General features: G+C 58.9%; 208 protein-coding genes, 3 tRNA genes and 2 pseudogenes (1 of these 213 cut by a window edge). 100 read left to right on the top strand and 113 right to left on the bottom strand.

Annotation, left to right across the window (positions count from 1 at the left end; translation table 11 throughout):
• Positions 1-161: 161 nt before the first annotated feature.
• Positions 162-920 carry a precorrin-6A synthase (deacetylating) gene (cobF, locus tag JOE39_RS06095; protein WP_004417887.1) on the bottom strand — a complete coding sequence of 253 codons (759 nt, stop codon included), beginning with the start codon at positions 918-920 and terminating at the stop codon, positions 162-164.
• Positions 921-1038: 118 nt separating this feature from the next.
• On the opposite strand from cobF, the gene JOE39_RS06090 reads away from it, so the two are divergent.
• The 8 genes from JOE39_RS06090 (at position 1039) to JOE39_RS06055 (ending at position 10460) form a co-directional block, all read left to right on the top strand.
• The gene (locus JOE39_RS06090) at positions 1039-1944 is read left to right on the top strand and encodes an AraC family transcriptional regulator (RefSeq protein ID WP_003420778.1); all 906 of its coding nucleotides are present in this window, start codon (positions 1039-1041) and stop codon (positions 1942-1944) included.
• 240 nt (positions 1945-2184) lie between these two features.
• Positions 2185-3507 carry a sugar ABC transporter substrate-binding protein gene (locus JOE39_RS06085; RefSeq protein ID WP_046266472.1) on the top strand — a complete coding sequence of 441 codons (1323 nt, stop codon included), beginning with the start codon at positions 2185-2187 and terminating at the stop codon, positions 3505-3507.
• Positions 3508-3594: 87 nt separating this feature from the next.
• Entirely contained in the window at positions 3595-4527 is a 933-nt protein-coding gene (locus JOE39_RS06080; protein WP_003318051.1) for a sugar ABC transporter permease, read from the top strand.
• Positions 4528-4537: 10 nt separating this feature from the next.
• Positions 4538-5371, top strand: coding sequence for a carbohydrate ABC transporter permease (locus tag JOE39_RS06075; RefSeq protein WP_003347187.1), 834 nt, complete (start codon positions 4538-4540; stop codon positions 5369-5371).
• 30 nt (positions 5372-5401) lie between these two features.
• Complete coding sequence (gene ugpC, locus JOE39_RS06070) at positions 5402-6508, top strand: sn-glycerol-3-phosphate ABC transporter ATP-binding protein UgpC (RefSeq protein ID WP_003420782.1); 1107 nt, start codon at positions 5402-5404, stop codon at positions 6506-6508.
• Between the two features lie 17 nt (positions 6509-6525).
• A complete protein-coding gene (locus JOE39_RS06065; RefSeq protein ID WP_209996470.1) occupies positions 6526-8007 on the top strand; it encodes a mannitol dehydrogenase family protein in 1482 nt (493 codons plus the stop codon).
• Positions 8008-8017: 10 nt separating this feature from the next.
• A complete protein-coding gene (gene xylB / locus JOE39_RS06060) occupies positions 8018-9499 on the top strand; it encodes a xylulokinase (RefSeq protein WP_046266474.1) in 1482 nt (493 codons plus the stop codon).
• Positions 9500-9521: 22 nt separating this feature from the next.
• On the top strand, positions 9522-10460 hold the full coding sequence (locus tag JOE39_RS06055) for a carbohydrate kinase (RefSeq protein ID WP_046266475.1): 939 nt from the start codon (positions 9522-9524) through the stop codon (positions 10458-10460).
• A 120-nt stretch (positions 10461-10580) separates the two neighbouring features.
• On the opposite strand, the gene JOE39_RS06050 is transcribed toward JOE39_RS06055, so the two are convergent.
• On the bottom strand, positions 10581-11135 hold the full coding sequence (locus JOE39_RS06050; RefSeq protein WP_004417896.1) for a hypothetical protein: 555 nt from the start codon (positions 11133-11135) through the stop codon (positions 10581-10583).
• A gap of 168 nt (positions 11136-11303) precedes the next feature.
• Positions 11304-14195 carry an EAL domain-containing protein gene (locus JOE39_RS06045; RefSeq protein WP_046266476.1) on the bottom strand — a complete coding sequence of 964 codons (2892 nt, stop codon included), beginning with the start codon at positions 14193-14195 and terminating at the stop codon, positions 11304-11306.
• 262 nt (positions 14196-14457) lie between these two features.
• Here JOE39_RS06045 and JOE39_RS06040 point away from each other — a divergent pair, with 262 nt between their 5' ends.
• From JOE39_RS06040 to JOE39_RS06030, 3 genes are all read left to right on the top strand, one after another.
• A complete protein-coding gene (locus tag JOE39_RS06040; protein ID WP_025168084.1) occupies positions 14458-15534 on the top strand; it encodes an NAD(P)-dependent alcohol dehydrogenase in 1077 nt (358 codons plus the stop codon).
• Positions 15535-15837: 303 nt separating this feature from the next.
• Entirely contained in the window at positions 15838-16236 is a 399-nt protein-coding gene (locus tag JOE39_RS06035; protein WP_010411436.1) for an NUDIX hydrolase, read from the top strand.
• Positions 16237-16325: 89 nt separating this feature from the next.
• Entirely contained in the window at positions 16326-17387 is a 1062-nt protein-coding gene (locus tag JOE39_RS06030) for an SDR family oxidoreductase (RefSeq protein ID WP_024665792.1), read from the top strand.
• 135 nt (positions 17388-17522) lie between these two features.
• Here the strand turns inward: JOE39_RS06030 and JOE39_RS06025 are convergent.
• A tRNA-Val gene (locus JOE39_RS06025) sits at positions 17523-17599 on the bottom strand.
• A gap of 273 nt (positions 17600-17872) precedes the next feature.
• On the opposite strand from JOE39_RS06025, the gene JOE39_RS06020 reads away from it, so the two are divergent.
• The gene (locus JOE39_RS06020; protein ID WP_004403789.1) at positions 17873-18097 is read left to right on the top strand and encodes a hypothetical protein; all 225 of its coding nucleotides are present in this window, start codon (positions 17873-17875) and stop codon (positions 18095-18097) included.
• 86 nt (positions 18098-18183) lie between these two features.
• On the top strand, positions 18184-18741 hold the full coding sequence (locus tag JOE39_RS06015) for a GNAT family protein (protein ID WP_024665791.1): 558 nt from the start codon (positions 18184-18186) through the stop codon (positions 18739-18741).
• A 69-nt stretch (positions 18742-18810) separates the two neighbouring features.
• Here JOE39_RS06015 and JOE39_RS06010 read toward each other — a convergent pair.
• Positions 18811-18887 (bottom strand) — tRNA-Val (locus JOE39_RS06010).
• 325 nt (positions 18888-19212) lie between these two features.
• On the opposite strand from JOE39_RS06010, the gene JOE39_RS06005 reads away from it, so the two are divergent.
• Entirely contained in the window at positions 19213-19458 is a 246-nt protein-coding gene (locus JOE39_RS06005; protein ID WP_010411423.1) for a ubiquitin-like protein, read from the top strand.
• A 99-nt stretch (positions 19459-19557) separates the two neighbouring features.
• Here JOE39_RS06005 and JOE39_RS06000 read toward each other — a convergent pair.
• Both JOE39_RS06000 and JOE39_RS05995 read right to left on the bottom strand, forming a co-directional pair.
• Positions 19558-19851 (bottom strand): annotated as a pseudogene (locus JOE39_RS06000) (integrase core domain-containing protein); the annotation flags it as partial.
• 200 nt (positions 19852-20051) lie between these two features.
• A tRNA-Val gene (locus tag JOE39_RS05995) sits at positions 20052-20128 on the bottom strand.
• 182 nt (positions 20129-20310) lie between these two features.
• Between JOE39_RS05995 and JOE39_RS05990 the strand changes: the two genes are divergently transcribed.
• The gene (locus JOE39_RS05990) at positions 20311-21594 is read left to right on the top strand and encodes an FAD-binding oxidoreductase (RefSeq protein ID WP_046266654.1); all 1284 of its coding nucleotides are present in this window, start codon (positions 20311-20313) and stop codon (positions 21592-21594) included.
• A 59-nt stretch (positions 21595-21653) separates the two neighbouring features.
• On the opposite strand, the gene JOE39_RS05985 is transcribed toward JOE39_RS05990, so the two are convergent.
• The gene (locus tag JOE39_RS05985) at positions 21654-22349 is read right to left on the bottom strand and encodes a hypothetical protein (protein ID WP_004403795.1); all 696 of its coding nucleotides are present in this window, start codon (positions 22347-22349) and stop codon (positions 21654-21656) included.
• A 220-nt stretch (positions 22350-22569) separates the two neighbouring features.
• Here JOE39_RS05985 and JOE39_RS05980 point away from each other — a divergent pair, with 220 nt between their 5' ends.
• Complete coding sequence (locus tag JOE39_RS05980) at positions 22570-22752, top strand: hypothetical protein (RefSeq protein WP_004403797.1); 183 nt, start codon at positions 22570-22572, stop codon at positions 22750-22752.
• A 120-nt stretch (positions 22753-22872) separates the two neighbouring features.
• Here JOE39_RS05980 and JOE39_RS05975 read toward each other — a convergent pair whose 3' ends face one another.
• The gene (locus tag JOE39_RS05975; protein ID WP_003347216.1) at positions 22873-23631 is read right to left on the bottom strand and encodes a TerC family protein; all 759 of its coding nucleotides are present in this window, start codon (positions 23629-23631) and stop codon (positions 22873-22875) included.
• 34 nt (positions 23632-23665) lie between these two features.
• Complete coding sequence (locus JOE39_RS05970) at positions 23666-23908, bottom strand: hypothetical protein (RefSeq protein ID WP_010411397.1); 243 nt, start codon at positions 23906-23908, stop codon at positions 23666-23668.
• 132 nt (positions 23909-24040) lie between these two features.
• Here JOE39_RS05970 and nhaR point away from each other — a divergent pair, with 132 nt between their 5' ends.
• Positions 24041-24943 (top strand): transcriptional activator NhaR, encoded by a 903-nt coding sequence (nhaR, locus tag JOE39_RS05965; protein WP_010411395.1) that lies wholly within the window; start codon positions 24041-24043, stop codon positions 24941-24943.
• On the opposite strand, the gene JOE39_RS05960 is transcribed toward nhaR, so the two are convergent.
• Together JOE39_RS05960 and JOE39_RS05955 are read right to left on the bottom strand one after the other, a co-directional pair.
• Positions 24940-26094, bottom strand: coding sequence for an MFS transporter (locus tag JOE39_RS05960; protein ID WP_024648959.1), 1155 nt, complete (start codon positions 26092-26094; stop codon positions 24940-24942). The two genes, nhaR and JOE39_RS05960, sit on opposite strands and share 4 nt — an antisense overlap.
• A gap of 309 nt (positions 26095-26403) precedes the next feature.
• On the bottom strand, positions 26404-26913 hold the full coding sequence (locus tag JOE39_RS05955; RefSeq protein WP_004403812.1) for a DUF1993 domain-containing protein: 510 nt from the start codon (positions 26911-26913) through the stop codon (positions 26404-26406).
• 154 nt (positions 26914-27067) lie between these two features.
• Here JOE39_RS05955 and JOE39_RS05950 point away from each other — a divergent pair, with 154 nt between their 5' ends.
• On the top strand, positions 27068-27742 hold the full coding sequence (locus tag JOE39_RS05950) for a DUF480 domain-containing protein (RefSeq protein WP_046266653.1): 675 nt from the start codon (positions 27068-27070) through the stop codon (positions 27740-27742).
• 22 nt (positions 27743-27764) lie between these two features.
• Here JOE39_RS05950 and JOE39_RS05945 read toward each other — a convergent pair whose 3' ends face one another.
• A complete protein-coding gene (locus JOE39_RS05945; protein ID WP_024663117.1) occupies positions 27765-28580 on the bottom strand; it encodes a shikimate 5-dehydrogenase in 816 nt (271 codons plus the stop codon).
• 210 nt (positions 28581-28790) lie between these two features.
• Here JOE39_RS05945 and JOE39_RS05940 point away from each other — a divergent pair, with 210 nt between their 5' ends.
• Positions 28791-29150 (top strand): hypothetical protein, encoded by a 360-nt coding sequence (locus JOE39_RS05940; RefSeq protein ID WP_003318019.1) that lies wholly within the window; start codon positions 28791-28793, stop codon positions 29148-29150.
• A gap of 172 nt (positions 29151-29322) precedes the next feature.
• The gene (locus tag JOE39_RS05935) at positions 29323-29505 is read left to right on the top strand and encodes a hypothetical protein (protein ID WP_016982074.1); all 183 of its coding nucleotides are present in this window, start codon (positions 29323-29325) and stop codon (positions 29503-29505) included.
• Between the two features lie 96 nt (positions 29506-29601).
• On the opposite strand, the gene JOE39_RS05930 is transcribed toward JOE39_RS05935, so the two are convergent.
• Positions 29602-30162: a hypothetical protein gene (locus tag JOE39_RS05930; protein WP_003318017.1), complete on the bottom strand. Its 561-nt coding sequence runs from the start codon at positions 30160-30162 to the stop codon at positions 29602-29604.
• A 262-nt stretch (positions 30163-30424) separates the two neighbouring features.
• Here JOE39_RS05930 and pbpG point away from each other — a divergent pair, with 262 nt between their 5' ends.
• A complete protein-coding gene (pbpG, locus tag JOE39_RS05925; protein ID WP_004417905.1) occupies positions 30425-31366 on the top strand; it encodes a D-alanyl-D-alanine endopeptidase in 942 nt (313 codons plus the stop codon).
• A gap of 70 nt (positions 31367-31436) precedes the next feature.
• Here the strand turns inward: pbpG and JOE39_RS05920 are convergent, their stop codons facing one another.
• The gene (locus JOE39_RS05920; RefSeq protein ID WP_046266652.1) at positions 31437-32867 is read right to left on the bottom strand and encodes an NAD-dependent succinate-semialdehyde dehydrogenase; all 1431 of its coding nucleotides are present in this window, start codon (positions 32865-32867) and stop codon (positions 31437-31439) included.
• A gap of 251 nt (positions 32868-33118) precedes the next feature.
• Here JOE39_RS05920 and JOE39_RS05915 point away from each other — a divergent pair, with 251 nt between their 5' ends.
• Complete coding sequence (locus JOE39_RS05915; protein ID WP_210077709.1) at positions 33119-35887, top strand: RHS repeat-associated core domain-containing protein; 2769 nt, start codon at positions 33119-33121, stop codon at positions 35885-35887.
• 109 nt (positions 35888-35996) lie between these two features.
• On the opposite strand, the gene JOE39_RS05910 is transcribed toward JOE39_RS05915, so the two are convergent.
• Positions 35997-36857, bottom strand: a complete 861-nt coding sequence (locus JOE39_RS05910; RefSeq protein WP_024691873.1) for an SDR family oxidoreductase — start codon at positions 36855-36857, stop codon at positions 35997-35999.
• 112 nt (positions 36858-36969) lie between these two features.
• Entirely contained in the window at positions 36970-38109 is a 1140-nt protein-coding gene (locus JOE39_RS05905) for a glutathione-independent formaldehyde dehydrogenase (RefSeq protein WP_024664197.1), read from the bottom strand.
• Positions 38110-38379: 270 nt separating this feature from the next.
• Between JOE39_RS05905 and JOE39_RS05900 the strand changes: the two genes are divergently transcribed.
• The 6 genes from JOE39_RS05900 (at position 38380) to JOE39_RS05875 (ending at position 43342) form a co-directional block, all read left to right on the top strand.
• Positions 38380-38970: an amino acid synthesis family protein gene (locus JOE39_RS05900; protein ID WP_003348679.1), complete on the top strand. Its 591-nt coding sequence runs from the start codon at positions 38380-38382 to the stop codon at positions 38968-38970.
• Between the two features lie 53 nt (positions 38971-39023).
• Positions 39024-39872 carry an alpha/beta fold hydrolase gene (locus JOE39_RS05895; protein WP_210077711.1) on the top strand — a complete coding sequence of 283 codons (849 nt, stop codon included), beginning with the start codon at positions 39024-39026 and terminating at the stop codon, positions 39870-39872.
• Entirely contained in the window at positions 39869-41350 is a 1482-nt protein-coding gene (locus JOE39_RS05890) for an aldehyde dehydrogenase (protein WP_044312894.1), read from the top strand. Before JOE39_RS05895 ends, JOE39_RS05890 begins: the two co-directional genes overlap by 4 nt.
• A 13-nt stretch (positions 41351-41363) precedes the next feature.
• Positions 41364-41849 carry a flavin reductase family protein gene (locus tag JOE39_RS05885; protein ID WP_003420850.1) on the top strand — a complete coding sequence of 162 codons (486 nt, stop codon included), beginning with the start codon at positions 41364-41366 and terminating at the stop codon, positions 41847-41849.
• Positions 41850-42024: 175 nt separating this feature from the next.
• Positions 42025-42777: a GntR family transcriptional regulator gene (locus JOE39_RS05880; RefSeq protein WP_003410157.1), complete on the top strand. Its 753-nt coding sequence runs from the start codon at positions 42025-42027 to the stop codon at positions 42775-42777.
• A 1-nt stretch (position 42778) separates the two neighbouring features.
• Complete coding sequence (locus tag JOE39_RS05875; RefSeq protein ID WP_004403846.1) at positions 42779-43342, top strand: NUDIX hydrolase; 564 nt, start codon at positions 42779-42781, stop codon at positions 43340-43342.
• A gap of 32 nt (positions 43343-43374) precedes the next feature.
• Here JOE39_RS05875 and JOE39_RS05870 read toward each other — a convergent pair whose 3' ends face one another.
• On the bottom strand, positions 43375-43665 hold the full coding sequence (locus tag JOE39_RS05870; RefSeq protein ID WP_003348666.1) for a DUF1330 domain-containing protein: 291 nt from the start codon (positions 43663-43665) through the stop codon (positions 43375-43377).
• Positions 43666-43759: 94 nt separating this feature from the next.
• Here JOE39_RS05870 and ribBA point away from each other — a divergent pair, with 94 nt between their 5' ends.
• The 5 genes from ribBA to JOE39_RS05845 all read left to right on the top strand — a co-directional run bounded on the left by ribBA (position 43760) and on the right by JOE39_RS05845 (position 49099).
• Positions 43760-44869, top strand: coding sequence for a bifunctional 3,4-dihydroxy-2-butanone-4-phosphate synthase/GTP cyclohydrolase II (ribBA, locus tag JOE39_RS05865; RefSeq protein ID WP_044312895.1), 1110 nt, complete (start codon positions 43760-43762; stop codon positions 44867-44869).
• A gap of 290 nt (positions 44870-45159) precedes the next feature.
• Positions 45160-46185 carry an ABC transporter substrate-binding protein gene (locus JOE39_RS05860; protein ID WP_003317999.1) on the top strand — a complete coding sequence of 342 codons (1026 nt, stop codon included), beginning with the start codon at positions 45160-45162 and terminating at the stop codon, positions 46183-46185.
• Positions 46170-47126 (top strand): ABC transporter permease, encoded by a 957-nt coding sequence (locus JOE39_RS05855; RefSeq protein ID WP_017278225.1) that lies wholly within the window; start codon positions 46170-46172, stop codon positions 47124-47126. The genes JOE39_RS05860 and JOE39_RS05855 overlap by 16 nt, the downstream gene beginning before the upstream one ends.
• A 6-nt stretch (positions 47127-47132) precedes the next feature.
• Entirely contained in the window at positions 47133-47948 is an 816-nt protein-coding gene (locus JOE39_RS05850; RefSeq protein WP_003410149.1) for an ABC transporter permease, read from the top strand.
• The gene (locus JOE39_RS05845; protein WP_032661516.1) at positions 47945-49099 is read left to right on the top strand and encodes an ABC transporter ATP-binding protein; all 1155 of its coding nucleotides are present in this window, start codon (positions 47945-47947) and stop codon (positions 49097-49099) included. The genes JOE39_RS05850 and JOE39_RS05845 overlap by 4 nt, the downstream gene beginning before the upstream one ends.
• Before the next feature lie 16 nt (positions 49100-49115).
• On the opposite strand, the gene JOE39_RS05840 is transcribed toward JOE39_RS05845, so the two are convergent.
• A complete protein-coding gene (locus JOE39_RS05840; RefSeq protein ID WP_032661514.1) occupies positions 49116-50030 on the bottom strand; it encodes a LysR substrate-binding domain-containing protein in 915 nt (304 codons plus the stop codon).
• A gap of 124 nt (positions 50031-50154) precedes the next feature.
• Between JOE39_RS05840 and JOE39_RS05835 the strand changes: the two genes are divergently transcribed.
• Positions 50155-51249: a tartrate dehydrogenase gene (locus JOE39_RS05835; RefSeq protein ID WP_032661511.1), complete on the top strand. Its 1095-nt coding sequence runs from the start codon at positions 50155-50157 to the stop codon at positions 51247-51249.
• Here the strand turns inward: JOE39_RS05835 and JOE39_RS05830 are convergent.
• Positions 51246-52121, bottom strand: a complete 876-nt coding sequence (locus tag JOE39_RS05830) for a LysR family transcriptional regulator (protein WP_003410140.1) — start codon at positions 52119-52121, stop codon at positions 51246-51248. The two genes, JOE39_RS05835 and JOE39_RS05830, sit on opposite strands and share 4 nt — an antisense overlap.
• Positions 52122-52222: 101 nt before the next feature.
• Here JOE39_RS05830 and JOE39_RS05825 point away from each other — a divergent pair, with 101 nt between their 5' ends.
• Positions 52223-53614 carry an aldehyde dehydrogenase family protein gene (locus JOE39_RS05825; protein ID WP_210077713.1) on the top strand — a complete coding sequence of 464 codons (1392 nt, stop codon included), beginning with the start codon at positions 52223-52225 and terminating at the stop codon, positions 53612-53614.
• A gap of 601 nt (positions 53615-54215) precedes the next feature.
• On the opposite strand, the gene JOE39_RS05820 is transcribed toward JOE39_RS05825, so the two are convergent.
• Positions 54216-54800 (bottom strand): flavin reductase family protein, encoded by a 585-nt coding sequence (locus JOE39_RS05820; RefSeq protein WP_210077714.1) that lies wholly within the window; start codon positions 54798-54800, stop codon positions 54216-54218.
• 140 nt (positions 54801-54940) lie between these two features.
• Between JOE39_RS05820 and JOE39_RS05815 the strand changes: the two genes are divergently transcribed.
• Complete coding sequence (locus tag JOE39_RS05815; RefSeq protein ID WP_004403863.1) at positions 54941-55564, top strand: nucleotidyltransferase family protein; 624 nt, start codon at positions 54941-54943, stop codon at positions 55562-55564.
• Here JOE39_RS05815 and JOE39_RS05810 read toward each other — a convergent pair.
• The 4 genes from JOE39_RS05810 to JOE39_RS05795 are packed head-to-tail and all read right to left on the bottom strand — an operon-like array spanning position 55545 to position 60405.
• Entirely contained in the window at positions 55545-56513 is a 969-nt protein-coding gene (locus tag JOE39_RS05810) for an XdhC family protein (RefSeq protein WP_057407040.1), read from the bottom strand. The genes JOE39_RS05815 and JOE39_RS05810 overlap by 20 nt on opposite strands.
• A 2-nt stretch (positions 56514-56515) precedes the next feature.
• Positions 56516-58732 (bottom strand): xanthine dehydrogenase family protein molybdopterin-binding subunit, encoded by a 2217-nt coding sequence (locus tag JOE39_RS05805; protein WP_210077716.1) that lies wholly within the window; start codon positions 58730-58732, stop codon positions 56516-56518.
• 9 nt (positions 58733-58741) lie between these two features.
• Entirely contained in the window at positions 58742-59725 is a 984-nt protein-coding gene (locus tag JOE39_RS05800) for a xanthine dehydrogenase family protein subunit M (protein WP_016568032.1), read from the bottom strand.
• The gene (locus JOE39_RS05795) at positions 59725-60405 is read right to left on the bottom strand and encodes a (2Fe-2S)-binding protein (protein WP_057407038.1); all 681 of its coding nucleotides are present in this window, start codon (positions 60403-60405) and stop codon (positions 59725-59727) included. The genes JOE39_RS05800 and JOE39_RS05795 overlap by 1 nt, the downstream gene beginning before the upstream one ends.
• An 889-nt stretch (positions 60406-61294) precedes the next feature.
• Between JOE39_RS05795 and mqo the strand changes: the two genes are divergently transcribed.
• The 4 genes from mqo (at position 61295) to JOE39_RS05775 (ending at position 67091) form a co-directional block, all read left to right on the top strand.
• Positions 61295-62938, top strand: a complete 1644-nt coding sequence (gene mqo, locus JOE39_RS05790; protein WP_003420890.1) for a malate dehydrogenase (quinone) — start codon at positions 61295-61297, stop codon at positions 62936-62938.
• A 156-nt stretch (positions 62939-63094) separates the two neighbouring features.
• On the top strand, positions 63095-63331 hold the full coding sequence (locus JOE39_RS05785) for a hypothetical protein (protein ID WP_003318404.1): 237 nt from the start codon (positions 63095-63097) through the stop codon (positions 63329-63331).
• Positions 63332-63732: 401 nt separating this feature from the next.
• Positions 63733-66717, top strand: a complete 2985-nt coding sequence (locus tag JOE39_RS05780; protein WP_210078653.1) for an ATP-binding protein — start codon at positions 63733-63735, stop codon at positions 66715-66717.
• Positions 66714-67091 (top strand): response regulator, encoded by a 378-nt coding sequence (locus tag JOE39_RS05775; RefSeq protein WP_024664211.1) that lies wholly within the window; start codon positions 66714-66716, stop codon positions 67089-67091. Before JOE39_RS05780 ends, JOE39_RS05775 begins: the two co-directional genes overlap by 4 nt.
• Positions 67092-67113: 22 nt before the next feature.
• Here JOE39_RS05775 and JOE39_RS05770 read toward each other — a convergent pair whose 3' ends face one another.
• The 4 genes from JOE39_RS05770 to JOE39_RS05755 all read right to left on the bottom strand — a co-directional run bounded on the left by JOE39_RS05770 (position 67114) and on the right by JOE39_RS05755 (position 69676).
• The gene (locus JOE39_RS05770; RefSeq protein ID WP_180274086.1) at positions 67114-67851 is read right to left on the bottom strand and encodes a DUF72 domain-containing protein; all 738 of its coding nucleotides are present in this window, start codon (positions 67849-67851) and stop codon (positions 67114-67116) included.
• Positions 67851-68282 carry a hypothetical protein gene (locus JOE39_RS05765; protein WP_004403878.1) on the bottom strand — a complete coding sequence of 144 codons (432 nt, stop codon included), beginning with the start codon at positions 68280-68282 and terminating at the stop codon, positions 67851-67853. Before JOE39_RS05765 ends, JOE39_RS05770 begins: the two co-directional genes overlap by 1 nt.
• A gap of 174 nt (positions 68283-68456) precedes the next feature.
• Positions 68457-69350 carry a CAP domain-containing protein gene (locus tag JOE39_RS05760; protein ID WP_192874879.1) on the bottom strand — a complete coding sequence of 298 codons (894 nt, stop codon included), beginning with the start codon at positions 69348-69350 and terminating at the stop codon, positions 68457-68459.
• Between the two features lie 83 nt (positions 69351-69433).
• Entirely contained in the window at positions 69434-69676 is a 243-nt protein-coding gene (locus tag JOE39_RS05755; protein ID WP_003349168.1) for a hypothetical protein, read from the bottom strand.
• A 206-nt stretch (positions 69677-69882) separates the two neighbouring features.
• Here JOE39_RS05755 and JOE39_RS05750 point away from each other — a divergent pair, with 206 nt between their 5' ends.
• Positions 69883-71196: an APC family permease gene (locus tag JOE39_RS05750; RefSeq protein ID WP_032661487.1), complete on the top strand. Its 1314-nt coding sequence runs from the start codon at positions 69883-69885 to the stop codon at positions 71194-71196.
• A gap of 130 nt (positions 71197-71326) precedes the next feature.
• Here JOE39_RS05750 and araH read toward each other — a convergent pair whose 3' ends face one another.
• The 4 genes from araH to JOE39_RS05730 all read right to left on the bottom strand — a co-directional run bounded on the left by araH (position 71327) and on the right by JOE39_RS05730 (position 75990).
• The gene (gene araH, locus JOE39_RS05745; protein ID WP_004403886.1) at positions 71327-72292 is read right to left on the bottom strand and encodes an L-arabinose ABC transporter permease AraH; all 966 of its coding nucleotides are present in this window, start codon (positions 72290-72292) and stop codon (positions 71327-71329) included.
• Between the two features lie 40 nt (positions 72293-72332).
• Entirely contained in the window at positions 72333-73856 is a 1524-nt protein-coding gene (araG, locus tag JOE39_RS05740) for an L-arabinose ABC transporter ATP-binding protein AraG (RefSeq protein WP_010411149.1), read from the bottom strand.
• 54 nt (positions 73857-73910) lie between these two features.
• Positions 73911-74924 (bottom strand): substrate-binding domain-containing protein, encoded by a 1014-nt coding sequence (locus tag JOE39_RS05735; protein ID WP_024661686.1) that lies wholly within the window; start codon positions 74922-74924, stop codon positions 73911-73913.
• A gap of 193 nt (positions 74925-75117) precedes the next feature.
• Entirely contained in the window at positions 75118-75990 is an 873-nt protein-coding gene (locus JOE39_RS05730; protein ID WP_004403895.1) for an SMP-30/gluconolactonase/LRE family protein, read from the bottom strand.
• Between the two features lie 279 nt (positions 75991-76269).
• Here JOE39_RS05730 and JOE39_RS05725 point away from each other — a divergent pair, with 279 nt between their 5' ends.
• Positions 76270-77418 carry an aldose epimerase family protein gene (locus JOE39_RS05725; protein ID WP_003420913.1) on the top strand — a complete coding sequence of 383 codons (1149 nt, stop codon included), beginning with the start codon at positions 76270-76272 and terminating at the stop codon, positions 77416-77418.
• 50 nt (positions 77419-77468) lie between these two features.
• On the opposite strand, the gene JOE39_RS05720 is transcribed toward JOE39_RS05725, so the two are convergent.
• Genes JOE39_RS05720 through JOE39_RS05705 form a run of 4 tightly spaced genes read right to left on the bottom strand, consistent with a single transcriptional unit; the run spans position 77469 to position 80132 of the window.
• Positions 77469-78365, bottom strand: a complete 897-nt coding sequence (locus JOE39_RS05720) for a metal ABC transporter substrate-binding protein (RefSeq protein WP_003349192.1) — start codon at positions 78363-78365, stop codon at positions 77469-77471.
• Positions 78366-78376: 11 nt separating this feature from the next.
• The gene (locus tag JOE39_RS05715) at positions 78377-79246 is read right to left on the bottom strand and encodes a metal ABC transporter permease (protein WP_003420917.1); all 870 of its coding nucleotides are present in this window, start codon (positions 79244-79246) and stop codon (positions 78377-78379) included.
• Positions 79243-79989 carry a zinc ABC transporter ATP-binding protein AztA gene (aztA, locus tag JOE39_RS05710; RefSeq protein WP_016568024.1) on the bottom strand — a complete coding sequence of 249 codons (747 nt, stop codon included), beginning with the start codon at positions 79987-79989 and terminating at the stop codon, positions 79243-79245. The genes JOE39_RS05715 and aztA overlap by 4 nt, the downstream gene beginning before the upstream one ends.
• Positions 79986-80132: a hypothetical protein gene (locus JOE39_RS05705; RefSeq protein ID WP_158226990.1), complete on the bottom strand. Its 147-nt coding sequence runs from the start codon at positions 80130-80132 to the stop codon at positions 79986-79988. Before JOE39_RS05705 ends, aztA begins: the two co-directional genes overlap by 4 nt.
• A gap of 214 nt (positions 80133-80346) precedes the next feature.
• Here JOE39_RS05705 and JOE39_RS05700 point away from each other — a divergent pair, with 214 nt between their 5' ends.
• The 3 genes from JOE39_RS05700 (at position 80347) to JOE39_RS05690 (ending at position 83468) form a co-directional block, all read left to right on the top strand.
• Entirely contained in the window at positions 80347-81567 is a 1221-nt protein-coding gene (locus tag JOE39_RS05700; RefSeq protein WP_024664217.1) for a putative DNA modification/repair radical SAM protein, read from the top strand.
• The gene (locus JOE39_RS05695; protein WP_003348380.1) at positions 81564-82403 is read left to right on the top strand and encodes a TIGR03915 family putative DNA repair protein; all 840 of its coding nucleotides are present in this window, start codon (positions 81564-81566) and stop codon (positions 82401-82403) included. Before JOE39_RS05700 ends, JOE39_RS05695 begins: the two co-directional genes overlap by 4 nt.
• Positions 82404-82622: 219 nt before the next feature.
• Positions 82623-83468, top strand: coding sequence for an NAD-dependent protein deacetylase (locus JOE39_RS05690; RefSeq protein WP_046266642.1), 846 nt, complete (start codon positions 82623-82625; stop codon positions 83466-83468).
• Here JOE39_RS05690 and JOE39_RS05685 read toward each other — a convergent pair.
• Positions 83465-85828, bottom strand: a complete 2364-nt coding sequence (locus JOE39_RS05685; RefSeq protein WP_024661680.1) for a DNA polymerase II — start codon at positions 85826-85828, stop codon at positions 83465-83467. The genes JOE39_RS05690 and JOE39_RS05685 overlap by 4 nt on opposite strands.
• A 222-nt stretch (positions 85829-86050) precedes the next feature.
• On the opposite strand from JOE39_RS05685, the gene JOE39_RS05680 reads away from it, so the two are divergent.
• Positions 86051-86491 (top strand): CBS domain-containing protein, encoded by a 441-nt coding sequence (locus tag JOE39_RS05680; protein ID WP_046266641.1) that lies wholly within the window; start codon positions 86051-86053, stop codon positions 86489-86491.
• Positions 86492-86544: 53 nt separating this feature from the next.
• Here JOE39_RS05680 and JOE39_RS05675 read toward each other — a convergent pair whose 3' ends face one another.
• Positions 86545-87090 carry a DUF4174 domain-containing protein gene (locus JOE39_RS05675; RefSeq protein WP_003318380.1) on the bottom strand — a complete coding sequence of 182 codons (546 nt, stop codon included), beginning with the start codon at positions 87088-87090 and terminating at the stop codon, positions 86545-86547.
• A 124-nt stretch (positions 87091-87214) separates the two neighbouring features.
• Entirely contained in the window at positions 87215-88417 is a 1203-nt protein-coding gene (locus tag JOE39_RS05670; RefSeq protein WP_046266640.1) for an aspartate aminotransferase family protein, read from the bottom strand.
• A 103-nt stretch (positions 88418-88520) separates the two neighbouring features.
• On the opposite strand from JOE39_RS05670, the gene JOE39_RS05665 reads away from it, so the two are divergent.
• Positions 88521-89426 carry a LysR family transcriptional regulator gene (locus JOE39_RS05665; protein ID WP_046266639.1) on the top strand — a complete coding sequence of 302 codons (906 nt, stop codon included), beginning with the start codon at positions 88521-88523 and terminating at the stop codon, positions 89424-89426.
• A gap of 81 nt (positions 89427-89507) precedes the next feature.
• Here the strand turns inward: JOE39_RS05665 and JOE39_RS05660 are convergent, their stop codons facing one another.
• The gene (locus tag JOE39_RS05660) at positions 89508-91409 is read right to left on the bottom strand and encodes a methyl-accepting chemotaxis protein (RefSeq protein WP_046266638.1); all 1902 of its coding nucleotides are present in this window, start codon (positions 91407-91409) and stop codon (positions 89508-89510) included.
• Between the two features lie 224 nt (positions 91410-91633).
• Here JOE39_RS05660 and JOE39_RS05655 point away from each other — a divergent pair, with 224 nt between their 5' ends.
• A complete protein-coding gene (locus JOE39_RS05655) occupies positions 91634-92140 on the top strand; it encodes a GAF domain-containing protein (protein WP_003318374.1) in 507 nt (168 codons plus the stop codon).
• Positions 92141-92147: 7 nt separating this feature from the next.
• Here the strand turns inward: JOE39_RS05655 and JOE39_RS05650 are convergent, their stop codons facing one another.
• The 3 genes from JOE39_RS05650 to JOE39_RS05640 form a co-directional block, all read right to left on the bottom strand.
• Positions 92148-92399 (bottom strand): hypothetical protein, encoded by a 252-nt coding sequence (locus tag JOE39_RS05650; protein WP_003318372.1) that lies wholly within the window; start codon positions 92397-92399, stop codon positions 92148-92150.
• Between the two features lie 92 nt (positions 92400-92491).
• Entirely contained in the window at positions 92492-93331 is an 840-nt protein-coding gene (locus tag JOE39_RS05645; protein WP_004403914.1) for a TauD/TfdA family dioxygenase, read from the bottom strand.
• An 82-nt stretch (positions 93332-93413) separates the two neighbouring features.
• Complete coding sequence (locus tag JOE39_RS05640; RefSeq protein WP_016568020.1) at positions 93414-94580, bottom strand: DUF2314 domain-containing protein; 1167 nt, start codon at positions 94578-94580, stop codon at positions 93414-93416.
• Positions 94581-94778: 198 nt separating this feature from the next.
• Between JOE39_RS05640 and JOE39_RS05635 the strand changes: the two genes are divergently transcribed.
• Both JOE39_RS05635 and JOE39_RS05630 read left to right on the top strand, forming a co-directional pair.
• On the top strand, positions 94779-95282 hold the full coding sequence (locus JOE39_RS05635) for a GNAT family N-acetyltransferase (protein ID WP_046266656.1): 504 nt from the start codon (positions 94779-94781) through the stop codon (positions 95280-95282).
• 289 nt (positions 95283-95571) lie between these two features.
• Complete coding sequence (locus JOE39_RS05630; RefSeq protein WP_010411023.1) at positions 95572-96150, top strand: ATP phosphoribosyltransferase regulatory subunit; 579 nt, start codon at positions 95572-95574, stop codon at positions 96148-96150.
• Positions 96151-96208: 58 nt separating this feature from the next.
• On the opposite strand, the gene JOE39_RS05625 is transcribed toward JOE39_RS05630, so the two are convergent.
• Positions 96209-97108: a LysR family transcriptional regulator gene (locus tag JOE39_RS05625; protein ID WP_029573522.1), complete on the bottom strand. Its 900-nt coding sequence runs from the start codon at positions 97106-97108 to the stop codon at positions 96209-96211.
• Between the two features lie 183 nt (positions 97109-97291).
• Between JOE39_RS05625 and JOE39_RS05620 the strand changes: the two genes are divergently transcribed.
• Both JOE39_RS05620 and JOE39_RS05615 read left to right on the top strand, forming a co-directional pair.
• Positions 97292-98308 (top strand): NAD(P)-dependent alcohol dehydrogenase, encoded by a 1017-nt coding sequence (locus JOE39_RS05620; protein ID WP_046266637.1) that lies wholly within the window; start codon positions 97292-97294, stop codon positions 98306-98308.
• Positions 98309-98432: 124 nt separating this feature from the next.
• On the top strand, positions 98433-98891 hold the full coding sequence (locus JOE39_RS05615; RefSeq protein ID WP_032661464.1) for a metallophosphoesterase family protein: 459 nt from the start codon (positions 98433-98435) through the stop codon (positions 98889-98891).
• Positions 98892-99064: 173 nt separating this feature from the next.
• Here the strand turns inward: JOE39_RS05615 and JOE39_RS05610 are convergent, their stop codons facing one another.
• The 13 genes from JOE39_RS05610 to tssA all read right to left on the bottom strand — a co-directional run bounded on the left by JOE39_RS05610 (position 99065) and on the right by tssA (position 116744).
• Positions 99065-99193 (bottom strand): hypothetical protein, encoded by a 129-nt coding sequence (locus JOE39_RS05610; protein WP_010411009.1) that lies wholly within the window; start codon positions 99191-99193, stop codon positions 99065-99067.
• A 59-nt stretch (positions 99194-99252) separates the two neighbouring features.
• Positions 99253-102756, bottom strand: a complete 3504-nt coding sequence (gene tssM / locus JOE39_RS05605) for a type VI secretion system membrane subunit TssM (protein WP_046266636.1) — start codon at positions 102754-102756, stop codon at positions 99253-99255.
• Between the two features lie 13 nt (positions 102757-102769).
• Positions 102770-103657 carry a type IVB secretion system protein IcmH/DotU gene (icmH, locus tag JOE39_RS05600; protein WP_210078654.1) on the bottom strand — a complete coding sequence of 296 codons (888 nt, stop codon included), beginning with the start codon at positions 103655-103657 and terminating at the stop codon, positions 102770-102772.
• Positions 103639-104970, bottom strand: a complete 1332-nt coding sequence (tssK, locus tag JOE39_RS05595) for a type VI secretion system baseplate subunit TssK (protein WP_003318358.1) — start codon at positions 104968-104970, stop codon at positions 103639-103641. Before tssK ends, icmH begins: the two co-directional genes overlap by 19 nt.
• Positions 104967-105476 (bottom strand): type VI secretion system lipoprotein TssJ, encoded by a 510-nt coding sequence (tssJ, locus tag JOE39_RS05590; RefSeq protein ID WP_010410989.1) that lies wholly within the window; start codon positions 105474-105476, stop codon positions 104967-104969. Before tssJ ends, tssK begins: the two co-directional genes overlap by 4 nt.
• Before the next feature lie 271 nt (positions 105477-105747).
• Positions 105748-107277 (bottom strand): sigma-54-dependent Fis family transcriptional regulator, encoded by a 1530-nt coding sequence (locus JOE39_RS05585; RefSeq protein WP_046266635.1) that lies wholly within the window; start codon positions 107275-107277, stop codon positions 105748-105750.
• A gap of 1 nt (position 107278) precedes the next feature.
• Complete coding sequence (gene tssH, locus JOE39_RS05580) at positions 107279-109870, bottom strand: type VI secretion system ATPase TssH (protein WP_210077718.1); 2592 nt, start codon at positions 109868-109870, stop codon at positions 107279-107281.
• A 9-nt stretch (positions 109871-109879) separates the two neighbouring features.
• Positions 109880-110887, bottom strand: a complete 1008-nt coding sequence (gene tssG, locus JOE39_RS05575; RefSeq protein ID WP_010410959.1) for a type VI secretion system baseplate subunit TssG — start codon at positions 110885-110887, stop codon at positions 109880-109882.
• Positions 110851-112638 (bottom strand): type VI secretion system baseplate subunit TssF, encoded by a 1788-nt coding sequence (gene tssF / locus JOE39_RS05570; RefSeq protein ID WP_026175124.1) that lies wholly within the window; start codon positions 112636-112638, stop codon positions 110851-110853. Before tssF ends, tssG begins: the two co-directional genes overlap by 37 nt.
• 97 nt (positions 112639-112735) lie before the next feature.
• The gene (gene tssE / locus JOE39_RS05565; protein ID WP_010410954.1) at positions 112736-113146 is read right to left on the bottom strand and encodes a type VI secretion system baseplate subunit TssE; all 411 of its coding nucleotides are present in this window, start codon (positions 113144-113146) and stop codon (positions 112736-112738) included.
• Between the two features lie 11 nt (positions 113147-113157).
• On the bottom strand, positions 113158-114633 hold the full coding sequence (gene tssC, locus JOE39_RS05560) for a type VI secretion system contractile sheath large subunit (protein WP_210077721.1): 1476 nt from the start codon (positions 114631-114633) through the stop codon (positions 113158-113160).
• Between the two features lie 28 nt (positions 114634-114661).
• On the bottom strand, positions 114662-115162 hold the full coding sequence (gene tssB / locus JOE39_RS05555) for a type VI secretion system contractile sheath small subunit (protein WP_003318346.1): 501 nt from the start codon (positions 115160-115162) through the stop codon (positions 114662-114664).
• A 31-nt stretch (positions 115163-115193) separates the two neighbouring features.
• On the bottom strand, positions 115194-116744 hold the full coding sequence (tssA, locus tag JOE39_RS05550) for a type VI secretion system protein TssA (RefSeq protein ID WP_210077722.1): 1551 nt from the start codon (positions 116742-116744) through the stop codon (positions 115194-115196).
• 601 nt (positions 116745-117345) lie between these two features.
• Between tssA and JOE39_RS05545 the strand changes: the two genes are divergently transcribed.
• The 6 genes from JOE39_RS05545 (at position 117346) to JOE39_RS05520 (ending at position 125594) form a co-directional block, all read left to right on the top strand.
• Positions 117346-117864, top strand: coding sequence for an Hcp family type VI secretion system effector (locus JOE39_RS05545; RefSeq protein ID WP_010410937.1), 519 nt, complete (start codon positions 117346-117348; stop codon positions 117862-117864).
• Positions 117865-117935: 71 nt separating this feature from the next.
• Entirely contained in the window at positions 117936-119966 is a 2031-nt protein-coding gene (gene tssI, locus JOE39_RS05540) for a type VI secretion system tip protein TssI/VgrG (RefSeq protein ID WP_198705773.1), read from the top strand.
• Positions 119963-120844, top strand: coding sequence for a DUF4123 domain-containing protein (locus JOE39_RS05535; RefSeq protein ID WP_210077725.1), 882 nt, complete (start codon positions 119963-119965; stop codon positions 120842-120844). Before tssI ends, JOE39_RS05535 begins: the two co-directional genes overlap by 4 nt.
• A complete protein-coding gene (locus JOE39_RS05530) occupies positions 120834-124214 on the top strand; it encodes a toxin VasX (protein ID WP_198705768.1) in 3381 nt (1126 codons plus the stop codon). The genes JOE39_RS05535 and JOE39_RS05530 overlap by 11 nt, the downstream gene beginning before the upstream one ends.
• Before the next feature lie 4 nt (positions 124215-124218).
• Positions 124219-124962 carry a permease gene (locus tag JOE39_RS05525; RefSeq protein ID WP_210077727.1) on the top strand — a complete coding sequence of 248 codons (744 nt, stop codon included), beginning with the start codon at positions 124219-124221 and terminating at the stop codon, positions 124960-124962.
• A gap of 56 nt (positions 124963-125018) precedes the next feature.
• Entirely contained in the window at positions 125019-125594 is a 576-nt protein-coding gene (locus JOE39_RS05520; protein ID WP_063313811.1) for an N-acetyltransferase, read from the top strand.
• Positions 125595-125664: 70 nt separating this feature from the next.
• Here the strand turns inward: JOE39_RS05520 and JOE39_RS05515 are convergent, their stop codons facing one another.
• Positions 125665-127233 carry a TerC family protein gene (locus tag JOE39_RS05515; RefSeq protein WP_044313322.1) on the bottom strand — a complete coding sequence of 523 codons (1569 nt, stop codon included), beginning with the start codon at positions 127231-127233 and terminating at the stop codon, positions 125665-125667.
• A gap of 647 nt (positions 127234-127880) precedes the next feature.
• Here JOE39_RS05515 and JOE39_RS05510 point away from each other — a divergent pair.
• Positions 127881-128162 carry a hypothetical protein gene (locus JOE39_RS05510; protein ID WP_024664640.1) on the top strand — a complete coding sequence of 94 codons (282 nt, stop codon included), beginning with the start codon at positions 127881-127883 and terminating at the stop codon, positions 128160-128162.
• 154 nt (positions 128163-128316) lie between these two features.
• Positions 128317-128505 (top strand): annotated as a pseudogene (locus JOE39_RS05505) (FKBP-type peptidyl-prolyl cis-trans isomerase); the annotation flags it as partial.
• 131 nt (positions 128506-128636) lie between these two features.
• Here JOE39_RS05505 and JOE39_RS05500 read toward each other — a convergent pair.
• The 4 genes from JOE39_RS05500 to JOE39_RS05485 all read right to left on the bottom strand — a co-directional run bounded on the left by JOE39_RS05500 (position 128637) and on the right by JOE39_RS05485 (position 132131).
• Positions 128637-129467 carry a metal-binding protein gene (locus JOE39_RS05500; RefSeq protein WP_232924161.1) on the bottom strand — a complete coding sequence of 277 codons (831 nt, stop codon included), beginning with the start codon at positions 129465-129467 and terminating at the stop codon, positions 128637-128639.
• A 323-nt stretch (positions 129468-129790) separates the two neighbouring features.
• On the bottom strand, positions 129791-130453 hold the full coding sequence (locus JOE39_RS05495) for a MarR family transcriptional regulator (protein ID WP_122219815.1): 663 nt from the start codon (positions 130451-130453) through the stop codon (positions 129791-129793).
• A gap of 173 nt (positions 130454-130626) precedes the next feature.
• Positions 130627-130986, bottom strand: coding sequence for a hypothetical protein (locus JOE39_RS05490; RefSeq protein ID WP_122219814.1), 360 nt, complete (start codon positions 130984-130986; stop codon positions 130627-130629).
• A gap of 188 nt (positions 130987-131174) precedes the next feature.
• The gene (locus JOE39_RS05485) at positions 131175-132131 is read right to left on the bottom strand and encodes a DUF2971 domain-containing protein (protein WP_210077729.1); all 957 of its coding nucleotides are present in this window, start codon (positions 132129-132131) and stop codon (positions 131175-131177) included.
• A 590-nt stretch (positions 132132-132721) separates the two neighbouring features.
• On the opposite strand from JOE39_RS05485, the gene JOE39_RS05480 reads away from it, so the two are divergent.
• The 4 genes from JOE39_RS05480 to JOE39_RS05465 all read left to right on the top strand — a co-directional run bounded on the left by JOE39_RS05480 (position 132722) and on the right by JOE39_RS05465 (position 135059).
• Positions 132722-132919 carry an FKBP-type peptidyl-prolyl cis-trans isomerase gene (locus tag JOE39_RS05480; protein WP_259639643.1) on the top strand — a complete coding sequence of 66 codons (198 nt, stop codon included), beginning with the start codon at positions 132722-132724 and terminating at the stop codon, positions 132917-132919.
• A gap of 129 nt (positions 132920-133048) precedes the next feature.
• A complete protein-coding gene (locus JOE39_RS05475; protein WP_003317903.1) occupies positions 133049-133276 on the top strand; it encodes a hypothetical protein in 228 nt (75 codons plus the stop codon).
• Between the two features lie 50 nt (positions 133277-133326).
• On the top strand, positions 133327-134031 hold the full coding sequence (locus JOE39_RS05470; protein ID WP_017278376.1) for a YoaK family protein: 705 nt from the start codon (positions 133327-133329) through the stop codon (positions 134029-134031).
• 65 nt (positions 134032-134096) lie between these two features.
• On the top strand, positions 134097-135059 hold the full coding sequence (locus JOE39_RS05465; protein WP_122219811.1) for a class I SAM-dependent methyltransferase: 963 nt from the start codon (positions 134097-134099) through the stop codon (positions 135057-135059).
• Between the two features lie 57 nt (positions 135060-135116).
• Here JOE39_RS05465 and JOE39_RS05460 read toward each other — a convergent pair whose 3' ends face one another.
• A complete protein-coding gene (locus tag JOE39_RS05460; RefSeq protein WP_057445090.1) occupies positions 135117-136736 on the bottom strand; it encodes a methyl-accepting chemotaxis protein in 1620 nt (539 codons plus the stop codon).
• 194 nt (positions 136737-136930) lie between these two features.
• A complete protein-coding gene (locus JOE39_RS05455) occupies positions 136931-137770 on the bottom strand; it encodes an IclR family transcriptional regulator (RefSeq protein ID WP_057407015.1) in 840 nt (279 codons plus the stop codon).
• Positions 137771-138011: 241 nt separating this feature from the next.
• Between JOE39_RS05455 and JOE39_RS05450 the strand changes: the two genes are divergently transcribed.
• From JOE39_RS05450 to moaA, 9 genes are all read left to right on the top strand, one after another.
• Complete coding sequence (locus JOE39_RS05450) at positions 138012-139040, top strand: ABC transporter ATP-binding protein (RefSeq protein WP_116895554.1); 1029 nt, start codon at positions 138012-138014, stop codon at positions 139038-139040.
• Entirely contained in the window at positions 139037-139909 is an 873-nt protein-coding gene (locus tag JOE39_RS05445; protein WP_003317898.1) for an ABC transporter permease, read from the top strand. The genes JOE39_RS05450 and JOE39_RS05445 overlap by 4 nt, the downstream gene beginning before the upstream one ends.
• A 3-nt stretch (positions 139910-139912) precedes the next feature.
• Positions 139913-140707, top strand: coding sequence for an ABC transporter permease (locus JOE39_RS05440; protein WP_003348289.1), 795 nt, complete (start codon positions 139913-139915; stop codon positions 140705-140707).
• Positions 140708-140723: 16 nt separating this feature from the next.
• Positions 140724-141014: a (2Fe-2S)-binding protein gene (locus JOE39_RS05435; protein ID WP_024692945.1), complete on the top strand. Its 291-nt coding sequence runs from the start codon at positions 140724-140726 to the stop codon at positions 141012-141014.
• The gene (locus JOE39_RS05430; RefSeq protein ID WP_122219809.1) at positions 141011-142402 is read left to right on the top strand and encodes an FAD/NAD(P)-binding oxidoreductase; all 1392 of its coding nucleotides are present in this window, start codon (positions 141011-141013) and stop codon (positions 142400-142402) included. The genes JOE39_RS05435 and JOE39_RS05430 overlap by 4 nt, the downstream gene beginning before the upstream one ends.
• The gene (locus JOE39_RS05425) at positions 142399-143583 is read left to right on the top strand and encodes an FAD-dependent oxidoreductase (protein WP_024664648.1); all 1185 of its coding nucleotides are present in this window, start codon (positions 142399-142401) and stop codon (positions 143581-143583) included. Before JOE39_RS05430 ends, JOE39_RS05425 begins: the two co-directional genes overlap by 4 nt.
• Positions 143580-144632 carry an ABC transporter substrate-binding protein gene (locus JOE39_RS05420; RefSeq protein ID WP_122219808.1) on the top strand — a complete coding sequence of 351 codons (1053 nt, stop codon included), beginning with the start codon at positions 143580-143582 and terminating at the stop codon, positions 144630-144632. Before JOE39_RS05425 ends, JOE39_RS05420 begins: the two co-directional genes overlap by 4 nt.
• A 149-nt stretch (positions 144633-144781) precedes the next feature.
• Positions 144782-146128, top strand: coding sequence for a sodium:proton antiporter (locus JOE39_RS05415; protein WP_024664650.1), 1347 nt, complete (start codon positions 144782-144784; stop codon positions 146126-146128).
• A gap of 265 nt (positions 146129-146393) precedes the next feature.
• A complete protein-coding gene (gene moaA, locus JOE39_RS05410; RefSeq protein ID WP_003317890.1) occupies positions 146394-147392 on the top strand; it encodes a GTP 3',8-cyclase MoaA in 999 nt (332 codons plus the stop codon).
• A gap of 39 nt (positions 147393-147431) precedes the next feature.
• Here the strand turns inward: moaA and JOE39_RS05405 are convergent, their stop codons facing one another.
• The 7 genes from JOE39_RS05405 to JOE39_RS05375 all read right to left on the bottom strand — a co-directional run bounded on the left by JOE39_RS05405 (position 147432) and on the right by JOE39_RS05375 (position 156343).
• Positions 147432-147965, bottom strand: coding sequence for a DUF3833 domain-containing protein (locus JOE39_RS05405; protein WP_010410731.1), 534 nt, complete (start codon positions 147963-147965; stop codon positions 147432-147434).
• Positions 147966-147982: 17 nt separating this feature from the next.
• Entirely contained in the window at positions 147983-148501 is a 519-nt protein-coding gene (locus tag JOE39_RS05400) for a chalcone isomerase family protein (protein WP_032661406.1), read from the bottom strand.
• A gap of 205 nt (positions 148502-148706) precedes the next feature.
• On the bottom strand, positions 148707-149024 hold the full coding sequence (locus tag JOE39_RS05395) for a hypothetical protein (protein WP_032661404.1): 318 nt from the start codon (positions 149022-149024) through the stop codon (positions 148707-148709).
• Positions 149025-149642: 618 nt separating this feature from the next.
• Complete coding sequence (locus JOE39_RS05390) at positions 149643-151604, bottom strand: methyl-accepting chemotaxis protein (protein ID WP_046719525.1); 1962 nt, start codon at positions 151602-151604, stop codon at positions 149643-149645.
• A 371-nt stretch (positions 151605-151975) separates the two neighbouring features.
• Entirely contained in the window at positions 151976-153694 is a 1719-nt protein-coding gene (poxB, locus tag JOE39_RS05385) for a ubiquinone-dependent pyruvate dehydrogenase (protein ID WP_003424086.1), read from the bottom strand.
• A 156-nt stretch (positions 153695-153850) separates the two neighbouring features.
• Positions 153851-155740: a penicillin-binding protein 2 gene (gene mrdA, locus JOE39_RS05380; RefSeq protein WP_210077731.1), complete on the bottom strand. Its 1890-nt coding sequence runs from the start codon at positions 155738-155740 to the stop codon at positions 153851-153853.
• A gap of 138 nt (positions 155741-155878) precedes the next feature.
• Positions 155879-156343, bottom strand: coding sequence for a helix-turn-helix domain-containing protein (locus tag JOE39_RS05375; protein WP_122219805.1), 465 nt, complete (start codon positions 156341-156343; stop codon positions 155879-155881).
• Positions 156344-156431: 88 nt separating this feature from the next.
• On the opposite strand from JOE39_RS05375, the gene JOE39_RS05370 reads away from it, so the two are divergent.
• The 5 genes from JOE39_RS05370 to JOE39_RS05350 all read left to right on the top strand — a co-directional run bounded on the left by JOE39_RS05370 (position 156432) and on the right by JOE39_RS05350 (position 159146).
• Positions 156432-157289, top strand: a complete 858-nt coding sequence (locus JOE39_RS05370; protein WP_024665434.1) for an SDR family oxidoreductase — start codon at positions 156432-156434, stop codon at positions 157287-157289.
• Between the two features lie 97 nt (positions 157290-157386).
• Positions 157387-157695, top strand: coding sequence for an RcnB family protein (locus JOE39_RS05365; RefSeq protein ID WP_024665433.1), 309 nt, complete (start codon positions 157387-157389; stop codon positions 157693-157695).
• 343 nt (positions 157696-158038) lie between these two features.
• Positions 158039-158527 carry a DUF3828 domain-containing protein gene (locus JOE39_RS05360; protein WP_016567990.1) on the top strand — a complete coding sequence of 163 codons (489 nt, stop codon included), beginning with the start codon at positions 158039-158041 and terminating at the stop codon, positions 158525-158527.
• A gap of 63 nt (positions 158528-158590) precedes the next feature.
• Entirely contained in the window at positions 158591-158794 is a 204-nt protein-coding gene (locus JOE39_RS05355) for a hypothetical protein (RefSeq protein WP_004404016.1), read from the top strand.
• A gap of 154 nt (positions 158795-158948) precedes the next feature.
• A complete protein-coding gene (locus JOE39_RS05350; protein ID WP_003349205.1) occupies positions 158949-159146 on the top strand; it encodes a hypothetical protein in 198 nt (65 codons plus the stop codon).
• A 6-nt stretch (positions 159147-159152) separates the two neighbouring features.
• Here JOE39_RS05350 and JOE39_RS05345 read toward each other — a convergent pair whose 3' ends face one another.
• Positions 159153-160604, bottom strand: a complete 1452-nt coding sequence (locus JOE39_RS05345) for an MFS transporter (RefSeq protein WP_016567988.1) — start codon at positions 160602-160604, stop codon at positions 159153-159155.
• A gap of 61 nt (positions 160605-160665) precedes the next feature.
• Positions 160666-161985, bottom strand: a complete 1320-nt coding sequence (locus JOE39_RS05340) for an Nramp family divalent metal transporter (RefSeq protein WP_004417997.1) — start codon at positions 161983-161985, stop codon at positions 160666-160668.
• A gap of 302 nt (positions 161986-162287) precedes the next feature.
• On the opposite strand from JOE39_RS05340, the gene JOE39_RS05335 reads away from it, so the two are divergent.
• On the top strand, positions 162288-163706 hold the full coding sequence (locus JOE39_RS05335) for an MFS transporter (protein ID WP_024665432.1): 1419 nt from the start codon (positions 162288-162290) through the stop codon (positions 163704-163706).
• Between the two features lie 21 nt (positions 163707-163727).
• Here the strand turns inward: JOE39_RS05335 and JOE39_RS05330 are convergent, their stop codons facing one another.
• The gene (locus JOE39_RS05330) at positions 163728-163952 is read right to left on the bottom strand and encodes a DUF6555 family protein (RefSeq protein WP_003349366.1); all 225 of its coding nucleotides are present in this window, start codon (positions 163950-163952) and stop codon (positions 163728-163730) included.
• 429 nt (positions 163953-164381) lie between these two features.
• On the opposite strand from JOE39_RS05330, the gene JOE39_RS05325 reads away from it, so the two are divergent.
• From JOE39_RS05325 to JOE39_RS05305, 5 genes are read left to right on the top strand one after another with little or no spacing between them, the layout of a single operon-like run.
• Positions 164382-165833 (top strand): UbiA family prenyltransferase, encoded by a 1452-nt coding sequence (locus JOE39_RS05325; protein WP_046266241.1) that lies wholly within the window; start codon positions 164382-164384, stop codon positions 165831-165833.
• A complete protein-coding gene (locus JOE39_RS05320) occupies positions 165830-167146 on the top strand; it encodes an FAD-binding oxidoreductase (RefSeq protein WP_210077733.1) in 1317 nt (438 codons plus the stop codon). Before JOE39_RS05325 ends, JOE39_RS05320 begins: the two co-directional genes overlap by 4 nt.
• Positions 167143-167883: an SDR family oxidoreductase gene (locus JOE39_RS05315; protein WP_032661390.1), complete on the top strand. Its 741-nt coding sequence runs from the start codon at positions 167143-167145 to the stop codon at positions 167881-167883. Before JOE39_RS05320 ends, JOE39_RS05315 begins: the two co-directional genes overlap by 4 nt.
• Positions 167880-168848 carry a lysylphosphatidylglycerol synthase transmembrane domain-containing protein gene (locus JOE39_RS05310; protein WP_032661387.1) on the top strand — a complete coding sequence of 323 codons (969 nt, stop codon included), beginning with the start codon at positions 167880-167882 and terminating at the stop codon, positions 168846-168848. Before JOE39_RS05315 ends, JOE39_RS05310 begins: the two co-directional genes overlap by 4 nt.
• A 53-nt stretch (positions 168849-168901) precedes the next feature.
• Positions 168902-170326, top strand: a complete 1425-nt coding sequence (locus JOE39_RS05305) for a glycosyltransferase family 39 protein (protein WP_032661384.1) — start codon at positions 168902-168904, stop codon at positions 170324-170326.
• A 55-nt stretch (positions 170327-170381) separates the two neighbouring features.
• On the opposite strand, the gene JOE39_RS05300 is transcribed toward JOE39_RS05305, so the two are convergent.
• From JOE39_RS05300 to JOE39_RS05285, 4 genes are all read right to left on the bottom strand, one after another.
• The gene (locus JOE39_RS05300) at positions 170382-172208 is read right to left on the bottom strand and encodes a glycoside hydrolase family 15 protein (RefSeq protein WP_004404055.1); all 1827 of its coding nucleotides are present in this window, start codon (positions 172206-172208) and stop codon (positions 170382-170384) included.
• A complete protein-coding gene (locus JOE39_RS05295) occupies positions 172201-173001 on the bottom strand; it encodes an SDR family oxidoreductase (protein WP_003409893.1) in 801 nt (266 codons plus the stop codon). The genes JOE39_RS05300 and JOE39_RS05295 overlap by 8 nt, the downstream gene beginning before the upstream one ends.
• 66 nt (positions 173002-173067) lie before the next feature.
• Complete coding sequence (locus JOE39_RS05290) at positions 173068-174105, bottom strand: NADP(H)-dependent aldo-keto reductase (RefSeq protein ID WP_057445078.1); 1038 nt, start codon at positions 174103-174105, stop codon at positions 173068-173070.
• Positions 174106-174202: 97 nt separating this feature from the next.
• Complete coding sequence (locus JOE39_RS05285) at positions 174203-176014, bottom strand: ABC transporter ATP-binding protein (RefSeq protein WP_057445074.1); 1812 nt, start codon at positions 176012-176014, stop codon at positions 174203-174205.
• A gap of 88 nt (positions 176015-176102) precedes the next feature.
• Here JOE39_RS05285 and JOE39_RS05280 point away from each other — a divergent pair, with 88 nt between their 5' ends.
• A complete protein-coding gene (locus JOE39_RS05280; RefSeq protein WP_004404072.1) occupies positions 176103-176528 on the top strand; it encodes a DUF1810 domain-containing protein in 426 nt (141 codons plus the stop codon).
• Between the two features lie 7 nt (positions 176529-176535).
• Here the strand turns inward: JOE39_RS05280 and JOE39_RS05275 are convergent, their stop codons facing one another.
• The 10 genes from JOE39_RS05275 to JOE39_RS05230 form a co-directional block, all read right to left on the bottom strand.
• A complete protein-coding gene (locus tag JOE39_RS05275; RefSeq protein WP_024665424.1) occupies positions 176536-177606 on the bottom strand; it encodes a DUF1615 domain-containing protein in 1071 nt (356 codons plus the stop codon).
• Positions 177607-177693: 87 nt separating this feature from the next.
• A complete protein-coding gene (gene glsB / locus JOE39_RS05270; protein ID WP_004404077.1) occupies positions 177694-178602 on the bottom strand; it encodes a glutaminase B in 909 nt (302 codons plus the stop codon).
• 70 nt (positions 178603-178672) lie between these two features.
• A complete protein-coding gene (locus JOE39_RS05265) occupies positions 178673-179488 on the bottom strand; it encodes a class II aldolase/adducin family protein (RefSeq protein WP_003409879.1) in 816 nt (271 codons plus the stop codon).
• 685 nt (positions 179489-180173) lie between these two features.
• Positions 180174-182576 (bottom strand): TonB-dependent receptor, encoded by a 2403-nt coding sequence (locus JOE39_RS05260; RefSeq protein WP_122219801.1) that lies wholly within the window; start codon positions 182574-182576, stop codon positions 180174-180176.
• A 281-nt stretch (positions 182577-182857) separates the two neighbouring features.
• Positions 182858-183259, bottom strand: a complete 402-nt coding sequence (locus JOE39_RS05255; protein ID WP_003317853.1) for a biopolymer transporter ExbD — start codon at positions 183257-183259, stop codon at positions 182858-182860.
• Position 183260: 1 nt separating this feature from the next.
• Positions 183261-183989 carry a MotA/TolQ/ExbB proton channel family protein gene (locus tag JOE39_RS05250; RefSeq protein ID WP_010410572.1) on the bottom strand — a complete coding sequence of 243 codons (729 nt, stop codon included), beginning with the start codon at positions 183987-183989 and terminating at the stop codon, positions 183261-183263.
• 128 nt (positions 183990-184117) lie between these two features.
• A complete protein-coding gene (locus JOE39_RS05245) occupies positions 184118-184951 on the bottom strand; it encodes an energy transducer TonB (protein ID WP_210077736.1) in 834 nt (277 codons plus the stop codon).
• A gap of 350 nt (positions 184952-185301) precedes the next feature.
• On the bottom strand, positions 185302-185796 hold the full coding sequence (locus tag JOE39_RS05240; protein WP_010410565.1) for a copper chaperone PCu(A)C: 495 nt from the start codon (positions 185794-185796) through the stop codon (positions 185302-185304).
• Positions 185790-186395 (bottom strand): SCO family protein, encoded by a 606-nt coding sequence (locus tag JOE39_RS05235; RefSeq protein ID WP_003424002.1) that lies wholly within the window; start codon positions 186393-186395, stop codon positions 185790-185792. The genes JOE39_RS05240 and JOE39_RS05235 overlap by 7 nt, the downstream gene beginning before the upstream one ends.
• Before the next feature lie 174 nt (positions 186396-186569).
• Complete coding sequence (locus JOE39_RS05230) at positions 186570-187121, bottom strand: LacI family DNA-binding transcriptional regulator (RefSeq protein WP_003317850.1); 552 nt, start codon at positions 187119-187121, stop codon at positions 186570-186572.
• Positions 187122-187299: 178 nt separating this feature from the next.
• On the opposite strand from JOE39_RS05230, the gene JOE39_RS05225 reads away from it, so the two are divergent.
• Together JOE39_RS05225 and JOE39_RS05220 are read left to right on the top strand one after the other, a co-directional pair.
• Entirely contained in the window at positions 187300-188460 is a 1161-nt protein-coding gene (locus tag JOE39_RS05225) for an efflux RND transporter periplasmic adaptor subunit (RefSeq protein WP_210078655.1), read from the top strand.
• 33 nt (positions 188461-188493) lie between these two features.
• Complete coding sequence (locus tag JOE39_RS05220; RefSeq protein WP_057445373.1) at positions 188494-191634, top strand: efflux RND transporter permease subunit; 3141 nt, start codon at positions 188494-188496, stop codon at positions 191632-191634.
• A gap of 24 nt (positions 191635-191658) precedes the next feature.
• Here JOE39_RS05220 and JOE39_RS05215 read toward each other — a convergent pair whose 3' ends face one another.
• The gene (locus JOE39_RS05215) at positions 191659-193251 is read right to left on the bottom strand and encodes a sensor domain-containing diguanylate cyclase (RefSeq protein WP_004404095.1); all 1593 of its coding nucleotides are present in this window, start codon (positions 193249-193251) and stop codon (positions 191659-191661) included.
• A gap of 320 nt (positions 193252-193571) precedes the next feature.
• Positions 193572-194672 (bottom strand): dimethylsulfone monooxygenase SfnG, encoded by a 1101-nt coding sequence (gene sfnG / locus JOE39_RS05210; RefSeq protein WP_003423982.1) that lies wholly within the window; start codon positions 194670-194672, stop codon positions 193572-193574.
• A gap of 322 nt (positions 194673-194994) precedes the next feature.
• On the opposite strand from sfnG, the gene JOE39_RS05205 reads away from it, so the two are divergent.
• Positions 194995-195330 (top strand): hypothetical protein, encoded by a 336-nt coding sequence (locus tag JOE39_RS05205; RefSeq protein ID WP_010410534.1) that lies wholly within the window; start codon positions 194995-194997, stop codon positions 195328-195330.
• A gap of 207 nt (positions 195331-195537) precedes the next feature.
• Positions 195538-196575: an LLM class flavin-dependent oxidoreductase gene (locus JOE39_RS05200; protein ID WP_024682958.1), complete on the top strand. Its 1038-nt coding sequence runs from the start codon at positions 195538-195540 to the stop codon at positions 196573-196575.
• A gap of 646 nt (positions 196576-197221) precedes the next feature.
• On the opposite strand, the gene JOE39_RS05195 is transcribed toward JOE39_RS05200, so the two are convergent.
• From JOE39_RS05195 to glnT, 4 genes are all read right to left on the bottom strand, one after another.
• Complete coding sequence (locus JOE39_RS05195; RefSeq protein ID WP_103688044.1) at positions 197222-198568, bottom strand: FMN-binding glutamate synthase family protein; 1347 nt, start codon at positions 198566-198568, stop codon at positions 197222-197224.
• Between the two features lie 15 nt (positions 198569-198583).
• Positions 198584-199267, bottom strand: coding sequence for a glutamate synthase subunit alpha (locus JOE39_RS05190; protein WP_003423976.1), 684 nt, complete (start codon positions 199265-199267; stop codon positions 198584-198586).
• Complete coding sequence (locus tag JOE39_RS05185) at positions 199264-200184, bottom strand: glutamine amidotransferase family protein (RefSeq protein WP_210077738.1); 921 nt, start codon at positions 200182-200184, stop codon at positions 199264-199266. Before JOE39_RS05185 ends, JOE39_RS05190 begins: the two co-directional genes overlap by 4 nt.
• Before the next feature lie 150 nt (positions 200185-200334).
• On the bottom strand, positions 200335-201669 hold the full coding sequence (gene glnT, locus JOE39_RS05180) for a type III glutamate--ammonia ligase (protein ID WP_010410509.1): 1335 nt from the start codon (positions 201667-201669) through the stop codon (positions 200335-200337).
• A 288-nt stretch (positions 201670-201957) separates the two neighbouring features.
• Here glnT and JOE39_RS05175 point away from each other — a divergent pair, with 288 nt between their 5' ends.
• Positions 201958-202563 carry a helix-turn-helix domain-containing protein gene (locus JOE39_RS05175; protein ID WP_003348330.1) on the top strand — a complete coding sequence of 202 codons (606 nt, stop codon included), beginning with the start codon at positions 201958-201960 and terminating at the stop codon, positions 202561-202563.
• 48 nt (positions 202564-202611) lie between these two features.
• On the opposite strand, the gene JOE39_RS05170 is transcribed toward JOE39_RS05175, so the two are convergent.
• The 4 genes from JOE39_RS05170 to JOE39_RS05155 form a co-directional block, all read right to left on the bottom strand.
• Positions 202612-203778: a DUF1624 domain-containing protein gene (locus tag JOE39_RS05170; protein ID WP_096116730.1), complete on the bottom strand. Its 1167-nt coding sequence runs from the start codon at positions 203776-203778 to the stop codon at positions 202612-202614.
• Between the two features lie 147 nt (positions 203779-203925).
• Positions 203926-204486 carry a carbonic anhydrase gene (locus JOE39_RS05165; protein ID WP_003317836.1) on the bottom strand — a complete coding sequence of 187 codons (561 nt, stop codon included), beginning with the start codon at positions 204484-204486 and terminating at the stop codon, positions 203926-203928.
• Between the two features lie 11 nt (positions 204487-204497).
• Positions 204498-205403, bottom strand: coding sequence for a GTP cyclohydrolase FolE2 (gene folE2, locus JOE39_RS05160; protein WP_017278404.1), 906 nt, complete (start codon positions 205401-205403; stop codon positions 204498-204500).
• A gap of 174 nt (positions 205404-205577) precedes the next feature.
• Positions 205578-206486 carry a LysR substrate-binding domain-containing protein gene (locus JOE39_RS05155; protein ID WP_003408081.1) on the bottom strand — a complete coding sequence of 303 codons (909 nt, stop codon included), beginning with the start codon at positions 206484-206486 and terminating at the stop codon, positions 205578-205580.
• A 207-nt stretch (positions 206487-206693) separates the two neighbouring features.
• On the opposite strand from JOE39_RS05155, the gene JOE39_RS05150 reads away from it, so the two are divergent.
• From JOE39_RS05150 to JOE39_RS05115, 8 genes are all read left to right on the top strand, one after another.
• Positions 206694-208214 carry an ABC transporter substrate-binding protein gene (locus JOE39_RS05150; RefSeq protein ID WP_210077741.1) on the top strand — a complete coding sequence of 507 codons (1521 nt, stop codon included), beginning with the start codon at positions 206694-206696 and terminating at the stop codon, positions 208212-208214.
• 102 nt (positions 208215-208316) lie between these two features.
• Positions 208317-209234 carry an ABC transporter permease gene (locus JOE39_RS05145; protein ID WP_003348343.1) on the top strand — a complete coding sequence of 306 codons (918 nt, stop codon included), beginning with the start codon at positions 208317-208319 and terminating at the stop codon, positions 209232-209234.
• Positions 209235-209242: 8 nt separating this feature from the next.
• Positions 209243-210151: an ABC transporter permease gene (locus JOE39_RS05140; protein WP_003396030.1), complete on the top strand. Its 909-nt coding sequence runs from the start codon at positions 209243-209245 to the stop codon at positions 210149-210151.
• Between the two features lie 16 nt (positions 210152-210167).
• Positions 210168-211169, top strand: coding sequence for an ABC transporter ATP-binding protein (locus tag JOE39_RS05135; protein WP_003423960.1), 1002 nt, complete (start codon positions 210168-210170; stop codon positions 211167-211169).
• Positions 211166-212188, top strand: a complete 1023-nt coding sequence (locus tag JOE39_RS05130; RefSeq protein ID WP_096116727.1) for an oligopeptide/dipeptide ABC transporter ATP-binding protein — start codon at positions 211166-211168, stop codon at positions 212186-212188. The genes JOE39_RS05135 and JOE39_RS05130 overlap by 4 nt, the downstream gene beginning before the upstream one ends.
• Complete coding sequence (locus tag JOE39_RS05125; RefSeq protein ID WP_198705478.1) at positions 212185-213612, top strand: M20 family metallopeptidase; 1428 nt, start codon at positions 212185-212187, stop codon at positions 213610-213612. The genes JOE39_RS05130 and JOE39_RS05125 overlap by 4 nt, the downstream gene beginning before the upstream one ends.
• Positions 213609-214760, top strand: coding sequence for a M20 family metallopeptidase (locus JOE39_RS05120; RefSeq protein WP_096114135.1), 1152 nt, complete (start codon positions 213609-213611; stop codon positions 214758-214760). Before JOE39_RS05125 ends, JOE39_RS05120 begins: the two co-directional genes overlap by 4 nt.
• A gap of 118 nt (positions 214761-214878) precedes the next feature.
• Positions 214879-216402 (top strand): amidase, encoded by a 1524-nt coding sequence (locus JOE39_RS05115; protein ID WP_096114136.1) that lies wholly within the window; start codon positions 214879-214881, stop codon positions 216400-216402.
• Positions 216403-216411: 9 nt separating this feature from the next.
• Here JOE39_RS05115 and phnP read toward each other — a convergent pair whose 3' ends face one another.
• The 14 genes from phnP to JOE39_RS05045 all read right to left on the bottom strand — a co-directional run bounded on the left by phnP (position 216412) and on the right by JOE39_RS05045 (position 229052).
• A complete protein-coding gene (phnP, locus tag JOE39_RS05110) occupies positions 216412-217164 on the bottom strand; it encodes a phosphonate metabolism protein PhnP (protein WP_032660804.1) in 753 nt (250 codons plus the stop codon).
• The gene (phnN, locus tag JOE39_RS05105) at positions 217155-217721 is read right to left on the bottom strand and encodes a phosphonate metabolism protein/1,5-bisphosphokinase (PRPP-forming) PhnN (protein WP_010410435.1); all 567 of its coding nucleotides are present in this window, start codon (positions 217719-217721) and stop codon (positions 217155-217157) included. Before phnN ends, phnP begins: the two co-directional genes overlap by 10 nt.
• Positions 217721-218866 (bottom strand): alpha-D-ribose 1-methylphosphonate 5-triphosphate diphosphatase, encoded by a 1146-nt coding sequence (locus JOE39_RS05100; protein WP_004410800.1) that lies wholly within the window; start codon positions 218864-218866, stop codon positions 217721-217723. The genes phnN and JOE39_RS05100 overlap by 1 nt, the downstream gene beginning before the upstream one ends.
• On the bottom strand, positions 218860-219576 hold the full coding sequence (gene phnL / locus JOE39_RS05095) for a phosphonate C-P lyase system protein PhnL (protein ID WP_024960089.1): 717 nt from the start codon (positions 219574-219576) through the stop codon (positions 218860-218862). The genes JOE39_RS05100 and phnL overlap by 7 nt, the downstream gene beginning before the upstream one ends.
• Before the next feature lie 41 nt (positions 219577-219617).
• Positions 219618-220439 carry a phosphonate C-P lyase system protein PhnK gene (gene phnK, locus JOE39_RS05090; RefSeq protein ID WP_096114137.1) on the bottom strand — a complete coding sequence of 274 codons (822 nt, stop codon included), beginning with the start codon at positions 220437-220439 and terminating at the stop codon, positions 219618-219620.
• Positions 220436-221308 carry an alpha-D-ribose 1-methylphosphonate 5-phosphate C-P-lyase PhnJ gene (locus tag JOE39_RS05085; protein WP_161420919.1) on the bottom strand — a complete coding sequence of 291 codons (873 nt, stop codon included), beginning with the start codon at positions 221306-221308 and terminating at the stop codon, positions 220436-220438. Before JOE39_RS05085 ends, phnK begins: the two co-directional genes overlap by 4 nt.
• Before the next feature lie 11 nt (positions 221309-221319).
• On the bottom strand, positions 221320-222399 hold the full coding sequence (locus tag JOE39_RS05080) for a carbon-phosphorus lyase complex subunit PhnI (RefSeq protein ID WP_096114139.1): 1080 nt from the start codon (positions 222397-222399) through the stop codon (positions 221320-221322).
• The gene (gene phnH, locus JOE39_RS05075) at positions 222399-222995 is read right to left on the bottom strand and encodes a phosphonate C-P lyase system protein PhnH (protein WP_096114140.1); all 597 of its coding nucleotides are present in this window, start codon (positions 222993-222995) and stop codon (positions 222399-222401) included. Before phnH ends, JOE39_RS05080 begins: the two co-directional genes overlap by 1 nt.
• Positions 222995-223459: a phosphonate C-P lyase system protein PhnG gene (gene phnG, locus JOE39_RS05070; RefSeq protein ID WP_004418042.1), complete on the bottom strand. Its 465-nt coding sequence runs from the start codon at positions 223457-223459 to the stop codon at positions 222995-222997. The genes phnH and phnG overlap by 1 nt, the downstream gene beginning before the upstream one ends.
• A 14-nt stretch (positions 223460-223473) precedes the next feature.
• Positions 223474-224193 carry a phosphonate metabolism transcriptional regulator PhnF gene (gene phnF / locus JOE39_RS05065; RefSeq protein WP_096114141.1) on the bottom strand — a complete coding sequence of 240 codons (720 nt, stop codon included), beginning with the start codon at positions 224191-224193 and terminating at the stop codon, positions 223474-223476.
• Positions 224194-224229: 36 nt separating this feature from the next.
• Positions 224230-225018, bottom strand: a complete 789-nt coding sequence (phnE, locus tag JOE39_RS05060; protein ID WP_003346933.1) for a phosphonate ABC transporter, permease protein PhnE — start codon at positions 225016-225018, stop codon at positions 224230-224232.
• Positions 225019-225046: 28 nt separating this feature from the next.
• Positions 225047-226057: a phosphonate ABC transporter substrate-binding protein gene (gene phnD / locus JOE39_RS05055; RefSeq protein ID WP_003396071.1), complete on the bottom strand. Its 1011-nt coding sequence runs from the start codon at positions 226055-226057 to the stop codon at positions 225047-225049.
• 44 nt (positions 226058-226101) lie between these two features.
• Positions 226102-226935, bottom strand: coding sequence for a phosphonate ABC transporter ATP-binding protein (phnC, locus tag JOE39_RS05050; RefSeq protein WP_003346938.1), 834 nt, complete (start codon positions 226933-226935; stop codon positions 226102-226104).
• Between the two features lie 227 nt (positions 226936-227162).
• Positions 227163-229052: a methyl-accepting chemotaxis protein gene (locus JOE39_RS05045; protein ID WP_032660789.1), complete on the bottom strand. Its 1890-nt coding sequence runs from the start codon at positions 229050-229052 to the stop codon at positions 227163-227165.
• Between the two features lie 333 nt (positions 229053-229385).
• Between JOE39_RS05045 and JOE39_RS05040 the strand changes: the two genes are divergently transcribed.
• On the top strand, positions 229386-230213 hold the full coding sequence (locus tag JOE39_RS05040; protein ID WP_057445312.1) for an HDOD domain-containing protein: 828 nt from the start codon (positions 229386-229388) through the stop codon (positions 230211-230213).
• A 170-nt stretch (positions 230214-230383) separates the two neighbouring features.
• Positions 230384-230686 carry the start of a DNA topoisomerase III gene (locus JOE39_RS05035; RefSeq protein WP_057445291.1) on the top strand. The gene runs 1674 nt beyond the window's last position, so 303 of the gene's 1977 nt are visible here — the first part of the coding sequence; its start codon is at positions 230384-230386; its stop codon lies off the right edge, out of view.

Below are 230686 nucleotides of genomic sequence, written 5' to 3'. Positions count from 1 at the left end.
GAGAAAAGTCGGCGAGCGAAGGTCAGGCAAGGCAAAAACAGGCGAGGAACGGCCGGGTCGCGTTCGACTCTACGGTTTGTAAATGAGCATTCCGATCGGACTCGCGCACGAGCCTGTTTTTAACGCAGCATCACCGAGCGCAGCCACTTTTCCCGCAGAGCCTATGCCGGTTTGCGCAGCAAATAGGTATCCATGATCCACCCCCTGCGCTCGCGTGCCTCGCTGCGCAGCCGCTTGATCTGCTCGCAGACCTCATCGAGCCGCCCGGCCACCAGTATCTCGTCCGGCGTGCCCAGGTACGCGCCCCAATAGATGTCCAGCCCCTGCCCCACATAGCGCTCGAATGTGCAGTGTGCGTCGAGCATTACCACAACGTTGCCGGGCTGCTGCAGCGGAGCTGTCGCCATGCGTCGGCCGGTGGTGATATGAATCGACTCGCCGATGCGATTGAGCGGGATCCGGTGTCGCGCGACCAGGCTCTGGACGCTGGTGATACCGGGAATCACCTGATATTCGAATACCTCCTTACCCCGCGCCAGAACCTGATCAAGGATGCGCATCGTGCTGTCATAGAGCGACGGGTCGCCCCAGACCAGAAACGCGCCGACCTGATCCACGCCAAGCTCATCAGTCAACAACCGCTCGAAGAGTATCGCACGCTGTTCGTGCCACCCTTCGATGCCGCGCTCGTAGGCCTGCGGATCATCTTCACGCCGAGGATCCTGAACTTGCACCAGACGGTAGCGTTCATGAGTGATAAAGCGCTGACAGAGCTCTTTGCGCAGCCTCAGCAACTGATCGTCGACATAGCCCTTGTCGAGGATGAAGATCACCTCTGCACGGTTCAGGGCCGCAACGGCCTGCAGGGTGATCTGCTCGGGATCCCCGGCCCCCATGCCGATCAGCAGGATCTGTTTCATCGGTCAACGCCTCCACTGGCAGAGGCCCGATCGTAGGCGATTTTTGCCAATGACCGGGCATTGAACTGAAAAATCAGGCACATTACTCTTCTGGCAACGGATGAACATGACATCGCCAATGAATAAAACAACAAGAATTGCCGACCCTTCCTACGAATTGATGGACGACCACAACGGTCTGTCGATCATCTACCGCGAGCATGGTTTCCCCTGCCCGCTGGTGCGCTGGCATTTCCACAAGGAATATGAACTGCACCTGATCGTCGCCAGCTCCGGCAAGGTATTTGTCGGTGATTACATCGGCAACTTCAATCCTGCCAGCCTGTTTCTCACCGGCCCCAACCTGCCGCATAACTGGATCAGCCAGATCGACGACGGTGAAGTGGTGCCCAAGCGCGACATGCTGGTCAACTTTACCGATGAGCTGCTGGAAAGCGGCAATCAGGTGTTTGCCGAACTCAAGACCCTGACGCCGTTACTGGAGCGCGCCCGCTACGGCATCGAATTTCGCTGCAAACGCACGATTCGTCAGGCGATGAAGCAAATGCAGAAAATCGCCGACTCGCGAGGCATTACTCGCCTGGGCCACTTCTTCATCCTGCTCGAACTGCTGGCCGCCAGTGAAGATTACCAGTTGCTGTCGGGCACAGCGGTTGCCCATACGGCGGACGAGCACAGCGTGGATCGCACCAACCGGGCGGTGGATTATATCTTCGCCCACTATGGCCGCGAGCTACCGCTGGAGGAAGTCGCCGAGTATCTGGGCATGAAGCCGACCTATTTTTCCAGGGTGTTCAAACAGGCTACCGGGCGCTGCTTCGTGGAGTTCGTCAATCGGCTGCGCATCAGCAAATCATGCGAACTGCTCGCCGACGGCGACAAACCGGTCACCGATGTGTGCTTCGAGTCCGGATTCAACAATATTTCCAACTTCAATCGGCGTTTCCAGCAACTCAAGGGCATGACCCCGTCGCACTACCGCCGCCTCGCCGTTCAGCGTCTGACCGAACAAAACCTGTACTGATTTGCCCCGCCCTCGTCCTCATCGTCTACGCTGGAGTTGCGCCGAAGCCGCCCTATGGGCGATTCGACGCTGTTGCCTTTTCACATCCGAGTGCAAAAAAGTATCAGTCAGAGTGCGGCGCAGGATTTGTCTTTCAGACCGAACGCCGGTGTAATCAGTGCACATCTTCCTCACCTCCGGAAGAGAAAAAAACAATAACCATCCTTCTACAGTCCTTTGGGCGTGGAAGAGGAGTGATCAATGAAGAACTCAACAAAACTTCTGCTCGCCAGTTCCGTCCTCAGCACCTGTTTCGTGTTCAGTGGCAGTGCCACAGCGGGGACCGTGACCATCGCCACGGTCAACAACAGCGACATGATTCGCATGCAACGCCTCTCCAAAACCTTCGAAGAACAGCACCCCGATATCAAGCTCAACTGGGTCGTGCTGGAAGAGAACGTCCTGCGTCAACGCCTGACCACTGACATCGCCACCAAGGGCGGCCAGTTCGACGTGCTGACCATCGGCATGTACGAAGCCTCACTCTGGGGTCAGAAAGGCTGGTTGCAGGAAATGAAAGACCTGCCTGCCAGTTACGCGCTGGACGATGTGTTCCCTTCCGTGCGTGACGGCCTGTCGGTAGACGGCAAACTGTTCGCCCTGCCGTTCTATGCTGAAGCCTCGATCACCTACTACCGCACCGACCTGTTCAAGGCCGCGGGCCTGACCATGCCCGAGCGCCCTACCTGGACCCAGATTGCCGAGTTCGCCGGCAAACTGACCGACAAGTCCAAGGAGCAGTACGGCCTCTGCCTGCGCGGCAAGGCTGGCTGGGGCGAGAACATGGCGCTGATCACGACGCTGGCCAACGCCTATGGCGGGCGCTGGTTCGATAAGCAGTGGACGCCACAGTTCGATCAGCCAGAGTGGAAGAACGCGCTGAACTTCTACGTCAACACCATGAAGCAGTCCGGCCCGCCGGGCGCCTCCAGCAACGGCTTCAACGAGAACCTTGCGCTGTTCAACAGCGGCAAGTGCGCCATCTGGGTCGACGCCAGCGTGGCCGGATCGTTCGTGACCGACAAGAAGCAGAGCAAAGTGGCTGACAGCGTCGGCTTCACCTACGCCCCGCACGAAGTGACCGACAAGGGCTCATCGTGGCTGTACTCGTGGTCGCTGGCAATCCCGACCAGCGCCAAGAACACCAAGGACGCTGCCGAGTTCACCCAGTGGGCCACCTCGAAAGAGTACGCCAAACTGGTCGCCGATACCGACGGTGTGTCCAACGTACCACCTGGTACGCGCGCCTCGACCTATACCGACGAGTATAAAAAGGCTGCACCGTTTGCCAACATCACGCTGGAGTCGCTCAAGAAAGCCGATCCCACGGCCCCAACGCGCGATCCCGTGCCTTACGTCGGCATTCAACTGGTCACCATTCCCGAGTTCCAGGCCATCGGCACCAGCGTCGGTCAGCAGTTCTCCGCAGCACTCATAGGTCAGTTCACGGTGGATCAGGCATTGAAGAATGCGCAAGACGCTACCGCGCGCGACATGAAACGAGCGGGTTACCCGAAAAAGTAACCGTCACTCACCAGGGCGAAAGCCAATGCTTTCGCCCTGCCGCTCAACTGCGCAACAACTCTGGTGCAATCCGGTTCGGAGCTCCCCATGAATACCTCAGCCTCCCCTGAACGCACGGACCTGTCCGGCGAACAGCAACCGCTCAAAAGCCGTCGATTCAAGCCGGGCTGGTTTCTGGTCAGTCCTTCCGTGGCGCTTCTGCTGGTGTGGATGATCGTGCCGCTGGGCATGACCATTTACTTCTCGCTGATCCGCTACAACCTGCTCTCCCCCGGCGAAAACGAATTCGTCGGCCTGGAGAACTTCCAGTATTTCGTGACCGACAGCGGCTTCTTGCCGGGTGCCGGCAATACATTACTGCTGGTCGGCAGTGTGCTGGCGATCAGTGTGATCCTCGGCGTGCTGATTTCGGCACTGTTGGAAGCCAGCGAGTTTTTCGGTCGCGGCATCGTTCGCGTACTGCTTATCTCGCCGTTCTTCATCATGCCCACGGTCAGCGCGCTGATCTGGAAAAACCTGATCTTTCATCCGGTGTCCGGCGTACTTGCGGCGGTCTGGAAGTTCTTCGGCGCCGAACCGATTGACTGGTTCGCCCATTACCCGATGCTGTCGATCATTATCATCGTGTCGTGGCAATGGCTGCCCTTCGCCATTCTGATCCTGATGACCGCCATGCAGTCGCTCGACCAGGAACAGAAAGAAGCAGCGCGGCTGGACGGCGCCGGTCCGCTGGCGATCTTCTGGCACCTGACCCTGCCGCACCTGGCGCGTCCGATCGCCGTGGTGGTGATGATCGAAACGATCTTCCTGCTTTCGGTATTCGCTGAAATCTTCACCACGACCAACGGCGGGCCGGGCTTTGCCTCGACCAACCTGGCTTACCTGATCTACATCCAGGCGCTGCTGCAGTTCGACGTCGGCATGGCCTCGGCGGGCGGGCTGATTGCCGTGGTCATAGCCAACATCGCGGCGATCATCCTGATCCGGATGATCGGCAAAAACCTCACCGACAAGTCATGAGGACCTTGCCATGATGACCCTCAAACAATCACGCCGTCTGCAAAGCCTGCTGCTCGGGGCTCTGTCCTGGATCATCGCTGCGCTGGTGTTCTTTCCGATCTTCTGGATGGTCCTGACCAGCTTCAAGACCGAGATCGATGCATTCGCGACACCGCCACAGCTGTTCTTCACCCCGACGCTGGAAAACTACCTGCATATTCAGGAGCGCAGCGATTACTTTCATTTTGCCTGGAACTCGGTGCTGATTTCCTTCAGCGCCACGGTGCTGGCCATGCTGATCGCGATTCCTGCGGCGTATTCCATGGCGTTTTTCGAGACCAAGCGCACCAAGAGTACACTGCTGTGGATGCTCTCGACCAAGATGCTGCCGCCGGTGGGCGTGCTGATGCCGATCTATCTGCTGGCCAAGACCTTTGGCCTGCTCGATTCGCGGCTGGCGCTGATCATCATCTATACGCTGATCAACCTGCCGATCGTGGTCTGGATGATTTACACCTACTTCAAGGATATCCCCGGCGAGATCCTCGAGGCCTCGCGGCTGGACGGGGCCAGCACCCGCCAGGAGATCTTTCGCGTACTGATGCCGATCTGCAAGGGCGGCCTGGCTTCCACCGCGTTGCTGTCGCTGATCCTGTGCTGGAACGAAGCATTCTGGTCGCTGAACCTCACCTCATCCGCCGCAGCGCCGTTGACTGCCTTGATCGCTTCCTACTCCAGCCCTGAAGGGTTGTTCTGGGCCAAGCTGTCAGCGGTCTCGACCCTGGCGTGTGCGCCCATTCTGATTTTCGGCTGGATCAGTCAGAAACAACTGGTTCGCGGCCTGTCGTTCGGCGCTGTCAAATAGCCCGGCCCAAAGAACAAGAAGGAATCCAACATGGCTAACCTGAGCATCCGCAATCTGCAAAAAGGCTTTGACGGTCACCAGATCATCAAGGGTATCGACCTGGATGTGAAAGACCGCGAGTTCGTGGTCTTCGTCGGGCCTTCGGGCTGCGGCAAATCCACCCTGCTGCGGCTGATCGCCGGGCTTGAAGAAGTGACGTCGGGAACCATCGAACTCGATGGCCGTGACATCACGCAGGTCACCCCGGCCAAGCGCGACCTGGCCATGGTGTTCCAGACCTATGCGCTGTATCCACACATGACCGTCGGCAAGAACCTGTCGTTTGCACTGGATCTGGCGGGCGGTGACAAGGCCGAGATCAAGAAGAAGGTTGATGAAGCCGCACGCATTCTGGAGCTCGGGCCGCTGTTGGAGCGCAAGCCAAAGCAGCTGTCCGGCGGGCAGCGCCAGCGTGTCGCGATTGGCCGGGCCATTGTACGCAACCCGAAGATTTTCCTGTTCGACGAGCCGCTGTCCAACCTCGACGCCGCGCTGCGCGTGCAGACCCGCCTGGAATTGTCGCGCCTGCATAAAGAGCTGCAGGCCACCATGATCTACGTGACGCACGATCAGGTGGAAGCCATGACCCTGGCCGACAAGGTAGTCGTCCTCAACGGCGGCAAGGTCGAGCAGGTTGGCTCGCCGCTCGAGCTGTACCACCACCCGGCCAACCTGTTCGTTGCCGGCTTTCTCGGCACGCCGAAAATGGGCTTCCTCAAGGGCAGAATCAGCCGGGCGGACAACACCAGCTGCGAAGTCGAGCTGGATGCCGGCACGCGCATCAGCCTGCCGGTCAATGGCGCAGGACAAAGCATCGGCGCTGCGGTAACGCTGGGCATCCGCCCGGAACACCTGAACCTTGCCCAGGGCGACGATTGCCAGTTGCAGGTGATTGCCGACGTCAGCGAACGTCTTGGCAGTGACACCTACTGTCACGTGCGCACCCATTCGGGCGAGGCGCTGACCATGCGTATTCGTGGTGACCTGGCCAGCCAGTACGGCGAGACGCTGAACCTGCATCTCGACAGTGCCCAATGCCACCTGTTCGACGCTCAAGGTCTGGTGATTGCCAAAACCTTGCAGACCGCCGCAGCCTGAGTTCCGGAGAGCCCGTCATGAAACTGAACAAAAACAATCTGTCCCAACTGGACGCCGACATCGCCCTGCCCGCCTACACCGTCGACAACACTCGCCAGGGCATTGCCCACATCGGCGTCGGCGGCTTTCACCGGGCGCATCAGGCGTTTTACACCGATGCGCTGATGAACAGCGGCGAAGGCTTTGAATGGAGCATCTGCGGTGTGGGCTTGCGTCCTGAAGACAAGGCCGTGCGCGATGCACTGGCGCAACAGGACTACCTGTACACGCTCTATGAACTGGGCGACACGCCCGACACCCAAACCCGTATCATCGCCTCGATCAGCGGCATGCTGCTGGCCGACGACAACCCGCAGGCGCTGATCGACAAACTGGCCAGCCCGGACATCCGCATCGTCTCGCTGACCATCACCGAAGGCGGTTATTGCATCGACGACAGCAACGGTCAGTTCATGGCCCATCTGCCGCAGATCCAGCACGACCTGGCGAACCCGGATCAGCCAAAAACGGTATTCGGCTTTCTTTGCGCCGCACTGGCTCGACGCCGCGCGCAAGGCACACCGGCCTTCACCCTGATGTCCTGCGATAACCTGCCACACAACGGCGCAGTGACACGCAAGGCATTGCTGGCATTCGCCACATTGCGCGATGCCGATCTGCATGACTGGATCAAGGAAAACGTCAGCTTTCCCAACGCGATGGTGGATCGCATCACGCCAATGACCAGCGCAGCCCACCGGCTGCAACTGGCGGATGACAAACACATCGACGACGCCTGGCCGGTGGTCTGCGAACCATTCGTGCAGTGGGTGCTGGAAGACAAGTTCGTCAATGGTCGCCCGGCGTGGGAAAAAGTCGGCGTGCAGTTCACCGATGACGTGACGCCCTATGAAGAGATGAAGATCAAACTGCTCAACGGCAGTCATCTTGCACTGACCTACCTGGGCTTCCTCAAGGGTTATCGTTTTGTACACGAAACCATGAATGACCCGCTGTTCGTGAGCTATATCCGCACCTACATGGACCTGGACGTGACCCCGCAACTGGCTTCGGTGCCAGGTATCGATCTGGAAGGTTACAAGGACACCTTGATCGAACGCTTTTCCAACAAGGCGATTGCCGACCAGCTGGAACGGGTCTGCTCGGACGGATCGTCGAAATTTCCCAAGTTCACCATTCCGACGATCAATCGTCTGATCGTCGATCAGGGCAATCTCGAACGCGCTTCGCTGGTGGTCGCTGCATGGGCGCTGTATCTGAAGGGTGTCGACGAAAACGGCACGACCTACACCATTCCTGACCCGCGTGCCGGGTTCTGTCAGGCGCTGGTGGCTGATGACACGCTTATTACTCAGCGCTTGTTGGCAGTGGAAGAAATCTTTGGCTCGGCCATTCCGAAATCCGCAGCATTCGTGGCGGCCTTCGAGCAGAACCTCAATGATCTCCGCACACTGGGTGTGAGTGGCACACTGGAAAAACTTTTGGTTGCCAAGGCCTGAGGGACTTCCCATGTTTCTTGGAATCGATTGCGGGACCCAAGGCACCAAGGTGTTGGTGCTCGATACCGAAAGCGGCACCGTACTGGGCGAAGGCTCGGCGCCGCACAGCCTGATCAGCGACCATAACGGCCGCCGTGAACAGGACGTACAGCAATGGCTGGACGCGCTGCAACAGGCGACCCGCGATGCACTCGCAGCGGCGGGCATTTCCGGCCAGCAGATTCAGGGCATCGGCGTCTCGGGCCAGCAACATGGTCTGGTGATGCTCGATGCTCAGGGCCAGGTACTGCGCCCGGCCAAACTGTGGTGCGACACCGAGTCGGCACCGGAAAACCAGCGCCTGCTGGACTACCTGGGCGGCGCGCAGGGGTCGCTGCGACGCCTTGGCCTGGTTATCGCCCCAGGTTATACCGTGTCGAAACTGTTGTGGACCAAGGAGCAATACCCGGATCTGTTCGAGCGGATCGACAAGGTGCTGCTACCCCATGACTACCTCAACTATTGGCTGACCGGCCGCTGCTGCACCGAGTTTGGCGACGCGTCGGGCACCGGCTATTTCAACGTGCGCACTCGCGAGTGGGACCTGCCATTGCTCGCGCACATCGACCCGAGCGGTCGTCTGGGCAAGGCACTTCCACAGCTGTTGCAAGCCCACGAATCGGTGGGCGTACTGCGTCCTGAAGTCGCCAGACTGCTGGGCCTGAACCCTGACGCTCTGGTCTCCAGTGGTGGCGGCGACAACATGATGGGCGCGATCGGCACAGGCAATATTCAGTCGGGGTTGATCACCATGAGCCTCGGCTCTTCGGGCACGGTGTATGCCTACGCCGATGAGGCGCGGGTCAGCGAGCATGAGTCGGTCGCGACTTTCTGCTCATCCTCCGGCGGCTGGTTGCCGCTGATCTGCACGATGAACCTGACCAACGCGACGACCGCCATTCGCGAGTTGTTCGCCCTCGACATCGCCGGCTTCAATCAGGCAGTCGCCCGGGCGCCGATCGGTGCCGAAGGCGTACTGATGCTGCCCTTTCTGAACGGCGAACGCGTGCCCGCCCTGCCCGATGCAACCGGCAGCATCGTCGGGCTGGACAGCACCAATCTGACCCAGGCCAACCTGTCTCGCGCGGTGGTCGAAGGCACTACCTTCGGCCTTCGCTACGGGCTGGACCTGTTGCGCGACAGCGGCATAAAAAGCGAAAAGATCCGTCTGATCGGCGGTGGCTCCAAAAGTGCCGTGTGGCGGCAGATCGTGGCCGACATCATGAACACACCGGTGATCTGCACCGACCACTCGGAGGCCGCCGCACTGGGCGCCGCCATTCAAGCGGCCTGGTGCTGGTCGCGCGCCAACGGCAAGGCTCAGGACCTGCAGCAACTCTGCGAACGCTGCGTGAGTCTCGACCAAGGCAGTGAGACGCATCCTGTGGTGCATAATGTGGCCGCCTATCAGCAGGTCTATCAGCGTTATCAGGCGCAATTGCGCAAGGTTTGAAGCGTTTTTTCATGGAGCACTTATGTTTCTGGTTTGTGGCGAAGCACTGTTCGATATTTTCACCCGCGCGGATGACAGCGGTTCCCTGAACAGATTGGGGTTCGATGCGATTGCCGGCGGCTCTCCGTTCAACGTTGCGATTGGCCTGCGCCGTCTGGGCGTGGACGCAAGCTTCCTTGCCGGGCTGTCCACCGATTACCTGGGCCGCCGTCTGCGTGCCGTGCTGGAAAAGGAAACGGTCAATACCGATCACCTGATCGACTTCGACGCGCCCACCACACTGGCCATGGTCGCCGTGGGCAGCGATGGATCGCCGACTTACAGCTTTCGAGGCGACGGCTGCGCAGACCGCCAGTTGCGCCTGGAACACCTGCCGGAACTCGACGGGCAGGTACGCGGCATTCACGTCGGCTCGTTTTCACTGGTGGTGCAGCCGATTGCCGACACACTGTTGGCGCTGGTCGCCCGTGAAAGCAGCACACGGCTGATCTCGCTCGACCCCAACGTGCGCCTCAACCCGGCACCGGATATTCAGCGCTGGCGCAGCCAGGTCGCAGCGTTCGCCGAGCATGCGCACCTGATCAAGGTCAGCGACGAAGACCTGCACCTGCTGTACCCGGACAGCGATCCACAAAAGATCGCCGAAGGCTGGCTCGGCAAGCGTACGCAATTGGTCATCGTCACTCGCGGCACGCAAGGCGCCAGCGTCTTTACCCGCCAGCACGGCACCTGGTCGGTGCCGGCAAAAACCGTAGTCACCGCCGATACTGTCGGGGCTGGAGATACTTTTCAGGCCGCGCTGCTGACCTTCCTCAGTGAACGCCAGCTCGACACGCCACAAGGCTTGTCGACGCTGTCACGGGAAACACTGGATGAGATGTTGAATTTTGCCGTCGGCGCGGCAGCGCTGACCTGCACAAAGGTCGGGCCGGATTTGCCGTACAGGCATCAATTGGGATGAGAGGGCTTAAACGCTACCTCCATACACACGCATCAACTGCGGTGTATGGGCGGTAGTCTTCGTGGGCAAGCGAAACATCCCCCGGCTCAAGAAAAAGCCATCAAAGTCGCCGAACAAACATCAAGCCACCATACCGGCCTTGATACCTCTGATGCGGGTGTTGATGTCATCCGCAACGTCGTTCTGCTTGTCCTTGAGCGCGTCCTGAACCTTCTGGTCAATCGCCAGTTGGTCCTGAGGTGCCATGGCGTCATAGTCTTTCTGGGTAATACCCGTCAGCTTTTCGCGCACTTTCTCTTCGGCTGTCTGCTTCAGAGAGTCCATGAATTTCTGTTGTACCGAATCTGTCGATGACGTGTCAGTGGTGCTGGTGGTGCCAGCCACTGAACCGATGACACCGTTGTCACGGTCAGCCGTCTTTTCTGACAGTGACGTATCACCGGCGGACTTCAGGTTGATCATCATCCGTGCAAAGGATTCGTTGTAACCGCTGTTTTCCTGCTTGCTGTCTTGCGATGTCGAACTGCTGGTCTGCGCGGTAACCGGTGCCGAACCTGATGTCAGGCCAGCGGCAGCGACCGAGCTGAAGGCGTCCTGGGACACCTCATCTACGGTCTTGCGCCCGACAACAGCCCGGGAAACAAGCTGCTCAAGCGCACTCGTGCCAATAATCATCTCTCACCTCCTGATGAACCTGTTGCGCAGGTTCAAAAGCAAGTCCAGTGCCAACTGTCTTGAAAACCAATAACCTGTTGATTTTAAAAGCTTAAATAAAAACCAGACAAATCGAGCGCGTCAAAGAACGGATACAGCCTGCCGTCTGCGGCAAACACTGGCCGAGCGTCAGCCTGCCGCACGGCCGGTGTTGATCTCCAGCAGCTCAATCGGCAACGGCTCGGAAAAGTAGTAGCCCTGCGCCTGCGTGGCGCCTATCTCGCGCAGCAGTTCAAGCGTTTCAAGGTCCTCGACGCCTTCGGCCACCACGGTCAGATCGAGGGATTCGGCCATGCGCACAATGGCACGCACAATGGCGCGGCTGCGCGCACTGGAGGTCAGGCCGAAAATAAACGACTTGTCGATTTTCAATCCGCTGAAGTGGTACTGATGCACGTAGCTGAGCGAAGAGAAGCCTGCGCCGAAATCGTCGAGCATGACCGACATGCCTTGCTCGGCCAGGAGCTTCATTGACAGGCGTGCCTGCTCGGGATCGACCACCAGTGCGCCTTCGGTGAGTTCCAGGCACAGACGTTCAGGCGCGACATTCTGCTCGGCAAGCAGTGCCAGTACTTCCGCGGCGAACGCCGGGCGGGTGATGCTGTAACTCGAACAGTTCACATGTACGGGTGGCCAATGACTGTTCTCGGGTTGCGCCAGGATGGAAATCACACGCTTGAGCATATAAAGGTCCAGACGGCCAATCAGGCGCAGTCCCTCGAGCGCAGGCAGAAAGCTCTCTGGTCCGACGATCCGCCCATCCGGCATACACCAGCGGATCAACGCCTCGAACGCCAGCAACTTTCCGCTATTGACGCAGATCACCGACTGAAAATAGGGAATCAACTGGTCCGTACGTTTCAGCGCCGTGCGCAGCGCACCTTCCTGCTCGACCTGATCAGACACCTCGCGGCGTAACGCCTGATTGAACACCGCGAAGCTGTCCCGCCCGCCGTTCTTGACCCGGTACATGGCGGTATCGGCATCGCGCAGCAGGTCAGCCGGTTCCTGATGGAAGCGACTGTCGGCACCCACCACACCGATACTGCAGGAAGAGAACACCGTGTGATCATCGATCACGAACGGCTGCTCGAACGCAGTCAGTATTCGCTGAGCGATCTCCGTCCCGGTCTGCAGCGGCGTGTCGATGCTCAACACGGCGAACTCGTCACCGCCCAGCCGCGCCAGCAGGTCTCGTTCGCGCATGCAACTGCGCAGGCGCTCAGCGGCCTGGACCAGAAGGATGTCGCCGCAGTGATGACCCAGGCTGTCATTGATCATCTTGAAGCGATCCAGATCGATGAACATCACGATCACTTGCTGGCCATTGCTGCAGAAGTCCTGCCATGCCTGCCTCAGACGATGTTGGAGATGGCTACGATTGGGCAGCCCGGTGAGTGAGTCATGGGAGTTTTCGTGCTGCAGCCTGGCGTTGGCCTGGTCCAGCTCACGGGTCCGGTCTCGAACCCTGGCTTCAAGCAGAACATTGGCGGTATGGATCGCTTCTGCCGCGCTGCGCCGGGACAGCGCCGTATCGATGTGACGAGAAACAAAGGTGAGCAGCTCCTGATCGCGCAAGGTATAGCTCACGTCCTTGGAATAACTCTGCACCACCAGCACGCCGCGAACCTGTCCTCCGTCGAACAGCGGAATGCCCAGCCATGAAGAGCAACGACCGGATTGTCGCTGTACCTCGATCTCGCCAAGGCCTTCCAGCCTGCGAGCTTCCTCGTAATCGATCAGGCACGGTCGCCGCTGGCCTATCACATACTCGGTAAACCCCCGTTGCCCGCGCCGTGAGCGCGGCGGCGCGGGCTTGAACTCGTCAATGTAGTACGGAAAGGTCACTTCGCCCGTCGCACTGTCGTAAAGCGCGATGTAGAAATTGAGCGCCACCAGCAACTCGCCGACGATCATGTGCAGGCTGCGAAAAAGCTCGTTCATGTCACCGGGCTGACTGGAGAGCTCGGCAATCTGGAACAGGGCATTCTGCAGATGCTCGGCGCGCTCGCGGTCCCTGACCTCCTGACGTAACGCGTCGTTGGCTGCAGAAAGCTGTTGCGTGCGCAGAGCCACTACCTGCTCCAGGTCAGTGCGATGCAACTGCCGGTCCAGTGCCATGGCCACGTGGCGCGACACCACGGCGAACAATGCACGATCCTGGGCACTGTAGACACGAGACACGTCATAAACCTGCATCGCGACCATGCCAAAGACTTCGTCCGATGCGTTTTTCAAGGGCGCGCCCATCCAGAACTCGGGTAGACGTCCAACGCTGTAAAACCGGTTGTCGGCTTTGGCCTGTTCGATGCAGGCAGCATCGAGAAACAAAGGCTGCCCGCTGCTCAAGACATACCCGGTGAGCGACATCCGGTCAGCGTCGATAAACTCGAACGTCTCGTGTGCCATTGCCTCGTCATCGAATCGGTCAATGTAATAAGGATAGGTGATCTTGCCGCTTTGCCGGTCATACAGCGCAACGTAGAAGTTCTCGGCATCGATCAGAGTCCCGAGTTGCTCATGAATGCCTTGCAGAAAAGCGCTGCGGTCCAGCGTAGTGCTGGCCAGCAGGCTGATTTCATACAGAACACGCTGCGTGTTCTGCGCGCGGATCAACGCCGCGGTCTGCAACAGCGAGCCCAGCCTGACAGCCAGATCCAACAGCAAGGGATGGTCTTTTTCAGCCATCGGTGCCAACACCCAACCCAGCACGCCCTCGCCCTGCCCTGCGACCCGGCAATGCAGCTGCAATTGAGCGCAATACGCCTCGAAGTCTTCAGCGGCAATGTGTGCTGGCCAGACAACGGTGTCGTCGCCTTGCCCGAGCAGGCATTTCAGTTCACCAGCGGCGTAGGCAGCCCAGGCAATGGCTCCTGCCTGCTCCCTTGCCACGCTCATGAGGGCTTCGATAGAGGCCTGACAGGAGAATCGGTCGCGGTTGGCTGGCAACGCGCTGCTGGGAGCAATTGAGGTGCGAGCTACGCTTGAGCAAAGGCCCGTGGCCAGAAGTGAGACTGTCATGGAAACACCAGATGCATGAGCCGACGGCGGTCATCCTTTAAACCATGACCAAAGATTACAAGCGTAAAAACGCATTGTTGCAAAGTTCATACCTTTTTGGCAGACCCTTCGGCGTCCCTATGACGCTTGTGTGATGCGGGGCACTACACCGCTGCCTCAGGGGTCAGACTCAGGTGTATTGCCAGACAGCAAGGTCAATGAGCGAGGCTCGGCTATGCTGTCGTACGGCTTTACACTTATCCCCATTGAACAGGTGACAGTAATGGTCAAGACATACAGCTACGCAGCGCAATCGGCTCAGGACACACTCAAGCCCCATCAATTCGAACGTCGCTCGCCCGGCGCTGACGATGTTCAGATCGACATCCTTTACTGCGGCGTGTGCCACTCCGATCTGCATACTGCGCGCAATGAGTGGAACAACACACTCTATCCTTCTGTTCCGGGTCACGAAATCGTCGGCCGGGTCACGGCGGTCGGCTCCGACGTCAAGCAATTCAAGGTCGGCGACCTGGCTGGCGTCGGCTGCATGGTCGACAGTTGCCAGCAATGTACATCGTGCGCCGAGGGCGACGAGCAATATTGCGAGAGCGGCTTTACCGGCACCTACAATGGCCCGGTATTTGGTGGCGAGAACACATTCGGCGGCTACTCCGACAAGATCGTGGTCAAGGAAAAGTTCGTCCTGCGCATCTCTCATGATGCCAACCTGGCCGCCGTCGCGCCGCTGTTGTGCGCAGGTATCACCACCTATTCCCCGTTGCGCCACTGGAAGGTCGGCCCGGGCAAGAAAGTCGGCATTGTCGGGCTTGGCGGTCTCGGCCACATGGGCGTCAAGATCGCCCACGCCATGGGTGCCCATGTGGTGCTGTTCACGACCTCCCCCAACAAGCGCGAAGATGGCTTGCGTCTGGGCGCAGACGAAGTGGTGGTATCCAAGGACGCGGCACAGATGGCTGCTCAGGCCAACAGCCTGGACTTTATTCTCAACACGGTTGCAGCGCCGCATGATCTGGACGCCTTTCTGTCTCTTCTCAAGCGCGACGGCACCATGACACTGGTCGGGGCGCCGGCAGAGCCGCATCCGTCGCCTGCGGTGTTCAACCTGATCTTCAAGCGTCGCAGCCTGGCTGGCTCGTTGATCGGCGGCATTCAGGAAACCCAGGAAATGCTGGACTTCTGCGCCGAGCACGGCATCGTTTCCGACATCGAAAAGATCAACATGCAGGACATCAACGAGGCTTACGAGCGGATGCTCAAGGGCGACGTCAAGTATCGCTTCGTCATCGACATGGACAGCCTCAAGCAGGAAGCGGCTGCCGACTCGAACGCTGCCTGATGCGCACCTGGCAGCCATGGAAGGCTGCGATTTGACATGCCGTACGTCGCCCCCGGTGAACCGATCGCCGCCAATCGCCCACTGATGTCCATACTCTAGTTGCAGGACTCTGATTGCAGGCATCGGCACACCACCTGCTGCGCGATCCGCTCTGGCCGTTTCCCTTTACGGTCTGAGCGGCCCGCCCTAAAAAATGAACTATTCATTACATTTTTGTGACTACTACTGACAGTCTTTGAGTCTCAAGTTCACGCAGTCCTTGCAGATACTCATGTCAACGGACGTTTAACAGGCCAACGGATTATGAAACAACGCGCGACAGTCATCTGCAAACGTGACGGCCAGGTCCTCTATGTGCGCAAACCGAAATCGCGCTGGGCGTTACCTGGTGGCAAGATAGAAGCGGGTGAAACGCCCTTTCAGGCCGCAGTGCGTGAACTGTGCGAGGAAACCGGGCTTGCTGACCTTGATCTTCTGTACCTCGATGTGTACGAGAAGGATCAAGTGGCCCATTACGTTTTCACCGCGCAGGTCCCAGCCTCCAGCGAGCCATCGCCGCAGAACGAAATTGCCGCCTGCAAATGGCTTGCGCCGCAAAAACTTGGTGACCTGAAAGCCAGCAGTGCGACCAAAACCATCGTCAAGTCATATGCAACCGAGTCCGAAGGCGTTCCCGGTACCCGGAGCCACGTTACAGGGTAATCGGGACAATCGGGTTGAACGGTATGGCCTGATGCTGTTCTGAGACAGCAGACGGTTCATTACTTTCTTCCCCGTCTCAGGAGACCCCTATGACTCAGACCGCCCTGGTTGTTGGCGCAAGTGGCATTGTCGGCAGCGCAATCACGCAGTTGTTACTGGACAACGATTGGCAGGTTGCCGCCCTCTCCCGTAGCCCGTCAGCGCGGCCCGGCGTGATCCCGGTAGCTGCAGACCTGCAGAACCCGGAGTCCGTGCATGCGGCTCTGGCTGATGTGAAGCCCACCCACATTTTCATCACTACATGGTCGCGTCAGGCCACTGAAGCAGAAAACATCCGCGTCAATGCCGCGATGGTGCGTAACGTGCTGGACGCTGTGCGGCCCGCTGGCAGTGTCAAGCATGTTGCGCTGGTGACCGGCCTCAAGCATTACCTCGGCCCGTTCGAAGCGTATGGCAAAGGCACCCTGCCGCAAACGCCGTTCAGGGAGTCGCAGGCGCGCCTGGATATCGAGAACTTCTACTACGCCCAGGAAGACGAAGTCTTCGCTGCCGCCGAGAAGGATGGCTTTACCTGGAGCGTCCATCGCCCGCATACCGTGACCGGTGTTGCCGTCGGCAATGCGATGAACATGGCGACGACCCTGGCCGTTTACGCCTCGATCTGTAAAGCCACTGGCCGACCTTTCGTGTTCCCGGGCTCACGCGTGCAGTGGGACAGCCTGACCGACATGACCGATGCGCGGCAGCTGGCCCGCCAGCAACTATGGGCCGCGACCACACCTGCAGCGGCCAATCAGGCGTTCAACATCACCAATGGCGATGTGTTTCGCTGGAGCTGGATGTGGGGACAGATCGCCGAATACTTCGGCTTGCAGCCAGCCGATTTTCCGAGCGAGCCTGCCCCGCTGGAAACGCAGATGGCCAACGATCAGGCGGTCTGGGATGACATCGTTCGCGAGCATCAGCTAAAGGAAAGTGACATCAACCGCCTGATTTCACCATGGCACAGCGATGCCGATCTCGGCCGTCCGATTGAAGTTGTCACGGACATGTCGAAGAGCCGCAAGCTGGGCTTCACGGCGTTCCAGGCCAGTGACGATGCGTTCTTCGACGTGTTTGAAAAGCTGCGTCGTGACCGCCTGATTCCCTGAGGCAACTTGCCATTTCGTGCCAATGCTCGCATTGGCACGAGAGCCGGCACTGGCTACGGGTAAAGCGAGCACAACAAAAAAGGGTCAACCTCTCGGTTGACCCTTTTTTTACCGCCCAGCAGAGCGGATTTTGTTTGGTAGGCGCGATTGGACTCGAACCAACGACCCCCACCATGTCAAGGTGGTGCTCTAACCAACTGAGCTACGTGCCTGCTGTGGGTCGGCATTCTACGGATATTCGATTGCCTGTCAAACGCTTTTTTGCAGTAACTCTCTGAATACGTGAATTTTTTAAGGCTCCTGCCAGTGATCACGCGCCATCGGATTCCTTTCGTCTTTCCAGCACGCTGATCGAGCGGCCTTCTTGTGTTCACGCACCTTTCGAAACCTTACCTAGCACATTTACCAGTATCACTCATCATCCGGCCGCAGTAGCCTTGCTAGCGTCATAGGCGTCGAACTATGCGTTACTCAGGAGAAAAATCATGGACGATGAAGTGTCCGCACTGGTGGTTGATAACGGCTCAGGCTCGGTTCAGAGCAACAATGAAAGCAACTCTGCCTCCGCAGACGGGGCCGCTATCACGAATCGCTATGCAAGAGTGGGAATTGACGGGCTCGTCATTATCATTAAAGACATCCCGGGCCCGCCCCCGACGCCGGACTGGAAACTATGCAAGGCAGATACAAAGGTGGGCTCGAAGTACTGATAGGCCACTGATGAGATCTTTGGGTTCCTGGCTAGCCGGCGGCGTCAAAAGCCTGCCGGCAGTCCAACGCATCGTGGCCATTGTCTATGACAGAATCCAATCTACTGCCTGCAGCAATCCAGACAGAGCGTTTGTTGATTCGCGTTGCAAAGCCAGGTGACGGCATCGTTTTCAATCAGGCTGTTGCCGAATCGGCCGAGCATTTGCAGAAATGGTTGGCTTGGGCAACGCCGACTCCTGGTATCGATCAGTCCGAACTGATCTGCCGCCATGCCTACGCCCGGTTCCTCCTGAATGAGGATCTCAGGGCTCTTCTCTTTCTGAAAAACAACGGCGCATTAGTAGGAAGCAGCGGCTTGCATAATGCCAACTGGCAGTTGCGAAGCTTTGAAGTAGGCTATTGGGGCAGAACTCAATACCTTGGCGCCGGCCTGATAAGTGAGGGCGTTGCAGCATTGGTCAGCTATGCGCTGGACAACTTGATGGCTAATCGCGTGTTTCTGACAATGGATGAAAGAAACCTGGCGAGCCAGAGACTCGCCGAGCGGGTCGGATTTGAGTACGAAGGCACTCTTAGACAGGATCGCATGAGCATTCAGGGAGGACTGCGCAACACACGCGTCTACTCGATCATTGGCAACTGACAGCAAAACAAAAAAGGGCCAGCCTCTCGGCTGACCCTTTTCTTACCGCCCAGCAGATCGGATTTTGTCTGGTAGGCGCGATTGGACTCGAACCAACGACCCCCACCATGTCAAGGTGGTGCTCTAACCAACTGAGCGACATGCCTGCTGTGGGTCGGCATTCTACGGATATGCGAATACCTGCCAAACGCTTTTTTGCATTAACCCTCTGAATACGTGAAATTTCGGGACTGATGACACCGATCAGGCGTCTTCAAAAATGGTCCAGTACCCGCTGGGGTGTTTTGCTCTTTAATGCCAGACACCAAAGACCTGCCGTTCAATCAGGTATCAGCCCCTATAGCTATCAACCTTACGAGTATCGCTCACTCGTCAGTCACAATAACCTTGCCTTGCGTGTATACGCATTGGATGGCCAAAGTAGAGGCTCATCATCAAACGCAGCCAATCATAAAACACTGAGGTGATACCGTGAAAATTTATATACAGTCACTTACTACCGCCCTGCTAATACCAGGGGGAAAACTGGAACTTGATGTAGAACCGTCCGACACGATAGGCAATGTAAAATCCAAAATACAAGACAATCTGCTTCTAGCGCCACCACCGGAAAATCAAAGGTTATTATTTGCGGGTCAAAGGCTGGATGATGATCGGACACTGACTGACTACAACATTCAGAAAGAGACTACGCTGCTGCTCACCCTAAAAATTTAGGGTCAGTGTACTGTTTTCGAAAGAACCAACTGCAGATTTCCATAAAAATGAGTAGGTTATTTCGCGAACAGTACACTCGTGTCCAGGTTCACATCTTTTTTAGCCTCGACACGCTCGATGCTCCGCATAGGGCGTCTTGTATTTCAGCGACAGATGAGGCCACCCGTTGTTATAGATCTGCACCGACGCGCACACCATACGGATGGCCTCTGCAAAATCTTTGGAACGAGGCAGCAAGAACTCGGTTTCCAACGTTCCGCTCACACGTTCCGCCAGCGCATTTGGGTAGCAGTCGTACCCATCGGTCATTGAACAGGTGATGCCGTATTTGGTATGCAGCCACTGATAAAGCTCGGATCAATATTGGACGCCCCTGTCCGAATGATGTGCCAAGCGTTGCTCCCTTGCCCGCTGCGTTAGAACTTTGCTGAACGCCTGGATCCACGCTGACTGCGCCTTTTTGCTGAACTCATTACGCCCTCCTGAGATTGGGTCAGAAGGTGTAAACCTTATTCAGGACGGGACAAAAACAGCAAAAAGGGCAACCCTTTCGGATCGCCCTTTTCTTACCGCCCAGCAGAGCGGATTTTATGTGGTAGGCGCGATTGGACTCGAACCAACGACCCCCACCATGTCAAGGTGGTGCTCTAACCAACTGAGCTACGTGCCTGCTGTGGGTCGGCATTCTACGGATATGCGAATGCCTGTCAATCTGTTTTTTTGCTAACCCTATGAAATACAGCGTTTTTTACCAATCGACAGACAAGGGCTCTTTTGGCCTGCTGCTGGCAGAGCTTTTATATCTCGGGTACGATTGCCGCCATCGTCAAGAATATTAAACGGAGTCTCAGGATGGCAAACACGCCCTACCCGCAGTCCTATTATGCGGCTTCAGCCAACGCGGCCCCGGAACGTCCGGCGCTGCAGGGTGAAGTCGAAACTGACGTGTGTGTCATCGGAGCCGGTTACACAGGTTTGTCCAGCGCGCTGTTCCTGCTGGAAAACGGATTTCGGGTCACGGTGCTGGAAGCGGCCAAGGTCGGCTTCGGCGCATCGGGGCGTAATGGCGGGCAGATCGTCAACAGCTACAGCCGCGACATCGATGTCATCGAGCGAACCGTGGGGCCACGCCAGGCGCAATTGCTCGGGCAGATGGCCTTCGAAGGCGCGTCCATCATTCGCGATCGGGTTTCCCGTTACGGCATTCAGTGCGACCTGAAAGATGGCGGTGTATTCGCAGCGCTGACCAGCAAGCAACTGGCGCATCTCGAAGCCCAGCAGCGGCTTTGGGAGCGCTACGGGCATACCGGCCTCGAGCTGATGGACAAGCGCCGGATCAATGAAGTCGTGGCCTGTGATCAGTACATCGGCGGGTTGCTGGACATGACCGGTGGGCATATTCATCCACTCAACCTGGCACTGGGTGAAGCGGCGGCCGTTGAAACACTGGGTGGCACCATTTATGAGCAATCAGCGGCGGTTCGTATCGAGCGCGGGGCAAACCCTGTGGTGCATACGGCGCAAGGCAGGGTCCGGGCCAAGTTCGTTATCGTGGCCGGCAATGCCTACCTGGGCAATCTGGTCCCGGAGCTGGCGGCCAAGTCGATGCCGTGCGGCACTCAGGTCATCACCACCGAGCCGTTGAGCGATGAACTGGCAAAAACCCTTCTGCCGCAGGATTACTGCGTCGAAGACTGTAATTACCTGCTGGATTACTACCGCCTCAGCGCCGACAAGCGCTTGATCTTCGGCGGCGGTGTGGTGTACGGCGCCAGAGATCCCGCCAATATCGAAGCCATTATCCGGCCGAAAATGCTCAAGGCATTCCCGCAGCTCAAGAACGTGAAGATCGACTACGCGTGGACAGGCAACTTCCTGCTGACCCTGTCTCGTCTGCCCCAGGTTGGACGACTGGGCGACAACATCTATTACTCGCAGGGCTGCAGCGGACACGGTGTGACCTACACCCACCTGGCAGGCAAAGTACTGGCCGAGGCGCTACGCGGTCAGGCAGAGCGCTTTGATGCGTTCGCCGACCTGCCCCACTACCCGTTCCCCGGTGGCCAGGTGCTGCGCACCCCGCTGACTGCGCTGGGCGCGTGGTATTACAGCCTGCGTGACCGACTCGGTTTCTAAGCTCGCTGAACGTAAAACGGCACCTTATCGGTGCCGTTTTTGTTCCTGCCGCGTTGATTTCATTTAACGCCGCGTGCCAGCGTTCTTTTCGCCTCGCCCGCTGCCTGTTCCTGTCCTGATGTCGATAACGCTTCGGCCGCCTGCAGCCAGCGCTGCGCATCGACATTGGCCGGCAACTGCCGGGGCGACTGGATCAGCACCGCCCAACTGCCCGCGTCTTTCCAGGCCGACGCGAAGCTGCTGAAGCTCATTGAGTAACGACGATCCATGCCTGCGTTGAGCAGCACGGTCTCTTTGACACGGTTGTAGCCGATCAACACCGCATAACGCGGCCCTTTCCAAAGCACAGAGCCCTGGGCGAAACGCAGCATCACCGGGTACCCCGCCGAGACCTGGGTCAGCAGGTCCTGCAGCTGGCCATCAAGCGGGTACACCATGAAACCGTACTCACGCGCGACCTTCTGCATGTTCTGCTCGAGCCGGTCCTCGGCACCCGGCAATTGCAACGGCTTGTCGAGCAAACCGGGCGTCGTCTGCACCTGCTGGTTGGCCAGCATGCTAGCCAGCACCATCGGGCCGCTTTGATAGGCATTGCCCCGAAAGAACGGGATCGACGTCAGTTCGACCCGGTCCGGAAGGCGTTTCATCTCCGGCGTAACCATTGACGAACAACCGGCAAGGCCCATCAGCAAGGCCGCAATCAGCCATGAACGCAGCGCACCGGGAGTACCGGTAAAGAAAGAAACCGACAGCATGTTCACTCACTTCAACTGTTGTCGGGCAACCCGCGACCCGACCTGAGGACCGATGATAGAGCTGACCGGGTCTCGGGGATAGCCGCGCGTGGCACCTCGACCAACAGAATTGCGAAAATAATTCATAGCCCGATGCCACTGGTCAATTAACCGAAACATGCCCCGTACTAGACTGTCAGTTATCAAGACCGCAACAAAAAGCAGGAATGTGGAGGCACTTATGAGCCTGGAATTGACAATAGTGATGCTGATCGCTTCGTGGCTTGCCGTCGCCAGCGCGATGCTGTGGGGGGTGATGCGTGTATCCCGTCGCCGTCATCAGCCGCGCAGCGTCGAGCCGCGGGCGGTACAACCGGCTGTACTTGCAAAACACATCAAGGCCCCCGTTGTAGCAGCCAACTGATTTATAGCGGTATGAGCAGCGCTTAGCTGATCTGCCCTCCTCAGCGGGCTTGCCCGCGCCTTGAATGCAAAAGGTCGACCCTGTTGCCAGCGTCGACCTTTTTTACAGCTTCGCCAGTTATCAGTGCGTGGACACCTGGTTAACCGCTTTCTTGCGTCTTGCCCTGCGTACCAGCATGTTCAAGGCTTCAACGGCTGCCGAGAAGGCCATGGCCGCGTAGATGTAACCCTTCGGAACATGGGCGCCAAAGCCTTCGGCGATCAGCGTCATACCGATCATGATCAGGAAGCCCAGAGCCAGCATGACCACCGTCGGGTTGTCGTTGATGAATTTCGCCAGCGGGTTGGCTGCGACAAGCATTACCACGACAGCAGAGATGACCGCGATGACCATGATCGGCAGGTGTTCGGTCATGCCCACGGCAGTGATGATACTGTCGATGGAGAACACCAGGTCCAGCATCAGGATCTGTACGATCGCCGCGCTCATGCTCAACATCACCACCGAGCCCAGGGCTTTCTCTTCCTCGGTCTTGACGTCCATGCTGTGATGAATTTCCGTGGTTGCCTTCCAGACCAGGAACAGACCACCAGCGATCAGGATCATGTCCTTCCAGGAGAACGCCTGACCGAACACCTCGAAAACCGGCTCTGTCAGCTGCACGATGTAAGCAACGGTACTGAGCAGGCCCAGGCGCATCACCAGCGCCATGCCGATACCCAGCTTGCGAGCCTTCTCGCGCTGGTGTTCAGGCAGCTTGTTGGTGAGAATCGAGATGAAAATCAGGTTGTCGATGCCCAGTACGACTTCCATCACCACCAGTGTCGCCAGCGCGATCCAGGCTGCCGGACTTGTCGCGAGTTCCAATAGGTATTCCATAGATCACTGCCCTGCCTGCGCCAATAGTTGTAAGTCAGATTTCTTTATCAGACGTATTTTCGGTTTCAGCCGAGTTTGGTGGTGGTTCCTGCAACGAAAGTTCCTGCCTGGCCTCGTCCAGTGCCTGGGTTGCGGCTTTATGGGTGTCATCGACCACCTGTTTTGCACTGTCAGCGGCGGCATTCACCACATGCTTGGTGGAAGACTCTAGCTGATCGCATCCTGCTGCTACCAGCAGTGAACCGCTCAGTAATACAGCGTAAAGGACTTTGTTCATGGGCTCCTCACTCAGTGAAACCGGGCGGCCTGTTCAGCCCGGCGTTGGAGCGGATTCTAGACATCTTGAAACATAAGGAAAATTCGATTTTATAAGGCATATACTTCGGTTTTACCGAATCGGCAGAAAAATATGCTCAATTACCGCCAGCTTCACTACTTCTGGGTCGTGGCCAAGACCGGCAGCATCGCGCGCGCCTGTGAACAACTGAATCTGACCGCGCAGACCGTCAGCGGGCAGATCAGCCTGCTGGAGGCGTCACTGGGCGTCGATCTGTTCCAGCGCGTCGGTAGGCAGCTGGAAATGACCGAAGCAGGTCGCCTCGCCCTGCCCTACGCCGAACAAATGTTCCAGCTCGGCAATGACCTGGAAAACCTGCTGCGCTCGCAGCCGGATGAACAGCAATTGCTGTTGCGCATTGGCGTGGCCGACGTGGTGCCCAAGTCCATTGTCTACCGCCTGATCGCTCCGACCATGACGCTGGATGAGCCCATCCGCATTACCTGCCGCGAGGACAAGCTGGAACGACTGTTGGCAGACTTGGCCATCCAGCGTCTGGATCTGGTGATTTCCGACAGTCCGATGCCGCCGCATCTGGACATCAAAGGCTATAGCCAGAAGCTGGGAGAATGCGGGGTCAGTTTTTTCGCCACGCGTGAAATAGTGGAACGTATCGGGACCGATTTTCCGCAGTGCATGCACGGCGCCCCGCTGCTGATTCCAGGCCAGGAAACCGTGGTTCGAGGCAGACTGATGCGCTGGTTTGCCGAACAGGGCATTCAGCCGCGCATCATTGGTGAATTCGATGACAGCGCGCTGATGAAGGCGTTTGGCAAATCCGGCAGCGGCGTGTTCGTGGCGCCCAGCGTGATCGCCGACGAAGTGGAGGACCAGTATGGCGTACAAGTGATTGGCCATACTGACGCGGTGACCGAATCGTTCTATGCCATTACCGTGGAACGCAAGGTCAAGCACCCCGGCGTTGTCGCCATTGCCGAAAGTGCTCGAAACCAACTGTTCACCGATGCAGGCTAAGCAGGGAGCGACCCCGGATCACGCTTGATCAACAACAGCGCCAGCACAATCGCCAGCACGATGATGCCCGCAGCGGCAAAACCGACGTTGCCCAGCCCCAGGTGATCAATGACCCTGCCGCCAATCATCGCGCCGATGCCTATGCCAAGGTTGGCACCGGCGATGTTCAGTGACGCCGCGAACGCAGGTGCCTGCGGCGCGGCCTTGATCAACCGCACATGACTGACCAGAAACAAGGCCGCCTGGGTGATGCCCCAGACCGCCAGCGCGAGTGGCAAGGCCACCACCGAATGGATACTCGGCACCACCGCGACCATGCCGACCACCATGAAGGCGCAAAACACCAGGCTGGCAATCAACGGGTGGCGGTCGACCATGCGCCCGCCCAGCGAGTTGCCCAGCAAGCCGACAGCGCCAAAGCCCATCAGGCACCAGCCCACCAGAGCGCCGTCGAAACCGGCAAGGCGCTCGAGCATGTCCGCCAGGTAGGTATATGCCGTGAACATGCCACTGAACACCAGCACCGAGAGCAGCACGTGCCCCTGCATCATCCGGCTGCGCAAGATGCCGAACTGTTTAAGGATTGATACCGGGTTCAACTTGGCAGGCGTCTTCGGCAGATAGACCGTCAGCAACAGTGCCTTGGCAAACGCCAGAACGGCCAGCACCAGAAAGGCCGTGCGCCAGCCGAATGCGTCGGAGATCAGGGTGCCGATGGGAATGCCAAACACTGTGGCGCAAACGATACCGAAACCGATCCTGGCAATCGCCCGGCCTGCAAACTGCGGACCGACAATGTCCACGGCAGTCTCGCTGGCCAGCGCCCAGAACACCGGCAACCCCAACGCCGGAATCAGCCGGGCGATACCCATCACGGCGATATTGGGCGCCAGCGCCGCCAGGACATTTGCAAAACCGAACAGCACCAGGATGCTGACAAACAGGCGCTTGCGCTCGAAGCGCGAAAAATAGGCGGTCAGAAAAGGACCAAAGGCGGCGACGGTGAACGCAAACAGCGTCACCAGCAGCCCTGCCTGCGAGACCGTGACATTTAGGTCGCGGGCAACGGCTGGCAAAAGACCGACGATGACGAATTCTGTGGTCAGCACGGTAAACCCGGCAGCTGACAGCAGAAGGATGGGCAACAACATGAATACTCCAGAACAACAACAGGGCCCGCTGCGACAGCGCGGCCTGCGGGAGGGGGATTAAATAGCTTGAAGGTGACTGTCACGCCAATGCTCCGCACTGGCATGCAGTTAGTGAGACTGAGCCCGAAAAACGGGGGGGTGGGGGAACACTCCGGTAATTCTCGCTCCCACGCTCCGCGCGGTAATGCATTTCGTGACGCTCTGCGTCACCCAATGCATACCAATTCGGAGCATTGGCACGAGAGTCAGTTGGCTTTGTGTATAACGTTGAGGGCCGAGAACATCAACAAGGCTTCAACCCTCCACTGTTTAGAACTTGCCCATGAAATCACGCTTGCCGATTTCAACGCCGTTATGGCGCAGCAGATCGTAGGCAGTCGTGACGTGAAAGAAGAACTGTGGCAAGGCGTAGCTAAGCAGATAAGCCTGACCGTTCAGGCGTTTTTCCTTTTCCGTGCCGGGACGCAGGACGATTTCGATGCCTTCCTTGCCGTCGACCTGATCCGGAGTGATGCTGCCGATGAACGCGAGTGTCTTGGCAAGCAGTGCCTGCAATTCGGCAAAGGTGGTTTCGGTGTCATCGTATTGCGGGATCTCGACGCCTGCCAGGCGAGCCGAGGCACCCTTGGCAAAATCGACGGCGATCTGCACCTGACGGGTGAACGGCAGCATGTCCGGGTACAGTCGCGCCTGCAGCAAGGCTGGCGGCTGAATTTTCTTCTCGGTCGCGTAGGCTTCGGCTTTGGTCAGAACGTCGCTCAGCGCGTTAAGCATTTGCTGAAAGACAGGAATGGAAGCGGCGTACAGGGAAATAGACATGACATATCCTGATTGAGAAAGGCGCAATTATAGACCTACATGACGCCAAACGCCGTGACACTTTTCAGCGCCCCTGCAGATCCGTGCAGCAGACACTGGCAATAATTTCCGCCACGCCCTACGCTGATCCACCGCCATCACTCAGGGAAGCGTCATGTCCATCGAATCGTCCTCCACCGAATCCTCCCCGAATGCCGAGGCGTTACAACTCAACGGCACTGAAGTGCGCATTCTGGGCTGCCTGATCGAAAAACAGGCGACCAACCCGGAAACCTACCCGCTGACCCTCAATGCACTGATGACTGCCTGCAACCAGAAGACCAGTCGTGACCCGGTCATGAACCTCACCCAGGGTCAGGTCGGCCAGAGCCTTCGAGCCCTGGAAGGCCGCGGCCTGACGCGACTGGTCATGGGCAGTCGCGCCGATCGCTGGGAGCATAGGGTCGACAAGGGGCTCGAGCTGGTCCCGGCGCAGGTGATACTCACGGGTCTGTTGCTGCTGCGCGGGCCGCAGACCGTCAACGAGTTGCTGACCCGCAGTAGCCGCATGCACGACTTCGAGGACAGCGAGCAGGTCGTCCACCAGCTGGAACGTCTGATTGCCAGAGGTCTGGCGATGCTCGTGCCGCGCCAATCAGGCCAGCGCGAAGACCGTTATATGCATCAGCTCGGTGACCCTGAATCGCTGCAGGAGCTGCTTGCCGCTCGCCAACAGGCACCGGAGCGACAATCGGCAAGCCCGGCGGCCAACTCGCGTATCGATGAGCTGGAGGCACGGGTCGCGGCCCTTGAAGAACGCCTGGCCAGACTGGAACACGCCGAGGAGTAATGTGCCCTGCCCGAGCTGACGGCTAGCCGGCTCTGGCGAAGGCTGCAGCCTGCTGATACTGCTCGTCGGTCGGACGCACCCCGGTATAGAGCACAAACTGCTCCAATGCCTGGATCGCCGCCACTTCATCACCACTTACCACACGCTTACCCAGGCGATGTGCCGCCTGGATCAGCGGCGTGTCGGCGGGGGTAGCCACCACATCGAAAACCGTTTCAGCGGCTTCGATGGCTTGCAGGTCAAACGACAACTCGTCAGCTTGCGCGCCCTGCATTCCTAATGGAGTGACATTGACCAGCAACGGTGGCCGCGCGCTGCCCAGCTCCGCCTGCCAGCGAAAGCCGCACGCCTCTGCCAGGCGCCGGCCAGCCTGCTCGTTGCGGGCCACGATCAGACCCTCGGTGAAACCCGCGTCACGCAGCGCGAACGCAACTGCCTTGGCCATCCCCCCGCTTCCGCGCAGGGCAAAAGCGCTGCGCGGCACCGCATGGCTCTCCATCAGTTGAGCGACGGCGATGTAATCGGTGTTGAACGCCTTGAGATGTCCGTCGGTGTTGACGATGGTATTGATCGACTGGATAGCGGCGGCCGAGGCGTCCAGCTCGTCGACCAGCTCGATACAGGCCTCCTTGAAGGGCATCGAAACTGCGCTGCCGCGAATCCCCAGCGAGCGTATGCCGGCCACGGCGGCGGCAAGGTCATTGGGAGCGAAGGTCTTGTAATAGAAGTTCAAGCCCAGTTGCTGGTAAAGATGATTATGGAAACGCACACCAAAGTTGCCAGGACGGGCGGCCATGGACATGCACAATAATGTCTCCCTGTTAGCAGTGACGGGCATCGGTGTTTCCTCCAGACGGTAATGGCTTGAATCTTCGGTAGAAGCGTATGCTACGCGCCAGTGAACGCGAGGACATACGCGGCGCACCTTACATAAAATTTACTCAGCACTTTCGCAGATTCTTACAATTTCGGTGTCATAGTGTTATCCCGTGGCAGTGCTTGAGAGTGATGCAGGCGCGCGACAACGGGTTGAGAGCGAGGAACAATCATGATTCGTCAAATCCCCAAGATCGCCTTGTTTGTAGGTGCCCTGGCCCTTGCTGGCCAGGCGAATGCTGACCGTGGCTGGGGTGGCCCTGCCGTGGTAGGTGCTATCGTTGGCGCTGCCGTTGTCGGGGCGGCGGTATCTTCAGGTCGCGACAGAACGGTGTACGTCGAACGCGAGCCAGTGTATGTGCAGCAGCGGCCGGTCTACTACGCGCCGCCACCGGTCTATTACCAGCCGGCCCCGGTCTATCAGGTTGTTGAGCGCTACCCACCGCCTCCACCGCCTGGCTACTACCATCATTATTACGGGCCACCACCAGGCCCCGGCTATTACTACGGCCCGCCACGCGGCCGCTGGTAACAGAACAAAAAACCCGCCTTTTCAGGCGGGTTTTTCGTTGCTGTGCTCACACTATGGGCTGCCAATGCAATGCGCCAAACCCTCGTTGTTATCAATGACCACTATTGAGAGCGTCGATTTCTGACTTGCTCGCCTGCCCTCTACAGTAGCGCCATGGATTGAGGAGGCACTTATGACCAAGGTACACATCATGTCCGTCGTCGGTAGCGCAGTTCCAGCCCCGCTCAGAGAGCGCGGCCTGCTGGCCTGCTGGTACCTGATTCAGGATGGCGAACCCGTCAGCGGCCCGCTCGCGTCATTGCCTGTTGCAGAGGCCCTGTCCCGGCAAATGCAGTGCCAGCCCCTCAACAGCTGACTTCTTCTGCAAACCTCGTGCGTTGCTCCGCACATCCCTTGCCCGCCTCTTTGATGGCGGGCTTTTTTTTGCCACGGAAAAAGCCGGTGATCAGACCTAGCCGCGCTCGGCCATGGCCGCGTTGACCTGACAGCGATGGGTGAGTTTCTGCAGGCGTTTCTCCAACGCCATGAACACCACGCGATCGGTACGGCCGCTGTCGAGTTCATCGATCAGGTCATTGGCGACCTGACGCAATTCGTAAGCCAGCACCACGCGGTCATCGTTGAGATCCTGTTTATGCGACTCGAACAGGCGATGCAGGTAATCCTGCAAGGTGTATTTCAGGCTGTGCCGGTCACTGGCGCGCAGATGGGTCAGATTGAGGCTGATGCGTCCCTGCAGCTCGCTCAGCTCACCGCACAAGTACTGCATGCGCCGAGCGTAGCCCACCTCGCGGTCCCGTATCTGCTTGTGCGCCAGTTGCGCTTCCTGCTTGCGCTGGATGGCCGGTACTGCGACGGCGGCCATCAGCCCGACAATCAGCCCGATTGCCTGCATCCAGCCTGCCCAGTCGCTTGGACGTGAGGTAAAGCCGACACCCAGCAGCAGAATGACAATCAATGACGCGATGATCACCAGTACTGCGTAATCCTTGCTGACAAACCCCTTGAGCATTGCATGACTCCTGAATCGGTGACCTGAATGGCATGGAATGCTAATCGGTGCGGGCCTTGCGCACCACGAATATTCAATTGAGAGGCGGTTTTTGGCAGGTTGCAGAACAGAAAGCGACTTAACAGCAACTTAATGAACGACCGATTGCGTCAATTATTGCGCAAACGTCCACCCCAGCCCATCGACATACCGCAAAGTCTGCTCATAAAATGCAGCGTTTTGACGCGATCCCTTCCATTTACCACCTTTTATCAAGTGAGCCTTGCTCTTGAAAATCCGTCTGTCTCTTTTGGGCCTATTATTTGTACTTACCGGCCCCGTGCTTTCCACCCCTACGCTGGCAAACGAACCTGCCGTCCTGAGCCGTGATCCTTCAAACCTGCACCTTGCCTCGGGCAGCGCAATGGTCATCGACCTGCAGACCGACAAGGTGCTGTATTCCAGCAACCCGGATGTGATCGTGCCGATTGCCTCGGTCACCAAGCTGATGACCGCGATGGTCGTGCTGGATGCCAAGCAGCCGATGGACGAAGTCATTCCGGTGAACATCTCCCAGACCCCGGAAATGAAAGGCGTCTTCTCCCGCGTCAAACTCGGCAGTGAAATGAACCGTCGGGACATGTTGCTGATTACCCTGATGTCCTCGGAAAACCGCGCGGCGGCCAGCCTGGCGCACAGCTACCCGGGCGGCTATCCGGCGTTCATCCTGGCGATGAACGCCAAGGCCAAGGCGCTGGGCATGAAACACACGGCCTACGTCGAACCCACCGGTCTGTCGGTGTACAACGTGTCGACCGCGCGCGACCTCACCAAGCTGGTGATGGCGGCGCGCAAATACCCTCTGCTCAGTGAACTGAGCACCACCGAGCAGAAGACCGTGACCTTTCGCAAGCCGACCTACACCCTCGGTTTCAGCAACACCGATCATCTGGTGCGCAAGGACAACTGGGACATCAAGCTGACCAAGACCGGCTTTACCAATCAGGCCGGTCACTGCCTGGTGCTGCTGACCAGCATGGCCAACCGCCCGGTTTCAGTGGTGATTCTCGATGCGTTCGGCAAGTACACACACTTCGCCGACGCCAGCCGCATACGCAAGTGGATGGAGACCGGCCAGAGCGGCCCGGCCCCCGAAGTGGCCCTGCAGTACAAGAAGGACAAGAATCTGGTCATGAGACAGACCGGTATTCAAGCCAGAGACTGAGTCACACAGGCAACGAAAAACGGTCGCGATGCTTGCACATCGCGACCGTTTTTATTTACCCGAACAACACTCAGTTGTATTGAGTGACCAGCTTGGTATTCAGGTAGGCCTCAATGGCCTCGGTGCCACCTTCGGAACCGTAACCGGAATCCTTGATCCCGCCGAACGGCACTTCCGGCAAGCCGATGCCCTGATGGTTGATCGACAGCATGCCCGCTTCGATATAGGTGCTCAGCGCCTGGGCAGTCTTCATCGACGTGGTGAAGGCATAGGATGCCAGCCCGAACGGCACGCGGTTGGACTCGGCGATGGCCTCCTCCAGCGTGTCGAACGGCACCAGTAGCGCGACAGGGCCGAAAGGCTCCTCATTCATGATGCGCATGTGCGGCTTCAGGCCACTCAACACGGTCGGCTCGAAGAAATAGCCAGGTCCTTCGACAGCCTTGCCACCGGCAGACAACGTCGCACCACCACGCACCGCGTCGTCGACCAGATCGACCAGCGCAGGAATACGTCGATCATTGGCCACCGGGCCCATGGTAGTGCCCGCCTCCAGGCCGTTGCCGACCTTGATTTCGCGGGTCAGGCCGACGAACTTCTCGGTAAACGCGTCGAGCACCTTGCGCTGCACCAGAATCCGCGTGGGCGACACGCAGACCTGTCCGGCGTTACGGAACTTGGCCGTGGCCAGCACGCGAGCGGCGAGGTCGATATCCGCATCATCGAACACCAGCGCCGGTGCATGACCGCCCAGCTCCATGGTCGCCCGTTTCATGTGTTTGCCAGCCAATGCGGCCAATTGCTTGCCGACCGGCGTGGAACCGGTAAACGTGACCTTGCGGATGACCGGATGCGGGATCAGGTAACCGGAGATTTCTGCCGGATCACCGTAGACCAGACCAATGACGCCGGCCGGCACACCGGCATCGGCGAAGGCGCGAATCAGTTCGGCAGGCGACGCCGGCGTTTCTTCCGGGGCCTTGACGATGATCGAGCAGCCCGCAGCCAATGCCGAGGACAACTTGCGCACCACCTGGTTAATCGGGAAATTCCAGGGTGTGAACGCAGCGACCGGACCGACCGGCTCCTTGATGACTTTCTGTTCGATGGACACGCCCCGCGATGGCACGAGACGGCCATAACTGCGACGCCCTTCTTCGGCCAGCCAGTCAATGATGTCTGCCGCCGACAGGGTTTCCATACGCGCTTCGGCCAGCGGCTTGCCCTGCTCCTGCGTCATGATTCGGGCGATGCTGTCTGCACGCTCGCGAATCAGGTTCGCCGCTTTCTGCATCAGCTTGTAGCGATCATAAGCCGAGGTCGCGCGCCAGGTGGCAAAGCCACGCTCGGCCGCCGCCAGGGCTTCGTCAAGGTCGGCGATAGCGGCATGCGCCACAGTGCCCAGCGCCTCGCCCGTCGCCGGGTTGATGACTGACAGCGTGCGGTTGTCGCGGCTCGCGCGCCACTGACCATCGATATAAAGCTGTACGTCTGGATACATGAACAATTTCTCCATAAGTCGCTGAAAAGGAACGGTGTGGCCGATGGATCAGACTCGCTGATCAGCACCGGCCATCGGCAAAAATGCCAAGTGCTACGGCTCGTCGATTTTGCGACGCGTCGTGACGCGCGTCGATAAGCTCACAAGACGTTCAGGGCCGATGGTCTCATTGGCCTGCGCTATGCTGCACTTACGACGATACTTTACTTACATAGCCTGGGCTCAAGTCACCAGTCAGGGATGACGTGATCATGAATGTACAGTCTGCCGCACTGCATCATCATACGCCCCGCCTGAATGTCGTTGATCCACGCGGTCTGGAGATTCGCGCGATTGAATTTTGGCGCAACCAGGCCACGGATACGCCGGCAGTTCTTATAAACCGCGTGGCTCATGATGCTGCCGGGCATCCGGTCAACTGCTGGGATGCAAGGCTCTGGGAAAGCCAGGCTGCGGTCAATCTTGCTACTGTGTTTTCCCTGAGTGGTCAGGCGCTTCTCAGCGACAGTGTCGATGCCGGTTGGCGGCTGATGTTGGCCGGTGACAGCGGCGCGGTCGTGGCTGGCTGGGATGGCCGTGGGACTGAGCGGAGCGTGCAGTATGACGCCCTGCTCAGACCCGTCGCCATCATTGAAAACGGACGCTGCGTCGAGCGGCGGCAATACGGCGGGCCGGATACCAAGGGCCATAACCAGTGCGGCCAATGTATACGCCATGATGACCCGGCTGGTTCGCGAATGGATGACGAGTTCGCCCTGGCGGGTGGCGTGCTTGAACAGACGCGGCATTTTCTCTTCAATCCCGAAAATGTCGACTGGCCAGAACCGCTGACAGAACGTGACGCCCTGCTCGAACCTGGTCCAGGCGCGAGTACGCGCTGGGCACACAGTCCGCTTGGCGATGTCATCTCGCAGACGGACGCCCAGCGTAACGTCCAGACCTTTGCCCATACTGTGGCAGGTCATGTTGAGGCCATTTCACTTGGCCTCCCCGGACAGACAGAGCGAGTTCTGGTTCACAGTATCGATTACGACGCTCAAGGCTACGTAACCTCGGAAACGGCTGGCAACGGCGTTGTGACCAAGGCGTTGCATGACGCCGCAAATGGGCGTCTGATCGAACTCAAAGGCACACGGGCAGATGGCCAACTGCTGCAACATCTGCTGTATGACTACGACCCGCTGGGCAATGTCCTGCGTATTAATGATCGCGCCCAGCCGACACGGTGTTGTGCAGGTCAGCGCATTGAGCCGGTGTCGACTTATCAATACGACACGCTTTATCAGTTAATCCAGGCTACCGGCAGGGAGGCCAAGAAAGTCAACCAAGGCCCTGTTTTTCCATCCTTCCAGACTCCCCTCGATCCGACGCAGCTGGCCAATTACACGCAAACCTACCGCTATGATGCGAGCGGCAATCTGCTGCAACTGACGCACACTGGCACCCAGTCCCACTCGCGCACCCTGGTCACTTCGCAAACCAGCAATCGCAGCCTGCCGGTCATCAACGATCGACCGCCGGATGAAGCGGCCATCGCTGCCGCGTTCGACGCCAATGGCAATCTGAATGAGTTGCAAGCCGGGCAAGCGATGAGCTGGGACTGGCGCAATCAGTTGCAGCAAGTGCGGCCTGTGGTTCGGGAAGCGGGTGACGACGACAAAGAGCGCTATGTCTACGACGCCAGTGGGCAACGCCTGCGCAAAATCCATACGACCAAGGCGAAAGCCGTTGTCCACAATGCCGAAGTGCGCTACTTACCAAGCCTGGAGGTGCACAGCAACAGCGCCACAGCCGAGACTTTGCACGTTATCGTCACCCAGGCCGGGCGCAACGAGGTACGGGTGCTGCACTGGCAGGCGGGTCAACCCGAAGGACTTGAAAACGATCAGGTTCGCTACAGCTTCGCCGATCATCTGGGGTCCGGCACCCTTGAGCTGGATAAAAACGCGCACATCATCAGCCAGGAAAGTTACTACCCGTTTGGTGGTACCTCGTGGTGGGCAGGACGCAGTACGGTTGAAGCCAGCTATAAAACCATTCGTTATTCCGGCAAGGAACGCGATGCGACGGGGCTGTACTACTACGGCCTGCGCTATTACGCGCCATGGTTGCAGCGATGGATCAATCCGGATCCGGCGGGCGCAGTGGACGGGATGAATCTGTATCGTTTTGTCAGGAATTCGCCTTTGCGGTTTGCTGATCAACAAGGGGCTGCTCCCCACGACGCGCCCCTCAAAGTCGTCGCAGACGACCTTTCCGAGTTCGAACCTGAGCAACTATCCAAAATGTATGAAGCCAGGGATGTTGCCGTTTCGCTATTAACGTTCACGCGTTCCGAGCTGTTAAAAGCATCACCAGGCGAAGACGTAAAAGAGGCATTCGACGCAACATTTGGGGCGCTGGCCACGAGCGCTCGCGCCGCTACGAGTATCGACGTGGAGGATTCCTTACGGCAGATGCAGGAGCTCATTGAGGGCATCGGCAGTCCAGAATCTGATCTGACGCTGTTTCTTTTTAATGGACCTGAAAACACTCTCGCATCGACTGATTTTCAAGGCGAGTTTCAGGAAGCGGTCGAACGGATGGGGGTGTCAGCCTCCCTGCTTGCCAACTACGATGTGCTGAAAGTTGCACGAGCCCTTATTCACGAGGCCTCCCATGTCCGCCTGAATACAGTGGATGCGTTTTATTATCCGACGGACGCTGGCAACCCCCTCCTCGACGGAGCGGATACTGCACAGGTCGAGGCGTGGTCCAGCGGGATCCTAAAGTCATTAAGAGAAATCTCGACGAATGGCCCCGACGAAGAACAATTTGATCCTGCCGACTATATAGCCGCTATGCAGGCGTTGACCAAGAATGCGCGCACCCCGGCACAGCGAAAACAAGAGTTTTTGAGCAACACAACGACCCGGACTTTATTATTGCAGATGAATGCCGACACGCTTTCGTCGCTGGTCATGGCGACCGGCCAGCCTACCCGATATGCGCAAACACGGATGAATCAGCCTGGAAATTAGGCGATCAATGGCAGTACCCGCTCTTGTGCAGATACAGCGTGCCATTGACGCCTGAAAAAACGGTGCCTGTTTGGGCACCGTTTCAACAAAAAAGGCGTTGTCTGCGCAATTACAGAATCGGCTTGCCGCCCGTCACTGCATAGCGCGAGCCGGAAATGTAACTGGCTTCGTCCGAGGCCAGCAGCACATAGATCGGCGAAACTTCCACAGGCTGCCCCGGGCGTCCCAGCGGTGTCTCGCTACCGAAGCTTTTCACGTCTTCGTCAGTCATGGTCGCCGGGATCAGTGGCGTCCAGATCGGGCCGGGAGCAACGCTGTTCACGCGGATGCCCTTCTCGCCCAGCAACTGCGCCAGACCGCCAGTGAAGTTGGCAATCGCGCCCTTGGTGGTCGCGTAGGCCAGCAGCGTCGGCTTGGGCATGTCCGAATTCACCGAACTGGTATTGATGATCGAGCCGCCCCGCGGCATATGCGGGACCGCAGCCTTGCAGATGCGAAACATCGCGGTGATGTTGATATCGAAGGTCTTGACCCATTCTTCGTCGGAGATTTCGTCCAGCGTTTCATGCGTCATCTGGAACGCAGCGTTGTTGACCAGTACATCGATGCGACCAAACTCTGCAACGGTCTTGCTCACGATGTCTTCGCATTGCTGCTTCTGCGCCAGGTCGCCCGGCAACAGCAGGCATTTACGGCCCGCCTCTTCGACCCAGCGCTTGGTTTCTTGCGCGTCCTCATGCTCGCTCAAGTAGGAGATCGCGACCTGCGCGCCTTCACGTGCAAAGGCGATCGCGACTGCACGGCCGATGCCGCTGTCCGCGCCGGTGATCAGCGCGATCTTGCCCTGCAGGCGTCCGGAGCCCTTGTAGCTCTTTTCACCGCAATCGGGATAGGGGTCCATCTTGCCCTGCAGGCCTGGAACGTCCTGTGGCTGACTGGCAAATGGCGGCTTTGGGTATTCTTCGTTCATTTGAATAAATCTCTTTAAATAAAACGTTGTGGCTGAAGTGCTGATGCCCTTGTCGATCGCCTTTGGCGGATACGACAAGGGCTCTCAGGCCATGCCTGGTCAACTGCGCTTATCACGCACCTGGCTTGAGCACCACCTTGGTCCAGCCTTCATCACGCGCGTCAAAGTGCTTGTAGGCGTCAGGGCCTTCTTCAAGCTTCAGACGATGGGAAATGATCTGCGACGGCTTGGCGCGATCGTGGTGAATCAGCTCGGCGAGGCGACGGTTGTAAGCCTTGACGTTGGCCTGACCGGTGCGGATCTGTTGGCCCTTGAACCAGAACGAACCGAAGTCGAAGGCCATCTTGCCTTCCTTCGCGAGGTCGCTTTTAGCGCCCGGATCCTGCGGCACGAAAACACCCACGACGCCGATTCCACCCGTCGCTTTGGTCGAGGCAACGAGGTTGTTCATGGTGACGTGGTTGGCCTCGTGGCCATGACGGTCGCAGCACTGATAACCGACGCACTCACAGCCTCGGTCAGTGCCTTTGCCATCGGTCAGATTGAGGATCTGATCCACTGCGCCCTGCTCCAGCGAGTTGATCGGCGTCGCGCCCATCTTCGCCGCGAGTGCCAGACGATCTGGATGGTTGTCGACCACGAACACCTGCGAGGCGCCCTTGATCATTGCCGAGTGGGCGGCCATCAGACCGACCGGACCGGCACCATAGATGGCAACGCTTTCGCCAGGCAGCAGCCCGGCCAGCTCGGTGGCATGCCAACCGGTCGGAAAGATGTCCGAGAGCATGACGTAGTCTTCTTCACGCTCGGCGGCATCTTCGGGCAACAGCAGGCAGTTGAAGTCGGCATACGGCACACGCAACAGCTCGGCCTGGCCACCTTCATGATCGCCCATGTCGGCAAAACCGTAAGCCGCACCCGCGCTACCAGGGTTGGCGGTCAGGCAATAACCGGTCAGGCCCTTCTCACAGTTTTCGCAAAAGCCGCAGCCAATATTGAACGGCAGGCACACCCAGTCGCCCACCTTGATACGGTCGACGCCGGCGCCGACTTCAATCACCTGGCCGAGGTTCTCATGGCCGAAAATGCGCCCGGTCTCGAAAGACGTACGGCCTTCATACATGTGCAGGTCCGAGCCACAGATATTGGTGGAGGTCACTCTGACAAGAGCATCTGTCGGCTTCTGAATCTTCGCATCCGGTACGTTTTTGACACTGACGTCACGCGGACCGCCATAGACGATGGCTTTCATGTTCGGAGTCTCCTTGGTGAAAAATTCGATGGGGCTTTTTAGGGCTCACCGAATATCTGTCACAACTAGAAGACGCCTGTTCAAAGCGATTGCCTTCGCACCTGACGAATGGTCATTGATGAGTGCGAGCTAGAGCTGTGCGCGAGTATGAATCGAGGAAAATGAGGTGAACGACAAGCCCGGTAGCCGCCGCAAATAAAGGATTTGCATGCACGATCTTATGGTATACCATCAGACGAAATACAAAAGCACTCGCTCCGGGAGTCGTTCATGAGCTTTGAAATTCGCAAGATCGTCACGTACACCGAAGAAACCTTCATCGAGGGTGGCAAGGCCACTGACAAGCCGGTCACCATGATCGGGCTGGCGGCGGTGATCAAGAACCCCTGGCTGGGCCGTGGTTTCGTCGAAGACCTGAAACCGGAGATTCGCGCCAATTGCTCCGCACTGGGCGAGTTGATGGTCAAACGCCTCACCGACGCGATTGGCGGTGCAGAGAAGATCGAGGCCTACGGCAAGGCTGCCGTGGTCGGTGCGGAAGGCGAAATCGAACACGCATCGGCCGTGATTCATACCCTGCGCTTTGGCAATCATTACCGTGATGCCGTCAAGGCCAAGAGCTACCTGAGCTTCACCAACAAACGCGGCGGCCCGGGTACGTCGATCCAGATACCGATGATGCACAAGGACGATGAAGGGCTGCGCTCGCACTACATCACCCTGGAAATGCACATCGAGGATTCGCCGCGTGCCGACGAAATCATCGTAGTCCTTGGCGCCGCCAATGGCGGACGCCTGCACCCGCGAATCGGCAATCGCTATATCGACCTGGAAGAGCTGGCGGCCGAAAAAGCCCAGTAACTCATGAAGGGCTCGTGGCCCGATCATCTTTAACCTCTGCGCAGGAGCGATCCATGATTCAGCTCACCGCTGAACACACCCCGGCGGGTACCAGCTATCTGGCTACCGGCCAAGGTCACCCCGTGGTGTTGATTCACGGGGTGGGCCTGAACAAGGAAATGTGGGGTGGCCAGATCGTCGGTCTGGCCACGCATTACAAGGTCATCGCCTATGACATGCTCGGCCACGGTGCCAGCCCCCGCCCCGACCCGGAGACGGGCCTGCCGGGCTACGCCGAACAACTGCACGAGTTGCTGACGCATTTGCAGCTGCCGCAGGCGGCGGTCGTCGGTTTCTCGATGGGCGGTCTGGTGGCGCGTGCGTTCGCGCTGGAGTTCCCTGAGCACCTGTCGGGGCTGGTGGTGCTCAATAGCGTGTTCAATCGCAGCGCGGAACAGCGTGCCAGCGTCATTGCGCGCACCAGCCAGGCTGCCGAGCATGGCCCGGACGCCAATGCGGGCGAGGCGCTTTCACGCTGGTTCAGCCGTGAATATCAGGCAGCCAGCCCGGCGCAGATTGCGGCCATTCGGCACAACCTGGCCAGCAACGATCCGCAGGGCTACCTGACCACGTACAAGCTGTTCGCCACTCAGGATATGTACCGCGCCGAGGATCTGGGCGATATTCGCGCACCAACGTTGATCGCCACGGGCGAACTTGACCCGGGATCGACGCCGCAAATGGCCCGCGAACTGGCCGCGCATATCCCCGGTGCCGACGTCGCGATATTGCCCGATCAACGCCATATGATGCCGGTTGAATCGCCACGTCTGGTCAACCAGGTGCTGCTCGGTTTCTTCGAAAAGATCGGCCTCGACAAACCGGCTTCCGCTCACCATTCGATCAAGGGGATTGTTGCATGAGCCTTACCCGTTTTCAGATGTGCATCGACGGTCAGTGGGTCGATGCGTTGTCCGGCAAGACCTTCGAGAGCCTCGACCCGGCGCTGGCCGAACCCTGGGCGCAACTGCCGGATGCTGACGAAGCCGATGTCGAGCGGGCCGTTCAGGCCGCCCAGAAAGCCTTCGAGGGGCAGGCCTGGCGCGGCCTGACGGCCACGGCACGCGGCAAGCTGCTGCGCAAGCTGGGCGACCTGATCGCCGATAACAAGGAGCAACTGGCGCAGCTGGAAAGCCGCGACAACGGCAAACTGATTCGCGAGACCCGCGGGCAGGTCGGCTACCTGCCGGAGTTCTTTCATTACACCGCAGGGCTGGCTGACAAGCTCGAAGGCGGCACCCTGCCCCTCGACAAGCCGGACCTGTTCGCCTACACCGTGCACGAACCGATGGGCGTGGTGGCCGGGATCATCCCCTGGAACAGCCCGCTGTACCTGACCGCCATCAAGCTGGCACCAGCACTGGCTGCTGGCAACACCATCGTCCTCAAGCCTTCGGAACACGCCTCCGCCACCGTGCTTGAACTGGCGCGTCTGGCACTTGAAGCCGGCATTCCGCCTGGCGTGGTCAACGTCATCACCGGTTACGGCCCGACCACTGGCGCGGCCCTAACCCGGCACCCGCTGGTGCGCAAGATAGCCTTCACCGGTGGCGCGGCTACTGCGCGTCATGTAGTGCGCAGCAGCGCGGAGAACTTTGCCAAACTGTCACTGGAGTTGGGCGGAAAATCACCCAATATCATCTTCGCCGACGCCGACCTGGACAGCGCCATCAATGGCGCCGTCGCCGGCATCTACGCGGCGTCCGGACAAAGCTGTGTTTCCGGCTCGCGACTGCTGGTGCAGGACGAAATCTACGACGAATTCGTCGAACGCCTGGCCGAGCGCGCCAGCCGGATTCGTATCGGCAATCCGCAGGATGAAGACACTGAAATGGGCCCGATGGCCACTGCCCAGCAACTGGCTGTGGTAGAAGGCCTGGTGGCCGACGCGCTGGCCGAAGGTGCACGCCTGCGCCTGGGCGGCAAGCGACCGACGCTGGACAGCAAGGGCTGGTTCTATGAACCTACGCTGTTCGAGTGCGATCACAATTCGATGAAGATCATGCAGGAAGAAGTGTTCGGCCCGGTGGCATCGGTGATTCGTTTCAAGGACGAAGCCGAAGCGCTGGCCATCGCCAACGACTCCCAGTTCGGCCTCGCCGCCGGAATCTGGACCCGCGACCTGGGACGCGCACACCGTCTGGCGCGGGATATTCGCTCAGGTATCATCTGGGTGAATACGTATCGAGCCGTGTCGGCCATGGCGCCTATCGGTGGTTTCAAAAATAGCGGCTACGGTCGCGAGAGCGGGATAGACTCCGTGCTGGCCTACACCGAACTGAAAACGGTGTGGATCAACCTTTCGCAGGCGCCCATGCCTGATCCATTTGTCATGCGTTAAAGAGGCCGCTGCGATGATAGAACCCGGTATTTACAAAGAAGTCATGGCGTCATTCCCTTCGGGCGTGACCATCGTCACCACCCTGGACCCAGAGGGTAACCTGTTCGGTATTACTGCCAGCGCATTCAGCGCGCTGTCCATCGACCCGGCACTGGTGCTGTTCTGCCCCAACTACGAATCGGACACTTACCCGGTGTTGCGCGACAGCAAGAAATTCGCGATTCACCTGCTGTCTGCCGATCAACAGACAGAAGCCTATGCCTTCGCCAGCAAGGGCAAGGACAAGACCAAGGGCATCGAGTGGCAGTTGAGCGAGCTGGGCAACCCGTTGCTCAGCAACGCCACGGCGATTATCGAGTGTGAGCTGTGGCGCGAATACGACGGCGGCGATCACGCGATCATTGTCGGTCAGGTGAAAAACCTGATCCTGCCGGCGACACCGGTCACACCAATGGTCTATCACCGGGGCAAGATGGGTGCACTGCCAGCCATCGTCTGAGGCGGCTCAGGGCGGTTTTGGTGGTTGCAGGCATGGGCGTGATAAACTCGGCCGCGACCCGGGTTCATCCGTCCGGGCCATGCAGCAGCACGCGCAGTGTGCGGGTTGCCGACATGAGCGAGACTTTATTTCCAGTCACGTTTTTACTTTGACAGCCCCATTCCGAGCACACCCGATGAAACGCCTGCCTCTCGACGACACCTTCAAGGTCAACCGCAACCCCGTCACGCTGCGCGAGATCGTGCTGGACAAACTGCGCAGCGCAATCATGAACTTTCAGCTGTTGCCGGGTGATCGTCTGGTCGAGCGTGATCTGTGTGACCGCCTCGGTGTGAGCCGCACCTCGGTGCGCGAAGCACTGCGCCACCTGGAATCCGAAGGTCTGGTCGAGTTCGCCGATGCCAAAGGCCCGCGTGTTGCAATTATCACGCTGGCTGATGCGTGCGATATCTACGAACTGCGTTGCGTGCTGGAAGGCCTGATCGTTCAGTTGTTTACCCTGCGCGCCAAGCCCAAGGACATCCGTGCACTGGAAAAAGCCCTGGAGGAAAATCGTCAGGCGCTCAAGGAAGGCGAACTGCAGCAGGTGATCGACTCGGTCCAGGGTTTCTACGATGTATTGCTGGAAGGCTCGGGCAACCATGTGGCCGCGACCCAGCTACGCCAGTTGCAGGCGCGCATCAGCTACCTGCGCGCCACCTCGGTATCCCAGGAAAACCGCCGCGGTGCCAGCAACAAGGAAATGGAGCTCATGGTCGAAGCGATCAAGAGCGGCGACCCACTGGCAGCGCATCAGGCGTCGGTCGATCACGTACGCAACGCCGCGCGCGTGGCGCTGGAATACCTCAAATCCAAGCAGGACGAAGACAGCAAAGTCCGCGACATCGTCGCCCCCGTCGCGCTGAAAGAACCTCGCATAGGTCGCTGAAATGGCCACACCGCGCTTCTGTCCCCAGTGCGGTAGCGCTGATCTGGCTCAGCGTGTGCCGTCGGGCGATACACACGTGCGGCTGGTCTGTGGCGGCTGTCAGTACATTCACTACGTCAACCCGAAGATCATCGCGGGTTGCATCATCGAGCAGGAAGGCAAGTACCTGCTCTGCCAGCGTGCCATCCCGCCGCGCCCCGGCACCTGGACACTGCCTGCCGGCTTCATGGAAAGCGGCGAAACCACCGAGCAGGCGGCGCTGCGCGAAGTCTGGGAAGAAACCGGTGTACGCGCCGAGATCCTTTCGCCCTACTCCATTTTCAGCGTGCCGCGCATCAGCGAAGTCTACATCGTGTTCCGTGCCATCGCGCTGGAGGTAACCGGCCGGTTCGGCCCGGAAACCCTGGACTACAGATTCTTCGCCCCCGAAGACATCCCGTGGGACAGCATCTATTACCCCGCCATTCGCCAGATACTGGAACGCTATATCGAAGAACGTCAGGCGGGTGTCTACGGCATTTATATCGGTAACGACGACACCGGCAAAGTGCACTTCATCCGATGAACGCCTGAAGCTTTCAGCTCGCAACTGAACGCTTAAAACTGCCCCTCGACGATCACGATCTCGGCCTTTGAAGCGCCCTGCCTGTGGCTCATCGCATGCTGGTACTCGGGCGACCGATAACAGGCCACCGCTTTCTCGTAGGATTCAAATTCGATAATCACCGTGCGCTGCGGCGTATCACGCCCTTCGAGCGCCTCGGAACGCCCGCCGCGCGCAAGGAACCTGCCACCAAACAGCTCGAAAGCCGCGGGCGCGCGCTGGGTGTATTCGCTGTACTGCTGGGGGTCGGTCACATCAACGTGTGCAATCCAATAGGCTTTCATCGCGATCTCACTGTTTCATTGATAGGCAATCTGTGAAATATTCTGTCTTATGGTATACCACGATTCATTCACCCATAAAACCGGGAAACTGACTATGGCGTTCGATCGCATCGAAGACATCATTGAAGACTACCGCCAGGGCAAGATGGTGTTGCTGGTCGACGATGAGAATCGGGAAAACGAAGGCGATCTACTGCTCGCCGCCGATTGCTGTTCGCCGCAGGCAATCAGTTTCATGGCCCGCGAGGCGCGCGGCCTGATCTGCCTGACGCTGACCGACGAACACTGCCAGCGTCTGGGCCTGGAGCAGATGGTGCCCAGCAACGGCAGCGTATTCGCCACGGCGTTCACAGTGTCCATCGAAGCCACCACGGGGGTGACCACCGGTATCAGCGCGGCAGATCGTGCGCGTACCGTTCAGGCCGCCGTCAACCCGCACGCAGTACCGGAAGACCTGGTGCAGCCAGGCCATATCTTTCCATTGCGCGCGCGTGACGGCGGCGTGCTGACCCGCGCCGGACATACCGAAGCGGGCTGCGACCTGGCCCGCCTGGCCGGTTTCACGCCAGCGTCGGTCATAGTTGAAGTCATGAATGATGACGGCAGCATGGCCAGAAGACCTGACCTGGAAGTGTTCGCCAAAAAGCACGGCATCCGCATCGGCACCATCGCCGACCTGATCCATTACCGCCTGAGCACCGAACACACCATCGTCAGGATTGGCGAGCGCGAACTGCCGACCGTGCACGGCACCTTCCGTCTGTTCAGCTACGAAGACCGCATCGAAGGTGGCGTGCACATGGCCATGGTGATGGGCGACATCCGTCGCGACGCCGCCACACTGGTGCGCGTGCATGTTGTCGACCCGCTGCGTGACCTGGTGGGTGCCGAATACAACGGCCCTGCCAACTGGACACTCTGGGCCGCCCTGCAACGTGTCGCGCAAGAAGGTCACGGTGTGGTAGTGGTGCTGGCCAATCACGAATCGTCTCAAGCGCTGCTGGAGCGCATTCCGCAGCTCACCCAGCCGCCCCGCCAATACACCCGCTCGCAATCACGCATTTATTCCGAGGTCGGCACGGGCGCACAGATCTTGCAGGACCTGGGCGTCGGCAAGCTGCGCCACCTTGGTCCACCCCTGAAATACGCCGGGTTGACCGGCTACGATCTGGAAGTGATTGAAAGTATTCCGTTTCCCGGCTGACCACGTAAACGCCTGGCGCGCGCGCCAGATAATCCGCCGCCTGCAACCACAGGCACTGATCAGAAAACCCACCATGAAGACGTTGTGACAGGGCAAAACGCTTGCAGAAAGTTTGGAATACCATAATATGACATTCCATAAATACAAGATCTGGTCAGACGCGCCCGGCAAGGGACAGCACTAATAACAGCACCTGACCCGTACAAGGTTTCAAGGCCCATTGGACCTACTGCTCCCGATTACGCGGGCAAGAAAAGCCCGCTCAAAACACAACAAATGAGGGCGTAAAAATGGTGTTGAACAAACGTGCAACAGCAGTCCTGGCCGCAGGCGTGCTGGCTTTCTCGAGTGTCGCCGCTATTGCCGCCGAGAGCGTCAACTTCGTGAGCTGGGGCGGCTCCACGCAGGACTTCCAGAAGGAGGCCTGGGCGGCTCCATTCAGCAAGGCCAGTGGCATCACCGTCGTGCAGGACGGTCCTACTGACTACGGCAAACTCAAGGCCATGGTCGAAAGCGGCAACGTGCAGTGGGACGTTGTCGATGTCGAAGCCGACTTCGCCCTGCGCGCCGCCAGCGAGGGCCTGCTGGAGCCTCTGGACTTCACCACCATCAAACGCGACGAGATCGACAAACGCTTCGTGACTGACCACGGCGCCGGTTCGTTCTTCTTCTCCTTCGTGCTCGGCTACAACGAAAGCAAAGTCGGCGGCAAGGCGCCTGGTGACTGGGCCGCGATGTTCGACACCAAGACCTACCCTGGCAAGCGCGCGCTGTACAAGTGGCCAAGCCCCGGCGTGCTGGAACTGGCCCTGCTGGCCGATGGTGTAGCCCCCGACAAGCTTTACCCGCTGGACCTCGACCGCGCCTTCAAAAAACTCGACACCATCAAGAAGGATATCGTCTGGTGGGGCGGCGGTGCGCAGTCCCAGCAACTGCTGGCCTCCGGTGAAGTGTCGATGGGGCAGATGTGGAACGGTCGGGTCTACGCCCTGCAACAGGATGGCGCCCCGGTGGGGGTGAGCTGGAAGCAGAACCTGGTCATGGCGGATTTTCTGGTCGTTCCCAAGGGCGCAAAAAACAAGGACGCCGCGATGAAATTCATCGCCAATGCGACCAGCGCCAAAGGCCAGGCGGACTTCTCCAACCTCAGTGCCTATGCCCCGGTCAATACCCAGAGCGTTGCGCGCCTGGACTCTACGCTGGCACCTAACCTGCCGACCGCGCACGTTGCCGATCAAATCACTCTCGACTTCGCATACTGGGCCAAGAATGGCGCTGATATCGCGACACGGTGGAACGAATGGCTGGTCAAGTAAAAATGACAGCGGTTGCTCCTCGTCAATCCATGCCGGCCGGGGGGGCTTCCAGCACCGCTGGCGCGGCCAGCCAGAAGGCGCCGGGCATGCTGCCATCCCCTTCCCTCGCGCAGCGCTGGCGCGGCAGCCGCAATCTGCTTCCGGCGCTGATCTTCCTCGGGCTGTTCTTCTTCGCCCCGCTGATCGCCCTGCTGCTGCGGGGCGTGCTTGAACCGGTGCCGGGCCTTGGCAACTATGAGCAACTGTTTGCCAACTCGGCCTATTCGCGGGTGCTGCTCAATACCTTTTCCGTAGCGGGCCTGGTGACGCTGTTCAGCCTGCTGCTGGGCTTCCCGCTTGCCTGGGTGATCACCCTGGTGCCGCGCGGCTGGGGACGCTGGATTCTGAATATCGTGCTGTTGTCGATGTGGACCAGCCTGCTGGCCCGCACCTATTCGTGGCTGGTTCTGTTGCAGGCCTCCGGGGTCGTCAACAAGGCCTTGATGGCCATGGGCATCATCGATCAACCACTGGAAATGGTGCACAACCTGACCGGTGTGGTGATCGGCATGAGCTACATCATGATTCCGTTCATCGTCCTGCCGTTGCAGGCGACCATGCAGGCCATCGATCCGATGGTGCTGCAGGCGGGTTCGATCTGCGGGGCCAGCCCGTGGAGCAATTTTTTCAGAGTGTTTCTGCCACTGTGCCGTCCGGGGCTGTTTTCCGGAGGCCTGATGGTATTTGTCATGTCGCTCGGTTACTACGTCACCCCGGCGCTGCTCGGCGGCGCGCAGAACATGATGCTGCCCGAATTCATCGTCCAGCAGGTGCAATCGTTCCTCAACTGGGGGCTGGCCAGTGCCGCCGCTGCGTTGCTGGTGCTGATCACGCTGGTGCTGTTCTACTTCTATCTGAAGCTCCAGCCGGAATCACCGGTCGGCGCCAGCAACGCGAGGTAAACCGCCATGCTCCTGACACCCAATGCCATGAGCCCCGGCTTGCGTACGGGCCTGTACCTGACCACCGCCCTGATCGCGCTGTTCCTGTTGCTGCCGATCCTGTTCATCGTCCTGCTGTCGTTCGGTTCATCGCAGTGGCTGGTGTTTCCGCCGCCCGGCTGGACGCTGAAATGGTATCAGCAGTTTTTTTCCAATCCGGACTGGATGGCCGCGGCCATGTCCAGCTTCAAGGTCGCGATCCTGACCACTCTCGCCTCGGTGGCGTTGGGCCTGCCCACTGCGTTCGCGCTGGTGCGTGGCCGGTTTCCGGGGCGTGACCTTCTGTACGGCGTCTTCACACTGCCGATGATCGTGCCGCTGGTGATCATTGCTGTCGCGGTCTACGCGCTGTTTCTCAAGCTCGGTTACACCGGCACGCTGTTTTCCTTCGTCGTCAGCCATGTGATCGTTGCCTTGCCGTTCACCATCATCTCGATCATCAATTCGCTGAAGCTGTTCGACCAGTCCATCGAGGATGCCGCGGTCATCTGCGGCGCTTCACGCTTGCAGGCCATCTACAAGGTGACCTTTCCAGGCATCCGGCCGGGCATGATGGCCGGTGCGCTGTTCGCGTTCCTGGTGTCGTGGGACGAGGTGGTGTTGAGCGTGATGATGGCCAGCCCGACCCTGCAAACCCTTCCCGTGAAAATGTGGACCACCCTGCGTCAGGACCTGACGCCGGTCATCGCCGTCGCCTCAACGCTGCTGATCGCCCTGTCGGTGCTGATCATGTTCATCGCCGCGACCCTGCGTCGCCGCAACGAAGCCAGGAGTACTTCATGAGTGCCGTGATCAAAGACCCCGCCCATCAGCACCAGAACACACTGGTCAGCCTGTGTAATCTGAACAAGCACTACGGAAATTTCGCCGCTGTCGACGACATTTCTCTGGACATCCGGGACGGTGAATTCCTGACCTTCCTGGGCTCCAGCGGCTCGGGAAAAAGCACCACGCTGTCGATGCTCGCCGGCTTCGAAACGCCCAGCTCGGGCGAGATTCTGGTGGGCGGCAAATCGCTGGTGAATGTGCCGCCGCACAAGCGTGACATCGGCATGGTGTTCCAGCGCTACTCGCTGTTCCCGCACCTGTCGGTACGCGACAACATTGCCTTTCCGCTGGCAATCCGCAAGTTGCCTGCGGCCGAGCGCGAGAAGAAAGTCGATGCGATGCTCAAGCTGGTTCAGCTCGAAGCCTTCGCTCATCGTCGCCCTTCGCAACTGTCTGGCGGCCAGCAGCAGCGGGTCGCCATCGCCCGGGCGCTGGTTTACGAGCCGCGCATCCTGCTGATGGACGAGCCTTTGGGCGCACTGGACAAGAAACTGCGCGAAGACCTGCAGGACGAACTGCGTCAGTTGCATCGCCGGCTGGGCATCACCATTGTTTACGTGACCCATGATCAGGAAGAAGCCATGCGCCTGTCACAGCGCATCGCCATTTTCAGCCATGGCAAGATCGTCGGTCTGGGCTCGGGCTATGACCTGTACCAGGATCCGCCGAATGCCTTCGTCGCCTCGTTTCTCGGCAACTCGAACTTCCTCAGGCTCAAGGCCCAGGGCAATGCCGTGGCGACGTTCGAAGGCAGCACACTGGCGATTCGCCTGACCGCAGGGCTGAAGACTGATCAGGACGTGCTGCTGATGGTGCGCCCGGAGAAAGCCCAGGCGCTGAGCGTGTCCCAGGCAGCCGCCATGCCGCTCGAAGCAGGCTGGAACGAGGTGAACGCCACGGTCACTGAAGTGCTTTTCCTCGGCGAGAGCCAGACGTGCTCGGTGGTCACTGCCGGAGGCACTGCCATGACCGTCAAGGCGCTTTCCGCGAACGGCATGTCACTCCAGACGGGCGACCCGGTGCGCGTGCGTTGGGCAGCCGCAGACGCGTGCATCTACACCGAGTGGACCGACAGCGACCTGAACAAGGCGGCCGGCACGCACTGACGCTGCGTGGCGTGCCTCAGTGGTTGACGGGCGAAGGATGCAGGGCAAGGTAGTCGCGCAGAAACTCCACCGTGACGCGCACCTTGGCCGAACTCATCAGCGGCGAGGTGTGCACCGCCCAGATGTCTGCATCCTGGCGGTAATCCGGCAACACCTGAACCAGCCGGCCCTCGGCCAGGTCAGTGCGCACATCCCACAGCGAACGCAGCAACACCCCGCGCCCGTCCAGGCACCACTGACGGGCGATTTCGCCGTGGTTGGTAGACAGGCTGCCGGTCACCTTGACGGTTTCGGCACCTTGCGGCCCGTTGAGGTGCCAGATGCCGAATGGCCGGTCGCGCTCCTTGATCACTAAGCAATCGTGATTGGCAAGTTCGCCAAGATTGAGCGGTGTGCCGTGAAGGTTGAGGTAGCCGGGGCTCGCGCACAGAACCCTCCAGTTGCTGGCCAGATGCCTGGCGCGCAGGTGCGGGGCGATTTCGTTGCCGACACGGATATCCAGATCGACGCCCTCCTCGATCAGATCGACCAGCCGGTCCTGAATGTCCAGACGGATATCCAGCTTCGGATAACGCGCGGCCAGTTCCGACAACGCCTGCGCGACGAAACGCCGGCCGAAGCCCTGACTGCTGACGACCCGCAACAAGCCACTCGGCTCGCCATGCAATGCCGCCACCTCTTCGCCCATCTGCTGCACTGAGTCGAGCATACCCCTGGCCCACTCGTAGACGCGCTCGCCATCCTCGGTAATCGACACCTGCCGGGTCGAGCGGTGCAGCAACACCACACCCATGCCCTGCTCCAGCAAACGAATACGCTTGCTGACATAAGCAGCGGACATGCCCAGCTCATCCGCAGCCCCGACGAAGCTCGAGCGCCGGGCCACATGAACGAACACATTCAAATCATCAAGGCTGGGGTATTTATTCACGATTCGTGTTTTCTCAGTGCATTAATCAGCTGATTATCTTTATATCGTGCGCTTATAGCATGGATGGCCTGTGCAACTCATTGATTGCACATCCGCAATGGATCGATTCAGAGAGAACGCCGCCATGAACAACAAAAAACTGCGTATTGCTGCCATCGCCGGTGACGGCATCGGCCTGGAAGTGCTACCTGAAGGGGTACGCGTGGTGCAGGCCGCTGCCGCACGGCACGGGCTGGAACTGGAGTTCGAATACTTCGAGTGGGCCAGCTGCGATTACTACCTGAAGCACGGCAAGATGATGCCGGACGACTGGTTCGAACAGCTCAAAGGCTTTGACTCGATCTTCTTCGGCGCCGTCGGCTGGCCGGAAAAGGTCCCGGATCACATCTCGCTGTGGGGCTCGCTGCTCAAGTTCCGCCGCGAATTCGACCAGTACGCGAATATCCGTCCGGTGCGGCTGTTTCCCGGCGTGCCCTGCCCGCTGGCCAATCGCAAACCGGGCGACATCGACTTTGTCGTGGTCCGGGAAAACACCGAAGGTGAATACTCGTCGCTGGGCGGGATCATGTTCGAAAACACCGACAACGAATTCGTGTTGCAGGAATCGGTATTCACCCGTCGCGGCGTCGACCGCATTCTCAAATTCGCTTTCGAGATGGCCAGCAAACGCGAGCGCAAGCACGTTACTTCGGCGACCAAATCCAATGGCATGGCCATCAGCATGCCGTACTGGGACAAACGCACCGAAGCGATGGCCAGCCAGTACCCCGGCATCAGCTGGGACAAGCAACACATCGACATTCTCTGCGCCCGTTTTGTGCTGCAACCCGAGCGCTTCGACGTGGTGGTGGCGTCCAACCTGTTCGGCGACATCCTCAGCGACCTCGGCCCGGCCTGCGCGGGCACCATCGGCATTGCGCCGTCAGCCAACCTCAACCCCGAGCGTCACTTCCCGTCGCTGTTCGAACCGGTTCACGGCTCGGCCCCGGACATCTTCGGCCAGAACATCGCCAACCCGATCGCGATGATCTGGTCGGGTGCGCTCATGCTCGAATTCCTCGGCCAGGGCGACCAACGCTTCACCGCGGCCCATGACGAAATCATCACCGCCATCGAGCAAGTGATCGCCAACGGCGACGTCACGCCGGATCTGGGCGGCACGCTTTCGACTCAGCAAGTCGGTGCGGCGATTGCCGAGCGGGTTTCTGCAGCCCGTTAAACATTTTCTGGCTCGCTGCGCTGTTCCAGCAACTCGACGAAGCGGGTCAGGCTGCGTGACACCGTACCCCGGCGCCAGATCAGCCAGGTGTGCAGATAGCGAAACTTCTCGGACAGCGGCCAGATACTGACCGTGGCGCAGCCGGGCATACTTTCCAGCATGCTGCGCGGCATCAGCGCCAGCCCGGCACCGGCGCTGACGCAGGCGAGCATGCCGTGGTAGGACTCCATTTCGTGGATCTTGCCCGGCACTGCCGCGTCATCGGTGAACCAGCGTTCAAAGTGATGGCGGTACGAGCAGTTGGCACGAAACGCATAGATACTCTCTCCGCTGACATCACGCCCGCGCTTGACCGGTGCATGATTGAGCGGCGCGATGATGACCATTTCCTCTTCGAAGACCGGCACGCCGTCAAGCGATGGATGCTGCACCGGCCCGTCGACGAACGCAGCGACCAGTCGACCGGCCAGCACGCCGTCGATCATGGTTCCGGACGGGCCGGTCGAAAGGTCCAGCTCGACCTTGGCGTTCTGCTGATTGTAGGCGGCCAGCAGCGCAGGAATCCTGACCGCAGCCGTGCTTTCCAGCGACCCCAGTGCAAAAGGCCCCTGTGGCTCCTCCCCGGAAACGGCGGAGCGCGCTTCCTGCACCAGATCCAGGATGCGTCGCGTGTAGTCGAGAAAATTCCAGCCTGCGGGAGACAGGCGCAAGCGGTGCTTCTCGCGAATGAACAGGTCAACGCCCAGATCCTGCTCCAGTTGCTTGATGCGCGTGGTCAGGTTCGAGGGCACCCGGTGGATGTGCTGCGCGGCGGCGCTGATGCTGCCGTGTTCAGCCACCGCTTTGAAGATCTCCAACTGAACCAGATCCATATCATTCTCCAAACATGAACATTACGCTCATTATTATTCAGTTTTAGAAAGCATTGCACACCTATATTCTGGTCGCACTTCCACCTCAACAGGATGGCGAAATGACTACTGTCACCAGCAACACCCATGCAATCTCGATCAACCCTGCCACCGGCGAGCAGATCGGCCACTATGCCTTTGAATCCGCCGCCGCGCTGGATCAAAGCCTGTCGCGGGCGGCTGCCGGTTTTGCCGGCTGGAAGCGCACGCCGGTTCAGCAACGTGCGCAATTGATCGTCGCCATGGGTCAGGCCCTGCGTGATGACGTCGACAACATCGCACGCATGATCAGCCAGGAAATGGGCAAGCCCGTCGCCCAGGCCAAAGGCGAGGTCGAGAAATGCGCGCAGCTGTGCGACTGGTACGCGGCGCAAGGCCCGGCGATGCTGGTGGCCGAAGCGACTCAGGTCGAGCATGACAAGGCGCGGATCGAATACCGTCCGCTGGGCCCGATTCTCGCGGTAATGCCGTGGAATTTCCCGATCTGGCAAGTGCTGCGCGGTGCGATTCCGACCCTGCTGGCCGGTAATACGTACGTGCTCAAGCACGCGCCCAACGTAATGGGCTGCGCTTACCTGATGCTCGACGCGTTCAAGCGTGCCGGCTTCCCGGAGGGTGTGTTCGAAGTCATCAACGTGACCCCGGAAGGCGTTTCAAGCGCCATTGCCGACCCGCGCATCGCAGCGGTCACCCTGACCGGCAGCGTGCGTGCTGGCCAGGCCATCGGCGCCCAGGCCGGTGCGGCACTGAAGAAGTGCGTGCTGGAACTCGGCGGTTCTGACCCGTTCATCGTGCTCAATGACGCGGACCTGGATCAGGCTGTGAAGGCGGCGGTGATTGGCCGCTTCCAGAACACCGGGCAGGTCTGTGCAGCGGCCAAGCGTCTGATCATCGAGCAAGGCGTGGTCGAGGAGTTCACCCGTAGGTTCGTCGAGCAAACGCGTCAACTGGTAACGGGCGATCCTCTTTCCGGCGAAACCTACATTGGCCCCATGGCGCGCTTCGATCTGCGCGACGAGCTGGATGCCCAGGTGCAGGACACGCTCGCCGAAGGCGCCACGCTGTTGCTGGGCGGCAAAAAGGCCGAAGGCCAGGGCAATTATTATCAGCCTACCGTGCTCGGTGACGTCACCGATAAGATGACTTCGTTCCGGCAAGAGCTTTTCGGCCCTGTAGCGTCGATCATCACCGCGCGTGACGCACAGCACGCCCTGGAGCTGGCCAATGACAGCGACTTCGGCCTGACCGCGACGATTTATACCCGCGACCTGAAACAGGCCGAGCGCATGACCGAGGAACTGGAAACCGGCGGTGTGTTCATCAACGGCTACAGCGCTTCAGACCCGCGCGTGAGCTTCGGCGGCGTGAAGAAAAGCGGCTTTGGTCGTGAGCTGTCGCACTTCGGTGTACGCGAGTTCTGCAATGCGCAGACCGTATGGCGGGATCGTCAGTGAGAGTGCAGAAGATACAAAGCCCTTGCGGGACTGGCTGGTATGGCGATCCGCGTTGCTCACCAAGGAGCAGGTGTAGCCGCTGAGTATTTGCTGATCAGTCAGTCCCCCTTCGCGAGCAAGCTCGCTCCCACGGGAGCCATCTGTGGGAGCGATGAGTGTGCTTATGTGGGAGTGAGCTTGCTCACGAAGAGACTGATGCAACTGCTGAGTAATTTGCTGATCAATCAGTCCGCCTTCGCGAGCAAGCTCCCACGGGGTCATCTTTGAGAGCGATGAGTGTGCTTGTGTGGGAGTGAGCTTGCTCACGAAGAGACTGATGCAGCCGCTGAGTAATTTGCTGATCAATCAATCCCCCTTCGCGAGCAAGCTCGCTCCCACGGGAGCCATCTGTGGGAGCGATGAGTGTGCTTGTGTGGGAGTGAGCTTGCTCACGAAGAGACTGATGCAGCTGCTGAGTAATTTGCTGATCAATCAGTCCGCCTTCGCGAGCAAGCTCCCACGGGGTCATCTTTGAGAGCGATGAGTGTGCTTGTGTGGGAGTGAGCTTGCTCACGAAGAGGCCGTTACGGCAGGCGCAGATCGTCAGGGCCAGACATCGCGATTACGCGTCGCCTGTTTCTACCACCGCAGGCTCACCAATCGTATAGAAATGCCCACCCGCGACGTAATGCAGGCTGCGCCATTTCGGATCGGCTTTTTCAAATTCCCAGTGCCCGTCTTTGAACACACGGGTATCAGCCCATGCGCCCACCACTTCGCCAATGAACAGGTCGTAAGCCTGCTGATTGTGCGGCTCGGGAATGACCTTGCAGATCAGCCACGCCGAGCAGCCTGCGACCAGCGGCGAGTCGTGACCGTCGATGCGGAACAGATCCACATTGGCCTTGTCCAGCTTGTCCGGGGTGAAGACCTTGCTCTGGGTGCCGACGTCGAAAGTCATCTGCAATTGATCCAGATTGGGCACCTGCAGGGCAAAGTAGCCACTCTTCTCCACCAGCTCGCGGGTCTTGGTCATCTTGTCGATGACCAGCGTCACCTTGGGGGGCGAGAAGTCCAGCGCACAGGCCCAGGCCGCAGCCATGACATTATGCGTGCCCTCGTGGCTGGATGAGACCAGCACGGTCGGCCCGTGGTTGAGCAAACGGTAGGCTTTTTCCAGCTCGACAGGACGAATATGATTGTCCACTTGAAACCCTCGAAAACATGATTCGTGCCGCTACCGGCAAGGCAGCGAAATAAGGCATTGTGCGTGCATCAGCAGAACTGCAGGGTGCGACGGGTAAACCGCGCGCGCCCTCTCCTTTCACCCACTCATAAGGTTTCGGATTGAGCAGCATAGACAGCCAGATCCCCGAAGTGTTCGCCCTGGTCCTTGCAGCGGGCCGCAGCAGGCGCTTTGCTGGTGACAAACGACAGGCGCTTCTGCCGAGCGGTCGAACACTGCTCACGGCAAGCCTGGAAAACGCGCAAAATGCATTCGGCAAAACGGCGGTGGTATTACGCCCTGATGACCAGGCGGATGCGCTGGGGATTGCCTCGAACGTCACGATCATCCGCAGCGAAAACGCCGAACTGGGGATGGGCCACAGCCTGGCAAGCGCGGTTGCGGCAGTGATGGACTCCTCTGCCGATGCGGTTGCCATTGTTCTTGCTGACATGCCCTGGATACAGCCGCAGACACTGCATGACCTGGCCAGAATGGCCGATCCCCAGCGCATTGTCCTGCCCATGCACGAGGGCCAACGCGGCCATCCGGTGATCATCGGCCGCCGGTTCTGGCCAGCGCTGCTCAAGCTGGAAGGCGACCAGGGCGCGAAGGCCCTGATCATCAACAACCCCGAGGCGTGTGACCTACTGCATTGCGATGATCCTGGCATCCTGCGCGATGCCGACACCCCGTCAGCGCTGGCACAAGCCTGCCGGCAACACCTTACACTTCGGCACGACTGACACCGTTGGCCACCCGCAGGATGTCAGCCATCACCGCAATGGCGATCTCGGAAGGTGTCTTGCTGCCCAGGTTCAGGCCGATGGGCGCGTGGATCCGGTCCAGGACCTGAGCGTCAAGCCCGCCAATCCGCCCCAGACGCTCCAGACGTTTGCTGCTGGTGCGCATCGAGCCCATCGCGCCGATGTAGAAGGCCTCGGTACGTACCGCCTCGAGCATGCTCAGATCATCAAGCTTCGGATCGTGCGTCAGCGCCAGTACGGCCGTCGAACTGTGGCAGCCGCCCTCGGCAATAAACACCGCAGGCAGCACGCCGCGCACCTCGACACCCGGCATTGAAAACCCCGATGTGACCTCGACACGAGGGTCACAGACGATCACCTCATAACCCATGGCAACGGCAAAACTGGCGCAGAACTCTGCCACCGGCGACAGACCGGCGAGCAGCACGCGATACACCGCGCCCATGCGGATACTGATGCTTCCGCCATCGACCTGCACACGCGACTCGCCCATCGTCGCAGGCCCAATCGATCTCTGCACGCCGCCCAGTTGCACCTGCCTGCTGACCAACTCGCGTCCGGCGAGCGCCTGCTCGATGGCCGTCAGATGTGCATCGGCTTCAGGCCCTGGCGCGATGAACTCGATCAGCACATCCAGCACACCGCCGCACGGCAAGGCCCGCGTTGGCGCAAAACCGCCGTCGCCGTAGCGAACCACCTGATTGACCGGCTCGAACTGCCCCGCGACGACGCGCTCGAGAAAGTCCTCTTCCACGCAACCACCCGACAGAGAGCCGCGATGCTCGCCGCTGCCCAGCGCCACCAGCATCGCACCCGGCCCGCGCGGGGCCGAGCCGAATGTGGAAAGAACCGTGCACAGCCAGACGGCCTTGCCGCTGGCCAGCCAGTCCCGTGCCTGTTGTACAACCTGCAAATCAAGCTGTTTCATCGTTACAATCCTGCCATCAGTTTTTCCTTGCTGATCGGCAGGCTGCGCACCCGTTTGCCCGTCGCGTGATACACCGCATTGGCCACTGCTGCGGCCAGCCCGGTCACACCGATCTCGCCGATGCCTCGTGCGCCGAATTCACCCAGGTTGTAGTCCGGATAATCAAGCAGCAAGACGTCGATGTCCGGTTGATCCGCATGCACCGGTACCACGTACTCGGCGTAGTTGTTATTGACTGGCATGCCGCTGCGCGGATCGTATTCACCGGCCTCGAACAAGGCCATGCCGATGCCCATCACAATCGCGCCTTCCACCTGATTGCGTGCCGCCAGCGGGTTGACCACTTTGCCCACGTCAATGGCGCTGACCACCCGCGAGACGCGCAGGCTGGAAATACCCGGGTCCCAGCGCACCTCGACAAAATGCACACCGAACGAGCGGAATGAGTACTTGCCCGCCTCGGGCATGCCGCTTTGAAAAGTGCCCTCGGCACGCGATAAACGCTGGCCGTTCAGTACATCGACGAAGCTCGCCCGTTGCTCACCCATGACCAGTTGACCGTTCTCGACCTTGATCGCTTCGGCGTCCTGCCCGGCGAACACTGCATCCTTGCTGACGGCGTACTGGCGCAGCTTCTGCAACGCTTCGCGGGTGGCGCCGGCAATTGCCGGCATCACGCTGGCGGTCACCCATGAGCCGCCAGACACCGGGCCTGCCGGGAACGATGAACTGCCCAGTTCCACTTCAACGCGCTCCATGGGGATACCGGTCAACTGACTGACAGTCTGCGCGACGATGGTGTAGGTGCCGGTGCCGATGTCCTGCAAGCCGCACTGAGCCAGAGCCGTGCCGTCGGAACGCAGAATGACCCGCGCATCGGTAGGCACTTGATAGGCTTCCCAATTGCAGGCACCCATGCCGTAACCAATAATTTCATCGCCTTCGCGCATCGAACCGACGTCGGCCTTGCGCGCGTGCCAGCCAAACCGTTCGGCGGCCTTGTCGATGGCTTCGGGCAGGTGGTTACTGGACCACGGCAGACCTGCGCTCTGATCCTTGTCAGAGAGGTTCAGCTTGCGGAATGCCAGAGGGTCCATGCCACTGGCCAGGGCCATTTCATCAATGGCCGACTCCAGTGCAAACAGGCCCGGGGCCGCGCCCGGCGCGCGCATGGAGGTCGGCGTACCGCGATTGATGGGGCTGATCTTGTGGCTGACCAGCACGTTATCGCAGGCATACAGGCTTTTGGTCACGCCGCCGCAGTTTTCGGTGTAGTCATCGAGCATCGAGGTGTTGTTGAACGACTCGTGACGAATCGACACCAGCTTGCCGCTCGCATCGGTGGCCAGACGCAGGCGCTGGCGAGTTTCCGGACGGTGGCCCACGGTGGTGAACATCTGCGCACGCGGCAACACCAGTTGCACCGGGCGCCCGGTGACTTTGGCAGCGGCGCACGCCGCGACCGAATGCGGCCACGGCCACAGCTTGCCGCCAAAGCCCGAGCCTATGAAGGGCGCACGCACTTCCACCTGGTCGGGGGAAAGGTCAAAAACGTTGGCCAGCAGGTTGCGGTGATTGACCACGCCCTGAGTGCTTTCATAGACAAACAGCTTGCCGTCCTGCCACCAGGCGGTGCTGGCGTGCATTTCCATCGGGTTATGAACTTCTACCGGCGTGGTGTAAGTCTGATCGACTTTCACTTTTGCGCCCGCGAAAGCGCTGTCCGGATTGCCGCGATTGTGCCCTGCACCGCCATCGCGGGCGCCATTGACGCGCATGCCTTCGGCAAGGTCCTTGACCGCCGGACGCTGGTCATACTCAACCGTCACGCGATAGGCCGCGGCCCTCGCCTGCTCGAAGCTCTCAGCCACCACAAGGGCCACGAACTGGCCAGGATAATAGACGCGGTCATCCTCGAACGGCAGGCGATGCTCGTCCGCCTTGCTGGCCGAGAGCATCTTGGCAAAGCTCAGTTTGGTATTAGGAGTACGGTGCAGCGAGGGGAAGTTGTCGTGGTGAAAGATATCGACCACGCCAGGCATCGCCTTGGCCTGCTGATCCTTTACGGCCACCACGCGCCCGTTGGCGATGGTGCTGTAGACGCCATAGGCGTAAAGCATCTTGCCCATCGGATGGTCCGCGGCGTAGCGCGCCTGACCACTGACTTTCTTGCCGCCGTCGATACGACGCTGCGGCACACCAATGATGTTTTCGCTCATGAGAAATTCCTAGGCCGTGAGGTCACGAAGATTGCGGACAATGACCTGCTGACCCAGCGGGATCTTGAAGGCGTTGTGTTCATAGGCCCGCGAGCCCTTCATCGCCAGCGCTGCGACCTGCGCAAAGGTGTCCAGATCGGCACGCTGACCGATCAGCGCACGCTCGGCGTCCAGCGCACGCCACGGCTTGGTGCCCACACCGCCCAGTGCAATGCGCGCATCGGTAATACGTTTGCCGTCCATCACCAGAATCACGGCACTGGACGCCAGGGCGAACTGGTAAGAAGTACGGTCGCGCAGCTTTAGGTAAGACGAGCGGCTGCCTGACAGCGGCGCGTCGAGGGTCACATGGGTGATGAGCTCGTGTGGCGCCAGCGCATGTTCGCGCTCTGGCGTATCACCAGGCAGCAAATGAAAGTCAGCGAACGGGATATCCCGCGAGCCATTGGCGCCCTGAACGGTAACCTGCCCGCCGATCGCCGCCATGCCGACACACATGTCTGACGGATGCGTGGCAATGCAATGCTCGCTGGTGCCCAGCACTGCGTGCACACTACGGTTCATCCCGCCAATGGCTGCACAACCGGAGCCCGGTTGGCGCTTGTTACAGGCTGAAATACCATCGCGAAAATACGGACAGCGCACACGCTGCATAAGATTGCCGGCGGTGGTCGCCTTGTTGCGCAATTGGGTCGAAGCACCGGCAAGAATCGCTTCGGACAACACCGGGTAGCGCTGCTGCACCAGCGGGTGGCTGGCCAGGTCGGTGTTGCTGACCAGCGCTCCGATGCGCAAGCGGCCATCAGGCAGCGACTCGACCTGCTTCAACGCCAGATGGTTGATGTCCACCAGTTGCTGCGGTTGCATCACGTCGAGCTTGACCAGGTCCAGCAGTGTGGTGCCACCGGCCAGATAAAAGCGTTGCCCTTCACCGGACGCTGTGCTGAAAGCCTGCGCGGGCGAAGCGGCGCGAGCGTAGTCGAAAGTTCGCATCAGGCAGCACCTCCCATTTTCGAGCGCACAGATTGCACGGCAGACAGAATGTTCTTGTAGGCACCGCAACGGCAGATATTGCCGCTCATGGCCTCTCTGACGCTGGCGTCGTCGGACGCAATGTTCGGGTCTTTGAGAATCGCAACTGCGCTCATGATCTGTCCGGAGGTGCAATAACCGCATTGGTAAGCGTCGTGTTCCCAGAACGCTTCCTGTACCGGGTGCAGCTTGCCGTTCTCGGCCAGCCCTTCGATGGTGGTAATGCTGTCGCCCTGATGCTGAACGGCGATCGACAGACAGGAGTTGATTGCCAGGCCGTTGACCAGCAGCGTGCAAGCGCCGCACTGGCCGTGGTCGCAGCCCTTCTTGGTGCCCGTCAGTTGCAGACGGTCACGCAGCACGTCGAGCAGAACGGCATTGGCTGGCACGTTCAGGGTATGAACCTGGCCGTTGACCTTCAACTGGATGCGTTGCTCACCCGCTGCGGGCGCGTCACTGTCTTCGACCACGGGGGCCGCAGGTGCCAGAGGCGCCGCCTGCAGCAGGCCGTCGGACGGGATCCAGGTAGACAGCGTGGCCGCAGCAATGCCGGAGGCACCAAACTTCAGAAAGTTTCGGCGCGAGGGCTGCACGGCGCTGCTGTCGACAGCAGTTTCCTTGTGCTTCTTGGGTTCGGTCATCAGGATCACTCGGTAATAGCCGTCACTGCTGTAAAGCGACGGGCGTTATGGTGTGGTCAACGGCCCGGGCGTACTCCTGCCCACTGACGCGCTGCCTTTATTTCCAAGGGTAATCAAAGCCAAAACGCTATCACCCGTTACAAGTGTTTAACTGGTCTGCGCTTCTAAAGTTCCAACTGTTTGACGGACGTCTGTATCCGAACATTGCGACCACGGGCATGGCAGCCATATACGGACCCTAACAGGAGGTGGGAGCGCTGATTAGCCAGGCAAAGCAGCACGCCGTTATGAGCCTGGCTCATGAATGCACGAGAGCCGGATGAGCGCGCTGTTCGGGGAGACGTTCAGATCGAGCGAAGGCCATATCCGTCTGACGGCTAAAGACCCGGGCGAAAATGCCGATACAGATAGGCAGTGGAAGGCTGTGAAGTGTCTAAATCAAGGCATTCGTGGCCAATTTGATGATGGCACCTCGCAACCGGGGTGCACATTATGCGAAAATACCGCGTCTTTGCCGGTATGCCACCGAGGGTGTGTCGCAGTACGCGTACATAAAATTGCGCGTCAAGCGTGCCTCCATGCTCCGACGCGGCGTCTCAGACTCCGTGAACAGGCTGACCAGGTGTGTCTTCGCAAGTGGCTCAGAGGGCAAGGCCCTCGGGCATCGCAGCACACCAACAGAGCAAATGTCACTCATGACGCTGAATCCAATGATGATAAGAAGTCAGCGCAGCAGGACATAAATTGAGGTCTCGAGCGGTATTATATTGGCCTTGTATGTCCACCTCTAGTCCCCGTGGGTGCGAGTGTTTGTCGCAGGCTCGATGCATGTGACAGGCCGTTTCCCCAGGAGTAGTCGGCGGATGGCGTTTATCAGATGGATGACAGAATGTTTAAGAAAGTGAACACGGCCCTCCTGGGTCTGGCCATTTCCATGGGCCTGATGCCCGTGCAGGCGGCTGAAACCAAGAAAGTCGACGTACTGCTCGTCGGCGGCGGCATCATGAGTGCAACCCTCGCTGTCTGGCTCAACGAGCTGGAGCCAAGCTGGTCGATGGAAATGGTCGAGCGTCTCGACGGCGTCGCCGAAGAAAGCTCCAACGGCTGGAACAACGCCGGTACCGGTCACTCGGCGCTCGCCGAACTGAACTACACCCCCGAAGACAAGAACGGCAACGTCGACATCTCCAAGGCCATCGAGATCAACGAAGCGTTCCAGATCTCCCGTCAGTTCTGGTCCTGGCAGGTCAAGACCGGCGTTCTGAAGGACCCGCGTTCGTTCATCAACTCCACACCGCACATGAGCTTTGTGTGGGGCGACAACAACATCCAGTTCCTGCGCAAGCGTTACGCAGCATTGCAAGCCAGCCCGCTGTTCAGCGGCATGCAGTACTCCGAAGACCACGAGCAGATCAAGAAGTGGGTCCCGTTGATGATGGAAGGTCGTGACCCGGCGCAGAAGCTGGCCGTGACCTGGAGCCCGATCGGCACCGACGTCAACTTCGGCGAGATCACCCGCCAGTTCGTCTCCAATCTGAAAGCCAAGCAGAATTTCAATCTGCAGTTGTCGAGCGAAGTCGAAGACATCAACCACAACGACGACGGCACCTGGCGCGTCAAGTACAAGAACCTGAAAGACGGCACCGTTACCGAAACCGACACCAAGTTCCTGTTCATCGGTGCCGGCGGTGCAGCTCTGCATCTGCTGCAGGAATCCGGTATTCCTGAAGCCAAGGAATACGGCGGCTTCCCGGTCGGCGGTTCGTGGCTTGTCACTGACAACCAGACCCTGGCCATGCAGCACATGGGCAAGGCCTACGGTATCGCGTCGACTGGCGCGCCACCCATGTCGGTTCCGCACCTGGACACCCGTGTTCTGGACGGCAAGCGCGTGATCCTGTTTGGCCCATTCGCGACCTTCTCGACCAAGTTCCTGAAAAACGGTTCTTACTTCGACCTGCTGACCAGCACCACCACGCATAACGTGTGGCCGATGACTCGCGTCGGTATCGAACAGTACCCGCTGATCGAATACCTCGCCGGTCAGGTGATGATGTCTGACGACGATCGCTTCGCGGCTCTGAAAGAGTACTTCCCGAACGCCAAGAAAGAAGACTGGCGCCTGATGCAAGCCGGTCAGCGCGTACAGATCATCAAGCGTGACGAAGAGAAAGGCGGCGTTCTGAAGCTGGGTACCGAAATCGTTGCTTCCAAGGACGGCAGCATTGCCGGCCTGCTGGGTGCTTCGCCAGGTGCCTCGACTGCAGCGCCGATCATGCTGGGCGTGCTTGAGAAAGTCTTCAAGGACAAGGTAGCGACTCCGGAATGGCAGGCAAAACTGCACCAGATCGTGCCTAGCTACGGCACCAAGCTGAACAACAATCCGGACCGTGTTGCCGAGGAATGGGCGTACACCGCCGAAGTCCTGCAACTGACTCCACCACCGCCGGTGAACAAGACAGGTAATGCTCCAACTGCTGCACCTGCTGCTCAGCCAGCGAAAAGCAATCCAGCCAGTGACATGGCGCTCTAAGGCTTTCACAGCTTGAGCAAAGCCCCGCCAGATTTTGTCTGGCGGGGCTTTTTTTTGCCCGCCGTTGCGCAGGCAAACCCTGCCGACATGAAAACATGTCGAACTCTTCGCGTCGTTCGTTCCTCCAACCAGGACGACACACAGAGAGGAACTGCAATGAGCAAGCATACTGACAAGCCTTCCAGCCAAACGCCTGAACAGTCCGCGCCAACCACAGACCAGTCCGGCAAGCCGGTCGATGTGGTGCGCAAGGACATTGCGCAGGAAAATCCCGAAACCGAAGGCGTGGACAAGGTCATCACCCCGACGTCCATCAAGGAAAAAGAGCAGGATGCCGAAACGCTTCGCGCAAAGAATCGTGAGCTCGAGCGCAAGTTGAACGGCCAGGGCTGATTGCCCAAGCGGGCCTGTAGCAACCCAGCACTTGCCGATAATTCGCTAAAAAATGGCAGGCAGGGCCTCAAAGGCCCACACCTGCCAACTTGCAGGCATCTCCCCGACATAGTCAGTTAAAGCTACGCGTCCAACGGGCACCTGTTATGGTGACCCACTTCCTTCTATCTCTGGCTTGTATCAGCAGAGCGCGTCATCCAGGTCTCCACGCCGCACTTTCGCGGCAACCTCGCATTTTCTTGCGCTGTCCATCCGGGCCGCTGGCCGCCCAAATTCCCGCTGCGGCCGACAAAAATCCATCTGAATCGCGTTTAGCGTCGAACGACTGCACGTCGTACCAAGCAGTGGCTGGCTGTTCCCGGCTGAAACACCCTGTGGAGTTCACGCAATTGATCAAGGACATGCTGGATGCAAAGCCTGACGCAGCGCTTGAGGCTGCGCTAGCCGAATGTGCCCGAGAGCCGATTCGTGTTCCTGGCGCGATTCAGCCGCACGGCGTCTTGCTCAGCGTTGCGGGCGCTCCCCTTTGCATTGAACAGGTCAGCGCCAACTGCGCAACAGCACTCGGGATGACCGCTGACGAGTTGCTGGGCAAGCCTCTGTCATGGCTGCTGTCGCCTGAACATTCGGCCCTCATCGACCATGCGTACAGCCACCCCGCTGCCCCGAACCTGGACCCGATAAAACTGACGCTCGGAACCGCCCACTACAGCGCCTCGCTGCAGCGTATCGACGATGTCCTGATTATCGAACTGGAGGACTTCGTAGAAACCGATCACGGGCAATCCAGAATCCTTGCCCGGGTATTGCGCAACCTGCAGGCCGCCACAACGCTGGAAACGCTGTTCGATATCAGTGTGCACGAGATTCAGGCGCTTACCGGCTACGACCGGGTCATGATTTACCGGTTCGAGCCCGAGGGCCATGGCAAAGTCGTCGCCCAGGCGCTGACCGGGCCATTGCCCAGCTATAGCGGCCTGAACTTCCCCGGTTCGGACATTCCCGCCCAGGCGCGGGAACTGTATCGGCTGAACTGGATTCGTGTGATTCCGGACGCCACCTACGTTCACGTGCCCCTGATACCGACCTTGCGTCCGGCAACAGGGCAACCGCTCGACCTGGGTTTCTCGACGTTGCGCAGCGTGTCCCCGGTGCATTGTGAATACCTGAAGAACATGGGCGTGCGCTCTTCGATGAGCATCTCGTTGCTCGATGGCGGCGAGCTCTGGGGCCTGGTTGCCTGCGGTCACCCCGAACCGTTGCGGGTGTCCAGAGAGCTGCGCGATGCCTGCGCGATGATCGGTCAGTTACTGTCGGTGAAAATTTCCGCCATTGTGGCGACCGACGTGCAGCGCGAGCGGGAAGCGAAAGTTGCCCTGCTCGGACAACTGGCAGACGCCATGAGTCGCGCCAATCATGAAGTGCTCGACGGACTGGTCAGCCGGCCCGAGCTTCTCATGTCGCTGACCCTGGCAGACGGTGCGGCTGTGCTGATTGACGATCAGGTTCATCTGTTCGGCACCTGCCCTGCAATCGAACAAGTGCGTGAACTGTACACCTGGATACGCGACACCGGCCTGGCGCATCAACGCACCAGACAGCGGGCGACGGGCTTGCAGGGTCTGGGGGTTTTCCACACCAACTCCATGCAGAGGGAGCTTGCCGCCAGCGCCGTTTACAGAGACGTCGCCAGCGGCGTCATCGCGTTCACGCTACCCAAGCCGATTGATAACGCTGTCATGTGGTTTCGTGCCCAACTCACCTCCACGATGAACTGGAGCGGCGACCCGACCCATCACGTCAGCACCCGTCCGGAGAGTTCCGCGAGTCATCGTCTGCATCCAAGGCAGTCTTTCGATGTCTGGGAGCAAGAGGTTACCGGCATTGCCAGGCCGTGGTCGCGCGCAGATCTCTATGGCGCTGAAGACATACGTCGCTCTGCTCTGGAAAGCGATCTGGAGCGTCAGGTGCAGCGCGAGCAGGAGGCGGTTCGTTTGCGTGATGAACTGGTCGCCGTGGTCTCCCATGACCTGCGCAACCCAATGTCGATCATCATTATGCAGTGCGGCATGATGCAACGCTGGGCGTTGGGCGACACGCACTTCGAAAATCGCAATATCCGCCGTGCGCTGGGCACCATCGAGAAAGCCACGACGCGCATGAACAGCTTGCTGGAAGACCTGCTCGATACCGCGCAGATCGAAGCCGGCCGCTATCAGCTGTCGCGCATCCCGCTGAGCGTCACCAGTCTGCTGGAAGAAGCCTGCAGCCTGCTGGTGATGCTGACCACCGAAAAGAACATCGAGCTCAACTGCACCGCAGCGCAAGGCCTGGTGGTCGATGCGGACCCGGAACGAATTTTCCAGGTACTTTCCAACCTGGTCGGTAACGCCATCAAGTTCACCCCGAAAGGTGGCAGAATCAACATCGATGCGGTCGCCCATCAGCACGAGGTGCTGTTCAGGGTGAGTGATGACGGGATCGGCATCCCGGTCGAACACCTGCCTTTCATTTTCCAGCGCTACTGGTCCGTCAAGGAAGGCAACCCACGCGGCAACGGCCTGGGACTGTATATATGCCAGGGCATTGTCACGGCTCACGGCGGGCGTCTGTGGGCTGACAGCTCACTGGATTCGGGAAGCGTATTTTCTTTCACCCTGCCCATGCATCAGGGGCTGGATACCGTTGGCGAAACGACATTTTTAAAGCAGAGCGGTACGACTCACCGGCTGGCGCAGTCCATTTCCAGCAAACTGGAACGCCAGCAACTGGAAGATCGTCTGACCCGCGCCGGGTTGCTGAATGAACTGAACCATCGAGTAAAAAACACCCTGGCAACTGTCCAGGCCATAGCCTCTCTTACTGTAAACAGCTCTGCGTCACTGGAATCCTTTCACAAGAGCTTCGGTGCGCGCCTGTTCGCCCTGAGCCAGGCGCACGATGCACTGGCGCGTGCAGAATGGATTTCCACCGAACTGGTCGACCTGATAGAGCAACTGCAGGAGGTTGACTCGGGGGTACACAGGATCAGTTTCGAAGGCGACCCGGTGACCCTGGAGCCGCGCTTTTCACTGACGCTTTCCATGGTGCTCCATGAGTTGATGGCCAATGCAGTGCAACACGGTGCGCTTTCTTCAGCAGCAGGTCAGGTGGCAGTGACCTCGACGCTGACTGCCGCCCCCTCCCCGCCCACGCTGAAAATCGAATGGAAGGAAACAGGCGGCCCGCCGGTCGTCGCAACCACTGTGAAAGGCTTTGGCTTGCGCTTGATACGCCGCAGCATAGAGCGAGAACTCAAAGGCCAGGCCGACATTCAGTTCGCCCGTACAGGGATCATCTGGTCAATGCTGATTCCCTGGCCAGACAAACCGGAAAGCCACTTATGAGTTCAGAATCGGACGATCAGACCTCGCTCCCCAAAGTGCTGTTGGTGGAAGACGAGACCATGCTCGCCATGTTGATGGAAATGCTGCTTGAGGATCTGGGTTTCGCGACCGCTTACCACGCCAGCACGCTGAACGAAGGCATTGAATATGCACGTAACGGCGAGTACGACCTGGCCATCCTGGATATCAACATTATCGGCGGTAACTCGTTCCCGATAGCCGCCGCCATTGCCGATCGCGGCATACCCTTCATGTTTTGTTCCGGGTATGGGCGGCTGGGGATCCCCGACACGTGGCTCGACCGACGTTGCGTTGCCAAACCGTTCAGTGCCGAGCAACTGAGCGAAGCATTGAATGAGCTGCTTCAGGTCTGAACACCGCAGCCGCTCTTGCCCGTTACTCAGCCCTATTGCACTTAACCAGTGCCTGCAGCGCGAGCGCGTCACCGACAGCGGCTCCGCTGGCCGTGTTGTCAAAGATGCACCAAGTCTCGATTCCCTGCGCTACAGACGCCGACGCTCGCCCGGCCAAGCCTTCCAGATGCTCGACGGTATAGGCGCTGTGATAAATTTTCGGTGCACCGTGCAGGCGCCAGTAGTGAGCACCCTGCCACCCACCGGGCAGGTGCCCATCGCTGATCACTGACGGATCGGCGGCTACCTGCGCAATGCGATGCTCGATCAGCAGCGCCTGAGCCTGCCGCCAGGATTGATGGCGCGGCTCCAATACCACCCTCCCGGCGTACTGATTGCGTAATGCTTTGAAAAACCCGTCAGCTATCTGTGGTGCATAGTCCAGAGAGGGCGGGAGCTGGACCAGCAGACAGCCCAGCTTGTCACCCAGCGCAGTGCATTGAGAAAGGAACGTAGCCAGAACGGCCTCGCACTCGCGCAGACGGAGTTCGTGGGTAATGAGTTTCGGCATCTTAACCGAGAAGCGAAACCCGGCGGGCACCGACTGCGCCCAGCGTGCGTAGGTCTCGGCACGGTGTGGACGATAGAACGAGCTGTTGATCTCGACCGCGTTGAAGCGCGAGGCATAGCGCTGCAAGTGGCTGCCTTCGTCAGGGAAGTCGGGCCAGTGCTCACGCGCCAGGCTCCAGCCTGCACAGCCGATATAAAGTCCCGGCATCATCAATACAGCGCCTTGCCGGCCTCACGCATGAAGATTTCAACGGTCTTGGGACCGACACCGGCAAACTCGCAGAGTCGCTTCTCGAAGTGCGCCTGGTCCTCACTCACCTCGCGGATTCGACCTATCTTGCCCGCATAATCGTCATTGAGCTTGGCGCACAGCGCAGACAATCGATACGCCGTTGACTCGTCGTAGCGCACGTAATGAGCCTGCCCGAGCATGGCGACCAGCTCTCGGTGAGTGCAGTGAGCAAGCTTGCGCGGGGTGTCACGCTGATGCTTCTCGACGATAACGCGATAGGCCTCGCAGGCAATGTCGGCCTGAATGCGCTTGCCCATCAGAAAGCTGGCGACAAACCACTTGAATAAGGCCTTTTCGAGGTCCTCGCTGAAACAGATATTCAGCTCTGCAGCATCAATGGTTCGTTTCATGACGTCTGTTACACCTCGCTGACGTTGCCACCGGACACACCGTTCAAGCGCGCCTCTTGTGGTACAACCGACCCTTACTCATCAGCGAGGGTTTTCAAATAACATCGAACGGGCGACAAACGGTATTCAGATTGACTGCCAGGTGTTCCAAGTCGCTGCGGTGCTGGCTGCCGATCAGGGCGCACCGAACAGCATGGTCCAGTACACACCGTAATCAGCGTTGGTAGCCGTCGCATAGGCCGCGCCGACCTCGGTAAACATCGGGTTCATCAGGTTGGCGCAATGCCCCGGGCTGGCCAGCCAGCTCGCCATGGCCTTGCTGGCCGTGCTCTGCCCTGCAGCAATGTTTTCACCGATCTGCCGTCCGCCGTAACCGGCAGCACGCGCGCGATCTGCTGGCGAGTCATTATCAAAACCGCGATGGGTGAAGTAATTCTCGCTGGCCATCGACTGGCTGTGCCCCTGCGCGGCGGTTTCCAGTGTGATATTCCAGCTCAACGGCCGAGCCGACGGAAAAGGCTGCTTGCCACACATGCGTGGCTTGGCACGCGCGGCATTGACCTGCGCCAGCAGCGCCCGGCCAGCGGAGCGCGCGTCTTCAAGGCTCTCGTCGATCAACGGCTTCGCCAGCACTACACGCCAGTCACCACCCTGCCGAGTGATGCCGATGTCAGCGTATTGCGGGTCGAGCAACGCGCCGCAGTAGCGGCTCCTGAGCATCTCGAACGCTGCATCGGCGCTTTGCGCGCCGGCCAGTCGCAAGGTCCGCACAATGACCGCCTGATAGCCGGATGCCTTGAGTGCGTCACGTAAGTTACCACTGAAACCGATGGGCAATGCCACGCTGGAATTGAGCGCCAGGGCTCTGGAGATGTTTGTCGTACGCGCTTCGCAACGCTGCGGCTGGCCGCGAAAATCATTGATTGCCTGGACCAGTCGCTGCTCTTCGGCAGCACTGACAGGGCTCGCGTACAGGGGCAACAGCGGGACCAGGTACAACCAGATACGCCAGGAACAACGGGGCAGTGCGGGCATGAGAACGGACTCGGAGAGGAAAAGGCGTGGCATGCATTTCAGAGCCCGAATAAGACCCGAAAAAGCGTTCATGGTTCACGCTGCACACTTGAGTACGGTACCGCCCCGCCATGCGCTCAAAGCTTGCCGATCTCGCCAGTGGCCTCACCAATGCTGGCAAGCGTTACTTCCATATCATCGATAGCCTGTTCAAGTGCCACGAACGATTGTTCAATGACCTCCCTGTCGTCCACTGTCTGATGACCGCGCAGGCTCTCTGCACGCTCGAGTTCACTGAGCTGCAGATCAGCCACTTGCTTGCGTAACGATTGCAGGGTTGCCCAGACTGACCTGAACTGTTGCTGGCTGCTATGACTCATGTTCGCCTCTTGGCTGATCCGTCAAATGTCTCATTGAGACCCCTCCCCGACGCAATGCTCCACCTTTTTTGCCAACAGCGTTCATTTCAGCATCAAGCCGGCAAACAGTGCCGCTGGTCCAGGCCAGCCGCCATCGTTTTGAATTTACCTGTCGCGCGACGCTCTGCTGTTGATACCCGCATCTGTAGAGAAAGGAATCCTTGACCATGGCCACTGCCGAGACTTCATCGCTGCGCCGGGCAATCACAGCGCCCATGCTGACCCTGTTCATCCTTGGCGATGTGCTCGGGGCTGGCGTCTACGCATTGGCCGGCACGATAGCCGGACGCGTCGGCGGAGCCATCTGGGCGCCCTTGCTGATTGCCCTGTGCTTTGCCTTGCTGACCGCAGCGTCCTACGCCGAACTGGTGACCAAATACCCGCGTGCGGGTGGTGCCGCGGTGTACGCCGAAAAAGCCTTCGGCAAGCCGCTGCTGTCGTTTCTGGTTGGCTTTTCCATGGTCGCGGCGGGTGTTACCAGCGCTGCCGGGCTGGCCGTTGCGTTTGCCGGCGACTACTTCCAGGCACTGGTCGACTGGCCTGCGCAATGGGTCTGTGTGGCATTTCTGGTCATCGTCGGCCTGCTCAATGCACGCGGTATCAAAGAGTCGCTTTCAGCCAACCTGGTGATGACGGTCATCGAGCTGAGCGGCTTGCTGCTGGTCATCGCAGCAGCCGTGTGGTTCGTCAGCCAGGGGCAAGGCGTGCCGCAACGGGTGTTCGAACTGGACACCGCCTCACCTGCCACGGCGATTCTCGGCGCATCGCTGCTGGCGTTCTATTCGTTCGTGGGGTTTGAAACCTCGGCCAATCTTGCCGAAGAAATCAAGGACGTGCGCAGGGTCTATCCACGTGCCCTGTTCGGCGCGCTGCTGGCGGCGGGTGCGGTGTACATGCTGGTTGGCGTGGGCGCGGCGATGGTCCTGCCCGTTGATCAATTGAAAGATTCGCAAGCCCCCCTGATGGACGTGGTCAGTGCCTCGGGGCTCGGCATACCTGCGCCGTGGTTTGCAGTCATTGCGCTGATTGCGGTAGCCAACGGCGCGCTGTTGACCATGATCATGGCCAGCCGACTGACCTTCGGCATGGCTCGCGAAGGCCTTTTACCTGCGGTGATGGGTTCGGTGCTGCCCAAGCGGCGCACGCCGGGGCTGGCGATTCTGGCGACCACTCTGGTAGCCATTGCCCTGTCCTTCACCAGCACCCTGACTATCCTCGCCGAAACCGTCGTGCTGTTGCTGCTCTTCGTGTTTCTCAGCGTGAACATCGCTGTGCTGGTACTCAAGCGCGACAAGGTCGAAGCCGGGCACTTTCAGGTGCACTGGGTTATCCCGCTGCTGGGCATTCTTTCGTGCCTGTTGCTGCTCACTCAGCAAGGTCCGGAAACCTGGCTGCGGGCGGGCATCATGCTGGCGGTCGGTGCTGCGCTTTACGGACTGACCCGGCTGGGCAGCTCGGCGCTCGCTTCGCATTCACGCTAAGACGCGTCAAACACGAATCAAGAGCGCACTATCACAGCAGCCACACCTTTGGCGGTTGATGAAGCGCAGTAACAGACTGAATCAGGTATGAAGCCGGGAGCTGATTCAAGAGAACCAGCCCCCGGACGACTTAGCGCCGTTTCATGCGGTCAATGATCACCGCCAGCAACAGGATCGTGCCGCGGATCACATACTGATAGAAGGTGTCGATGTTCTTCAGGTTCATCGCATTCTCGATAATCGCCAGAATCAGCACCCCGGCGATCACATGACGGATCATGCCGATGCCGCCACTCAGCGAAACCCCGCCCAATACGCAGGCAGAGATGATCGTCAGCTCGAAGCCCTGCCCGATCATCGGCTGACCCGAGGTCATGCGTGAAGCCAGCACCACACCCGCCAGCGCACCGACCAGGCCGTGGACGGCGAAGATGATGATCTTCGTACGGTCCACGTGGACACCCGCCAGCAGCGCGGCTTCCTGGTTGCCGCCGATGGCCATGGTGTTGCGCCCGTAAGTGGTGTAGTTGAGCAACCAGCCGAAGAATATGAAGCAGGCGATGGTGATCAGAATCGGTACTGGCACGCCGTACACCTGACCATTGCCAAAGATGAAGAAATCCTCGTTGGAAACGCCGACGGCCTTGCCGTTGGAGAAAATGTACGCCAGGCCGCGCACGATCTGCATCGTTGCCAGGGTCGTGATCAGGGCATTGATGCGCAGCTTGGCGATCACGATGCCGTTGATCAGGCCCACGACCAGGCCGAGCGCCAGGGCTGCCGAGACGCCCAGAAATACACTGTCGGTGTCGCGGATGACGATACCGGCGATCACCCCGGAACAGGCCAGCACCGAACCGACCGAGAGGTCGAAGTGCCCGGACGCCAGGCAGAAGAGCATGGTGCAGGCAGCGATACCCACCGTGGAAATCGCCAGGCCCAGACCGCGCATATTCAGCGGCGACATGAAGTTATCGATGAACACGGCACACAGCAGGAAGATCCCCACGGCCGCCAGGAGCATCACCCAGTCATCGGCAAAACGACGCAGGTTCATGCCCTGACGGGGAGCCTGCAGGCTGGATTCGGTAGACATACGCACCTCTTTTTTATTGTTCATGGTCAGGGACCGATATTCAGCCGCGCGTGCGAGGCAGAGCCAATTGCAGGAGTCGCGACTCGTCAGCCTCGTCGCGATTGAGTTCACCGGTGATTGTGCCTTCGCTCATCACCAGAATGCGGTCTGAAATACCCATCACTTCCATCAGATCGCTGGAGACCACAATCACCGCAATACCGTCCGCGGCCAGGTTGTGAATGATCTCGTAAATCTCGGACTTGGCCCCGACGTCGATCCCGCGAGTCGGCTCGTCCAGCAGCAGGACTTTCATGGGCATCGACAGCCAGCGGCCAAGAATCGCTTTCTGTTGATTACCGCCCGAGAGGTACATGATCTGCTGCTCGGGCGATGGCGTCTTGACGTTCATCGACTTGATCTGGCTGCGCGCATTGTCACGCTCCCAGCGGCCCTGAATCAGGCAACCGAGATTCACATGCCGCGGACGCGCACCAATGTTGATGTTCTCCGCGACGCTGGACAAAGGCACGATGCCTTCCTTCTTGCGGTCCTCCGGGCAGAGCAGAATTCCGGCCTCGATGGCATCACGCGGTGACTTCAGTGTCAGCGGTTTGCCGTCCAGTTGCAGGGTGCCTGCAGAGCTGCGGGTAAGCCCCGAGAGCAGGCGAAACAGCTCGGTACGACCGGCGCCGACCAGACCGAAGAAGCCCAGCACTTCGCCTTTCTGCACGGCAAAAGTGACCGGCTCATGAAGGCCCGGCCCCAGCAGACCGGTAACCCGCAGGCTTGGCCCCTGATGCTGGCGCGGACGGTAGTTGTAGATGTTCTGGATATCGCGACCGACCATGCAGGTCACCAGTCGGTCATGGTCGAGATCGGCCATCTGCTCGAACGTCTTGACGAAGCGTCCGTCCTTGAACACCGTCACCGCGTCACAGACACGGAAGATTTCTTCCATACGGTGCGACACGTAAAGAATCACTCGGCCCTCGTCGCGCAGGCGGACGATGATTGCCATCAGTCGGTCAATCTCACGCGCTGACAGGCTACTGGTGGGCTCGTCGAAGGCAATGACATGGGCATTGCGCGACATGGCCTTGGCGATCTCGACCAGTTGCCGCTGGCCCAGCGAGAGGTCGCCCAGACGTGTGCGCGGATCAATCTCGTCAGCCAGCCCTTTGAGCAGCTCGCCGGCGCGGCGATACATCGCACCGCGATTGATCAGACCGAAACGATTGGGCATGTGCCCGAGCAGCAGGTTCTCGGCAACGGTCATTTCCGGCACCAGGTGCAGTTCCTGGTGAATCACCGCCACGCCCGCCGCAATGCTCTCGGCGGTGGACTTGAACTGATAGCTCTGCTCGCCGATCTGCAAGGTGCCGCTACTGGGCTGATAAGAGCCGCCGAGAACCTTCAGCAGCGTGGATTTACCGGCACCGTTTTCACCCATTAATGCATGGACGCTGCCAGGACGCGCTTCGAAACTGATATCCGAAAGCGCCTTGACGCCGGGGAAGACCTTGCCGATGCCGTTGAAGCGCAAGGCACCGCCTATGGGTTGAAGCTCGATAGCCTGTTGCATGAACCAACCTCCTCGCTCGTGTGAGGGGCCTGAACATCAGGCCCCTCGTTCAGCTCACTTCCACAGACCGATCTTGGTCAGTTCAGCCTGAAAGTTTTCGCGAGTGATCAATGTCACGTCATCCATAGCGGTGTACTTGGGCGGCTCGACCCCCTTGGTGACCCAATTGAACACGTATTCGGCCGTCCGGTAGCCTTCCTTGTCAGGGCTAGGCAGCATCGAACCAAAGAAGCCGCTTTCTTTTTTCTTCAATTCATCGATGGCATCGGTGCCATTGATCCCGATCCCTATCACGTTTGCGGCAGCGAAGCCTGCGCCCGAAGTGGCACGTACGCCGCCCAGTACGGTGTTGTCGTTCATGCCACCGATAATGAGGTTCTTGGCTTCGCGTGGCAGCTTCGGCAGAGCCGAGTTGGTAGCGTCCATGCCTCCAGGAACATCAAGTGTCTTTTGCGGAGAAAATAGAATGTGGTCGACTGGCAAGCCTGCTTTTTTCAACGCATCCACCGAACCGTCAGTGCGCTTCTTGCCGGTATCGAGTTCGCTGTAGGTGTTGATGATCGCGTAGGTGTTCTTCCAGTCGCCCTCATCCCATTTGCGATTCTTCGCTTCAGTCGCCATGGCGGCGCCCTGCTTCTGGCCAACTTCGAAAGCCGCCATGCCGAGATATGGCACATCCTCCATCGGTTTACCCCCCGCATCGACGAAGCGGTCGTCCACGGCCATGACCTTCATGCCATTAGCCTTGGCCTTGGCGACGATGGCAGGGCCCAGCGAAACGTCAGGTGGGCAGATCACGAAACCTTTGACGCCGTTGGCAGCCAGGTTGTCGATCGCGGACAGGGTCTTCTCGCCATCGGGAACGGCAATCTTGATGACGGTGAAGCCAAGCTCTTTCCCGGCTTTTTCGGCGAATTGCCACTCGGTCTGGAACCAGGGTTCTTCAGCCTGCTTGACCAGAAAGCCGATTTTGACTTCTTCGGCAGCGGAAGTGATGCCACTCATGCCCAGAATGGCAGTAGTGACGGCGGCACAGCACAGGGAACGAATCCCGTGACGACTCAACATAGCTAACTCCTTATTTTTATTGAATAGCTACAGCGACAAGCGAGGTGGCGATTGCAAACGCCGAAGCGTCCAGAACCGATCAAATAGTCATACCATATAACGAGTGACCGCTATGTAACCTAATGTCACCCTTGCCTCCAGCATCATGCTGGCGTCGCAAAAAAGACGCCGGCGCAACATTTTTCTCAACAGTTCATCCGGCGAAACGCTGACACGGCGTGCCCTTGACGCCGACCTGCGCCATCAGCAGCGCGCCGTCAAAGCGACCATTTGCATCGGCAGGTGCGGCACTGGTGACGTACAACGTCTGCAGGTCAGGACCGCCGAATACACAACTGGTGGGATGGCTGACTGGTAACTCGACAACCCGGTCAACGCTGCCATCCGGGGCAAAACGGATCAGGCAATTGCCACCCCAGCGCGCATTCCAGACATACCCTTCGGCATCCATCGCCGAGCCGTCGGGTGAGCCTCGATCGTGTTTTGCCGCCCATACCTGGCGTGGCCCCAGAGCACCGTCTGCAAGCACCGGATAGCGATAAATGACGTCGTCCAAGGTATCGGCGCTGTACAGCACGCTACCCTCTTCATTCCATAGCAGGGTGTTGACGATGCCCTGCCCGTCCAGCAAACGGGTCACGCGAGCATCAGGTTCAACGCGGAACAACCCGCCGGAACGACGCACCAGAGGTACGTCGCCGCCCTCGGCATCGATGTTGTTCTGCATGCTGCCAAGCCAAAGGTGGCCGCGCGCATCACAGCGGGCCTCGTTGGCGCGATTGCCGGGGGTGGGGTCTGCCACGCAGAACGGCAGTAAAGACGTCTTGTCCGATTCCAGGTCCAGACGATAGACGCCGCTGGCCAGTGTCACCAGTGCATCACCCTGCTCGGTCGGAATAAAGGCAGAGACCGGCTCGGGCATGCGCCACTGGCGGATCTGTCCGGCGACCAGCCGACACACCAGAAACCCGGAAATGTCGACCCAGTACAAAGCCTGCTCCTCGGCATCCCAGAAGGAGCCTTCGGCCAGCTTGAAGCGGTGCTCGGAAACGGGCAGCCAGTTCATGAAAAATGTCCTTTGTTATTGTTGTAAAGGCACTTTTGGATATTTGTGTCGCTGTCTTGTCCAACCTCTGCCTGCGCCGCTGCATTGCTCGGCGTCAGGCTGCATGGCAAAAAAACCGGCAGATCGGCTAAGGTGAGTCACAAGCCTTCAGCGACGATGGCACTACTAAATAGTATTACAATTTATTTTTCAAGCTGCATTTTATAGGCTATACATCCATGCATCGGCTTGAATCCGATCAAATAGTCTTACCAATAACAATAAAAGCAGGCAGATCAGATGAAAAAACATGCGCTCCTCAGCACCCTTGGACTGTCCTTGATGATCAGCACCCTGACCGCACAGGCCGCGGCACTCTCCAGCGAACACAGCACGTTTGGCCAACTGCCCGACGGCTCTGCCGTCGAAAAATACACCCTGCGCAACAGTCACGGCGTGCAGGCCAGCATCATCACCTACGGCGCGACGCTGCAATCGCTGCTGGTGCCTGACAAGGCCGGAAAGGTCGAAGACATCGTCCTGGGTTTCGACGATGTGCAGGGCTACCAGAACAACGGTACGGTTTATTTCGGCGCGACCATCGGCCGCTTCGGCAACCGGCTGGCAGGCGGCAAATTCAGCCTGGATGGCAAAACCTATCAGGTCCCGCTCAACGACAAGACCAACGCGCTGCACGGCGGCACGCAGGGCTTTGACAAGCGCCTTTGGAAGGCAGAAGAAACCAAGACCGGTGATTCGGTCGGCGTGAAACTGACCTATCTGTCGCCGGACGGTGAGATGGGTTTTCCAGGAGCCCTGCTGACCGAAGTGACCTACAGTCTGAACGAAAAAAACGAACTGAAGATCGACTACCGCGCCACCACCGACAAACCGACGGTGCTGAACCTGACCAACCACAGTTATTTCAACCTGGCCGGCGCTGGCAGTGGTGATGTGCTCAAACAGGTCGCCACTCTGCACGCCTCGCACTACACCCCGGTCAACGACAAGCTGATCCCGACCGGCGAACTGCCTGCTGTGGCTGGCACGCCCATGGACTTCCTCAAGCCCACCGCGTTTGGCAAACACATCAAGGATGACCATCAACAGCTGAAATACGCCGAACCCAAGCAAGGCGGGTTTGATTTCAACTGGGTGCTCGACACCAAGGGTGACGTGAAGAAACTGGCCGCCGAGGTCAGCGATCCGCAATCAGGCCGCAGACTGCAACTGTTCACCACAGAGCCCGGCGTGCAGCTGTACACCGGTAACTTCCTGGATGGCAGCATTCACGGCAAGGCAGGCAAGGTCTACCCGCACTGGGGCGCCTTTACCCTGGAAACGCAGCACTACCCCGATGCACCCAACCAACCGAAATTCCCCAGCACCCGACTGGATCCTGGCAAGGCCTACACCCAGACCACTGTGTTTAAATTCCTCAACGACTAAAGCGTTGAGCTGCCCGGCGCCCGCAATCAGGGCACCGGGCAGCTTCAGGCTTACTGATTGCGCTTCATTGCCGCAGTCAGGGTATCGACGTTGTAACGGAACATCTTCGCGTAGGTTGGCGCCGGGCCGTCGGCTGGCGACAAGGACTCCACGTACAGTTCACCCCCTGGTTGAGCGCCACTGGCTTCGGCTATCTGCTTGACCAGACGCGGGTCGCTGGAGTTTTCAAAGAAGTAGGCACTGACATGTTCGGTCTTGATCTGACGGATCAGTTTCGACACATCGGCGGCCGACGCCTCAGACTCGGTAGACAAGCCCAGCGGCGACAGGAAGGTCACACCGTAGGCATCGCCAAAGTAGCCGAACGCGTCATGAGAGGTGAGGATCTTGCGTCTGGCAGCCGGAATCGAACGGATCTGATCGCGAGCGTAGGTATCCAGTTGCTGCAACTCAACGATGTAGCGATCACCATTGGCCTGATACACGCTGGCCCCTTCCGGATCGGCTTTCTTCAGCGCCGCGACGATGTTGCGCACATAAATCACGCCATTGGCCGCGCTGTTCCAGGCATGCGGGTCGACAATGCGTTTGCCGTCCTCATCCATGCTGCGCGTCTTGATGCCCTCGGACAGCACCACCGGCTGCCCCTTGTAGCCTGAAGCCTTGATGAGACGATCCATCCAGCCCTCCAGATGCAGACCGCTGACAAATGCCAGATCGGCGTTTTTCAGCGCCTGGGCGTCACTCGGTGTCGGCTCGTAGACGTGAGGATCGCCGTTCGGACCGATCAGCGATCGAACGTGCACGCGTTCACCGCCTACCGTACTGACCATATCGGCAATGACCGTGAACGAAGCAACGGCTTCCAGCGGTTTGGCCTGGGCGAGGCTGGCAAATGCCGACAGCGCCAGTGCAGCCAGGGAACTCAACATCATCAATCGTTTCATGACGTACCTTTTCAGTGAGCCAGGTGAGGTTTGGGGAACAGCCGACGCACGATGCCCGTGCGCCCGAACAACAGGGAGATGCCGTAGAACGCACTGGCCGTGAGCACGATGGCCGGCCCCGAGGCGACGCCTAGGTGGTAGGAAACGATCAGCCCGATCAGCCCGGACAAGGTCGCCAGCAGCGTCGAAATCACCATCAGGCCACTCAGCGAGTTGGTCCAGAAACGTGCGGCGGTTGCCGGCAGCATCATCATGCCCACCGCCATCAGCGTGCCCAGCGCCTGAAAGCCTGCGACCAGGTTGAGCACCACCAGCAGCAGAAACAGAACGTGGTACAGCGAGCCGCGCCCGCCGACCGCGCGCAGAAAGCCCGGATCGAAGCACTCCAGCACCAGCGGCCGATAGATGATCGCCAGCAGGATCAGGGTGAAGGAGGCAATGCTGCCGACCATGTAAATAGCGGTGTCATCAATGGCCAGAATGGTGCCGAACAGCACGTGCAGCAGATCGACGCTGGAGCCGTGCAGCGAAACAATCAGCACCCCGGCGGCCAGCGAGGTCAGATAGAAGCTGGCAAAGCTGGCGTCTTCGCGTAACGAGGTAAGTCGACTCACCAGACCGGACAGCAACGCCACTGCCAGCCCCGCGATCAGGCCGCCGAAACCCATTGCTGGCAACGACAGCCCGGCGACCATGAAGCCCACCGCCGCGCCCGGCAGCACCGCGTGGCTCATCGCATCGCCCACCAGGCTCATGCGCCGCAACATCAACAGCACGCCGACCGGTCCCGAGCCGATGCCCAGAGCCAGACACGCCACCAGCGCGCGACGCATGAAACCGAATTCGATAAACGGCTCAACCACCAGGCTATAGAGCATCATGCGTCGTCCTCGGCATCACACAACAAGGCATCCGGGCTCCAGTACTCAGCCATGTTGCGCGCCTTGCGCAGGTTGGCAACGCTGAGCACTTGCGCTGTCTCGCCCCAGGCGATGGCTTCGCGAGCCATCAGCAAGGTTTGCGGGAAGTGCTGACGGACCTGTTCGATATCGTGCAATACGGCAATCACCGTGCGCCCCTGCCCGTGCCAGGCACGCACCAGCTGCAACAGATCACGCGTGGTGCGCGCGTCGATGGCGGTGAACGGCTCATCCAGGAGGATCACCGAAGCGTCCTGCAACAGCAGTCGGGCGAACAGCACCCGCTGAAACTGACCCGATGACAGCGAGCCCACGCTACGCCCTTCAAACCCCTCAAGGCCGACGGTCATCAGCGCCTCGCCGGTCAGACGCGCATGATTGCGCGTCAGACTGCGGAACGGACCGATACTGTGCCAGGCGCCCATCGAAACGGTATCGGCGACACTCAGTGGAAAGCTGCGATCGATTTCCGCGGCCTGCGGCAGATAGCCTATCGTGCGGGTTGCAAGACGCCCCCGATCGACGCGCCCCTGAGCAGGCTTCATGGTTCCGGCGATGGCCTTGATCAGCGTCGATTTGCCCGCGCCGTTAGGCCCGACGATAGCGGTCAGGCTACCGGCCTCGAAGCGCCCGCTGATGTGGTGCACGGCCGGACGGCGTTCGTACGCCACCGTAAGGTTTTCCAGAGCGATGGCGGCACTCATGGAATTGCCACCGACCAGCCAATGGCCAGCCAGAGCAATGTCAGTATCGCCAGGGAAAACAGGACCCGCTTCCAGGCCGCCTGGGCCAGCACGGAGCCTGCTATCGAAGCGCTTGCTGTCGAAGCGTCAGAAAGATTTTTCAAGTAAAAAGTAACCTGCAACTATTTGTTACAGTATTACATACCAAACGTGCAAGTGTTATTAAATAACGTTCATGCTGGCACCTTGCTTTCCAGTCGTGCAGATAAACGCCGGGACGGATCCGATTCGGCATCGCCTCGCAGAACTCCGCCGTGCGGTACTTGTGACACTGCACGCACCCCTATACTGTATATACAAACAGTCAAGGGGCACTTCATGCAGCTTATCGACAAGCTCAGCATTCTGGCAGACGCCGCCAAGTACGATGCGTCGTGCGCCAGCAGTGGAGCACCCAAGCGCAGCTCGCAGGACAAGTCCGGGCTCGGCTCTACCAATGGCATGGGCATCTGCCACAGCTACACGCCGGACGGGCGTTGCGTGTCGCTGCTGAAGATTCTGCTGACCAACTTCTGTCTTTACGACTGCCAATACTGCGTCAACCGTCGCTCCAGCGATGTGCCCCGTGCGCGCTTCACTCCCGAAGAAGTGGTCACGCTGACGCTGGACTTCTATCGCCGCAATTGCGTGAGCGGGCTGTTTTTGAGTTCCGGGATCATTCGCTCTGCGGACTACACCATGGAGCAACTGGTCGAAGTCGCCCGGCTGTTGCGCGAGGTGCATGAGTTTCGCGGCTACATCCACCTCAAGACCATCCCTGACGCCGATCCAGCGCTGATCGAAAAGGCTGGTCGTTATGCCGACCGCCTCAGCGTCAATATCGAGCTGCCGACCGACCTGAGCCTGCAGACCCTCGCACCGGAAAAAGACGTCGCGTCGATCAAGCAAGCCATGCAGACGATTTACACCGGCGAGCAAACGGTGCGCAACGAGCCTCGCTCGCCGCGCTTTGCGCCTGCCGGGCAGAGCACGCAGATGATTGTCGGTGCCGATGCCACCGACGACAGCACCATCCTGCACAGCGCGCAGTCGCTGTACAGCAACTTCATGCTGCGCCGGGTCTATTATTCTGCGTTCAGCCCGATACCCAACAGCCCCAACAGCGTTCCGCTCGCGGCACCGCCCCTGATGCGCGAGCATCGCCTGTATCAGGCTGATTTTCTGCTGCGCGGCTATGGTTTCACTGCCAGTGAACTGCTCGACGGCCCCGGTGATCTGGCGCTGGACATCGACCCCAAACTGGCCTGGGCGCTGGGCAACCGACAGGTTTTCCCCCTGGATCTGAACCAGGCCGACCCGGCACTGATCGCCAGGGTGCCGGGCATTGGCATCCGCACCACGCAGCGGCTGGTCGAGTTGCGCAGACAGCGGCGCATCCGCTACGAAGACCTCACCCGCATGCGCTGCATACTGGCCAAGGCCAAGCCGTTCATCATTACCAGTGATTACCACCCGCCGCACGCGGAAACCACTAGCGAGTTCCTGCATCACCAGTTGCGCGACCGGCCTCAGCCTCAGCAAATGGGCCTGTGGGGATGATCTGCCTCGACTGCGACGACCTGTTCGTCACCTGGCGGCAACAGGCGCGCTGGCTGTTGAGCCACGAAATCGACCCCAGTCAGGTCAGCTGGAAGTCGCCGGATGCCGCCGATCTGTTTGGCAGTGAGGAAGACTACCCCAAGGAAGCCGGGCCGTTTCAGGCACGGGTTCCGCTGGAGCTGGTGCAACTGCTGGAAAGCGCCTCGCGTTACCGGGGCGATCAGCGCTGGAGCCTGCTGTACGAAGTCTTGTGGCGCGTTACCCATGGGGATCGCACGGCGATGATGGCCGGTGACAGGCTCGGCAGTGAATTGCATCGCCGCCTTAAATCGGTAAGGCGCGAGGCCCATCATCTGCACGCCTTCCTGCGGTTTGTCGCGCTGCCGTCCGTGGCTGACGACGAAGCCCTGATGCGCCCGCAGTACGTGGCCTGGCACGAACCGGCGCACGATATTCTGCTCAGTGCCAGCGAGCATTTCATCGGCCGCATGGGTCAGCACCGCTGGATGATCGCAACGCCTCAGGACGGCGTGTATTACGACGGCCAACAACTGATTCATGAGCGACGCTGCCCGCAAGCCTGGCAGACCATGGCCAGGCAGGTGGAAGACCCGCATGGCGAACTGTGGCTGACCTACTACAGCCACATCTTCAATCCTGCGCGCCTGAACCCCAAGGTCATGGAAGGCCACTTCCCTTCGCGATTCTGGAAGAACCTGCCGGAAGGCCCGCTGATTCCGGCCCTCATCACCCAAGCCCGCACCGGCAAGCAGCGTGATGGCCAGGCGAGCGACATCGCCGCCAGACGCGGCAAGAAGATTGCGCTGAAGGACTGAGGGCGAGGCACAGAGCCCCCCTCAACCGCCCGTTGAACGGATACACGCCCCTTGCCTCGGAGCACATTGCCCTGACTGACCACGTAGCGGTCCGCTGCCAGGACCAGCGATTGAACCAACCTCTGCCACGGCGGCTCACAGCTGTGGCATCCGCACGCTGACTGCACGCCAGATGATAATGTGACCCGTCACAAGAGGCAGGCCACCCGAGGTTCAAATATGCTCGACAGCCCAACCCGACATCTGCTCGACACGCTATGCCAGGCGATGGCCGACAAACCGTTTCTGGTGGTGACCGGCGCAGGCATCAGCACCGCGTCCGGCATTCCGGACTACCGCGACAAGGATGGCGTGCGGCGCGGCAAGCAGCCGATGATGTATCAGGAATTTCTCGGCAACCCTGCAGCGCGCCAGCGCTACTGGGCACGCGCCATGCTCGGCTGGCCGCGGATCCGCGCGGCACAGGCCAATGCTGCGCACCGGGCCCTGGCTGCGCTGCAGGCTAAAGACACTATCACAGGACTGATCACCCAGAACGTCGACGCACTGCATACGCAAGCCGGCAGTCGGGACGTCATTGAGCTGCACGGCAGTCTGCACCGGGTACTGTGTCTGGATTGCCAACAGCGCAGCGAGCGGGCAGCCATTCAAGAGCAGATGCTGGAGCAAAACCCTTATCTGATCGGCGTCCACGCAACACAGGCACCGGACGGCGACACCCTGCTCGACCCGGCTTTCGAGGCCAGCTTCAAGGTGCCCAACTGCCCGCACTGTGAAGGCGACAGGCTCAAGCCCGACGTCGTGTTCTTCGGCGAAAACGTCGCCGCGCAGACCGCTGCCAAGGCTACGCAGAGTGTCGAGGAGGCCGAAGGTCTGCTGGTGGTCGGCACCTCGCTGATGGCCTGGTCGGCATTTCGCCTGTGCAAGGCCATGGCCGAACAGGGCAAGCCGGTCATCGCCATCAACCATGGCAAGACCCGGGCCGACGAACTGCTTGAAATGAAAATCGAGGCGTCCTGCGAGCAGGTATTGCCGTGGCTCGCCGAGCAGCTGGTTTCGCGCTAGAACAGCCCTAACTGCCCACCAATCAGGGTGCTGAAATCGTCGTCCACGAAGGGCAGGATGGCATCTGCCAGCGGTTGCAATTGACGAGTCACGTAGTGATCGTAGTCAATCGGGGCGTGACGAATTTCCAGCGGCTCCGGCCCGGCGGCGGTCATCACGTAGCTGATCCAGCCGCCACTCTGATACTGACGCGGTCGGCCCTGCTGGTCGTTGTATTCATCGGCCAGCCGCGCGGCGCGCACATGGGGCGGCACGTTACGCTGGTAGTCATCGAGCTTGCGACGCAAGCGCTTGCGGTAGATCAACAGGTCATCCAGCTCGCCTGACAGAGTACGCTGCACGTAGTCACGCACGTAATCCTGATACGGCTGACGCTTGAAGATCCGCAGGTACAGCTCCTGCTGAAACCGCTGAGCCAGCGGCGACCAGTCGGTGCGTACGGTTTCGAGGCCCTTGTAGATCATCTCTTCGGAACCGTCAGCACGGGTCACCAGACCGGCATAACGCTTCTTGCTGCCCTCCTCCGCACCGCGCACGGTGGGCATCAGGAAGCGCCGAAAATGCGTTTCGTATTGCAGCTCAAGGGCACTGTGCAAACCGTACTCGGCGTGCAAGTGCTCGCGCCACCACTGGTTGACCTGCTGCACCAGCGCCTTGCCGATGCTTGCTGCCTCTTCCTGCCCATGAGGGCGACCCAGCCAGACGAATGTCGAGTCGGTATCGCCGTAGATCACGGTGTAGCCCTGCGCCTGAATGAGGTCGCGGGTCTTGAGCATGATTTCATGCCCGCGCAGGGTGATCGATGAAGCCAGGCGCGGATCGAAAAAGCGGCAGCCGCTCGAACCCAACACACCGTAGAAGGCATTCATGATGATTTTCAACGCCTGGGACAAGGGCGCATTCTTGTCGCGCTTGGCGGCTTCCCGCCCCTGCCACACGCGCTCGACAATGGCTGGCAGGCTGTGACGGGTGCGCGAAAAGCGCGCGCCGCGAAAGCCTGGCACCGACTCGCTGTCCGCAGGATGCCTAAGGCCTTCGATCAAACCCACTGGATCAATCAGAAAGGTACGAATGATCGACGGATAAAGGCTTTTGTAGTCCAGCACCAGCACCGACTCATACAGCCCTGGCTGGGAATCCATGACAAAACCGCCAGGGCTGGCCTCCGGCAGGCGCTCGCCCAGGTTGGGCGCAACGAAACCCTGGCGATGCATCAGCGGGATATACAAATGGCAGAACGCCGCAACCGAACCACCACTGCGATCGGCAGGCAGGCCGGTGACCGTGGCGCGCTCGAGCAGAAAAGTCAGCAATTGGGTCTTGGCAAAGATGCGCGTAACCAGTTCGCAGTCCTTGATGTTGTAACGTGCCAGCGCCGGCTTGTCCTCGGCGAACATGCGGTTGATTTCGTCCATGCGCTGATAAGGCGTGTCGATAGCCTTGCCTTCGCCCAGCAGGGTCTGCGCGACGTATTCAAGGCTGAACGACGGAAAACTCCAGGTCGCCGAGCGCAGCGCCTCGATTCCGTCGATGATCAGCCGGCCGCTCACGTCGGCAAAAAAATGGTTGTTGCGACTGCCGTGCTCACGCCACCCCATCGCTTCACCGCCACGCCCGAGCCTTAATGGCACTTGCAGGCGCTGGGCATGCTCATGCAGCACGCGCAAATCGAACTGGATAACGTTCCAGCCGATAATCGCGTCAGGGTCGTGCAGCGCCAGCCACTCGTTAAGGCGCTCGAGCAACTGCGCGCGGGTATCGCAATAGTCGAGCTGAAAATCCAGCGCCTCGTCGCCACCATTGACTGGGCCCAGCATGTAGACCTGGCGCTGACCACAGCCCTCCAGCGCAATCGAATACAACTCGCCGCGGGCCGTGGTTTCGATATCCAGCGAGACCAGTTTCAGGTTGGGACGGTAATCGGGTGCCGGCTTGATCTGCGCGTTGCAGAGCACGCCATCGGCATCCGGCGTGCCGCCAAACTGCACCGGCGCAGTGATGAAGCGCTCCATCAGGTAGCGTTCTGGCGGTCGAATGTCCGCTTCGTAGACGTCTACATTGCCCCTGCGCAGCAGCTTTTCGATGTTCATCAACTGGCGGTGCTGCTGGCAGTAAACACCCAGCACCGGGCGGTGACGAAAATCACAGAGTTCCAGCGGGCGCAGCTCCACGCCACGCTCGCTACGCAACAACGATCGGGCTCGCTCGCCCTGATCGGCGGGAATAAAGGCAACCGAGGGCTGGCAAGGCAGGCGGATATGGCGCGGGCCCTGATCGGTGGCCAACCAGAAGTCGACCTCGGTCCCGGCGGGCGTGTCTTGCCAGTGCCGACTCAGGATAAAGCCCTGCTGTACATCCAACGCTGTTACCTCGACGCCCGGTGAAACGAATGATTCTACTTGGCTATGAGGCCAAAGGCGCGCCTGACAGGCGAATTAACGGCACATTGAGGGCGCGGATAATTGATTCCTCCTATTCCAGTGATCCTTATTTACTGCTTGCTCGTTTCTGCCCACTGGATGATTCTGTAGTGGTTCTGGCAATGCACTACAGCCATCCAGATCCCGATCACGGAGAGCCCCATGAAAACCGTCGCCCAGCTACTGAAATTGAAAGACCTGCAGAACCAGCAAGTGCATACCATCGGACCGGATCAGATGGTGCTCGAAGCACTCAAGTTAATGGCTGAAAAGAACATCGGTGCGCTGCCGGTGGTCGAGGGCAACGTGGTGGTCGGCGTCATCAGCGAACGTGACTATGCGCGCAAGGTGGTCCTCAAGGGGCGCTCGTCGGTGGGTACACCGGTGAGGGACATCATGAGCAGCAAAGTGATCACTGTTGACTCGCAGCGCAGCGTCGAGGCGTGCATGGGCATCATGACCGACAGCCACCTGCGCCACCTGCCGGTCGTGGAAGACGGACAGTTGCTGGGCCTGCTGTCCATCGGTGACCTGGTGAAGGAAGCCATTGCAGAACAGGCTAGCCTCATTCAACAGCTCCAGCAGTACATTCGCGGCGAATGAACTGAGCAACACATCAGGCGCAGCGCGCTATCGCCGCGCGCCACGCCGTTCACTCAGTCGTCCAGCGTCTTGCCAGGCGCCCCGCCCTTGACCGGCTTGCCCGGTTTTTCGGCCGGCGCAGGTTTGGCTGGCGGCTCGGGAGCAGGTGCTGCGGCTTCCTGCTCGCGCATCGGCATCTGATCGATAGTGGCGAAGATTTCTTTGGGGTCTAGCGATTCCGGATTTTTGAGAGTCTTATCGACCTTTTTCTCGCCGTCCTTGCCCACCAGAATGACCTTGGTCCCCGCCCCCGCCCCGAGCTTAAGCTCACGGATCAATGCCATGGTCGACTGCGGGTCCATGCTTTTGCCGTCGCGCTCGCCCATGGTGTTGACCACCGTGAACAACACCATATTGCGCTGTGCAAAGGCCTCACGGTTGGCAGGCTCATCCAGTGACTTCTTGAGCTTGACCAGCACCGGATCTATGGTGCTGGGAGCGATGATGATCAAGGGACGCGACTTGCCGCGCTCCTGTGCCAGAGGGCCGTCGTTGTCAGCGGCAAGCGCTGTACCGGCAGCGACAAACAGGGTGGCGAGGGTCAGGGACCGGATTAACATGGTGGGCTCCTTTCAAATCCATTGGGTAGCCATCGCGTACAGACCGACACGATGCTGGTCTGTTCTACCGCATATGGGTCATCCCGGTACAGCCCGATGTAGTCCTTTTCCTTAATCCGTTGCGTCAGGCCGAGCGTACAAACGAACGATCACAGGCGCTGTCGAGGCTCGCCGCCAGGCCTTGGACAATCTGCGCCACTTCCGCGGCGTCCAGCACCAAGGGCGGCAACAGGCGGATGATTTTGCCCCGAGTGACATTGATCAACAGGCCATGATCCTCGGCTGCAATGCGTGTGAGTTCGGGTATCGCCTGGCGCAGTTCGATACCGATCATCAAACCTTGGCCACGAACGTCCAGCACGTTCGGGTGAGCACCCAGTGCATTGCGCAGCCCGGCCAGCAACTGCCGGCCTTGCAGTGCGGCGTTTTCCACCAGCGCCTGTTGTTCGATGATATCGATCACCGTGCAGCCGACCCGGCAGGCCAGCGGATTACCGCCGAAGGTACTGCCGTGGCTGCCGGGCGTGAACAGTTGCGCCGCCCTGCCCCGCGCCAGGCAGGCACCGATCGGTATGCCGTTGCCCAGCCCCTTGGCCAGGGTCATGACGTCAGGGACGATACCCTCATGCTGAAAGGCAAACCACTTGCCGGTCCGGCCCATCCCGGTCTGGATTTCGTCGAGCATCAACAGCCAGTCACGCCGCGTGCAACGCTCCCTCAAGGCCTTGAGATACCCGGCGGGGGCCACCTGCGCGCCGCCCTCGCCCTGAATCGGCTCGACCAGCACGGCGCAGATCTGATGCCCATAGGTCGTGCAAACCTTGTCGAACGCCGCCAGGTCGCCAAATGGCACTTTGATGTAATCGCCGGGCAAGGTACTGAAACCCAGGCGTACGGCCGGCCCGTCGCTGGCCGATAGCGTGCCCAGGGTACGGCCGTGAAAGGCGTTTTCCATGACCACGACCAGAGGCCGTTCGATGTATTTGTGCCAGCCATGCAGGCGCGCCAGCTTGAGCGCAGTCTCGTTGGCCTCGGCACCGGAATTGTTGAAAAACACCGAGTCCAGCCCCGACAAGGCCGTCAGTTTCTGCGCAAGGCGCTTCTGCCAGTCGATGGTGTACAGATTGGACGTGTGCAACAGCAGGCCCGCCTGATCACGAATCGCCTCTACCAGCAGTGGATGCGAGTGCCCCACGTTGGTCACAGCCACGCCTGCCACGGCGTCCAGGTACTCGCGCCCGCCCTGGTCCCACAGACGTGTGCCCAGACCATGGGTGAAACTCAGGGCCAAAGGTTGGTAAGTGCTCATCAGGCAGGTGGCGGTCATGAGGTGAAGCTCCTTGGGTATGTTTCGGTTTTTGCAGTATCGTTAACAAGCCCAGATGGATAAACAGCGAAATACTTCAATCATTTTAAAGCCAGGGTTGATAATGGATTTGTTTCAGGCAATGCGCGTTTACGTGAAAGTGGTCGAGGCAGGCAGCCTGACGGCAGCGGCGCAAGCGTGTTCAATTTCCACCACCATGGTCGGCAATCACTTGCGCGCACTGGAGGAGCGCCTAGGCGTCAGCCTGTTGCAGCGCACCACACGCCGTCAGCGATTGACGGAATTCGGTACCGCGTATTACGAGCGTTGCCTCGAGGTGCTGGGGCTGGTGGCCGAGTCCGAGCAGTTGGCCGAGCAGGCCCACGGCGACCCCACAGGTACACTGCGCATCACCGCGCCACTGACATTCGGTTCGGAAGTATTGGCGCCTGCTCTGGTCGAATTTTCGCGGCGCTTTCCCGAGGTCAAGCTCGACCTGGTGCTGACCAATCAGCGTCTGGACATGATCGACAATGGCTTTGACGTCGCCATTCGCCTGGGCAACATTCCAGAATCCTCACCACTGATCGCTCGCCCCCTGCAGGATTACACCTTGATCATCTGCGCCGCACCGGACTATCTGGCCCGTCACGGCACGCCGACGCATCCAGAGGATCTTCGTCAGCATAACTGCCTGGCGTTCGCCTACCCGGCTGGAGACGAATGGCGCACTGCCGGCACACAGTGGCGTATGACTGGCGCCGACGGCGACGTGCTGGTGGAGGTAAGCGGTTCGATGGTGGCCAACACTTCCGCCGGTCTTTATCAGGCGGCTCGTGCAGGCATGGGCGTAGTGATGCTTCCGGATGCGCTGGTGCAGCGAGACTTGCAGGAAGGCCGGCTGGTTGCGTTGTTCCCCGACTACCATTTGCCCAGACGACCGACAAACCTGCTGTATGTACAGGATCGCTATCGACTGCCCAAACTGAGAAGTTTTGTGGAGTACGCGACGGGGCTTTGGGGGCGGTAAGGACTTACCGCCGGAGGTTTAACGGGCCGACTCCGGCGCGCAGCCTGTGCGGTGCGCGCCGGGGTTTACCGGGAATGAACGTCAGACCCGGAATCGACTGACCAGGCTCTGCAGATGCACGCCCAGACGAGCGAGCTCTGCGCTCGACGCGGCAGTCTCTTCACTGGCGGAAGCCGTCTGTTCGGAGATGTCTCGCACATTAAGAACACTGCGATTGATCTCTTCGGCAACGGCGCTCTGCTCTTCGGCGGCAGCGGCGATCTGATGGTTCATCGTCTCGATCGTCGAGATTGCCTGAGTCATGTTATTGATGGAAACACCCGCATTGCGTGTCAGCTCGACACTGTTTGCAGTCAGTGCCTGGCTGTTGTCGAGGATCGTTGCCACCTGCGCCGTACGGGTATGCAGACCGCTGATCAATGCCGCGATCTCTTCGGTCGACGTCTGCGTGCGCTGGGCCAGGCTTCTCACTTCGTCAGCCACCACCGCAAAGCCTCGGCCTGCTTCGCCCGCACGCGCGGCTTCGATTGCAGCGTTGAGGGCCAGCAGATTGGTCTGCTCGGCAACGGCCTTGATGACATCAAGCACACCACCAATCTTGTTGCTTTCGTTCTTGAGCTCGTCCATCGCGGACTTGGAATGCGTGACTTCAGTCGCGAGTTTCTCGATCTGGGCAACTGCCTTGGAAACCACGCCGTCGCCTTCGCGAGCTTCTTTCGATGCGTTGACCGCAGCGTGCGAAGCCTGCTCTGCGTTGCGTGCAACTTCCTGAACGGTCGCAGACATTTCGTGCATCGCAGTGGCGACCTGATCGGTTTCGCTCTTCTGGCTGTTAACGCCGGCGCTGGTCTGCTCGGTGACGGCTGACAACTGTTCGGCGGCACTGGCGATTTGTGTCACGCCGTCGCGCAGGCCACCAATCAGCTCGCGCAGGTTGCCGGTCATGCGCATCATGCTGCCCTGCAGCTGGCCCAGTTCGTCCTTGCGGGTGATCACCTGATTGTTCGTCAAGTCACCATCAGCGACACGCTCTGCCAGTTTCAGTGTGTCACGCAGCGGGCCTACGATAAGGTTGGTAATTATCCATGCCGCCAGGGCGCTCATGATCAACGCTGCAATCAGCCAGACAGAGAGCAGCATCTTGGCCTGACTCACATCTTCCACTCTCAGGTTGACCTGGTTCTCGGACAGCTTGTCAGCACATTCAAACAGAATGCCGATGTCTTTGGTGATGCCTGCCTGAGCCAGATCAATCCTGGCCTGCGCCGCGGTGAACTGATTCAAGGTGTTCTGATAGCTGATCACCGAGTCCACAAGATGCTTGATGATCGCCGACTGGCCATCGAAACCTTGCAGATTTTTGAACGATTCGATAACCGTATTCATCGATGTTTCCGCTGGGGCACGGTTCTCCGGCTTCAGCGAATAGGTGTAGCCACGCAAGTCAAAGCGCATTTTCTGGAACAGCGTCATCGCCTGCACGATGGCGTCGCGCTGTGCGGGAGTGCCGTCATCGGATCGGGCAATGGCGTTGAGCTTTTGCAAATCGTCAGCGCCTGCATCGGCGTACTGGCCAAACACCGAACGGGTAGCCTCACGGGCAGCGGTCGCCTGCATGAGGTTGTCGTAGTGGATACGGTAATCCTTCAAGGCGTCTGCGGCAGTATTGACCAGCGGCACGTTCAACGGCGAGTCGAACACCTTCTGCGCGTACTTCACATGATTTTCGAGACTTTCGAAAGCTTTCAGCCAGTTGCTGGCGCGCTCGGCGTCATAGTTGACCGAATAAGCCAATCGGGCTATCCGGACGTCCCGCGTGAGCGAGCTCAGCTTGCCGATGTCGGAAATACGCTCGCTTCGTTCACTCAGCGAGGTGATGCCTGTCCAACCCGTCAGCGCGATCAGCACCGTCAGTACGATGACCAAAGCAAACCCGAGCACAAGCTTGGACCTGACAGAAATATTGCGCAGAGTGTTTATCACAGGGAGTCGCTCTTTCGTTGGTCATCAGTGGAGTACAAGAGGCCTGTCCTTGCCAGCTAGCTATACAATCCACAAATGTCGGCAGCGAGGCTTAAAACTTTAAAACTGGCGTCAATATTTCGCTTGAAAATAAATCCTCGCAGGCGCGACCAACCCCGATGGCATTTTCATTCCAGTCAGTTAGCATGGGCCGTTACCCACACTTGGGTATTCTGGAGAAGTGCATGAGTCTGGAATTGATCGCCTCAAAAAGCAGCTTGTTGACCATCGAGGAGCGCGCTGCGATTGCCGAGATCGAGGCCACGACCAATGTGCTGCGACTTGTCACTCGCCTGACAGGCATGCGCTTCGCTGGTATCGCCAAATTTACCGACGCAGACTGGATCGCCTGTTCTGTCTATGACCCCACTGACCTGGGTATGGACGACGGCGATGTGTTCGAACTCGAGACCACGCTCTGTAACGAGTTTTGTACCAATCCCCAGGCACTGTTCGTGCCGCAGATCAGCACGAACGGCCGGTATGCGAACCTGCCAGTTGTGAAGCGCTACGCCATCGAAAGCTATGCGGGCGTGCCGATCTACCTTCCCGACGGACAGCTGTATGGTGCGTTATGCGCTCTGGACTCCAGAACGACGCTGTTTGACGACCCCGATCTGGCGGAAACCCTGACCCTGTTCGCCCGATTGATCGGGTGCATTTTCTTCGCCAACATCAACGAAGGTAGCTGACCCGAGCTCACGGGCTGCCGGGCGGCTCTGCCAGCGCGTACAAGGGCATCGACTCAAGCAAAGCGCTGCTGAACTGGCCTTCGTCGAGTTGCATGCGATGTCGGGGCGGAACGGGTGTCGCAGGGTGATCGCTGTCCAGCAAGGCTTCGACAGGCAGATCGATCCCGAAATGAGGAAATGGCTCCTGAGCCACCCAACCGCCAGCGGCCAGGACCAACAATAGAAAAATACCCGCAATGGGTTCTTTGGGTCTGCACATTCTCGTTTCTCCAGTCCGGCAAAACGATCCGGCTCATGATGAGCCACTCAGTATAAAAGCCAGGGCGTCACCCGGCTCTCGCGGTCGTCGCATTACGCGAAGGGCTCTTCGCCCTGCAACTTGGTGCGGTGCATCATTCGCCCGCACTCGGGGTCATAGGCTTCGGCCCGGTGCATGGTGCCGGTGTTGTCCCAGATCACCAGATCACCGACCTGCCACGCATGGCTGTAACTGAACGCCTCGGACGTGGCCCACTCGCGAAGGCCGACCAGAATTCGTGCACTTTGCGCGAGGCTGAGGCCAACGACTTGCTGCGCGGTGCAGCCCAGAATCAGCGACTTACGACCGGATCGGTGCTTCCAGACCAGCGGCAACTCCTTCTCGCCGATAGCCTGCATGGCCTCGAGCATCGCAAGGCCAGGCTCCGGATTGTAATAGAGTAACGATGCCCATGGGGCATGAATGACGCGCAGGCTGTCGTAATGTTGTCGGTCAGCGCTCGATAACCCCTCATACGCCGAGTAAGTGTTACAGAAACCCGTGTTGCCTCCCCAGCTGGCCGGCACCTTGCAGGACAACAGTGAAGCCAGAATGGGTGAATCGCTGCTCGTACCGTCTATGTGCCAGTAGAGCGAACCTTTGAGAAACTCCGCGCCTGCCGGATTCTCTTTCACATCCAGGCTGATCCGGGTGATGTTCTGCCCATCGCCGGGTTCAGGGCAGAACGTACCCAGCGTGCGAGTGAAGGCTATCTGCTCTGCATCGGAAAAATGAATCTGCGGGAACACCAGCACCCCTCGCTGCTCCAGCAGTTCCCGGATCTCCCCAGCAAAACGTCCCGACAGCAGGTCCTGCTTGCCGTTGAAAACACGCGCGCCAATGCCTGGCTTGATGGGCTCCTGCGACAGCTGAACGAGCGAAGTGGCTAACATGGTGCAACCCTCTTCATAAGTGAACACAACGGTACACTTATGAGGAAATGGAAGCAATAGCTCTGTTTTGCCGCGGGACGTTTTAAAGGGAATGCAGGTAATTACCCAAGTGATCGTGCAGGAAGAAAGCGAGCAATACTCCGATAAGCATTGCCAGCAAATCCAGCGCTCTGGCCTTGCCCCATATCGGTGTGCGCTCACGGAGTCGAAAATACCAGGGGCCCGTACAGAGAATCAGACCCTGCCCCAGGAACCAGACAAGAGCAATGAAAAGCCCAGTGCTTAAGAGGCTGTCGTTTCTGACAATCAGAGAACCTGTCGACTGACTCAAGGCAGCAAAATAAAGGCCGACCACCCCGATGACCGCCATCGTCAGCCCGATGGGCCAGGCTGGAAAACCGCGACGCTGTACGTGCTTTTCAAGGTTCGAACGATCTCCCTCCAACAGCTCGATGGTTCTCGGCCATCCTGCGATACGCGCAAGCGTCAGTACGTCATGGCCGTTGCTGTTGGTCGCCGCAGAATCTGCCCCCATGTACAGAAGCGTGGCGACGAAATTGCAATTACCGGCGAGGGTTTCGCGATGGATCATTTGCCAGCCCGAGTCGTCGTAGTCAGTGGCCAGACCCGGATCATCCCGAAGGCCCTCTTCCACGGCACCCTGTGCGTTGAGTCCCATCGGATGCTCAAGCCGCTCCAGCTTGTTCAAGGCACGTTTATCCGACGCACTGTCCAGTGCGCGAGAGAAGCAGACCGGTGACTTGCCATCTGCTGGCGGAACAAGCATAACGGTCCCCGCCTCACCAAAGTCCAACCCCCACGCCTGGTCATGCTCGACGCGCTCGGCCGCAGACATGCCGGACCGCAGGGCATCGATAGTGAAACCGCCGAATGCGCGACCGCCAAACACATAGACCCAGTCATTCAAGCGGTCCAGGGAAACCGACACAGGGTCCCCGGCATTTATCGAACTCACCCACACAGGCTCATTCATGAGAACGCCCGAGAGGGTCAGGCCGTCGAAATCGACATCCGTGACCCACATGTTCTCAACCGATGGGCTGTCGGGATCGGCTGAGTCAGTCGTGAAGGACACCTTTACGGCAGCCAGGTCCAGCGCTTTTACAATTCGGCGACGCTCCCAGGACATCTCGCGCCAGAAGAATCTGAACGTGCGCTGCGCACTGGCAACCGCGGCACGAAAGTCCTCGCTCTCGCCTTCAACACCGTAAATTTTTTGCTCCGTCATTGGCAGGGTCATTCCTTGTTTGATGAGTGCGAACAGAATGGCGGTGTCGCGGCCCTCATTCAATTCGGCTGTTTTAAATACATTACTTCTTGAGTCACTGTGGCGCCAATCTCGATATTACCTGCTTGCGGCGAGGATAATCCGCTGCCAAAGTGCCTCGAACGAACGCCTGATATGCAATTCAAGGAAAGAATCAACATGCACGCCCCTGCCTCGCAAATCCTCATCCAGCGCATGGCCGACATTCACCTCGAAGGTGTCACTGCACTCTATAACGAGCCTGCGGTGTGCCGTCAGGTGTTGCAGATGCCCTATCAGTCCATCGAAGTCTGGCGCAAACGCCTGGCTGCCAGTACCGAGCGACACGTGAAACTGGTGGCGCTCCATGGCAACGAGGTGGTAGGCAGCATTGGCCTGGAGCAGTATTCGCGTAGTCGACAAAGCCATGTCGGCGCTATCGGCATGGGCGTGGCGTCGGCCTGGCAGGGCAAAGGCGTCGGCTCGAAGTTGCTGGCAACCGCACTGGACATCGCAGACAACTGGATGAACCTGCACCGGGTGGAGTTGACCGTGTATGTCGACAACGAAGCAGCCCAGGGTCTGTATCGAAAATTCGGTTTCGAAACAGAGGGCCGGCTGCGCAACTACGCGGTGCGCGATGGCCTGTTCGTCGATGCCTTGAGCATGGCGCGGCTCAGATAAACCGTGTCCGTCAACACCGCTACTTGAGCGATGCGTTAAAGCATGCAAGGATCAGCCATGAATCAATTTCCCCAAAGCAACCGACATCACCACCACAGCCCGCTTCAAGGTGCTGCGGTTGCTTGTGCTCATCGATTGGCCAGATATAGATCCACGTTCTGACCCATCAGTGAAACCGACCAAGGCGCCCATGGCGCCTTTTTTATTGCCTGAAAAAACTGGAGATCATCACCCATGACCATGCTACGCGGAACCCGCATCGTGACCGGAACAGAAGCCGCAACCCTGCGTGACACAGAAAACCGTTTCCGGAGCTATCTTCATCGAAGCCGGAGCTGAGGAAGCGATAGTGCCGGCCTTATGGGGCCAAGACACCTTTATCGAAAAAGCCGGCGGCAGCGAAATCATCGGCCAAATGTGGGCCTTCGAGGACAAGGCCGGACGCCCCTGTTGCCTGATACCCGAAGCCACGGCGCTGTTTCAGGAGCGCAGCGAAGCGCTGCTTGAGGGACGACGTGAAGCGCTGTTTTTCTATGTAGCACGCTGTTATCGCTACGAGCGCCCGCAAGCCGGACGCTACCGCGAATTCACCCAGCTGGGACTGGAAATCCTTGGCCCGTCGCCGCAACAAGCGTTGCTGCGCAGCCAGGCCATCTGCACGGGCTTTCTGGATTCGCTGGGCCTGGACTATGAACTCAATACCGCCGTGAAACGGGGCCTGAGCTACTACCTGGAAGGCAACGGCTTCGAGGTGCGATGTTCACGCCTGGGTGCACAGCAGCAAGTGGTCGGCGGCGGCGCCTATCGAGAAGGTGCCGGGTTTGGCATCGGACTGGAGCGGCTGGTATTGGCGCTTGGGTGCGGTTGACCTCGCTTGCCCGGAAGCGTCTTGCAAAGAGGCGCTTCTCTACCCTGCTGCTCGTGTTTCAGCGCACATCAAACCAACGAGGATGGAGCTTTGGAAAATGCTCTCTCAGCCAGGCGATGAATGCTTGTACCTGTGGGGCCAGATGCGTGCGGCTCGGGTACAGCACAGACACCGGACGCGGCAACGGGCGAAATTTCTCAAGTACCTCGACCAGCTCTCCGCTCGCCAGAAATGACTCCACCGCAATGCCCGGGGCCTGAAGAATACCGAACCCCGCAAGCCCGCACTGCACATAAGCATTGGACTCGTTGACAGTGATGCCGCCACGCGGTGGCAAAGCAAAATCGTCACCATTCAACGAGAAATGCCAAGGTAAAGGCCGGTTGCTCTGGCCAGACAGAAAACTGACACCACAATGGCCTGCCAGCTCGTCCAGCGTCTCGGGTGTGCCGAAAGCTTGCAGGTAAGAAGGCGCGGCGCAGGTCACCATCGTAGCCCTGCCTATTTCCCTGACCACCAGACTTGAATCGGGCAGCTCTCCGATGCGCAGTGCGCAGTCGATACCCTCTGCGACCAGATCCACCGTGCGGTCCGTTACCCCCAGCGCCAGCTCTATGTCGGGGAATGCCCGAGTAAATCCTTTCAGGCTTTCCATGAAACTACGCTGGCTGAAAGCCGCAGGAATATCGATCCGAAGCCGCCCCCGCAGCGTCGAGCCGTTTCGGTCGAACATGGCAGTGGTTTCGGCAAGATCAGCCAGATTGTTCTTAACTCGCTCGTAAAAACGCTGACCTTCCGCAGTGAGTTTGACGCTGCGGGTCGTACGTTGAAACAGTCGAACATCCAATGATGCTTCAAGGTCCTGAATGATCCGGGTCACATGTGGACGCCCTATCTGCGTGGCATCCGCCACTTTGGTAAAACTGCCCAGTTCGGCAAGTTTCACGAACACCTGCATCGACTGTAAAAGGTCCACCGACGAATCCCCCCAGAAACACAAACCGAGCCATTGTTGCCTCTCAGGATAACAATCCTGTCGATTTCCGCCCATTTATCTGCAACAGCGTTTTACCAACAATGACCTCAGCGGCTACAAGGCAGATGCCCCTGTGCGCCCCCACATGATTGCTGGAGACATTAAATGAAAGCGTGGCTGTTAAAAGACTTCGGGCTCGAAAATCTGGTTCTTGGAGAAGCTGAAACGCCAGTTCCCAAAGCGGGTGAACTGCTGATCAAAGTCGGTGCTGTATCGCTCAACTTCCGTGACAAAGCGATTGTCGACGGCATCTATGAACCGCATCGCGTTCCCAAGCCACTCATTCCGGTCAGCGATGCAGCGGGTACTGTTGTGGCGGTAGGCGAAGGCGTCAGTCGCTTTGCGGTAGGCGATCGAGTGAACTCGCACCTCTACTCACGCTGGATCGATGGCCCTCCAGGCCCGGACGAACCGGACTACTGCTTCGGCTCGCCTTTGCCGGGCGGCTTGGCCGCCTACATGATCATTCATGAACAAAGTGCAGTCCGTGCACCCGATGCCATGTCGGATGAAGAAGCCGCTACATTGCCGATTGCCGCATTGACGGCGTGGTATGCGCTGGTTGATTTCGGTCAGGTAGAAGCTGGACAGACCGTCCTTGTGCAAGGCTCAGGCGGCGTGTCGATCTTTGCCGCTCAGATCGCGACGGCATTGGGTGCCAACGTCATTGCGACCTCCAGCAAGGATGAGAATCTGCACGCAATGAAGGCGCTGGGGACAGTCGCTGGAGTGAATTATCGAACCCATTCCGAGTGGGCAGACGAAGTCCTCAAACTCACCGATGGCAACGGGGTCGACCTTTTGCTGGACGTGGCAGGCGGCGACGGCATCAACCAGTCGATTGCTGCAACCAAGGCAGGCGGGCGCATCGCGCAGATTGGTTTCCTGACCGGCCAGACCTCGGCACTGAACCTGATGCCGATGATCTTCCGCCAGACCACCTTTCGCGGCATTGCCGTAGCACCTCGCTCGTCGTTTGAGCGGATGAACGCGTTTCTCAACGAGCACAAAATTCGTCCGGTGATCGATCACGTTTACCCTTTCGAACAGGCTCGCGAGGCTTATCAGCACTTGGCCAGAGGTGCATTTGGCAAGGTAGTGATCAAAGTCGATCAGGCCTGACAAGGGCTTGAGGCTGCGACGCGCGAGAACGTCTCATGCGTCGCAGACTGCGTTCGCCTGTCAACCATTCAAACTCAACGGGTTACACTGCACCACTCCCCCGCCGCAGACCCGAGGCCCCCGTATGAAAGTTGGTGTGATTTCCGACACCCACGGACTGCTCCGTCCTGAAGCCATCGCTGCGCTACAGGGCTGCGCACAGATCATCCATGCCGGTGACATCGGCAGCCAGGACATCGTCGAGCAACTGACCGCCATCGCCCCCCTGCACATCGTGCGCGGCAACAACGACATGGATGCAGACTGGGCAACCCCCATTGCCGATCACTTGCGCTTCGAGATCGAGGGCTGGCAAATCCTGCTGGTCCACGACATCGCCGACGTTCCAGCGCTATTGAATGACAGCGTGAAACTGGTCGTGACCGGCCATTCACACAAACCCCTCATCGACTGGCGCGGCGACACGCTGTATCTGAACCCTGGCAGCGCCGGGCGGCGGCGTTTCAAACTGCCGGTGACGCTGGCGCTGCTTGAGGTGAGCGCGGATGCGATTGAGCCGAGTCTGGTGCAGTTGGTCGACTGAAAACAGGGCTAACGCTGAGTATTTCTTCACGCAAAAAACAGGGTTTCGATCACGGCGATTATCGTCCCCACGCTCCGCATGAGAATGCCGTTAGTGACGCTCCGCGCCCCCCTGAACGCAAGACTCATCCCTGTACCGATAAACGCTCCAAGTGCCAATGCAACACAGGACCTCTAAAGATCCTGCGACATCAGATAATGCTCCTTGCCCCACGCCTCAATACGCTCCAGCACCCGCCAACTGCGCTTGGCGTAGAACCTTTGCTGATCATGGGTATGCGGCCATGCCGATAGACCTTGCATAGCTGCAAAGTCATGCAAGGCCCTTTCTATTAATCAGCATTACAGTTCATTAACTGGCATTAAAGCTGCGCAGGCATACGAAAATCGCGCAACGCACTCATATCAAACGGATTGGGTGCCCGCTGGCTCGACAAAAGATAGTTGGCGCGCATACCGCCCACGTCGGCCTTGAGCAGCAGAACATCGCGCCCTTTCAAAGGCTCGGTCTGCATCAGCTCCAGAAGGCGAAACAGCGACCAGGGACCGGTGTTTTTTTCAATCCCCAGTGGCCTGCCAACCATCCCTTCCATCACCAGACTCGTACGCCCCTCTTCAGCATCAGCAGGCCATTTGAACAAGGTCGGAACGATGGGGCCATGCCGATACTCCAGTGACTGCTCGCCTAGCCGGAACTCTGCGCGGAGAACATTTGGGTCGAGCGTATAGGGTTCAAGGAAAAACTGCACCTGCGGTTCTGGCGTACGATGGGCAAAGAAACTTTTGCGGATTCGATGCACACCCGCCATCTGATCCAGATACGCACGGCTCATGGGCAGGCTGTAGCCGTCAATGCTGCGCAGTTTGTATCGCCCCGGATCACCATTGACGAAAGGTTTCAGGTAATTATCAAAGAAGCGCTCGGCTATCCCCTGCGAGCCGAAGAACTCGCGAAAATCATTAAGCGCCACATCACTGCGGCTGTGTGCATGAAACGGATAGCGCTTGTCGAGAGACTGCTCGTAGAAACTGTAAAGCTCGGCCTTGTAGCGCTGGTTGAGGTACCGATGAGACTGATACAGCACGAAGCTCCAGGTGTCCTCCGCAAGCGTATTGAACAACCCGCCCAGAGGCTGCGCCAGACCGGTCGCCGCGTTGCGCAGGTTGCTCAGTGCATCCCGCTGTCCAGACATCCGTCCCTTTGCCATTTCGTAGGCAGCAAGATCGGGCTGACCTGAGCGCCCCAAAGCAGCCATTTGCATCTGCAACTCATTGATCGCGTTCAATGCGGCAATCAGTTCGGGAGTCGGACCATTATCCCCGTCCAGTAAACGGTGTAAGGGATCAAAACGGCGCTGCAACGATTTCTTTGCCGTCCCGGGCAGACTGACGGTCACCGTCTGCTCAACTTTATCGCCAATCGCGGCCACCTGAGTAACTGGCGATGGTCGCGATACAGCCTTATCAGCTTCAGCCTTCATTGCGTCGAGACTGTCTGCAAGGACCGGAAAAAGAGTGTTGTCACGTACTTCGATCAGTAATTGCAACAACGGTGAATGGGCTGCCGTCAGCCCGGCCATCTGCACAGCAGCCGCACCAGGCCCCTCGAAGGGTTGCAGCGAAACCCGTCCGATCGCTTCGGCCCAATAATCGGCATAATCCCGGAAATAGAGCTTTTCCAGCTCGACCATCAGCACCCGCAGCTGTTGTGCATCGAACTGCGCGCCTTCACCCAGAACCCAGTTGTCATGCATGAGTTCGGTCACTAAACCCGTGCCACGAGTGACGAAATACTGCTCATAACCATGGCGGGTGTAGAGCCCGGGAATTCGGTAGTCAGTACCCGCCAGTAAACCTGCCTGAGGGCCGACGTGGTGGGCCAGACTGTAGTCCGGGAGTGTACTTGCCCTTTCGCGCAATACTCGATAAACGACGCTGGCAAAGGACTCGTTGCGCAGAACCTGTCGAGCCTGTGCCACTAGCGCGTCGTTTACAGGGTAGGCAAAGGACTGAGCAAGCAGACGTTCGAAATGCTGAGTCAGCTGGTTCTGAGCCTGCGCATGACCGACATAACGAACTGACCAGTCGGTCGCTACCCACGCTTTCAGCGCAGAGGGTTCCCGGTGCTCGTCCTTGACCAGCATCAGGTAGGCACGCAGGCTATCCAGCAACTGCTCGCGATCCCCCAGACTAGCCATTATGCGCGCCTCGATCATGTGGGCCACGCGCGGCAGCAACTGCCTCTGCAGCTCCGCATGATAGGTGCGCCTCAGAACATCGTTGGCAGGCTTGCCCTGATAGAGGCCACTGCGTTCATACAGCCCGACCTCATCGCCTTCCGGAAATACGCGAGCCGCCAGATAAAGCGTGTTCAAGCTATCAAGGACCGTCAGCAGATCGTCCTCGGCGCCCAGTGATGATCTTTGGTGCGCCCATTGCTCGCCCAGAATACGCAGCCTTTCCAGCCGATCATGATTGGCACTGAAACCGGTCGCCCACAGCACACCGAACACAGACAAGAACAACAACGCCGCGCAACACATACCCCGCTGACGCCACTGAATCTTTCGGCGTGCTGTTTTATCGAAAATCGCGAGATCGGCCTCAGGGAAAATCACATGCCGTAGCAGATCATGAATAAACCGAGCTTTCCCGAGATAGCGGTTCGGTGATCCAGTGTCGCTTTCCCTGTCAGAGGGCTGATCATTCTGAAGAAATTGCGGCGCTCGGGTCAGGTAAAATCCACGAAACTGACTGGCACGCTGATAGCGATTTCCGGAAAATGCCAGCTCGACAAAGACGCTCAGTCGATACGCGATGCCTCCAAGCTGGTTGGGGAACTCAAGCATTTCGCCACGGCGTCGGCTGTCCCGCTCCTGATGAATGCGAGTGATAACCTGACTGCCAAGGCGTTGCAGCAAGGCATCGAACGCCGTGCCAAGAACATCGACGTCACTGCCTTGCTCGCCCTGCCGGAACGTAGTGCCCAGGACCTGTTCACTTTCTTCCCGGGAGAGTTGATCGAAAAAGGCGTCGAAGCCTGCAACCGAGTCGGCTTTGGTCAGTACCAGGTAAACCGGCACATCGACATGCAACTGATGAAATATGTCGTCCAGGCGAGCCCGCACGTCTTCGGCGATTTTCTCCAGACGCTTGTCGTGCTCGTCAAACAAAGTGTCGACTGGCAGTGTTACCAGCACCCCGCTGAGTGGATGCGCGCGGTGGCGGCCTCGCAACAACTCCAATAACGTGGTCCATGCACTGCCGTCGACCTCGGGCACGGGCTGCTCAAGATAGCGCCCGGATGTGTCCAGCAGAACTGCCTGCTCAGTGAAATACCAGCCACAACTACTGGTGCTGCGCATATCGTGCGTCAACCTGCGCCCGCGCCTGTCCAAGGGAAAATCGAGCCCGGAAAAATCCAGCAGACTGGTCTTGCCGCTACCTTTGGGGCCGATCACTGCATACCATGGCAGCTCATTCCGGCCCCGAGTACCCAATACGCCGTACAGGTCCGAATCCTTGAGCACGCGCAAGGCATCCCTGAACCGCCACACAAGTTCCAGGCGCTCTTTTTCTACCGCGACAGTTCTACGCAGATGTTCCTGGCCTGCCGGGCTTTCCTCCTTCTGCCTTTTCTGCAAGCCGCTGCGCCAGTTGAGAAATACAACCCCGAGGCCCCAAATCAGCAACAACATACTGATAGTCGCCAGGCGCACAACGGGACTCTCCCAGAACCGGTTATCGGCCATCGCCAGCAAGGGCCCGAATATCCAGATACAGGCAGCCAGCGTCAGTACCAATAGCAGCGACCAGAACCAGCTGCTGCCCAATAGCGTCATGAGTTTTTTTAACAAGATTTTCACTGCATTTCTCATTTCAAGACCGCCGCTCGATGACTACCGCATCCGCTGACTGATAAGGCCTGAGTACGGCCTCACGCTGCTCGCCGAGTACCCAGGCAAATCCGCAATACAGCGCGGTCAGGCTTATAGCGGTGAACAACACAATCAGCCACGCAGGCATAATGCGCAGCCGGTCGGCTGCGCCGGAGCGTGCGCCCTGCCAGTGAGGTGAAAGCGTTCGCGAAACGTCGCCTTTTACGTGTTTTATCTGCAGATAGAGGTTATGCCGGATATCTTCCAGCTCGTTGCCATTGCGACGATGGGAGCGGTACTTCCCCTCAAAACCGAGTACCAGGCACAGGTACATCAACTCGAGCATCGAGAGATGCCTGAAAGCGTTTGCGGAGAGCTTTTCAAGCAGTTGAAAGAATTTTTCGCCGCCGAAGGTCTCCTTGTGAAAGCGGCTTAGCAGACTGATCTTCGACCAGTCACTCTGGCTACCCCAAACGGTGTTCAGCACAGCTTCATCCACTACCGTACACAGCACATAGCGCGCGGCCAGCAGTTGATCGTTTGCTATCGCGTTTCGCCTTGCCCTGGCTTCGAACAGTTTCACCTGGTCGGAAAGCTGTACGTTCAGAAGATGGATATCCCCAACGTCATCTGCTGCGCCCAGCTTTGCCACCTGAGCCAGCAGTTCGCTGGCTGCAGCAACCAGTGGATTGACGTGGCTACCGGCCTTTCTTTCCGATACTCGCCGAGTGCTGCAGAGCAACTGCTCCTGCAGACCTTCGAAAAGATTCGTGTGGTGGGTGTCGGTGAAGTAGCCGCTTCCCGACGCGGTATTGTCCCGGTCGAACGCAGCATGATCTTCGAGACCGCTTTGCACATCCGCCACCCTGTTCAATTTCTGATCGCCCAGAACTGCAGTTCAAGACCGGGAAACTCCCCTGATACATGGAAAGCGAACCCTCCCGACTGATCGATCCCGGTCTGCTCCCGGTCATCGACATCGAGAATGAAATAGCTCTTGGCAGCATGAAACGGTATTTGCCGAGGCGCCACAGGCAGAGGCCTGATGCGTAAGCCTGGCAAATGCAGGCTCACCAACTCGCGAATACGTTCTACCGAACCGACTTTAAGATGCGAAGGCAGTCGCAAACGCAGTTCTTCAGCATCGCAATCTGCACGGGCAGCAATAATGAATGAGGCATCCCCCAATAGCTCACGATCCACCCGAGGCGAAACCAGAACTCCGTATTGTCGAGGCTGCAACTCCAGTTCCTGAGCCTGCTGTTCGAGAACCATCGACAGCATCTGCCGAATCTCGAACATTACGCCTCTGAATGTGCCGCCCTGGTCATTGTGCTGATAAGTAACCTCCAATCGAGGACGTCTGCTTTCACCGCCAAATGTCGATAACTCGCCCAACAGCGACAGCAGTGCGCGGTATAGCTCTTCAGGGTGGAGGCTTCGAATATTGAGATAGTGTTGAAAAACCAATGCATTGCGATTGACAAGCTGCAACATCATCAAATCACTTGCCTCTGCGCCACTGGCCTGACCACGAACACCGATACGTTCGGCAATCACGTCCCCACGGTGATTCAGCAGACCTGCCACTTCCCTCAGGCACGACATCACATATCGGGAACCGCTGGCGTTGATAAAGGCAGGTGAAAACTCGAGGTCCAGCGAAAGCGACTTGTCAGGACTGCAGATCAGAATGTGGCAGACCTTAAGCATGCTGTAGGTGTGCTCTCCCTGGGGCTCCCCCATAAACAATCGGAACTCTGGTCGGGCGCACAAAACTGGCGTGGAACGGTCTTCACCCGCGTTTGAATCGCGGATGCTCGTTGAGTAGCTTGTAAACCGTGCGACCACATCCGGCTGTTCGTGACTGCGCGACTCAATGCAATTACCTGCCATGATCGGCAGTGCCAGGTACACCGACACGTTTGAAGTATTGGGAGGAATATCCAGCGCCAAAGGACTTTCATGGCCGCGTATATCGAAGACACTGCCATCCGGCAGGATGCCCGAGGCCTGGGCAATCACGATCTGCCCTGAACCCAGAAATTGCGGATCAGTTTCCAGGGCTGTAAAGCCCCAGTTGTAGGCGCCTGCCAATCGAGTCCGAATCCGCAACTGATCGTCATAGTAACGATCATGATGCTGAAAGTGCTGCGGGCGAAGCAGCATGCCTTCCTGCCAGACAACCTTGTGCGAATTCATAGCGACTTTCCTGTGCGTGTTGGTCTGTCTGCCAGTTGAAGGCCGGAATCCCCCAATACGAAAACAGCACTGTTCTGTTGGTTGGGGAAGATTTGAATCACCTGACGCCAGCGGGTCTCGGACACGTTGCGGTAAGCCGCGAGCACCGCGACATAACGACTGCTGTCGTCGAGTTTCAGCTTCAACTCAATACTGTCGCCGGGACGAAGTTGGAACTCTTCACTGGCCACCAGATCATTTCCCAGCACCTGCCCGGTACGTTTATAAAGCGAGAGAAAATCCATGCTCTCAAACGTGACGGGACGCCGAAGTTCAAGCAGCTTGAAAACAACCGGAGACGGTCTGCCATTCACATCGGGATTCAGTCGATCATCCGCGTTCAGTCTGATATCCAGACGTGTTTGCGTTGAGTACGGCGATAGTGCGGAGCAACCCGAGATCAAAATCAGGAGTACTATCAGTACCTTTTGGAAGACTCGGGTAACACAAGAGCTCACCGAGATCATTTCTGAAAATCCTGACGCAGGGCCGCAATCGAAAAAGCATGCGACGCTGGCATCTCTTTTTCATGCACCGAATCCTGACGCAACGCATTCAGTGGGATAGAGGGTTCTGGACTGCCCAGCGCGCGGTATTGATCATCACTGAACTTGAAATGACCTTTGCACCCTCCGAGGCAAATCAGCGCAACGAATGTGATAGGCACAGTGCGCCAACAATGAAAGTTCATTGGAACGTCTCCAGACAAGAAATTAACTAAACGTGATTATTGAATGGCTAGGTACGCCGTCCATGAGCAGCACCGATCTTCAGATGTGCCAGGCGATAAAGCAGCGTGCGCCGCGACACCCCCAACGTGCGTGCTGCAAGGCTCCGGTTACCGCCGCTATCGCGCAGACTCTCAAGCAGAACGCCACGCTCGAACTGTTCGATGCGCTCACGCAGAGAAAAACCAACCGGATGGCTTGGCGAGTCGGCGGCAACGGGAAAATGTTCCGATCGCAACTCCCCGTCTTCACATAACAATACTGCACGCTCGACGAATCCCTTCAGCTCTCGAACGTTTCCAGGGAAGGCATAACCCGATAACGCACTCAACGCGGCTTCCGACCACTGCACAGGCTCTCGCCGTGAATTCTGGCAAGCTATGCCGGAGAAATGCCGGGCCAGTATTTCGATGTCTTCCACGCGATGACGTAGCGGAGGAAGCTCGATAGGGAACTGCGCCAAGCGGTAATAGAGGTCTTCTCGAAAGCGCCCTTCGGCGACCAATGTCGGTAGATGGCGATGAGTCGCCGCGATGATTCGCACATCCACCTTACGAACGTCGTTGCCGCCCAGTGGACGAATCTCGCCCTCCTGCAAGACACGCAAAAGCTTTGCCTGTAATTGCAGCGGCATATCGCCAATTTCGTCGAGTACCAGCGTACCGCCATCAGCTGCGTCGAACAGGCCAAGCCGATCACGATCGGCGCCGGTAAACGCGCCTTTGCGATAACCGAAGAGTTCGCTTTCCAGAAGCGCTTCTGGAAAGGCGGCGCAATTCTGTACCACGAGCGCGTTGGAGCGACGAGGCCCGTGTTCGTGAATGGCACGAGACACTATCTCCTTGCCTGTACCGGTCTCACCGGTCAGCAACACTGTGCAGGTACTGTCGAGAATCTTGCTCAGCAGATGGGTGGTTCGATCCAGGGCAGCGCTACGCCCTATAAGTCCAAAGCGCTCTGCCTGCAGGGCGCACCTGCGCGGATGAAGCCTCGCGCCCACTGGCCCGGCTGATGAATGCAGAACGGATAATTGAGAAATCACAAACGACCCTAGCGCGCCCAGGGATTCTGCGTAGCCTTCCAACTCTCCAGAATGCCTGCTCACACAGACCAGCACCCCGACAGTTGTCCGCTCACGATTGTGCAGCGGAACGCACAGCAGTGATTTCCACTCTTGCGCCTGTACCGGTAAAAAGCGGGTTCCGTAAAGACTGCTGCTGATTTTCGGCACGCTGACAACCCGGTTCTGAAGCAGACAGAACTGCAGTAAAGGCTCGTCCCGATAGTCTTTAAGTGAAGTCGTTTCCTGGTCAGGCTGAATGACGCTGTCGATGGCTTGCGCAGCAAGGCAGAGGCGCTTATGGCTCGCGTCGAGCAGAAACAACTGGCTTGCCTGACAGTTACTGAGCTCGGCAGCAGATAGTACAAAATCATGCTGCAACGACTGGCTGTCGGCTGATCGGGAAAGCGCCGAGTATCGCGAAACCAATGTTTGCGCATAGCCTAATGGGTCGTGTAGCGAATGAAAGGACGAGACCACCTTATTCGAACTCACAGACAACACCACCTGAACTGTCCAGTGTTGCGTGAACCCTGACGACCTTGTCACCACGGCTCATGGCGCCAAGTAAATGGTCTGCTATCAAAGGGGTCAGACCGGACTCCAGTAACTGATCGATCAGCCGGGCGCCGCTGTCGTCTTGCGTACACTGTTCAAGCAGATGACAAACCAGATCATGCGAATGGCTGAAGGTCAGGCCACGGGATTGAAGTCTCTCGCCAAGACGAACCAGTTTTAGCTCGACCAGTTCACGCAGCGCCGACCCCATGATCGGGTAATAAGGCACAACCCGCATTCTAGCCAGCAATGCCGGTTTGAAATGCGCACTCAGTATCGGTTTCAGCCTGGTTTTCAGTTCTGTGACATCAGGTCGTCTGCCCTCGTGGCAGCTTGCATGGATCAGATCGGCACCCAGGTTGGAGGTCATCAGAATGAGTGTGTTGCGGAAATCGATTTCCCGGCCCTCTCCGTCATTGGCCGTGCCTTTATCGAAAATCTGGTAGAACAGATTCAGTACATCCGGATGAGCCTTCTCCACCTCATCGAGCAGAATGACTGAATACGGTTTGCATCGAACGGCATCGGTCAACATGCCCCCTTCGCCATAACCAACATAGCCCGGAGGAGCGCCGATCAATCGGGAAACGGTATGCTTCTCCTGAAATTCGGACATGTTGATCGTCGTGAGAAAACGCTCGCCGCCATATAACAGGTCAGCCAGAACAATGGCTGTTTCCGTCTTGCCCACTCCGCTGGGTCCGACCAGAAGAAATACGCCTGTTGGGGCACCGGGTGCATTCAAATCCGCAGCCGATGCCCGGACTGCCTTTTCAATGGTCAGCATCGCCGGCTCCTGACCCCGGATGCGCATACGCAGTTCTGAGGAAAAGCTGTTGATTGCCGGGCTGTGCTCCTGAGCCAGACGCGATACAGGAATCCCGGTCCAGCCACCCACTACTTCAGCTATCAGCCTGGGGCATACTTCAAAGCTCACGAGACGGTCGTTCAGTTGAGTATCGCTCAAGGTCTGTCTAACCTGGGTCAACTCGGACTCGAGCGCGCGTATGGACTCACACCCACTCGCCTCAGCCGACTGTGCTGCTCGTTCAGCCAGTTGTTTGCGCAATTCCAGCAGACGCTCGACGACTGCCCGTTGATCAGCCCACCTACACTCCAGCGCTACAGCCTCGCTCTGCAGCCGTGACAGATCGGCAGCCAGCGTATCCAATGCCTTGTCATCAACCGACAGACCGGCATTGGCATCACGCAGCACTGCGTCGAACTGCCTCTGCTGACGCGCCATCTCGCTTCGTAGATATTCAAGACGCTCCGGCACGGCGACCAGACCGATTCGTGCTCGAGCGCAAGCTGTATCAAGCAGATCGATTGCCTTGTCCGGCAACTGTCGCTCGGTGATATAGCGCGCCGAAAGCCGGGCGGCGGCGACTACAGCATCATCGCGCAGATAGACACCATGAGTACGTTCATATAGCGGAGCAAGCCCGCGCAGAATAGTGATGGCCTGCTCTACTGTAGGCTCCAGCACCCGGACCGGTTGAAAGCGACGTGCAAGCGCCGGATCCTTTTCAAAATATTGTCTGTACTCGGCCCACGTCGTCGCTGCAATTGTCCGTAACTCGCCGCGTGCCAACGCCGGTTTCAACAGATTGGCCGCATCCGATCCGCCCGCCTGCGCACCGGCGCCGATGAGTGTGTGGGCTTCATCGATGAAAAGAATAACCGGCCTGGATGAGGATTTGACCTCGTCAATCACGCCCTTCAAACGACGCTCGAACTCGCCCTTGATACTGGCACCCGCCTGGAGCAGCCCCATATCCAGAGACAGTAATTCAACGTTTTCCAATAGATCGGGGACTTCCCCATTAACGATTTTAAGCGCCAGCCCTTCGACAACCGCAGTCTTGCCGACGCCCGCCTCACCCACCACAAGGGGATTGTTCTTGCGCCGACGAGACAGGATATCGATCATTTGACGCAGAGAGTCATCACGGCACAGCACGGGATCGAGCAACCCATTCCTGGCCTGCTGCGTCAGGTTATGAGTGAAGCGTTCGAGCAGCGAGTCACATTGATTCACCGACGGTTTTGTTACCTCAGGCATCTGTTCGGCAAGGGCATGATCGCGAAAGCGCTCAATGTTGATCTTCGCCAATAATGGCTGGTATGGACGGTCGGCATAGCGCAAGGGGTTACGCAGCAAGGCAAGAATCAACGCAGACTGATCAATCAGGCTTTGGCCCAGATCCAGATTGGCGATCAACAGCGCGTCCTGAAGCCATTGAACAAGTTCGGCAGAAAATGCCGGGCTCCGGGTAGCACTTTGTTCGACTGGAGGGTGAAGAAACCCTGCAAGTTCGTCAGCTCCAACCTCGGCGTCCAGTAGCGCACGGGCAAGCATCCCATCAGGTCGTTCCAACAGAGCAAGCAACAGGTCTTCAACCAGAATTTTGCTGCTGCCTCGCGAAACGCACCGTTCGGCCGTTCCCTCCAGTTCTCCGCGTGTAGGCGCATCGAGGGCATTGACGAGTTGCTGCAAATCTACATCGATCATGAGTCGTCCTTAATGTATCGGTCTGTTGAGCATGACCAGACCCAGGGCATGCTCGCGCCCGAGCCAGGTGGTCCAGCCCAGGTGACAGGTGTTCGATTGGCCAATGCGCAGTTCTCTGATGTCTTCATGGCGCAGCTCAAGACAAACGTCGTAGTCCAAAGGGTCGCGTAATGTGAATCGGACAAGAGCGCCCAACGGACGGTAGCCAGGGCCGATGGGTAAAAATTCGTGGAACCGCTCCCAATCGAGTTCTTTCACGTGGACGCGGAACTTGCCACTCCGATCAGCGACCCGATTACCCAGCACAACAGTGCGTCCCAACTGATGATTGGTCACTCCAAGGCAATTAAGCTGAGAGCTGCGAACATCGACGGTTCGCTCAACGCACTGCTCGATAAACAGCTGAGCGTGCTTGAAGTAATAACGAAGCACCGACTCGATCAAGGCGGCCGAATGAGCGCGCAGGCTCAAAAGCCCCAGATAGGGCAACAGCCGTTTCCAGTTCAATTCGGGAGTTTCGCGAATGCGCTGCCCGTGCAGGCCGATCAGTGCAAACAGCTGTTCGGAAAACGGATCTGTCGCGCCACGGGTGAACATGGCGTGATAGCGATACTTGCGCCATACGGGGAGCATTAACATCTGCAATCGACGATTAAAGATATCCAGAAAATCGCGAGTCACATTAGGCTTGTCCCGCTCACCCAGGGCTTGTTCAGCATAAAAAGCAGGTAATGGAGAGCCGGAACCGACCAGGCTCATCACATTTAGATCAAGTCGTACGTGCAACTGACCCTGCTCGTAAAAAAGCTCCATGCATTCAATATCACTGCCCGGAAATCCAAGACCCGGATTTGCCCGCAAATCGAGAAAATCATGAACGCGGCGCTCATCCATATCGGGATGGATTTCACGCAAAATATTGAGAATCAGCGGTATCGCCTGATAAACAGAGTATCGCCGTATGTCCTGACTCAGCCTGGCTAAAGCAGCGGTTGCATACCCATGCGCGGTGCCCATTCGTATCCTCCACCTTGTGTGCTCTTTACATGCAGTTCGTGAAAGGAATTCAGGCTCGCGTAGAGCGCAAAGAATTCGTTGAGGACGGAGGCGAACAAGAACAAGCTGCCCTCCCCTGCAAAGCCGTCAGGTTCGACGGTCAACTCCGTCCTGACTCCCCTTACAGGCAGCCCGTCATGCAGGTAGTCGATATGTTGGTGCCGAATGGACTTCAACCCGCCCAGGAGATGCTTGCTGACTTTCTCTGCCTGCGAATCGTAATACCGAGGCAAATCGTACGTTTCGAGAATCACTTTCAGTGCTTCGATATTTTCGAGCGACAAGTAGTTGAGCGACATGTTGCTGATCACACGCCAGAAAAAATCCCCGTTCATGGGTGGCGCAAATGTTTTTGTGGCAGGCGATATATTTCTGAAACGCAAAAAGTCAGGGGTCCCCTCACATGGTTTACATAGGCCTCCTGCCTTGATGTGCCACGGAAGGTCACCGTTAGTGCATGTCATTTCAATAGACATTGTCTCGTCAGTTCGCCCCGCTCGAAGACCGAAGCTTAAAAATGTATCGAGACCCTTGTGTTGCAGGGAAGTACGATGCCTCACGCTGTAGTAAGGCGAGTTACTATCCACATCGACCGCAGCGTCATGTTCAAACGATTCAAAGGGTACGTAATTCTGATAGCCCAGCCCTCCAGGCTGCCAGCCAACAACCTTATCGACCGAGTACACACCACAACCGCCGTGTGCGTAATGCGCAGGAATGAGCAGATATTCGTCCTGCCGGGCATCCGCAAGAATGGGCAAGGCATCCTGTTTGAACAGGTTCACGACCGGCGTGCAGTAAAGCTTGATGTTTTCGAGGGTAGGACGAAGGAGTTGCATGTCCTTTCCTTGCACATCAAAAACAAGTTGTAGCCCGCGCGCGCGCTTCAGCAGATCGTCAGTCAATGAGTGAATGACATCGAAACCGAGAACATCGACAAAAAGAAACTTCTCAGGGAAAAAGAAATACTCTTGCAGGTAGCGATAGCCCCGAAAGGTATTTAGTGGGTAGGGAATCAACGACTCCTCTTCAGCGAAGCCTACAGGTTTCACTTGCTCCACAGGGATCATCAGTTCGATCGCTTTGCCTGAAGAGTTCAGTAACGGTTCGCCCATCGCATCAAGAGGCAATAATGTGATGCCCTTGAGCTTCTGCATCATCGCGAAGTAAATAGCTTGGCTGACGCGACGCTCACCCGCCAGGTGCAAGCGCAACTGACTGAACTTTACCTCGCCTAAATGGCTGTCTCCATTCATCGCCAGACACAGCTTCAGCGTTGTCCCGCTCCCGCTTGACGAACAATAGAGGTGAGTCAGTTTCAACGGTAATACCTGAGTGGCAAAGCAGGTACGGAAATGGCACACCTGATCATTCACTGGCTCGCTTTCTACAGGTGTTGCTCGCTCCACCACGAAACCCGGGCCGGAGCCGTCCAGAGCGTCAAACTGAAGCATGCTCACCGAGGGCAGAGGTCGAAGGTAATTGGGCCATAACAACTGCATGAGGGAGTGGGTCAGCTCAGGTAAGTCTTCATCCAGTTTTTGACGCAAACGGCCCGTCAGGAAAGCAACTCCCTCAAGTAAACGTTCTACGTCCGGGTCCTGGCCCGCCAGCCCTAAAAAAGGAGCCAACGCCGGATTACGTTCGGAAAACCGACGTCCAGACTCTCGAAGAGCCGTCAGTTCTTCTTGATAATAGTGGTTAAATGACACCGTTTTTTCTACCTGGCCGGTCGTAAATCGATAATGAAAAATCTGGGTGTAAAACTGTGGATAATCGGCGCACCGCTTCGCGAGGCGAAAAACTTACTCAAACAATGCTTATTTTGCCGTCGCCACCGAGCAGTGCAGAAAATCGAATGGACTTCTTTACACCTGCAATGTCCAGAGCCGCACCGATCGAGAATGTTCGCCTCAGCAGACAACCTTCGTATTCTTCCACCGTCACGTGAACATCGAACAATCGTGGTTCATATGTTCGAATCATCTTTTCGATGATCATGCGAGAGTGCCTCAGCGTATCGTCAAGGCTCAGCCCCATATTGTTCAAGTCAGGCAAACCATAATCAGGCAGCATCTTTACGCTACCGGCTCGCGTACCCAATATCTTGGTCAGATGAGCCGATATCAACATCATTAACTGCTCCTCTTTGTCAAAAGACTGCTGTTGCAGTACGTCACCTGCCAGGCGTTGAAAGAGGCTACCTTTTGGATTCATCATCAACAGATGATCTACTCTTTATCCATTTTGCCCACCAGCGACAGCGTAAAGTCAGCGCCCATGTATTTAAAATGAGGACGAACATTTAGACTGACCCGGTACCAGCCGGGATCACCCTCAACATCACTGACAATGACCTGTGCCGTGCGCAGCGGTCGTCTGCCACGCACTTCTGAACTCGGATTCTCCTGATCCGCAACGTACTGACGTATCCATTTGTTAAGCTGACTCTCCAGGTCCGCTCGCTCTTTCCAGGAACCTATCTGCTCTCTCTGCAGCACCTTGAGGTAATGTGCGAGGCGATTGACGATCATCATGTAGGGCAGTTGAGTGCCTAGCTTGTAATTAAGCTCGGCTATTTTCCCCTCTGGATTGTTGCCAAAGAACTTGGGCTTCTGTACTGAGCTGGCAGAAAAGAATGCCGCATTGTCGCTGCCCTTGCGCATGGTCAATGCGATAAAGCCCTCTTCCGCCAGCTCGTATTCACGACGGTCAGACACCAGTACCTCAGTCGGAATCTTGGTCTCGATTTCACCCATACTGTGGAAGTGGTGTAAAGGCAGGTCTTCAACAACACCGCCGCTCAAAGGGCCGATGATGTTGGGGCACCACCGAAATCTGGCGAAGCTGTCTGTCAGCTTTGTAGCAAATGCATAGGCCGTATTGCCCCACAGATAGTGCTCGTGGTCGTTCGAGACGTCTTCCTCATAGGCAAACGTCTTCACCGGATTTTCCTTCGGCCCGTAGGGGCTGCGTAAAAGAAAACGCGGTACTGTCAGTGCGAAATAACGCGCGTCTTCCCGCTGCCGAAAGCTTTGCCATTTGGCGAACTGCGGCCCTTCGAAGTGATCTTTCAGATCCTTTAGATTGGGCAGACCGGTGAACTGCTCAAGCCCGAAGAAATCGGGGCCCGCAGCCGCAATAAAAGGTGCATGCGCCATGCAGGCAACGCTTGAAACGTACTGCATGGTCTTGACATCGGGAGCGCTTGGCGAGAAGAAATAATTAGCAATGATCGCGCCCACGGGATTACCGCCAAACTGACCATATTCAGCGGTATAGACATGTTTGTAGAGGCCCGATTGAACCACTTCAGGCGAGTCTTCAAAATCGTCCAGAAGATCTTGCTTGGAAACACTTAACAACTCGATTTTTATATTTTCGCGAAAATCGGTTCTATCAATCAGTAACTGCAGCCCGCGCCATGATGCTTCCAACGCCTGAAATTCTGCATGATGGATGATCTCGTCCATCTGGCGACTCAGCTTGACGTCAATCTCGGTAATCATCCGATCAACCAGCGCTTTTTTGACTGGCTCATTGTTATTACGCGGTTTCAGCAGTTCTTCAATAAATGCAGCCACCCCTCGTTTGGCAATACCATAGGCGTCGTCACAAGGCTCTAATCGGGTATGTGCAATAATCTGATCGAGAATGCCATGGTGAAGCTCACTTGCATCGCGCTGCGGTATGGCTTTTGTGTTCATATGTTAATTCCTGACAATGGGTCCGATGTTACTGTTGCGCCGCGACATCCAGCCCAAGCTCATCCAGCACGTTCTTACGCGATGTTTCATCCGTAATGACCTGCTCGATGGCCTTACGAAAAGAAGGCATGTTCCCCAACGGCCCCTTGAGCGCCATGAGGGCGTTGCGCAGCTCCATCAACTTTTTAAGCTCAGGAATCTGTTCGACGAGACTGGCAGGGTTGAAGTCTTTCATCGAAGAGACCTTGATGCTGACAGTGAGATCGTTAGCCCCGCTTTCAGCCTGCAAGCGGTCAGGTACATTCAGTACCAGCTCAAGCTCCTGCTTCGCCAACACATCATCGAAATTGTTCTTGTCGATACTGATTGATTTACGGTCCTCAAGCTTTCGCTCGTCCGCGCGCTGTATGAAATCGCCAAGAACCAGCAACTTAAGTGGCAGCTCTATTTCTTCCTGCGCGCCACCAACAGCAGGCTTGAACGTCACGTTGATCCGCTCTTTGGGCGCTACAGAGCCTTCTCTGGCCATTCCATTTCCCCTCAATTTATTAAACTGTACGTTAGCCATCAATAAATCTTTCAAGGTCGTGATGACACAACCTCTGGTAAATCACTTCTTTGCGCGCTGCTGCCTTATCGTTCAGCGCCGTTCGCTCGTAACAGCTATATAACAAGCGCGACACATCGAGGAAGATCGCGGGTTCCCATGCCGGGAGGCTTGCTGATTGGAGCTCCTGATCAAGATACTCAAGTTGAACCTTCGCCAACTCGTATTTGTTTGCATCGATACAGAGACGTGCGATGCATAGCTTGCAGAAAAATCGCTCTCGCCCGCCCTTTACACCATTCAAGCGATCATTCACTAATTGCACAGCGGCTTTCAGCCCTTTTTTCTGCAAAACCGGCAGTGCGTCGTGGTACAACGAGTTTCGCTCTGAGGCATCATGCTGACTTTCGCTGCCACACCCATTCCCGGCATAGACCTCGGCAGGCAGGATATAAGTGGTGATCCACTGTAATGTCTCCGCGTCTGCAAACGGCACACCGTCGTGAAACCGAAGTTCAACAAGGTCCGGAATGCGCTTTAAAAGCAAAGCAAACTGAGCTTCCACTTCGCGCATTGCCGCTTCGCCCCCCAGGGCTTTCAGACAGTTCCAGACCATTCGCTGACCATCAAACCAAAAAGGCGACCCTGCAAGACTTGCTTCAACATCCACAATAAGGTCTGCGTAAAGACCCTGTTCGAATCGCTCTTGATAGCTGCTCAATTTGTCAGCGGGCAACCTCCTTAACGGGGTTATTTTTTCACTGTTTCTTTCAGGAAGACTGTCCACTGCATACCAGGTCTGCGAGCGACCCAGGCGGAAAGCTCGCGGATCTGTGGTTTTCTGTTTAAGCCACCATCTGCAAAGGCTGCGTACCGAGTTCTCTTGCACACTTAACGTCCGCTGGGCGTCTTTCTCGTTGTCGATGTGAGAGTCACTTGAAAGCAACTGGACCGCAGCCTGCTTGACACGCTCCACCACCTTGACAGGCTCTTTCTCAACTTGCTCAGCGCGCTGAATCATACGGGCGAGCCGTCTTCTCAACGGCAGCAGCAAAGGGGCATCACTTCCCATATATAGATTAAATATCTCATCCAGGCCATCAAGCTGTCTGAGCAGTTGCTGGAATTCAGGAAGCTGGTGAGTAATGGAAGTATCTTCTCCCAGCGCCTTGTCGATTTTCAGCAAGAGCCATTGCATGGCCGCTGAACGTGTTCGTAATTTTTTGGGATGAAAAAGCAGCCAATGCTCTTTGCACAAACAATTAATCAATTCCAGCCCCGCAGATAATCCCTTAACAGACTCGCATTCATATAGAGCCCACGCCAGCCAGCTGGCGACGCGCAGGTCTTTGGACTGATTTGAAAGGATATGTTTGCAGCCCTCTCTGATCCGCAGCCAGTCTACATTCACTTCCCCGAGAATGGCCTGTGCACCGCCCAACTCACGCTCCAAGGCTTCAAACGCCGTAGAAAAACGGATGTCTTCGCCTGCATAATCACCCGTTGCGACAGGATGCCGGGCCAGATCCAGATATCGAATAGAGAGCTTGTCTTTACTGGCCACTGCTCATATTCCCACACATCGTGCATTTCATTGTTAACGTTTTTTCCAACCACTCATAAAGCCAGACAGACCTTATCGCCATGAAAACCAGCAAGCAAGGTGACACCTGAAAGATATTAAACTTTCGGAAAATTCTTACAAACAAACGAAGAGAATACGTAGGAATGCATATAATTTATGTACCAAAACATTTAATAACCTAACTATCTATTGACCAAACACGCTATCACATGCTCATCAGAACACACATATATACTCGGCTTAAAACTCACCCAGGAGGCGCCATTAAACGGCCAGCAACCTTGCCAAGAGCACGTACAAAATCCATGGCCTTCCGCACAAAAAGACCGAATATAAAAATATGGATATATTCGGATGGAATACTGGAAAGCTGCGCAAAAAAAGGAAAATAGTGCGCAGAAACTTGCGCAAGTCACTCGAAAAAACCCACAGCGAGCGGCACCCTTATATCCTTTCAAATGGCCAAACCAGCTGACAACACTGACTTAATATATACCTGGCACGTAACTTGTTATAGCGATGCTTCGACCTCCAAGCCGATTTGCTTGTGAGGCGTCACCGACTGTGAGGAAGGACGTTAATGCCTACACCCGCCTATATGACTGTCATAGACGTCAATCAGAAAATACTGACAGCAGGAGCTTTCACAGCAGACTCTGTCGGCAATGTCTATCAGGAAGGCCATGAAGATGAAGCAATAATCCAGGCATTCAGCCATAACATCATTACACCCTGTGATACGCAGTCAGGACAGCCTACTGGCCAACGCATTCATGGTCCTGCGTGTGTCACGAAAATTTTCGACAAGACCTCGCCATTGCTTCTGGAGGCTCTTTGCTCAGGCTCAACGCTAAGCACAGTCGAAATCAAGTGGTACCGGACGTCTATCGATGGCAAGCAGGAACACTATTACACCACCACCCTGGAGGATGCGGTCATCGTCAACATCAAGTCCTACATGCACAACTGCCAGGATCCGCAGAACTCGCACTTTGGACACCTGGAGGACGTTCAATTCAGCTATCGCAAAATAACCTGGGACCACGTAAAGGCCACTACTACCGGATCTGATGACTGGAGAAGTCCGAAGTCGGAATAACTCCGCTGCCCCGGCGGTTCGACAGAATCGGCGGGGTTTTTATAAACCGGCTAGACACGGTGGTCCCTATGATGCTGAACCCCACTGATCGACCTTATTTCAGCCTGAGCATCGACGGCCCTGAGCATGATTTTCAAATCCTTTCATTTATCGGCCATGAAGCTATCAATCAGCCCTTCTGTTTCAAGCTTGAGCTGGTCAGCGAGCGCGCTTCGCTGAATCTCGAAAGCCTGCTGAATTGCCCCGCATTTCTGCAGTACACATCAAGGGGCAACGGCATTCATGGAGTGATTGATCAGGTTTCCCAAGGCGATTCCGGCAGGCGTCTTACGCACTACTCAGTCACCTTGCGACCGAATCTGGCAAGGCTCAGGCATCGTACCAATCAGCGTATTTTCCAGAATCGAACAGTAAAGGAGATTATTGAGCAGGTACTGAAAGAACATCACCTGATAGGCGACGCCTACAGCTTCCAGCTCGGTATGACTTACCCCGAACGCGAATACTGCGTGCAGTATGGCGAGTCCGACCTGCACTTCATCCAGCGGCTTTGCGAAGAGGAAGGCCTGCACTACCACTTCAAACACAGCCACACAGCACATCAACTGGTGTTTGGTGACGACCAGACCGTATTTCCTAAACTAAATCCGGTTATCTATAAGCCGGACAGTGGCCTGGTACCGGGTAAGTCGGTCATCAAGCGCTTCAGGTTGCGCCTGGAAACACGTACAAACAGCGTTACTCATCGCGATTATCACTTTGAAAAACCACTTCTGAAAATGGAAGGCTCGGCATATGACGACGCCCGGCCGGAGCTGGAGCACTACGAATACCCGGGCGGCTTCATTCATCGGGATCGAGGAGCGCATCTGGCGAGCCGCGCACTTGAGCGCCATCGCCAGGATTACCGACTGGGCGATGGCCAAAGTGATCAACCCACCTTGGTCAGCGGCCATTTTCTGCCTTTGCGCGAGCACCCCAACGAGGAATGGAACGACCTGTGGCTGTTGACCGAAGTTCGTCATGAGGGCCGCCAGCCGCAGGGGCTTGAGGAGTCCGCCCATGCATTACAGAACAAGGGGGACTTTCATCAGGGCTATCGCAATACCTTTCTCGCTACGCCGTGGCCAGCCTCGTATCGCCCTCCCCGGCGTCATCCCAAGCCAAGAATATTCGGCAGCCAGACCGCTGTGGTCACCGGTCCGAAAGGTCAGGAAATACACTGCGACCGGCACGGCCGGGTCAAAGTACAGTTTCATTGGGACCGCGAGGGTCAGGCCAACGATCGCAGCAGCTGCTGGGTGAGGGTGTCGTCAGGTTGGGCCGGTCATCACTACGGCAGCATGGTTATCCCGCGAGTCGGTATGGAAGTACTGGTGACGTTCCTTGACGGTGACCCTGACCGTCCATTGGTCAGCGGCTGCCTGTATCACGCAGAGCACGTCCCGCCCTACGATCTGCCTGCACATCAGACGCGCAGTGTATTCAAGACCCTGAGCAGCCCCGGTGGCAATGGTTCCAACGAGCTGCGCATCGAAGACCGGGCCGGTCAGGAGCAGATCTACGTTCATGCCCAGCGCGACTGGGAGCAGAACATTGAGCACGAGCAGAAAATCCGGGTCGGTCATCATCGGCATGAGCGGATCGAAGGCAACAGCTACAGCGAGTTCAAGACCGAGGAACATCGGACTGTCGATGGCGACCGGCTGACCGAGGTAAAAGCGAGCGATCACGTCACGGTGGGCGGAACCCGGCACATCAAAGTGGGTGATGGATTACTGGCCCACGCCGGACAGGAAATCCACCTCAAAGCCGGTAACAAACTGATCATCGAGGCGGGGCTGGAAATCACGCTAAAAGCAGGCGGCTCCTTTATCAAGGTCGATGCCAGTGGCGTGACCGTGAACGGGTCTCAGATAAAGCTCAATTCGGGGGGCAGCCCCGGAAACGGCTCTGGAGCAAACCCGCTACTTCCGGGTAATGCAGAGCGACCAGAAGCTGGCGAATCAGGTGACATGCTTATCTCCGCACAGCGACAGGCAATGATACGCAGCCCATTTTGTAGCCAATGCTCGCAAGCCACAGAAGAACCGAAAAAATGAATCAAGCCAATTATCTGTTGATTGACGGAGTGCTGAGACCTGACGCCGTAAAACAGCTATACCAGTGCGACGAACCTATCGAGATCGCTCCGCTTTATCTCGGCACACGGTGGGCGGAGATCATGGATTTAGGCCCGGTACTTGTGCACGCGGATCATCCCTCCGAACTCATAGCGCAGTGGCATCGGCATCCTGAACAGCGTGTCGACGCCTGCATTTTTTTCAGCAATGCATCCTTGAAAATCGTATCTGAACATTTGCAGCGTTTCCTGAGCCCCCTTGATTATCTCGGTCATTCAAGTCTGCTGCGCTTCGCGGATCCGCTGGTGATGCACTACTGGCTATCGAGCTATGACCCTGAACATTTGAGCTCGACGCTAGGCCCCATCGATCAACTCTGGGTTCAGTCACCCCTGCGCAGTTGGCAACAAAACCTCGATCCAGCGATCACGACATTTGTTAACGAGCGTGCGCAAAAAGTCTCTCGAGCGCATTTTCCTCTGGTGAGCGAACGTCAGTTGCAAGCCTTCGAAAGCTGCCATCGATGGCTATTCGAAGGGCGCCTATACGAATGGATCAAAAAGCAGGATCCGCTGGCCTTTCTGGGCCAGAGCGACGATCAAATCAAAATCTGGCTGAAGGGTGTTTTGGACAGCGCAATTGAGTGGGGGCTGGTCAGTGAATATGCATTGGCGACCTGGGCAGACATCTGCCACGACTGGGGTCTTGGCTTTGCGAGCTCGCCACAGGGCCACTACCAATCCTGGTGTACTCAACACCCCGAGCAACAGCGCTTGCCCCCGGAACTCCGCGTAAACGTACTCGATGAATACCGTCAGAAAGTTCGTACAGACAGGGATGCCACGCATGACCGATAAATCCGGCACACATTCGCAACAACGTGCTGCAACGTTCGCCAAGGTACCCGCCACGGCTACCAGTCTGTGCCCATTCCGAAAACCTGAAGTCGCCATCGTGCCAGTGCGCTATGCGCTGGATCGCTCCCGCTACGATGCCGCTCCCCAGAAACTGAAACCGCTACTCAAGGGCAGCCGCTGGGCGGTGATGCCGAAGCTGAAAACACGCAGCTATACCCTTCGCCAGCTGTATGACGGCTATGTGTATGTCTATGACGAAACGGCAGAGACGTTGCACGAATACGCGGTGTCAGCCGCCAGCGGCAACCTGAGTCGTATTATCTGGACCGATGCGCAGCTTGGCAGTGACCGGCGAAGCGGTACCGACGATGGCAAACCCTTCTTGCTCTATCCGCGAAACAACCGGCTTCACATCGCCTTTTCCCCTCAGCAATGGACTTGGCGAATCTGCGAACACCTGCGCTCCAATCCGGCAAGCCGCACGTCATGGATGAAAGCACTGGATCTGAAACGCTACTGCATGACCATGGCCGAGCCGGATACCTTGCCGTTGAACCGTATCGCCGAGGCGGTGGCGGACATCGACAAGGAGCATGTGGTTGAAGATGACCGGTTTGCAGACTCGGCGATTCCTACACACGAGTCCTCCAGCGAAGAAAACCAGCCGCTGTTTTCGCCAATCGGCGCTGACGTTTTCTGGCAGGGCAGCGTTGAAGATCAGGACAGTTCCCTGCTCATCGCCCTTGATGATCCGCTGGCCATTTTTAACGATCTGGGCATGCAACTGGCTGCCGATCAGGCCGCTTACCGGAACTGGCAAGCCGAACACGAACACAAGATCCAGATCGCCCAGACCGTCACCACGCTATGTGGCGCTGAAAGCGAGCCGGAGAAACTGCCAGCATCGGTGCGCAACAATGCCGCGCTCACCCATCAGTACCTGAGCGACGTCGAAGCCTATTTTGAACAATGCACGTTTGAACAAGAGCAGATCGGCAACAACACCGCTCCCGGTGGCGTGCTGTTGCTGCCGGATATTTTCAAAAGCCCGGAGATGCGCAGATCGATTGAAATGCGTTACGGCAGCGCGCCCTCCGACGACGCCCTGCAAGCCTGGAAAGATCGCCACAAATGGCGGCGCGAGGTCGATCTGAGCGGTGCGCGTCAGTACCTTCAGCAGCACCTGCCAACCGGCGACACACTGCTGCAACAGGTGCGTGACACGCAAAGCGACTTTCGGCAATGGTTGACCCATCTGGGCACGGAACCGCTCAAGCTGTTTGTCGACACCACCCACCCAGAAAGCCTGCTTTATCTGCAAACGCTCATGCTTAACCTGCAGATCATCTACGCTCAGGACAACGCCGCCAGCGCCTGGCTCGCCGAGCAGGAAGCCAACGAAAGCAGCCTGTTTGGCACCTTGCGCTACGGTTTCTCACCGGCGCTCAAGCACGCGCTGCACCAGGAGGCCAACGCGCTGCTGAACGGCCTTGGCGACATCACCAACCTGGCTACCCGCATCGGCGAACTCAACGGCACGCTCAATCACCAGGGCTTTGCCGACAAGCCGTGGATGAAGGCGCTGAAACAACCCGTTCAGGACACCTTCAAAGCCCTCGGCCAACTGGCCAGCAACGCAGGCAAAGCGACGTTCGAAAGTATCCTGCTGGCCTGGGTGCCCATCGACAGCCGTCTGGCGGTAGGCAAGCAGCAGAACATCGTCACACTGATTCGCACACTGTTGATCGGCCAGATCCTGCTCGATTCAAAGGCGCGTATTGCGATTGATCACACCATGCTCGCGAAGCTGAAAAACTGGATCAGCGAGTGGCAGGTGCTCAACAAACAGATCAGTGATACCCGCCGCAGCTGGCTCTATCCCACCGCTTACAACCCCCGCAAAAGCATCGCCAGCAACCTGCGCGCGCTCGAGCAAAAACTTCGCCTGCACGAACTGAGCATGCCCGCCCTGCTCGACTATCAGAACAACCAATACGCCAAGCAATTGCAGGACGAGATTCGCCTGCACTTCCAGTCCGGCAAAGCCATCACCAAAGAATGGCTGGGCACCGCCAGGCGCTGGCTCGATGGACTGGGAGGGATTGCCGGTTCGATTACCTGGGGCGTGATCATGCTCAACCTCATCAACACCGCCTTCACTTATCGCGACCTTACTCGGGATGGAGACTTCAGCACCAAGGACATCGGCAAGGTGACGTATGGGTTGGGGTATAGCTTTAACTTGTTGATGGCGGTGTTTGTTGAAGCGCCGTGGGCGGTTATCAGGGATGCGACGCCGGTGCTGATTGACGGCAAGAATGTCGGGATTCTGGATCGCTCTGCGGGTTATTGGAGGGCGAAGGGAAATGCGGCGTGGAGTGATGCGGTACGTGGGTTCAGGGTTTCGATGGTGGCGATGGGGGCGTTTGGGGTAGCGGCGTCTACGTTGGAGTTGATAGACATCTACGATGACCTGACTAAAACAAAAACAACTGAAGAGGCAACTGTCACACGTATAAAATTTGGTTCAGTAGGCCTTATGGCGATAGGCAGCACATTCCAGCTCGCTGCAGGAATTCTTCCAACCAGTTCTTATACATTGGTTGCAATGAACCCGTGGTTTAGCGTAGCAATTCTGCTAACAGGTGTGATTTATCTATTGACTAATATGGCGTTGAATTATTTCAAGCAAGATAGCGTTGGATGGTGGCTGCGAAAATGCAGCTGGTCCAAATCAATCAACTACCATTATTCAACAGATGCAGATGGTCAACTTGAAGAAAAACTTGCTCTGCTCACGATACAGCTGAGCCCTCAGGTTCATGTTAAAAGCACCACACGCGACGAAGACCATTATTTTGGTAGAGATACCCCCTATAGCGCTCCGGTACAATACGGTGCTGGTGTGCAAATTCTTCTGCCAAGCGCAGTGCGCGGACAATCAGTACATTTCAATATCATCAGTAGTAAACGTCCACTGGGCGTGCTGCCGGTAGCAAAAATTGATGACCCGATACTCGACCCCTTTCTCGATAGAGGACAGTTCAAGAAGGTTGATCAATTTAAAAAGCTTGTCAATCAGCCCGCTCGCAAAGCCCAAGAAGATTTCACATTTCCGCTTATGCCCCCTGAAAGTGAAGATGTTGTTTGGGAAACCTGGGTGCCGCTTGAGAAAGACGCAACGTATCTGGAACTACAAATATGGTATCCCGACAGTCTGATAAGACCTGGTCAACAGGACGTAGGCTACCTCTTTCAACTGAAACTTGATAGTCAGGGAGATACAGCAGTCGACGGGCTGGCACATGTCGAACTGGAAATAAAAGCGTCTAGTCGAATCAGCACCTTGACACTTGAAATAGCGGAATAACATCATGACTGATAAAACGAAAGCCCCTATCTTGCAAAAAACAAAAAACAACATCGCTGATGATTCAGGTAATGCTAAAACAATCAGTCCGAGCCAAGCGAGCAACGATATTTTTAACTGGTCCATAAAAACCATGGCAAGATCCCCCAATGAAATATTTTGGACGCAGCTAGGTACGATATTTATATGCGCGCTGCCCATGAGCTTCTGCATTTGGCTTGGCAGGGATGTCTATCTAGAGAAGCCCTCTGAGGCACTTTTTCTGGTGTACACATTTGCGGGCGCCGCCATCTACATCATAGCGTTAGGCGTCCGCCAAAAAACCATCTACAACTACACCATCAAAACCGACAGAGCCCACCTCGAGTACTACCTCCACTACCCCGACTTCGCCTCTTCCTTTTTCAAAGGCATCGCCATCGCCGTGATCATGCTGTTCGTATTCGTAGCCATACTCACCGGATCACTGCTCTTCCTGATCGGCCCCGTGGCAATGGCCTTTATCGCAGCCATCAAGCTACTCAACTGGGAAAACCCCATCCACCACGAACAAAGCCTGCCATGGGGCGAGTACAACTTCGTCACTGTCGACCGCAAACGCTTGATGATCATCACGCACCGCACGGACGTCACTCTCGGCTTCGAAGCCCGCTTCCAGCACGAGGTACTGTTCAACAAGTACCTGAATTTTCTCCACACCGTGCTCCCCTCCACTGCCGAGTTCACCGAAAAAGCCTGGAAGTGGTAGCACACCCAAGCTAACGTACACGCCGGAATTCAAGCCCTACCCACCAAGGCCTCACCATGATCCAGATTCGCCCCATGACACCGGAAGATTTCGAGCGCTTCTGGCCCACCTTTCAGGCTGTCGTCATCGCCCAGGAAACCTACGCCTACGACCCTGCCCTCACTCAGGAGCAGGCTCGCGATCTATGGATGACGGCGCCGTTGCACACACTGATTGCCGAGGAAGATGGCCAGCTGTTGGGCAGCTATTACCTGAAGGCTAACGCGGCAGGCCCGGGCAATCATGTCTGCAACTGTGGCTATATGGTCACGGACGTGGCGCGGGGTCGTGGCGTGGCGCGGTTGATGTGCGAGCATTCGCAGCAACTTGCGCGCGACAGCGGGTTCCTGGCGATGCAGTTCAATTCGGTGGTCGCCAGCAATGAGGTGGCGGTCGGGTTGTGGAGCAAGCTGGGTTTCGAGACGGTCGGACGGTTGCCCAAGGCTTATCGTCATGCCCGATTGGGCTTGGTGGATTGTCTGGTGATGTTCAAGTGGCTGGCTGATGAGCCGGTGGTCAAAGAGCCTGCGCAGCCCAAGCTGATTGGCCGCAAGAATATCGAATCCGTGGTGTCGCGTCCGCGTCGAAAATAAGCGCGACGCACACATGAAAACGGGGCCTGCTCAGCATGAGCAGGCCCCGTTTTGCCTTACAGCTCGGTGCTTATTTGCCAGCCCCCATATCGGGCTGCTTCTGCAGCAACACCCGAGTCACGCGGCGCTCTTCCACGCCGACGACGTGCAGGTTCCAGCCCTGCCAGCTGAGACTGTCGCCGGTAGACGGCAGGCGATCCAGCAGGCTCATGACCAGTCCGGCCATGGTCTGATAATCCTCGGTCGCTTTGGCCTGGAAGCCGGTGCGCTCGCGAATCAGGCTCAGGTTCAAGGCACCCGATACCACGAAGTCCTCGCCCTGCTCGACGATGTCCGGGCCTTCCACTTCACTGGCGTCAGGCAGTTGGCCAGCGATGGACTCGAGAATGTCGGTCATGCTCAAGACGCCGATGAAGTCACCAAACTCGTTGACCACAAAGGCGATGTGCGTCGATTCCTTGCGCATCTGCTCCAGGGCATTGAGGATGGTGAAGCTTTCCAGCAGGTTGATTGCCTTGCGCGACATCAGTTTCAAGTCGGGCTCGTTGCCGGACAACAGCTCCTTGAACAGCTCTTTCTTGTGCACGAAGCCCAGCGGCTCATCGATACCGCGCTCGCCAATCAGCGGCAGACGCGAGTAGGACGAGTGCATCAGTTTCAGACGGATCTTCTCGGCGCTGTCATTCAGGTCGATACAGTCGACTTCCGCCCTCGGCGTCATCACTGTGCGAATCGGCCGCTCTGCCAGTTGCAGTACGCCGCTGATCATCACGCGCTCACGACGGTCGAACACCGGCTCGCTGCTTTCACCATCCAGCATGTCGGTGATTTCCTCATCGACGTCACCAGACTCCAGCTTGCGACCGCCCAGCAGGCGCATCACCGCGTGGGCTGCCCGCTCGCGGCGCGGCAGGTGGCCATGGGCCGACTTCTTGCTGCGCTTGCGGGCGATCTGGTTGAACACTTCGATGAGGATCGAGAAGCCGATGGCCGCATACAGATAGCCCTTGGGAATATGGAAACCCAGGCCTTCGGCGGTCAGGCTGAAACCGATCATCATCAGGAAGCCCAGACACAGCATGATCACCGTCGGGCGGCTGTTGACGAATTTGGTCAGCGGCTTGCTGGCAATCATCATCAGGCCGATGGAGAAGATCACCGCGATCATCATCACCGACAGGTGCTCGACCATGCCGACGGCGGTAATCACCGCATCCAGCGAGAACACGGCGTCCAGTACGACGATCTGCGCAACGATAGGCCAGAACAACGCATAGCCCGCATTACCGGCGCGCTGGGCGACATGCCCTTCCAGCCGCTCATGCAGTTCCATGGTGGCCTTGAACAGCAGGAACACACCACCAAACAGCATGATCAGGTCGCGACCGGAGAACGTCTTGCCGAATACTTCGAACAACGGCTCGGTCAGGGTCACCATCCACGAGATGCTCGCCAGCAGGCCAAGGCGCATGATCAATGCCAGCGACAGGCCAATGACGCGCGCCTTGTCACGTTGTTCAGGGGGCAGCTTGTCGGCCAGGATGGCGATGAACACCAGGTTGTCGATGCCCAGCACCAGTTCCAGCACGATAAGGGTCAGCAGGCCAAGCCATGCCGTGGGATCAGCGATCCATTCCATGGTTTATGCAGCCTCACGATAAAAATGGCAGGGGTGGGTATGGGTCACTGTAGACCAGACGCTATGGCTAAACGTCAGGCATGGCGTTGCAGCGTCAGGACGCGAAGGTCTGCCGTAATCCATGCAGTGCAAGAGGTTAAGTAGAAAGACGTTCGAATGGAGCGGCCTGCTCGGTAACAGTGAGATCACCGGCCAGCCATAAGCGATGGGAGGAGGACAACTCGGAGGCTCCTGGAGGGTATTCATACGGTCCTGAAAATCAATACGGGCGCTGATCGTACAATACACATAGATGTTTCGTACGTTGAGAAAGTATTACAAGACTTGACCACGGAGCATGCTGCTTGCTGAGCAGCAAATGAGCACAGGGCGACGTTTTGTCACACCTCCAGGCACTACCAGTTGTCTGACAACCGAATGGCGCGGGTAGATGCGACAATCCATTTGTTTTAAAATGTTTCCATAACGTCAGGCATGCGCAGTGCTGCTCGCGATCCGTTTCAACGTCGCCCTTCACTGCTCGCCTGATCAGAATCATAAAAAGAAAGCCCGTCATAGACGGGCTTTTTTCGTTTTCAGCTTTTGCATCCGATGCCCTCGACGGCATCCCGGCAACCCGTTTTCTTAACCTTTGAGGTGATTTACCCATGCTGCGCATCGTTGTTGTTCATTTGTTCCAGTGGCTCAAGCGTCTGTCGTCCGCGCTGTTCTTCCGCAGCGCAGAGGACAACTATTCGCGCAGCTTCACACGGGAAGACGATGACGAAGGCCGCTGGACCTTTGTCTCGACCGTCATCGTTCTGACCCTCAGCCTTTATTGCCTGGCGGGCCTGGGTTACTACGCCAAGACCAACATCTGGGACGGCTTCACTCAGGAGCAGAAAGAGAACATCGCGCAGGCCATGGTGGTCAGCTCGCAGAATCTCTGACAGTTACTGGGGTTCGACTAAACGGGGGAAGCGAAAGCTTCCCCCGTTTTCGTTTCCACCGGTTTGTCATGAAGCGGCTTGTCATGAAGCGGCTTTTCTGCGAGAAAGCCCGCTCGCGCCAATCACAGAGCGCGCTGCAACCGGAAGCTTGGCAATGAGCAAAGAATTACAGATTACCGATCTGCACCCCGGCGAGGGCAAGGCAGCGGTAAAGGGTGCGCTGATCACCACGCATTACACCGGAACTCTTGAAGACGGGACTGTGTTCGATTCCTCCCACGAGCGTGGCAAGCCGTTTCAGTGCGTGATCGGCACTGGTCGCGTCATCAAGGGCTGGGAGCAAGCTCTTTGTAAGTAACACTGGGAAATTTTGACTTATGTTGGGCAAAGCCAGTGGCATGTGCTTGTATCGATGCGTGTTAAAGCTCCGTAGTATCGTGATCAGGATGTTGGTAAACCCTGCTTGGAGACGGCTCAATCTTTGATCGGATAGCTGACAATCGCTTGTGCACTATTGAGTGCCATCATCTGATCACCCGAAAAGCCTGTAAAAGGGAAACCTGAATAAGGGAAATGGCCAGACGATAAATCGACAAAAAGCCTGCCGTCTGTAAGTTCAACCTTGCAAGCCCCAGAAGGATAAATACCCTTTCCTTTCTCAGTTATAGAAAATGCCAACGGAAAAAAAGATAGCAAACTAATACTGCATTGATTTCCACGATTTCTGAACGCAAAAAGCTTAATACTTAAATGATGGCGATGTGGGTAGAACCAACAATACATATCGTGTGTATCTTTCATAGCAGTATCATCACCCATCACAAACTTTTGGAGCGGTGTAAAATATGGCGAGGCTATTGGTTTCTCTCTACACTCATCGACAGTGGTGGCGGATAAGACATGACCTATCATTGCACGACAGAATTTCACAGCATCAAACGGAAACCAAAAAACGTTGTGCGGATTACTGGCATACGTGAAATGATGATTCACAAGTTCAGTGATCCCTTTATAAACCCTTGCCACTTCTTGATCATTCACACCCAAGCAACCACTGTTACATTCTTTACAAATAGTTTTAAATTTACTCCCATTAGGCGATTTCAAGCCCCTGACTGGAACCGGATCCACCCCCATTATTTCAGTTAGGTGTACCTGCTCGACCTTGGTGATTGTAATGCTACCCTGTGGAGGTACGTGATCCCAACTGAGCTTTCCATAGACTCCACAGATCAAGCAGTAGCCTTGGACAATCTCTGTGTGCATGCGTCGCTGAGTCAATCTATTTTTAAATTCCCCCATCATTACGTCTCCTAACGTAAATGAACACAATATAGTCGAAATCGAGAAGCCTTTATACCATTGATATCGACGCAGACCTGAAACGCAACGTACTACATCATCGTAACCTCATCTCCTAGATGATCTGGTGTTGAGCGTCGTAGGAGAGGACGGATCAGTTATCAGGTAGGCACGAAAAAGGCCACTCTAGTGGTGGCCCTTTAGGGTTGACTGTCTGTCAGCCAAATTTTGTTAGCTTGTCACGTGCCATTGCAAGACCGTACGCCACTGGTTTGGACGAGTCAGATCTGTTTTGTTCAGTGCCTGTAAATAGGACGATGGCACTATCATAACTGTACCTTGCTCAAAACAAGCTTTCTGCCAGACGCAGTCAATTGGAATTTTTTATCAAGACCTATACTGATTCGCAGGACATGTCCAAGATCTCTTAGATCGTCAAGCGTACTATTCAGGGCTACCTTCGTAAGTTCAGTTCGGGCAGAAAGGTTTGAGATTGTCGGTATTACACTCGCATTCTCACACTCCGCTACCAGTAGCAATATATCGAAATGTGTTTCAGTCAGCGCCACCGGGGTAGATTGCTCATTAGGTACAGACTGATTCTGGACCTTTAAAACACTATTCTCATCCAGCAGCTTCGCATTGGCAGCCTCTAACTCCTTATAGTCATTCTCCAACTTCTCCTTGGCAGCTTTAGCAATCCTAAACTTATCATTCTGTTCATTGTAATCATCTACGAGGGCATCGTGCTTTTTCCCCAAAAAATAAATCAAGGAACAAAAAATCAGAGCGGGTACTAGAATAAATAATACTACTTGCCAGAAAGCCCAAGGTATCTCAGTCATCATCAGCTCAGATAACCAGCTAAGGGCACCTGAAGACCAAGCAGGTAACTCTCCATGCTCGACAACGTAGTTAACCAAGCCCGCTACCACCAGACCGATAGCAGCCGCAGCGCCCCCGAAAACTTTCTCTATCAACCCTTTCAATTTAGCCTCTTCCCAAATGAGTAAAAACGCTATTCTATCAGAGCAAAACGTCGCCTGAGTCAAGGGGCAAGAGTTTTGTATGTGACATTTTTAGGTGGGGGTTTTGAGGCTTACGTTGGGCTATTGGGGCCAGGATTCAGCCCCATTCACATCAGCTATCGAGAGCGTCGTAATCACTCACCCTGCACAAATTTTTCCAGCTCTTCCCTCGCCTGCTGAAGCTCTTCCTGCACTCTAGCAATGCCCTCTTCAAGCTCCTGCACCCGGTTAGCTAGGCTCTGTCTGTAAACTGCATGAAGCTCTTGAATCTGCTTAAGGATGGCATTGGGGCTGGTGGATGGCGTTACAAAGACTTTCGCTTGCTTTGGTGACGCCCCTACACGTCTCTCAGGATTCTTACCAATGTAATTACGAAGGGTTGGCATATTGGTTTCCCAATGAGTGCCCATGCTCGCCTTCACAAAAGCAGTTTGGTTAGGCTGCACACCTTGTGCCTGTGCCTGCTCTTCCCATTTGGCCCATTCCGCGAACACGCGGTCTTTCTTTTCCTGATTGACTTTCTTTACTTACACAACTCCAATATCAGGTGTTAAGGTTCAACAACCTGAAATGATTCTAGACCAAATCGATTTGTACATTCAATAATCTTTTTGTGCCATGCCTTCCTCCAGAACCTTGTAAACTTTTTACGCACTGCTACCTTCATTGTCCTCACTCACTGTTATAGCCTAAATGGTATTGTGGACGGCACAATCTTTTCGGCCAAAATTAGTTTCCCTTTCTGTTGAAGGAGTCGCTTAACAAAGTTTGCAGCCATTACCGTAGACGTGGTTGGGCCAAGGATGATTCTGTCAATAACGCCCTCAAGTGAAAGGTGTGCTCCGAACATACCCTCAAGAGGCTTCACCTTAAATTTTAGCTTTGGCTCAACACCACGCGGGGTGATTGCATACCCGAGCATGTCCTTGAGCCTGCCTTCCTTGTCACGCTCGTTCATATAAACAATCCGCCACTCCTTTTCTTCATGAAAACCTTTATGCTTGGTAAAAAGCGAAAAAATTTTGAGCCGCTCGATCCAATAATATGCTGTGCAAAACAAATCTCGGTCAGTGGGCGTCGTATCATTCAGTGCCAATGCCATCCCCTTGATCTTCCCAAAAATCCAATCTAACCGCTCCTCAGTTGTCATATACTGAACTGCATCTATGATAAAGGGAGATTCTTCGTTAGCACTGATTTTAGATGTATCAAAAACTATAGCAACGCCACTTCCACCGGCGCCATACCCACGCCACATTGAAAGTAGTCCATCTCGGTCTTCAGAGTCATGTTTCGCCAAACACATGATGTAAGTGTCAAACACATGATTCAGATCAAACTCTGAAAACATGTTATTAAAATGGGTTAACAAATCATTGTATAGCTGATCATCTGTAAAAGCAGCTTTCAATTCAGCACTGTTCCTGAAAGCGTTAGCCCCTTCAATCATGCCGAAGCGTAGTTCTTCTGAATCGTTCATGTAAAGCGGGTGAGAAAACCAAATCTCATCATTAGCCATCATCCCCTCTAACACTGCGACAGAAGTGTAGTGAGACAAAAGAGGGGGTCGGTTATGAGAATCACCTTTTGTTTCAACATCGCCCCACACTACTGCGTGGATATTTTCTTCAATGCTCATATGTGATTATTCCTGTCTAAAAGATCACAAATACACGATTCGAACACCAAATACTAGGGAGTGACTGGTGCGGTAGCCGTCATAGACGCAAGCCCCGCCCGCCATCAAAAGGGACTCACCTTTCAAGAGGCGTTTTACAAACAGAAACCAAATTTCCCGCCAAATTTTTGGGCCTCATGTTTTGGAGCGTCTGTTTGCACCGGGAAATATAAGCTAGAGAGGTTGTGATGGGTGTTGGAAAAGCCAGTTTTAAGCGAGAGTACTAAACAAGGAGCCACAAGATAAATGGGAATCGTTCGCAATTACAAAATAACTAGTGGCCAAGCTTTACTTGCCCTCCGTCAACATTTATTTAGAGAACGACACCCCCAGTGAGAGCATCAGTCTACGTACCGTAGTGGAGTTCCACTCATCACCTCCTGCAGTCCACTTGCCCTTGTGGTTAAGACAGTCTGAGAGAGCCTGTAGCGTGCCCACACCCTTGTAGAGACAGGCCATCACATGCTGCTCCCCCTTCTTAGCGAGCGCTTGAGAATCGAATATATGAGATTGCTTGCTTCACGGTGTGCCCCCTGTATTTGCTGGCCGAGATGGTAATAAGGGGTAAGTGTTACATGCGAAATTGTTGGAACCAGGGCCTGATGGGCATGAAAGTCGGCGGCAAGCGTAAATTGGTCGTCCCCGCTCACCTTGCTTACGGCGACAGAAGCATGGGCGCGCACATCAAGCCCGGTGCCGACCTGACGTTCGAAATAGAACTGCTGGAAGTGCTGACCCGCGACGATTGAGCAGCTTGCCTTGCAGATCAGCCTGAATCGGCCGATACCCTGACGCACAGGCACACGCCTGATTGCTTGTTATCGCAGAAAAAGCCATGCTCCGGGTATGGAATTCAAGGTCTTGGCACAGGAACACGTATGGCGCTCAATAAGTCGACTCAGGAGCTGAAGCGACACCTGAAAGGGACAGCAACCAACCTGGAAAACACGGCGGAAGAAATTCTCAAACTCGCCTCGCAGATGAACGATGTGGATGTCACCGCAGTGCTGCAGATGGTCAACCGTCTTTACAGCGATGCCGACCAGCTCAAAGCCTATGCTGATGAGGTCAAGGCCAAGCGGATCGTGCGCGCCAAGCCGCTGTAAATCGCTGCACCCGAGTTCAGACGCGCTTTCTTCGGTCCAGAGGACCTTCGATGCTGCCACAGCCCGCCACTTCCAGCGTCAGCCCAAGGCATCTGAGCCTGCAGAAATGGCGTGGCCGGGTCGGTATGGGGCTGGTTGCGAGCCTGTCGGTTCTGGCCGGCATGACCGATGCCATCGGCTTCATGGCGACCGGCGATTTCGTTTCGTTCATGAGTGGCAACACCACCCGGCTTGCCGTCGCGATCAGTGATGGCGACCTGAGCGTGACGGTGCGTCTGACCCTCGCAATCCTTGCTTTCATTGCCGGCAATGCGCTGGGCGTGGTGGTTGTGCGTCTTGGCGGGCGGCGTGCCCTGCCTTTGCTGCTGGGCATCGCCACGCTGCTGTGTGCGGCTGCCGCATGGCCACTGGAAAGCAACATGCTCGCGCTGATCTGGGCGATTCTGGCAATGGGCATGCTCAACGCCGCCGTCGAGCAGGTCAACGGGCTGCCGGTCGGTCTGACTTACGTGACCGGTGCGCTGTCGCGTTTCGGTCGTGGCCTGGGCCGCTGGATGCTGGGGGAACGCCGGGACGGCTGGCGCGTGCAACTGGTCCCCTGGGTCGGCATGTTCATCGGGGCCGTGATAGGCGCGCTACTCGAGCACCGCCTGGGGCTCAATGCCCTGTTGATCAGCGGCAGCTTGTCGGCGTTGCTGGGACTGGTTTCACTGAAAATACCGCACCGCTGGCAACGTCAATACATGCCGCGCTGAACCCTACGATGCCCATCTGCTGAAATACGTTTACCATACGCCGCTTTTCCTGACTGACCTGCGCCATGACCCCTGAAGCACTCGCGATTCTGCAACAGCACCTGATCGACGCGTTGAACAACGTCCCGAATGAAACCCGCCGCCTGTTTCACGGCCGTGGTCGTATGTGGCCGGGGCTGGAGCACATCACCGTCGACTGGATGCAGGGCGTGGTGCTGGTCTCGGTGTTCAAGGAGCCTCTTGAATCCGAGCTGGCAGCATTGATGCAGCTGTTGCACGCGTTGATCGAAACGCCCCAGTGGCAGCACAGCCAGGCTCACACCCTTCTGCTGCAACACCGCTATCTGCCTCAGAGCACCACCCAATGGCTGACCGGCGAGGTCGTGGATGAATGGGTGATCACCGAAAACGGCCTGCGCTACAAAGTCGATTTCGGCAAAAAGCAGAACAGCGGCCTGTTTCTGGACATGCGCTACGGCCGTGAATGGGTGCAGGCTCAGGCCAAGGGCAAACGCATCCTCAATCTGTTCGCCTACACCTGCGGCTTCTCGGTCGCCGCCCTGGCCGGGGGTGCCGACCACGTCGTGAATCTGGACATGGCCCGTGCTGCGTTGAATCGCGGTCGCGAGAATCATCGCCTCAATGATCAGGACCTCAGCCGCGTGACCTTTCTGGGCCATGACCTGTTCAAGTCCTGGGCCAAGGTCACCCGTTGCGGCCCTTATGACCTGATCATCATTGACCCGCCGTCCTTCCAGAAAGGCAGTTTCATGCTCGACAAGGACTACCAGCGTGTCCTGCGTCGATTGCCGGAGTTGCTGGACGAGAACGGTTCAGTGCTGGCGTGCATGAACGATCCCGCACTGGGACCGGACTTTCTGATTCAGCACACCGCAGTCGAAGCACCTTGCCTGCGCTTCGAACAACGCCTGGAAAACCCGCCGGAGTTCCCCGACGCTCGCGTTGAGGGCGGCCTGAAGGCGCTGGTATTCAAGGCAGAAGGCTTGAGCCGCAGCGGATGGGCGTAACGGGCCGGGGCTGACAGCCTCTTATACGCCGAAGAGGCTGTCAGGTTTTCAAGTGACTCAGGCACCCAAACGCGCAATCACATCCCCGAGGCCAGTAGAAAGGCCCCTCAGTTCCTGACTGGCGTTCTGGGTACGTTTGACGTTGTCCTGATTGGTCACGGCGATGGCGGTGATTTCAGTGAGGTTGCGCGAGATGTCCTCTGCCACGGAAGTCTGCTCTTCGGCAGCCGTCGCAATCTGGCGATTCATGTCGCGAATATTCTCCACGGCCATGGTAATGCGCTGAAGGGTTGCGCCAGCGTTCGCGACCTGCTCCACGCTCTCTTCACTCCGCGCCTGACCGCCCTGAATGGCCTGCACCGCATCACTGGCGCCAGTCTGCACCGAATTGATGATCTGATTGATTTCGGAGGTTGAAACGGCAGTACGCTGCGCCAGTGTACGAACCTCGTCAGCCACCACCGCGAAACCGCGTCCGGCGTCACCGGCCCGTGCGGCTTCGATCGCGGCATTCAGCGCCAGCAGATTGGTCTGATCGGCAATGCTGCGGATCACTTCCAGCACTTTGCCAATACGGCCGCTGTCGGTTTCCAGTCGCTCGATGACATCGGCCGTCAAAGCGATCTCGTTGCGCATGCGGGTGATGGTCGCAATGGTCAGTTGCATGACCCGCTCGCCATCCTGAGCGCTCTGGTCAGCCTCATCCGCAGCTCGCGCAGCATCGGCGGCATGTCGGGCAACGTCCTGAGCGGTGGCAGACATCTCAGTCATGGCGGTCGCGACCTGATCGGTACGCTCGAACTGCTCATGAGTGCCTTGCGCCATCAACTCGGCAATGGCATTCAACTCGCCGCCCGCCGTGTCCAGATCGGTGCTGCTGCGCTTGAGGCGGTTGAAGGTGTCGGCCAGGAAATCCCGCAGGGTATTTGCGGCAACGGCCAGACGACCCAGTTCGTCCTGCCGCGTGACCTCGACACGCGCCCCGAGTTTGCCTTCGCTCAACTGGGCGACGTATTCGATAAGCATGCGAATGGGCGCAATCAGGTTGCGATTGACCATCCACAGCGCCAACAAACCGACCAGCAGCGCAGACACCAGCATAACCACGGCACCGACCAGAATGGTACGTTGGGCTTCATGGCTGATGGCAACGGACTGAGCATCGCTGCTCTTGTGCAATTGTTCGACCAGACCAGCCATCTGCTCGCTGGTCGGACGGTCGACACCTTTGACCGCCATGTCACCCGCGCCAGCGTCACCGCCCGCAGCAACAAACGCATCACGACCGGTCCGGTAGGCCGTACCCAGCGCCTGGTGAGCCTGTTGCAGCGTTTGCACCTGGCTTTTCAACGCAGCGTCGGTGCCGTGCATTTCAGCAAGCCGACCCAGTGTGCTTTGCACCTTGCGCTCCTGTTCTTCGAACTGCTCCCAGTACTTGTCGCGCTCGGCGGGTGTTTTGCCACGCAACAGGACGTTTTTCCACTCCTGGACCTGAATCTTGAATTGCAGGTTGGCTTCGTCCACCAGTTGCGACGCCCGGACCGGGCCGTCGATAAGGCTGCGATAAGCCTGCACGTTATCGGAGAGAAAGTTGAAGCAGGCCAAGGCAATGACCAGCACAAGCGCAAGGCTACCGCCGAGCAGACCTAGAATTTGCAGTCGCAGGGATTTGGACATCAGGACGATCTCTGGAGAAAAAGAATCCGCGGGATACGCGAAAGTTGCAGACACGTCCCTGTAGACCGATCTTGTGGATCAGGTATATGTGGCCCTTGCGATCAACATCGGCCCACAAAACTTTTTCTTTAAAAACAGCGATGATCGGCAATACACCCGATAAAAGAACAAAACAGCAGCGGGTAACCTGCTGGCTAATCGACCTGCCCGAACACCTGGCTGGGCCGCCGCAGCGACGGGTCGAACGGGTTGATTCTGGCACTGATGGCCGTGGCTTCGCGCTTGAGCAATTCGACCACGGTCATCAGGCGATCCGGCCCCAGCCGGTCTGAAATGGTCGCCACGCTGAGCGCAGCCACTGCACGACCGCTGCGGTCCAGGATCGGCACAGCAAGCCCGGCCATGCCCGGAAGCGCGCCGGTGTTGCGCCCCGCGTAGCCCTGGCGTCGTACGTTTTCCACCTCCGAACGCAGAAACACCTCGTCGTACAGGTGAAAATCCTTGAGCCGTGGCAGGTTGTAGGCAATGACCGTTTCCCGCTCGTCTTCGGGCAGAAACGCAAGAATCGCCAGACTGCCCTGCCCCACGCCCAAGGCTACACGGCCGCCGATGTCGCCGGTGAACGTGCGGATCGGGTACGGGCCTTCGCTGCGGTCCAGGCAGATCGCGTCGAAACCGCTGCGTGCCAGCAGAAACAGCGAGTCACCCAGTGAGGCGGACAGGCGCAAAAGGCTGGGGCGCACCACGTCACGCAGGTTGCCGGTATTACCCGCCTTGGCGGCCAGGGCGAAGAACTCGATGCTCAACCGGTAACGTTTGCTGAGCAGATCCTGCTCGACCATGCCCTCATCCATCAGGCTGCGCAGCAAGCGGTGTGTGGTGGGTTGCGACAGCCCGACGCGCTGGGCGAGTTGCGTGACCCGCTCGCCGCCTTCGTCACAATCGCCCAGGCAGCGCAGTACCGCGAACAGACGGGAAACGGCTCCCACTCCGACTTCAGATTTCTCGCTATTCCGATCAGTGGAATTATCCATGGCAATATCTCTTTATATTTCCACTAAAAGAATTAATTCAAATAAAAATGTTATTCAGTGAAATTCTCTGTTGAGCCCATCCTAGCCTTCGCCCTACTCTCAGTCCACAGGGGCGATTTGAACAATCATCGGTAGCCGACGCAGAGCGAGCACCAACGTCCACAGAACTGCATGACTTCATTTCGCATCTGCCCATGACAAACGCGTGCTTCGGCGCGCATGCACAAAGGTGGAAGCAGGCATGGCATTTCTGCAGCTCGAAGGTCTCTCCAAACGCTACGGCTCCATTGACGCGGTGGTTGCCACCAACCTGGCCGTCGACAAGGGCGAATTCGTTTCACTGCTCGGCCCTTCCGGCTGCGGTAAAACCACCACCCTGCAAATGATCGCCGGCTTCGTTGACGTCAGTGACGGACGCATTGTGCTAGACGGGCGCGACATCACCCACGCCAAACCCAGCAGCCGAGGCCTCGGCGTAGTGTTTCAAAGCTATGCGCTGTTTCCGCACATGACCGTGGCCGACAACGTTGCGTTTGGCCTGCGTATGCGCAAGGTGCCTGCCGCCGAGTTGCACCCGCGTGTCAAACGGGTACTGGAACTGGTGCGCCTTGGTCAGCATGCCGAGCGCTACCCGCGCGAGCTGTCCGGTGGTCAGCGCCAACGGGTCGCACTGGCCCGCGCACTGGTGATCGAGCCGCCAGTGCTGCTGCTCGACGAGCCGCTGTCCAACCTGGACGCCAACCTGCGCGAAGAGATGCAGTTCGAGATCCGCCGCATTCAGAATGAAGTCGGCATTACCACGCTGATGGTCACCCACGATCAGGCCGAAGCCCTGTCGATCAGCGATCGGGTGGTGGTGATGCAGGCCGGTCGTATCACCCAGATCGACGAGCCTTACAAGCTTTACGAACACCCGCGCACCCGCTTCATCTCGGGTTTTGTCGGGAAGGCCAACATGTTGCAGGGTGACCTGGACAGCAGCGGCATTCCGCAGATTCGTCAGGCGCCCGGCAATGGCAGCCTGACCCTCAGCCTGCGTCCCGAGAAGATCGATCTGGTGGCGCCTGGTTGCGGACGGCTGTCCGGGCGTATCGTCACGCGTTATTTTCTCGGCAGCCAGTGGCTGTATCGGATTGAGACCGGCATTGGCGAAGTGACGGTAGTACGTCGCAACGACGGCCAGGCGCCGCTGGAGCAAGGCGCGGCGGTCGACATGGACTGGCCCACCGAGTTGCTGCGCGTGCTGGATGCCGACGAGGTGCGCGCATGAGCCTGCTGAGCGAAATGCGTCAGGGCGGCCGCGGCTACTGGCTTTCAGCTCCGGCGCTGGCGCTGTATATCGGTTTGCTGGTGTTGCCGCTGGGTCTGACCCTGGTGCTGTCGTTCAACGTGTTCGACTATCAGGTCGGGGTGAAAAGCGACAGCTACACGCTGGCCAACTATATGGCCGTGGTCACCGACTCGTATTTCTATGAAATCTTCCTGCGCACCTTCTGGATCAGTGCGCTGGTCACCCTGCTGTGCGTGCTGATCGGCGTCCCCGAAGCCTACATTCTCAGCCGCATGGGCACGCCGTGGCGCTCGATCTTCCTGATCCTGATTCTCACGCCGCTGCTGATCTCGGTGGTGGTCCGGGCGTTCGGCTGGAGCCTGCTGCTGGGCGCGGACGGTCTGATCAATCAGGTCATCCAGTTCATGGGCGGACGTCCGGTGAAACTGCTGTACACCCCGTTTGCCGTGGTCATCGCGCTGGTCCACGTCATGTTGCCGTTCATGATCATTCCGGTCTGGACCTCACTGCAGAAGCTCGACCCCACTGCCGAACAGGCCGCGCTGTCGCTGGGCGCCAGCCAGGCGAAAGTCATGCGTCTGATCGTGCTGCCGCAAGTCATGCCCGGCGTGCTGTCCGGCTCGCTGATCGTGTTCGGTCTGGCCGCCAGTTCGTTCGCCATTCCCGGCCTGCTCGGCGGACGACGCCTGAAGATGGTCGCCACGGTGATCTACGACCAGTACCTCTCGGAGCTGAACTGGCCGATGGGCGCGACCCTTGCCGTGGCGCTGCTGCTGGTCAACCTGCTGGTCATGCTGTCCTGGAACCGCATGATCGAAGGCCGTTACAAAAAAACTCTGGGGGAATGATCCATGTCCAAGAACGGTCCGTTGGCCCTCTCGTTTCATGCGCTGGTGGTGATCTTCATGATGGCCCCGCTGGTGGTGGTGTGCCTGGTGGCGTTCACCCCGGAAAACACCTTGAGCCTGCCCACCACCCACTTCTCGCTGCGCTGGTTCAAGGCCGTCTTCGAGCGCGCCGACTTTATCGATTCTTTCTACAACAGCCTGATCCTGGCGTTCGTATCGGCGACGCTGGCCACCCTGATCGCGGTACCTGCCGCCCTGGCAATCACCCGCCATACATTCCCGGGCCGCAATTTTTTCAACGCGCTGTTTCTGTCGCCGATCATCATTCCGCACCTGGTACTGGGGGTGGCGATGCTGCGCCTGTTTGCGCTGATGGGCGTGAACGGCAGCTTCACCTGGCTGATCTTCGCCCATGTGCTGGTCATCACGCCTTACGTACTGCGCCTGGTACTGGCAGCGGCAATCGGCATTGACCGCAGCGCCGAGCACGCCGCCGAGTCCCTGGGGGCCGATCGTTTCACGCTGTTTCGGCAGATCACCCTGCCAATGATCCTGCCCGGCGTGGCAGGCGGCTGGTTACTGGCGTTCATCAACAGTTTCGATGAAGTCACGCTGTCGATCTTCGTCACCTCGCCCGCGACCCAGACCCTGCCGGTGCGCATGTATGTCTACGCCACCGAATCCATCGACCCGATGATGGCCGCCGTGTCGGCACTGGTCATCGCCCTCACCGCCGCCACCATGATCCTGCTCGACCGGGTCTATGGGCTGGATCGCGTGCTGGTCGGCAAACACTAACCGGAGCTTTGACGTTATGGCATTGCTGAAACGACTGATCGAACATGACCGCCCGGTTCTGCCCTTTACCCTTGACGGCCAACCGGCCAGCGGTCTGTTGGGCGACACCTTGCTGACTGCGGTACTGACCGCCAGCGACCACTTGCGCGGCAGCGACTTCAGTGCCGAACCTCGCGCCGGTTTCTGCATGATGGGCGCCTGCCAGGACTGCTGGGTAAGGCTGGGTGACGGTCAGCGCGTGCGTGCCTGTTCGACGCTGCTGGAAGCCGGTCAGGCGGTAATTCGTGAACCGGGGCGCTGCGTATGAGCGATCAGGCCATTGCCATTGTCGGCGCAGGACCGGCCGGTATTCGCGCCGCCCAGACGCTACTGGCTCACGGCATCAAGGCCTGCCTGATCGATGAAGGGCTGCGCGGCGGCGGCCAGATCTACCGTCGCCAGCCGGACAACTTCCAGCGCTCGGCCAAGGCGCTCTACGGTTTTGAAAGTGCCAAGGCGGTTGCGGTGCACGAAGCGCTCGACACGCTGGCAGCGCAGATCGACTACCGGCCGCAGACGCTGGTCTGGAATGCCGAAGATCATCAACTCGATACCCTGCAAAACGGTACCGCTGCCACCGTCGATTTCAGCCACCTGATCGTCGCCACCGGTGCCACGGATCGCATTCTGCCGGTGCCCGGCTGGACCCTGCCCGGCGTGTACAGCCTCGGCGCAGCGCAGGTCGCGCTCAAATACCAGGGCTGCGCGATCGGCCAGCGCGTGGTGTTTTGTGGCAGCGGCCCGTTGCTGTATCTGGTCGCCTATCAGTACGCCAAGGCTGGCGCAAAAGTGCTGGCGGTGCTCGACAGCGCGCCGTTTTCGGCGCAATGCAAGGCATTGCCGGCGCTGCTGGGCCAACCGGCAACGCTGGCCAAAGGCATCTACTACCGCGCGTGGCTGAGCGCGCACGGCATTCCGGTGCATCAAGGTGCGCAGCTGACACGCATCGACGGGGGAAAACGCGTAGACGGCGTTCAATGGCAACGTAACGGCAAATCGGGCCACCTGGCCTGTGACGCGGTCGCTTTTGCCCATGCACTGCGCAGCGAGACGCAACTGGCCGATCTGCTGGGCTGTGAATTCGCCTGGAGCGCGCTCAACCGGGCGTGGCTGCCGACCCGCGATGACTGTGGGCGCAGCAGCGTGTCAGGCATCTATCTGGCGGGCGACGGCGCGGGAATCATGGGCGCAGACGCTGCGGAAATGGCCGGAGAACTGGCCGCGCTCGGGCTGCTGCAAGACATCGGCGTGGTCGCAGACACCGCCCGTACCGACACGCTTAAAACTGCCTTGCGACGCATCGAACGCTTCCGCTACGGGCTGGAAACCGCGTTTCCGTTCCCTGAGGACTGGGCCGCCACTGTGGCGGATGACACGCTGGTGTGCCGTTGCGAAGAAGTCTCTGCAGGTGAGATTCGCAGTGCCGTGCAGGATGGCCATTGGGAGATCAACCGGGTCAAGGCCATGTGCCGGGTCGGTATGGGTCGCTGTCAGGGACGGATGTGTGGTCTGGCCGCGGCCGAGATCATAGCCCGCGAGAGCGGCCGGCCCGTCGAGCACGTCGGCCGCCTGCGCGGTCAGGCACCGATCAAGCCGCTGCCCTTCGGTCTAGGGATGCAGCCCATGGAGAAGCAATCGGTGGAGACGCAACCATGAGCACACTGATTGAAACCGATGCGATTGTCATCGGCGGCGGCATTGTCGGCGCCTCGGCAGCCTTGACGCTGGCTCTGAAGGGCAAGCGGGTCGCCTTGCTGGAACGCGATTTTTGCGGATCGCACTCCAGCGGCGTCAATTACGGCGGCGTGCGGCGTCAGGGCCGTCCGCTGTCGCAGTTACCCTTGTCGCAAAGGGCGCATCAGATATGGGGCAACCTGCGCGAGCTGATCGGCATCGACGGCGAGTACCAGCGCTCGGGCCATCTCAAACTGGCGCGCAGCGAACAGGACATGAACGCCTTGCGCGCCTACGCCGAAGCCAGTCAGGGATTCGGCCTGGACTTGCAGTTGCTTGATCGCGATCAACTGCGCGCGCGTTATCCCTGGGCAGGCGATGTTGCTGTCGGTGCATCGCTGTGCGCCGACGACGGGCACGCTAATCCACGTCTGGTGTCGCCGGCCTTCGCCCGCGCTGCGCGTCGGGCAGGCGCACAGGTGTTCGAGCAGGCGCCGGTCAGTGAAGTCAGCCACGACGGCAACGTGTTCGTCGTCACCACCGCCAGCGGCCTGACACTGCGCGCCACCTGGCTGCTCAACTGCGCCGGGGCGTGGGCCGCAGCGCTGGCCGCACAATTCAACGAACCGGTGCCGATGTATTCAGGGCACCCGGCAATGCTGGTGACCGAACCGCTGCCGATGTTCATGGACGTCAGCACCGGTGTCGAAGGCGGCGGCATTTATGCCCGGCAAGTGGCACGTGGTAATTGCGTGCTGGGCGGAGGACAAGGCTTTGCCCTCGACCCGGCACGCGCCAGACCGGGACAGACGGCGGTGCTGGATATCCTGCGCAACGCCGTCGAACTCTACCCGCCACTCGCCGGCGCCCAGGCCATTCGCACCTGGAGCGGCACCGAAGGCTATTTGCCGGATCGCGAGCCGGTGCTGGGCCCGAGCCTGACTCGTCCGGGCCTGCTGCACGGCTTCGGCTTTGCCGGGGCGGGCTTTCAGATCGGTCCGGCAGCGGGTGAAGCACTGGCCGAATGGGTCTGCGACGGCGCCTCACGGATCTCGCTCGATGCCTTTTCCATCAACCGCTTTCAGCAAATCGCCCTGCAACCCCCTGCTATCGAACCTGTTACGAACGTCATCCCATTGCACAGAGGAAGGTCGTCCCTATGAAAAGCACCAAACGTCTGGCCCTCACCGGGCTGTCCTGCCTGCCGCTGGCTGCCGCACTTCTGTCCACGCCTGCCATGGCCGAAACCACGCTGTACCTGGGCATGAACGGCGGGACCATGGAGCGCCTGTATGCCGATCAGGTGCTGCCGGCGTTCGAGAAGGCCAACAACGTCAAGGTGGTGATCGTGCCTGGCACGTCGGCCGATATCCTCGCCAAGGTTCAGGCGAGTAAGGACAACCCGCAGATGCACGTCATCTTTCTCGACGACGGCATCATGTACCGGGCCATTTCCATGGGCCTGTGCGACACGCTGCAACCCAGCGCAAGCCTGGCAGACCTGCCTGCCAAGGCCAAAATCAAGGAACAGGCAGCAGCCGTCAGCCTGGGCGTGACCGGCCTGGCCTACAACACAAGAATGTTCAAGGAACATGGCTGGAGCGCGCCCACCTCGTGGATGGACCTGGCCGACAAACGTTTCAAGGACAAGGTGGTGTTCCAGTCACTGGCCTCCTCGACCTTCGGCCTGCATGGCTTTCTGATGTTCAACCGTATTCAGGGCGGCAGCGAGAAAGACGTCGAGCCCGGCTTCAAGGCCTGGCCGAAAACCATCGGCCCGAACGTGCTGGAATACATCGCCAGCTCGGCCAAGATCTCGGAAATGGTCCAGACCGACGAAGCCGCCCTGTTCCCGCTGACGCCGACCCAGGTCACCGCGCTGAAGATCAAGGGCGTACCGGTGGAGTACGCATCGCCCAAGGAAGGCGGCGTGGTGTTGAACGTGGCTGAATGCGCGATCGCCAACAACAACCAGCCGGAGCTGGCGCAGAAGCTGGCCGCTTATCTGCTGACGCCGGAAGCACAGGCGCCTGCGCTGGAGTTCGGTGACCAGATCCCGTCGAACCCGAAAACCCCGACCACTGACAAGACACGCAGTCAGGTCGAGGCCATGGAGAAATACCTGGAAACATCAGTGACCATCGACTGGGATCAGGTCAATCAGATCCGTCCCGAGTGGAACGCACGCTGGAGCCGCAGTATCGAGCGCTAGACTTCAGCGGCGACGCCGAGAGGCATCGCCGTGTGTAAAAGACGCATGCTGATTGCCATCCGGCAAATTATTTCAACTTATTACCGTGCAAGGGAGTCCCACCGTTACGCCCTCTTCTTCGGGCGCATTTTGACGGTGGTTCTTTTCCTATGAGTTTTATTGTGTGCATGGGCGTGCTTGGCGTGCTGTTGATGCTATTGGCGCTCACTTCCTCTTACCTGCGCTGGATGCCAGTGACCACATCGGCCGTGTGCCTGGCGTTCGGCTTCGGCATCGGCCCGATGGGCCTGGATATCGTCGATCTGGATTTCGAAAAGTCCTACGAGTGGCTGGAACGCCTGACCGAAGTGGCGGTGCTGTTTTCGCTGTTCGGTACGGGTATCAAGTTGCGCCTGCCCTTGCGCGGCAAAGCCTGGCATTCGGCCTATTGGCTGGCCGGGCCGGTGATGCTGGCGACCATCGCTGGCGTGACGGTCGCGGGGCATTACATCATTGGCCTGGACTGGGGCGTGTCGTTGTTGCTCGGCGCGATGCTGTCGCCGACCGACCCGGTGCTGGCCGGCATGGTGCAGGTCAACAACGCCCAGGATCAGGACCGCCTTCGCTTCGGCCTGTCCGGCGAAGCGGGTCTCAACGACGGAACCGCGTTTCCATTCGTGATCTTTGCCTTGCTGTACCTGAGTTCCGGGGGCGCGATGAGCGACTGGGTCCAGGGATGGCTGATCAAGGACTTGATCTGGGCGGTGCCGGCCGGTTTGTTGATGGGTTACGGCATGGGCCGCGGGGTCGGCCATCTGATGATCTTCCTGCGCATCAAGAACGCCGACAGCACCACCTCGCCCAATGACTTTCTGGCGCTGGCGCTGATTGCTCTGGCTTATGTATTCGCGCAAAGCGTGGGTGCCTTTGGCTTTCTTTCGGTATTTGCCGCCGGATTCGGGCTGCGTCAGGCCGAGGTACGTGTCACGCGTTCAGAGCTACCGTCCGAGCATGTCGCGCAGCCGGTCCTCGGGCATATGACGTCATCCCTCGAACAGGGCACGGTCGCGCAGGTCGACGACATGAGCGATTCGCAACTGGCTGCCGGCGTGATGATGGGCGATATGCTGGCGTTCGGCAGTCTGGTGGAGCGCGCCATGGAAGTCCTGCTGATCACCCTGCTGGGCGCGGCGCTGGCGATGTACTGGGACTGGCGCGCCATCGGCCTGGGGATCGCGCTGTTTTGCGTGATTCGCCCTGCCAGCGTCTGGTTGCTGGTGAGTCGCCGTCTGCTCAACGTCAGGCAAAAAGCACTGGTTGGCTGGTTCGGCATTCGCGGCATCGGCAGTCTTTATTACCTGTGCTTCGCCTTGTCACATGGTCTGGCACACGACGTCGGCCACGTGGTGATCGGCATGACCCTGTCGGTTGTTGCGCTAAGCATCCTGGTACACGGCATCAGTATCCAGCCTTTGCTGGAGCGTTACGAGCGCAGTACTGCCGCCAGTCCTGACTGATCAGCCATCAAGGCAAAGCGCCATAGAGCGTGTCGATGAGCGTATTGGAACAAGCAATTGGACTGCGGCATTTCGACTCGGTTAGCGTGGCGCCCATGCAGCCAGTGCAAGCAGCAATGCGTGCAGCTACTATGTAACTCGTGCAAGGCACTTTGCCAGCCTGCAATCGGTCCTGAAATCAGGACACCGCAAATTGGCTGAACCCTTGTCACGCACTGGCCTCCAAATCCGGTAATACAGCCCACTCGATTATTTAGAAGGTGAAATGTCAGAACCCGTCCTGATGGACCGCTTTGCACGTAAAGTCGATTATCTGCGCATGTCGGTCACCGACCGCTGTGATTTTCGCTGCGTGTACTGCATGGCCGAAGAGATGACGTTTCTGCCTCGGCAACAGATTCTGTCGCTGGAGGAGATCCTCCAGGTGGCCGAGCGCTTCGTGGCACTGGGCACGCGCAAGATTCGTCTTACCGGTGGTGAGCCGCTGGTACGCGCCGGCGTGGTGGGGCTTTGTGAAAAGATCGCCGCCCTACCCGGACTGCGTGAACTGTGCATGACCACCAACGGTTCGCAGCTGGACAAACTGGCTGCCCCGCTGTTCAAGGCCGGCGTCACGCGTCTCAACATCAGCCTGGACAGCCTTGATCCACAGCGTTTCCGCGAGCTGACCCGTACAGGCGATCTGCACAAGGTGATTGCCGGCATCGATGCCGCCAACGCCGCCGGTTTTGTGCACACCAAGCTCAACTGCGTGGTGATGCACGGTCGCAACGATGATGAGATCAACGACCTGTTGGCGTTCGCCATTGATCGCAACCTGGACGTCTCATTCATCGAAGAGATGCCGCTGGGCATCATCAGCGAACACAGCCGCGCCGAGTCCTTCTACTCCAGCGATCAGGTGCGCGAACGCATTGCCGAACGTTACACGCTGGTGCCTTCGACTGACTCGACTCAAGGGCCATCGCGCTACTGGCGTCTGGCCGAGGCGCCGGGCATTCGCATCGGCTTCATCTCCCCGCACAGCCATAACTTCTGCGGCACTTGCAACCGCGTGCGCATGACCGTCGAAGGTCGCTTGCTGCTGTGCCTGGGCAACGAGCACTCCGTGGATTTGAAGGCGGTATTGCGCGCCAATCCCGGCCAGCCGGAAAAGCTCGAAAAAGCCATCATCGACGCCATGCAGCTCAAGCCGTGGAGCCACAACTTCACCCACGACGATGGCGTGCAGGTGGTGCGCTTCATGAATATGACGGGCGGCTGACAGCCGCCCTGAAGGATGACGCCTCATACGAGGCGTTGTTTATTTGCCGACCTTGCGAAAGAACAAGGTGATTTGCCCGACTTCGACACCTAGCTTGGTCATCGACGAACGATTGGCCATGGTCTTCTCGTCGATCAGGTACATCCAGTCATCCAGGCTCACGTCGTACTCGGTGCCATCCACCGGCAACCTGAGCACATAGTTCCAGTGGAAGCTGTTGCCTGACACTTCGCCATAGGCCTCGCCAACCACATCACCTGCCGTGCCCTTCCAGCGCCCTGGGCCATCGGGACGCAAGCGCCACTCCCGCACCTGCTTGGTGCCATCGCTGTAGCTGAAGGCCTCGTGCATGACCAGCACTTCGCCTTCACTGTGCCCGTCGATCACCACGGTAAAGCGCTTGGTGACTTCACCAGAGCGTTTTTGAAACATTCCCCAGGCCTCGACACGCCCGGTGAAGTACTGGCGCAGATCTAGCTTCGGCGCTTCCTGACTGTAACGGGTTACCGGCACGCCACCGCAGCCGCTCAGTACAAGCCCCACACACAGCATTAACATCCACTTTCTCAGCATGCGCCCTCCTTGATGGGTCATGAGCCGGTACTGCCGAGCAACTGCTCGCGAAGTTCGGGGTTACGGGTTTTCGGGTCCAGCCAGATGGAAAAGAAAGCCTTGGCGAACTGGCTGTCAGGCACCACATGCTGGAGCTTGTCACCCACATAAAACCGCGCTTCGCGGCCAGGCAGATAGACGCCGGTAATCTTCATGCCCGGCTGGACGTCCACAAATGATTGGTTCATCTGCCGGCGCCATTCAGTCAGTTGCTGTTCGGTCACCTTCGAACCGGAAATACGCTTGATCTCATCGATACTGGCATCGACCAGATCTTCCCGGTCAATGTCGCGGTGGTAGGTCAGCTCGAGAGCCAGCGGTGCATCCGCGACGAAGGGCTTGGTGGGGCTTAGCAACCTGGCCGTATAGACACGAAAGCCGAACAGGCTCAAATCGCCACCGCCGACGACCTGAGCATTGGGCAATGCCTCGCGCCAGTCCGCCGAAGCGCCGGCGCTAAGTAACATCACCAACCATAACCATCGTGGCGCACGCATCGGCAACCTCTGCATAGGCACTGCCACGACTTCAATGGCAGGCTGGGAACGAGACGAGTCAGATGCACTGACTCACTCCCGGAATCTATACCAGCAAAATCACTTTGTACAACCGATAAGGCCTTCGCCCTCCCGAGGCCGAAAACCAAAAAGCCTGTTCCCGATCGCGGATCGGGAACAGGCTTCAAGACATGCGATGACCTGCTCAGGCAACCTGCGAGTGCGCCTGCCGACGAGTCTTCTGCCACTCACCTTTCAACGCCTGCAGCGTGTTCTCCATGTAGGCACGATCGGCAGCGGCCTTCTTGCCAACATAACCCTGGCCACGACGAAACATCTTCAGGGCTGCGCGCAGTTGCGGGTGCGCATCACGAAACTCGTGCTCTTGCGTGAACGGCGACATGGCGTCGACGCGAACTTCACCGGACTCGGCAACCCAGACGATATGGTTATCCAGCGTGTCTTTGCACGCAGCAAACAGACGAGCCAGTTCATCAATAGTCGGTTGTGTGTTGATGTTCATGTTGATGCCCCTTCGCTCATAGACTGTTCAATAATTGATACATCAAGTTCATGCGCCAGAACTTCAGCAACGCAACGCGATTAAGTGTGCGTCGAATACCGTTCCAGCCCTCAAGGACATGCAGGTAGCCTTGATGAAGAGCCGCTACACAGCGGCATCAGCGTAGAGAGAAGAAGTCACGAAACCCAAAGACCCGGCCCAGGATCGGCAATCGATCCGTTACAAGCATCATGAGGACATTTCGCCAGCTTCTCGCCCTTATCGACGACAAATGCCAGTTCAGCTCCATCAATCTGCCTTGTGGGCAGCCTACATCCGGGAACATCTCGACGGCTTGCCGAGCCTGTTCATCACACCTTTTGCAGCGCTCCCGATCAGGGAGACAGCTGCATAATGCAAGGGCAAATGGAGTGCGTCAACGATTATGTAGTGATTATTTTTAGTCACTACATAATCGTAAGCGGGACGTGGGGTTACGTGAAAAGGTGACTGAAGGGTCATGGCTGACGGACTATCGATGGTGATCAGAGACCGCGGCACGACAGTATCCGCAGACCAACAAAAAGGCCTGAAAACTTTCGCTTCCAGGCCTTTTCACAACACACTAACAGCTTGTTGTCAGCTCACCTTGAAGCGACCCACCAACCCCTGCTGCTGCTCAGCCAGACGCGCGAGTTCGCGACTGGTGACGGCGGTCTGCTCGGCACCGGCACTAACCTGGATGACCAGCGAGTTGATGTCGTCGACGTTGCGGTGGATCTCTTCGGCCACCAGGCTTTGCTCTTCAGCGGCCGAAGCGACCTGGATGTTGCGGTCGCTGATGGTCGCGATGCCCTCGGCAATTTCTTCCAGCAGTTCACCAGCGCGTACGACGTTGCTGGCACCCTCCTGCGCCTTGCCCAGGGTTTCCTGCATCGACGCGGCAGCGCGTTCCGAACCGGACTGCAGGTTGGCGATCATTTTCTGGATGCTGACGGTAGAGTCCTGAGTCTTCTTGGCCAGATTGCGCACTTCGTCGGCAACCACCGCGAAACCACGCCCCTGCTCGCCGGCACGTGCAGCCTCGATAGCTGCGTTGAGCGCCAGCAGGTTGGTCTGGTCGGCGACGCCACGGATGACATCGAGTACCGAGGAGATCGAGTTGCTCTCGCCCTTGAGCTCGTCAATGATCCGTGAAGTCTCTTCAGCCTGCACCGAGAGCCCCTGAATCAGGCCGATGGTGTTGTCGATTTCGGTCTTGCCCTGCAGGGTGCTGTTGTTGACGCGCTGCGACATCTCGGCCGCGTCAGTGGTGCTGCGTGCTACATCCTTCACCGTGGCACTCATCTCGCTGATGGCAGTGGCGACCTGATCAGTGCCCTGGCGTTGTTGCGCCACGTTCTGATTGGTTTGCAACGCCACTGCGGAAGACTGCTCGGCGGCGGTGGCAACCTGTGCCGTGGCGCTGCCGATGTCGCGGATGACATCACTGATCTGTTGCGCCATGTTGTCCAGATTGCGCGAGATCTCGCCGAACTCGTCCTTACCGACATAACGGGTCCGGGCCGTCAGGTCACGTGTGGAGAGTGCCATCAGCGTGCGGTTCACATCGACAACCGCAACCTTGATGTTGCGGATGATCACCGACGCCAGCCACAGCACCACGATCAGCATCAGAACGACAGTGGCAACAGCCACGTACAGGCTGCTTTGAGCGGAGCTACGCGCATCCGTTGCCAGGCCGACGACGTTCTGGCCAAGCTCTGCTTCTACATTGGCCATCATGTCGATACGCGCGGTGGAAAGGTTGAACCAGTCTTCCGGCTTGACGTTGAGCGGGTCACCCAGCGGAGTATCGAAGCCCAGACGCTGCAAGCGCGCCACTTCGAGCGATCCTGGTTGCTGCAAAACGGCATTGAGTTTGGTTTTGAAGGCTTCAGGTGACCAGCGCTGGAACGCTTCGAAATACCCCGAGAACTCGCCCAGGTTGCGGCTGAAGCGTGATAACAGTGCGGCGTCAAACCGGTTCTGATTGAATGCCAGACCAAGCAATACACGCTCGCGACCGGCACGTTCCTTCATATCCACGAACTGATTGAGCGAGCTCAGACCGCGCAATATTTCCGGATCCTCGATACTCGATTCCATTGAGTAAGAGAAGCCTATGAGTGTCTTGATGATGTCGGTGAAGCGCGTACCGGATTCTGTATTGTTGATCCCGAGCGAATCGACCTTGAGGCGCAGAGCGATCAGCTCCTCGAATGCGCGGTTGACCTTATCAGGTCCGGGAATACCGTCGGTGGACTGGGCGCGCATCTCACTTATCGCCTTGTCGGTTTCCTGACGAAACGTTTTCAGCTTGTCCTGCATGGACTTGCCGCCGCTACCCAGAAATACGCCGCTGGCGCCACGTTCGCGCTGGAGAGTGGTGACTACGTCACTCACTTTCTGTGCGGCACTGGTGGCTGTCACTGCGCGCCTCATGTCACCGAGGTTTTCGCTTTTGTCAGCGACGAACAGACCTGCGAAGGCCAGGAAGCCCACCAAGGGGAATATTAAAATAAGCAGCAGTTTCATACTCAAAGGAGCATTTCTAAGCATTGCAGACCTCATGACGTGCAGACTTTTCTATAAAGACTTTCCAGGGCGTAACGTTCTGTAACGTCGACGTTTTTTTGTCGCCAGGGACTGTTCGGTAATCAGCCTGCCGTAGCCGGTCCTGCTCCCGTATGACTGTCTCGGCTGTCTGCCGAGAAGCTTTACCTGTTATTTGAATTTATTAATTCAAATAACCAAGTCAATAAAGTAGAGGGGGCGAGAAGTTTGGATCCATAAAGAAATGACCGCCTTGGGCAGTCATCGCAAGAAAAGAAATATAGAGACACCGAAATGGTCACCTGTAACAGCGGTGACAATCTCGGCGAATAGAAGTTGCAACTTTTCCTATTCATCCCATAGGTTTTTATAATGTATTAACGCAGGTTGGTTTTCGCCAGTTCCACCACTTCACTGCCGCGCCCGCTCATGATCGCGCGCATCATGTACAGGCTGAAGCCCTTGGCCTGGGCCAGCTTGATTTTCGGTGGAATGCCCAGTTCCTGTTTGGCCGTGACAACGTCGATCAGCACCGGACCGGGATGATCGAACGCCTTGCGCAAGGCGGCCGGCAACTCTTCGGCGTTCTCGACACGCAGGCCCAGAATGCCTGCACCCAGGGCAATACCGGCGAAGTTGGTTTCATGCAGGTCAGTGCCGTGCGGCACATAACCACTGGCTTTCATTTCCATGTCGACAAAGCCCAGCGAGCTGTTGTTGAACACCACCATCTTGATAGGCAGGTTCAGCTGACGAATGCTCAGCAGATCGCCCAGCAACATCGACAGGCCGCCGTCGCCACACAGGGCGATGACCTGACGATCCGGATGTTCAGCCTTGGCCCCTAAAGCCTGTGGCAAGGCATTGGCCATCGAGCCGTGGTTGAACGAGCCAAGCAGACTGCGCTTGCCGTTCATGTGCAGATAGCGCGCAGCCCACAGCGTCGGCGTACCGACGTCGACGGTAAAGATCGCATCGGCGTCCGCCTGCTCGTCGACCAGTCGAGTGAGGTACTGCGGATGAATCGGCGTGCCATCTGGCGTCGGGGTGGCCAGCTCGTCCAGTTCTTCCCGGGCCTTGGCGTAGTGCTTCAGGGCCTTGTCGAGGAAACGGCGATCGGTATGCGGCTTGAGCTTTGGCTGAAGCGCTTCCAGGGTTTCCCGCACCCCACCAACCAGACCCAGCGCCACCGGCGTACGGCGACCAAGCTGGGTCGGATCGAGGTCGATCTGGATGATGTCGGCTTTTTCGGGGTAGAAATTCCGATACGGAAAGCTGCTGCCCAGAATGACCAGTGTGTCGCAGGACAGCATGGCGTGGTAGCCGGAGCTGAAACCGATCAGGCCGGTCATGCCGACGTCGAACGGGTTGTCGTACTCGACGTGCTGCTTGCCGCGCAATGCGTGAACGATCGGCGCGCCCAGCGTATCCGCCAATGCCAGAAGCTGCTCGTGAGCACCCTCACAACCCGCACCGCACAGGAGTGTGACGGCTTTGGAAGCGTTGAGCATGTCGGCCATCGACTGCAGGTCGTTTTCGGCAGGCACGACCTTGGGCGCTGTGGCTTCGATCCATTTTGCCGCAACATCCGGCGCATCGCTGAGCGCCACGTCGCCCGGCAAGACAATCACCGCCACACCTTTCTGGCTGATCGCGGCACGCATGGCACGTTCCAGCACGCGCGGGAACTGCTCGGGGTTGCTGACCAGCTCGACGAAGTGGCTGCACTCCTTGAACAGCTCCTGCGGATGGGTTTCCTGAAAGTAATCCAGACCGATTTCCGAGGACGGAATATGCGCAGCAATGGCCAGTACCGGCACACGGTTGCGATGGCAATCGTACAGGCCATTGATCAGGTGCAGGTTGCCCGGTCCACAGCTGCCGGCGCAGACAGCCAGCTTGCCGCTGGACGCTGCCTGGGCACCGGCAGCAAAGGCTGCGACTTCTTCATGACGGGTGTGCATCCAGCGAATCGAATCGGTGCGTTCCAGGCTGTCGGTCAGGCCGTTGAGGCTGTCACCGGACACCCCCCAGATGTGCGACACACCTGCCGCTGCGAGGGTTTGCGCGAGGTGGTCGGCAATGGTCTTGGACATGCGGGGTTCCTTGTCGAGGCAATGATAATGAGTTCGATAAAACGCGCGCAGCGCTCTGCCACGCCTGTTGTGGTCGACCCGATGCATTCTCGACAGTTCAGAAAACCTGAGCCCTGTTCAGGGCTCGGTCATTCGGCCAGCGCTTTAAAACGCTGATCAGGCGTGCGGGTTGCCCGATGCCTTGACGGGTGCTGCGTACTCCGGTTTGAGCTTGCCCTCGCTGTCGAGCAGCCAGGCATCAAGAATCTCCCGCACCACAGGACCTGCTACCCGGCCACCCGCCTCGCCGTTCTCGATGGTCACCGACACGACGATCTTGGGATGGTCAGCCGGCGCGAAGCCGACGAACAAGGCGTTGTCGCGGTTACGTTCCAGTGTTTTCAGACGGTTGTAGCGCTCACCCTGCTTGATCGCCACCACCTGCGCCGTACCACTTTTGCCGGCGATGCGGTACTGAGCGCCCTTGGCCGCATCCCGCGCAATGCCGCGCGGGTCGTGCATGACCATCTGCATGCCGGTATTGACCTGATTCCATTCGTTGGGATCGTGCAGCACGATGTTTGGCATCGGATGCTCGTCGACGGGTGCCTTATCACCGACTTCCATCGCCAGGTGCGGGCGATGCCAGACACCCTTGCTGGCAATCAGGGAAGTGGCCTGAGCCAGCTGCAACGGCGTGACCTGCATGTAGCCCTGCCCAATGCCGAGAATCACCGTTTCGCCAGGGAACCATGCCTGGCGACGCGTGGCCCGCTTCCATTCGCGGGACGGCATCAAGCCTGCAGACTCCTCGAACATGTCCAGCGACACCTTCTGGCCGATGCCGAACATGGTCATGTAGTCGTGCAGGCGGTCGATGCCGAGCTTGTGCGCCACGGTGTAGAAATAAGTGTCATTGGAACGCATGATCGCGGTGTCCATGTCCACCCAGCCATCGCCACTGTGGTTCCAGTTACGGTATTTGTGGTCGAAGTCCGGCAACTGGAAATAGCCGGGGTCGAAGACCTTTGTCGAGGCCGTCGTCACGCCGCTGTCGAGACCGGCAATCGCCACTTCCGGCTTGACCGTCGAGCCCGGCGCGTAGAGGCCACGCAGCACGCGGTTGAACAGTGGCCGGTCGATGGAATCGCGTAGCGCCGCATATTGTTTGAAGCTGATGCCGGTGACAAACAGGTTGGGGTCGAAGCTTGGTTTGCTGACCATCGCCAGCACGTCGCCGGTTTCCGGGTCCAGTGCGACCACCGAACCACGTCGATCACCCAGTGCGTTTTCCGCGGCAGCCTGCAAATGCGCGTCCAGCGTGAGGGTGATGTTCTTGCCCGGCACCGGATCAGTGTGTTTCAACACGCGCAGCACGCGGCCCTGGGCGTTGGTTTCGACCTCCTCATAGCCTACGTGGCCGTGCAACTCGGACTCGTAGAAGCGCTCGACACCGGTCTTGCCGATGGACTGCGTGCCGCGGTACTCGTTGTCGAGATGCGCCGCTTCCTTTTCGTTGATACGCCCGACGTAGCCGATCGAATGCGCGAAATGAGCGCCCAACGGGTAGTGACGGACGAACTGCGCCGCCACGTCCACGCCCGGCAGCAGGTACTGATTGACCGCCAGCGTTGCGATCTGCTCTTCAGTGAGTTCGTAGAGCAATGTTGCCGGCTCGAACGGGTGACGAACCTGCTTCAGCTCCTTGTCGAACAGAATCCGGTCTTCGTCGGGCAATTCCAGCAGGGTCATCAGTTCATCGATCACCTTGTGCCAGTCGCCAGCGCGCTCGCGGGTCAGGGTCAGGTTGAAGCTGGGACGATTGTCGGCAAGCACTTCGCCATTGCGGTCAAAGATCAAACCGCGCTCGGGCGGGATCGGCAGTACGTGAACACGGTTGTTTTCGGAAATGGTCGAGTGATAGTCAAACTCTGTCACTTGCAGGAAATACATGCGCGCGACCAGACAGGCAGCCAGCACGCCCACCAGCACTGCGCAGGCAATCAGGCGCTGATTGACCAGCCGCGTCTCTTTTTCGTGGTCTTTCAGAGGAATTGGATTGGGCATTTCTACAGCTTCTCGGTGAAGGGCAAACGGCGCAACTGAACGTGTATATAAAGATTTCGGCGCGCACCATACCAAGAAGCGGCTGATTACAGGCGATCGAGCCGACAATCGCAGGATGAAAAATCTGTCAGAAAAGACTCATTCGGGCGTGGTCTGCAGCGTATTCGACGCTTCGCGGGCGTGCATGATGCGCGGCAGATTGCTCTCGATCCAAGTGACAAGGGTTTCAACCTGCAAGGCGACCTCTTCGCCCATCGGGGTCAAGCGGTACTGAACATGCGGTGGCACTACCGGCAACGACTTGCGGCTGACGAAACCATCATGCTCCAGATGCTGGAGCGTTTGCGCGAGCATTTTCTCGCTCACCCCGCCAATCTTGCGGCGTACTTCGCTGAAGCGATGCATGCCACCCCGCAACACCACCAGCACCAGCACACCCCAACGGCTGCAGACGTGATTGAGCACCACCCGCGAAGGACAGTCAGACGCCAGCACCTGGCCCTGACGAACCAGCGCCAACAGCGTCTCGGCCACTTCCGGCTGGAGGCCTTGCTGCACAGTATCTGATCGCGGGGCAGCTGGTTGCGAGGCGGATTCGCTCATGAAACTTACCTTTTTGTACGTACTTACTAAAGGTAAGCATCATGACTATGCTGGCGCTTCCTTTCAACCTGATTCAAGGAATCATTCCATGATCGTTGTCACCGGTGCCACCGGCCAGCTTGGCCGCCTCGTCATTGAACAATTGCTCAGCCGCGTACCTGCTTCGCAAATCATTGCAGCCGTGCGCAGTCCGGAAAAAGCCGCCGATCTGTCCAGGCAGGGCATTCAGGTTCGTCAGGCCGACTATTCGCAGCCGGCGACACTGGACAGCGCATTTGCCGGCGCCGACAAGGTGCTGCTGATTTCCTCCAGCGAAGTGGGCCAGCGTTTGCCGCAGCACAAGGCGGTAATCGATGCAGCCAAACGTGCCGGCGTCCAGCTGTTGGCCTACACCAGTGTTCTGCATGCCGACACCTCGGCGCTGAGCCTGGCCAAAGAGCACCGCGAAACCGAAGACTACCTGCGCGCCAACGGCCTGCCGTTCGCCTTGCTGCGCAATGGCTGGTACACCGAGAACTACACCGCAGGCATTCCAGGCGCACTGGCTCATGGCGCGGTCATGGGCTGTGCCGACGAGGGCCGTATCAGCTCTGCGTCGCGTCTGGATTACGCCGAGGCGGCCGCTGTGCTGCTGACTTCGAAAACAGCACAGGCCGGTAACGTGTATGAACTGGCAGGCGACGAGTCCTACACGCTGTCCGAATTTGCAGCGCAGCTGTCAACGCAGAGCGGCAAGTCCCTGCCTTACGTCAACTTGCCACAGGCCGAATTCGAAGCAGCGCTTATCCAGGCAGGCCTGCCTGACTTCGTGGCCCGGTTGCTGGCCGACTCCGATGCCGCGGCTGCCAAGGGCGCCCTGTTCGATGACAGTCGCCAGTTGAGCGCGCTGATCGGCCGCCCGACCACCCCGCTCTCGGAAACCATCGCCGAGACACTGAAAGGCTGAGCACAGCAAACCCGATCGAATGATTTGCAACAGTGAGGGTCCGAGTTATTACGAGGCATTAAGCCATCGCCTGATACCAAAGACTGGGAGTCTTCACATGAACAGCAAATCGTTGATCGCCTGCATGACCATGCTCGGCTGCTTTTCCGCCGTCACCCTGCCCGTTCACGCAGCAGAGACGGCGGACCCGAAAGTCAGCGAATCCAAGGACAACGTCCACGAACTGGAAGTAGGCTCCCGCGTTCCGGAAAAATATCGCCGCAGCGATCTGGAAGTGAAGGACTGGAAAAGCAAAGGCCTGGAGACACCCGCCAAGGAAAGCGAATGGGTGAAGATTAACGACAAGTACGTGCGTTTCCAGAAGGTCAATGGCCAGATCATGGAGATCGTGCCGGTCAAGAAGTAAGGGCTACTCTCCTTGTTGCTCGCGCTCTGCGCGAGCACGCTCAAGTAACGCAGGCTTAACGGCGAACATGCCAGCGCAGGGCATGATTCGATAACCCCCTGTGCAAATGCCTCCATTAAAATAAGCAGCCTCATGGCAACCTTCTTCAAAGACGGGGCAAATACCCGAATAAAGGGAGTGACGGCAGCGAACTGCGTATTAACTGAATGACCCGCAATCGGTTTTTGCCGAACCGCCCCCTGCTCTACACGACCAAAACCATTGCTTTTTTGTCCGCTTGGCTTACAAATGCACTGTCATGTGCCTGTCACCCCCACTGCCACCTTTTCTGCGAGCCCGCTCCATGTCCAGAACCGTCGCCATTGCCTTTGCTTGCCTGCTTTCAACCACTGCCCATGCGGCCTGCCCGGCTGCAACCCCGGTCGACACGGCGCGCTGGATCTACGAGAAGCACCAGGATTTTTATCTGAATGGCAAAGGCAGCGCTGATTATTTGTCCAAACCGCTGCTGAGCCTGCTCAAGAAGGACTGGGCGTGCCAGAACGGCGATCAATGCGCCGTCAGTGCCAACCCGTGGACCGACGCGCAGGACGGTGATGTGCAAAAGCCGATCGACTGGAAGCTGGTGTCCACTTCGGACAAGCAGGCGGTGGTCGAAATGACCTATAACCTGGGTTACAAGGATGCCCCTCAGCAGCCGGTCGCCAGCCAGACGACACGCCTGCTGCTGGCCAAAAATGCCAACAGTTGCTGGGTGCTGGAGAATCTGCAGGGGCCACAGGGTGTCGCGCTGATGCAGAGCCTGGAGGAATTTCCCTACGAAGGTGATTGATCGGCCTTGAAACAATCCGCCATTCTCGGTATCACAGGCACTTGAATTTCACGAGCGAGCACCATGAATACCTTTGAGCAATCGATTATTGAGGCTGCGCAGGCCGCCACGCCCAATAACACCGATGCCGAACGCGAAGCTGCCAGAGTTGCCGCCACGCAGGCGGTAGCCGAAATCATGTCCACCCGCAAAGGGCTGGACCGCACTCTGGCGCTGGCCGAGTTGCTGGACTCCTACTCGGAACACGATGATCAGGAAGACGAATAGATCGCTCGGCACGATGCGAAAAAATGATTGGCCTGTTTATTTACCTGCGGCATTAAAGAAAACCGGCCTTGCCGCCGACAACTCGGTTGGGTGGATTGATGATTGCCCCCCATTCATTTAGTGCGCTCGGATGCGACCTATAAGGGCACCATCCGTGCAGATCGAACAGTTGCAAGACATGCAGGCGTACATCAGGCGTACTGCCGACGACCTGGAACTTGTTTCGGCCAACCTGGCCGGACATCTCCTGTACCTCGAGCGAACTTCCCGGGCACACGAAGCGCAAGAGGTCAGTGAGCGGATCATCGGCCTGCAGGCGTCCGTGGACAGCCTGCGCGGCATATTCCGTTAACGCCCCCTATCGGTCCCCGGCCTGCGACAACGGTCTGGCCACATCTTCCAGAGATTTGCGCTCGGCAGCCGTGCCCCATATCGATTGCACAATCGCCGCCAGCAACATCAGCCCTGCTCCGATCAGATAGCCGATTAGCACATTGCTGCGCTCGCCGGTTTCGATCAGCTCGCCGAACAGCGTCGGGCCAATCATCCCACCCAGCCCGGTACCGAATGCGTAAAACACCGCAATCGCCAAGGCACGGATTTCCAGTGGAAAGGTTTCGGCGACGGTCAGGTAGGCCGAGCTGGCCGCTGCCGATGCAAAGAAGAAAATCACCATCCAGGCGATGGCCTGCTGGGTAACGTCCAGCAAGCCTTGCTGGAACAGGTAGCCACTGATTGCCAGCAGTACGCCCGAAACGCCATACGTGAGGCTGATCATCACCCGCCGTCCTACCACGTCAAACAGTCTGCCTAGTAGCAGCGGGCCGCAGAAGTTGCCCAACGCCAGTGGCAGCACATACCAGCCGACGCGCTCGGCCGGCACGCCATAGAAGTCGGTCAGTACCAGTGCGTAGGTGAAAAAAATCGCATTGTAGAAAAACGCCTGGGCGGTGAGCAGCGTCAGGCCTACCAGCGAACGCTGACGGAACGTCACCAGCAACGTTCTGGCGACCTCGCCCAGCGGCGTGTGGTCACGGGCATGCAGCCGCAGGGGGCTGCCCGACACGGCGGGCAATACGTGGCCCTGGCGCTGCAAGTCTGCTTCTATCTGCTCAACGATCTGCTTCGCCTGTTCAGCCTGGCCATGTATCAACAACCAGCGCGGGCTCTCTGGCAACCACAGGCGCATCAGCAGAACCAGCAGCCCCAATACCGCGCCGATCCCGAAACACAGGCGCCAGCCCAGCTCGGCGCCGATCCACAGCGGGTCGAGCAAGACAATCGAGCCAATGGCCCCGAGCGCAGCGCCCAGCCAGAACGTGCCATTGATGGTCAGGTCGACCCACCCCCGATAGCGGGCCGGGGTAAATTCCTGAATGGTCGAGTTGATTGCCGTGTACTCGCCGCCGATGCCCATGCCGGTCAGAAAGCGGAACAGCATGAAGCTCCATACACTGAAGGAGAACGCCGTGGCGGCCGTCGCGCCGACATACAGCAGCAAGGTGATGAAGAACAGTTTGCGACGCCCGAGACGGTCCGCCAGCCAGCCGAAGAACAACGCGCCCAGCACAGCACCGGCAATGTAGGCGGCGCCCGCCAGGCCAATGTCACTGTTGCTGAGGTTGAGCGCCGGGCTGGCTTTCAAGGCCCCGGCTACCGAGCCTGCGAGGGTCACTTCCAGGCCGTCCAGCAGCCAGGTGATCCCCAGCGCCACGACCAGCAAGGTATGGAATCGCCCCCAAGGCAGGCGGTCCAGACGTGCAGGCAAATCGGTTTCGAAGACGCTGCCCTTATCGCTCGGTGTGCTCATGTCCGGCTACCTGACGGCTGACATTGGTGTCAGGTGTGAGAGTCGCTGCAGCCGATCAAGTTCAGCTGATCCAGAACCACAGCAACGTCAGGTTGGCCGCCGAGATCAGCCCGAACAGCCCCCAGGCAGCCGTTTTCACCAGCCGGCTGTTGACGAACGGCCCCATCAATTGTGGGTCGCTGGTAAAACGAATCAACGGCCAGAGCGCGAAAGGCAGTTGCAGGCTCAGCACGACCTGACTGAGCACCAGCATCTGCCCCACCGAGCTGTCACCCAGCCAGACCACGCCGATCAGCGCCGGAATCAGTGCCAGCGCCCGAGTGATCAAACGCCGCTGCCAACACGGAATCTTCGCCTGCAGAAAACCTTCGAGCACCACTTGGCCGGCGATGGTGCCGGTGAAGGTCGAGCTTTGCCCCGCCGCCAGCAAGGCAATACCGAACAGCACGCTGGCGATCGCACCACCCACCAGCGGATCAAGCAGGTGGTAGGCGTCCTGAATCTCGACCACCTCGGTATGCCCGGTCTTGTGAAAAGCGGCAGCAGCAAGGATCAGAATCGCCGCATTGATCAGCAGCGCCAGGCTTAACGAACCGATGGTATCGAGCCGTGCATAGCGAATGGCGCTGGCCTTGCTGGCCTGGTCGGAACCGTTGACCCGCGTCTGCACCACCGATGAGTGCAGATAAAGGTTATGCGGCATGACGGTGGCGCCCAGAATGCCGATGGCGATATACAGCGGCTCCTGGCTGCTCAACACATCCCAACTCGGCTTGAGACCCGCGACGACGTCGGGCCAGAACGGCTTGATCAGAAACAACTCGACGGCGAAGCAACTGGCGATGGTTGCAATCAGCCCCAGCACGATGGCTTCCAGACGACGAAAATTGGCGCCCTGCAAGGCCAGCACAATCAGCGTATCGAAAGCGGTCAGCGCCACACCGGTGGTGATGGAAACGCCGAGCAACAGATGAAACGCCAACGCAGCCCCCAGCACTTCCGCCAGATCGGTGGCAATGATCGACAGCTCTGCCAGCAGCCACTGGCCCTTGGCGACCTTGCGGCTGTAGCGGGCGGCGGACAACTGCGCAAGGTCACGGCCGGTCGCGATGCCCAGACGCGAGCAAAGGTTCTGCAAGACCATTCCCGAGAGGCTGGCCAGCACCACCACGAACAGCAGTGAATAGCCGAAGCGCGACCCGGCCTCGATGGCTGTCGCCCAGTTACCAGGATCCATGTAGCCGATCGAAACCAGCAGGCCCGGCCCGACGAACAGCATCATCTTGCGCATCAAGGACGCGTTCGGCGGAATGGCCACACTGTCAGTGGTCGCCGAGGGGCAAAAAGGAGCAGTGGCTGTGGTGGGCAGTTTGTACGTCACGGGAACCCGGCATGCAGAAAGTGAAGGTCTAATCCTAAGGTTTTGCGACACATGTTGATACATCGTTGATGGCTTCATGCCTGCGGTTTTTTTGCACCGCCATTCCTTGCCAAGCCATCAATGCATTTACCTCATGACCAAGTGACACTAGCGCTCTAATGGATCCGATATAAAAAATCGAAAAACTAATCCTATGAACAATTTTTCATCTTTTAAACCTCAATAACCGCATTAAAAGACCATTGATTACAACTTGTAAGGAGTAGTATCCAGGCCTCAACAAGAACTCAGGATGGCCATCCATGAACTCATTACCTCATACCGAGGCAGCCGCGAACGAGCCGTTGCGGGCAGCGTATATCTCGGCGCGCATTGACAGACTGCCTGCTGTCGCGACCATCTGGCGACTGGTCGCGCTGCTGTCCATCGCCGGTTTTTTCGAGCTTTACGACCTGTTCCAGACCGCCTACATCAGCCCCGGCCTGATCCGTGAGGGAATCTTCGCCACGGGCAGTCAGGGCCTGTTCGGCTTCTCCGATCAGGCGGCCTTTGCCTCGGCGACTTTTCTGGGCCTGTTCTTCGGTGCCAGCCTCGTCAGCCCGATTGCTGATCGCTACGGACGCCGCGCGATCTTCACCTTCGCGCTGATCTGGTACACCGTTGCCACCGTGATCATGGGCCTGCAGACCTCTGCACTGGGCGTGATTGGCATGCGCTTCGTCGTGGGTATTGGCCTGGGCGTCGAATTGGTCACCATCGACACCTACCTGTCAGAGCTGGTGCCTAAGCGCATACGCAGTTCGGCGTTCGCCTTCGCTTTCTTCATTCAGTTTTTGTCAGTCCCCAGCGTCGCGCTGATGTCATGGTGGCTGGTGCCCCAGGACCCTTTCGGTTTTTCCGGCTGGCGCTGGGTAGTGATCAGCAGTGCAGTCTTTGCCTTGTTCGTCTGGTGGTTGCGCTCGGCGCTGCCGGAATCGCCGCGCTGGCTGGCGCAGCAGGGACGCTTCGATGAAGCCGAGCGAGTCCTGGACGGAATCGAGGCGCGCTGCATCAAGGACCACGGCAAACCACTGGATGAGCCTGAACCGGACAACGTGGCCGTGTCAGGCAAAGGCCGATTTGCCGACATGTGGCAACCGCCCTATCGTCGTCGCGCCTTGATGCTGATCGTCTTTCACGTTTTTCAGGCCATCGGTTTCTTTGGCTTCGGCAACTGGTTGCCCGCCCTGCTCTCTGGTCAGGGCCTGAGCGTCACCCACAGCCTGGCGTATGCGTTCGTGATTACCCTGGCTTATCCGCTGGGGCCGTTGCTGTTCGTGAAGTTCGCCAACCGCTTCGAGAACAAGTGGCAAATCGTCGGATCCGCATTAGGGGCCATGATCTTCGGCAGCCTGTTCGCGTTCCAGACCAGCGCGGCAGGACTGATTTTCTGCGGGATCATGATCACGTTCTGCAACGCATGGCTGAGCTTCAGCTATCACTCGTACCAGGGCGAGCTGTTCCCGACCAATATCCGCGCTCGCGCGGTAGGCTTCTGCTACTCGTTCAGCCGACTGTCGACGGTGTTCAGCAGCCTGCTGATCGGGATATTTCTCGACCACTTCGGCACGCCGGGCGTACTGGCCTTCATTGTCGGCAGCATGTTGATCGTGATCGTCACCATCGGCCGGTTCGGGCCACGCACACGCAATCTTGCGCTGGAGCAGATCGCTCACCGCTGACGAGTGCAGGGTTGAGTGGGCTCAGGCCTGAGCCCACTCAACGTTGGTGACACCAAAGTGCTCGGCGTAAGGTTTGGATACGCGAGCAACCTTCTCCAATCTATATTTAGGTATGCGTGCGAGGCCTGCATCGACACTTGCACAGTGCCATGCTTGAGCGTTGTCCATATTCTCGGTTCGTATATAAAAACTCTTGAACGAACCATTTAGCAGATAATCAATGCGGTAATGCTTTGGAAGTGCCATTGAAAGCCTGATCCTTTTTTCAGCAGTGACTTGAAGTATAGGTGACTCTATTCATGGCGAAGAAATTCATTATTTTTTTGATGTCTGCGACCAATGAACACCTCAAGCGCAGTCCGCGCGGGGCCGGGATCTGCAACGGGTCAAGCGGAGTCGCTGATACCGATCGGTAAAGAATCGCCGGAAGGGCACTGCCTCTGCCAGATCGCGATGGGTCGCGCGGCACTCGCCAGCCATCACCGTTGCCACCACCAGATTCCGGTCTTTGATCGAATAACGGATCAATAGCCGTTGTGTGGCGAATAGTGTCAAACAGCTGATTTTTCTGACGCCACCGGCACGGCTCAATTACGAACAGCGTTTAACTTTATTGAAGTGGCGAATGTCCGTTTTCGTTCCATAGTGCGCTCACGTTCACAGGAGCAACTATTCATGCCCGGTATTCAAGGAAGAATTCTTGAGGTTCATACACCGCTGGTTGTCGACCTCGACGGAACATTGCTGCGATCTGACATGCTGTTTGAAACCGCAGTGGCGTTTATCCGTAATCATCCGTTAAAGCTGTTCAGTCTTCTCACCTGGCTGCTGCAGGGCAAGGCGTCTCTCAAGCAAGGCCTGGCGCTGGGTACCGAGATTGACGTAGCGTTACTGCCGTTCAACGCTGACGTCATTGATTACATTCAGACCGAGCGGCAAACCGGTAGAAGCGTGATTCTGGCTACCGCCTCCCACGAAACCCTCGCCAACCGGATCGCGGCACACCTGCAACTGTTCGATCAGGTGTGGGCCTCGGACGGTAGAACCAACCTTTCCGCGCATCGCAAACGCGATTTGCTGGTTAGCCATTATGGTGAGCAGGGCTTCGATTACATCGGCAACTCCCGGGACGATCTGTGCATCTGGGGTGTCTCACGCAAGGCCATCGTCGCCAGCCCGCTTGCCGGTGTGGAGCGCAAGGCGCGGGCACAAGGCAACGTCGAGCAGGTTATCCAATCGGCAGCGTCCGGGTCCAGCGCCTGGCGCAAGGCGCTGCGCCTGCACCAATGGCTGAAGAACGCGCTGATTTTTATGCCCCTGCTGGCTGCTCATCAGGTCCAGAACACGCAGTTGCTGCTCGACGGTTTGCTGGCCTTTCTGTGTTTCGGGCTGTGCGCATCCAGTGTATACCTGCTCAACGACCTTCTTGACCTGGCAGACGACCGCCACCACAGAAGCAAGCGCGAGCGCCCGTTCGCCAGTGGTGCGCTGTCGATAAAATCCGGCCTGCTGGTCATACCGCTGTTGCTCGCCGCAGCCTTCTCCGCTGCGGCAACAGGATTGCCGTGGCAATTTTCGGCGGTGCTGGCAGCCTATTACCTGCTGACGCTGGTTTATTCGCTTTACCTCAAGCGCCACATGGCCGTCGACGTCATCGTTCTGGCGATGCTCTATACCACGCGTATTCTGGCCGGTGCTGCCGCGTTTCAATTGCCACTGACGTTCTGGATTCTGGCGTTTTCGATGTTTCTGTTTCTCAGCCTGGCGCTGGTCAAGCGCTATGCCGAACTGCGCGAGGCACGACTGCGCGCTGTAACAGGCAAGACGGCTGGCCGTGGTTACTACCCGGGCGATCTGGACATGATCGCTTCATTGGGGGCCTCGTCAGGCAATCTGGCAGTGATGGTGCTGGCGCTTTACATCCATGAAGGTGCGACGGTGGCTTTGTATCAGCACCCGCACGTTATCTGGCTGGCCTGCCCATTGCTGTTGTTCTGGATCACCCGGATCTGGATGCTCACCCATCGCGGTGAAATGAACGAGGATCCGGTGGTTTTCGCGATTCGCGACCGGATCAGTCAGGGGATCGGCTTGCTGTTCCTGCTGGTGTTCTGGGTCGCGGCATGAGCGGGCCTCTTTACTCCTGGGGCCGCTACCCGCAGGTTGCCCAGCAGGGTCACGAATGTGATTCGATAAAACGATTGCCCGCGCACATCTCGCAAACCGTTGCACGCCATCACACCAGCCTGCCCTTCGGCAACGGCCGCAGCTACGGCGACAGCTGTCTGGCCAGCAGCGATCACGTACTGGACATGAGCGGACTGGATCGTTTCATTGCTGCGGACTGGCAGCGCGGTGTGGTGCAACTGGAAGCGGGCATGACACTGTCGCAACTGCTCGCGGCAGCGATCCCGCACGGCTGGTTTCTACCGGTCACGCCGGGCACACAGTACGTGACGATAGGCGGCGCGCTGGCCAATGATGTGCACGGCAAGAACCATCATCGGCGCGGCACCTTTGGCTGTCATGTCAGGCGCTTCGAGCTGATCCGTCATGACCAGCCGCCCATGGTCTGCTCAGCCGTGGACAATCCCCGTTTTTTCGCCGCCAGCATCGGCGGCCTCGGTCTGACTGGCGTTATCAGTTGGGTCGAGCTGCAGTTGATGCCGATCCGCAGCGCCCAGATCGACAGTACGGCAGTGCGCTTCGCCAATCTGGCGGAGTTCTTTACGCTGTCGCAAGAGCTGGATGCGCAGCATGAATACAGCGTCGCCTGGATCGACTGCCTGGCCCGCGGCGCCCATAGCGGCCGCGGGGTCTACATCGTCGGCAACCACGCCCGTTATGGGTCACTGTCGGTTGAGGCGCGCAATCGCCTGAGCGTGCCGTTCACGCCTCCGGTGTCGCTGGTCAACAGCCTGTCCTTGCGTGCGCTCAATTCTCTGTACTGGCACGCGCACTCAGACCTGCCAACGCCCCGCCGCACCACCTGCGAGGCGTTCTTCTACCCGCTGGATCGAATGCTGCACTGGAATCGTCTTTATGGTCGCAAGGGGTTTCAGCAATACCAGTGCGTGATTCCCGAGCACTGCGCACCCCAGGCCATGCAGCTGCTGCTCGATGCCATCGCAGCCTCGGGACAGGGATCATTCCTCGCAGTGCTCAAGCGCTGCGGTGACATCGTCTCGCCGGGACTGCTGTCTTTTCCGATGCAGGGCACCTCGCTGGCACTGGACTTTGCGCAGACGCGCGATCTGGCCGGCTCACTGTTCCCGCGTCTGGACGCCATTATCCGTGACGCGGGTGGACGACTGTACCCGGCCAAGGATGCACACATGAGCGGCAGCGACTTCCGTCAGGCCTATCCGGCGTGGGAACAACTGGAAGCCCTGCGCGACCCCTCTTTGATGTCCCGCTTCTGGAAACGAGTGATGTCATGAAAAAGATTCTGATCATTGGCGCTACATCAACCATCGCCCATGCCTGTGCCCGACGCTGGGCTGCGCAAGGCTGCGATTTTTTCCTGGTCGCGCGCAATACGGACAAGCTCGCGGGTAATGCCGCCGACCTCAGGGCCCGCGGTGCCGGACACGTAGACACCTATCAAATGGACGTCACGCACTTCTCGGCGCACCCGGCGATGCTGGCCGATTGCCTGGCTGCACTTGGGCAGATAGATATCGTGCTTCTGGCTCACGGCACCTTGCCCGATCAGAAGGCCTGCGAGCAAAACGCAGGGCTGGCTGTGCAGGAATTCATCACCAATGGTGCATCGATGATTGCCTTGCTGACCGTGTTGGCCAAGCATTTCGAGGTCCAGCGTTGCGGCACACTGGCGGTGATTTCCTCGGTCGCGGGCGATCGCGGACGCCCTTCCAATTATCTGTACGGCTCGGCCAAAGCTGCCGTCTCGACGTTCTGCGACGGGTTACAGGCGCGGATGTTCAAGCTGGGCGTACACGTAGTGACCATAAAGCCAGGCTTTGTCGACACGCCCATGACCCGGGGTCTGCCACTGCCGGCCTGGCTGGTGGCACATCCGGAAGACGTTGCCGAACGCATCGTCAATGGCATCGCACGCCAATCAACAAGCCTTTACGCGCCCGGCTTCTGGGCATGGATCATGTGGGTGATTCGCTCGATCCCGCAGCCATTGTTCAAAAGGCTCAACCTGTGACCGGCTCGCTGTTGCTGTCCGGATGGCGCTATCGGGCAGTGCTTCTGTCGATCGTCTTCTCGGCCATGGGGTATCTGGGTTTCTCACTGTGGGGCGGCTGGCAGGCGGTCAGCGCAGCGACGGGCAAGGTCGGGCTGCTCGGCATCGGCGTGGCGTTGTTGATGTCTGCAATCAACTACGCGCTGCGCTTCGTCCGCTGGCAACTCTACCTTTCAGTGTTGGGGCATCCGTTGGCCTGGCGAAAAAGCCTGCGGATCTATCTGGCTGGCTTCGCCCTGACCACGACTCCCGGCAAGGCCGGTGAAGCGCTGCGTGGCGTATTGCTCAGGCCGCTGGGCGTGCCGTACCCGCAAAGCTTTGCCGCGTTTGTCAGCGAGCGTCTTTCCGATCTGCTGGCCATCGTACTGCTCACGCTGTTCGGACTGTCGTGGTATCCGCAGGCGCAGCCGATGATCCTGCTCGGTCTGGCACTGGTTCTGACGGGTTCGCTGGTGCTGTCTCGCCGTCACTTGCTGGAGCGTTTACAGGTTTCACTGCCCACAAAAAACACGCGAGCCAGCAGCCTGTGGCAGCAGTTGTTCAACGTGCTGCTTGCCGCTCGCCAGTGCCTGCATGGCAACGTGCTGCTGACCGCCAGCCTGCTCAGTCTGCTGGCCTGGAGCGCCGAGGCACTGGCGTTTTACTGGATGCTTGGCTGGATGGGCGCGCAGATCCCGCTGACCTTTACCGTATTTACCTATGCACTGGCGATGCTCGCGGGGGCCTTGAGCTTCATGCCGGGCGGCCTGGGCAGCGCCGAAGCGGTGATGGTCGGACTGCTGATGTTCAAGGGCATGCCGGGGGCCGATGCGATTGCTGCGACATTGCTGATACGTCTGGCGACCCTGTGGTTTGCGGTGGCCATCGGCGCCGTGATGCTCTCGCGCTTTACCGGCGCGGTACCCGCACCGACTCCTCAGCCCTGAGGCCGTAACACAGACGCTCGACATTTTTGTTCATCTCACGGAGGAGCGGTTCAATGCCACTCGATTCGCGCACATCGATGTGTATCCCCCTGTTTTTGCTAGGTGCCGCCATCACGGCGAGCTTTCTGGCCTCCAGTGGTCCGGTGCAATGGATGGACAATGGCGTGTTCCTGGCCAACGCCCATGAGGGTCAGTATTTCAGCCAGTCGCTCGGGCCACTTGAGCATCCGTTTTATCAGCTGTTCAATACGGTTTTTTTCAACCTGTTCAGTGCACGCTCGCTCAGCCTGCTGAATTCGGTGCTTCTCCTGCCGCTGGCTTGGGTCGTCTACCGATTGGCGCAGAGCGTTGGCGCGGGTGCACGCCAGGCACTGCTCGCTGCCGCGGCGACAACACTGACCCATGGCGTGTTCTGGGTGTCGACCAAGGCTGAGGTCTACCTGTTGCACACGCTGCTCGTGCTACTGGCCTATGCGCTGTCTTTCAATGACAGTCCCGTTTTGACGCCGCTGAAAAAACTCTTCGCGATTGGCGTCCTCACCGGGCTGGCGGCCTCGGTTCATCAACTGACGTTCGTGGTTCTGCTGCCGCTTTACCTGCACCTGCTGTTTCAGCACAAGGCGCGAGTATTGATCACCCTGCCCGGCTTCATGCTTGGTTTCGCGGCGGCCGCTGTTGCGGTAATCAATGACCTGAACGCCGGGATGGGCCTGCTGGATATTGCGCATCGTTACATGACCGGGGCCAGCGCGACCGTTGCAGGGCCGGAGTGGGAAGGCAGTCTGTTGCGTTTCGACAAACTCCTCGAGGAGAAGAGCGCGGTAGCGCTGTTGCTGCTGTCGCTGATCGGGCCGCAACTGGCGGGGCTGCTGTTTCCCAGGGGAAGCCGGCTGCGCTTGTTATGGAGCGCCGCGCTGCTGAATCTGGTGTTCGCCATTTCCTACAATGTGACCGACCGCTTTACCTTTTTTCTGCCCGGTGCAGCGATACTGACGATCCTCGGCATGATTCAGTTGCGACGTATCCTGCCCCGCACAGCGGCACGCGGAACATTGCTCAGTCTCTCGGCATTGTCGGCACCGGTAGTCATCCTGCTGACGTATTCACTCTACGCCAACGGGGTGATCACCCTTCCGGCGCACAAGGAGCAGTTGCCCTATCGTGACGATATCCGCTACTTCATGGTGCCCTACCTGCGCGACCGGTCTGCTGAGCATTTCGTGCGCGCCTACGAGCCGGTAGTGCCCGGAGGTGCGTTGATCATTGCCGACTGGACACCGATGGGCGCGATGCGCTCGGCGCAAGCGATCGGGCTGCTTGCCGGACGCACGCTGGCGACCTGTGATGACGACGTGGCGATTCGGGCAGCCATGCGCAGCAACGGCGTTTATCTGCCGCGGTTGAGTTATTGCGCGACTGTGGCGCAAGACCACCGACTTGAAGAACAGCCAGTGGGGTATTCATTGCACGCCGAGTGAAACGAATCATGGCTGAAGCGTTGAACGTCCATTCATGATGCGTTTGTTCACCGTGTCAAGGCTGCCAGAGCGCCTGCCCGCCGCCCAGTTTGCGGTCCAGAAAACTGGCCGCACTGATCAGCGCCAGATGGCTCAGGGCCTGCGGTGTATTGCCGAGGTGATGAGCATGCGCGTCGAACTCTTCGGCGTACAAGCCCAGCGGATTGGCGTAACGCAGCAGTTGCTCGAACTCCAGGTGCGCCTGTTCGACCCGGCCGGCGCGGGCCAGACATTCGACGTACCAGAACGAGCAGGCCACGAAGGCGCCCTCTTCACCTGCCAGACCGTCATCATGATCGTCGTCGTTGCGGTAACGGAACACCATCCCGTCACGCACCAACGCGCCCTCGATGGCATCCAGCGTCGCCAGCCACTTGGGATCGTTGGCGCCGACGAAGCGCACCAGTGGCATCAGCAACATCGAGGCATCCAGATTGCAGCTGCCCTTGTGCTGCACGAAATGCCCCAGATCGTCGTTCCAGAAGTTCTTCCAGATATCGTCGTGGATCTCTTCGCGCACCTTGGTCCAACGCTCGAACGGCCCCGACAGTGAACGCTTGAAGGCCAGGCGCAGAGCCCGGTCCAGGGCCACCCAGCACATCAGCCGCGAGTGCAGGAAGTGCTGGTCGCCGCCGCGCATTTCCCAGATGCCCACGTCCCGGTCGTTCCAGTGCTCGCACACATAGTCGACCTGGCGCACCACATGCTGCCAGCCGTCATGGGAGATGGCATCACCGTATTTGTTGGCCAGGTACACGGCGTCCATCAGCTCGCCGTAGATGTCCAGCTGAACCTGCTTGTACGCTTCGTTGCCAATGCGTACCGGCTGCGCACCGCCGTAGCCGGACAAGTGATCGAGATGCTCTTCCGGCAGCTCAGCGTGGCCATCCAGCGCATAGAGAATGCCGAGCTTCTCAGTCTGTTCGCAGCAGTCATCCAGTCGCCCGCGCACCCAGTTCATGAAGGCATTGGCTTCATCGGTGTACCCGAGGCGCATGAACGCATACACGGTGAACGACGCATCACGTATCCAGGTATAGCGGTAATCCCAGTTGCGCTCACCGCCCTCGGTTTCCGGCAGACCGAACGTCGCGGCGGCAACGATGCCGCCGTGCTTGCGCGAGGTCAGCAGCTTGAGGGCCAGCGCCGAGCGAGTGACCATTTCACGCCAGCGCCCGGTGTAGTGCGACTGCCCGGACCAGCGCCGCCAGAACTTCAAGGTGTCATCGAAATAGCGCGAGCACCGGCCAGCAGCGACATTCGAATCATCGATTCCGCCGAGGATGAACTCGATGGTCTGGCCCTTGTGCATATGAAATTCGGCCACGGCGTCGTGCTGCTCAAGACGCAACGGTGTCGTCGCCGACAAACGCATGCCCGGTTGCCCGGCGGCTTCGAAACAGATGTCCTGACCATCGACCCGCGCGGTGGTGTCGGCACGGCTGTAATCCATGCGCACCCGGCAGCGCATGCGCAGCGTGGCCTCGCCAAAGCGCACCTGAACGCGGCGCACGATGCGCGGCAGATCATCCTGATCCTCGCCGATCGGCATCAGGTCGGTGACTTCCACCACCGCGTCCTCGGAAATCCAGCGGGTTTGCAGGACGTTGGTATCCGGCAGATAGATCTGCAGCCGCCTGGCGTCAGGCAGATCGGGCGCCAGCTGAAAGATCCCGGCGTCGGGCGTGTCCAGCAGCGCAGTGAAAATCGACGGGCTGTCGAAGTCAGGCCAGCAGCAGAAATCGATACTGCCGGTGTTGGCAATCAGCGCAGCACTGCGCATGTCGCCGATGATGCCGTGATCCTCGATGCGGTTTTGCGCCTCTGCGGGAAAGTCAGCCATTGCCACGGAACTCCGGATAGAGGGTCATGCCCCCATCGATGAACAGGGTGGTGCCGTGCACATAATCCGAGGCATCGGACGCCAGCCAGAGCACCGCATTGGCAACATCTTCCGGCTCGCCGATACGACCATAAGGGATCAGTTTGAGCATTTCCTTCTCGGCGTCGCCCTTGCGTGCATCGGCATTGATCGGCGTGCGGATGGCACCGGGAGCAACGCTGTTGACGCGAATCTTCAGCTCGCCGACTTCCTGGGCGATGCTGCGCATCAACAGGTCGACGCCGCCCTTGGACGCTGCGTAATTGACGTGCCCGGCCCATGGAATCAGCTGATGCACCGAGCTCATGTGAATGATCTTGCCCATGGCCCGTGACACTTCAGGGCGCATGCCCTGCTTGATGAACTGGCGCAATGCCGCGCGGGCGCAGAGAAACTGCCCGGTCAGGTTGACGTTGATGACGGTATTCCAGTCTTCGAGGGACATGTCGACGATCGACGCGTCCTTTTGCAAGCCGGAATTGGCGACCAGAATATCCAGCGCGCCGAAATGTTCGATGGTCTGTGCAAACAGCCGCTCGACGTCTTCTTCTTTCGAAACGTCGGCCCCCACAGCCAGCGCCTTGCCCCCGGCCGCACGAATTTCTTCGGCCAGCTTCTCGGCAGGTTCAGGTTTGGAGTTGTAGTTGATCACCACGGCGGCACCGGCCTCTGCCAGCGCGCGTGCAGCGCCTGCGCCCAGACCGGAACTGGCGCCGGTAACGATTGCGACTTGTTGCTTGAGTGAGATGTGCATCAATTTCAGCCTCGGAGTAAGCGTACTAGTGCTGACTGGCGAGGCTGAAATTAAGTTCAGTGCAGGTTATGGCGCAGGGTTGGGCTGCGAGGTGTGAATGGCTTCGATACCGGCGATGACTTCATCGGACAGCGTGACGTCGATGCTCTCCAGATTGATCTTCAGTTGGTCCAGTTTCGTGGCACCAATGATGTTGCTGGTCACGAACGGACGGCTGGTCACGTAGGCCAGCGCCATCTGCGAAGGATCCAGACCATGCTCGCGAGCCAGCGCAACGTATTGGGCTGTGGCCGTGACGGCCTGCGGGTTGTTGTAGCGCTGGAAACGCTCGAACAGGGTCAGACGGCCATCGGCCGGACGTGCGCCGTCCAGGTACTTGCCCGCCAACACACCGAACGCCAGTGGCGAGTACGCCAGCAGGCCGATCTGTTCGCGAATGGCGATTTCCGCCAGACCGACTTCAAAGGTGCGGTTAAGCAAGTTGTAGGGGTTCTGGATGGAAACGGCACGTGGCAGATCGAGGGTTTCGGCCAGGTGCAGAAAACGCTGGGTGCCCCACGGCGTTTCGTTGGACAGGCCGAAGTGACGAATCTTGCCTGCCTTGACCAGATCACCCAGTACCGACAGGGTTTCTTCGATTTCGACGGCCTGATCATCCGGGTCGTGGGTGTAACCGAGCACGCCGAAAAAGTTGGTCTTGCGATCCGGCCAGTGCAACTGGTACAGGTCCAGGTAATCGGTGTTCAGACGCTTGAGGCTGGCTTCCAGCGCCGCAGTGATGTTCTTGCGGTCGAGGCGCGGATTGCCATCGCGGATGTGATCCATGCGACCTGGACCGGCGACCTTGCTGGCCAGCACCCAGTCGTTGCGGTCACCGTACTTCTTGAAGTACTCGCCGATGATGCTTTCGGTCTTGGTGTAGGTCTCGCCACGCGGCGGCACCGGGTACATTTCTGCCGTGTCGAGGAAGTTAACCTTGGCATCCTTGGCCATACGAATCTGTTCGAATGCTTCATCCTGGGTGTTCTGCTCGCCCCAGGTCATGGTGCCCAGACAGATCGCGCTGACCGACAGATCGGTTTTGCCCAATTTACGAAATTGCATCGATGTCTCCGTTTGATTCAAAAAGATACAGCTTGAAACAGGGCTCCCATAAAACGCTGACTGGTCATTCACTGCAACACTTTTTATACGGTTTTACCTAGCGATAACCCTGCGCCTGCAGATCGAACAGCGCGGCGTAGCGCCCTGCGGCGACGATCAGGCTGTCATGATCACCGCGTTCCAGCACCCGCCCGTGCTCCAGCACCACGATGTGTTCGGCGTTGCGCACGCTGGAAAACCGATGCGATATGAGCAGCGTCATGCGCCCTTTGGCGTACTCGCGAAAATGTTCGAATACCGCCGCTTCTGCCCCGGCATCCAGGGCGGCAGTCGGCTCGTCGAGAATCAGGATATCGGCGTCGCGGCGCATGTAAGCGCGTGACAACGCGATTTTCTGCCACTGCCCGCCGGACAGTTCCTGACCTCCCGCAAACCAGCGGCCCAGTTGTGTGGCGTAGCCTTTGTCGAGCTGTTCGATGAACTGCGCGGCCATGCCCTGCGCCGCCGCTTCGCGCCAACGGCCTTCATCATGGAAGGCCTGAGTGTCGCCGACCCCAAGGTTCTCGCCGACCTGAAACTGATAGCGAATGAAGTCCTGAAAAATCACGCCGATGCGCGAGCGCAAAGCATCTTCGTCCCACTCCTGCAGGTCGCTGCCGTCCAGCAGAATGCGGCCTTGATCGGGTTGGTAGAGGCGCGTCAGCAGCTTGATCAGGGTGGTTTTTCCCGACCCGTTCTCGCCCACCAGGGCCACGCTGCGCCCCGGGGCCAGGTGCAGATCGATATTTTCAAGTGCCGGACGGCTGGTCCCCGGATAAGTGAAACTGACGTTCTCGAAGCGCATGCCATCACCGGGTTGCGCGCCCACGGCCAGGCTGCCAGCAGATGGCGTAACCGGCTGACCGAGGTAGACATACAGGTCAGCCAGATACAGCCCGTCCTCGTACAAACCACTGATGGCGCTGAGACTGCTGCTCACCGCGGCCTGACCCTGTTTGAACAGCACCAGGTACATGGTCATCTGCCCCAGGGTGATCCGCCCGTGTACCGCATCGACCACCACCCAGGCGTAGGCCAGGTAAAACGCAGCCGTGCCCAGCAGACCGAGCAGGAAGCCCCAACCATCACGGCGCACCGTCAGGCGCCGGTCTTCGGCATACAGACGCTCGAAGGTGTCGCGGTAGCGCTTGAGCAGCAGCGGCGCGAAGCCGAACAGCTTCACCTCCTTGATATAGCCCTCGTGGGAGAGCAGTGTTTCGATGTAATTCTGCCGACGGGTTTCCGGAGCGCGCCGGGTAAACAGGCGGAACGCGTCGCCGGAAAAATGCGCTTCGGCAAAGAACACCGGCAACGCGCCGAGCACCAGAATCAGCAACGCCCAGGGCGAGAAATGCACCAGCAATACGGCAAAGCTGATCAGCGAAATGAGGTTTTGCAGCAACCCCAACGATTTGGTCACCAGAGCCAGCGGCCGTGTCGAGGCTTCACGCCGGACGCGCACAAGCTTGTCGTAAAACTCGGAGTCTTCGAACTGCGACAGCGACAGGGTCTGGGCCTTCTCCAGAATCAGGGTATTGACCTTCTGCCCCAGCAGCACCCGCAGCAACGCCTGCTGCACGGAAAGCCCGCGCTGTGCTGCCGCGAGCAGAGCCAGCACACCGGCTTCGAACAACACATAGCGCAGCACCGGCCACAAAGGTGCTTCGCCCGCACTGGCGTGCAACTGCATGGCAGCGACCACCGCATCGACGATGCGCTGGCCGAGCCAGGCGGCCAGCGCGGGCAGCAGGCCGGCGATCAGCGTGGCGACGATCAGCCCGATGGACAGCGCTCGGGAGGTGGTCCAGACCAGATGCATCGCGCGCAAGGCCTGGTGCATGAACGAAATGAAACGCTTGAAAACCGGCATACGCTTAAAAACTCTTCAGACAGGTCGAACCCCCATGTCGGGCGGCCATCATACGACCACAGGTTCGTTGAAAAACAGGAAACTCATCATGAAAGATGCTTACAACCTGCAACGCTTTGTCGATGCCCAGCAACCGCTGTTCCAGCAGGTGCTAACGGAACTCGGAGCCGGACAGAAACGCTCCCACTGGATGTGGTTCGTGTTCCCGCAGATCCAGGGGCTGGGGCGCAGCGACACGGCGCGACACTACGCAATCACCGACCTCGATGAAGCTCGGGCTTACCTGCAACACCCCGTGCTGGGACCGCGTCTGGAACAGTGCGCCGCAATCATTGCGCCTCAGGTAGAACGTTCGGCGCGACAGATCTTCAGTTCGCCGGATGACATGAAACTGCATTCGAGCATGACCCTGTTCAGCATCGCAGCACCTGAGCGACCCGTGTTTCAAAAGGTGCTGGATACGTTTTTCGGAGGCGAGCGAGATGCGATGACGGTAAAACTCCTGTCACGGTGATTCAACCTCACTTGGGCGCACGCTGCACGCAGCGTTCGCGCCGGTCGTCGACGCGCTCGGCAAACCAGGCGGTGGTGAGGTTACGGGTGATTTTCGGGCTTTTCAGGGTAATGCCGGGCAGGATGGCCCTGGGCAAAGGTTTGCCCGCCGCCCTGTCCGCCAGGGCGAAGACCTTGCTGTACAGATCGGTCTCCTCGAATTCCAGCGTGTCGCCCTGCTTGAGCTGGCTCCATATCTGCGACTTGTTCATGCCCAGCCGATCGCCCAGCGTGCGTACTGCCAGCTCGGTGGAGCCCGGCGAGGTAGAGTCAAAGCGGATCAGGTCGCCATCCAGCGCCAGCTCGATGCCCGTAGCCCGGCTCACAGCATTCTGGAACGCGGCATTGCGACTGGCGTACCAACCGGCATTGAAGTCGGCAAAGCGGTACAACGACTGGGTGTAGTTGACCGGGTAGCCCAGCAGGTGAGCGATACCGAAGTACATGCCGCCACGGCGGGTGAAGACTTCGCGGCGGATCGAACCATCGACCGTGTAGGGATAATCCTCGGCGTGCTTCTCGGCAAAGGCGATGCTGACCTGCATCGGCCCGCCGGTCTTGACCGGGTTGAAGTTGCCGAACAACGCCTGACCCAGCGGCACCATGCCGATGAAGTCATCAAAGATCGCGCTGAGGTCTTTCTCGGTGCGCGCAGAATCGAGGCGTTTGCCGTAAGTCTTGCCGTCCGGCGAGCGAACACGTAACGCGGTGGCGATCAGCGCATTGGGAATGTGCAGTCGCGCAGCGCGGCGATTGATTTCTGCGCGGGCGATGTGGCCCATGTCCGGCACTGCAGGATCGACTTGAAAGGTCGATTCCTGCTCGGTAACGGCCATCACCGAACACAGGTTTTCGGTGGTCAGCGGGATCTTCTGCGCGGCAAACGCGGCGTGAATATCCGTGGCCCATCCCTGGCGATCCGTAGCAGTCGCCGGCATCAGGCGCATGATCTGCGCGCGCGCCTGTTCAGGCGTCAGTTCGGGCTCCTGGACCCGCTGCGTGCCACAGCCTGCCAATATCAGCAACCCGACGCTCAGCATGAGCGATTTGCATAGCCTTCTATTCAATCCATGACTCCTGTCTGGTTCGCGCTTCGACGCGCGGTTCACTTCAGAAGGCTTTTCACCTCAAAAGACCGACCAGTCGACCCTCGCGCTGAGTTTTTCCAGCGCAGCCATACCGACAAGGGAATTGCCCGCTGCGTTCAACTCCGGGGACCACACACAGACTGAAGCACGCTCGGGCACGATCGCAACGATACCACCGCCTACCCCGCTCTTGCCCGGCAGGCCTACGCGATAGGCGAAGTTGCCGGCTTCGTCGTACAGGCCGCTGGTGGCCATGATCGAGTTGACCTGGGTGGCCTGCCGCGCAGTGACGATCTGCTCGCCGCTGTGAGCGCAAAAGCCCTGATGAGCCAGAAAACCGAATGCTTTGGCCAGATCGATACAGTTCATGCTCAGCGCACAATGATGGAAGTAGCTGCGCAGCACTTCTTCCACATCGCCGTGAAAATTGTCGAAGGATTTCATCAGATAGGCCGCCGCGGCATTGCGCGAACGGTGCTGGTATTCGGAGTCGGCGACTTTGGAGTCGGAAGTGATCGCCCGATTACCGCACAGGCGTCGAACGAAGTCGCGCATCGACAGCGACGGTGCTGCGAACCGCGCCTGGTTGATGTCGCAGATCACCAGCGCACCGGCATTGATGAACGGATTGCGCGGCCTGCCCTGCTCGAACTCCAGCTGCACCAGCGAGTTGAATGGCTGGCCAGAAGGCTCGTGTCCGAGACGCTGCCAGATCTCCTCGCCCGAGTGACCGATGGCTTGCACCAGGCTGAACACCTTGGAAATGCTCTGTATCGAAAACGCCGTTTCGGCGTCCCCGGCGCTGAACACCTGACCATCGTTGCCGTACACCGCGATGCCCAGCTGATCTGGCCGGACCTCGCCCAGTGCCGGGATGTAATCGGCCACCTTGCCCTGACCAAGCAAGGGTCTTACTTCATCGAGGATTTCGTTCAGCAGGTCTTGCATGTGTGCGCCCCTTGTTTTGGCTGCGCACACTACACCAACCTCAAGCGCCTCGCATCACTGCGTTGCAGGCTCACGTCTTGTAGTCGGTGTCGTTACGCTCCAGCTCGCGAATCAGGGCATTCCAGTGCCGTGCGACACCCGGCGCATGGCCGTCCTTGATGGCCTTTGCCTGTTGCTCCACCTTGGCAATCACCTCGCGCGGTGGGAACACCAGTTCGGCGTTACCCGCCGACTGTGCCGCAATCTGAATATTGCAGGCGTACTCAAGGGCATGAAGCTGCTGAAACGCATGCTCGACACTCACTCCGCCGGTCAGCAACCCGTGGTTACGCAGGATCATCACGCTTTTGTCACCCAGGTCGGCGACCAGCCGTTCGCGTTCACTCAAGTCCAGCGCAATGCCTTCATAGCCGTGGTAAGCAACCCGGCCGGAGAAGGCAATCGAGTGCTGGGAGATGGGCAGCAGGCCGTCCTTCTGCGCCGACACGGCGATACCGTCACGGGTGTGAGTGTGCAGCACCGCCTGCAGGTCGTGGCGCGCAGCATGAATGGCACTGTGAATCACGTAACCGGCGTAGTTGATACCCAGCCCGGTGGGGTCATCGACAATCGTGCCGTCAATATCGACCTTGACCAGGTTGGACGCGGTGATTTCATCGAACAGCAGCCCGAACGCGTTGATCAGAAAGTGCTCGTCCGGGCCCGGCACGCGTGCCGAGAAATGCGTATAGATATGATCGGTCCAACGCTTGAGCGCCGCCAGCCGATAGGCCGCCGCCAGCTTGACCCGGACTTCCCATTCTTCCGGCGACACTCTGTCGCGCACGCTGCCGCTACCCGACGGCGTCGTACCTGACTGGACTGGCAAAGCGCTGACGTTGCTCATGGTATTGCTCCTGGATGACTTCTGACTGATCAGCAAGACTAGGCGCATGGGGATTCAATTAAAAATCACATTTACTTCTAAGCTAATTATAAAAAATGAGAATATTAAAGTCAGTCCTGCTACCGCCTTTGCACATGTCCACGAAGGTCTATGATTATTTCTAAAGGCTATTTAAATAACTTTTTATATATCGATGTGCTCCAGAGAATTTTAAATCCCCACCGGAACATGGCATGCCGAAGACTGCAAGATTTCTCCCCCTCACAGCGGCCGACGCTCTGCGTAACACGGCGGTTCCGGGATGTCAGATGGATTGAGGCCCGACTCAGGTCACCTTTTCGCCCCTCGGCGAGTCACTTTGATCGGGCCAAAGTGACCAAAGCCCCTGGCTCCGTTTCCGGCCCGACTTCGTCGGGTTCCTTCGCCCTGACACTGATCCGGGGGTCGCCGCAACGGGCCATCCATGGCCCGGTGCGGCTTGCTCGGCGTCCTGCCGAGCATCCCCCGGATCAGCGCCAGGACTCAGCCGTCACTTACGTCGCAATTTGCGTTGTCAGTGCCATTGCGCCAAAAAAGCGCTTTCGTTTATGTGCAGTGCCCAGGAGCAAGGCATAGCGTCGTGTTGCAGCGTCACGAGCTTTATGCAAACGCAACGTATTGGAACGACAGTCAGCGGCAAATCGCGCTACCAGTTATACGTCACCTTGCCGTAGTAATAAGCGCCGCTGTACCCGTAGGGCGAGAATGTGCTGTAGGCCAGGTTGCCGCCGCTGGAGGAGAAGTCGTTGAGCTTCTCCGGGTATTTGTCGGTGACGTTGTCGCCGCCCAGGGTGAAGACCCAGCTCTTGAGTTTGTAGTCGACCGCCAGGTCCAGCAGCCAGGCGGCGCTGAAGGTCTGATCGTTGACCTTGTCGGCCTGATAGCTGGTGAACTCGCCGTAGCGGACCAGATTGGAGTGCAGCGCCCAATTGCCAAACGTCAGGTCATTGCCCAGCGTCAGTTTGTGTTGCGGCGTGGTGTCGCCCAGCAAACCGATGCGCTCCCTGCGGTCTACCCGCACCAGGTTCACTCCCAACTGATCGAGAATCGCCGGGTTGGCCTTCACGTCGGTGACTTTGGTGTGGTTGTAGTTGTAACCCACCGTGCTGTTCCAGCGCACACCGTTGTCGAACTGGTAGCGGTAATTGGCGACCAGATCGACGCCATCGGTGCTGGTGTCCGTGGCGTTGGTGAAATAACGGGCACTGGTGTAGTTGATATCGCCTACGCCATTGCTGCGCAGGTAATTGATGGCGGTGTTATTGAGCACCAGATTGGAGGACAGCGAGATACGGTCCTGAATGTCGATGCGATAGACGTCGGCAGTCACGGTCAGGCTGTCCAGCGGCTGGAGTACCAGGCCCAGGCTGTAGTTGCGGGACTTTTCCGGCTTGAGGTCTTCGGCACCCAACAGTTGTGCAACGTTACTGCCGGCCGGAAACGTGCCCGCTTCCTGGATGGTGTTGCCAATCAGCTGCGACGACGTGAAAGTAAAGTTCTGCTGCGCCAGTGAAGGCGCGCGGAAGCCTGTCGATACGCTGCCTCGCAAGGCCACCTGCGGAGTGAAATCGTAGCGCGCCGAAAGCGAGCCGCTGACATTGGAACCGAAATCGCTGTAGTCCTCGTGGCGGACGGCAGCCGACACACCGAGCTTCTCGGTCAGATTGGTTTCCAGGTCCAGATACTGTGCGAAGTTGTGTCGCGAGTAACTGCCTGCATCCGCCGCGCGGAAACCGCCCAACCCGGAACTGCCGGTCTGGAAATACGACTCTGGCTGCCCTGCCTCGATCTGATAGCCCTGCCGCAGGTACTCCGCGCCAAACGCAACCGATACCGGATAAGGCAGCCACGCTGCATTGAATTCTCTGGACAGGTCGAGGCTCAGTTGCCTCTGATCATTGGTCAGCGTGCCGTTGTAAAACGAGCGCGGCGTGTTCAGCCCCAATGAGGTGTTAATGGTTTTGGTGCGCAGCTCATAAGAGTTTTTGCCATAGTTGGCGGACACGTCGTAGTGCCAGTCATACGCCAGTTCACCGCGCAGGCCAGCGACCAGCGAGGTGTCTTCGAGCGTGCCGTTGATCAGTGGCAGATAGCCGTTTGGATAAATCGCCGCAATGTTATTCGAAGCATTGCTCGGCCGATAGAAAGCGGCGGTTTCACCACGCCGTTTGCTGTAGCCCCCAAAGCTGTAGAACTCCGCCGCATCGCTGAAGCTGTATTCGGCGTTGTACTGCAGCTTGCCCTCGTGTGTCTGTGGCTCGCCCTGGCGAAACACCTGCTGACCGTAAGTGGTGGACCCGACACTGGACGCTCGCAAGTCGTCACCGGCACGGTTGGTGTAGTCATTGTTGGCACCCTCACCGGACAGGTTGAACGTGCCGTTGTCGCCCAGGGCAAAACCGGTATTGCCCGATACTTGGCGCTGAATGCCGTCGCCCTTCTTGTATTGGCCGTACTGGCTGGAAATCGACCCGCCATGGTCGGCGCTCTTGAGAATGATGTTGATCACCCCGGCGATGGCATCGGACCCATAACGTGCCGACGCACCGTCGCGCAGGACTTCGATATGGTCGATGGCCGACAGCGGAATGGCATTCAGGTCGGCAGGTGCCGAACCACGTCCGACCGCCCCGCCCAGATTGACGAAGGCGGATGTATGCCGGCGCTTGCCGTTGACCAGCACCAGCACCTGATCCGGCGAGAGGCCACGCAGTTGCGCCGGACGTGTCAGCTCCGCACCGTCCACCAGGCTCGGCCGAGGGAAATTGATCGAAGGAATCAGACGAGCCAGCACGGCGCCCAACTCGCTGGAGCCGGAACTGCGCAGGCTGTCACCGGAGATCACATCGACAGGCGACAGCGAGGCGCTGGCGGTACGCTCCTGCGCACGGGTGCCGGTCACGATCACTGTACCCAGAGTGGACGCACCCTGATTAGCTTGTTCATCTGTCGCTTCGGCGGCAAAAGCGCTTGCACTGATACCCGCGACGCTCAGCAAATTGGCTGAAAAAATCGCCGTGGCCAATACGCTGCGTTTGAAATTCCCCATACCACTACCCCTTGAAAATCCCTGATCCAGAAACTTTGTTCTGGTTACAACGAGCGATCCGTGCGGCGGACGGTGGCGATCATTACGGTGTCTGATTGATGTTCCGGTAGCCCGATGCGATATAGCTTAATGACATTGATTTAAATATTTAAATACCAATAACGAACAAGCATCTGCATTTGTGTCCGTACTGAAAAATGCTTGCGATGCAGACAAAAAAAGGCCGCACCTGCCTGAGGATGCGGCCCAAAACCGTTGAAGCTGTAGGTGGTATAAATCTGCTACTTGGCAGTGATCACGGACAATTTGGTAATCCCGGCACGTTCGATGGAAGCCATGGCGCGCGCGACTTCTCCGTAGTTGACGCCATTGTCCGCCTGCAATTGCACGCGCACGTCAGGGGTCTTGTCCTTGGCCGCCTTCAGGCTGCTTTCCAGCAAGCCCGGCTGGATTTCGTCCTTGTTGATGAACAGCTTGCCCTGCCCGTCGATGCTCACCACCAATGGGTCTTTCTGCTCCACTGGCGCGACCGATTCGGTCTTGGGCAGGTTGATCGGGATCGAGTTGGTCAACAGCGGCGCGGTAACGATGAACACCACCAGCAGCACCAGCATTACGTCTACCAGCGGCGTGACGTTGATCTCGCTCAGCACTTCATCGGTATCTTGAGTAGAAAAAGCCATCTCAGGAGGCCTCCTTCACGTTCTGCCCGGCGTGGGCGCCCGCAGTGCCGGACTTCAATACCGGATGCAGCAGCACACGGAAGGCGCTCTTCTGCGCCAGGCTATAGAAGTCATGGGCAAAGTCATCCAGATCGGCAGCGGTCAGTTTCAGGCGTCGCAGGAAGTAGTTGTAAACCAGCACTGCGGGCACTGCGACGGCAATACCGACACCGGTAGCCACAAGCGCCGCGCCGATCGGCCCGGCCACCGTTTCCAGGCTCGCAGAACCGGCCGCACTGATGCCCTTGAGGGCCGACATGATGCCCCAGACCGTACCGAACAGACCGATGAAAGGCGAAGTGCTGCCGATGCTGGCGAGGATGGCCAGACCGGTTTCCAGCGAGCGGCGCTCGCGAACGATCTGCTGACGTAATGCGCGCTCAAGGCGGTCCTGATGGTTGATGGACTGACTGAGGTCATTGGCCTGCGCGCCATCCGGCACCTGAATGGCGGCGTAACCGGCCAGGGCGACACGAGCGGCAGCGCCCGGTTGCTCCTGGGCCAGTTGCGCGGCCGAATCCAGACTCGATGTCGCCCAGAACCGCTTGTGGAACTTGCGATCCTGAGACTTCAGACGCGAAAACTGCACGCCCTTGAGCAAGGCCAGGCCCCAGGTCGCGACGGAAAAAAGCACCAGCAGCCAGATGACCGCGTGTTCGATGGATTCAAAAGGCGAAGCAAGTAGATTCATGGCGCAGCTCTCTCTGAACAAAGTCTGAACAAGGCATGGAGTGTGTCGCGATGCGCCTTTGGTTCAGGTAGCTCGCCAGGTCAATCGAATAGCCGGGTTTGATCGTGAAACGTTTTGATCTTGAAGCCTCAGTTGATCTTGAAATCAATGGGCACGCTGACCCAGCCATCCTGGGCTACATCGCCCTGCTTGGCCGGAACGAAACTCCAGCGTTTCACCGCAGCAAGCGCGGCGTCATCAAGCTGCTCGCGGCCACTGCTCTTCTGTATTTGAATCTCGCCGGGCTTGCCGCTGGCCAATACATGCACGCGCAACAGCACAGTGCCTTCCCAGCCGCGACGCATGGCCAGCGATGGGTATTCCGGAGCCGGGTTGCGCAGGTAACCCGCGCTGGCCGAGGCCGGAGTCACTGGCTTTGGTGTGGGCGGCGCGGGTGGCGCAGGCGCGGCGACAGGAGCTGTCGATACGGGAGGTGTGGGGGGCTGTTCAACCGGTTTGGCCACGGGTTTCACGACCGGCTTGACCACCGGTTTGGGCGGCTGTGGCTTGGGCTTTGGAATCGGTTTGGGCGGCGGCGGTTTGACGGCCAGTTCGTCCTCGACAGCAGGTGGCGGCTCGACCACCGGTTGCACGACAGGCTCGGGCGGTGGCGGCGGTGTTTCCACAACCGGTGGCGCAGGCTGGGAAAACTCGATGGTCATCGGCGGGATTTCAGGTGGCACAACCGGCAACGCCGGCGTCGGGTTCTGGCTCAGCCAGTAAATAATTGCGCCATGGAACACCAGCGCCAGCGCACCGAGCAAAATGGCTTCGCGCCGTCCGAGAATCGGCTTGGGGGTGCTTTGCAACCGCGATAACGCCAGCGGCGCACGGAAAGGACGCCCCAGATCGACCAGGTCGCCACTCGGCGTCTGGCGCCAAGGCACGTCATGTGCACTGGCTGCGGTCTGGACATTGCCCATTGATACACTCCTGCATTTTCATGATAAAAATCCAGGTTCTGTTGGTATCAGTCACCTTCCTTAGGCCGATGTGGCGAGGCAATCATCGCCGAAAGAGCTTTGTTCCTGAAAAGAATATTTGGTTCGCCGGTTAGATCCTAAATGCATATAGGAGGCGGACGTTCCGCGTTCGCTTTTGAACGTGCAGTGAGGCACAGAGTTGTGACGCGGAGCGTCACGAAAGGCATTCCCACGCTGGAGCGTGAGGAACGATAGGCGTCATGTAGGCTGTGCCGGCCTCTTTGCGAGCAAGCTCGCTCCCACAAGACCGGTTTATAACGATGAGTGCCCAGCGTCCGATGCTGCAAGCCTCAATGGCCGCTGTGATCGCCGTGGCTGCTGTGCTCGTCGCTGGTCAGTGACTTGGCGACTGCGGTGACCTGGATCGATTGCTTCGCGCCCTTGGCGTCTTCCACGGTCAGGGTCAGAGGCACCTGGTCGCCCTCTTTGACCTGGGCGGACAGGCCCATGAACATCACGTGGTAGCCGTCGGAATCGAGCATCACCGGTTTGCCAGCCGGCAGGTCGACCGAGTTGACGCGCTGCATGCTCATCACATCGCCTTTCATGCTCATCTCATGGATCTGCACGGTTTTCGCAACAGGTGAAGCAACGTCGACCAGCTTGCTGTCCGTGTCCGCAGTGATGCGCATGAACGCGCCCGTGGCTGACTGGCCCGGCACGGTGGCACGCACCCAGGCGTCGTCGACGTGTGTTTCGGCCAGGGCCTGAGCGCTCAGGCCCAACAGCGAAAGGGTCAGCAACAGCGGTTTTGCGACGTTACGAATCAGAACGGTCATCAGCATACTTCCATCAAAGTGAGCAGATCTTCGGTGCATTGTTGGGCGGACAGCCTGTGCGACAACCCCAGGCGCAATACACCGCGGGTGTCGTAGACGTAACTGGTGGCGGTGTGCGAGATCGTGTAGGTGTCACCCAGTGGGACCTTCTCGAAGAATACGCCGAACTCCTTCGCCGTTGCCGCCGTTTCTTCAAGCGTGCCGGACAGTGCAACGAAGGTCGGATCGAAGGCCTTCACATAGGCGTCGATCACTTCGGGCGTATCGCGCTCCGGGTCCAGGGTAATGAACACCACCTGCAGCGTCTTGCCCTCCTCGCCCATCAGCTTCCTGATCTGTGCAGCTCGCGCCAGCGCGGTGGGGCAGATGGCCGGGCACTGGGTGAAACCGAAGAAGATCATCGGCATGAGGCCGCGAAAACTCGACAGCGTCTTGACGTTGCCTTGCGAGTCCTTGAGCCGGAAGTTGCGGCCGACAATCTCGTTGCTCATGTCCTTGCCGTGCTTGAACGGCAACGCATTGGAGCTGCCGCAGCCGGTCAGCAGACCAAGGCTCAACAACGAGAGACCTGCGACCACCTCGCGGCGTGTCAGATGTTGCGTCATGTCTTGCGTCCCCTGAGGATAAGGCGCGTGGGTTCAGACAAATTCAAAGGCGGCGAATTTACCACTCAAGGACCATGGGGAATACCGCCAATCCTGTATCAAGGCATGAGCAGACGCGCAAACGTCGCGCTCATGGGCTGCAATAGGTCATGCGACAAAACAGCACAGGCTGGCTTATCGTGCCGCCGCGCCCTGCAGGAAAAACTGGGTCACCAATGCGCCCATGCCGACGCGTGCCACACGGCCGCGGCGTTCGGCGTCGACCATCCCGGAGAGCAGCGCTGCGAACATTTCGGTAAGGACGGCGGCACCGACGTCGATCCGGAACAGACCTTCACGCTGACCGCGCAGGAAAAATGCATCCAGGGCGTCAGAGTAAGGCAACCAGCGGCGCCCCCCGCTGCTTTCGTCGAGCGAATCCGGGCGCCACTGAAATACCAGAAAGACCAGCATTTCGCGGTGCATGAGGTGGTTATCGACCAGCCGCTGAAGTGCTTCCAGCGGCGGAGCATGCTGCAGATCCGCGTCGGCAACCATCTGGTTCATCAGGTCCGAGGCGTGATTGAGCAGCAGTTCCACGAGATTGGCGCGAGTACCGCAGAAGCGGTTGAGCGTCGCCTTGCTGACACCAGCCGCCTGAGCAATATCCTTGAGCGTACCGTTGGAATGGTCGACCAGCGCAACGGCCAGAGCCTTCAGAAATTTGTCGTCAGCAGGTAATTCCATTGGGTACGTCTTCAACTCGTATAAGTGGCGGGCGGCGCATTGTGCAGAAACCTTACCGCGTTCTCAAAGCCTATACACAATTAGTCACTAAAGCCTCATGTGAGTCAATATTGACTCATCGCCTTTCAGAGTGGATCATTCGCGGCTTTAGCATCTGATGGCTGCGGCCGGGTGAATGATGAGTAGTTTCAGCGATTGGCGTGTCTTGCCTGCAGTAGCCCTGCTGGCAGCGTTGGGTCTGGCCGGGTGCGAGCAGAAACAGCAGCAGGATCACGCTGCATCGAAAGCGCCCAAAGAGGTGGAAGCCATTATCGTCAGCGCCGAATCGTTCACGCTCGTTGACGAATTGCCCGGCCGTATCGAACCGGTGCGTGTGGCGCAGGTTCGCGCCCGGGTGGCCGGTATCGTGCTGAGCCGCAACTTCGAGGAAGGCGCCGACGTGAAAGCCGGCGCAGTGCTGTTCCAGATCGATCCGGCGCCATTCAAGGCCGCGCTGTCCAAGGCGCAGGGAGATCTGGCACGGACTCAGGCCACGCTGTTCGAGACTCAGGCCACGGTCAAGCGCTATGAGTCGCTGGTGGAAATTGAAGCGGTGAGTCGCCAGACCTTCGACACGGCCCGCTCCGCGCTGCAAAACGCTGTTGCAGCGAAGCGTTCGGCCGAGGCCGATGTTGAAACAGCCAGGCTGAACCTGAGCTATGCCACCGTCAAGGCGCCGATTTCAGGCCGCATTGGCCGCGCTATGGTCACCGAGGGCGCGCTGGTCGGTCAGGGCGAAACCACGCTGCTGGCAACCATTCAACAACTCGACCCGGTCTACGCCGACTTTACCCAGCCGGCCGCCGACGCCTTGCAGATGCGCGCCGCGATACAGGAAGGCCGCTTGCCCAAGGGCGGCGAAGACGCGTTGTCACTGAGTGTCGACGGCACCGATTACACGAGCACTGGCACCCTGCTGTTTACCGATGTCGCAGTAGACCGGACTACCGGCCAGGTGTCGTTGCGTGCGCGCTTTGCCAATCCCAAGGCCGTGCTGCTGCCCGGCATGTACGTGCGGGTACGCACACCGCAACGCGTTGACAGCAACGCCATTCTTGTTCCGCAGCGCGCCGTTCAGCGCTCCGGTGACGGTGCAGCCCGCGTGCTGGTGATTGCCCAGGACGGCACGGTCGAAGCGCGTCCGGTAAAAACCGGGGCGATGCAGGATTCGCGCTGGCAGATCACTGAAGGCCTGAAGGCAGGCGAACAGGTCATTGTCGGCAACATGACCGGGCTCAGCGCCGGTGACAAGGTCGCCCGCAAATCGCCCTCCGCCCAGCCGCAGCCCAAGGCGCAATAAAGCCGCCTTCAGCGCGACCGAGGATCACTGTCCATGTCTCTCTTTTTTATCAAGCGCCCTAACTTCGCCTGGGTACTCGCCCTGTTCATCTTGCTCGCCGGGTTGATGGCTCTGCCGTCTTTGCCTGTGGCGCAGTACCCGGACGTGGCGCCACCGCAGATCACCATCACCGCAACCTACCCCGGCGCATCCGCGAAAGTGCTGGTCGATTCGGTGACCAGCGTTATCGAGGACGAGCTCAACGGTGCCAAGGGGATGCTGTATTACGAGTCGACCAGCAACTCGACCGGCAGCGCGGAAATCAACGTGACGTTCGTGCCGGGCACCAACCCGGACCTGGCTCAGGTCGAGGTACAGAACCGTATCAAGAAAGCCGAAGCACGCTTGCCGCAGACGGTACTCAGCCAAGGCCTGCAGGTCGAACAGGCCAGCTCCGGTTTTCTGTTGATCTACACACTGAACTACAAGGACGGCGCGGCCAACAAGGATACCGTCGCGTTGGCCGACTACGCGGCACGCAACGTCAATAACGAAATAAGCCGGGTGAACGGTGTCGGCAGACTGCAATTCTTCGCTGCCGAAGCCGCGATGCGGGTATGGATCGATCCGCAGAAGCTGGTGGGTTTCGGCTTGTCCATCGACGACGTGAATGCCGCCATCCGGGCGCAGAACGTGCAGGTTCCAGCAGGCAGTTTCGGCAGCAGCCCGGGCTCGTCATTGCAGGAGTTGACCGCCACCCTGGCGGTCAAGGGCACTTTGGACAACCCGGAAGAGTTCGGGCGCATCGTTCTGCGTGCCAACGAGGACGGCTCTGCGGTGCACCTGTCCGATGTGGCGCGGGTGGCGGTCGGCAGCCAGGATTACAGCTTCGAATCACGCCTGAACGGGCAACGGGCCGTCGCCGGTGCCGTTCAGCTGTCGCCGGGTGCCAACGCGATCCAGACGGCCAGAGCCGTCGAGCAGCGGCTCACCGAGCTGTCGGTCAATTTCCCGGAAGGCGTCGGGTTTTCGATACCGTACGACACCTCGCGCTTCGTTGACGTGGCGATCGACAAGGTGATCTACACCCTCGTTGAAGCCATGGTGCTGGTGTTTCTGGTGATGTTCCTGTTTCTGCAGAACATCCGTTACACGCTGATCCCGACCATCGTGGTCCCGGTGTGCCTGGCAGGGACACTGGCGATCATGTACCTGATGGGCTTCTCGGTGAACATGATGACCATGTTCGGCATGGTGCTGGCCATTGGTATTCTGGTCGACGACGCCATTGTGGTGGTGGAAAACGTCGAGCGGATCATGGCTGAAGAAGGCCTCTCTCCCGCCGCCGCCACGGTCAAGGCGATGCAGCAGGTTTCCGGGGCGATTTTCGGCATCACGCTGGTCCTGGCCGCCGTGTTTCTGCCACTGGCGTTCATGGGCGGCTCGGTCGGGGTCATCTACCAGCAGTTCTCGCTGTCGCTGGCCGTGTCGATTCTGTTTTCGGGTTTCCTGGCCCTGACGTTCACCCCCGCGCTGTGTGCCACGCTGCTCAAGCCGATCCCGGCCGGGCACCATGAAAAGCGGGGGTTCTTCGGTGGTTTCAATCGCCTGTTCGGCACGTTCACCGACCGTTACGAGCGGGTCAGCTTCAGCATGATCAAGCGCGCCGGCCGCTACATGCTGCTGTACCTGGGTATCGTCGGTCTGCTGGGCTTTTTCTACCTGCGTCTGCCGGAGTCCTTTGTGCCCGTGGAAGACCAGGGCTATCTGATCATCGACGTGCAGCTGCCTCCCGGTGCCACCCGTTCGCGTACCGACCTCACCGCGCAATTGCTTGAGAACTACATGCTGTCCCGCGAAGCCACTGGCGCGGTGACCATGCTGCTGGGGTTCAGCTTCTCGGGCATGGGTGAAAACGCGGGTCTTGCGTTCCCGACCCTGAAGGACTGGTCGGAGCGCGGCAAGGGCCAGTCGGCGGCTGAAGAAGCGGCGGCGTTCAACCAGCATTTTGCCGGGCTCGGCGACGGCACGGTGATGGCAGTGACGCCACCGCCTATCGACGGCCTGGGCACCTCGGGCGGCTTCTCGCTGCGTCTGCAGGACCGCGCAGGCCTGGGCCGTGAAGCCTTGCTGGCGGCACGCGACAAGCTGCTCGGCGAGGCCAACGGCAACCCGAAGATTCTCTACGCGATGATGGAAGGCCTGGCCGAAGCGCCGCAATTGCGCCTGAACATCGACCGCGAAAAAGCCCGTGCGCTTGGGGTGAGTTTCGAGTCGATCAGCAACGCCCTGTCCACCGCCTTCGGTTCCTCGGTGATCAGTGACTTCGCCAATGCCGGACGTCAACAGCGCGTGGTCGTGCAGGCCGAGCAGAGTTCGCGAATGACCCCGGAAAGCGTGCTCAAACTCTACGTGCCCAACAGCAGCGGCACGCTGGTGCCGTTGGGTGCCTTCGTTTCGACACACTGGGAACAAGGCCCGGTGCAGATCGCACGCTACAACGGCTACCCCGCGTTCAGGATTTCCGGCGACGCAGCGCCGGGGGTCAGTACCGGCGAGGCCATGGCTGAAATCGAACGGATCGTTTCCGAGCTGCCGCAAGGCATCGGTTACGAATGGACCGGCCTCTCCTATCAGGAAAGACTCGCCAGCGGCCAGGCGGTCGGACTGTTCGGCCTGGCACTGCTGGTGGTGTTCCTGCTGCTGGTCGCGCTCTATGAGAGCTGGGCGATCCCGCTGGTGGTGATGCTGATCGTACCCGTCGGCGCGCTGGGTTCCGTGCTGGCCGTGACGGCCGTCGGCATGCCCAACGATGTGTATTTCAAAGTTGGCCTGATCACCATCATCGGGCTGGCGGCGAAAAACGCGATTCTCATCGTCGAGTTCGCCAAGGAGCTGTGGGATCAGGGCCATTCACTGCGCGACGCGGCACTTCAGGCTGCGCGGCTGCGCTTTCGGCCGATTGTCATGACCTCGCTGGCCTTCATCCTCGGCGTGGTGCCGCTGACCCTCGCCACCGGCGCGGGGGCTGCGAGCCAGCGCGCCATCGGTACAGGTGTTATCGGCGGCATGCTCAGTGCAACGTTGCTGGGCGTGGTACTGGTGCCGATATTCTTCGTCTGGGTGTTGTCCGCGCTGCGCCGCAAACCGCATGCGCAACAGATTGCCGACGATCAGCAACTGTCTGAGAAGTGATAGCCAAGAGGCGGCCGACGGGCATCAATCGCGCTGGCCCGACCTTGGCTCCGTGTCGGCTCGCGCATCCGCCGAGGCCTTGACGCGGGTCCAGGCCGGCAATGTGCCGGTCGCGTTTTCCGACGCCACATTCACCCGGTTGCGACCCTGCGATTTGGCGGCATACAACGCGCGGTCAGCAAGCTCGATCAGGCCTCGCTGATCGAGCTGACGATCCGTGCCGACGAATGTCGCGACACCCAGGCTGATCGTCACGATGCCAAACGGGCTGGCAGGATGTTCGATCTGCTCGTCACGGATTGCCTGAAGGATCTTCTCGGCCACCTGGCGAGCGTTCGACTCATCAGTACCGGGCAACACCACCGCGATCTCTTCACCACCATAGCGGGCGGCGACGTCACTGGGACGGCGAATGAACTGCTCGACCACTCGAGCCAGCGCAATCAGGCATTCATCACCGGCCAGATGACCGTAATGATCGTTGTAGCGTTTGAAATGATCGGCATCGATCAGAATCAACGACAGCAGACTGCGCTCGCGTCTGGCGCGTTTGAATTCGACTTCCAGAAACTGATCGAAACGTCTGCGATTGGCCAGCCCGGTCAGTTTGTCTTCAGAGGCGATCAACTCCAGGTGCTGGTTCAGCTGGATCAGGGCTGCCTGGGAATCGAGCAGCTGGTCTTCTGCACGTATGCGGCTGTGGATATGCCCGATCAGACGAACGCCGAGTCCGATCACCAGGCCGAGCAGCACCAGCATGACCAGAATGGACTGCCTGGTCTGGCCCAGCCAGTCGAGCATGGCTTCTTTCTGACCCAGCGCAACCACGGTGACGATCGGGTAGACATCACTGCGTTTGAACGCATAAAAACGCGGAACACCGTCAATCCTGGAAACGAACTGAGCGGTGCCGGACACTTGGCCGCGTTTCGACGTAAAAATGGGCGTCGATGACAGATCGCGACCGATTTCCTGCTCCAGATGGGGATAGCGTACCCGCAGCTGTCCGGTCGTCGACGTCAGACTGATGATGCCGGTTCGGCCAACCTTGATATCCGAATAGAACTTCAACAGATGATCGACGCCGATGGTCACAACCATCAGTCCGGCAAAACTCGCATCGGGATTATTGATGCGTCTGCTGACCGATATGACCCATTCGCCGGAGGCGCGGCTGCGAATCGTCGGGCCGATGTAAGGGGCTTTGTCAGGCATCTGCAAGTGGTGCTGAAAGAACTGGCGCTGCCCACTGTTGATGCCTATGACTTTGGGATTGCTCGAGAAGATGCAAATCCCGTCGGCGTTGTACAGCGACACGGTATCGATCTGCGGCAACGCGCCCATTTCACGCGCAATGACCCACCTCAGACGCTCGATCTGTTCAGGCCCGGCGCCGTCCTTTTCGACACGCTCCGTCAGGCCGATCAGCATCAGCTCGCTTTGCTTGAAAATGCCATCCGTGTAGGTACTCAGCGCTCCAGCCAGATTGATCGTGCTGGTCTGGATGTTTTCCAGAGTGTTGCGGCGTGCGGTCCATGCTTGCCAGGCCATCAACATCACCACGCAGGCGCACACTACGAAGATCAGCCATGACGCAAGCCGAAGGTCGCGTTTCAAAACTTGCCTCCACAACAGGTGAGAACCAGTGCATCTGGTTTTTCTGAAAACCGGACCTGATTGCTCAGGGGCCATCGACAATCCTTTCGCTATCAAATGCCATTGTCGGCAAGTGCTCGGCCATACCTGGAAGGCCTGGCATCGATAAAAGCATGCCAGCGAGTGGCATCATAATGCCACGTGCAACTGTATATGGGTTGATCGGGGTTGAACATACGGACACAGGCGCACACTGGATCACAGTGGCGCCTGATTTTATGACGGGCTGTAAATGCGACTGGCTTACAGGGGCAAGGCGGGTTATCGACAGTGGCCTGAGGTCAAGCCGTCTCGGCGACAGGCGTGCGTTGCGCAGCGGCTTCCAGCTCGCGTACCAGAGGCAACACGTGCTGACCGAAATAGGCGACTTCTTCCTGGAAATGCAGGAACGCTGAAAGGACCAGGTCTACGCCAACGGACTTGAGCTCCACGATGCGCTCGGCAATCTGTCGGGGTGTGCCGATCAGGTTGGTCTTGAAGCCGTCGTTGTACTGCACCAGATCCTGAAAGGTGGATTTGGCCCAGTTGCCCTCGCCTTCCGGACTCGACTGGCCAGCCTGTTTCGCGGCATCACCAAAGGCGTTGACGGCTTCCGGGTCAGCCTTGTCGACGATTTCGGCCAGCACGGCACGCGCCTCCTCTTCGGTATCCCTGGCAATGATGAAAGCGTTCACGCCGATCTTCACCGAATGCCCGTTCGCGGCTGCCTTGGCTCGAATGTCATCGACCTGCGCCTTGATACCTTCGACAGTATTGCCGTTGGTGAAATACCAGTCCGACACCCGCGCCGCCATATCACGTGCAGCCCGAGAGCTGCCGCCCTGAAAGATCTCCGGGTGAGGACGCTGGATCGGCTTGGGTTTGAGGGTGTAATCGTGGAAGCGATAGAAATCACCCTTGAAGGTGAAGTTGTCGGTAGTCCAGATCCCCTTGAGCGCGCGAATGAACTCCTCGGAGCGCCGATAACGTTCGTCATGCTCCAGCCAGGGCTCACCGATGGCCTGAAACTCGCCCTTGAACCAGCCGCTGACGATATTGACTGCCACGCGCCCGGCCGTGAGCTGGTCAATGGTCGCCAGTTGTTTGGCGGCTACCGACGGAGTCCATGGCCCGGGCAATATCGCGGCGATGACCTTGAGCTTTTCGGTCGCAGCCAACAGTGCGTGGCTGAAAGCTACGGATTCATGCTGGAATTCGGCACCATAGCCGGCGGTAAAGCGGATTTGCGTCAGCGCATAGTCGAAACCGGACTGCTCGGCGATCTGCGCCAGTTTGCGGTTGTAGTCGATGGTCCAACTGGTGCGCTGTTCGATCTTGCTGACTACCAGCCCACCACTGACGTTGGGGACCCAGTACGCAAATTTTATGGACGATTGGCTCATACGGTACTCCTCTGGCTGCAAGCTTCCCGAGCGCATTAAGCACAAGGGCCTGCACATCCACAGAGCAGCAACCATGCCATCCAATAAAAGACAGACAGATCAAGGTGTTGCAACAGCTGGCGTGCAGCGTCAACTGTCCGTGCCACGCCAGGCTGTGGAACGACTGTTGCCTGAGCAACAGTTCCACGGGATATTTGGCCTGGCGCAGGATGTGATTTGTTGAAAACAAGCCGACGAGAGGCAGCTCTTCCGGCTATCCAGAATCGCGTTGCAGTAGTAAATTTTGGATCCAACGAACCCGCATTCATCCGCAGGAGCACCGATGAAATTGCATGCCTTTTTTCTGGCCCTGATGATCCCTGCCCTGTCGGCGCATGCTGAAGGCAAAAGCATATCCATCCCCCATGATCGAACCGGTCAGCACGCACTGGTAGAGAAAAGCGGCAACGCAAAGGAGCGGGTGGTGATCACGCGGCGTGAAGGGATGCTTGGGGTGATCTACTCCAAGCGGGTCTATAACTGCGCCAACCACACGGTGAACCTGGTCGGCACCGGTTCCACACTGGAAATCATGGAGCAGGCAAAGGCCGTGAGTGGCATGGGTCCGGTGATTCGCGACTCCACGGCTGAGTACATTGAATCCGAAGCCTGCAGTTGATCCCGAGCTGATCGGGCCTGCCCCGGCTGAATCCGCAACATCCGAAAGCGCCTCCTTTGAGGCGCTTTTTTCGTTTCTGCTGTTGCGTTTTGCAGCGAAAAACAGCGCCGCAAAAAACACTTGCACCGAAAGTATTACGGTATACCATCAGACAACAATAACTCATCACGCCGGTGCAGGCGCCAGGATTTAAGCGAGGTAAGTGTCATGAAGTTTTCGTTGTTCGTGCACATGGAACGCTGGGATGAAAGTGTCAGTCATCGCCAGCTTTTCGAGGACCTGACCGAGCTGACGCTGATGGCCGAGCAAGGTGGTTTCAGCACGGTCTGGATAGGCGAACACCACGCGATGGAATACACCATCTCGCCAAGCCCGATGCCGCTGCTGGCGTATCTGGCGGCCAGGACCACACGTATTCATCTGGGCGCCGGTACCATCATTGCGCCGTTCTGGCATCCATTGCGGGTCGCGGGTGAATGCGCGCTGCTGGACGTGATCAGCAACGGGCGCATGGAAGTCGGCTTGGCACGCGGTGCCTATCAGGTGGAGTTCGACCGCATGGCCGGTGGCATGCCAGCCTCCGAGGGCGGCAAGGCGTTGCGTGAAATGGTCCCTGTGGTACGTGCGCTATGGCAGGGTGATTACGCTCACGATGGCGATATCTGGAAATTCCCGACCTCGACTTCTGTGCCCAAGCCGATCAACACGCCGCCGATGTGGATCGCTGCGCGCGATCCCGACTCGCACAATTTCGCCGTGCAGAACGGCTGCAACGTGATGGTCACCCCGTTAATGAAGGGTGACGAAGAAGTTGTCGACCTGAAGAACAAGTTCGACGCCGCGCTGGCCAATAACCCTGACGTGCCCCGTCCGCAATTAATGGTGCTGCGCCATACGCATGTGCATGCCGCAGATGATCCCGAAGGCTGGAAAGTGGGTGCCACCGCCATCGCGAAGTTCTACCGTACCTTTGACGCGTGGTTTGGCAATAAACAGACCCCGGTCAATGGTTTTCTGGCCCCTAGCCCGGAAGAGAAATTCAAGGAGCGTCCGGAGTTCGAGCTGGAGAACATCCGCAAAAACACCATGATCGGTACCCCTGAGGAGATCATTCCGCGCATTCGTCACTATCAGGAGTTGGGTGTCGACGAGTTCAGCTTCTGGTGCGATAACAGCCTGCCGCACGCCGAGAAGAAAAAGTCGCTCGAGCTGTTCATCAAGCATGTGGTGCCGGTGTTTCGTTGAGTGTTGAGATTGCCTGAGAGGCCCAGGAAAATGCTGCTCAGACCATAATATTGATCCTCCACACGCTCTGCACTCATCGTTATGCGCAAGTCCTGGAGGCTCCAAATAAAAGGCTTCCAGGCTTCTGCCCGAAGGGCGTAGGGGCGAACTTGTTCGCGAAAGCGCGAGTGTAATCGGCAAAAATACGTCGATTGAGAAGCCTTCTTCGCGAACAAGTTCGCTCCTACGGCCTTCGGCCAGAATCAAAAATCACATTGCGACTCTCGTTCCCACGCGTGGTAATGCCTTTCGTGACGCTCTGCGTCACACAGTAGTTCTGTGATATCAGGTAGGTTAGGGTCCGGCTCAGATCACCTTTTCGCCCCTCGGCGACCTACTTTGATGGGGCCAAAGTAGGCAAAGCCCGCAGCTCCGTTTCCGGCCCGACTTCGTCGGGTTCCTTCGCCCTGCCACTTATCCGGGGGTCGCCGCAACGGGCCATCCATGGTCCGGTGCGGCTAGCCTGGCGTCCTGCCAGGCTACCCCCGGATCAGCGCCAGGACTCAGCCGTCACTTACGTCGCACTCTGCGTCGTCTGTGCCATCGCGGTCGACAAGCCCGTTATGGCGTCAGTCAGTACATCGCGTTTCGAAAGCACGTTATGGCGTCAGTAACCCGACCCTGAACCCGAACCCGGAATCCACGATGTCCCGGCCAGAGGCACGCGGGCCATGGCTGCTGATTCGACGGTCAGTGCCACCAGGTCTTCGGGGTCGAGGTTGTGCAGGTGTGATTTACCGCATGCGCGGGCCATGGTCTGGGCTTCGAGGACGAGTACGCGCAGGTAGTTGGCCAGGCGCCGGCCGCCTTCGACCGGGTCGAGGCGTTTGGACAGTTCCGGGTCCTGGGTGGTGATGCCCGCCGGGTCGCGGCCGTTTTGCCAGTCGTCGTAGTAACCCGCTGCCGAGCCGATCTTTTTCAGTTCTTCGTCGAGCCGCGGATGGTTGTCACCCAGTGCTATCAGTGCCGCCGTGCCGATCGCCACTGCGTCGGCACCCAGCGCCATGGCCTTGGCCACGTCGGCTCCGTTGCGGATGCCGCCAGAGACGATCAACTGCACCTTGCGATGCATGCCCATTTCCTGCAGCGCCTGCACGGCCTGCGGGATGGCAGGCAGAATCGGAATGCCGACGTGTTCGATGAACACTTCCTGAGTCGCCGCCGTACCGCCCTGCATGCCGTCGAGGACGATCACGTCGGCGCCGGCTTTTACGGCCAGTTTCACGTCGTAGTAGGGACGGCTGGCACCGATCTTCACGTAGATCGGCTTTTCCCAGTCGGTGATCTCGCGAATCTCGGCAATCTTGATCGCCAGATCGTCCGGGCCGGTCCAGTCCGGGTGACGGCAGGCAGAACGCTGATCGACACCGACCGGCAAGGTACGCATACCGGCCACCCGTTCGGTGACTTTCATGCCCAGCAGCATGCCACCGCCGCCCGGCTTGGCGCCCTGCCCCAACACGATCTCGATGGCATCGGCCTTGCGCAAGTCGTCCGGGTTCATGCCATAACGCGATGGCAGGTACTGATAGACCAGATGCTGCGACTGACCACGCTCTTCCGGGGTCATGCCACCGTCGCCGGTGGTGGTGCTGGTCCCCGCGATGGTCGCGCCACGGCCCAGTGCTTCCTTGGCGTTGGCCGACAACGCGCCGAAGCTCATGCCGGCAATGGTTATCGGGATTTTCAGGTACAACGGCTTCTTGGCAAAGCGATTGCCGAGCACCACGTCGGTGCCGCACTTCTCGCGGTAACCTTCCAGCGGGTAGCGCGACACGCTGGCACCGAGCAGCAACAGGTCGTCGAAGTGCGGCAGCTTGCGCTTGGTGCCGCCACCGCGAATGTCGTAGATGCCGGTTTCCGCAGCACGCTGGATTTCCTGAATGGTCAAGCGATCGAAGGTGGCCGACTCGCGCAGGACTGGAGCAGGTTTGTGGCTGATAGGGTCGCTCATGGTAATGCTCCTGGATCAGTACGCGGAGGCGTTATCGACTTTGAAGTTGTACAGCTGACGGGCCGAGCCGTAGCGTTTGAAATCCGCTGCCTTCTCATTGAAGCCCGCACGATTGAGCAACTCCTGCAACTCCTGCAGATGCTCTTCACGCATCTCCTTGGCGATGCAGTCGGAGCCCAGTGACTCGACCTTGCCTTTGACGTAGATCCGCGTTTCATACAGCGAGTCGCCCAGCGCATCACCGGCGTCGCCGCAGACCACCAGCCGACCGGCCTGGCCCATGAAGCAGCTCATGTGGCCGATGCTGCCGCCGACCACGATGTCGATGCCTTTCATGGAAATCCCGCAACGCGCCCCGGCATCGCCTTCAATTACCAGCAAGCCGCCATGTGCCGTTGCGCCGGCCGCCTGCGAGGCACTGCCCTTGACCCGCACAGCGCCGGACATCATGTTTTCCGCGCAGCCGACACCGACGTTGCCGTGCACAGTGATCGACGCTTTCTGGTTCATCCCCGCGCAGTAGTAACCCGCATGGCCCTGGATATCGATGGAGATGGCTTCGTTGACGCCGACCGCCAGGTTGTGTGCGCCATCGGGATGCGTGACCAGCCATTCGCGGTCCTGTACTTCCTTGACCTGATCGTGCAGGGCCTGATTGAGATCACGCACGGTGGCGCTGGAAAGATCGACGGTTTTCATGGACGTGCTCCCTCGGCTGGCTCGCGTTCCCAGATGTACATGGTGGCCGGGACCGGTTCCCAGACCCTGGCGCTTTCAATCCCCGGCAGGCTGGACAGCGCCTGGTATTCCGAGGCCATGGCGACGTAGTCATCGGTTTCCGCAAGGATTGCCGGCTTGCAGGCGATCGGGTCGCGAATCACCGCAAAGCCATTGCGTGTGCCGATGGCGAAAGTAAAGAAGCCATCGAGGTCTTCGAGCGACTTGTCGAGTGCCTGTTTCAGGCTGTCGCCCTGTTGCAGACGCCAGGCCAGGTACCCCGCCGCCACTTCGGTGTCGTTATCGGTCTCGAAATGAATACCCTCGCGGCGCAGGTTCTGGCGCAGACGAAAGTGATTGGACAGTGAGCCGTTGTGCACCAGGCACAGGTCGGAGCCCGTGGAGAACGGGTGACTGCCTTCCATGGTCACGGCGCTTTCGGTGGCCATGCGCGTGTGGCCGATGATGTGGCTGCCTTTCATGGACGCCAGACCGAAACGTTCGGAAATCTCCCGCGGCAGGCCCATGCCCTTGAGGATCTCGATGCTCTGCCCGGCACTCATGATGCGCACGCTCGGTGCCAGCTCCGCCAGCGCGGCACGCACCGGGGCTTCTTCTGCCTGAATCTTCAAGACCACAGCGCTGGCGTTCTGAAACCAGTCCAGCGGTGCGCTCAACCTGTCTTGCAGCGCCGCAATCAGCGCCGTGAAATCATACTGTTCGGTGGTGGCCTGCAAGGTCAGCTTGACCCAGCCCTGCGATACTTCATCGCCATAGATGGCGAACCCGGCACTGTCCGGTCCGCGGTCGGTCATGGCTTCGAGCATCGGCTCGAACAACTTGCCGAGTTGCGACTCCAGCGCCGGGTTTTTCAGATACAAACCAACGATTCCGCACATACGCCTCACCTTGTTCGGGAGCGGCAAGCTTTTAGCTGCAAGCTGCAAGCTAAAAACCAACCGCGTAGACAGAGAAATCAAACACGCCGCAATCCGCTTCTTCTTGCAGCTTGCCGCTTGAAACTTGCAGCTGCTCTCTGAAACTTGCCGCTAGAAAAACTCGATATAGCGCTTCACTTCCCAGTCGCTCACGTGGCGGCTGTATTCCACCCATTCCATGCGCTTGAGGCGGATGAATTCATCGACAATCTCGCTGCCCAGCACTTCGCCAAACAACGGATCGGCCTGCAATGCATCGCAGGCTTCGTTGAGCGACTGCGGCAGGGTCTTGATGCCCCGTGCGGCAATCTCTTCGAGGCTCAATGTGTAGAGGTTCTCGTTGCAGACGTGATCGATTTCCAGTTGCCGGTCGATACCGTCGAGCCCTGCGGCAATGATCGCGGCGCTGACCAGATACGGATTGCAACCGGCGTCGGGCAGGCGAAACTCCAGGCGGCCGTAAGGCACGCGTACCATCGCCGAGCGGTTGTTGGCACCGAAGGCAATAAACGCCGGAGCCCAAGTGGCGCCCGAGAGTGAATTGCCGACCACCAGGCGTTTGTAGGAGTTGACCGTGGGTGCGGCAAAGGCGCACAGCGCAGGCCCGTGAGCCAGCAGGCCCGCAGCGAAGTGATAGGCCAGCTTCGACAACCCCATGCCGCTCGGATCGCTGGCATCGTGGAACAGGTTCTTGTTGCTGGCACTGGCGATCGACAGGTGAAAGTGCATGCCATTGCCGGCACGTTTGGGATCAGGCTTGGGCATGAACGAGCAGATCATGCCCATGTCATTGGCGATCTCTCCCGCGGCCATGCGGAAGAAGGTGAAACGGTCAGCCGATTCCATGGCCTCGCTGTAGGTGTAATTGATCTCGAACTGGCCGTTGGCGTCTTCGTGATCGATCTGATAGATGTCGAAACCCACCGGCTGCAATGCTTCGGTCAGGCGCTCGAGAAACTCGCGAGAACGCGACAGCCCCTTGTAGTCGTAGCAGGGCTTGTCGAGGTTATCGCTGGCATCGACCATCTGCAGGCTGCCGGTGACATCGCGCTTGAACAGACTGAACTCGGGCTCCAGGCCGGTATTGAGGGTCCAGCCACGCTGGCCGAGGCGTTCGACCTGCTGCTGCAACACGTAACGACTGTCATAGGGCCAGGGTTTGCCATCCACATGGCCGATGCACACCACCCGTCCATAGCCCGGCTGCCATGGCACCGGGGTCAGCGACGACAGATCGCCCCTGGCCATGAAATCCGGCCCGTGGGGCTCCATGCCCATCCCGCAAATCGCGAAACCGGCAAACCCGGCACCGTCCTCTGCAACCATTTCCAGACCTGTCACAGGAACCGATTTGGTCTTGGCCGAACCATGAATGTCGACGAACTGAGCCAGTACGTACTTGATGCCGTGCTGTTCGATCAGGCGCTGTGTTTCGGGTGGCAACATGGGACGTGTCTCCTGGCAAAAGCAAAACGTTTCAGGGAAGGGCCGCTGTTCACTGCCCCTCGGCGTATATTCCGAACAGGAAAGTTACTTTCCCTTTAGGAATGCAAAGCGCTTGCCAGTTCGGTATGTCAGTCAAACGAAGCGACTCAGGAGGGGTAATTCCGCTGTTTATATGGGAAACTCGTTTTCCCTCTGGGAATAATCTGCACACCGGCCACACCACGGCCTGTCGAAACGCACATTCCCAGTGCGAAATAAAAATTATTGAACGGAAACTGTGCAAAGCCGATGAACATGCCGACCGAACCACATCCGAAATTGAAGCTCGAGCAGTACCTGGGCATCCAGATCAAGCGACAGCGCCAGGCTCAGGAATTGAAACTCGCCGACGTGGCGCGCATCGCCGGTATCAGCCAGGGCATGCTGAGCAAGATCGAGAACGCGCAGGTCTCGACTAGCCTCGACAACCTCAGCCGCCTGTGCGACGTGCTGGGCATGCCCATGTCCAAACTGTTCAGCCAGTATGACCAGCAAGGCAGCAGCGCCCTGCTGGTGAAGGCCGATGAAGGACTCGAAGTGGTGAGGCGCGGCACCGAGAAAGGCCACACCTATCACCTGCTCAACCATACCCGTGGGCCGAAGAAGAGTTTCGAGGCGTACATGGTGACGATGGACGATGCCAGCGAAGAGTTTCCGACCTTCTCACACCCAGGCACGGAGTTTTTGCACCTGCTGGAAGGCGAACTGATCTACCGCCACGGTAACCAGTTGTATCCGATGCAGGCCGGTGACAGCCTGACCTTCGACGGCGACATCCCCCATGGCCCCGAGCAACTGGTGCAGGTGCCGATCAAGCTGCTGTCGATCATGAATTACGGGGCGCACGGAGATTGACGCCAGGCGAGACGCGGTACGCCAGCAGGCGCACCGCTATTGCGGGGACTAGAAGTATTTCAGCCAGCTGATATCGCGACGACGAGCCTTGAGCGCGGCGAACCAGCGCACCGCCGGGAACAGCAGTACGGCCAGTACCACCGAGGTCAGCCAGACGCCCCACATGTGGTCGAAACCGAAGTACGTGCCCTGATTGGTGCCCCAGATCGCCAGGGCAATCAGGTACAGAATTTTCAGCACGTAAAGGTGCAGCAGGTAGAAAAACATCGGCGCCGAACCGAGCACCACCAGCGGCCTTAACCAGCTTTTCTCCTGACTGCGTTCGAAGGCGATGAGGATCAGCAGACCAATTCCCAGCGTCAGGCAGATGAACAGCAGCGAGGGCGGGTATTTGGTGATATTGAAGAAGCTCATGAGCGTCTGTATACCGCTGTCGCCGACGCTCCACGGCTTTTCACCGTAGCCGTTGATCAGGCGCAGAACCACGAAGCCCAGCAACGCCCCTGCCCCACACTTCCAAAGATTCGCACGGCGTTTCGCCGCATCGTAGCTGCTTGAGAACCAGGGGCCTGCGGCGTAGCCCAGTGCGATAATGCCGATCCACGGCAACAACGGATACGAGGTGCGCAAGCGCAGGCTATCGGAAGCCTCGATCCAGCCACGGTCGTGCAGGATCGCCCACGGCACGTGCATGGCCGACTCGACACCGAAATGCACCGTGTCCAGCAGGTTATGCCCGGCAATGATCACCACACCGATGACCACCAGCGCCCAGCGCGGCAGAAACACCATCAACGACAGCGCGACCATGCTCAGGCCGATGGCCCAGATCACTTGCAGGTAGATGATGGTCGGCGGGAACTGGAAGGTCCAGGCAAAGCTCACCAGCGTGAACTCCAGCGCAATCAGAAACAGACCGCGCTTGAGCAGGAACGCCGCAACGTCGGTTTTGCCCTGGTGTTTCTCGCCATAGAGGAACGCCGAAAGCCCGGTCAGCAGGACGAACAGTGGCGCACACAAATGCGCCAGCGTCCGGCTGAAAAACAGCTCGGGCGCGGTGGTTGTGACGTCCATCGGGTCGATGACCTGGTGGTGCATGAAGAACGTTTCGCGGACATGGTCCAGCAACATGAAAAGAATGATCAGCCCGCGCAGAGCATCGATCGAGCGCAGTCGTGATGCGGGTGCCCGGTTTGAGTGAACAGCTGTTGTCATGAAAAGTCCAAGGTCCGTGATGGGGGGCTAATGGCTTGTAGCTGCAAGCTGCAAGCTGCAAGCTGCAAGTGGAAAGCTTCAAGCTTTTAGCCTCTAGTTTGCAGCTTATAACTTGCCGCTTGCCGCTTGCCGCTGGCGCGCAGCGCTTCAAAACTCGTTCTGAAGCGCTTTGTAGCCGCGTACCAGATCAATATTGGTGTGCGCCACATCTTCGGAAAACTCCGAAGCCGAAATGCTCACCGGTGGAAATTGCGAAAGGTCAGTGCCCGGCCCGATCCGTGTGGTGGACGGCACGTAAAAGTGCTCCGGCAAATCGCGACCGTCGACCACCGAGTTGTGCCTGACCACGCTGCCGTTGCCGACCTGGCAATTGAACAACACGCTATTGAACCCGATGAACACGCGATCTCCAACTATGCAAGGTCCGTGCACGATGGAGCGATGGGCAATCGAGGTGAACTCGCCGATGGTGACAGCAGCACCTGATTTCGAATGAATCACCACGCCATCCTGGATGTTGGAATTGGCACCGATGACGATCGGTTCCATGTCTCCGGTAGCATCGACTTCGTCGGCGCGGATCACGGCGTAGGGGCCGACAAATACGTTGTCCTTGATGATCACCTTGCCGCAGATGATCGCGGTTTTATCGATGTAGGCGGACTCGGCAATGACCGGCAGATGGCCGGAAGGATTTTTACGGATCACGGAATGAAACCTCAGGACAGGTAGTTGGAAGTCTGGGCAGCGGCATCGTGCGGGTGCAGGCTTTCGAAGTGACGAACGCTGACGCTGGAAGCTGCATAGCGGCCCTCGAGTGCTTGCTGGACCTTGCGCGCAGCGTCTTCGACGTACATCAGGTTCTGGCCGTTGAGCCGAGCGAAGGCCTGTTCGTCGGCGCGCTTGACGGCGGTTTGTACCGGGGTGCCCAGCGCCTGTTCGACAAGGTCGATCAGCGTCATCAGGCCCAGTTCGGTTGCCTGCTCCGCCACCCGCACCTGCACCGTCGCAACGCTGCGCTGGCTGTGCGGCGTGGCGAACGATGCGTTCTCGCGCAACCAGGCGGCGACCTGCATCGGATCGACAAACGACTGCCTGCCGAAGCGCGCCGCGAATGCCTCCTCCAGCAGTTGCCGAGACAATGCGGCCGAGCATGGACAGGTGGACGAGTAGGTGACATCCACCGAACTGTCGAGACACAGCCGACCGGCATGCCAGGTGGCATCGAGCGTCACAGGGTAGGATTTCCAGCCGCTGAGCCCTTCGGTGATCAACGCCGGACGACGGCACAGCAGATTGAAGCTCAGCTTGAGTCGGGCGTGGCTGGAGTGACAGTCGAGGTGGCTCTCGACCATGGCTTCCAGCAAGGCAGCCAGCGTATCCGGGCTGACGATCTGGCGCTCGGCATAGCCGTCGAGCAACCGATAGAGCCGCGACATGTGGATACCCTTGACGCTCGGGTCGGCCAGATCGACCTGCAGATCGACATGCGCGTGAACAGGATGACGAATGCTCGCTTCAGCCAGTCTGATCGGCACTTCCACACCTTGCATGCCGACCCAGTCGAGTGACACCAGCGCCGGGGAAATTTCCGTCAGGGCAACATCCGGGAGAGGTTTGTTCATGTGCGTCGTTCGTCTCGTTGGCGAACTTCACCACGCGGGCGAAGCCTGATGTTGGCGGTTCACAGCCGTGCAGCGCACGGCCATAAATTCGTTACACTATAACATCATGCTCGCGAACTTCATCAACCAAAGGTTACTCACTCCACACAGCGCTCCCGCAACACCGCCAGCGGCTCAGGTCTTTGCCAGCTCCTCGATCAGAAAATCACGAAAGGCAGCGACTGCCGCCGGCAGGTTGCGCCCTGCCATGCTTTGCAACTCGATGCGCCGTGCCTTCATGCCATCGTCACTGATCGGCAGCGATTTGAGCTGTTTTTCATGGGCGCGTTTATCCAGTGTCATCTCGCTGGACAGGCTGATCCCGCCCTCCTCCCGAACAAACCGCAGCAAGGCGCCGATGTAATTGCTGGTCAGCACCGGATCGAACAGCAGGCCCTGCACGCCGCAGCAGATATCGAACAACTGGCGCAAAGTCGTGTCGGTGTTGGTCAGGGCGATGGCGTAAGGCTGCAGTTCAGCCAGCGTGACCTCCTTGCGTGCGGCCAGCGGATGGTTATGACTGACCACTGCGCAGATCGCGCCGCTGTGGATGTGCTCGACCTTGATCTCGTTCTGCGGCGTCAGGCTGAAAGTCAGGCACAGGTCAGCGTCGCCCGAGCGCACCCGTTCGGTGGCTTGCGCCGGGGCGCAGACCTCCATCGAGAAATGGATGCCCTGGTACTGCCGCCGAAAGCGCGCAATGCACTGCGGCAGAAAATCCAGGGCAAAGCCCTCGGAGCAGGCGATCCGCACATGCCCACGCTGCAAGCCTTGCAGCTCGGTAATTTCCAGTACCACCTGCTCGGCCTCAAGCTGTGATTTGCGTGCATAGGCCGCCAGGCGAACCCCCGCCTCGCTGAGCATCATGCCGCGCGCCTGACGCTCGAAGAGCACCGCATCCAGCTCTCGCTCCAGTTTGCTGATCTGCCGACTGACCGCCGAAGACGCGACATTGAGGCGGATCGAGGCTTCGCTGATCGATCCGCACCGCGCCACTTCGAGGAAGTAGCGCAAGGCCGTGGACTGTACGCCGTAGAGTTGCATCGATGCTCCTGCGTTGCCTTTTCAGCAATGAAAGGTTCGAAATATTGTGCTTGTGGCATTGATACGCTTTGCCTAGAGTCATGTCGAGGCGCAACTCATCAAAAGAAGCCAATCAAAAGAACACTGCGGCCTCGTTGTTTCCCCTCTTCTCGCATTTGCGACCCACTGCCCTTTGATACATCCACTTTGCCTTTTGGAGACGACGGCATGGGAATCAAGGGTTTCGCTCGCAGCATCGCGCTATTGAGCCTGTTCAGCAGCTTCTCCGTCCTGGCCGGCAAGGCTGACGACACACTGGTCTACGCCTCCGACAGCGAACCGGAAAACATCAGCCCCTATCACAACGATTTGCGCGAAGGCGTGATCCTCGGTCGCCTGATCTGGGACAACCTGGTCTATCGCAACCCGGACAATGGCGAGTACCAACCGATGCTCGCCACCAGCTGGAAACAGGTCGACGATACGACCATCGATTTCCAGCTGCGCCAAGGCGTGAAGTTTCACAACGGCGCCCCGTTTACCGCAGATGACGTGGTGTTCACCCTCAATTATGTGGTGTCTCCCGAGTCCAAGGTGGTCACGGTACAAAACGTCGACTGGATCAAGAGCGCCGAAAAACTGGGCGATTACAGCGTTCGTCTGCACCTGAAAAAACCCTTTCCGCCTGCGCTGGAATACCTCTCCAACGCCGTACCGATGTTCCCGAAAAAATATTTCGAAGAAGTCGGGCTGGCAGGCTTCAGCCGTAAACCGATCGGCACCGGGCCTTACAAGGTGACGGCCATCGCCACCGGCGAAGGCGTGAAGATGGACAAGAACCCGGACTACTTCAAGGACAGCCCTCAGGGTCAGCCAAAGATCGGGCACATCAACTTCCGGGTGATTGCCGATGCCGAAACCCGTCTGGCCGAGCTGATGACCGGTGGCGTCGACTGGACGTGGCGGGTTGCACCGGATCAGGCGGAAAACCTCAAGGCCATGCCCAATCTGGTGGTGACCAGCGGTGCGACCATGCGCATTGGCTTTCTGATTCTCGACGCGCGCGGTACCTCCAGCGCCGATTCGCCGATGAAGCACCTGAAAGTACGTCAGGCGATCAACTACGCGATCAATCGGGACGGGCTGGCTTCGCAACTGGTCGGCGGCGAAAGCAAACCGTTGCAAGTCGCCTGCTACCCTGGCCAGTTCGGTTGTGACACCACCGCCGCCACGGTCTACAACTACGACCCGGCAAAGGCCAAGGCGCTGCTCGCCGAAGCCGGCTACCCGAACGGCTTTGAAACCGAAATCTTCGCTTACCGCGACCGCGACTACGTGGAAGCCATCATCGGCAACCTGCGCGCCGTGGGCATCAACGCCAAGCTGCGCTACCTGAAGTACGCCGCCCTGCGTGATCAGCAGCGCGGCGGCAAGGTGCCGATGTCGTTCCAGGCCTGGGGCTCGTTCTCGATCCTCGACACCTCGGCGTCGGCCGGCACCTGGTTCAAGGGCAACCCCGACGACAACTTCAAGGACCCGCAAGTCCAGGGCTGGCTGCAGACCGCCGACAACGCGCTGGACCCGCAGGTGCGCAAGGACAACTACCGCAAGGCGTTGCAGCGCATCAGCGAGCAGGCCTACTGGGCGCCGCTGTTCAACTACTCGATGAACTACGCCTATGTCTCGGACCTGAATTTCAAGCCTTACCCGGACGAGTTGCCGCGCTTCGTGCTGTCGAGCTGGAAATAAGCGCTTGCCCAGGCCAGTCGGCGAACCGGGCTGTGAGGCGCACGACGCGTCTTGCAGCAGGTTCAGCCACCCCGTCACTCCCTGAACACAAGGTCACTTGCCATGTTCGGATTTCTCTTGCGCCGCCTGGGTATTGCCCTGTGCGTAGCGATTACCGTGTCGGTGATCAGCTTTTCCCTGCTGCACCTGTCCGGCGATCTGGCCACTGCCATCGGTGGCCCGGAAGCCAGCAGCGAGCAGATCGAACAGATCCGGGTGCAGTACGGCCTCAACAAGCCGTTGGTTACGCAGTATTTCGAATGGCTGGCCGACGTGGTGCGTCTTGATCTGGGCGACTCGTTCTTCTTTCAGGAGTCGGTCTACAACCTGATCGCCTCGCGCCTGTCGATCACCCTCGGGCTGGGTGCGATGGCCCTGAGTATTGCGCTGCTGATCGCCATTCCGCTGGGTGTGCTGGCCGCGGTGAAACGCGACACGTGGATTGATCGCCTGGCACTGAGCATCGCAGTACTGGGTCAGGCCATGCCGAGTTTCTGGTTCGCACTTATGCTGATCGTGGTGTTCTCGGTCACCCTGAAATGGCTGCCGGTATCAGGCAATTCGACCTGGGCGCACTTCGTGATGCCGGCCATCGCCCTCGGTTATTACGCCACGCCGGCGATCATGCGCCTGACCCGTGCGGGCATGCTCGACGTGCTCAACTCCGATTACATCCGCACCGCGCGAGCCAAGGGCCTGCGCCCTGCCACCGTGCTGTTCAAGCATGCGTTGCGCAACGCGCTGATTCCGGTGGTGGCCCTCGCCGCCGTGGAATTCGGCTTCATGCTCGGCGGTTCGGTGGTCATCGAAACGGTTTTCTCGCTGCAGGGCATTGGCCAGCTGGCCTGGGATGCGATTGCCCGTGACGATTTCCCGGTGGTGCAGGCGGTCGTGCTGTTGATCGCGGTGATCTACATCGTCCTCACCCTGCTGGCCGACGTGCTCAACGCACTGCTCGACCCGCGCATCCGCGTGAAATAGGAGGCCCCATGAGCACAACCACCTCATCGCCGCTGCTGATCAACGATTACCAGCCTCCAGCGCGCAGCGTCTGGCGCACGTTGCGCAGCAGCTTCGCGCATCGCGGCTTCGCCATCGGCGCGGTACTGCTGCTGATCATCCTGCTCGGCGCACTGCTCGCCCCCTGGCTGGCCCCCTACGACCCTTATGCGCAGGACGTGATGTTGCGCATGAAACCGCCGGTGTGGATGGCCAACGGCACCTGGGACTACGTGCTGGGCACCGACAAACTGGGCCGCGATTACCTGTCGCGCCTGCTCTACGGCGCACGCATCTCGCTGTTTATCGGCTTGTCGGCCGCGCTGATCTCCGGAATCATCGGCACCATCATGGGCCTGTTGGCCGGTTACTTTGGCGGCAAGACCGATGCACTGATCAGCTACCTGATCACCACACGGCTGGCGATGCCGGTGGTGATGATCGCGCTGGCCTCCGCGTCGCTGATCGGTGGCTCGCTGAAAGTGGTGATCGTGCTGCTTGGCTGCCTGCTCTGGGACCGCTTTGCCGTGGTGGTACGCGCTGCCGTGCAGCAGATTCGCGACGCTGAATACGTCGCCTCGGCCCAGGCCCTGGGCTGCTCGACGCTGCGCATTCTGGCCAGCGAAATCCTGCCCAATCTGGTCGGTGCGCTGATCGTCGTGGCTACGCTGGAAATGGCTCACGCAATCCTCCTCGAGTCGGCCCTGTCGTTTCTCGGGGTTGGCGTGCAGCCGCCCATTCCTTCATGGGGGCTGATGATCGCCGAGGGCAAACCGTACATGTTCTTTTCCCCTTGGGTCATCGCCATTCCCGGCGTCGCCCTGATGGTGCTGGTGCTGGGCATCAATCTGGTCGGTGACGGCCTGCGCGACCTGATCCTGCCCGACGGGCGCAACTGACAGAGGACATACGCACATGGCGCTGTTGCATGTTGAAAACCTGCGTGTCGAGATTCCTCTCGGGCAAGACACGCTGCACGCAGTGCGCGGCCTGGACTTTCAGGTCGAGCGCGGCGAAATGCTGTGCATCGTCGGCGAGTCCGGCTGCGGCAAATCCCTGACTTCGCTGGCGCTCATGGACCTGCTGCCGCGCAAGGCCCGGCGTACCGCAACGACGCTGAGCCTGGACGGCATCGACATGCTGACCCAGAGCGAGCGGCAGATGTGCGACCTGCGCGGCAACCGCCTGGCGATGATCTTTCAGGAGCCCATGACCTCGCTGAACCCGGCCTACAGCATTGGCGATCAGCTCAGCGAAGTGCTCACCCGACACCGCAAGGTGTCCCGCAAGGAAGCCCTGCAGCGCGCCGCGCAGATGCTCGAGAAAGTCGGGATCAGCAACGCGGGCGAGCGCTTGCGCCAGTACCCGCACCAATTGTCCGGAGGCCTGCGCCAGCGGGTGATCATCGCCATGGCCCTGATGTGCGAACCGGACGTGATCATCGCCGACGAACCGACCACTGCGCTGGACGTGACCATTCAAGCGCAGATCCTGCGCCTGATCCGCGACATCCAGAAGGAGCTGGGTCTGGCCGTGATCTTCATCACCCACGACTTGGGGCTGGTGGCACGTATCGCCGACCGGGTCGCGGTGATGTACGCCGGACAGATCGTCGAGACCGCCCCGGCCATCGAGTTGTTCGAGAACCCGCAGCATCCCTATACCCGCGGCTTGCTGGCAAGCATACCGATCCCCGGGCGCACTCAGCCGGGCCAGCCGCTGGGGTCGATTCCGGGGCTGGTACCCAGCCTGGTGGGCGAGCAACACGGCTGCGCATTTCGCAATCGCTGCCCGCAGGCGATCCCCGCCTGTGCCGACGACATCCCGCCGATCAATAGCCACAACCACATGACTCGCTGCCTGTTTGCTGCAGCGGGCGCCGAACCTGTGTTTCACCGTGAGGGCGTACCGTCATGAATACCGCCGTGAAACAGGTTCCGACTGCCAGCGTGAAGAAAGACATCGCGCTGGAACTGTGCGATATACGCCGCGAATTCAGCATCAGTCGTGGTTTTTTCAAACCCAATGCCACGCTCAAAGCCGTCGATGGTGTGTCGCTACGCCTGATGCGTGGCGAAACACTCGGGCTGGTCGGCGAATCGGGCTGCGGTAAAAGTACCCTGGCGAAGATGCTGCTGGGGCTGCTTGCACCCAGCAGCGGCGACGTACTGGTCAACGGCAAGCACCTCGCCGGTACCGACCGCAAGGAGATGGCGCGGCGCATTCAGCCGATCTTTCAGGACCCCTACTCGTCACTCAACCCGCGCAAGACCCTGCGCGAGATCGTCACGCTGCCGCTGATCGTGCATGGCATCGGCACCCCGGCCGAACGTCGCCAGCGCGCCGAAGCAATGATGGACGTGGTCGGCTTGCCCAAGCGAGTGATCGACAGTTACCCGAGCCAGCTTTCCGGTGGCCAGCGCCAGCGTGTGGCGATTGCCCGGGCGCTGGTGATGCGCCCGGATGTGTTGATCTGCGACGAACCGACTTCGGCGCTGGACGTTTCGGTGCAAGCGCAGATCCTCAATCTGTTACAGGAGCTCAAACAGGAATTCGGCCTGACTTACCTGCTGATCAGCCACAATTTGGCGGTCATCGAACATCTGGCCGACCGCGTGGCGGTCATGTACCTGGGGCGGATCGTTGAAGAGCGCAGCCGCGAATCCTTGTTCGCCCGGCCCGGCCATCCCTACACCCAGGCGTTGCTGGACTCGGTGCTGACCCCGGACCCGCATCTGGGGATTCCCGATCTGGGTTTGCACGGCACCTTTCCCAATCCCCTGTCGCCGCCGTCCGGCTGCGCCTTTCATCCGCGCTGCCCGGCGTGCATGCCGGTGTGCAAGGAAAAAGCCCCGGCCATTGGCCGCATGGAAGGCGGAACCGTCCGCTGCCACCTGCACGACACCTCGAAACCTCTGGAGCAGATGCCCTCATGAGTAGCCGTTCGCACGCCATCGAAAACGTCACTGAACAGTTCGACAACGGCGCCTTTTTCGCCCTGCTCGGCAGAAGCGTTGCCTACCCGACCCAAAGCCAGGAGGCCGAGAGCCTGCCCGAGCTGTATCGTTATCTTCATGAGTTCATCACCCCGCATGTCGAGCGCCTGGGGTTCAGCGTTACCGTGCATGACAACCCGGTCGCCGGACGCGGCCCGCTGATGATCGCCACGCGCATCGAAGCCGCTGAACTGCCAACGCTGCTCAGTTACGGCCACGGCGACGTGGTTCGCGGCTATGACGCGCAGTGGCAGACAGGCCTGTCGCCGTGGCAGGTGATCGAACGTGGCGAGCGCTGGTACGGGCGCGGCACCGCCGACAACAAGGGCCAGCACCTGATCAACCTGACGGCACTGGAGCAGACCCTCAAGGCTCGCGATGGCAAGCTGGGCTTCAACGTCAAACTGCTTCTGGAAATGGGCGAGGAAGATGGCTCTCCCGGCCTCAGCGCATTCTGCCAGGCCCACGCCGAAGAGCTCGCCGCCGACATCTTTATCGCCTCCGATGGCCCGCGCCTGGCGGCGGCACGCCCTACCCTGTTTCTCGGCTCGCGCGGGGTATTCAACTTCGAGCTGACGGTGAACCTGCGCGAAGGTGCGCACCATTCCGGAAACTGGGGCGGCCTGCTGGCCAACCCGGGGATCATTCTGGCCAATGCCATCGCCAGCATGGTCGATGAGCATGGCCGTGTGAAAGTCGCAGGGCTGATGCCCAAAGCCATTCCCGACGCTGTGAAGGCCGCGTTGGCGGATATCGAGGTCGGCGGCGGCCCCGGCGATCCGGATATCGACACCGACTGGGGCAACCCGGCGCTGTCGCTCAGCGAAAAAGTCTTCGGCTGGAACACCCTCGACGTCCTCGCCTTCAAGACCGGCAACCCGGACGCCCCGGTACACGCCATTCCCGGCAAGGCTCACGCGTTGTGTCACATTCGCTTTGTGGTCGACAGCGATTACAACGCGTTCATCCCCGCGGTGCGCGCCCACCTGGATGCCCATGGCTTCGATCGTGTCGAGGTCAGGCAGACGCGTATGGACGTGATGCACGCCACGCGCCTGTCGCCGGACAGCCCGTGGGTCGGCTGGGCGCTGGATTCGCTGGCCGCCACTACCGGCAAGAAACCCGCACTACTGCCCAATCTGGGCGGTTCGCTGCCCAATGACGTGTTCGCTGAAGTGCTGGGCCTGCCGACGGTCTGGGTGCCACACTCATACCCGGCGTGCTCGCAGCATGCACCTGACGAGCACTTGCTGGCTCCGGTGGTCAAGGAGAGCCTGCAAATCATGGCCGGACTGTTCTGGGACCTCGGCACGGACGGCGCACGACTGACACGGGAGCAGCGGGCACAGGAGTTGAGTGAATGAATGAGGCACAACTGCACGCCACCGCATGGCTGGCCGAGCAATATGAGGCAATGGAATCGCTGCTGCAGCGCCTGGTCGATACCGATTCCAACAGCTACGACAAGGTCGGCGTCGACGCAGTCGGTGAGCTGCTTGTCGAGCAGTTGCAGGTCGATGGTATCGACGTCACACGCATCCCGGTCGAAGGGTTTGGCGATGTACTGCTCGCCGAGTTGCCCGGCGGACCCGGCAAGCCGGTGTTGTTGCTGGGTCACCGCGACACGGTGTTTCCGAAAGGCACCACGTCCACCCGTGGCTACACCAGGGACGCCGAGCTGGCCTACGGCCCTGGCGTGGCCGACATGAAAGGCGGACTGGTGCTCAACTGCTTTGCGCTGAAGGCATTGAAGCGCGCAGGCCCGCTGCCGTTCCCGGTGCAGATTCTGTATACCGGCGACGAGGAAATCGGCTCAGCCAGCGCTCGCAGCCACATCGAACACTACGCCCGCCAGGCGCGTGCGGTGCTCAATCCCGAGCCAGGACGCGCCAGCGGCAATGTGGTCAGCGCGCGCAAAGGCGGTGCCACGCTGATCATTGAAGTCAACGGCCGCGCAGCGCATTCGGGAGTCAATCATGCCGACGGCGCCAGTGCCATTCAGGCGCTGGCGCACAAGGTGATCAAGTTGCATGCGTTGACTGATTACGCAGCGGGCATCACCACCAATGTCGGGCTGATCTGCGGTGGCACCTCCAGCAACACGGTAGCGCCCAGCGCCACGGCGAAGCTCGACGTGCGCTTTGTCGAGCTTCGCCAATGGACGGAAATACTTGCCGCCGTGCAGGCGATCGTCGCTGAAGAGGAACGGCCCGGCACGTCAGCAAGACTGCTGGAAGCCACCACCTTCCTGCCGATGGAAGCCCGACACAGCACCGAGTTGCTGAGTATTTATCAGGGCCTCGCGCAGGAACTGGGTTTCAGCGTGGCAGGCGAATTCACCGGGGGCTGCGCCGACTCGGGGTTTACCGCCAGCCTGGGGATCCCGACCCTGTGCGGCCTTGGCCCGGTGGGCGGCAAGGTCCACACCGACCGCGAGTACCTGGAACTGAACACCTTGGTGCCCAGAGGCCAGGCGCTGGTCGCGACGATTCTGGCGCTGGGGGATGTGTGACGCAGAGCGTCACGAAATGCATTCCCCCACGGAGCATGCGGAACGATGAACATTCGGGCCAGTATCGTAGCCATGCTCCGCACCCAGCGTTATACCTAAGTCCAGTGAGGAACACTCCATGCAAAAATCGTCTGAGCTGCTCGGTAAATCCGCTACCGAACTGCGTGCGCTGATCGGCAACAAACAGCTCTCTCCGGTGGAGTTGCTGGACGCCTGTATCGAGCGGATTGAAAGCCTGAACCCGAAGATCAATGCCTTCGCCGCGACCTGTTTCGAGCGCGCCCGCGACGAGGCACTGCTGGCCGAACAGGCCGTCATGCAGGGCAAATCTCTGGGGCTGCTGCATGGCCTGCCAATCGGCATCAAGGACCTGGAAGAGACCGCCGGGGTACTCACCACCTACGGCTCGCAACTGTTTCGCGACAACATTCCCGCGCAGGACAACCTATTCGTCGCGCGCCTGCGTGCAGCCGGGGCAATCATGGTCGGCAAGACCAATGTTCCGGAGCTGGGCGCAGGCGCCAATACCCGCAATGTGGTATGGGGGGCGACCGGTAACCCGTTCAATCCTGAACTGAATGCCGGCGGTTCCTCGGGTGGATCCGCCGCCGCACTGGCCGTCGACATGGTGCCGTTGTGCAGCGGCTCGGACACCGGCGGTTCGCTGCGCATTCCCGCGGCGCTGTGCGGTATCGTCGGCCTGCGTCCTTCACCAGGGCTGGTGCCGAGTGAACGCAAGAAGCTCGGCTGGACACCGATTTCAGTGGTAGGCCCCATGGGCCGCAATGTTGCCGATACCCTGCTGCAACTGCGCGCCAGCGCCGGGCTGGGGCAGTCCGACCCATTGAGTTATGCCATCGCCGCTGACGAGTTCGCACCGCGCCCGATCGACCTCAGCCAGCTGCGTGTCGGCTACAGCGAAGACTTCGGCGCGTGTGCTGTGGATGACAGGATCCGTGCCGTCTTTCGGGAAAAGATCAGCGCCCTGAAATCGCTGTTCAAGTCCTGCGAAGCCATCGACCTGAATCTGACCAGCGCCCATCGCACCTTCGACGTACTGCGTGCCGAAGCCTTCGTCGCCGGGCTGCAGGACGCTCACGACCGCGATCCTGATGCACTGGGCCCCAACACCCGCGCCAATTTCGACATGGGGGCCGCGATGTCGCTGCAGGACTGCGTCAAGGCGCATGGCGAGCAAAGCCGGATCTTTCGCGGCTTTCAGAAACAATTCGAACACTACGACCTGATCCTCGCGCCCACCACGCCAGTCTCGCCCTTCCCCTGGAGCGAGCTGTACCTGCGCGAAGTCAATGGCGTGCCCCTGGACAATTACTATCGCTGGCTGGCGCTGTGCTACACCATCACCCTGACCACCAATCCGGCGCTGTCCCTGCCCTGCGGCGCCGACCACAACGGTATGCCGTTCGGGCTGCAGGTGATCGGCGGATTTCGGGGCGACGCGAAGCTGCTGGCCTGCGCTGACGCGATCGAGCAGGCAACGCTGAATGATCCACGCCTGTCACGTCCGCGTCCCGACCTGCAAAAACTGCTGGCCTCGGCGGTCGACCTGACCCACATCGTCACGCATCCGCCGATCTATGGCGGGTCGAGAACGGGCAAGCCGGAGATTGGCGCGATGTGAAGAGATCGCTCAGACCACCGTTATCCCATCCCGGCCCACCACTACATTGCCTGGCAACTGCCCGGAGTGCTCCATCAACCACGCATCCAGCGTATGGCCGACATGCGTCAGCACCGCCCTGCCCGGTCTTAGCCACTCGATGGTTTGCAGCGCCAGGGTCAGGTCGTTGTGATTACGCGGCGGCTGAGGCTGTGGAGGCATCGAGCAGTCGAGCACCAGCAGATCCAGCGGTGCACGTTGCAGATACTCGCGGGTGTCGTCGGGCAAGCCGACGGTGTCAGTCAGGTAGGCAAAACGTTGCCCGTCGCCTTCGAACAGGTAGCCGAACGTAGGCTTTGAGTGCGTCAGTGGCAGCGCTGTGACCTGCAACGCGCCCAGTGCACGGCATTCGAAAGCGGCGAATGACTGGCTGAAATCCAGGATACCGGGGTGTTTGTAGAGGTCGGCCAGGCCTTCCGGATCCGCCGGGCCGTGGACCGGAATCACCAGCCCCTGACCCCAGCGCAGGTGCAACAGCCCCTGAGCATGGTCGGCGTGGTAGTGCGTCTGCAGAATCCCGCTCAGGCTACGCGGCGGAAAACGCTCGGTGAGGTCGGCCAGGCCGCTGTCGATCAACCAGCGCTGGTCGGCGCATTCGATCAGCGCGCTGCACGGCAAGCGGCGCAGATCATGGTTGGTCAGCGCGGCAGTACACGCCGCGCACTGACAACCGTAGACCGGCACCTGTCGGGCGTCACCGGTGCCCAACAGGGTCAGGCGCATGCGTGACGCTTGTCGAGCAAGCCGAGCAGCGTGGCAACGGTGTGTTGCAGATCAGCGGAATTATCCAGCGGGAAGACCTGCGGATTGCTCGCCAGCAAATCTCCGGCAAAGCGCGAGTTGCGCGCAAGGCGCTCCTCGATTTCCGCAAGGCTTTCCCGGTTGCGCGCCAGCAGGCGCTTGCGCAACACCTCCTGATTGACGGTCAGCAACACCGCCAGCAGCGTGGGATAGCGCGCCTGCGCCTTTTGCAGATGCGCCCGGGAGCCGTTGATCAGGACGTCATTGCCTTCCAGCAGCCACTGATCGATCTCGACGGGAATACCGTAGTGCAGACCATTGGCCTGCCAGCTCAAGGCAAACGCGCCTCGCTCGCGCATCTGCTCGAACTGCTCGACAGTCACTGCCTGCGCCGCCTCGCCCACTGCTTCAGCAGAACGGGTGATCACCCGCCGAACGATTCGGCAATCGCGTTGCGCCAGGGTATCCCGGGCCGCGTCCAGCAGGCTGTCCTTGCCTGATCCGGACGGCCCGATGAGATAGATCAACCTGCCAACCATCAAAACACCCTCTTGCCTTGTCGCCAGACCTTGTCGATAACCGGCAGGCCAGCATGATCACGCGCCTGGATCAGATCAGCACGCAGCCCCACCCGTATTTCACCACGATCCGCCAAGCCGGCAGCCACGGCCGGCGTGCGGCTGACCATGTTGACCGCCTGCGGCAGATCACATGCGTTGTCCTGAGCGGCGAGCATGAATGCAGACTGCAACAGACTGGCCGGGTAGTAATCGCTGGACAGAATATCCAGCAGCCCGTCGCGGGCCAGCGATGCTGCCGCCACGTTACCGGAGTGTGAGCCACCGCGCACGATGTTCGGTGCGCCCATCAACACGCTCATGCCCAGTTGCCGACAGCCACGGGCGGCTTCGAGCGTGGTCGGGAACTCGGCGATGTTCATGCCGAAACCCGCCGACTCCTCGACATGCGCCATGGTTGCATCGTCGTGACTGGCAATCGACAGGCCGCGCGCCAGGCACAGCTCGACGATCGCACGTCGGTAACGGTCGGCGTACTCGTTGGAGTTGGCCACCTGCTCGACGATGAAGCGGTCCATTTCCTCGTTGTTCATGTGGTACTTGCCCATGTAGTACTCGCGGTACTTCGACTCCAGGGCAAACTGACGCTGGCCGGGCGCGTGGTCCATCACCGAGACCAGTTGCACCAGTGGCTGGTCCACCAGATCGCGAAACACGCTCAAGGTATCCGGGTGACTGACCTCGCAGCGCAGGTGCAGCACGTGCTCGGCGCGAGTCAGGCCTGCCGCATTGGCGTCGGCAATCGCCTGCAGCATGGCGGGCAATTGCTGCATGCGCTTGCCTTTGGGGTTGATGTCGCCGATCGACAGCGCGTCGAACACCGTGGTGATGCCCGCCGCGACGATTTGCGCATCGTGGCTGATCACCGCCGACATCGACGGCCAGTCGACACCCGGACGCGGCGACAGGTGCTTTTCCAGGTTGTCGGTGTGCAATTCCACCAGCCCCGGCAGCAGGTAATCGCCCTGCATATCCTGGGCCTGACTCAACTGGCTGCATCCACTCTCGACCTCGGCAATCAGGCCGTCACGGACCACCACAGTGCCGGTGAATACCTGTTCGGCCGTCACCACGCGGGCGTTACTGAAAACCTGTTCGTTCAGCATTGCAGCAACTCCTTGGCGGTGAGGTCCACCGGGGTCATGTCGAGTTGACGATTGGCGACTGCCTCGCGGGCGTCGCGATCATGGAAAATACCGATCAGGGCGGCACCGGCCCGCTTGGCCTCATCGACCAGTTCCAGCACCACCCGGCGGTTGGCGTCGTCGAGCGACGCAGTCGGTTCGTCGAGCAGCAGCACCGGCCAAGGCACCATGAACGCGCGCGCGATGTTGATGCGCTGCTGTTCGCCACCGGAAAACGTACTGGGCGCCAACGGCCACAAACGCTGCGGAATGTTCAGCCGCCCTAGCAGCAGTTGCGCGCGCTCCTGCGCCTGCTCACGGGACCAGCCGCGCGCCAGGGCCGGCTCCATGACCACGTCCAGGCTGGACACACGCGGAATCACGCGCAAGAACTGGCTGACGTAGCCGAGTGTCTTGCGTCGCACCTCAAGCACCTGGCGCGGGGTTGCGCCGACCAGTTCGGTCCACTCGCCTTCATGCTGCACGCGAATGCTGCCGGCGGCAGGCAGATAATTGCCGTACAGGGTGCGCAGCAGCGTGCTTTTGCCCGCGCCGGATTGCCCGCTGAGCACCAGGCATTCGCCGGCGCGCACCGAGAAATTCAGGCCGCGCAGCACATTGAGGACCACGCCGTTGTGCTGATGCAGGGTGAAAGTTTTCGACAGGTCACGGACCTCGATCAAGGTTGTCATCGGGCTCACCTCTTCTGTACAGGCTGTTCGGACAGTGCGGCTCATGGCTGCAATACCGAGGACACCAGCAGTTGCGAATACGGGTGCTGCGGGTCATCGAGAATCTGGTCGGTCAGGCCGCTTTCGACCACTTCCGAGCGACGCATGACCATCAGCCGGTCAGCCAGCAGCCGCGCGACTGCCAGATCATGGGTGACGATGACCACGGCCAGATCCAGTTCGCGCACCAGCCCGCGCAACAGATCGAGCAGGCGGGCCTGCACCGACACGTCGAGCCCGCCGGTGGGTTCGTCCATGAACACCAGTCTCGGGCTGGAGACCAGGTTGCGGGCGATTTGCAGACGCTGCTGCATGCCGCCGGAAAAGGTCCGCGGCAAGTCGTCGATGCGCTGCGGATCGATCTCCACCTGGGTCAGCCAGTCCAGCGCGGCACCCCGCAACTGCTGATAATTGCGCACCCCCTGCGCCATTAAACGCTCACCGATATTGGCGCCGGCCGACACGCCCATGCGCAGGCCATCACGCGGATTCTGTTCGACAAAGCCCCACTCGGTGCGCAGCAAGGTGCGCCGCTGCGCCTCACTGGCGCTGTACAGGTCGAACCAGTCACCCTCCTTGCTGCGATAGTCGATGCTGCCGCGGTCCGGCGGGCAACGTCCGCTCAACAGCGAGAGCAGCGTGGATTTCCCCGAGCCGGACTCGCCAACGATGCCCAACACTTCGCCGGAGTACAGATCGAAACTGACGTCCTGACAGCCCTTCTGCACACCGTACAGACGGGTCAGACCGCGCACCTTGAGCAGCGGCTGCAAAGCCTCGGGAAGGCGCTCGCCCGCCGCGTCCAATGAACGTGCACTGATCATCGGTCGTTCTCCTGCTGTTTGACGCGCTGGGCGCAGTAATCGGTGTCGGAACAGACAAAGCTCTGCGTCCCGGCATCGTCGAGAATCAGCTCGTCGAGAAAGGAATCATGGCTGCCGCAGATCGCACAGCACTGCTCCCAGCGCTGCACCTCGAACGGGTGATCTTCAAAGTCCAGGCTCACCACCTGCGTATACGGCGGCACGGCGTACAGACGCTTTTCGCGCCCTGCGCCGAAGAGCATCAATGCCGGGCTCATGTGCAGCTTGGGGTTATCGAATTTGGGAATCGGCGACGGGTCCATCACATAGCGCTCATCGACCATCACCGGGTAGGCGTAACTGGTGGCGATATGGCCGAAGGTGGCGATGTCCTCATAGAGTTTGACGTGCATGACGCCGTAATCATCCAGCGCGTGCATGGTCCGGGTCTCGGTTTCCGAGGGCTCGATGAAACGCAGCGGCTCGGGAATCGGCACCTGATAGACCATGATCTGATCGGCGTGCAGCGGTGTTTCCGGGATTCGGTGACGGGTCTGGATGACCGTCGCCTCGGGCGTGCGCTCGGTTGTGGCAATGCCAGCCGTACGGGCAAAGAAACGCCTGATCGAAACCGCGTTGGTGGTGTCGTCAGCGCCCTGGTCGATGACCTTGAGCACATCATCGGCGCCCAGGATTGCGGCGGTCAGTTGCATACCGCCGGTGCCCCAGCCATACGGCAGCGGCATTTCGCGCCCGCCAAACGGCACCTGATAACCGGGGATCGCCACCGCCTTGAGCAGGGCGCGACGAATCATGCGTTTGGTCTGCTCGTCCAGATAAGCGAAGTTGTAGGCCTCATCCCGTACAGGCCTTTGCTGTGTGGTGTTCATCGGTGAATGAGTCATTGGTCGCTCCCCGGTTTCGGTGCAGACTTGCGCAGCTTGCGGATCAGCTCCAGCTCGGACTGGAAGTCGACGTAATGCGGCAGCTTGAGGTGAGAAACGAAACCCGCCGCTTCAACGTTGTCGCAGTGCGCCAAGACGAACTCTTCCTGCTGGGCAGGTGAGCGGACTTCTTCGTTGAATTCCTCGGCGCGTAGCGACCGGTCCACCAGTGCCATGCCCATCGCCTTGCGCTCCGCGTTGCCGAACGCCAGGCCGTAACCCCGGGTAAACTGCGCGGGTTCGCTGGCCGAGCCGACGAACTGATTGACCATCTCGCATTCGGTGACTTCGATGTCGCCAATCACAATCGGGAAGCCCAGTTCTTCAGGTTCGATCCAGACTTCCACCTCGCCGATACGGATTTCCCCGGCGAACGGGTGATTGCGACCATAACCGCGCTGGGTCGAATAACCCAGCGCCAGCAGGAACCCCTCATCGCCACGCGCCAGTGCCTGCAGGCGCTGGGCACGACTGGACGGATACTCCAGCGGCTCGCGGGTGATGTCCGCGACGCGCTCGCCATCGTCGACTTCGGGCTTCATCAGCCCTTCCTTGGCCAGCAATCCGAGCACTCGCGGACAGGGCTCAAGCGTGGCGTGCGGGGTGACTTCCGGGCCCGGGTGCTCGCCTTCGGCCAGCAGGGTAAAATCCAGCAAGCGATGGGTGTAGTCGAAGGTCGGCCCCAGCAATTGACCTCCAGGGAGGTCCTTGAATGTGGCCGACAAGCGACGGTTGAGCTGCATGTTCGAGGTGTCGATGGGCACGCTGGCGCAAAAGCGCGTCAGCGTGGTGCGATAGGCGCGCAGCAGGAAGATCGCTTCGATCAGGTCGCCCGCCGACTGCTTGATCGCCAGCGCAGCCAGCTGCGGGTCGTACAGCGAGCCTTCGCTCATGACCCGTGCTACCGCCAGCGGCAGTTGCTGGCGGATCTGCTCGACGTCGAGTTCGGCAATGCCGGTGTCGCCACGACGCCTGCTGGCCAGCAGGCGGTGAGCGTTATCGATGGCCTGTTCGCCACCCTTGACTGCGACGTACATCAGGCACACTCCTGCACGCGGGTGCTGCGTGGCAAGCCGAGCAATCGACTGCCCGAGACAAAAAACACATCCAGCCCGCAAGGGAAGACATTACGTGCTTCACGTGCGGCCCAGAAACCTTCATCCAGCGGCAGGGCCACAGAATGGCGTCGCTCTATGCCCGGACCGCTCCAGGCAAGCATCCGCCCGCCTTGCAGGTCAGGCAGCTGAATCATCAAGGTGCAGGACTGATCCGGGTAGCGGTCATTGCCGGTATCGAAATCGTGCAGTTGCAGGGCAGTCGATGCATCGAGCAACGCGAAGCGCGCTGCGTGCCGCTCAGTGACAATCGGACTGCCGCAATGAAAGGCAATGTTCGCACGAATCGCCGGGGTATCGAATGCCGGTGCCAGCCACACTGGTGTGTCCAGGTCCAGCAGCGCCAGGCACAAGGCGTGGGTTGCACTGTCCAGGCCCTGCAAGGCAGGCGGCTGGTGCGCGGTGGGCAGGGTCTGGATCACCCCCGGACCGGACAACGCCTTGAGGGCGACACGAAAACTGCGCTGGGCATCCAGTACCGGATCGGTGAAGGCAGGCTGCAAAAGAACGGCATTCATCAGTCTTCTCCTCGGACCAGGGTAAAGAATTCGACTTTGGTGGCAGCGGCCTCGGCGTCCTTGCGCGCCCGACGCTCGGCTTGCGCACGCGCCAGCGGCTCGATCAGCTCGGATAGCCACCAGGCCTGCTGCGCGCCCTGCAAATGCGCGTCGGCCAGAGCCGCCAGTTCGGCGTGGCGCTTATCGCGTCCAGCCAGATAGCTGTAGCCGGTGCGCCCGTCGGCCAGACGCACCACACAGCGCGTCACACTCATTTCGCCGAGGTTGAAAGCTGAACCCGTGCCGCCCATACGGCCGCGCACCAGGGTCATGCCGATTTCCGGGGCGCGGATCATCTGGTAATCGGTGTCGCGTAGCGCCGCTTCGTGGCGGTTCAACTGCTCGCGGCTCGGCTGATCGGCATGAGCGCGGGCCAGTACGCCCATCCAGTGCTGACGCGCCGTTGTTTCGGGAGTTGCTTGCATGGAACACCTCGGTGTCAGGTCGTCTTGAAAGGAGTCGCCACTTGATACTGGAAGCGATCGGCGCGGCTGACCGAGCGGGAAAGCTCCACCGGCTGCCCCGCCGGGTCACAGGAAACCGTCAGTACGGTCAGCGCCGGCATGTGTCGGGGCATCAGCAACCACGCGGCCTCTTCGCGGGACGGCAGGCGTGCGCCGATCAGGCTCTGCGCACGGTTCAACGGCAACTCGCGCTCAGCCAGGTACTGGCGCACCGAGCCGCCGCGGTAATCGGCCAGCAAATCGCTGTAACGGGCGCTGTAGCGGTGGAAGATCAGGCTGACCGCCTGGCCGTCCAGTTTGCGCAGTGTCTGCAGTTCGATCAGCGGCGCGTGCTCGTCCACTCCCAGATGCTGGGCATCTTCACGGCTGGCCTGACATTCCTGACGACGCAGCAGGATCGCTTCCACGCCCAGGCCCTGCGCCGACCAGGATTTGCTGTAGGCGCTGTCAGCCTGCATCGGATAAATCAGCGGACGCTCCAGCACTTGAGTGCCTTTGCCCTGACGTCGCAACACGCTGCCCTCACGTACCAGTTCATCGACCGCGCGGCGAATGGTGTGGCGGTTGACGCTGAAGCGCTCGGCCAGCTGGAATTCGGCGGGCAGGAAATCGCCGGGCTGATAGGTGGTCAGCTCTTCACGCAAGATGTTGGCGAGCTCGTGGTACATCGGGCTAACTTGTCTAGACAACTGCATGGTTAAAAAAAGTGTTCATTGAACACCCCTCTTCTGTCAGATGAATTGCTTGCGCAGGCGCTGCGACATGATGTCGATGACGCTTACCACAACGATGATCACCAGCAGCACGGCGCTGGTCTGGACGAACGCAAAGGCGCGAATATTTTCCCAGAGGATAACCCCGATGCCTCCTGCGCCGACCATCCCGACCACCGTCGCCGAGCGCACATTGGATTCGAACCGGTATAGAGCATAGGAGATCCACAGCGGCATGACCTGCGGAATGACCCCGTAGATGACTTCCTGCAAGGCGCTGGCACCGGTGGCGCGCACCCCTTCGACCGGTCCGGGCTCTATGGCTTCGACAGCTTCGGCGAACAGTTTGGCGAGGACCCCGGTGGTGCTGATCCACAGCGCCAGCACCCCGGCGAACGGCCCCAGCCCGACGGCGACCACGAACAGCATCGCAAACACCATCTCGTTGATCGAACGAAAAGCGTCCATGCAGCGCCGCAGCGGCAGGTGAATCCACCACGGCGTGATGTTCTCGGCGCACAGAATGCCCAGCGGTATCGAGCAGACAATCGCCAGCGCCGTGCCCCACAGAGCAATCTGGATAGTCACCAGCATTTCCTTGAGATAACTGCGCCACTCACGGAAGTCCGGAGGGAAGAAATCGGCAGCGAATGTGGCCATGTTCGACGAGTCGCGAACCAGTGCCATCGGGTTCATTTCTGCGCCGTGCCAGGCCCAGGCGAGTGCAGCGAGCAACAGGCCCCAACCCAGATAACGGGACCCGTTGGGTTTGCCCGCGACCTGGGTATAGGCAGCATGAGTGGTCATGACGAACTCCTGATCGTGAACGGCTGGCTCAACCTGCGGAGCTGCCTGCGGTTTTCTGGTTCAGCTCGGTGATGCGCTCCTGCAACTTGCTCAGGCTGGCATCGATATCCTTGAGACGGGCGGCTTTCTCCTGCTCGTCCAGCGTGGTGCTGGCCACCACTTCGGTGCGCTGCTTGAACAATTCGAGCTGGCGAATGGGCAACAACTGGTCGTCGCTGGACTTGAGAAACTTGCCCATCTGCATGTTCTTCAGCACGGTTTTCTCTTCATCGGTATTGCCATAACTGGTGAAGAATTCACGAATCTTTGCCTTGTCCTGGTCCGACAGCGCCTTGCTCCAGACAATCGGGTCGGCCGGGATCAGCGGCGATTTCCAGATCACCTTGAGTTGCTCGACCTTGTCGGGCTGAGTCACGGCCAGGCGATCCCAGCTTTCGGTGTTGAAGGTCGCAACGTCCAGCTGACCCTTGGCAACGCTGAGGGCGTTGACTTCATGACTGGAGTTCAAGGTGCGCTTGAAGGCGGTGGACGCATCGACGTGATTTTTCGCAAACACGTAATAACCTGGCACCAGATAGCCCGAAGTGGAGTTCGGGTCACCGTTGCCGAAGGTGAGGCTCTTGGCGTTCTTGAGCATGTCTTCGACGTTATTGATCGGGCTGTCCTTGCGCACGATCAGCAGGCTCCAGTAGCCCGCGTCACCGTTGGCGGCGGAGGTCTGGGCAAAGATCTCGCCGTTGGAGCGGTCCACCGCTTCCATCGCCGCTTTGTTGCCCAGCCAGGCCACGTCCACCTTGTTGAAACGCATGCCCTGAATCAGGCCGGCGTAGTCCGAGGCGAAGGTGGCGTTAACCTTGAGACCGGTCTTGCGGCTCATGTCATCGAGAAACGGCTGCCAGATACTTTTCAGGTTTTGCGAAGACTCGGTGGACATGATGCCGAAATTGATGGCTTTTTCTTCTGCGGCCTGGACCGTGCCCAACGCGCAGGCAGTCAGCAAGGCGGCAGAGGCGAGAAGACGACCGATACGCTTGAACATGCACGCTCTCCGGAAAATGTCAGGTGATGGTTGTGGAAAGGACGTCAGACTTTGGCCAGCGTCAGGCTGGCTTTTTGCCGCACACGCCGGCTTCGTTCGGTGATCATCAGACTCGCGTCCGCGTCTGCACCGTAGAGGTCGTTGAGAAACTGTTTGCTGAGGTCCTGCGCCAGACCATCAAAATGGATGCGCCCCGACTTGAGAGCCACCGCACGCGGGCAATAGCGCACGGCATAATCGACCTGGTGCAGGGTCACCACGACCGTCTTGCCGTCGCGGCGGTTGATGTCGGCGAGGATTTCCATGACGCGGCGGGCCGATTCCGGGTCCAGCGAGGCAATCGGTTCGTCGGCGAGGATCACTTCGGCGCGCTGGGTCAAGGCCCGGGCTATCGCCACTCGCTGCTGCTGACCGCCGGACAGGGTCGAAGCCCGTTGCGCGGCAAGGTCCGCCAGCCCGACCCTTTCCAGCGCAGCCATCGCACGCTGTTTTTCCTCGTTATTGAACAGCGCAAGACTGCCGCGCCAGCGTGGCATGCGCCCCAGACAACCGAGCAGGACGTTGTCCAGCACGCTGAGGCGATTGACCAGATTGAATTGCTGAAAGATATAACCGATGTCGGCGCGCAGGCGTCGCACCTGACCGTTCAGGCGACCCGAGGACTGAACCTCGCGCCCCAGCACCTGAACCTGTCCGCCATTGCTGCGATCGCAGCACGCCAGGCCGGCGAGATGCCGGAGCAGCGTTGACTTGCCCGAACCGGAAGCGCCAATCAGCGCGACCATCTCACCGGGTTGTATAGACAACGCAAGGTCAATGAGCGCGCTTTTATGGGAAAAGGTCTTGTTCAGGCCTTGTACATGAATGGCTTCGTTCATGAGGCTTCTCGGTCTGTGCACGACCCGGGACAGGTCGCATTTGGTTGTCAACCAAACTGAACCTGTGTTGTTTCAGCCTCATGAAGCTCGAATGACGGGGTCATAACAGTTTGTCGCAGATGTTGTTGCGATGCGCACACGGTCAGCGATGCAGGGCGTCGGGATACGGTTCCAGACGCTCTGCCTGCGCCGCCCAGGTATGAGCAGCGGCGCAGAGAATGGCCGGATCAGATCCTGAAGCTGCCCACCAGTTGCTGCAGACGCGCGGCCTGCTCTTCCAGCGAGTTGCAGGCATCCAGGGTCTGGCGCAGGTTGTCGACGCCCAGCTGGTTGAGGGTGTTGATGTGAGTGATGTCGACATTGATCGATTCGACCACCGAGGTCTGCTCCTCGGTTGCCGCCGCGACCGACTGGTTCATGCCGTTGATCTCTTCGATACGGCGGGTCACGCTGCTCAGACGCTCGCCGGCCAGGTTGGCGATGCCGACGCTGTCCTCGCTCTGACGCTGGCTCTCGGTCATGTTGGTCACTGCGTCGCGAGCGCCGACCTGCAGCTCTTCAATCATGGTCTGCACTTGCTGGGCAGAATCCTGAGTACGATGCGCCAGGTTGCGCACTTCGTCGGCCACGACCGCAAACCCGCGCCCGGCTTCACCGGCACGCGCCGCTTCGATGGCCGCGTTGAGCGCCAGCAGGTTGGTCTGCTGGGAAATGCTGGTGATCACTTCGAGAATCTGCCCGATGTTGGCGGTCTTGCCATTCAGGCTTTCGATGTTCACGCACGACTCGCTGATCTTCCCGGACAGCTCGTTCATCGCCTTGATGGTCTGCTGCACGACGTTCTGGCCGTCGCTGGCCAGGCCGCTCGCATCGCTCGACTGCTGCGAGGTGCGCGCCGCATTCTGGGCGATTTCCTGGGCTGCGGCGCCCAATTCGTTGATCGCCGCCGCCACGCTTTCGGTACGGTTGGACTGCTGGTCCGAGTTGCTCATGGACGCGTTGGAGACCTTGACCACCCGAGTGGCAACCTCGCCCAACTGTGCGGCAGTCGAAGCCACTTCACGAATCGAAGTGTGAATGCGCTCGACGAAACGGTTGAACGACTCGGCCAGTTCACCGAATTCATCCTGCGAAGTGATGGCCAGACGCTTGGTCAGATCGCCCTCGCCGTCAGCGATATCACGCATCGCACGGCCCATCTGATGCAAGGGCTGCATCAACACTCGAATCAACAGACCCAGCAGCAGGATGATCACCACCACCACTACCACCATGGCCGTGATGGCCGAGGCACGGAACTCGGCCAACATGGCGTAGGCGGAATCCTGCTCGAGTACCAGTGCCACGTACCAGTTGGCCGTCGAAACACCTTGAACAGGCGTGAAAGAAATGATTTCCGGCTTTTTACCGGAGTCGATTTCGGTCACACCCGTGGTAATTTTCGGAGTGTTGGTCGGGTAGGCTTCGCTGATGTTCTTGAGCACCAGTTTGCTGTCCGGGTGCACCAGAATCTTGCCGTCGGCACTGACCAGAAATGCATAACCATGGCCATCGAAATTCAGCGAGTTGATGATCTTGGTGACGTTGTCCAGAGCGATATCGGCACCGGCCACGCCCACGAACTGATTCTGAAATTTGACCGGTGTGGCCATGGTCATGACCAGCTTGCCGGAAGATGCCGCGATGTAGGGTTCGGTCACAATGGTGCCGGGCGCATTCTGTGCCGCCTTGTACCAGCCACGCGCACGCGGGTCGTAGTCAGCGGGGCGATTGGCCGACGGCACCGAGAACATCATGCCTTCGGTGCTGCCAAAGTAGCTCAGCTGAAAACTTTCGCTGTAGGCAGGCAGGCCGATGGCGCGCTGCAACTGGGGCAGTTCCTTGCCATCCGCGGCGATCTGCTGCGACATCGATTGCAGCAATTGCATACGGCTTTCCAGCCAGGTCTGAATATTCTGCGTGGTGAGCGTACCCAGTTGCTGCAACTCGGACTTGACGCTGGATTTGAGTGACTGACGCTGGCGATAGTCATTGACGACAATGAACACGCTGAACGCAACAACCACAATCAATGCAGCGGCAAGAAGGATTTTCTTGCTGAACCCCAGACTCTTCATAGCGGATACTTCCACGGCAAAAAACCAATAAGGACGATCTCTGGATCGCCAATGAAACTTCACAACGGTGCCGTCTATTTCACGTTACAACCCACAGGCCGTTCAGCAACCGGAGCCGATACACCTGCCGCGGCGTCAATCACCAGGCAGGTCCGAGTATCGACACCTTACAAAGACGCTTGTATCGCCATATCGGCGCGACCCACGAGTCCTTGATTATTTTTTTCGTCGGGGGTCGAGATGTCCTTCCCATAATCGACACTCAAGCGTGCAGAACATGAAAAACTGGCTATGGTTGAAATCATCCCCCGCCCTGCACAGGATGGTTTCGCCATGCCAAGTATCGAGCAACTTTTTGACGGTTTGCATAGCCTCCCGAGTATTCCCAAAGTGGCTCAGGACTTGATGCTGCAATTTGACAATCCCTCTTCCAACCTGGAAAGCATTGCCCGCAATATAGAAAAAGACCCGGTGATTGCGGCCAAGGTATTGCGCTTGGCCAACTCGGCGCGCTTTCGTGGTTCGAGGGAATCCTCGAGCATCGAAGACGCGGCCATGCGCCTGGGTTTCAATACGTTGCGTACGCTGGTAATGGCCTCGGCAGTGACCGGTGCCTTCAAGGCCGGGCCGAGTTTTGATCTCAAGGGGTTCTGGCTGAAAAGCTTTCAGGTGGCAGGGATCTGCCGGATGCTGGCGAAACAGACCGGTGCCGACACTGAAATCGCCTTTACCTGCGGGGTCATGCATAACATCGGTGAGTTGCTGATCCAGACCGGCGCGCCCGATGTGGCCGAGCGCCTGAACAACGCCGCCAAAGCCGGGACGCCAGGGCGTGCAGCCAGCGAAACCCTGCAACTGGGTTTCAGCTACCCGGAAGTCGGCGCAGAACTGGCCAGTCGCTGGCATCTGCCCCAGGTCATTCGCGACGCTATCGCCTATCAGGCGACTCCGCTGAAGGCACCGAAGGACGCGTCTTTACCGAGGATCGTCGCCGAGGCCATCACCATTTCAGACGCGCTGGAAGCCCACGGCGGCGCGACACCTCAGGCGCAGCAAGCGTCAGGCGGGCCGCTGATGGAAGGCATCGATCTGGACGCGCTGTTTGCCGGGTTGCCAGCGGTGCTGGAAGCCGACAAGGCGTTTTCCGAATTGTTGAGCTGAGTCACCGGCAACTCTAAAGGCTGAACCGCGCATGCGGGCATGGCGTCGAGCGCTCCATTGCTGAGGCCGCACAGTGCATTTATCTGTATATCCATACAGATAAAACTTGCCCGCTACGCATTCAACGTTCATCCTTGCAGCCCTTGCACCGGTAATCGACGACGGTAGTCATGCGGCTGTTTCTCTGCGAAAAACCTTCCCAGGCCAAAGACATTGCGGCTGCGCTCGGCGCGACCCGGCGTGGCGACGGCTGCTGGGTGGGTGCCAATGCGACGGTGACCTGGTGCATCGGCCACCTGCTGGAAACCGCCCCGCCCGATGCCTACGATGCACGTTACAAACGCTGGGTGCTGGAAGACCTGCCCATTGTTCCGGAAAAATGGAAGATGCTGGTCAAGCCCAGAACTGCCAGCCAGTTCAAGGCAGTCAAACGACTGCTGGGTGAAGCCCGGGAACTGGTGATCGCCACCGAT

Origin of the sequence: Pseudomonas sp. PvP100, assembly GCF_017833055.1 — a bacterium.
Classification (GTDB): Bacteria; Pseudomonadota; Gammaproteobacteria; order Pseudomonadales; family Pseudomonadaceae; genus Aquipseudomonas; species Aquipseudomonas syringae.
The sequence above is the reverse complement of the archived record's forward strand: the minus strand, read 5'-3'. Positions and strand labels throughout refer to the sequence as shown.

Excerpts from the sequence above, each read along its gene's own strand:
- JOE39_RS05835 (WP_032661511.1), top strand. The coding sequence starts at position 50,155 with ATGAACAACAAAAAACTGCGTATTGCTGCCATCGCCGGTGACGGCATC.
- JOE39_RS05535 (WP_210077725.1), top strand. The coding sequence starts at position 119,963 with ATGAATCAAGCCAATTATCTGTTGATTGACGGAGTGCTGAGACCTGAC.
- JOE39_RS05695 (WP_003348380.1), top strand. The coding sequence starts at position 81,564 with ATGATCTGCCTCGACTGCGACGACCTGTTCGTCACCTGGCGGCAACAG.
- JOE39_RS06015 (WP_024665791.1), top strand. The coding sequence starts at position 18,184 with ATGACAGAATCCAATCTACTGCCTGCAGCAATCCAGACAGAGCGTTTG.
- JOE39_RS05445 (WP_003317898.1), top strand. The coding sequence starts at position 139,037 with ATGAGCCTGCTGAGCGAAATGCGTCAGGGCGGCCGCGGCTACTGGCTT.
- phnP (WP_032660804.1), bottom strand. The coding sequence starts at position 217,164 with ATGCGCCTGACCCTGTTGGGCACCGGTGACGCCCGACAGGTGCCGGTC.
- JOE39_RS05170 (WP_096116730.1), bottom strand. The coding sequence starts at position 203,778 with ATGACAACAGCTGTTCACTCAAACCGGGCACCCGCATCACGACTGCGC.
- JOE39_RS05455 (WP_057407015.1), bottom strand. The coding sequence starts at position 137,770 with ATGGATAATTCCACTGATCGGAATAGCGAGAAATCTGAAGTCGGAGTG.
- JOE39_RS05265 (WP_003409879.1), bottom strand. The coding sequence starts at position 179,488 with ATGAGCAACGTCAGCGCTTTGCCAGTCCAGTCAGGTACGACGCCGTCG.
- tssK (WP_003318358.1), bottom strand. The coding sequence starts at position 104,970 with ATGAATTCGCACAAGGTTGTCTGGCAGGAAGGCATGCTGCTTCGCCCG.
- JOE39_RS06050 (WP_004417896.1), bottom strand. The coding sequence starts at position 11,135 with ATGATTATTGGCACGAGTGCGCTTGAGCAGCTTGTTTCCCGGGCTGTT.
- phnF (WP_096114141.1), bottom strand. The coding sequence starts at position 224,193 with ATGCAGTTGTCTAGACAAGTTAGCCCGATGTACCACGAGCTCGCCAAC.
- JOE39_RS05220 (WP_057445373.1), top strand. The coding sequence starts at position 188,494 with ATGTCTCTCTTTTTTATCAAGCGCCCTAACTTCGCCTGGGTACTCGCC.
- JOE39_RS05345 (WP_016567988.1), bottom strand. The coding sequence starts at position 160,604 with ATGAGCACACCGAGCGATAAGGGCAGCGTCTTCGAAACCGATTTGCCT.
- nhaR (WP_010411395.1), top strand. The coding sequence starts at position 24,041 with ATGCTCAATTACCGCCAGCTTCACTACTTCTGGGTCGTGGCCAAGACC.
- JOE39_RS05720 (WP_003349192.1), bottom strand. The coding sequence starts at position 78,365 with ATGAAACGATTGATGATGTTGAGTTCCCTGGCTGCACTGGCGCTGTCG.
- JOE39_RS05960 (WP_024648959.1), bottom strand. The coding sequence starts at position 26,094 with ATGTTGTTGCCCATCCTTCTGCTGTCAGCTGCCGGGTTTACCGTGCTG.
- JOE39_RS05970 (WP_010411397.1), bottom strand. The coding sequence starts at position 23,908 with ATGAACAAAGTCCTTTACGCTGTATTACTGAGCGGTTCACTGCTGGTA.
- JOE39_RS05465 (WP_122219811.1), top strand. The coding sequence starts at position 134,097 with ATGACCCCTGAAGCACTCGCGATTCTGCAACAGCACCTGATCGACGCG.
- JOE39_RS05910 (WP_024691873.1), bottom strand. The coding sequence starts at position 36,857 with ATGAACGAAGAATACCCAAAGCCGCCATTTGCCAGTCAGCCACAGGAC.
- tssG (WP_010410959.1), bottom strand. The coding sequence starts at position 110,887 with ATGGGCACCGCGCATGGGTATGCAACCGCTGCTTTAGCCAGGCTGAGT.
- JOE39_RS05280 (WP_004404072.1), top strand. The coding sequence starts at position 176,103 with ATGAAAGATGCTTACAACCTGCAACGCTTTGTCGATGCCCAGCAACCG.
- JOE39_RS05120 (WP_096114135.1), top strand. The coding sequence starts at position 213,609 with ATGAATGAGGCACAACTGCACGCCACCGCATGGCTGGCCGAGCAATAT.
- JOE39_RS05950 (WP_046266653.1), top strand. The coding sequence starts at position 27,068 with ATGTCCATCGAATCGTCCTCCACCGAATCCTCCCCGAATGCCGAGGCG.
- JOE39_RS05225 (WP_210078655.1), top strand. The coding sequence starts at position 187,300 with ATGAGTAGTTTCAGCGATTGGCGTGTCTTGCCTGCAGTAGCCCTGCTG.
- JOE39_RS05190 (WP_003423976.1), bottom strand. The coding sequence starts at position 199,267 with ATGAAAACCGTCGATCTTTCCAGCGCCACCGTGCGTGATCTCAATCAG.
- xylB (WP_046266474.1), top strand. The coding sequence starts at position 8,018 with ATGTTTCTTGGAATCGATTGCGGGACCCAAGGCACCAAGGTGTTGGTG.
- JOE39_RS06055 (WP_046266475.1), top strand. The coding sequence starts at position 9,522 with ATGTTTCTGGTTTGTGGCGAAGCACTGTTCGATATTTTCACCCGCGCG.
- JOE39_RS05155 (WP_003408081.1), bottom strand. The coding sequence starts at position 206,486 with ATGCAACTCTACGGCGTACAGTCCACGGCCTTGCGCTACTTCCTCGAA.
- JOE39_RS05985 (WP_004403795.1), bottom strand. The coding sequence starts at position 22,349 with ATGCTGTCGGTTTCTTTCTTTACCGGTACTCCCGGTGCGCTGCGTTCA.
- JOE39_RS05870 (WP_003348666.1), bottom strand. The coding sequence starts at position 43,665 with ATGAAAGCCTATTGGATTGCACACGTTGATGTGACCGACCCCCAGCAG.
- JOE39_RS05885 (WP_003420850.1), top strand. The coding sequence starts at position 41,364 with ATGATAGAACCCGGTATTTACAAAGAAGTCATGGCGTCATTCCCTTCG.
- JOE39_RS05100 (WP_004410800.1), bottom strand. The coding sequence starts at position 218,866 with ATGCTGAACGAACAGGTTTTCAGTAACGCCCGCGTGGTGACGGCCGAA.
- JOE39_RS05895 (WP_210077711.1), top strand. The coding sequence starts at position 39,024 with ATGATTCAGCTCACCGCTGAACACACCCCGGCGGGTACCAGCTATCTG.
- JOE39_RS06065 (WP_209996470.1), top strand. The coding sequence starts at position 6,526 with ATGAAACTGAACAAAAACAATCTGTCCCAACTGGACGCCGACATCGCC.
- JOE39_RS06090 (WP_003420778.1), top strand. The coding sequence starts at position 1,039 with ATGAATAAAACAACAAGAATTGCCGACCCTTCCTACGAATTGATGGAC.
- JOE39_RS05775 (WP_024664211.1), top strand. The coding sequence starts at position 66,714 with ATGAGTTCAGAATCGGACGATCAGACCTCGCTCCCCAAAGTGCTGTTG.
- mqo (WP_003420890.1), top strand. The coding sequence starts at position 61,295 with ATGTTTAAGAAAGTGAACACGGCCCTCCTGGGTCTGGCCATTTCCATG.
- JOE39_RS05275 (WP_024665424.1), bottom strand. The coding sequence starts at position 177,606 with ATGCTGAGCGTCGGGTTGCTGATATTGGCAGGCTGTGGCACGCAGCGG.
- JOE39_RS05300 (WP_004404055.1), bottom strand. The coding sequence starts at position 172,208 with ATGGCTGACTTTCCCGCAGAGGCGCAAAACCGCATCGAGGATCACGGC.
- JOE39_RS05040 (WP_057445312.1), top strand. The coding sequence starts at position 229,386 with ATGCCAAGTATCGAGCAACTTTTTGACGGTTTGCATAGCCTCCCGAGT.
- JOE39_RS05770 (WP_180274086.1), bottom strand. The coding sequence starts at position 67,851 with ATGATGCCGGGACTTTATATCGGCTGTGCAGGCTGGAGCCTGGCGCGT.
- tssJ (WP_010410989.1), bottom strand. The coding sequence starts at position 105,476 with ATGATCTCGGTGAGCTCTTGTGTTACCCGAGTCTTCCAAAAGGTACTG.
- JOE39_RS05905 (WP_024664197.1), bottom strand. The coding sequence starts at position 38,109 with ATGAAAGCCATCGTCTATGGCGGTCCGCGTGACGTCAGTGTCAAAAAC.
- phnC (WP_003346938.1), bottom strand. The coding sequence starts at position 226,935 with ATGAACGAAGCCATTCATGTACAAGGCCTGAACAAGACCTTTTCCCAT.
- JOE39_RS05805 (WP_210077716.1), bottom strand. The coding sequence starts at position 58,732 with ATGAGCGAAAACATCATTGGTGTGCCGCAGCGTCGTATCGACGGCGGC.
- sfnG (WP_003423982.1), bottom strand. The coding sequence starts at position 194,672 with ATGAGCCAATCGTCCATAAAATTTGCGTACTGGGTCCCCAACGTCAGT.
- JOE39_RS05785 (WP_003318404.1), top strand. The coding sequence starts at position 63,095 with ATGAGCAAGCATACTGACAAGCCTTCCAGCCAAACGCCTGAACAGTCC.
- glsB (WP_004404077.1), bottom strand. The coding sequence starts at position 178,602 with ATGCAAGACCTGCTGAACGAAATCCTCGATGAAGTAAGACCCTTGCTT.
- glnT (WP_010410509.1), bottom strand. The coding sequence starts at position 201,669 with ATGTTGCCACCCGAAACACAGCGCCTGATCGAACAGCACGGCATCAAG.
- JOE39_RS05480 (WP_259639643.1), top strand. The coding sequence starts at position 132,722 with ATGGTAATAAGGGGTAAGTGTTACATGCGAAATTGTTGGAACCAGGGC.
- JOE39_RS05395 (WP_032661404.1), bottom strand. The coding sequence starts at position 149,024 with ATGAACATCAACACACAACCGACTATTGATGAACTGGCTCGTCTGTTT.
- JOE39_RS05725 (WP_003420913.1), top strand. The coding sequence starts at position 76,270 with ATGAAAAAACATGCGCTCCTCAGCACCCTTGGACTGTCCTTGATGATC.
- poxB (WP_003424086.1), bottom strand. The coding sequence starts at position 153,694 with ATGTCCAAGACCATTGCCGACCACCTCGCGCAAACCCTCGCAGCGGCA.
- JOE39_RS05260 (WP_122219801.1), bottom strand. The coding sequence starts at position 182,576 with ATGGGGAATTTCAAACGCAGCGTATTGGCCACGGCGATTTTTTCAGCC.
- cobF (WP_004417887.1), bottom strand. The coding sequence starts at position 920 with ATGAAACAGATCCTGCTGATCGGCATGGGGGCCGGGGATCCCGAGCAG.
- JOE39_RS05955 (WP_004403812.1), bottom strand. The coding sequence starts at position 26,913 with ATGTCTATTTCCCTGTACGCCGCTTCCATTCCTGTCTTTCAGCAAATG.
- JOE39_RS05355 (WP_004404016.1), top strand. The coding sequence starts at position 158,591 with ATGAATACCTTTGAGCAATCGATTATTGAGGCTGCGCAGGCCGCCACG.
- JOE39_RS05430 (WP_122219809.1), top strand. The coding sequence starts at position 141,011 with ATGAGCGATCAGGCCATTGCCATTGTCGGCGCAGGACCGGCCGGTATT.
- tssC (WP_210077721.1), bottom strand. The coding sequence starts at position 114,633 with ATGAACACAAAAGCCATACCGCAGCGCGATGCAAGTGAGCTTCACCAT.
- JOE39_RS05125 (WP_198705478.1), top strand. The coding sequence starts at position 212,185 with ATGAGTAGCCGTTCGCACGCCATCGAAAACGTCACTGAACAGTTCGAC.
- JOE39_RS05335 (WP_024665432.1), top strand. The coding sequence starts at position 162,288 with ATGAACTCATTACCTCATACCGAGGCAGCCGCGAACGAGCCGTTGCGG.
- JOE39_RS05375 (WP_122219805.1), bottom strand. The coding sequence starts at position 156,343 with ATGAGCGAATCCGCCTCGCAACCAGCTGCCCCGCGATCAGATACTGTG.
- JOE39_RS05525 (WP_210077727.1), top strand. The coding sequence starts at position 124,219 with ATGACTGATAAAACGAAAGCCCCTATCTTGCAAAAAACAAAAAACAAC.
- JOE39_RS05175 (WP_003348330.1), top strand. The coding sequence starts at position 201,958 with ATGAACATGCCGACCGAACCACATCCGAAATTGAAGCTCGAGCAGTAC.
- JOE39_RS05145 (WP_003348343.1), top strand. The coding sequence starts at position 208,317 with ATGTTCGGATTTCTCTTGCGCCGCCTGGGTATTGCCCTGTGCGTAGCG.
- JOE39_RS05415 (WP_024664650.1), top strand. The coding sequence starts at position 144,782 with ATGAGTTTTATTGTGTGCATGGGCGTGCTTGGCGTGCTGTTGATGCTA.
- JOE39_RS05400 (WP_032661406.1), bottom strand. The coding sequence starts at position 148,501 with ATGCGTGCGCCACGATGGTTATGGTTGGTGATGTTACTTAGCGCCGGC.
- JOE39_RS05245 (WP_210077736.1), bottom strand. The coding sequence starts at position 184,951 with ATGGGCAATGTCCAGACCGCAGCCAGTGCACATGACGTGCCTTGGCGC.
- JOE39_RS05975 (WP_003347216.1), bottom strand. The coding sequence starts at position 23,631 with ATGGAATACCTATTGGAACTCGCGACAAGTCCGGCAGCCTGGATCGCG.
- JOE39_RS05875 (WP_004403846.1), top strand. The coding sequence starts at position 42,779 with ATGGCCACACCGCGCTTCTGTCCCCAGTGCGGTAGCGCTGATCTGGCT.
- JOE39_RS05780 (WP_210078653.1), top strand. The coding sequence starts at position 63,733 with ATGCTGGATGCAAAGCCTGACGCAGCGCTTGAGGCTGCGCTAGCCGAA.
- JOE39_RS05930 (WP_003318017.1), bottom strand. The coding sequence starts at position 30,162 with ATGCTCAAGGGGTTTGTCAGCAAGGATTACGCAGTACTGGTGATCATC.
- JOE39_RS05795 (WP_057407038.1), bottom strand. The coding sequence starts at position 60,405 with ATGACCGAACCCAAGAAGCACAAGGAAACTGCTGTCGACAGCAGCGCC.
- JOE39_RS05295 (WP_003409893.1), bottom strand. The coding sequence starts at position 173,001 with ATGCACATCTCACTCAAGCAACAAGTCGCAATCGTTACCGGCGCCAGT.
- JOE39_RS05195 (WP_103688044.1), bottom strand. The coding sequence starts at position 198,568 with ATGAGCGACCCTATCAGCCACAAACCTGCTCCAGTCCTGCGCGAGTCG.
- tssE (WP_010410954.1), bottom strand. The coding sequence starts at position 113,146 with ATGATGAATCCAAAAGGTAGCCTCTTTCAACGCCTGGCAGGTGACGTA.
- JOE39_RS05615 (WP_032661464.1), top strand. The coding sequence starts at position 98,433 with ATGAAAGTTGGTGTGATTTCCGACACCCACGGACTGCTCCGTCCTGAA.
- phnK (WP_096114137.1), bottom strand. The coding sequence starts at position 220,439 with ATGATCAGTGCACGTTCATTGGACGCGGCGGGCGAGCGCCTTCCCGAG.
- JOE39_RS05515 (WP_044313322.1), bottom strand. The coding sequence starts at position 127,233 with ATGGAATGGATCGCTGATCCCACGGCATGGCTTGGCCTGCTGACCCTT.
- JOE39_RS05500 (WP_232924161.1), bottom strand. The coding sequence starts at position 129,467 with ATGATGGGGGAATTTAAAAATAGATTGACTCAGCGACGCATGCACACA.
- JOE39_RS05235 (WP_003424002.1), bottom strand. The coding sequence starts at position 186,395 with ATGACGCAACATCTGACACGCCGCGAGGTGGTCGCAGGTCTCTCGTTG.
- JOE39_RS05080 (WP_096114139.1), bottom strand. The coding sequence starts at position 222,399 with ATGTACGTCGCAGTCAAGGGTGGCGAACAGGCCATCGATAACGCTCAC.
- JOE39_RS05240 (WP_010410565.1), bottom strand. The coding sequence starts at position 185,796 with ATGCTGATGACCGTTCTGATTCGTAACGTCGCAAAACCGCTGTTGCTG.
- JOE39_RS05640 (WP_016568020.1), bottom strand. The coding sequence starts at position 94,580 with ATGACGGAGCAAAAAATTTACGGTGTTGAAGGCGAGAGCGAGGACTTT.
- JOE39_RS06030 (WP_024665792.1), top strand. The coding sequence starts at position 16,326 with ATGACTCAGACCGCCCTGGTTGTTGGCGCAAGTGGCATTGTCGGCAGC.
- JOE39_RS05150 (WP_210077741.1), top strand. The coding sequence starts at position 206,694 with ATGGGAATCAAGGGTTTCGCTCGCAGCATCGCGCTATTGAGCCTGTTC.
- phnN (WP_010410435.1), bottom strand. The coding sequence starts at position 217,721 with ATGGTTGGCAGGTTGATCTATCTCATCGGGCCGTCCGGATCAGGCAAG.
- JOE39_RS05320 (WP_210077733.1), top strand. The coding sequence starts at position 165,830 with ATGAGCGGGCCTCTTTACTCCTGGGGCCGCTACCCGCAGGTTGCCCAG.
- JOE39_RS05255 (WP_003317853.1), bottom strand. The coding sequence starts at position 183,259 with ATGGCTTTTTCTACTCAAGATACCGATGAAGTGCTGAGCGAGATCAAC.
- ribBA (WP_044312895.1), top strand. The coding sequence starts at position 43,760 with ATGGCGTTCGATCGCATCGAAGACATCATTGAAGACTACCGCCAGGGC.
- JOE39_RS05305 (WP_032661384.1), top strand. The coding sequence starts at position 168,902 with ATGCCACTCGATTCGCGCACATCGATGTGTATCCCCCTGTTTTTGCTA.
- mrdA (WP_210077731.1), bottom strand. The coding sequence starts at position 155,740 with ATGCCCAATCCAATTCCTCTGAAAGACCACGAAAAAGAGACGCGGCTG.
- JOE39_RS05185 (WP_210077738.1), bottom strand. The coding sequence starts at position 200,184 with ATGTGCGGAATCGTTGGTTTGTATCTGAAAAACCCGGCGCTGGAGTCG.
- araG (WP_010411149.1), bottom strand. The coding sequence starts at position 73,856 with ATGCAACAGGCTATCGAGCTTCAACCCATAGGCGGTGCCTTGCGCTTC.
- JOE39_RS05230 (WP_003317850.1), bottom strand. The coding sequence starts at position 187,121 with ATGGAATTACCTGCTGACGACAAATTTCTGAAGGCTCTGGCCGTTGCG.
- JOE39_RS05730 (WP_004403895.1), bottom strand. The coding sequence starts at position 75,990 with ATGAACTGGCTGCCCGTTTCCGAGCACCGCTTCAAGCTGGCCGAAGGC.
- JOE39_RS05650 (WP_003318372.1), bottom strand. The coding sequence starts at position 92,399 with ATGTGCAGACCCAAAGAACCCATTGCGGGTATTTTTCTATTGTTGGTC.
- JOE39_RS06045 (WP_046266476.1), bottom strand. The coding sequence starts at position 14,195 with ATGACAGTCTCACTTCTGGCCACGGGCCTTTGCTCAAGCGTAGCTCGC.
- JOE39_RS05510 (WP_024664640.1), top strand. The coding sequence starts at position 127,881 with ATGCTGCGCATCGTTGTTGTTCATTTGTTCCAGTGGCTCAAGCGTCTG.
- JOE39_RS05880 (WP_003410157.1), top strand. The coding sequence starts at position 42,025 with ATGAAACGCCTGCCTCTCGACGACACCTTCAAGGTCAACCGCAACCCC.
- phnD (WP_003396071.1), bottom strand. The coding sequence starts at position 226,057 with ATGTTCAAGCGTATCGGTCGTCTTCTCGCCTCTGCCGCCTTGCTGACT.
- JOE39_RS05980 (WP_004403797.1), top strand. The coding sequence starts at position 22,570 with ATGAGCCTGGAATTGACAATAGTGATGCTGATCGCTTCGTGGCTTGCC.
- JOE39_RS05735 (WP_024661686.1), bottom strand. The coding sequence starts at position 74,924 with ATGTTGAGTCGTCACGGGATTCGTTCCCTGTGCTGTGCCGCCGTCACT.
- JOE39_RS06075 (WP_003347187.1), top strand. The coding sequence starts at position 4,538 with ATGATGACCCTCAAACAATCACGCCGTCTGCAAAGCCTGCTGCTCGGG.
- JOE39_RS05645 (WP_004403914.1), bottom strand. The coding sequence starts at position 93,331 with ATGTTAGCCACTTCGCTCGTTCAGCTGTCGCAGGAGCCCATCAAGCCA.
- JOE39_RS05635 (WP_046266656.1), top strand. The coding sequence starts at position 94,779 with ATGCACGCCCCTGCCTCGCAAATCCTCATCCAGCGCATGGCCGACATT.
- JOE39_RS05290 (WP_057445078.1), bottom strand. The coding sequence starts at position 174,105 with ATGCAATTTCGTAAATTGGGCAAAACCGATCTGTCGGTCAGCGCGATC.
- JOE39_RS05665 (WP_046266639.1), top strand. The coding sequence starts at position 88,521 with ATGGATTTGTTTCAGGCAATGCGCGTTTACGTGAAAGTGGTCGAGGCA.
- phnH (WP_096114140.1), bottom strand. The coding sequence starts at position 222,995 with ATGAATGCCGTTCTTTTGCAGCCTGCCTTCACCGATCCGGTACTGGAT.
- JOE39_RS05920 (WP_046266652.1), bottom strand. The coding sequence starts at position 32,867 with ATGTATCCAGACGTACAGCTTTATATCGATGGTCAGTGGCGCGCGAGC.
- JOE39_RS05830 (WP_003410140.1), bottom strand. The coding sequence starts at position 52,121 with ATGGATCTGGTTCAGTTGGAGATCTTCAAAGCGGTGGCTGAACACGGC.
- JOE39_RS05475 (WP_003317903.1), top strand. The coding sequence starts at position 133,049 with ATGGCGCTCAATAAGTCGACTCAGGAGCTGAAGCGACACCTGAAAGGG.
- JOE39_RS05530 (WP_198705768.1), top strand. The coding sequence starts at position 120,834 with ATGACCGATAAATCCGGCACACATTCGCAACAACGTGCTGCAACGTTC.
- JOE39_RS05200 (WP_024682958.1), top strand. The coding sequence starts at position 195,538 with ATGAAGTTTTCGTTGTTCGTGCACATGGAACGCTGGGATGAAAGTGTC.
- JOE39_RS05315 (WP_032661390.1), top strand. The coding sequence starts at position 167,143 with ATGAAAAAGATTCTGATCATTGGCGCTACATCAACCATCGCCCATGCC.
- JOE39_RS05655 (WP_003318374.1), top strand. The coding sequence starts at position 91,634 with ATGAGTCTGGAATTGATCGCCTCAAAAAGCAGCTTGTTGACCATCGAG.
- JOE39_RS05285 (WP_057445074.1), bottom strand. The coding sequence starts at position 176,014 with ATGCCGGTTTTCAAGCGTTTCATTTCGTTCATGCACCAGGCCTTGCGC.
- JOE39_RS05765 (WP_004403878.1), bottom strand. The coding sequence starts at position 68,282 with ATGAAACGAACCATTGATGCTGCAGAGCTGAATATCTGTTTCAGCGAG.
- JOE39_RS05205 (WP_010410534.1), top strand. The coding sequence starts at position 194,995 with ATGAAATTGCATGCCTTTTTTCTGGCCCTGATGATCCCTGCCCTGTCG.
- JOE39_RS05675 (WP_003318380.1), bottom strand. The coding sequence starts at position 87,090 with ATGTTAATCCGGTCCCTGACCCTCGCCACCCTGTTTGTCGCTGCCGGT.
- JOE39_RS05620 (WP_046266637.1), top strand. The coding sequence starts at position 97,292 with ATGAAAGCGTGGCTGTTAAAAGACTTCGGGCTCGAAAATCTGGTTCTT.
- JOE39_RS05435 (WP_024692945.1), top strand. The coding sequence starts at position 140,724 with ATGGCATTGCTGAAACGACTGATCGAACATGACCGCCCGGTTCTGCCC.
- JOE39_RS05800 (WP_016568032.1), bottom strand. The coding sequence starts at position 59,725 with ATGCGAACTTTCGACTACGCTCGCGCCGCTTCGCCCGCGCAGGCTTTC.
- JOE39_RS05715 (WP_003420917.1), bottom strand. The coding sequence starts at position 79,246 with ATGATGCTCTATAGCCTGGTGGTTGAGCCGTTTATCGAATTCGGTTTC.
- JOE39_RS06040 (WP_025168084.1), top strand. The coding sequence starts at position 14,458 with ATGGTCAAGACATACAGCTACGCAGCGCAATCGGCTCAGGACACACTC.
- JOE39_RS05855 (WP_017278225.1), top strand. The coding sequence starts at position 46,170 with ATGGCTGGTCAAGTAAAAATGACAGCGGTTGCTCCTCGTCAATCCATG.
- JOE39_RS05325 (WP_046266241.1), top strand. The coding sequence starts at position 164,382 with ATGCCCGGTATTCAAGGAAGAATTCTTGAGGTTCATACACCGCTGGTT.
- JOE39_RS05135 (WP_003423960.1), top strand. The coding sequence starts at position 210,168 with ATGGCGCTGTTGCATGTTGAAAACCTGCGTGTCGAGATTCCTCTCGGG.
- JOE39_RS06085 (WP_046266472.1), top strand. The coding sequence starts at position 2,185 with ATGAAGAACTCAACAAAACTTCTGCTCGCCAGTTCCGTCCTCAGCACC.
- JOE39_RS05610 (WP_010411009.1), bottom strand. The coding sequence starts at position 99,193 with ATGCAAGGTCTATCGGCATGGCCGCATACCCATGATCAGCAAAGGTTC.
- aztA (WP_016568024.1), bottom strand. The coding sequence starts at position 79,989 with ATGAGTGCCGCCATCGCTCTGGAAAACCTTACGGTGGCGTACGAACGC.
- JOE39_RS05440 (WP_003348289.1), top strand. The coding sequence starts at position 139,913 with ATGTCCAAGAACGGTCCGTTGGCCCTCTCGTTTCATGCGCTGGTGGTG.
- JOE39_RS05420 (WP_122219808.1), top strand. The coding sequence starts at position 143,580 with ATGAAAAGCACCAAACGTCTGGCCCTCACCGGGCTGTCCTGCCTGCCG.
- JOE39_RS05425 (WP_024664648.1), top strand. The coding sequence starts at position 142,399 with ATGAGCACACTGATTGAAACCGATGCGATTGTCATCGGCGGCGGCATT.
- JOE39_RS05700 (WP_024664217.1), top strand. The coding sequence starts at position 80,347 with ATGCAGCTTATCGACAAGCTCAGCATTCTGGCAGACGCCGCCAAGTAC.
- ugpC (WP_003420782.1), top strand. The coding sequence starts at position 5,402 with ATGGCTAACCTGAGCATCCGCAATCTGCAAAAAGGCTTTGACGGTCAC.
- JOE39_RS05945 (WP_024663117.1), bottom strand. The coding sequence starts at position 28,580 with ATGCCCGTCACTGCTAACAGGGAGACATTATTGTGCATGTCCATGGCC.
- JOE39_RS05360 (WP_016567990.1), top strand. The coding sequence starts at position 158,039 with ATGTCCAGAACCGTCGCCATTGCCTTTGCTTGCCTGCTTTCAACCACT.
- folE2 (WP_017278404.1), bottom strand. The coding sequence starts at position 205,403 with ATGAACAAACCTCTCCCGGATGTTGCCCTGACGGAAATTTCCCCGGCG.
- araH (WP_004403886.1), bottom strand. The coding sequence starts at position 72,292 with ATGTCTACCGAATCCAGCCTGCAGGCTCCCCGTCAGGGCATGAACCTG.
- JOE39_RS05130 (WP_096116727.1), top strand. The coding sequence starts at position 211,166 with ATGAATACCGCCGTGAAACAGGTTCCGACTGCCAGCGTGAAGAAAGAC.
- JOE39_RS05680 (WP_046266641.1), top strand. The coding sequence starts at position 86,051 with ATGAAAACCGTCGCCCAGCTACTGAAATTGAAAGACCTGCAGAACCAG.
- JOE39_RS06035 (WP_010411436.1), top strand. The coding sequence starts at position 15,838 with ATGAAACAACGCGCGACAGTCATCTGCAAACGTGACGGCCAGGTCCTC.
- JOE39_RS05860 (WP_003317999.1), top strand. The coding sequence starts at position 45,160 with ATGGTGTTGAACAAACGTGCAACAGCAGTCCTGGCCGCAGGCGTGCTG.
- JOE39_RS05750 (WP_032661487.1), top strand. The coding sequence starts at position 69,883 with ATGGCCACTGCCGAGACTTCATCGCTGCGCCGGGCAATCACAGCGCCC.
- JOE39_RS05755 (WP_003349168.1), bottom strand. The coding sequence starts at position 69,676 with ATGAGTCATAGCAGCCAGCAACAGTTCAGGTCAGTCTGGGCAACCCTG.
- JOE39_RS05990 (WP_046266654.1), top strand. The coding sequence starts at position 20,311 with ATGGCAAACACGCCCTACCCGCAGTCCTATTATGCGGCTTCAGCCAAC.
- JOE39_RS05330 (WP_003349366.1), bottom strand. The coding sequence starts at position 163,952 with ATGGCACTTCCAAAGCATTACCGCATTGATTATCTGCTAAATGGTTCG.
- JOE39_RS05940 (WP_003318019.1), top strand. The coding sequence starts at position 28,791 with ATGATTCGTCAAATCCCCAAGATCGCCTTGTTTGTAGGTGCCCTGGCC.
- JOE39_RS05670 (WP_046266640.1), bottom strand. The coding sequence starts at position 88,417 with ATGACCGCCACCTGCCTGATGAGCACTTACCAACCTTTGGCCCTGAGT.
- JOE39_RS05760 (WP_192874879.1), bottom strand. The coding sequence starts at position 69,350 with ATGCCACGCCTTTTCCTCTCCGAGTCCGTTCTCATGCCCGCACTGCCC.
- JOE39_RS05545 (WP_010410937.1), top strand. The coding sequence starts at position 117,346 with ATGCCTACACCCGCCTATATGACTGTCATAGACGTCAATCAGAAAATA.
- JOE39_RS05045 (WP_032660789.1), bottom strand. The coding sequence starts at position 229,052 with ATGAAGAGTCTGGGGTTCAGCAAGAAAATCCTTCTTGCCGCTGCATTG.
- JOE39_RS05850 (WP_003410149.1), top strand. The coding sequence starts at position 47,133 with ATGCTCCTGACACCCAATGCCATGAGCCCCGGCTTGCGTACGGGCCTG.
- JOE39_RS05900 (WP_003348679.1), top strand. The coding sequence starts at position 38,380 with ATGAGCTTTGAAATTCGCAAGATCGTCACGTACACCGAAGAAACCTTC.
- phnL (WP_024960089.1), bottom strand. The coding sequence starts at position 219,576 with ATGACAACCTTGATCGAGGTCCGTGACCTGTCGAAAACTTTCACCCTG.
- JOE39_RS05390 (WP_046719525.1), bottom strand. The coding sequence starts at position 151,604 with ATGCTTAGAAATGCTCCTTTGAGTATGAAACTGCTGCTTATTTTAATA.
- JOE39_RS05365 (WP_024665433.1), top strand. The coding sequence starts at position 157,387 with ATGAACAGCAAATCGTTGATCGCCTGCATGACCATGCTCGGCTGCTTT.
- JOE39_RS05890 (WP_044312894.1), top strand. The coding sequence starts at position 39,869 with ATGAGCCTTACCCGTTTTCAGATGTGCATCGACGGTCAGTGGGTCGAT.
- JOE39_RS05485 (WP_210077729.1), bottom strand. The coding sequence starts at position 132,131 with ATGAGCATTGAAGAAAATATCCACGCAGTAGTGTGGGGCGATGTTGAA.
- JOE39_RS05250 (WP_010410572.1), bottom strand. The coding sequence starts at position 183,989 with ATGAATCTACTTGCTTCGCCTTTTGAATCCATCGAACACGCGGTCATC.
- JOE39_RS05115 (WP_096114136.1), top strand. The coding sequence starts at position 214,879 with ATGCAAAAATCGTCTGAGCTGCTCGGTAAATCCGCTACCGAACTGCGT.
- JOE39_RS05845 (WP_032661516.1), top strand. The coding sequence starts at position 47,945 with ATGAGTGCCGTGATCAAAGACCCCGCCCATCAGCACCAGAACACACTG.
- tssB (WP_003318346.1), bottom strand. The coding sequence starts at position 115,162 with ATGGCCAGAGAAGGCTCTGTAGCGCCCAAAGAGCGGATCAACGTGACG.
- JOE39_RS05405 (WP_010410731.1), bottom strand. The coding sequence starts at position 147,965 with ATGCTGAGAAAGTGGATGTTAATGCTGTGTGTGGGGCTTGTACTGAGC.
- JOE39_RS05625 (WP_029573522.1), bottom strand. The coding sequence starts at position 97,108 with ATGCAGGTGTTCGTGAAACTTGCCGAACTGGGCAGTTTTACCAAAGTG.
- phnE (WP_003346933.1), bottom strand. The coding sequence starts at position 225,018 with ATGACCACTCATGCTGCCTATACCCAGGTCGCGGGCAAACCCAACGGG.
- tssH (WP_210077718.1), bottom strand. The coding sequence starts at position 109,870 with ATGATCGATGTAGATTTGCAGCAACTCGTCAATGCCCTCGATGCGCCT.
- JOE39_RS05915 (WP_210077709.1), top strand. The coding sequence starts at position 33,119 with ATGAATGTACAGTCTGCCGCACTGCATCATCATACGCCCCGCCTGAAT.
- moaA (WP_003317890.1), top strand. The coding sequence starts at position 146,394 with ATGTCAGAACCCGTCCTGATGGACCGCTTTGCACGTAAAGTCGATTAT.
- JOE39_RS05520 (WP_063313811.1), top strand. The coding sequence starts at position 125,019 with ATGATCCAGATTCGCCCCATGACACCGGAAGATTTCGAGCGCTTCTGG.
- JOE39_RS06080 (WP_003318051.1), top strand. The coding sequence starts at position 3,595 with ATGAATACCTCAGCCTCCCCTGAACGCACGGACCTGTCCGGCGAACAG.
- JOE39_RS05810 (WP_057407040.1), bottom strand. The coding sequence starts at position 56,513 with ATGAAACAGCTTGATTTGCAGGTTGTACAACAGGCACGGGACTGGCTG.
- JOE39_RS05450 (WP_116895554.1), top strand. The coding sequence starts at position 138,012 with ATGGCATTTCTGCAGCTCGAAGGTCTCTCCAAACGCTACGGCTCCATT.
- tssI (WP_198705773.1), top strand. The coding sequence starts at position 117,936 with ATGCTGAACCCCACTGATCGACCTTATTTCAGCCTGAGCATCGACGGC.
- JOE39_RS05085 (WP_161420919.1), bottom strand. The coding sequence starts at position 221,308 with ATGAACACCACACAGCAAAGGCCTGTACGGGATGAGGCCTACAACTTC.
- JOE39_RS06020 (WP_004403789.1), top strand. The coding sequence starts at position 17,873 with ATGGACGATGAAGTGTCCGCACTGGTGGTTGATAACGGCTCAGGCTCG.
- JOE39_RS05460 (WP_057445090.1), bottom strand. The coding sequence starts at position 136,736 with ATGTCCAAATCCCTGCGACTGCAAATTCTAGGTCTGCTCGGCGGTAGC.
- JOE39_RS05690 (WP_046266642.1), top strand. The coding sequence starts at position 82,623 with ATGCTCGACAGCCCAACCCGACATCTGCTCGACACGCTATGCCAGGCG.
- JOE39_RS05470 (WP_017278376.1), top strand. The coding sequence starts at position 133,327 with ATGCTGCCACAGCCCGCCACTTCCAGCGTCAGCCCAAGGCATCTGAGC.
- phnG (WP_004418042.1), bottom strand. The coding sequence starts at position 223,459 with ATGCAAGCAACTCCCGAAACAACGGCGCGTCAGCACTGGATGGGCGTA.
- JOE39_RS05935 (WP_016982074.1), top strand. The coding sequence starts at position 29,323 with ATGACCAAGGTACACATCATGTCCGTCGTCGGTAGCGCAGTTCCAGCC.
- JOE39_RS05370 (WP_024665434.1), top strand. The coding sequence starts at position 156,432 with ATGATCGTTGTCACCGGTGCCACCGGCCAGCTTGGCCGCCTCGTCATT.
- JOE39_RS05140 (WP_003396030.1), top strand. The coding sequence starts at position 209,243 with ATGAGCACAACCACCTCATCGCCGCTGCTGATCAACGATTACCAGCCT.
- JOE39_RS05825 (WP_210077713.1), top strand. The coding sequence starts at position 52,223 with ATGACTACTGTCACCAGCAACACCCATGCAATCTCGATCAACCCTGCC.